This window comes from Hirschia baltica ATCC 49814, from assembly GCF_000023785.1.
In the GTDB taxonomy this organism is placed as follows: domain Bacteria; phylum Pseudomonadota; class Alphaproteobacteria; order Caulobacterales; family Hyphomonadaceae; genus Hirschia; species Hirschia baltica.
This window is the reverse complement of record NC_012982.1, coordinates 1-230,686: the sequence shown is the minus strand read 5'-3', so window position 1 is coordinate 230,686 and position 230,686 is coordinate 1. Positions and strand designations below refer to the sequence as shown.

The following is a 230,686-nucleotide window of genomic DNA, read 5'->3' as shown; positions in this document are numbered from 1 at the left end:
TGATGAGTTCCCATTATGAGTTTTTCACATGCACTAGTCGTAGATGACGATCCAGTGTTCCACATTGTGGCGCAAGACGTTATTCGTGCGCAAGGCATTGAAAAAGTTGACACTGCACTTGATGGTCAACATGCTCTGGAAATCCTACAACGCTATCAGCATCTGATTGAGATTATATTTTGTGACCTCAACATGCCTAATATGGATGGCGTGACCCTTATCCGCGAATTAGGCAAACTTTCTTATCACGGCGCGCTTGTAATCGTATCAAGTGAAGATCTTGACCTGCTCGACACTGTAACCAGACTTGCCCGTATCCAACGGATTGATGTTCTAGGCACAATCAAAAAACCATTTACTGCCGAAGCGCTGCAAACTGTTTTGTCGCATATTTCAACGCCAATGATGGGCACAACATCATCTCCTTCCGATGCGCATTTATGGTCTGGTAAAAGAGTAAGCCAGTATATCGACGAACGCCGTTTCAACCCATTTTACCAACCCAAACTCAGCTTGATATCAAAACGTGTCGAAAGCGTTGAAGTGCTGGGGCGCGTTTTGAACGATTCTGGTGAATACGAATCGCCCATGAATTTCCTTGAAGCTGCTGAAACATACGGCACGATTACAAGAGCAACTGAAGATCTCGCCGAACAAGTCGCACGCGATTTGCAAATATGGCAACGTCAGGGACGTCACCTAAAAGCCTCTTTGAATTTCAGTCCATTAAGTCTGTCAGATATCCAGCTTCCTGACAGATTGGAACGTATATTCAAATTGCATGATATAGACCGACGTTTGATCACTCTGGAAGTGGTCGAAAACAAAGTCATGTCCTATGGTGCTGACATGTTGGATGTCTTAGCACGCTTCCGCCTTAAAGGGTTCAGGCTGTCTCTGGATGATTTTGGAACCGGTGCCGCGTCCATTGAACAATTACGGCTCTATCCCTTCAATGAATTGAAAATTGACCAGTCTTTTATCAAAGACGTTGTTGAAAATCCATTCAGCCGAATTGCTGTCGAAACCGCTATGAAAATGGCAAAGCAGCTTGATCTACGTGTCGTCGCTGAAGGTATCGAAACCAAAGAAACACTGCAATATGTCCGCCGCCTTGGCGTCGATGAAGTCCAAGGATACCTCATCGCTCGCCCGATGACGGCAAGCCAATTCAACTCATGGATTTTGGACATTAATGCCCGCAGCAAAAATGTGCGGGCAAAATCGGTGGCTTAATGGCGTCCGCCTGGTAAATACATTTGCGGGCCGAGCACAGCAGCCGTTTCAACCAATAACCCGATAGCTTCACTATCCAAAGTGCCCTTCTCAATGACAGCAATTGCGCCTTCATGGCTGGCTGTTGAGCGCAGGGAAGGCGTCATCATACCAGTATGTATAATCACACCACAATTCTTGTGACGCGCGCGAATTTCGCGAATACGCCCTTCACTCAATCCTGATTCAGGCAAGTGTCTATCTAAAATAACCGCATCTGGTGAAACTGTCGCGTCATCAAGAAATTCAGCCAAAGTCGAATAATGCTCAATAACAAGATTTGAATTATTGGACATTTCAAGTTGGCGGCGCAAAAGTCGAAAATCTATGCGGCTATCATCCACAACTGCAATGCGCCTTGCAGGCATTGGCAATGTTTCTGATTGAGTTACGTCTTCAGAATTATCGTTTTCAACGACTATGCTCTCTAAGGATAATCCGGCCATTCTCCAGCTCCCCTTCAACGCAGAATGTATTCTTTCATATAGAAAGAATTTATTAAATTATATTTACTATTACTCAACACTGGTTAATTTTTAATTAATTCAACCATGACGGGAATGGTTAAAGCGTAAACAACTCAACAAATACCCGCCATATAGTAATCTTTCTCCCAACCAACCATCAAATTCGGCTGCCGATAAATTATCACACAAAAATATGCCCTCATGCTTATATACAGAGCAAGAGGGCAAGTTAGGACATAAAACCAAAATCAAATGTATTAGGCTTCACTCCGAAGAAATAGGATGAACTACTCTTTTGGACAGGTCTGAACGCCATCAGCATCGGCTTCAAGGCGCACATTCGCCAAACCAATTTTGCTTGGTGATGATGCGTTCAAAGCAAGGATAGATCTCAGATTAGACATGCTCACACCTTTTTCAGCAAAGCAGCTGAGAGAAATGCGAGTCTCACTCCATTCATCTGCTGGTGCATCAATTGTCGAAACGACTTCACACGCACCTGTTTCACATCCAACAAGAACATCTAGCTTAGCATTTGTGTCCGACAATGAACGAAGCATAAAAGCCAGTTCCATGGCTCCATTTGATTCGCGCATATAGTCCACCGGCGCATTAGAAACAAATCCGGTAAGGACACGGGAATTGGCTTCTTTCCACTCAATGGCAAGCGCATCTTCTTGAGCCGAAAAGTCAGCTCTAGTCACATTCAGAAGATCAGATTGCAATCCTTCTGGCCCAATAGATGTGACGCCATTTGCCGACATGGAAACAAAGCTCCAAGGATCAACTGTTTTGCCTTTAACAAAGAGCTGCCCTCTTTCGCCTTGAGAAGATAAAGCGATACCAGCATCTTCAGAAAGCGCTGCAAGTGTTTTATTTTCAGCGTAAGTTAGACCATATCCAATATTAAATAATGGCTCAGATTCTAAAGCGTCTTTTGCATTGGCTGTATTTGGCCACGGGTAAGAAAGACGTCCCGTAAATTCAAATTCATCTGATGTACGGAACAACATATCTGCAACCCCATCACCTTCACTACCCGGCAACCAAGCCGCAATAAACGCATCAGACGCATTAACTTGATTATTGACCCAAAGAGGACGCCCAGACAAAAATACAGATACGATTTTTGCGCCTGCATCTTTGTGAGCTTTCAAGCTAGACGTATCAAACCCATTGTCTAAAAATGCCAAATGCTCGATATCGCCTTGGAATTCCGCATACGGATCTTCACCATATACAGCAATAACAACATCAGCCTTTTCATCCATCACTTCACCAGTTGGGTTGAAAATAACTTTACCGCCACCCGCTTCAACAACTGATTTTATACCATCAAGTATGCTTGTTCCGTTCGGGAATTCATCATTGGTGTGACCAGTCCCCTGCCATGAGAGCGTCCATCCACCTGATGCTTTAGATATGCTATCAGCACCATCACCGACGACCATAACCGTCTGTGCGGCTGCTAATGGTAAAATCTGATCGTTATTCTTTATAAGAACCAAAGATTCGCGTACTGCTTCACGTGCGATAGCACGATGCTCATCTGCACCTAAATTAGCAGCATCACCTGCATTGGCGCGCTCACTTGGACGTCCTTTTTCAAATATGCCAGATGCAATTTTAACGCGCAGGATGCGGCGAACTGCATCATCGAGACGCTCCATTGGGATTGTCCCATTCTTTGCATACGCTAATGTTGTTTCCCACAGCCCTTTCCAACTGTCTGGTGCCATATACATATCCAGACCAGCATTGATAGCTTGAGGACAATCAGTATTCGTACAGCCAGCAATCTGTCCGTGACCATTCCAATCACCAACAATAAAACCTTGGAAATTCATTTGTTCTTTTAAAACACCCGTCAACAGCGATTTATTACCGTGCATTTTTTTGCCGTGCCAAGCATTAAAAGACGCCATAATCGTTTGCACACCAGACTCAACAGCGCCAATATAACCCGCGCCATGAATGTCTCTTAATTCCTCTTCAGAAATCGTCACATTACCCTGATCAACACCGTTTTCAGTTCCACCATCTCCAAGGAAGTGTTTGGCGCTGGAAATAACGCGGCCTTCGGTCATGAAGTCATCCGCACCATAAACGCCCTGCAATCCTTCAACAATGCGAGCGGAATATTCTGAAACGATCTCAGGTGATTGAGAGAAGCCCTCATAAGTGCGGCCCCAACGTGCATCTCTTGGTACAGCCAGAGTAGGTGCAAACGTCCAATCATGACCGGAAATTGTCAGCGCTTTTGCCGTAGATGCCGCAATTTTTTCTATCAAATCCGGATTATTCGCAGCACCCAATCCAATATTGTGAGGGAATACCACTGCGCCTGCTAGATTTGTGTGCCCGTGAACAGCATCAATTCCCCAGATCAAAGGAATAGCGACTTCAACGCCTTCAGGGTCAACTGATGCATCATAAAACGCATCTGCTGTATCCAGCCATGTTTGAGCATCTGTATATGCTTTATCGCCAGGTGCGGAGCTACCGCCACTCAAAATTGAACCAAGACGATATTTTTTAACGTCCTCAGGTGTAATGGAGTCACTGTCACCTTGAATGACTTGCCCAACTTTTTGTTCCAATGTCATTTGAGCAAGCAGCTCATCGACACGTGCTTCAACTTCAGGGTCTAATGGTAAAGGGGCAAGATCTGGCCAGATATCTGGATTCGCAACGCCTGATTCTTGCGTAGAGGCAGCTAATTCTGTAAACGCTGCTCCTTGATCAGATACTTTTTGAACATCGGATGCCTTTACGCAACCAGTCATAACACCACCTAACACACAAAGGCTCACTAATTTCAAAGCTGAACTAGTTTTCATCTCGCACACCTCAAACAATCCGGGGACTGCAATAGATGTCACAAATGACTACGTTGTCAACAGTAGTAACAACTTAGAATTAATGGAATTGCAGATAGCCAATAGCAAAAACTCAAAAGATCCAGTCTGTTAAAAACTGATGTCGAAATTGCAATTTGTTAGCAATCGCTACGGTATAAGCGGGAAAAAAGCCTCTATTTAGCCGGCGCGACGTTCTTTCGCGCCAAACTGCATAGACATTTGCAGCGAATTTTGATTAAGCACACTCTCGTCTATAGTCAGCGGACGAATGAATCACACAGGACTAGGTGTCATGTCAGGCAAACTCATTACAGTATTTGGTGGCTCGGGCTTTATAGGCCGCTATGCAGTACGCGCATTGTGTAAAGCAGGTTGGCGTGTTCGCGTCGCTGTCCGCAATCCGATGAACGCTGGCGACATGCGTATAGGTGGAGAAGTTGGTCAAGTCCAAATCATCCAAGCCAATGTCCGCAACCGCCCGTCTATTGTTCGCGCACTTGATGGTGCCGATGCAGTTTTGAATCTTGTCGGCCTATTATACCAAAAAGGTAGAAACACCTTTGATGGCACACAGGCTTTAGGTGCGCAAAATATTGCTGAATACGCCGCAGATGCTGGTATTAAGCAATTTATACAATTGTCAGCAATTGGTGCAGACCTTGAGTCCAATGCAAATTACGCCCGCACTAAAGCTGAAGCAGAACAAACCGTCCTTGATCAAATCCCGACGGCAACAATTTTGCGCCCATCACTTGTTTTTGGCCCTGAAGATCAATTCTTCAACAAATTTGCGACCTTTGCCAAATTTTTGCCTTTCCTTCCTTTGGTCGGCGGCGGCAAAACCAAATTCCAACCCGTTTTTGTGGGTGATTTAGCTGATGCGATCGTAAACGCCCTTTCAATCCCTGAAACACAGGGACGCACATATGAAATTGGCGGCCCACGCACATACACATTCAAAGAATTGCTAGAATTCATTACTGAGCAAACAGACCGCAAAAAAACTTTGCTCCCGATTCCATTCTTTGCTGCTGAACTTAAAGGCCTTGTCTTTGCCGGACTATTTAAATTCTGGCCTTTCCACGCACCGCCAATCACGCGTGATCAAGTGCGGATGCTAAAATCAGATAACATTGTCGGCCTAGAAACAGACAAAAACTTTGGAACAATCGAAGATCTTGGCGTCACAAGTTTAGAAACTGTGGAAGCTATCGTTCCAACTTATCTTTGGCGTCACCGTGAATATGGTCAATTCCACATTCCTGAAAAAGAAGACGTATCTCGCGTCGATATTTAATTGACTGATTAAAATCAGAGACAAAAAACGGGGCCAACTGGTCCCGTTTTCTTTTGGGTTAAATTATCTAAGCCATTAAATGCGGGGCCATCAGCAATAGAAGACCACCCAACGCGAAGCGATAAAGCACGAATGGCAAGAAACTCATACGCTTAAGGATCGCCATCAAAGCTGCAATAGACACAATCCCTGACACAAAAGACAATGCAGCCACATACAGCCCATCCATCAAAGTGGCATCTCCTGTATTGCCCCCTGCTTTCGTCAACTCAAGAAATGCATAAGCACCAACAGCAGCCAGCATAGGTGCACCAATCAACATTGAAAAACGTGCTGCTTCTTCACGACTAAACCCAAGCGCACGAGATGCCGTCATTGTAATACCCGACCGGCTAGTGCCGGGAATTAATGCTGCAATCGGCTGGGTAATCCCAATCAGAAAAGCGTCTTTCATCGTCATGTCTTTTTCTGTGCGGTGTGTTTTACCTTTTACATCTGCCCACCACAGCAAAGCACCAAAGAAAACTGTTGAACCAGCCACCACATACACATTGCGCATACTGTCTTTCACTGCATCATCCGCGAAAATTTCCCATCCCGCTGCAATCGCAAGGGCGACAGGGGTGGCAACAATAATCATCAAGGCTAAATGCGCCGCTTCAGACAAAGGCTTTTTTGTCATCGGCGCAGACACAAGCTCAACACTTCCTACACTCGCTTTGACGAAATCTTTCCAAAAATAAATGAGGATTGCACCCAATGTTCCCAAATGCGCCATCGCATTAATCAGCAATTCTTCAGGACCATCTAAACCAAAATAGTCTGCTGCCAACAAAACGTGCGCCGATGATGAAATCGGAAGCCATTCCGTTATTCCTTGCACCAAAGCAATCAAAGCCAATTGCAAATACGACATATAATACCCCATACTTAAAACATGGTCGAAACCAACGTGATGCACCAAACTGCTACTGTCATAATGATGCAAGCGTTTACAGCACAATAACCAGCCATAAAACGTGTTAAAAATTATTACAAACCATATAGTGCATAAAATATGAGAACCATTATCAACTACTAGCTTAAATCTCCAATACACGGCCTATTTGAGATCCATATGGTTTCAATCATACATTTTGAGGCTTGCAGGCCTCGTTCTAGCGGATTATGAAGGTCTCACTCATATAAAACTAAGATCAAAGAAGTCAGTCATGCCTGAGAAAATGCTGAAATTCATCTCGCTCGACAAAGAGATGCCAAAAAAACGTGACGCCAAAAACCGCAAGCAAGATTTCCATGAAATTTATGCTGACTACATTGATGCAAAAGCAGCAGAACAATCCTCTCGCTGTTCCCAATGTGGTGTCCCGTTTTGTCAGCAACATTGCCCTCTAGGTAATAATATTCCTGATTGGCTTAAACTCACCGCCGAAGGCCGTTTGGAAGAAGCGTATCAATTATCATCTTCAACCAACAACATGCCAGAAATATGTGGCCGCATCTGTCCGCAAGATCGCTTGTGTGAAGGCAGTTGTACTATCGAGCAATCAGGACATGGCACTGTCACCATTGGAGCTGTTGAAAAATACATCACTGACACAGCATTTGAAAATGGCTGGGTTACACCTGTAAAACCACCCAAAGAACGCGATCAATCCGTTGGTATTATTGGTGCAGGTCCTGCTGGTTTCGCTGCGGCCGAACAATTGCGCCGTTTAGGATATCAAGTCACAGTCTATGACCGCTATGACCGCGCTGGTGGTCTTCTAATATATGGTATCCCCGGCTTTAAGCTTGAAAAAGAAATCGTGCTTCGCCGTGAGCAATACCTCAAAGATTCCGGTGTTGAATTTGTATACAACACAGATGTTGGAAACACAGTCACACTCCAAGAACTGCGCCAGAAACACGATTCAATGCTAATCGCGACAGGTGTTTATAAAGCACGTGACCTGAATATGCCAGGTGAAGATGCCAAAGGCGTGCACGCTGCTTTAGACTTCCTGATTACATCAAACAAACTCAGCCTTGGTGACAAGGTCGAGCGTTTTGAATCGGGCGAACTAAATGCTGAAGGCAAACGCGTTGTCGTCATCGGTGGTGGTGACACGGCAATGGATTGTGTCCGCACAGCCATCCGCCAAGGCGCTAAGGCCGTTACATGTATGTATCGCCGTGACCGTGAAAACATGCCAGGCTCTCAACGCGAAGTTCTCAATGCAGAAGAAGAAGGCGTCAAATTTGATTGGCTCTCTGCGCCTAGCTCAGTCGTCGAGAAAAAAACTGGCGGCGTTAAAGCGGTTAAAGCACTTCGCATGAAGCTTGGCCTGCCAGATGCCTCCGGTCGTCGCTCTCCAGAACCAATTGAAGGTTCAGAATACGAAGTGAAAGCAGACATCGTCATTAAAGCGCTTGGTTTCAGCCCTGAAGACCTACCACAGCTCTTTAATGAAGAAGCTTTGACTGTGAACCGTTGGGGTGCTCTGAAAGTCAATCACGCAAACCTGATGACATCTCTTGATGGTGTGTTTGCAGCTGGTGACATTATGCGCGGTGCGTCTCTTGTTGTCTGGGCCGTAAAAGATGGCCGCGACGCAGCCGAGCACATGCACAAATACATGAAAGCTCAGGCCGCTAGTTCGAAAATAGCTGCTGAATAAATAGAATAAGCGCAAACAAAATAATTTTGCGCAATTGGACAAAATTCTGGGGATGGTCAGGCAAAAACACGACCGTTCTCCACCCAAATAGGTGAAAACCGATGACCGAACAAAACAATTACAAAGCTGATTATGAAGCCAAACGTCAGGCTTTGATGGATGCACACGCATATAATCCTGCTGATGAGCATGACGCGTGTGGTGTTGGTCTTGTTGTACAAATGGATGGTACACCCAACCGTAAAATCGTTGAAGCCGGTATCAAAGCACTAAAAAACGTTTGGCACCGTGGTGCTGTTGATGCCGATGGTAAAACCGGTGATGGAGCGGGTATCCGTCTGGATGTGCCACAAGCATTTTTCCACGCCAAAATCCAAAAAACAGGACACGCACCCAACGAAGATCAACCCATTTGTGTTGGTCAGGTTTTCTTGCCCCGTGAAGACCTAGGTGCCCAAGAACGCGCCCGCACAATTGTTGAAACAGAAGTCGTTGGTTTTGGCTTCCATGTTTATGGTTGGCGTCAAGTTCCTATCGACACATCTGTCATCGGACAAAAAGCTGATGCAACACGTCCTGAAATCCAGCAAATCATGTTCTGTGACCCCTCAGGACGCGACGAAGCTGAGCTTGAAAAAATTCTATATATCTGCCGCCGCCGCATAGAAAAACGCGTCCGTGAAGCAGGTATTCCAAGCTTTTATATCTGCTCATTTTCTGCCAAAGCGATCATTTATAAAGGTATGTTCTTGGCTGAGGACATCGATAAATTCTACCCTGACCTTCAGGATGAACGTTTTGTCTCTTCAGTCGCAATCTACCACCAACGCTATTCAACAAACACATTCCCACAATGGTGGTTGGCTCAGCCTTTCCGCATGTTGGCACACAATGGTGAGATCAACACCATTCACGGAAATGTAAACTGGATGAAGTCACACGAAATCCGCATGGTTTCCGAGACATTTGAAGGTTATGAAAACGACATTAAACCCGTCATTTCACTTGGCTCATCAGACTCTGCTGCTCTAGATGCCGCATTTGAATTGCTCGTACGTGCTGGCCGCAAAGCCACAATGGCAAAAACACTTCTTATTCCCGAAGCATGGTCCAAACGTGAAGACGTGATGCCTCAAGCCCACCAAGGTCTCTATGCTTATGCAAATGCTGTGATGGAGCCATGGGATGGCCCTGCCGCTGTATGTGCGTTTGATGGACGTTGGGCAGTTGCTGGACTAGACCGTTCCGGTCTTCGTCCAATGCGTTACGCTCTCACAAATGATGGCGTGCTTGCTTGTGGTTCTGAAACAGGCATGTGTCCGCTTGATCCTGACACAATTGACCGTCGTGGCCGTGTAGCTCCGGGCGGCATGATCGCAGTCAACATCGAAGAAGGTAAATTCTATAACCACAAAGAAGTGATTGATGCACTCGCTGCACAACACCCTTATGATGAGTGGCTAGAAAATGTGATCGAGCTAGATGAGCGCGTCACGGAAGGCACAGAACCAAAAACATATGACCGCGATGAATTATTGCGCCGTCAAACTGCTGCCGGTTTCTCTATGGAAGAAACCGAGCTCATTCTATCGCCTATGATTGAAGATGGAAAAGAGGCCATTGGGTCTATGGGAGATGACAGCCCGATCGCTGTTCTATCCGAAGGCTACCGCCCTCTATCCCACTATTTCCGTCAGAACTTCTCACAGGTGACAAACCCACCGATTGACCCATTGCGTGAAGACCGCGTGATGAGTTTGAAAACACGTTTTAAAAACCTCGGTAACATTCTTGCCGATGATGAAGCTCAATCAAACGTGTTTTTGCTAGAAAGCCCTGTCCTCACGACTGGCATGTACAATAACCTCATCGACATTCTTGGCGATGGCGTCTCCATTATCGATTGTACATTTGATGCTGATGCAGCCGCTTCTCAATCCGCTGGTGGCACATTGCAGGCAGCCCTGATCCGCATCTGTCAGGAAGCAGAAGACGCTGTGTCTCAAGGCAAAGAACACATTGTTCTTACCGACGAAAACCAGAATGGTGAATTAGCCGGCATTCCGATGATCCTTGCTGTTGGAGCTGTACATTCTCACCTTGTGAAAAAAGAATTGCGTTCATTCTGTTCTATCACAGTGCGTTCTGCTGAATGTCTGGACACACACTATCACGCCGTCCTCATCGGTGTTGGAGCAACATGTGTAAATGCTTATCTAGCAATGGAAACTATTGCTGATCGTTTTTCTCGTGGCCTTGTTCAAGGTGTTACACTTAAAGAAGCCTGTCAGAATTTCAAAAAATCCATTGATGCTGGTCTTCTTAAGATCATGTCCAAAATGGGCATCTCGGTTATATCCTCCTATCGCGGCGGATATAACTTCGAAGCGCTTGGATTATCACGCGCCCTCGTGGACAATTACTTCCCGGGCATGACATCCAAAATTTCAGGTATCGGCCTAAATGGTCTTGCCAAAAAAACACTCGGCCTTCACGACAAAGCTTGGGAGGGTCAAGTTATGGCTCTGCCTGTTGGTGGTTTCTACCGCATCCGTCGTTCAGGCGAGCGTCACGCTTTGACAGGTGATCTTATTCACCAACTTCAAAAAGCATGTGACACAGGCAGTTACACTGAGTGGAAAAAATACGCCGAAGCAATCAAAAAAGAAGCACGCGAACACCCGCTTCAATTGCGTGATTTGCTTGATTTTGCATCAACGAGAAAACCACTTTCTCAAGAAGATGTTCAATCGGTCAATGAGATCCGCAAACGCTTCATCACACCCGGTATGTCGCTTGGGGCGCTTGGTCCAGAAGCTCACGGTACACTCAACGTTGCCATGAACCGCATTGGGGCTAAATCAGTTTCCGGTGAAGGTGGTGAGGTTCGTGAACGCTATAAACCGATGGCAAATGGCGACAATATGAACTCCGCGATCAAGCAAGTGGCTTCAGGTCGTTTTGGTGTCACAGCTGAATACCTTAACCAATGTAAAGAAGTTGAGATTAAAGTCGCTCAAGGTGCAAAACCAGGTGAAGGCGGACAACTACCCGGCTTCAAAGTGACTGAATTCATCGCTAAAAACCGGAATGCGACACCCGGCGTGACGCTAATCTCGCCTCCGCCACACCATGATATTTATTCAATCGAGGATTTGGCGCAGCTCATTTATGACCTCAAGCAGATCAACCCTGACATTCGTGTCTGTGTGAAGCTTGTTGCGCGTTCAGGTGTAGGAACAATTGCCGCTGGTGTTGCTAAAGCGAAAGCTGACATCATCCTGATCGCAGGTAATGTCGGTGGTACAGGTGCTAGCCCGCAAACATCCGTTAAATTTGCTGGTCTTCCGTGGGAAATCGGTCTTGCTGAAGCCCATCAAGTCCTAACGCTCAACAATTTGCGCGACCAAGTCACACTTCGTACGGATGGTGGCCTGCGCACAGGGCGTGATATCGTTATGGCAGCCATGTTGGGTGCTGAAGAATACGGTATTGGAACGGCATCTCTTGTCGCTATGGGCTGTATCATGGTGCGTCAGTGTCACTCCAACACCTGTCCTGTTGGTGTGTGTACTCAACGCGATGATCTACGTGAGAAATTCACAGGGAAACCCTATAAAGTAGTCAACCTGATGACACACATTGCTGAAGAAGTTCGTGATATTCTTGCCGAACTCGGATTCAAAACCCTCAATGAAGTGATTGGTCGCACAGACCTTCTCTCTCAGGTCTCACGTGGGTCTGAATTCCTTGATGATCTTGATCTAAACCCACTTCTCATTCGTGCGGATGCTGATCAGAAAATTGAATACAAACCTAATCTTCGCAATGAAGTGCCGGATTCTTTGGATGCAGAAATACTGCGCGATGCAGCTGCCTTCTTTGAAAAAGGCGAGAAAATGCAAGTGGACTATAAAGTACGCAATGTTCAGCGTGCTATCGGTACACGTGCCTCGTCTCACATTGTGCGTAAATTTGGAACGGATGATCCCCTTCCAGAAGGTCGCCTATGGGTCACACTCGACGGATCCGCTGGTCAGTCACTTGGTGCCTTCTGTGTGAAAGGCCTCACACTCGAAGTGATCGGTGATGCCAATGATTATGTTGGTAAAGGTCTTTCAGGTGCGACAATCATCTTGCGTCCATCATCCGGTGCTCGTTTCCTAGCTCATGAAAACACCATCATCGGAAACACATGTCTATATGGAGCCACGTCCGGCTATCTATTCGCCGCTGGACAAGCTGCAGAACGTTTTGCGGTTCGTAACTCTGGTGCGACAGCTGTCATCGAAGGCTGTGGATCTAACGGTTGTGAATATATGACAGGTGGCCGCGCTGTAATCCTTGGACCAATTGGCGACAATTTCGGTGCAGGTATGACAGGTGGGATGGCTTATATCTATGATCCAGACGATAAATTTGGAGTCATGGCCAACCCTGAAGCAATTGTTTGGGATACAATCAAATCCAAGCATTGGGAAAATGAGCTTAAATCTCTCATTATAGACCATCAGGACCGTACTGTTTCTGCGCTTGCAAACTCAATCTTAGCAAACTGGGAACTAGAGCTCTCAAACTTCAAACAAGTTTGTCCAAAAGAAATGCTATCTCGACTAGAGTTTCCTCTAGATGACTCTGCCACGGCAACAGCAGCGGAATAATTTCCAAAGCTTTCGCATGGCAAGACCCCAGACAAAGCGTCGACCTCGTCGGCGCTTTGTTTCGTTTTAAGCGATAGAATTGCTCATTTCGTTGTGGATATATGAAAATTAGCCTCAAACTAGTGATGTTTCAGCCAAATTAGACACAGCCAGAAACATTTCTTTGCAAAAAATCTCTATCGCTAGGTGTTGCCAACTTTCATTTGCGCATATATTCGCGCTGGATGACTCAAGAATTATTAAGCCTTGCACTCGCGACTTTCGTGACATTTTTTGTTTTGATCGACCCTCCCGGCGTCGCTCCCGTTTTTGCGTCTTTAACCGCAGGTGGCGGTCCTAAATTTGCACGAAAAATGGCTTATAAATCTGTTATTGTTGCCGGTATAATTATTGTCGGATTTGCATTTGGCGGTGCTTGGCTATTGGGTGCCTTGCACATTTCAATCGATGCTTTCAGAGCAGCTGGCGGAATTTTGCTATTCCTCATCGCGTTGGAAATGGTGTTTGAAAAACGCACGGAGCGCCGCGAAAGTCGCGCAGAAGCATTGCTCGAGGATGAAGAACATGAAAACCTTGATGATGTTTCAGTCTTCCCGTTAGGCATTCCTATGCTGGCTGGCCCCGGATCTATTGCGACCGCCATGTTATACATGCAAAATGCGAGCGGAAGCCTGCTTCACCAAGGCATTGTTATAGGTGCCATACTTGCCAACTTGCTTTTATGCTATTTCGTATTTTTAGGTGCTGCGCCGCTCATTCGTATTATGGGCGATAGCGTAGCAGGTGCGGTCACACGTATTTTTGGTGTGATATTGGCAGCTCTTTCTGTCCAGCTTCTCATTGATGGTATCAAAGGTGCGTTCGGCATCTAGCCCAATTAAGCGCTCGTTTTTTTGAAATTCACGCGAATGTGACTACCTTTCCAAGCAGATATTTGAGAATATCTCGCAAGTAGCACTTGATTATTTATTTCTAAGATATATCTTGAGCTTATCTTAAATATGAAAGGAAACATAATTTTGAGATTTTCACACATAAACCAAGACCACAAAGAACACGGTCATAAACATCACAGACATAGGTCAGTTCGTCGTCACAAAAATGGCCATCGCCATGCAAGTATGCGCCGAAATGGCGGACGCAGACGTGTATTTGACGCTGCCGAACTTCGCCTTGTCCTCCTTCACTTCATCAGCACAAACCCTAAACATGGTTATGATCTGATCCGCGCTATTGAAGAACATTCCGGCGGCAGCTACGCGCCAAGCCCGGGTGTTGTCTATCCCGCTCTCTCAATGCTTGAAGACATTGGCTTTATCTCTGCCCAGCAAGAAGAAGGCGGCAAAAAGGCTTTCAGCATTACGCCGGACGGAGAAAGTGAACTTCAAACACAATCAGAAACGACGTCCTCCTTATTGCAACGCCTAGAAAGCCTCGCCAGTGAACATGGACGCCTAAACCCCGCCCCAGTCAAACGCGCAATGGAAAACATCAAAACAGCCCTGCGCAACCGAATGACCCAATCGGATGCAACAGACGCAACAGCATTAGATATTGCCGCAATCATCGATGAAGCCACCCACAAAATCGAGAGACTCTAACCCCATGACGAACTCAGCACCCCAAATCTATTCAAGCCAATCTGAAACCCCAACCCAAAGCGCTAGTAAATATTTGCAACAACTTTGCAAACATTGGTCCCATAATCTGGAAGTGGAATTTGATAGCGAGAAAGCCCGGATCACTTTTCCCGCGAACAATCGCGGCGCGAATTGGAAAGGTGATGCCACGCTCCTCATGAATGCAGGACAGACGCAACTCACATGTCAGCTTCAAGCCAGTGAAGCTGAGCAGTTGGACAAGTTAAAAAGCACTGTACAAACCCATCTTGATCGCTTCGCATTCCGCGAAGCGCCACTCAGTTTTGACTGGCAAGATCAGGAAATTGTATAATTTAATCAGCCGCGCTTGCGGGGTTTGCGCTTCTTAGCAGCAGATACCGCAAGGTCTGTATCCGCAAGCGAATCTGGTGCGTCGCCATTCCGTCGACGCATCGTGTTCGCCATTGTTTTTAAACTCTCACCCGGAAATGTCAGCGCAAGCATTTCAAGAACCGACATATCATCAAGCACTTCATCATTTTGGTCAGATGAATAAGCGAAACCTTCAGCAACAGGTTTTGCACCTTTTGCCAACCAATCATCCATCAATTGCTCACGGCCAGCTGGCAAAATGATATAGCGGTCCTCAATCTCAACGGTTGAACGACCATCATCTTCGGGCACCATAATCTCATGTAGTTTTTCACCCGGACGAATGCCAATTTCTTTTTGTGGCAAATCAGGCGCTAATGCTGTGGCCAATGTACCAATTGTCGAAGATGGAATTTTGGGAACAAAAATCTCTCCGCCTTCAGTTTGCGCCAAACCAGACAACACAAAATTCACGCCTTGCTCCAGCGTAATCCAGAAACGTGTCATGCGTTGATCTGTGATTGGCAAATGATCGACACCTTCAGCAATTAACTTGCGGAAGAAAGGCACAACAGAGCCACGCGATCCCAACACATTCCCGTAACGCACAACAGAAAACTTCGTACCATCCGCACCAGAAAGATTATTCGCTGCAACAAAAACCTTATCAGCCGCAAGCTTTGATGCACCGTAAAGATTGATCGGATTAGCCGCTTTATCGGTTGAAAGCGCCACAACGGCTTTCACACCAGATTTGATAGACGCATTGACCACATTTTCAGCACCAAACACATTGGTTCGGATACATTCCATTGGGTTATATTCAGCAATTGGCACATGCTTAAGCGCCGCCGCATGTATCACATAATCAACACCGCGCATCGCCATTTCAAGGCGCGCCTGATCGCGTACATCACCAATAAAATAGCGCATAAACGGGTAATCAGCTGGCGGAAATTGCTGCGCCATTTCATATTGTTTTAGCTCATCGCGTGAAAACACGATCAGCTTTTTGGGCTCCCAGCGTTCAGAAACAATCTTTACAAACTCTTTCCCAAAGCTTCCTGTTCCACCTGTAATCAGAATGGTTTTGCCATTTAAATCCGGTGACGATTCCATAAAATCGCGAAAGAAAGGTTTGGTCATAATTTTTGCTCGATCCATCAGATTCTAAACAAGTGATAAAGTCCTCATTAACCTTAAACTCTCCTAAAGGGCTTAAGCATTGGTTTACAGGATAGACGTAAGTTTAAAGGCTCAATTAGAAGCACAATCAATTTGCGAATATGGGATTTGCATATTGCTGGCTTCAAAACGTGTCTGAGGTTATCCATGACGCTCGCAATTATCGTTCAAGCACGTTGGAATTCGAGTCGATTGCCCGGTAAAATTCTGGAAAATCTCGGAGACGCACCCGCGCTCAAAAGATGTCTGGACCGTTGCGATATGATCCCTCAATCAGATATCGTCGTTTGCGCTGTGCCAGACACTGCCGAAAATGATGTCATTGCCGAAGCTGCCGCAAGTTGGGGATATACAGTCTCGCGTGGTTCTGAAGATGATGTACTTTCCCGATATGCAAAAGCCGCTCGCGACGTAAATGCAAGCACAGTCATGCGCGTGACCTCAGATTGCCCGATGATAGATCCTCAAATCAGTGGCAGCGTGTTGCAACTTCTAAATCGCTCTGGTGTCCATTATGCTTGCAATAATATGCCGGCGCGTTTTCCCCATGGTCTCGATTGCGATGCTTTTTCTGCCGAACTTTTGCATGAAGCCGATAAACACGCGGAATCTAAATATGACAGGGAACATGTCACACCGTGGATAAGATCCAAAAAAGGCGTGCGCCGCGCATCTTTGCAAGGTCCCGGTGAACCAGTTTCAACTCTAAGATGGACACTAGATTATAAAGAAGACTTGCTATTCATGCAGGCATTATATGATGTCATGGGTGATCAAGCACCCACTGCCAGCGCTGCAGAATATGCTCGCATCTGTCTCATGCGGCCCGATATTCAAGCCATAAACGCACGCCACATAGATCTCAACAGGCTTGCCCTGTCAGAGCGCGCTCATATCGAAACATCTCCCGTTTCCATGGACATGGCGGCTTAATCGAGATGCGTTGGCTCGTCCTTGGTGCAACCGGCCTTCTAGGTCCATGTTTCGTAAACGACATTCAAAATCGTGGACATGAAGCCATTTCCGCCGCCAGATCGAATGCGGATGAGAATTTCGATCTTTCAGATATAGATGCGCTCACCACTGTACTCGAAGAGATTAAACCCGATGGCGTCATCAATTGCGCGGCCAATATCTATGTCGATAAATGCGAAGCAAACCCAGCAGATGCTTATCTCATCAACACACGTCCACTCTCTGCTCTAGCCAATTGGAGCCGCGAGACCAACCAACCCTTGCTTCAAGTTTCAACCGATCATTATTTCATCGAGGGCGGCCGTACACCCCAACCAGAAACCGCGCCCGTTTCGCTCGTCAATGAATATGCCCGCACCAAATATCTAGCCGAACACCTCGCCCTCACAGCGCCTAAAGCACTTGTATTGCGCACCAACATAGTCGGCGCACAAAAAGGCCATGGGCGATGGGTCAAGGAAAGCCTTCTCGATAAAGGTGCTATGACGCTCTTCATGGATTTCTATTCTTCACCGCTTCACGTTAAAGACATGGCGCGTATCAGTCTCGATCTAGCCGCCAAGGGCGCAAATGGCGTTTACAATGTCAGTTCCAGAGATGTCTCTTCCAAAGGGGAATTCATCTACGCCGTTGCCAAGGCTTTGAATGTCAATCCAGACTGGGTCGTCGAAGGCTCCGGTCATCAATTAGCAGTTAAGCGCGCCATGTGTCTTGGGCTAGATGTCAGCAAAGCTGAAAAAACATTAGGCTATCATCTGCCAACACTCGAACAAACAGCCAATGCATTGGCCAATGAGGCTTTATAGACATGCGATACAATAACCATTTTAAAATCTATGACCGCGAAATCGCGCTAGACCAACCAACATATTTTATCGCCGATATCGCAGCCTCTCATGATGGTGACCTTGAACGCGCAAAAGCCCTAATTTGGCAAGCCAAAGAAGCCGGAGCAGAATGCGCAAAATTCCAACACTTCCTCGCCAAAGACATTGTTTCAGATCGCGGTTTCAAACAATTAGGCGGCCAGATGGCCCACCAATCCAAATGGAAAAAATCTGTCTACGATATTTTCGATGAATTTCATTTGCCCCGCGAATGGACGCCAATCCTCGCAGAAGAATGTCAAAAGGCCGGCATTCACTACATGACCACGCCCTATGATATTCCCGCAATTGATATGAATGATGATTTATGCGGCGCATGGAAAATCGGATCAGGCGATGTCAGCTGGCCACAATTCATCTCTGAAGTCGCCAAACGCGGCAAACCCATGTTTGTCGCAACGGGTGCATCTGATATGGAAGAATCCATTCGCGCCGCAGAAGCTGTACTCGCTGTCAATCGAGAGCTGTGTCTCATGCAGTGTAATACCAATTACACGGGCAGTCATGACAATTTCTCCAACGTCAATTTGAACGTTCTAAAAGCTTTCGCAACAGCATTCCCCGGCCTTCCGCTTGGCCTATCAGATCACACACCGGGACATTCAGCCGTTTTAGGTGCCGTCGCCTTGGGTGCGCGCGCCGTTGAAAAACACTTCACAGACGATAACAACCGCGATGGCCCAGACCATGGTTTCTCAATGACGCCCCAAACATGGCGCGATATGGTTGATCGCACCCGCGAACTAGAATCTGCCTTGGGTGACGGCGTCAAACGTGTTGAACCCAATGAAGGTGATAGCATTGTTGTGCAACGTCGCTGCCTGCGCTTAAAACATGACCTACCTGCCGGCCATGTCCTCACTATCGACGATATTGAAGCCCTCCGGCCAGCCCCGCGCGGCGCTTATGAACCCCATACAATTGATGAAGTGATTGGCCGCACATTGAAAAAAGCAATGGTGTTTGGAGATGCTCTAACGCCTGAAAATACAAAGGCTGCAAAATCATGATCAGCGGCAAACACGTTAATCTTCGCGCCATACAGCAAGCTGATTTAGAGCCTTTGCGTCAATGGCGTAACAAACCAGAACTACGTCGTTATTTTAGAGAATACCGTGAAATATCGCCCGAAATGCAACAAAAATGGTTTGAAAAAAGCGTGTTGAGCGATCCAAGCGTGCGTATGTTCGCCATCGAACGCATATCAGATGGCGCGCTAATGGGTGCTTGTGGGTTATGTTACATCGATCCAATCAACCAAAATGCGGATTTTTCAATCTATTTGGGAATCGATGATCTCTATATAGACGAAAAATTCGCCTCAGACGCAGGTAAGCTACTTATCAAATACGGATTTGAAGAATTAAACCTGCATCGCATATGGGCGGAAATCTATTCAATAGATTTACCCAAACAGAAATTTTTGCCCTCTCTGGGTTTCAAGCTAGAAGGCACGCATAAAGAAACCCATTTCACCGAAGGAAAATGGGTCGATAGCTTATTTTACGGTCTGTTATCGTGATCCCATTCACGTTGATCTAATCCATAAATCGCACTGCGGCGGACCTGTCGTCCACGGCGCATAGATCTGATAAACGTGTCCACAGACAACCAGAGCAGAGTTAATCCCATCCCGATCAGCAAGGACAGCATAATCCGCAGTCTGGAAGTCCAACGCACAGGTGTCTGCGCCGCTGTTAACGCTGTTGCACCCTCCATCGACAAAAGTGCTAACGCTCTATCGCCACCCGCTTCTGTCAACAAACGTGCGCGCTGCAAATCTAAATCATTGCGCACATAAGAGAGCATTCGAATTGTGGCTGGCGCTGATGTTTTGACCGAAATATCATGGATTAATTTTAGCTGTTCAACCAATCCAGATAGCTCTCGCTCATCAATATCTGAGCGAATAATATCCAGAACAACCTGCCCTTGAGCGGCTATTCCCAAAGCCCCTGAAAAACGAACCGTCAAATCGCGTTTGACACGTTCGGGCGGTGCCACATTAAACAAACGGCGCTGGATATGGCGTTGATAATCTTCATTCAATCGCCCCGCTCTATCCGCCGCACGCACAATAGAAGCTCCCGCACGTTCTTGATCATTCAAAGCACTCAAACCAACGCCAGATAAAGTGAAGGCAAAAGTATCAATCTTTTGCCCGCGCACCCAGCGAGCAGCCTGCAATGCCAAATCACGCTCATCGCCCAACACATTCAGCCCTGCTGTAGAAGGAGTAAACTCATCAGTTGTTTCACCATTTGCAGGCGGCACAACAGCAGCTCGCCAAATCGCGCGTAGAGGTGACACAGCTAGTTCATAGGCATAGCGCACATCTTCTTCGAGGTATTTTAAGGCTGCCTGCTCAATCGCATCATCTCCACGCAAATCCAGCACTTGTGCTGACGCAAGCAAGGCGGCGGAGTTTTGAGGGTCCAGCATATTTGGCGCAGCGAGCAGCATGCCATGAGCGGCTTTTAAATTACCGCGTTCAATTTGCTCTCCTACCAATCTGGACCAAGTCTCCTGACGAGAATCTTGTCCTGACATAAGAGATTCAAATCTTTGATCAATCGCATCACGCGTCGCAGCTAACGATGCACCAGTGACATCGAAATCCATACCGCGCCGACTAAAAGTATCCGACACCACTCGCGCTGCTAGCAAAGGCACAAGCATCAATAATATGAGAAAGAGCGTTGCACTAAGCCAAGCAAATGGAGCCGGTCGCTTTCTTCTATGATGCATTTGCAACCTGACACTCAACTCTTGGCCAAAAATCAAACATGGAAAACGACTGGATCGAAATCAAATCATTCTTGTTAGCTATTTCGTCACGACATTCAGTTATATTCAAGGGTGAATTAATGCCTGATTGGCAATTTCTGTGGGTTTCGTCAATGGATACGTTACAATGGTTGTAAATGTCGATTTTTCTCTGGTTGGAGCATACATGAATGCTCGAATCAATGAACGACTCGTTGGGACGAGCTTTCAAGCGAGCAACGTCCAACAGAAGCCATCCGCGCAAGCCACTGAAGAATTGGCGGCGGGTACTCCCCCATGGAAAGAAACTCAAGAAACTCAAACTGATGACGACATCCTATCTGATGCATTTGCTGCACTAAAATCAGGTAATTTCATATCAGCCTCAGATCGTAAAGACGCGGCTGAAGCGACGGATGATTCCACGAAACTTTTCATTGCTTATGAAGCTTTGGAATCCATGAAGACAATTGCACAAGCGATCGAAAAAGGCCTACTCAACGATTCTTACCTAGAATTGGCAGAAAAGCGGCTAAACGAAGGCATCGCAGAAATTTCTTCATTCTTAGGCAGTTCAGATTTTGAATCCGTCACTCTACTTGCCAGCGCTAAATTGGATAAAACCACATCCGAAGTTTCAATCGCGCGTGTTGCATATGATTACACAACAAATATCGTTCACAGCGGTGCAAAAGATGATCCCGTTGAAGCATGGGCTGGCATTGACGGTTTCAACATAGACCTCAAACGCGTCAACACCAGCGACACGCTAACAATAGATCTGACCGGTCTTCCCGACAGCGAACGTACGCTAGAAAACGTCACAGACCTCATAAACCAACAAATTGAAGCCGTTGGCGCGTCTACCCGTTTCTATCCTCAACAAATCGGTGAACAAAACGATTACGGGGTGTATGAAGGCGATGACTGGGGCATGAAAATTGCCGGTACGCAGGGTGAAAAACTCACCTTTTCTGCACTCTCATCTGAACCTGCCTTATTCATGGTGGGTGGCAGTGGTCGCGAAGGCAATGACTACACGCTAACAGCGCAAATCTCCAAATGGACAGATTTAAGCGGCACACAGCCCACGCGTGCAGCAACAAACCTTCTAGCCGCTGATGCAACAGTGACGACAGAAGCAGCAGATGAAGATTCTATCGACCTAACCGAACACAATGACTCCCAATTCATTGCGACACAAACAGGTCCAGATGGCTCCATTTATGCGCTCGTAAATGTCGAAAACGATCTGAATGGACAAAAGATACTTAGCGACAACGACCTCGCACTCGTCAAATATGACAGCACAGGTCGAGAGTTATGGTCGCGTGTCGTTGGTAACTCAGCTGAAATAACAGGCACAGATTTAGCCGTTGCACCTGACGGCCGTGTCGCAATTGCTGGCTCGACGACAGACAAACTAGATGCTGGAGCCTTTGGTGGCGGTACCGATGGTTTTGTCATCATGTATAGCAGCGAGGGGCTGGAAACATCGACATATCAGGAAGCCACCAGATATGAAGATAAAATCACATCTATCGCTTTTGATGCTGCGGGCGCACTTTATGTTGGTGGCAGCACCACAGGAAATATTGACGGCAATGGAAATGCAGGCGGCACGGATGCCTATGTCGAAAAACTAGACATCCTTGGAAACCGCATGTGGATCAACCAGTTTGGCACAACGGGTGAAGATACCGTCACTGCCATAACAATTAGTGATGACGGAACACCCATTGTCGCCACAAAAAGTGGTAACGAAACCACCATACAATCTGTATCAGATGCTGAATTTACCGCGAATGATTGGTCATATAATATCGGCAAAGCCAATGTCACAACGATGGATTTCGACAATGACGGCCTTTATCTAGGCGGCTCCACCCTCTTCCCTGAACGCACAGGATCAGCTTTCACAGGAGCTGCTGCAGACAATTACGATGCTTTTGCAATCAAGCTCAATGTCACTGACACTGGATCAGGCATGAGCGTGAATGAAGACTGGTACCAGGCTTTTGGCGGCGCTGGTGAACAAGGCATTTCTAAAATCATCGCGCATGAAGGCAGCGTTTTCCTTGCTGGAACAGCAAGTGGATCCTTTGGCAGTCAAGCTATTGAAGACGGCTCAAAACAAGCCGTAGTCGCATCCATCGACGCGACAACAGGTGCAGAAAACTGGGTATCCAATCTTGCCGGACGCGGCGGCAATGCCAATGCAACGGGCTTAACAATAGCAGTGAATGGATCAAGTGACCTTGACGCATTCGGGCTACCCAACGGTCTGCTAACCACTGGTGGCACCGCCTATGTCAGTGACAGTTCCGCTGCGCGTGTTGGTGATTATTTCACCCTCGTTGTTGATGGCGAAAAAACTGTTATTACACTGGAAAAAGAAGATACATACAGAGCACTAACCTTTAAACTGAATGCAGCATTAGGTGCTGATGGCTCTGCACAGGCGCGTCGTTCGAGCACTGGTGATCAATCATTAAGTATCAAACCAGCTGAAGAAGTCGTTATAGAATTAATACCTGGAGAAGAAGGTTCAGACCTTCTTAAAGCGATCGGTATGACAAGCGGTTTTCTCTATGATGAACCCTCTCTTTTAGATAAAGATACAAGTTCAGATGCGCCGCCTTTAATCTCACTTGAATTGGCACAATCAATCTCTCTGACAAGTACATCAACCTCCAGATATGATGTCGATGAAGATGGTAAGCTCACTGAAGTTGAAAAACCGGTGACAAAAATCCTGAGTATGTTCGATGTGGCTTTGGCCGGCATTCGTACCGCTTATCGTCATGCGATTGATGACCCAACTTTACAAATAGATACAACAAGTAAGGGTAAAAGCACGCAAGCATCTGCCTATCAGATAGCTCAGCAAGCAAACCTACAAGCGGGCCTAGATCGACTATCAGCGGGAAGCTCGTCTAGCAGCATATATGCCTAAATAGGCTATCTTCAAAACTAAAAAAGGCTGCTCTTGCAAGCAGCCTTTCGTATTTTTTTATAGTAAATTCAATTTATTGAGCTGCAACGCTCGGATTGGCCAATTCTAATGTTGGCGGCATGTCTTTGGGCGATGCAAATTCAGGCAGACAACAAATAACTGTCGCGCCTTTGGTTGGTTTAGACTTCATAGCAACCCACCCCCCATGCAATTCAACGAAAGAACGCACCAGCGCCAGTCCAAGACCCGCTCCGCGATTATCACCACTTGTAAACGCATCAAAAGCTTCAGCCTGCTGCTCATAAGCCACGCCTTTACCTGTGTCGGTCACTTGCAGACGAATAACACCTTCAGCTTTTTCAGCTTTCACTTTAATCGTATCACCTGCTGTTGTGAAACGCAGTGCATTCGTCAACAGATTAAACAATATCTGTTTTATACGCCGCTCATCAGCATGCATTGAGCCAATCGTAGCCGGACAATCGACTTTGATAGAAACCTTCGTGTCTGCGGCATTTGCCACAACCATTTCAACACTTTCATCAATAAGCGATTTCAAATCTAAATCCTTGAGGTCCAGATCCATACGCCCTGCTTCAATTGTTGCTAGATCAAGGATATTCTCAATCAAACGTGATAGGTGATCTGACGCTTGAAGAATAGAATTCACATTCTCCAATTGCTGCGCGTTCAAACTGCCCTGTTTGCCAGATTCAAGAAACTCAGCATATCCCAAAATTGTCGTCAGCGGCGAACGCAATTGATAAGACACATTCTGCACAAATTCGGTTTTCAAACGATCTGCCGCTTGGAAAGCTTCTGCACGTTCGCGCAATGCACCTTCAACGCGGCGAGATGCAGTCGCATCAACAAAGGCAATCAATGTTGCACCATCCGGCAAAGGCTGGGTGAGGAAAGTCACGATTGACCCATCAGAGCGTTTCATTTCACCACGAAATTCCTGCCGCGCTTCAGGAGTTGGGTTTGTCACCCGCCCTTTAATAGCTGCCCACACAGATTTATCATGGAATAATGGCGCGCACATTTCCGCAACTTCATCAAACTCAGGTGCATTTTTCAGTTTGGCCGGCTCAAGCTGCCATAGCTTTTCAAAAGAGGCATTGCTCAAGCGCAACCCACCATCGCCGCCATACACAGCCACAGCTTCACTCAATTTATCCAGTGTCGCTTTTTGTTGATTAATCAGAGCGTTATAATTGGCTTTCAAAGTCAGCTCATCAGAGATGTCTTTGAACAATAGCAATATACCGCCCAGAGGGTGTTTCTGACGCGTCACCTGCAATGTACGTCCATCCGGCAGCATCCACATATTTTCATCAATGGAGCGCTTAGAGCCACCTGTATTGTAATCAAGTTCTTTGGTGCGCCAGTCAGAGTATTTTTGCTGCGCTGGCAACAATTTGCTCTCGCGCAGGCGGTCAAGGAACTCACCGTGTGATGGTTTTTCAAGCAAGAAACGCGGGTTCAAATCCCATAATTCTTCAAAATGCTTGTTGTGGAATGATAGTTTGCGATCAGCCCCAAAAATAGCCACAGCATCCGACACATGATTAAGCGTGTCATCATGCGCACGTCTATGACGTTCTAGTGTTTCACGCGCTGCTTCTTCCTCAGACACATCAAACGCCATACCTGCCACACCGCCAGATAATGGGAACATCAAAACTCGCATAGCGCGACGTTCACCATCAATCACAATATAGCGCGTCTTACGCGATTCTGTTTTGTCGGTTAAAACCGTTTGGGCTTGGCTCGCGATTTCTTGATCCAGCATGATCTGACGATCGAGAACATGGTCTAAGTTTTTGCCTTCAACCGCCTTAAGATAGGATTCATTGACCCATTGCAAACGGCCAGCACCTGACAAACGCCAAGCGATAAATGGTGCTTTACCCAGCATTTCCAAGAATGCAGTTGGATCACGTGCAATAATCTGACGCGCTTCTTCAAGACGTCCACGCGCACCAGATTCTTCAAGACCTTTAATTGTTGAATCGGACACCCAAAGCACAGCGCGACCGCCAGCTGTGCGGCCATCTGCTTCAAGGAAGCGACCATTAGGCCCAATAATCGTCAATGAGAAAGGTGCGCCTTCGGTGCGAAGCTGCATTAAACGCTCACGCAGAGTGGCATCACGCCCTGCCCCATCACGCGCCTCAAGGTCTCCCAGACCTTCAAGCAAACGTACAGCAGGATCAGACGACATAGAATCATCGGTAAAGTTTAAAACAGCAGCAAGCGCAACATGGGAACCATAAACGCTAGGCTTTCCCCAAGACCCTTCGAGAATCTCATCTTCTTCCCAGACAAGAACCACACCCGGATGCGCCCCAAAAACACTGTCAGAACGGGCTAGCTTTTCTTCAAGCTCTCTCGCGCGCTCACGATATTTCTTGGCAGCGCCTCTGGCACCATCAGAAATTCGCAAAGCCCAAAGCAAAGCTGCGATCGCGATTCCAGCTCCACCCGCTACAAGGATTGTGAAAGCCTGAACCATTCCATTTTCCATGTCGCACCGCACTTTTGTCTGTTAACTAAACCCAACACAATCCTAATAAAGGATTTCTTAGCTTAACGGAATGGCTCATTTTCACTTAACGGGTCGTTAATGGGTGTGAACAAAGTCACAAGAACAGTCATCACATTAAATTGTTCAATGAATCGAGGAAGATACTCTCTGTCAGATCGATTTTAATTTATCTCCAATCAATCTTCGTCTTTATCTATATTTATCGCTTCTATTTCGTCGATAGCCTCTTCCAGCAATGTATTCAATTTATCAAAATCATCAGCCGTCGGAAGTTTGAAGAGATACGCATAAGCAACAGCCGATGCAGACATTAAAATCGGGATCAGTGGTGATATTTGAATATCAACAGAAAAAAACCGGCCCACACCCCATCCCATCGCGTAAACAATTGCTGCCAATATAATCTGGACGCTCCAAACGCCTAATACACCTATCGCATTTTCCAGTAATCGAGGGCGAGAGCGATGCATATACAATAAGAAAATCCCTGAAAATATTGGGATAGTCCATAGAGAATGCCCGCTTATTCCAGAGAAAAGCACACCCCCATATAGCAAAACCATTGCAATATAAAATTTCATCATAGCAAGGCTTCCATGCAGAAATTCTCACGACCAATCTTATAATGCCTCTCATTGAATTCAAAGAAAGCACATGACCCAATAAAAAAACCAACCCCGCATAAGCAGGATTGGTTTTCTCTTTTTAAATTGTAAGGCTAAACCTAGTAGCGATAGTGCTCTGGCTTGAATGGACCTTGTGTTTTGACGCCGATGTAATCAGCTTGTTCTTGTGAAAGCTCAGTCAATTCAACACCAATTTTAGCAAGGTGCAAACGCGCAACTTTTTCATCCAAATGCTTAGGCAGGATGTAAACGTCGTTTTTGTACTGGTCACCTTTCGTCCAAAGTTCGATCTGAGCCAGAACTTGGTTTGTGAAAGATGCAGACATCACGAATGATGGGTGACCTGTCGCGTTTCCAAGGTTTAGAAGACGACCTTGAGACAAGAGGATCATACGGTTACCAGATGGCAATTCATACATGTCCACTTGGTCTTTGATATTTGTCATTTTTAGGTTTTTAAGGTTGGCAACCTGAATTTCATTGTCGAAGTGACCAATGTTACCCACAATCGCCATGTCTTTCATTTCGCGCATGTGTTCAATGCGGATAATGTCTTTGTTACCTGTTGTTGTGACGAAGATATCAGCATCTTTAACTGTCTTCTCTAGTGTCGTCACTTCAAACCCATCCATAGCCGCTTGCAGCGCACAGATTGGGTCAATTTCAGTGACTTTAACGCGTGCACCAGCACCACGTAGAGACGCAGCAGAACCTTTACCCACATCACCATAACCACACACAACAGCAGTTTTACCGGCCATCATTGTGTCAGTTGCGCGGCGGATACCATCAACCAAAGATTCTTTACAACCATATTTGTTGTCGAATTTTGATTTGGTCACACTGTCATTTACGTTGATAGCTGGGAAAGGAAGAAGACCTTTTTCAACAAGTTCGTACAAGCGGTGCACACCTGTCGTTGTTTCTTCTGAAACACCTTTGATCGCATCACGTTGCTTTGTGAACCAGCCCGGTGATGCTGCCATACGTTTTTTGATTTGAGCAAATACCGCTGTTTCTTCTTCTGATTGCGGGTTCTCGAGCAGTTCAGTTTCACCAGCTTCTGCGCGTGCACCAAGAAGAACGTAAAGCGTTGCATCGCCACCATCATCAAGGATCATATTTGCTGTACCTTCTTTGAAGAAGAAGATACGGTCTTGATAATCCCAGTGCTCTTCAAGGGTTTGACCCTTCACAGCAAACACTGGAATTTCAGCCGCAGCCATTGCCGCAGCCGCGTGATTTTGCGTTGAGTAAATGTTACATGATGCCCAACGGATTTCAGCACCCAAAGATGTCAATGTTTCCATCAAAACAGCTGTTTGGATTGTCATGTGTAGAGAACCAGCAATACGCGCGCCTTTTAGCGGTTGCGCATCTTTGTATTCCTCACGAAGCGCCATTAGTCCTGGCATTTCGGTTTCGGCGATATCCAATTCTTTACGGCCAAATTCAGCAAGAGAAATATCTTTGACCAAGTAATCTGTGAAAGCCATGAGGTGAGTATCCTAAATATTTGTCTATGGGTAAGCGCGTCCTGACCGCGAGTGCCCAACGTTTGTGATGCTTGACCCTATAACAGCAAGTTTTAGATTTCGCAAATGATATAAAGATTTCTTTATATCCTTATATCAAACAAATATCAAAGAAGTTGCAGTTCAAGCCTTTCAATTGCCCCAATCCATGCCAAAATTAAGAGAAAGCTGACTAATATTCTGGAGAAAACATGAAACGCACATTAAAAACTTCCTTGTCTAAGGCGAGCTTTGCTTTTTTGTTTTCCCTATTTTGCCTGCCGGCAATAGCCCAATCAGACCCTCAACCAGAGACAACTGGTACAATTCCAACCGATTTAGAGGAAACCAGTGCAGAGGCTCCCACTATGGAGCTACTTCCACAGCGCATTGTGGGTAGAGGACAGGATTTACGCGGCATTCGTGTTGCAAAACCGGGTGCGCTCTTGTTTGCAAGTTTTGATGATGATCACTCCCTCAGCATTTCATTTGCTGAAATTGATGCAAATGCCGTCTCTGCTTTTGCGCGGGCTGACGTCAATCAAAGCGGAACGCTCTCAATATTTGAACAACAAGATTGGGCTGCCGCTGTTGGCTCCTATGATGGCCCGCTTGCCAATACAATGACGTTTGATTCAAATATTGACCGCCAAGTGACACAGGAAGAATTCACGGCTGGCCTAAAACGGCTTGCAAAATCTTACATGAGAACAGATGAAACCGAGATCCAGTTTGCAAGCTTGCTTTTCAAGCCAAATGGAAAAGATGCTGATAAACGCGACAATGAAGATGCGCCCCAACGCCTCTCTTCACCCAAAAGCTAAACAACGCCTAATTATACAGTGTTGATAAAATACCCCGCTCGCATGCGGGTTTAATCGTCTTCACCAAATCGGTTTTCAATCAGATCAACAATTGCCACTATCGCCTGATCAGCATCTTTGCCTTCAGCACTCACCTCAACAACACAGCCTTTATAAGCGGTCAACATAAGCAAATCCATGACGGCAATAGCAGATGCTTTTTCGCCTTCATGAGAAACAATTATTTTGGAATCAAATTTGAGAGCTTCTCTGGCAAGAGCGGCTGAAGCGCGAGCATGAAGACCACGTGTATTACAAATGGTGGCTGATTTAGTAAGCGTTTCGGTCATGCTGATTTTTGGAGAACAACCGAAGCAATGGAGATATATTTACGACCTGCATCCTGAACCGCCAATGCAACTTCATCCATAGGCCGGTCTTTACGCACTTCTGCAACTTTGATCAGCATTGGCAAATTCACACCAGCAATGACTTCAATTTTTGCCTGCGTCATAACAGAGATTGCTAAATTAGAAGGTGTCCCGCCAAACATGTCTGTAAAGACAATAACACCATCACCCGTATCGCATTTCTCAGAGACATCAATTATCTCCTGCCTGCGCAATTCCATATCATCATCTGCATCGATACAAATCGCCTCAAACGCATCCTGCGCGCCAAAGACATGTTCCGTCGCAGCTACAAATTCTCTAGCTAGCCCGCCATGGGTCACAACGACCACACCAATCATACAGCATTCTCCAAAATCAACCGGTGAAAATCTGACGACTGAATTGGCGCGCGGTCAAGACCCAAAATCAGCTTTGGTCACCGAACGGGTAATCGAACCACGAACTGTGCCCCCAATACCTCACCTTCAGACCCATCTGCATTCATCTGTCTAAGATTTTGTACAAAAACCTCTCCATAATGCGTTTCAACAATCTGCTTTACGATAGACAGTCCAAGCCCGGAATTATTGCCAAACTTGGCCCCTTTGGGTCGATCAGAATAAAAGCGCTCGAAGATTTTCTCTAATTTGTCTTCGGGTACACCCGGTCCTTGATCCTCAAATGTGAGGCAAATCGCTTTTGGTTCGCGCACGGCTGTAATCGTCACAACACCATCTTCAGGAGAGAATGAACGTGCATTTTCAACAAGGTTTCGGATAACCTGCGCCAATGGGCCTTCACGCGCTTTCAGTATTAGTGGGCCTTCAACCGTATCAATATTCAGCTCAACTTCCGGCTGTCCCTCTTTGCGTGTATCCCGCCAGATCGACACGAGATCTTCCAACAAACGCTGCACATCAACATTCGTCGCTTTTTCGCGTGCAATTTCCGCTTCCAAACGCGATGCATTCGAAATATCCGTGATCAGACGATCCAGACGCACAACATCACGCGAAATCACCTGCCGCATCCGCTCGCGCACATTCTCATCTTCAACGGCCTCAGATGTTTCCACCGCAGACCGAATAGAGGTGAGTGGATTTTTCAGCTCATGCGCCACATCCGCCGCAAATCGTTCATTCAGCACAATACGGTCGTGCAGCGCCCCCGTCATCGCATCCAGCGCTTTCGCCAGATCACCAATCTCGTCCTTACGCTTGGAAATACCCGACATATCCAACCGGTTTGTCTTCCCAGACCGCACACGGTCAGCCGCGATGGATAAACGCCGCAATGGCCGCGCAATACCTGCCGTCAACAAGAATGACGTGATCAACGACATCAACACCGCCACAGAAATAATCGGCGCGAGGGCTGCTCGTTCAGCGCGAATAATATCTTCCACATCACTGGCTTCAACCGTCAGCACACCCACAACAGCCGACACATATCGCACAGGCACAGACACAGAAATCAGCCGCTCGCCCCGCTCAGAAAAACGCTGCGCCGCTGCATTCTTGCCCGATAAAGCGATGGATAATTCTTCTTCTAATGATTTTGCGGCACTCGCATGTGTTGCGCCGCTCTCTTCGTTAAAAACATTAGAGATATGCCTAGAAATACCAACAGCCCAACGATCCAACAAACCCGGTTTTTTCAAGGGCGGAAGCTCTGCTGTCTTGATAAATTCTTCCAGCAAAAAGCTATCAGCAATCAGTTTCAAATCAGATGAATACAGCCGCACGCGCGTGTGAGGCGGCGCTTGCAGACGTTTTAGCGATGATCGCGACAGGCTTTCATTCAGCGTCGGGCGCGGCGTGCCAGATGTCGCTGTCAGAGATAACACGGATTCATATGTCAGCGCCTGCGCTTCCAGCGATTCGGTGCGCGCCTGCACCAACCCCGCACGGATTTCATTGACGAATAACGCGCCAGTTATCAAAATCAGCAAGCCGGCAAGATTAGACGCCAGAATCAGCCGCGCAATACGCGACGTAAACAAGGAACGCACCGTTCGCATTGCAGATTGAATGAGGCCAAGCTCGTCTGTATTTGCCATTCGGCTAAAACCTCAATCCAATTCAGCAAACATCATATAAGATGCCTTATGCTTCTTTATAGCGATATCCCACACCATAGAGCGTTTCGATTGAATCAAATTCATCATCCTGATCGCGGAATTTTTTGCGCAGGCGTTTAATGTGGCTATCGATTGTGCGGTCATCCACATAAACCTGATCATCATAGGCTGCATCCATCAGCTGATCGCGGCTCTTCACATAGCCCGGACGTGTCGACAATGCTTGCAAGATCAAAAATTCGGTCACAGTCAGGCGAACCACTTCACCCTTCCATGTACAGGCGTGACGGTTCGGGTCCAGCGTCAATGATCCGCGCACGATAGGCTTCTTGTCGCCCTCTTCAGACACACCCGCCCCGCGTGAGCGACGCAACACAGCTTTCACACGCTCAGACAAGAGGCGCATAGAACAAGGCTTACGGATAAAATCATCCGCCCCAATGTTAAAGCCGACCACTTCGTCAATTTCGTCATCTTTCGATGTCAGGAAAATCGCTGGCAGATTGGATGTCTGACGCAAACGGCGCAGCAATTCCATACCGTCCATTTTCGGCATTTTCACATCAAGAATAGCCAATTCTGGCGGATGCTCGGCCAAGCCCTGCAAGGCCGCCTCACCATCATGATAAGCGCGGACTGTATAACCTTCCGCCTCAAAAAAAGCTTTCAAGCTTTCAACGATATTCTCGTCATCATCGACCAAAGCGATAGTTGTCATGGGCATCCCCTTATATTTGGCCGCTTTTTACGCGTCAAAAATGCAAATCAGTTACACCTACTATAACGCAAGCCACATCTTGGCCAAGTCCTGACGCATATAAGGTTTAATTTAGGCGATTTAAGCCAGACTAGTGTTCACTAGGCGACCACCGCCTCAATCTCTTCGGCGGTGAATTGAGCGTCCATTACATTTGAAGTTTGTTGCAATACACGGATGAGATCCCCAATCCCATTTCGATCATTGAGAACCGACACCCTCGTAGGTGAATTTTCTAGGCTTTTCAAATCCGTGAATTTGGTAACAACAGAATAAACTGCAACAGGAGCACTTGAAACAACTTCAAATACAGCTTTGCGCCTAAAATCCAAAGTTACAACATTAGAAAATTTCCATTCATGATTAGAAGCACCTCTAATTGAAACGTCTTTCGCAACTGCATGAGAAGGAAAATAAGACCGTAGCTTTTGATCTATCTCGAATTTTGCGTTCTTCTCAGATCGTTCAGATACTTTATCTATCGCTAAGTCATAAGCAGCTCTAGATGCTTCAGCTACAACGCCAATTGCACCAGCAATGTTATCAAATGATACTTTATCGAGTGAAAAAGCTTTATCTTTGTATGACACATGATGCTTTTCCGCGATACTTTGAGCGATTTGTGAAAAAGTACGCTGCGCATTTACATCTTCAGCCTCGAGATAAGAGTTTCCTTGGTCAGATATAGAAACGGAATTACCGATTGCTCTAATACACACGGAAACAGCTGCTCCACTACTCAACCATATAGGCAACACAACTGTAGAATACCTGCCTTCATGTTGCACGCGAATAAGCTCCAACACTGCATTGTCTACAGCCCGTTTCAGTTTCTCATCACTCAAATTGAACTTACTCATAGTCAAACAAATCCCTTTGCCAGGGTGGTGCCTCAAATTTTTGCCCGATCAGTTTAATACTAAAACGAGTAATCACAGTGTTAAAAACTTCCTCGATATTTAGAGAGTTGATATCTAATGGCTCTGCGATCGGCAAATTCGATTTTAACATTCTACCTTCTTCAGCATACCAGTTCAAGTACATAGAGTGAACATGGCCTCCCGTTATAAGAGTAAAACGATGCTTCTTAGGCCCTCTACCTTTGTTGGAATGCGGTCTTTTCGGTCTCCAACAAATTCGCTCTAAGAGTTCATAACCGCTTTTTTTACTACCCGTTCTCAACATAAAAACTACATCTTTGTCGACATCTTCTACGTTGGTACGGGCATATAGCTCTAACCCCTCTAGCAAAACTCCATGAATGGCCAAGGAGCATGATAGCCTCAATACGCCATCACTCTCGAACCAGCACAATTCGCCTTGGAGCTCTTTTTCAGCTTCGTATATCTGTTTCAAATCCACACAACCACTGAGCGCAAACTCGACAACTAATCAAGTAAAATTTTTCCAATATCCCCAATCTTATCCCCCTCCCTCAAATTCCCTCCCATACTCACCTCATCCAATCTCTATGGGCGGCGCGCGACCTACGTGTGGGGAATGGAATGATGGACTTGCCAAACCCGTTTGCGAAACAGGTGCGCAATCAAGGTGGCAGGGCTGGGGAGAAACCAACACATGGGCGTCATTTTGCCTGCGTGAGATGTTTTAGGGGCTATGCCCGCCTCCCCTAGCGGCTTTGGAATAGGCTAAACCATCATGCGAGGCGCGCCTATTGGCGGCCCACTTTCGCTGGTATCCGTATTAAGGACGCCAGCCTTCACTGCCGACGATAAGTGCGCCTCGCGCCCTTTTATCTGTCCTTGATTATCCTCTCGAGCTGGTCACAGCGGCGGAGATTTCTGTGTTTGCCCTTAAACAATTTTATTTTATATTTCGTATTTTCCTGAAATATTGAATTTTTGATAACAAAATGCTACATGACGCGCTCAATAGGAGTTTGATCATGGGTTTATTTGAGCGTTATCTGTCTTTATGGGTCGCCTTGGCCATTGGCGCGGGCATGGTGTTGGGCAATGTATTTCCATCAGCTTTTGGCGTGCTGGCAGATTTGCAATATGCCAATGTCAACCTGATCGTCGCTTTGCTTATCTGGGCGATGGTGCTGCCCATGATGATTGGCGTGGATTTTTCCAGCCTCAAACGTGTCGGCGATAAACCACGCGGATTGGTCATCACACTTGTCGTCAATTGGCTGATCAAACCCTTCTCTATGGCGGCGCTGGGTGTGTTATTTTTCAAGCACATTTTTGCCGATTTTATCCCCCCCGCCGATGCCGAGGGCTATATTGCCGGCCTCATTCTATTGGGCGCTGCGCCATGTACAGCCATGGTATTTGTGTGGTCACAACTCACCAAGGGAGACCCCGCCTACACCCTTGCGCAGGTCAGCATTAATGATGCGATCATGGTGTTTGCCTTTGCGCCCATTGTCGCCTTTTTGCTCGGCGTCACAGATGTGGTTGTGCCTTGGGCCACGCTGATATTATCTGTGGTGCTCTATGTGCTTATCCCGCTTGTATTGGGGTTGTTTATCCGCCTCTCTTTGCAAAAACGCGGCGGCGAAAATGCAATAAATGCCTTTATCGGCAAAATAAAACCGTTTTCCGTCATCGGTTTGCTCGCAACTGTGGTTTTGCTCTTTGGTTTCCAAGGCGAAATGATATGGGATAACCCGCTCATCATCGCGCTAATCGCTGCGCCAATTCTTGTGCAATCTTATTTGATATTTGCACTCGCCTATTTTGCAGCTTGGGCTTGGAAAGTCCCGCATAATGTGGCCGCCCCCTGCGCCATGATCGGCACGTCGAACTTTTTCGAACTCGCCGTCGCCGTCGCAATCAGCCTGTTTGGCCTAAACTCCGGCGCGGCTTTGGCCACAGTTGTTGGCGTGCTCGTTGAAGTTCCCGTCATGCTCTCGCTTGTGGCTTTTGCAAACCGCACACGCAAACATTTCCCACCCACAGACTAACCCAATTAAGGTGTAGCCATCATGATCGTTATCTATCACAATCCAGATTGTGGCACGTCACGCAATGTTGTTGAAATGGTCAAAGCTTCCGGCGCTGATCCTGTTATTATTCCCTATCTGGAAACAGGTTGGACACGCGCCCAATTGCTAGGACTATTCGCCGCCGCAGACATCACGCCAAAAGAAGCTTTGCGTACAACAAAATCACCTACAATGGATTTAGGATTGTTAGAAAACGATGTCGATGATGATGCAATTCTCAACGAGATGATCAAACACCCTATCCTCGTCAACCGCCCAATTGTGTGTTCACCCAAAGGCGTCAAACTCTGCCGCCCTAGTGAAGCCGTATTAGATCTTCTTGAAACCCCGCTCGCCGAAACTTTCACCAAAGAAGACGGAGAGCAGATCGGGTAAAAAGCCAATCAAAACTGGCAGAGAAATTAGGAAAAGTGGCGCAAGGGATTTGAAATGACCAGACGCAATTCAAATACAACAGGCAAACTAGCCGATATGGTTCAGAGCTGAAGATGCTGCCAGTCCAATTTTAAAATTGTGGGCAAAACCACCTTAAACAAATTCCCTCCATTTATTCGTGAACCAATTCCTTGATGAAATCCGCTTGACAAACATACCGTCCGGTCGGTATGTTTTTTGTATGAACACGAAAACACAAGCAAAGCCCGAACGCAAAAGCGCAAAAACACGCTTACTGGAAGCCGCCATGCAGGTTATTCGACAACACGGTTACACAGCCACTTCCGTAGAAGACCTCTGCCGCACAGCAGGTGTTTCCAAGGGGGCGTTCTTTCATCATTTTTCAAGCAAAGAAGAACTCGGCGTCGCAGCGGCCCAGTTTTGGGGCGAGACAACAGGCGCTTTTTTTCAGTCCGCCCCCTATCACCAACACGCAGACCCACTCGACCGTGTGCTTGGCTATATCGATTTTCGTAAAGCTATAATTGATGGAGATATCGCTCAATTTACTTGCCTTGTCGGCACGATGACACAGGAAGTTTATGGCTCTCACCCAGAAATTCGTGATGCGTGTGCCGATAGTATTTTCAATCATGCAAACACACTCATTCCCGACATAGAAGCCGCAATGCAAGCGCACCATCTTAACAATACCAACTGGACAGCTCAAAGCCTTGCCAACCATACCCAAGCCGTCCTGCAAGGTGCTTTCATTCTCGCCAAAGCCAAAAATGACAAAGCAGTTGCATTAGAAAGCGTGGATCACCTCAAACTTTATATTGAATTCTTGTTCAACTACCCTTCGACAATGGAGTATGCAGTATGAATGTGCCTTCCAATTACGTGCTCAGCATCACCCGCACGATAAAGGCTCCACGTCCTATCGTCTGGCGCTGCTGGACAGAACCAGAATTGCTCAAGCAGTGGTTCTGCCCCAAACCGTGGAGCGTTCCTGAAGCTGATATAGATTTAAAAGCAGGCGGCCGCATGAATATCGTCATGGCCGGACCAGATGGCGAGCGCGTGGAAAACATCGGCTCATATCTTGAAGTTACTCCCCTAGAGCGCCTAGTCTTCTCAGACGCCTATAGCGAAGGCTTCATGCCACGTCCCACTTCTTTCATGACAGGCGTCGTTGAGCTTTCTGATGACGGCGAAGACAAGACCAGAATGACCTGGAGCGCCCGCCACTCCAATGAGGATGATGTAAAAAAACATCTAGAGATGGGCTTTGAAGCCGGTTGGAATGCCGCTGCCGATCAGTTAGATGCTCTCGCCCAATCCTTAGTTTAAATACCCAGTAATAAGGAAGTTATAAACATGTCCTACAAATCAAAAGTCCGCACATGTTTTATCTTTGATGAAAAAGGAGAGGAAGCGGCAGAATTTTATGTGTCCCTCCTGCCCAATAGTCATATAGAAACAAAATCTTACCCGGACCCAGATGACAAACCACTCGTCGTAGAATTCACCTTAGCTAAAACAAAGCAAACTTGAAAAACTAATATAGTCCCTGCGGCCAAACTAAAATGCCATACGGGAACTTTCCACATACTCCACACGTTCTTTACGCATATGATGGGTTTGAGCACCAAACCCACAGCGTAGGACGTGTGCCCTCTAACAACATGCGCCTCCTACTCAAAAGGAGAATGCTATGTTGACGATAGATGCACGTGAAAAACCCTATGTTGAAATCAACGAAAACGATGAAGTCGTGATCGTCTTAAAATCCAAACACCCACTTAGTGAAGATACATTTGGCACAGCTGCTTTTAAGCTCTCCCCCCATAATGGATTGATGCTGGCCAAAGCGCTCCAGACAAAAATCGCCCAAGTCGTTTCTGCCGACAGAATAAAAACAGCAATTTCATCTGATGAGGAAATCCCAAGCGCGACCGCACAAATCTGCCAATTCGACGAAGGCGAAGAAGACGGCACCTGAGCAATAATTCTGCATACACTTTGCGCTACCCCCTCAAAAACCAAACTGAAATTCGACGCCATTTTGCCTCCAAAGTTAAAATCAAGCGGAACTTTGTGACGCTTCAACTGTTGGTTCGCCACGACCCTATTTTGGAACGCACCTTGGAGGTTCAGCATGTCACATATTTCTACGATCAACCCAGCCACAGAAACCACGCTAGAAACATACACCCTCATGAGCATGCAGGCTGCAACGGATAAAGTAGAAGCATGTCACGACGCTTTCCTAAAATGGCGCTTAAAAACTCATGATGAACGCGCCAACTATCTCAAGCGAATTGCAGATGGGCTTCGAGATAGAGCAGAAGACATCGCTTTGTTGATGACAAAAGAAACAGGAAAGCTTCTGCAAGATGGAAAAATGGAAGTAGAGCTTTGCGCTCAAATCCTCGAATACACGGCTAAAAATGGCCCTTCAATCCTTGCCGACGAGGAACGCGCCCACTCTGCTGGTTCTAAGAAAGGCTGGGTAACATACTCGCCCATTGGAGTCATTTATAGCATACAGCCTTGGAACTTCCCCCTTTACCAACCTATCAGAGTTTTGGCGTCCAATCTCATGGCGGGAAATGGCGTCATTCTAAAACATGCAAGCATTTGTACAGGCAGCGGCTTGTTACTCCAAGAAATCTGCAACGATGCGGGTTTACCTGAAAATCTGTTTCAGGTTCTGGTAATTGATCACGACATTTCCGATAAAATTATCGAACATGAACGGGTCCGTGCTGTGACAATGACAGGTAGCGATACTGCCGGGAGGCATATTGGCCATGTTGCAGCCAAAGCACTCAAGAAAACAGTCCTTGAACTAGGCTCAAACGATGCTTTCCTCGTACTAGAAGACGCAGATATCGAGTTGGCCGTAAAAACCTGCGTTGAAGGGCGCTTGTTCAACAATGGTGAGACTTGCGTCTCTGCGAAACGCTTTGTCATCACGGATAAAGTCTATGACGCGTTCAAAGAGGCCTTTGTAAAACAGATGCAAGCGATAAAAATGGGGTCTCCTGAAAACGAAGAGACCCAATTAGGTCCGCTTTCCAGCAAAGACCAATTTGAGACTGTGAGCGAGCAAGTCAGCAAAAGTGTTGAAGCCGGTGCAAAGCTTTTGTGCGGCGGCAATCCGACAGACCAAACAGGCTATTATTATCCAGCAACAGTTTTAGAAAATTGCCTGCCCGGAACGCCTGCATATGATGACGAAATTTTCGGACCAGTCGCCTCTTTAATCCGCGCCAAAGATGATGAAGACGCCATGCGCATTGCAAATGACAGCCGGTATGGATTGGGCGGCGGAATTTTCAGCCAAGATGAAGATAAGGCGTTTCGTCTCGCACGAGATCATTTTGATACCGGCATGGTACGGATCAACTCCTTCGGTGCCGCTGATCCAAACATGCCCTTTGGCGGCGTGAAAGACTCTGGTTATGGGCGCGAACATGGTGGATTTGGCATGAAAGAATTTGTCAACGCCAAAGCAATTTACCTCCCCTAAACCCTAAAATCCAAACTCTATTCTAAAGGAGACCAACATGAATGTTCTTGTCGCCGGAGCTACCGGTAAAACTGGACAACGCGTCGTCCGTGAGCTGCTGTCTAGAGGTCACCAACCTGTCGCCCTAGTTCGCGAAAGTTCAGATACTTCAAACCTACCGAACGAAGTGGTATTGCGCGAAGGTGATCTAACAAATTTGCAGGATGACATATGCGCCGATTGTGAAAGTGTCGTGTTTGCAGCCGGATCTGGTGGAGACACCAGCAAGGAAATGACAGATAAAGTCGATCGTGACGGGGCAATGCGCCTCACCGATATTGCAGTAAATTCTGATACAAAGCGTTTTATCATGCTAAGTTCTGTTGGTGCAGATGATCCACCGGCAGAAGGCGATATGGCGCACTATCTTCAAGCCAAACATGATGCAGACGAACATCTCAAAGCATCAGGGCTTAATTATTCCATTTTACGTCCGGTCTCTCTCACCGACGAAGAAGGAATGCGGGAAATAATTATTGGCGATGAAGTCAATAAAAAAGCCACTGCAGCGCGCGGTGATGTTGCCGCTGTTCTCGCTCAAGCGCTAGATAATGATCAATGGCTTGGTCAGACAGTGACGATGCAATCGCGATAACATAAGTGGAAATCTGAAAACTTATCCCCGCCTCGATAAACGCCCCCATATTAAGGCCATCACACCTCACAGGGGCGGTTCGCGATCAAACGTGCTGAGGAGGTGAATGGGTATATCCCATGCGAGGCGTGCCAATTGGCTGCCAAAAACGCCGGCATCCCGTGTTTGGATCGGGACCGGCACGAAATACCCCGCTAGCTTCGGCTGGCATTAAAGCCAATTGAGCGCCTCGCGCCCCAACTTGGTCTAAAAGCTGTAACTGCACGGAAATTCTTCCCGATGCAGTTATTTTTGTGCCTTATTTCTAGTGCGCCTCATTCCATGAATGCGCTGCTTCTGCTTCCACCAATAGTGGAACAGATAAATCCATCACTGGAAATGTCGCTGTTTCCATGATTTTTTTCACCAGCTTAATCGTCTTTTCAGCTTCTGCCTTTGGCGCTTCAAAGATCAATTCATCATGCACTTGCAATAGCATTTTAGCTTGCAGACCCGATTTTTCTAAAGCCGCTGGCATTTTCACCATTGCCCGCTTGATAATATCCGCAGCCGAACCTTGTAATGGCGCGTTAATAGCTTGGCGTTCAGCAAAGCCGCGCTCTGGGCCCTTGCCATTTATCCCCTTCATCCAAATACGGCGCCCAAAGGCTGTTTCCACATACCCCTTCTCGCGTGCAAAGGCTTTCATCTCATCCATATATTTCAATATGCCGGGAAATTTCGCATTATAAGCTTTGATATACTCAGACGCTTCTCCACGTGGTATCCCCAATTGCCTCGCTAAACCAAAGGCTGAAATTCCGTAGATAATCCCAAAATTGATCGCCTTGGCTTTGCGCCTAATCATTGGGTCCATGCCTTCAATGGGCACACCAAACATTTCCGATGCCGTCATGGCGTGAATGTCGAGATCATTGTTGAACGCATCTTTGAGCGTATCAATATTACCAATATGCGCCAATAATCGCAGCTCAATCTGTGAATAGTCCGCCGCGATCAACACATTGCCTTCTTGCGCCACGAAAGCCGCGCGTATCTTGCGCCCCTCTTCGGTGCGGATCGGAATGTTTTGAAGGTTTGGATCAGAGGAAGACAAACGCCCTGTTTGTGCGCCCACCAGATTAAAGCTGGTATGCACACGCCCTGTCTCAGCATTTATGCACTCACCCAATGCATCCGTATAAGTCGATTTTAGTTTGGAAAGAGAACGCCAGCCAAGCAAGATTTTGGGCAATTCATGACCTTCGGCTGCAAGGTCTTCCAGCGCATCCGCACCCGTGGCCCATGCGCCCGTTTTGGTTTTCTTCCCGCCTGGCAATTCCATTTCACCAAACAAAATCTCACCAAGCTGTTTGGGGCTACCCATGTTAAACTCACGTCCTGCAAGTTCATACGCCTCAGCTTCATATTGCGCCATGCGTTGTGCAAAATCGCCCGACAAACGCGATAATGTTTCCCGCTCAACAAATATCCCAGCGCGCTCCATTTGCGCCACAACAGGCACCATTGGCCGCTCAATCGTTTCATACAGCGTCGCCATACCTTCAGCAGACAGGCGCGGCTTTAGCAATGCCCATAAACGCAAGGTCACATCTGCATCTTCCGCTGCATATTTTGTTGCTTCAGGCACAGGAACCTTATCAAAAGTAATCTGCTTTTTGCCCGTACCCGCCACTTCTTTAAAAGGGATAGGCTTATGATCAAAATGCAATTCAGACAGCACATCCATGCCATGATTATGTTGCCCCGCTTCAAGCGCCGCAGATAGCAGCATAGTATCATCGATGGGATAAGGAATAATCGGTTCATCCAAAAATTTCTCACCCGCGCGATGGAAGACATTCACATCATATTTGAAATTCTGCCCCACTTTTAAAATCGTAGGATCTTCCAACATCGGTTTTAAAATTCCCAATGCCAGTTTCATATCCATTTGCTCAGGTGCACCATCGCCTAGCAAATCGCCATCGCCTGTATGCCCAAGCGGAATGTAACACGCATCATTTGGCCCTAATGCCAACGACACACCCACCAGATTTGCGCCTATCGCATCCAGCCCATCTGTTTCAGTATCAACCCCGATAACACCCACAGCCTGCGCGCGCCGCATCCATTCCACCAAATCATCAGGCTTGATGAGTGTTGTATATTGGGATGTATCAAAAACATTATTTGTCTCAGTGACCGGAATAGTCGCTTCGCCAGATGCAGGTGTCGCAACAGGTTCAGCACCATCACCAAGCGCCTGCACCACACGCCGTGTTATTGTGCGAAACTCCATCTCATCCAGAAACGGAACGAGCTGTTCCAATTCAGGTTCACACACACCAAACTCTTCAATAGCAACTGGCACTGGTGTGTGATCGTCCAATGTCACCAGCTTGAAAGATATACGCGCATCATCGGCAAACTCGACAAGATTTTCATGCCGCTTAAATGTCAAAAGCTCATGCGCCTTGTTCTTTTTATCCGGCACATGCTCGCTTGAAAATTTCAAAAGCGCTTCCAAATCGCCAAATTCATTGATCAATTGCGCCGCTGTTTTAAGCCCAATACCCGGCACACCCGGCACATTATCCACACTGTCTCCTGCCAGCGCTTGCACATGCGTGACGCGATCAGGTGCCACGCCAAATTTATCCATCACCGCTTCAAAAGATAAATGCCGATCCTTCATCGTATCCATCATGGAGACTTTATCAGTCACAAGCTGCATCAAGTCTTTATCGGAGGAAATGATCGTAACTTTCGCGCCTTTTTCTTCAGCGATACGTGCATAAGCCGCAATCAAATCATCAGCTTCATAATTATCCAATTCTACGGCTGGCGTACCAAAAGCAATCGCTGCGCGGCGCACCAATGGGAATTGCGGCGCTAAGTCTTCAGGCGTGGGCGGGCGCTGGGCTTTATATCTTGGATCAAGATCATTTCTAAATGTCTTGCTGGACGCATCAAAGATACAGGCAAAGTGAGTGGCTTTTCCATTTCCAGTCACCTCTTTGGATTCAGCCAGCAATTTGTACAGCATGTTGCAAAAGCCGGACACAGCCCCAACTGGCAGCCCGTCAGATTTGCGCGTCAAAGGCGGCAATGCGTGAAATGCGCGGAAAATATATCCAGATGCATCGACCAGATAAAGATGGCTGTCTTCATTAAGTTCACGTGTCACAGGCATAGAAGCGTCTCCTTTGAGGCGCTAAGATGTAACAGGGTTTGCGAGCAGGGAAAGAGTTAAGGTTAACTGAACGCAAAAAACCCCACTCTATCCCGCTTTTCTTTGTCAGCAATCTATGCTCCCTTTGCCTTAAATCATCGGGGCAAAGACATGAAACACTTATACAATTCTCTTTTTGGTAGCTGCGCAATAACAATAGCTTTGATTTTATCTGCTTGCTCGGCAGAGGAACAAGCCCCCGAATTTTCTGGAACTCCCGTGACTGAAACACCCACAGAAGCCTCAACAACAAAAGCCATCTCCCTTCCCTCACCCAGAGAAGGTGTTGTTGAAGATCGGTTTGCTTTGCTAGCCTTGACCTGCCTTGATCAAAAATACCCCAACAAGATATCCGTTGTTTTAAACAATGATACCGACGCCAAAACACCTGCTGATCTATTCCCAAGTTTTTATGGCTGCTTCGACTGGCATTCTTCCGTACACGGACACTGGCTTTTAGCGCGCATCCTGAACACTGATCCAGATACGCCAATGCGCGAAGCGATTGAGCACAAAGTCGGTATCAATCTTTCTGCAGAAAAACTGGCTGGAGAAGTCGCCTATTTCCAAACCAATGGCAAAGGTGCATTCGAACGCCCTTATGGCCGCGCATGGTTGCTGCAGCTCGCCGCTGAACTTGAAGAAAGCGACCTAGACATTATGCAGCAATGGCGGGAAAATCTTCGCCCGCTCGAAAATGTCATTGTTGAACAAACCCAAGAATGGCTCGGCAAGCTCGCCTATCCCATCCGTATAGGAACACACAATCAAAGCGCCTTCGCCTTTGGCCTCATGATTGATTATGCGCGCACTGTCGAGAACACAGCTTTTGAAACACAACTCGTCGAAGCTGCTCTAAAGTTTCACAAAGACGATACAGCCTGCCCTTTAGCCTATGAACCATCAGGAGAAGACTTTCTCTCTCCATGCTTGATGGAAGCTGACTTAATGCGCCGGGTTATGCCCCAAGAAGCTTATGTAAACTGGCTAACTGAATTTCTTCCAGACATCCCGACAGATGGCAGTGATAACTGGCTCAAACCCGGTATTGTATTGGACGCAACAGACGGAAAACTTGTCCATCTCGATGGCGTAAACCTATCGCGCGCATGGGCATTAGAAGGCATTGCATCAGCACTGCCCGAGAATGATGCCAGAATTGCAAGCCTATTGGCTTCGTCTGCGCTCCATAGAGAAACCGGCATCGCGGCGGTATCGGCTGAACATTATTCAGGTAGTCACTGGCTGGGCAGTTTCGCAACATATCTCACAACAAAGCGCGGTATTTCTAACACTACGATCACAGAATGAAACTTACTCTCCCAAAGATAGGCCCCGGCGCACTTGTCGCTGCGGCCTTTATTGGCCCTGGCACAGTCACGGCCTGCACATTAGCCGGCGCAAACTTTGGCTATGCGCTCGTCTGGGCACTTTTATTTGCCACCATTGCTACTATCATCCTGCAAGATATGTCAGCGCGCCTTGGTGCGGGCGCAAAACTTGGTCTTGGTGAAGCGCTCATGCAAAACGCTAAGAGCCCAGCGTTGAAAATTGCCTCCGCTATTTTGGTATTTGCTGCGCTAGCCATTGGAAATGCAGCCTATGAAGCAGGTAATCTAGCCGGCGGCGCGCTCGGTATAGAAGCCATTTTTGGGGAGGCCTCACCTGACCGCCGTATATTTATACTCGCCTTAGCCGCGCTGGCGGCGGGGCTTTTACTGCATGGGAAATACAAATTACTAGAACGTATTCTTGTTATGCTCGTATTGATCATGAGCGCTGCATTTCTAATTGCTGCCATTATGGTGAGACCCGATTTTCGAGCTCTTTTTAATGGTCTCATACCAAGCATTCCCGAAGGCGGGCTACTCACTGCAATTGCCCTAATCGGAACAACAATTGTTCCCTATAATCTCTTTTTACATGCGGCCGCCGCACGCGAACGCTGGCATGGCGAAAACGATGTTCAATCCGCTAGAACTGACACATTAGTATCAATCGGACTTGGCGGGCTTGTCTCCATATTAATTTTAACAACCGCCGCCGCAACCATGTTCGGCTCGGACTTAGTCGTTTCCAATGCCGCTGACCTTGCTCGCAGTATAGAACCCGCTTTTGGCGAAGCGGCCAAATACCTCGTTGGAACTGGCCTGCTCGCAGCGGGCCTAACTTCATCCATTACAGCCCCAATGGCGACGGCCTATGTCGTGACAGAAATCTGGCCCCAAAATGATGAGAGCAAGCGCAAAACCATTTTTCGCGCGACCTCTCTTATCGTCTTAGCTACCGGCGTTATCTTCAGCGTGTCCGGTATCAAACCCATCTCTCTGATATTGATCGCGCAAACTGCAAATGGCTTATTGCTCCCCATCATCGCAACATTCCTGCTTATGGTCATGAACCGCAAAGCATTGCTGGGCCAATATGCCAATTCACTTAGTTCCAACATAGCTGGCGCTATTGTCTTGCTGGTCACATTGGGATTAGGTTTACGTGGAATAGCAAGGGCGTTTTCAATATGGCCATGACACGCATGATAGATCTAAACGCAGACCTTGGAGAAGGTTGCGCCACCGATGTGGATATCATGCCTTATATTTCGAGCTGCAATATTGCGTGTGGCGGACATACCGGCGACCGCGAAAGCATTGCCGAAGCCATGACATTGGCCAAACTCAGCAATGTACGCATAGGCGCACATCCATCTTACCCTGATAGAGAAAACTTTGGTCGCAAACCCATCGAGATTAGCGATTACGACCTTGAAACCAGCCTGCGCAAACAGCTTCACCTTATAAAAAACGTCGCCGCAGACATGGGCGTCCCCATTGTCCACGTTAAACCGCATGGCGCACTATATAATGAAGCCGCCAATAGCGAAAAACTAAGCTGGAACATCGTCAATATCGTGCGTGAAGTTCTGCCACATGCCGCGATTATGGGATTGCCCGATTGCAAACTTGAACAAGTGGCAAAACAACATAAACGTACATATATCACAGAAGGTTTTGCTGACAGGCGCTATGATGATGCCGGCAAACTCGTTTCACGCGCAAATCCTGATGCAGTGATCAATGATAATGTCGAACGCTGCGGCCAAGCTCTAGCCCTCGCTCAGGGTGCCCCTCTACAAACATTAAACGGCAATTTCATATCCATGAAAGTTGATAGCATATGTTTGCATGGCGATTCCAAAGGCGCTGTCCAAAGTGCACAATCGATAAACCGCGCACTCACATCTGCTCATTTCACCGTGCAAGCGCATATACATGGCGCTTAAGTTATGGCATTTGAATTTATCCAGATAGCGGACGACCTTCTATCCTTTAAAATTGCTGCTTCGATAGAACGCACCAATCTGGCTGCAAAGCTGCGCACATTGTCAGGCATAGACGAATGCGTTGAAGGCATGGAAACAATCACCCTGCAATTTGATCCGCTTTCAACGGATATAACTGCCCTCAAAAGCAAAATTGCAGACCTTGAAACCCAAATCACAAACCAAAGCGCTCCTTTGCAAGATGTCATCACCATCCCCATCATATATAATGAAACAACTGGGCCTGATTTAAAGCATGTCTGCGAGGCATTGGGCCTCAGCGTAGATGATTTCATCCAGCAACACACATCTCAAATATATAAAGTCGACCTTATCGGCTTCACCCCTGGTTTTGCTTATATCGGCGGTGCTGCATTTGATATCCCACGCTTAAAAGAACCCCGTGTTAAAGTTGAGGCTGGTTCTGTTGGTCTAACCTCGGGCTATACCGGCATTTACGCCCTTGAAGGCCCAGGCGGTTGGCCCATTATTGGGCGCACAACAAAAAAACTATTTGATCCAGATCAACAAGATCCATTTATTCTTAGTCCGCACATGCGGGTAAAATTTGAAGCTGTCTCGCCATGAGCCTGATAATCATCCGCCCCGGCATGCAAGCCAGTCTACAAGGCAGACCGCGCCTCCATCATCGCCATCAAGGTGTCCCCGCCAGTGGACCTGCGGATGAACATTCCTTCGCGCTCGCCAATCTTGCTGTCGGAAATTCCGTCGATACAACTTGTGTTGAAATAACAGCTGGCGGATTTGAAACCATCATCAAACATCCCGCCACAATTGCTCTAAGCGGCGCGCCATGCCCTGCTTATCTCAACACCCAAGCTATACCTTTTTATCAGCCTATAAAAGTCAAAGCCGATGATGTCCTGATATTGGAGCCACCACCATTTGGGTTTCGCACCTATCTAGCCATTGCAGGTGGATTAGAAGCGTCATCATTTCTTGATAGCACATCCACATATATGCCCGCTCATCTAGGTGGGCATTCTGGCCGCGCACTTAAACCAGATGACGAAATCAAATTTGCCAATTCTAATTTTAATCCATCGCCCAAACCTATCCCTAAAGAGATCTACCCTTTTTTCTCCAATCATTGGCTATTGCGTATCGGCGAAGGGGCTGAATTTGGTCTTTTAAGCGAAAGCTCCAAAAACGTGTTCCTAAACCAGAATTTCAAAGCCGGAACACGCATAAGCCGCATGGGCATACAGCTGGAGACACCTACCCTATCTCTAATCTCTGATGGCCGCATGAAAAGTGAACCAGTTTTCCCTGGCACAATCCAATGCCCTGAAAACGGAAAACCCTTTATTCTTTTATCTGATGCCCAGACCACGGGAGGCTATCCACGTATAGGGCAAGTGATACGCGCCGACCGTCATCGTTTAGGGCAAATCCGCCCGAATGATAAAATTACGTTTGTACTCACACAGCAAACCGATGCGGTGAATATCCTTAAGCATCAACAAAACGCGATTAACGCCGGTATTTAACGGGTCAATCCAAGCCGGATCGTTTTAAAAATCCCCTATACGTTGTTTTCGTGCATCATTCTTAAGCTGAATTACCCCTAAGCGACGAACCCGCTGGACGCGATCTATTATTAACGGCAAGTTAATATAGTATATGAAATTAAACGTATTTTCGCAGGGTGGACCAAATGAACTTAATATCTAGAGCGCTCGCAGCAGTCTCTTTATGCGCGATTAGTGCTCCGGCTTTTGCACAGGTGGACCTCCCACCCAACGCCAGAGCAGGTGAATGTTACGCAAAAGTGCTCGTGCCTGCGCAATACTCAACAACAGTCCAACAGATTTTGGTGAAACCTGAATCTCAAAAAATCAAAAAAATCCCTGCCCAATACGAAACAATCGAAGAAACATATCTAGTTCAGGATGCTTCTTTTGAATATGTGCCCGTTCCACCGCGTTATGATTATGTTGAAGAGCGCGTCATTGTTTCTCCAGAACGCATGGAAAAGAAAGTTATTCCGGCAAGAACAGAAACGGTCGAAGAAAAAATCATGGTTCGCCCTGCCCGCGTTGAATGGAAACCCGGTCGCGGTGCCCTCGAACGTGTTGATGACGCAACAGGCGAAATCATGTGCCGCGTCGAAGTGCCAGCGGAATATAAAACAATCCAACGTCAGGTCATTCTAGAGCCTGAGCGCATTGTCGAAGAATTAGTGCCAGCAAAATACGACACAGTGCGCCGCCGCGTCGTTGTGGAACAAGCAACAGTGCAACGCAAAGAAATACCTGCCAAATACGACACGCGCAAAACACGCCGCGTTGTTGAGCCTGAGCGCACAGAAGTAGAATATGTGCCGCCTGTATATGATCAGGTTGAGCAACGTGTTCAAACGGGAAGTGAACGCCTAGAATGGCGCGAAATTTTGTGTGAAACCAATACAAAACCAAACACTATTCGCCAATTGCAACAGTCTTTAAACAATCAGGGCTTTGATGCTGGTACAGTTGATGGGCAGGTTGGCCGTCAAACACTGACAGCCGTTCGTGATTTCCAACTACGCGAAGGTCTGCCAACAGGTGGGCTAACTTTAGCAACTTTGGAGAGACTTGGCGTAAACCCAAATTAGGTAGAAACAATTCATGGTGACGGAATTTATTTTTTCCGTCACTTGCGCATTTGGACGGCTCTATATAAGCGATTCAAAGAGATTTATCCGCAGGTTTGCAGAAAAACCGCAGATATTATCGATTCAATGTCACGAAACATTTGACTTTCGTTCCGCTCTTCGTCTATATGCGCGCTTCGCGCTCTTAAACTTGACGGGTTATACTCGGTTGGTTGTTGAGAGTGTCTCAAGATTTTGGAAGAATTCGCGCAGGCTGGCAAGAGGCCTCCTTGACGCGACAACCGACAGGCAAAAGGTCGTTAAGTTATGTTCGCGGTCATCAAAACGGGCGGAAAACAATATAAAGTCGCTCAAGACGACGTCATCACAGTAGAGAAGCTAGCTGTTGAAGCTGGTTCCGAGTTCGTTTTCGACAACGTACTGATGATTGGCGAAGGTGAAAAAGTAGACATGGGCGAGCCAGTATTGGCAGGCGCTCAAGTTGTAGGTGAAGTAGTTGAGCAAACACGTGGTAAGAAAGTTATCACTGTTAAGAAGCGTCAACGTAACACTTACCGTCGTAAGTTGGGTCACCGCCAACACCACACAGTTATTCGCATCACTGACATTCTCGCCAAAGGCGGAAAAAAAGTGACTGCTGCTAAAGCGGCTGCTCCAAAAGCAGAAGCACCTAAAGCTGAAACACCTGCAAAAGCTGCTCCTAAAGCGGCAGCGGCCCCTAAAGCTGCTCCAGCAGAAGCAAAAACTGACGACATCACAAAATTAACTGGTGTTGGTAAAGTGGCAGCTGGCAAACTAGCCGAAGCCGGTTTCACAAGCTTTGCACAACTCGCAGCTCTAACAGCAGAGCAATTTGCTGACCTAGACACAAACATTTTCAAAGGTCGTGTACCTTTTGATCAAATCGTAGCTGAATCAAAAGATCTAGCTTAATCGTAACGTAGCGCTGACTGCGCACCTAACATGGAGATGCTGTTATGGCACACAAAAAATCAGGTGGTTCGTCCCGCAACGGCCGCGATTCAGAGTCAAAACGTCTTGGCGTAAAAAAATACGGTGGCGAAGTTGTTATCCCTGGTAACATCATTGTTCGCCAACGCGGAACACAATACTACCCAGGCGACAATGTCGGCATGGGTAAAGACCACACAATCTTCGCTAAAGTGGAAGGCAGTGTAAACTTCCGCAAACGCGCTGGTGGCCGCCAATATATCAACGTTCTTCCCGTCGACGCGCCGAAGGCAGCTGAATAGCGGTAAACGTCTGAGACACAGGACCGAGCCGCTTCATAGCTGAAGGCTGCGCTCGCGATAAATCCCAAAAAAGGGGAAGCGGGTCACCGCTTCTCCTTTTTTTTCGCCTATATTTATCCTTTAAACAAATTACATGCATTGTGAGGTACGCAAAATGAAAAAGAGCCAGGAACAATCTAGCTTTGTTGCAACTCTACCTGTCATGGAAACTGAACGCCTCATTTTACGCGAATGGAGCTTGAAGGATGCGCCCGAAGTCGATACACACTTCAGTGACGAAGACGTCGTAAAAATGACAGGTTCGAAACCATTTCCCTACCTGCCAAACACGGCGTACGGCTCTATCGCAACGCGTCACGGCAGATATCTACGCGGTATGTGCTATGATTTTGCAATTGTAGACCCGACAACAAAAGCCATTATCGGTGGATGCGGTGTGTTTAAGCGCACGCCAGATGCGCCATTTGAGCTTGGATACTGGATTGGCAAGGCCTATTGGGGCAAAGGAATAGCAAGCGAAGCAGCAAAATGCGTAATGGATTGGGCAAAACAAGCCTTAAACCCAGACATGATTGTCGCTGGCCATTTCGCTGACAATCCAGCCTCAGGCCGTATTCTCGATAAGCTCGGCTTTGGCCGTGTGGGTGGTATAGATGAAACAATACCTATGTATTCTTTAGCACGTGGCACAACAGCCCCGGGATATACGTATATTTGGCCCGCACAAAAGGCTGCTATCACACCTCTTTCTGCGCTGCATTGATATAGCGCACACACGACTGGACACACACGATGAAGTTTTTGGATCAATGTAAATTATATATCGCTGCCGGTTATGGCGGAGATGGATGTGTGTCTTTCCGACGTGAAAAATACATCGCGCATGGCGGTCCTGATGGCGGCGATGGCGGTTTAGGCGGCAGCGTTTGGGCCGAAGCTGTTGAAGGTCTCAACACCCTAATCGACTATAGATATAAGCAACACTTCCAAGCTGAACGTGGCGGGCACGGTATGGGCCGCAACCGCACTGGTGCCGGCGCAGAGGATGTAATCATCAAAGTCCCTGTCGGCACACAAATTTTCGAAGAAGACCAAGAAACTCTAATTGCAGACCTAGCCAAACTTGGCGACAAGGTTCTTCTTGCTCAGGGCGGAAATGGTGGTTGGGGAAATATTCGCTTTAAAACCTCTACCAATCAGGCACCTCGCCGTTTTAATCCGGGCTTACCGGGCGATGAACGCTGGATTTGGATGCGCCTAAAACTCATCGCAGATGCAGGTCTTGTAGGTCTTCCAAATGCCGGAAAATCTACTTTTCTAGCTGCGACTTCTGAAGCCAAACCCAAAATCGCAGATTATCCATTCACCACGCTCACGCCTAATTTGGGTGTTGTCAGCCTTGGAGTCGGTTCTTCTTTCGTACTCGCTGATATTCCCGGCCTTATCGAAGGCGCGGCAGACGGCGCTGGCATTGGTACGCGTTTCCTCGGCCATATTGAACGCTGTAGCGTCTTACTTCACCTAATTGACGCCTCTCAGGACGATCCAGACAAAGCCTACCAAACTGTTCGAAATGAGCTTGTAGAATACGGCGCAGACCTTGAAACAAAAATAGAAATTGTCGCTTTAAACAAATCAGACACCCTCGATGCAGAAATATTAGAGGAACAGTCTCAAAAACTTGAAAAAGCATGTGGCAAGAAACCATATATCATCTCAGGCGCAACAGGAGAAAATGTTAAAGAAGTGCTCGGACATGTATTCAGCGCGGTCAACGAGCAACGCCAAATCGAGTTAGACAAAGCAGCCGCCAAACAAGCACGTGAAACGGGAGAAGAACAAGAAGGATGGACACCATAACAAGCACTGAAGGCGTGGACTTATTAGCCAAAGCCGAACGTGTTGTCATAAAACTTGGATCAGCCCTTATCGTCGATGAGGATGGCTTGGCCGATGCAGCTCGCATTCAAGCTATATCTCGCGATGTCATATTTCTATTAGGAGAAGGCAAACAAGTTGTCATTGTCTCTTCAGGCGCAGTTGCTCTGGGTCGGGAAGCATTAAACCTTGGTTCTAAAAAATTAAAACTAGAAGAAAAACAAGCCGCTGCAGCCGCAGGACAATTACGCCTGATGCGGACATGGGAAGATGCATTCCTCGTCCACAATATTCCGGTCGCACAAGCGCTCCTCACAATTGATGATACAGAAATCCGCCGCCGTTGGCTAAATGCGCGCGCGACACTTGATACTCTGCTCGAAGCTGGCGCTGTCCCGATCGTCAATGAAAACGACACCATTGCAACAGACGGTATCCGCTTTGGTGACAATGACCGCCTCGCTGCACGTGTTGCTCAAATGATCAGTGCTGATGTTCTTATTCTTCTCTCAGACATTGATGGTCTCTACACAGCAGATCCACGCAAAGATCCCAAGGCCAAACACATCCCATTCGTCAGAGAATTAACACCCGATATCATGGCCATGGGCGGCGAGCCTAATGCTGAAACGGGTATGGGTTCTGGCGGCATGGCCACAAAACTAGAAGCCGCCCGTATCGCCATGACAGCAGGGTGTGCAACAGTTATCGCTCTTGGACGACCAGAAAGCGACGAGTTTGACCTCCCACTCAGCGCCATCAATAATGGTGCCTTGGCGACATGGTTTATTCCAAGTTTCACACGGGAAACTGCGCGTATTCAATGGCTCATGGGTGCCTTGCAGACATCCGGCACGGTTTATGTCGATGAAGGTGCAGCACGCGCCGTCAAAAATGGAAAAAGCCTCCTTCCTGCGGGTATACTCTCTGTTGAAGGCCATTTTGATCGCGGTGACGGCATTGATGTCGTCGGGCCCGGCAACGTATTAATTTCGCGTGGTTTTAGCGCCTATTCCTCAAGCGACTCCATGAAACTCATTGGATGCAATTCAAGCCAGATTGAAAGCATTGTTGGATATAAAGGTCGACCAGCCCTAATCCACACCGATGATATGCTCGTTCTTGAATCCTAAGATTCAACGACAATTTTTTACTCGATTCTAAGCCCCTCAAGGATCAAGACTATGACAAAGAATTTTAATAGCGCTGAATTAGAAAGCGTCATGCTGGACATGGGAGCACGCGCACGTGCCGCGTCCGCATTGCTTGCAAAAGCCGGCCCAGAAGCACGCACAAAAGCTTTAAATGCAATGGCGACACGTATCCGTGAAAACGCCTCTTCAATTTTAGAAGCAAACGCCAAAGACATGGTCGCCGCTCGCGCTAAAGACCTCACGCCCTCACTCCTAGACCGCTTAGAACTTTCCGCTGATCGCCTTGAGAGCATCGCGCAAGGACTTGAAAACGTTGCTAATGTTGCCGACCCAGTTGGCGATGTGCTCGCAAGTTGGGAACGTCCCAATGGCCTGAAAATTTCGCGTGTACGTGGCCCAATCGGCGTGATCGGTATCATTTATGAAAGCCGTCCAAATGTGACAGCCGATGCCGGTTCCCTTTGCGTACGCTCTGCAAATGCCACCATCTTGCGCGGTGGTTCAGAAAGCGTGCATTCCGCAACAGCCATAACAACAGCGTTGCAACAAGGTCTTGAAGATGCAGGCCTGCCCAAAGATGCTGTTCAAATGGTGCCAACCACGGATCGCGATGCTGTTGGCCACATGCTCAAAGGCTTGAATGGCAATCTAGATGTCATCGTTCCGCGCGGTGGTAAAGGTTTGGTCGGACGCGTACAAGAAGACGCGCGCGTGCCTGTGATCGGACACCTTGAAGGCATTTGCCACACCTATGTGCACGAGAATGCAGACCCACAAAAAGCAGTTGATATTGTCACCAACGCAAAAATGCGCCGCACGGGTATTTGTGGCTCCACAGAAACCATGTTGATTGATGCCAGTATCGCAAATGATCTTCTGCCCAAAATTGCCGCGTCTCTTGTCGCAGCAGGATGTGAATTGCGCGGCAATGACAAAGCTCAAGCAATTGTCGATATGAAAGCAGCCACGCAGGAAGATTGGAGCACAGAATATCTTGCACCAATCATATCCATCAAAGTTGTTGAAAATATTGACGAAGCCATCGCTCACGTGGAAACATATAGTTCTGGCCACACAGAAGCTATCATCACTGAAGACACTGCGGCAGCAGAACGTTTCCTCAATGATATCGATGCGTCTATTGTCATGCACAATGCCTCTACACAATTTGCAGATGGCGGCGAGTTTGGAATGGGTGCTGAAATTGGTATCGCAACGGGACGTCTACACGCACGTGGACCTGTCGGTGCAGAACAATTGACAATATTCAAATATCAGGTTCGTGGAACGGGCCAGACAAGACCAACATAATCAGGACCACTCAATGACACGCCGAATGAAGATAAACGCAATTGCATTGGAGGCACACGCTTGAGCCGCCATCTATTGCGTTTGCCTTCAGCGACGGATGGCATGAAAATTGGCTTGTTTGGTGGATCTTTTGATCCTGCCCATGCAGGCCATGCTCATGTCGCCGAAACGGCTCTAAAGCGGTTGAATCTGGATTATGTCTGGTGGATTCCTGCACGCGGAAATCCTTTAAAATCAACACAGACAGCATTTGAAAAGCGCTTTGCATCGGCTGAAAAAATGGCAAAAGGTCCGCATATGCGGGTCACCGACATCGAAAAACGCCTCGATCTAAGCTACACAAACGCCCTCATTCAACATTTAAAAACAACCGCTCCTAAAGCACACTTTGTCTGGATAATGGGCGGCGACAATCTCATTAATTTCCACCACTGGCAGGGCTGGAACCAGATTGCCGAAGCTGTCCCCATCGCTGTGGTTGCAAGGCCGGGCGCTGGCGCGCGCGCGCGTTTTTCCAAATTTGCTCGCCGCTATAGTCATGCAAGGATTGCAGATGCGCGCGCGGCTTCTCTGGCAACCTCCAGCGCGCCGCATTGGGTACATCTTCGCGCGCCACTAAATAGCGAAAGTTCAACCCGTCTACGCGGCAACTCTAGCAGTTGGTAAAAATGCGATTTGAAATTCATGTTTGGCCAATTTCGGACAACGTGTTAAAAGATATATAAGGCCGCAATTGGCCACTAGTATTTATGAAAGGTTCTAGCTCTGTCCGCTCAAGATATGCGTACCGCCGCTGATAACACTGTTAGCGACAACGAAGAGGCCCCGCATATGGCCTCATCCGCCCAAACAAACTCAATTCCACAGATGATTTTAGACCGTCTTGATGACGATAAAGCTGAAAACATCGTAGAAATTGACCTGATGGGTAAATCCTCAATTGCAGACACAATGATTATCGCATCAGGCCGCTCAACACGTCATGTTGGCGCTCTGGCCGATCACTTAACGCGTGCTTTTAAAGAAGCCGACGTACATGGTGTCCGTGTTGAAGGACTTCAAAACTGCGACTGGGTATTGCTAGATGCTGGTGACACAATTGTTCACCTATTCCGTCCTGAAGTAAGAGAATTCTATAATCTAGAACGTATTTGGGGTGCTGAAACACCCTCTTCGGACCATCTTTCAGCTTAAGCACTCATAGCTTATTGATTATATCGCCAGCTTTTTCATGACGGAGAAGCTGGCGTTTTTTATACAGGACATTTTCATGCACATTAAAATAGTCTGTGTTGGCCGCATGAAAGACTCTCCCGAACGCGACATGGTCAATGACTATATCCAACGCGCTGCCAAAACCGGACGCGGACTTGGAATACGCTCCGTCGAAGAAATAGAAGTCGATGCAGGCGGAGGAAAAGCAAAAGAATCCGAACGCATTTTAGCGCGCACAGGAAATGCAAAACTCATCCGACTGGATGAACGCGGTAAAGCGCTAAAATCTATGGAATTCTCCAAGAAAATTGCAAATTGGCGTGATACTGGCGAAGACATCGCCTTTCTTATAGGCGGCGCAGATGGACATGATCCCGAATTAGCAAGCAAAGCTAAAGAAGCCATCTCATTTGGTGTGCAAACTTGGCCACATAAACTTGTCCGCGTCATGATTGCAGAACAAATCTATCGTGCATTATCAATTGAAGCGGGTTCCCCCTATCATCGAGAATGAAAATAGTGTTTCCTATTCACACATGGCCATAGCCAAATGTTAGTCACACAAAAAGTGTTCACCCTCGGTTAGCAAAACGCATTCTATAGATTGGCGCATGTTGTCCCGTTATGCTTTTTCTTCCTTGCTGTTTGCTTTGCTCGCTATGATAGCGGCACCTGTTAGTGCAGACGATAAAACAACTGAAAAAGACACATTCTCCATCAGTGACCTTGAACGCGTCGAAGCTGAACGCGACAAAGTTCTAAAACGCCTCAAAAAACTCGAAAAAAGCGAAAAAAAGGCTGACCGCGAACTTCAAGAAATTGATGATGATCTTGTTCGCGCTGCTGCCGATAGTCGTCGCCGAGAAACGGCTGCCAATGATGCCCAAATGGCGCTCAATGAATTAGAGATCAAAGAAGTGCAAGCACGCCGCGCGCTATTGGCGGATGAAGAGGCGCTAGCAGATGTGTTGGCAACTCTTATGAGTTTCGCCTCAAAACGTCCCCCAGCTCTTACCACGAGTCCTGAAGACACAAGCGCGGCGATACGGGCTGCCATTTTAATGGGAGATATTGCACCCAAACTCGCCACTGAAGCTGAAGAACTTGCACAAGAACTCGATACACTAGCCACACTCCAGAACAAAATTCGTGAAGAAAAAGACGATTTAACGCGCGCAGAACAAACTTTACTCGCACGCCGACAAGAGATTGAAGCGCTCTATAAAGAAAAGCGCGCGCGACGTATCGAACTCACAAAAGCAACCATGTCTCTACGCACTCAAAACGAGAATCTAGCTAAAGAAGCCAACACATTACAAATCTTGCTTGCCTCTATCAGAACCAAAGCCCCAACGGCCCCAAGCAAAAAACCGCCTCCTCCCCCACGATTTGCAAAGCTCAAGAAAAACAAAATAGAAGCTCCAAAAAATCGCCCCATTTACAATGGCTTCGGTGGAATATCGGGTATTCAAAGGCCCGTAATTGGCACATTGGTCAACGCCTATGGCAGCCCCAAAACCTCGACAGGCAAAGCTTTAGGCCAAACTTGGCAAACCCGAAAAGGCGCACATGTTGTCTCGCCTCGCGATGGTCGTGTAGAATATGCTGGCGTTTTCCGCACTTATGGGCAAATATTAATTCTTGATTTAGGTGAAGACTACATGATGGTACTCGCCGGATTGGATGCTATATATGCGGAAGTCGGACAAAGTGTCCTAAGTGGCGAACCCGTCGGACGTATGTCAGTTTCGGACAAACAAACGCCCGAATTGTATATTGAATTAAGACACCTAGGAACGACTATTGATCCAGAAGTGCTACTCGCAAAAAGTACGAATGGCTCAAATGGTTGATTGGATACAGAGTGACTTTGTGAAACACTGGTTTTTGTGACACTGAATCACTAGATTGATACTATAGTGAATTATGCGAGGCGAGCGCGAAAAAATGGAGCGTGATTATATGCGGTTAAGGTTTATTGGACCGGCTCTTGCGGGAGTTCTGGGGCTAAGTGCCTTCGTCTGGAACGCAGACAGTGCACCAGAAAACAGCCACGCTGAAACATATCAACAGCTTGATTTATTTGCTGAAATACTCGCTCGCGTTCAAACAGAATACGTCACTGGCGTCGACGAAGCCGAAGTCATGGAAGCCTCCATCGACGGCATGCTCACCTCTCTCGATCCACATTCAAGCTATCTCAATCCCGAAGAATATCGCTCAATGCAAGTACAGGCATCAGGCGAATATGGTGGATTGGGTATTGAGATAACCCAGCAAGACGGTTTCATTCTTGTTGTATCTCCCATGGATGATACACCCGCCAGTCGCGCAGGCATTCAACCGGGCGATTATATCTCTGCAATCAACGGTGAACCCATTGTCGGTCAACCTATGAATGACAGTCTCAAAGAAATGCGCGGCGCTCCGGGTACAGATATTCTGCTCACTATTTTGCGCGAGAATGAAGAGCCATTTGATGTTTCCCTAACACGTGAAATCATCAAACAAAATTCAGTTTCTTTCCACACTGAAGATACAATTGGATATATCCGTATCTCTAGCTTCAATGAACAAACCACAGATGGCGTCAATGATGCCCTGACCGCGTTGAAAAAAGAGCTTGGAACCAAAATGTCCGGCTTGATTTTAGACCTTCGCAACAATCCTGGTGGCCTACTCAATCAGGCCGTAGGTGTGTCGTCTGCCTTTCTTGATGGTGGTGAAGTCGTATCAACACGGGGTCGCCACCCCAATGATGTTCAACGCTATAATGCGCGCCAAGGCGAACGTGTTGAAGGATTACCAATCATTGTTCTTATCAATGGTGGTTCCGCTTCAGCAGCTGAAATCGTGGCCGGAGCCCTTCAAGACCATAACCGTGCGACCATTCTAGGTGAGATTTCATTTGGTAAGGGATCTGTTCAATCCGTTATCCCCTTAGGTCCACAAAGAGGCGCGATAAGACTAACCACATCACGTTATTACACACCTTCCAACGCATCTATTCAGGGCGCAGGAATTGAACCAGACATCGAAGTTGCACAAACACGCCTCTCTGATGAGGAAATGGAACACATAGAGAAGCGTCAAAAACGTTATTCCGAAGCAAATCTTCGCAATGCACTGGAAAACGACCAAGGACGTGAGCGCCGCCCGCCTCATATCCCAAATGATCAACCGCCAGTGGGTTATTCAGGTGAAGATTACCAATTGGAACGCGCGCTGACTAAATTACGTTCGATGGATTTTGCAAGCGATCTTTCCCAAAAAGGATAAAGCTTCAAATTTTGTGTAAATTTATCGTGGCAACTGGGTAAAATCTGCCCGGTTGCTTCGTTATGTTTCCAACTTGTTAACTGCGTTTTCCGATACTGTGTTTGAAATTTGTTTTCCGAGACCATTTGCAATTGCCCAAATGTCCCGCCGGAAAATGCAGTAGGTAATGTCTATTATGTCTTCAAATATCAAACTAGGTGCATCTCCCCTGAACACAGGCTTAAAGCACTTTGCAGCAGGGTTTGCAGCAATTGCGGTAGTGGTTGGCTTAAGTGCAGGCTTTGTGCAACTCACTGGAAATGAAGATGCAGGCAGCCCTCATGCAAGTGTAGGCTTATTTGTCGATAGAAATGCGCCTGCTCCCGTTTTGAAAACGCGTTTGGCCGATCAACCACTTATTCACGATATCCCGACGGAACATCATGTCGAAACGGCTTCTCACGAAGACACAGAGCCTAGTCTGCCAGTATCTGATCCAACTCATCAGGCACCAAGCTATGCAGAGTATGCAGAAACAGATTCCGGCGAGGACGTGCGTATCACGCGCCTTTCGCAAGCTGAAAAAATTCAACCTGTTTCCGAAGAACGAAAAGCTTTGGTTCGTGCGCCTATACAAGGCCTATATGAAAATGGTGCTGTTGGCCGGTTACCCAAAATAGCCGATGATGGCCGACGTCCAGCAGACATTTATGCACGCCCACACACACCTAACGGCAAACCCCAAGTGGCGCTCATCGTTGGTGGTTTGGGTATAAAGCGTAGCCTCACCATGCAGGCCATTAACGACTTACCTCCTGAGGTTACACTTTCATTTGTTCCCTATTCTTCCGATCTACAAACATGGGTGAACCGTGCCAGAGATGCAGGTCATGAAGTTCTTCTAGAAGTGCCTATGGAGCCTTATGATTATCCAAATGTAGATACCGGCCCAGATACATTGCTAACAACGCTTTCGGCCCAAGAGAATGAACGCAGACTTAAAGTTATTCTCGGACAAACAACCGGTTATTTTGGTGTCATCAATTATCAGGGGGCAAGACTCGCCACAGAATCACGCGTCTTATCACCTATCATGCGCGAAATTCACAATCGCGGTTTGGCAATGATCTATGATGGTGCAGCAAATAGATCGGTTTTCCCTTCTGTAGCCAAAGAAATAAATATGAATTTTGTAGAAGCAGACCGTATTGTTGATACAGTCCCCTCTGCAGATGCCATAGACAAAAACCTTCTTCATATTGAAGCTCTAGCCCTTCAAAACAAAGCAGCTTTGGGTGTTGGTTTTGCTTTCCCCGTCACTGTTGATCAGTTTAAACAATGGTCTGATACACTTGATATGAAGGGCTATGAGCTAGTACCAGCTTCTGTGCTAACCGGTATACAAACAGCCAATGAAGAAAGTAATGGCGTTGACTCAGCTTATTGATACGACATTGCAAGGATCACGTGATCCTCAAAAATACAGACCCAATGCTGGTCTGGCTGTATTCTCACAAAAAGGGCATGTGTTTGCAGGCCATCGCGCGGGTGCGACTGGCCCTTTCCAATGGCAGCTACCCCAAGGAGGCATTGACGCTGGAGAAGATATTCTAGCCGGTGCATACCGAGAGCTAGAGGAAGAAACAGGCATCACACAAGATAAAGTCGACTTCCTCGAAGAGATCGAACCTTGGTTGTATTATGATTTTCCAGAAGAGGTCTTACAGCGGTTTAAAGGCAAATATCTTGGTCAAAGACAAAAATGGTTCGCCTTTCGTTTTAAAGGCCTGGAAAGTGATATTAAGCTTGATTTGCACGAACCAGAATTTGATGCTTGGAAATGGATTCCACTGCAAGATGTGCCAGAATTAATTATTCCGTTTAAACGCGATATCTATGAATCTATTTCGCAAAAATTCCAACAATGGACGAATTTGACAGACTGATTACTTAAGTCATTAACCATTATAACCGACATTAACTCTTAACCAAATAGAATATGGGTTGAGGTAGTAATGAGTAAATCAGTTCTGTTCCTACATGGACTGGGTGGCAGCGGTGAAGACTGGAAAAATGCAGTTTCACTCTTTGAAAAACACGGCTGGCGCTGCGAAGCACCAACCATGTTCCCTCACCTAAGATGCCGCAAATCTCCCCCAGAAGCGCTGAATAATCTTGGGTTTAATGACTGGGTCAAAGCCGCTTCCCATTATGCAAATCAAATTGAAGAAGAAGAAGGCGACAAGCCCCTTGTTATCGGTCATTGCCTCGGCGGTTTGATTGCTCAAAAACTTATGGAATATGGGGATGTTCAAGGCGGTATTTTCATCAACCCCATTGCTGATGAAACCACACGCGCGCAAGGTCAGAAACATTCCAGTGCTTTGGGATATGCAAGCTATTTGCTGACACCTCAGGCAAACAAAACACCCTTTCATTCAATCGGTCTTAATTGGGGTTTCCTCAATTGCATACCCTCAGAGAAACGCTCTGAATTGATCAGCAATCTGCGATATGAATCTTCCAGATTAAGAGCGGAACTTGCAAACCTAGAGACCATTGCGGGAAACACAGCACAGATTGATGTTCACAACATTGCACACCCGACACTTACAATTGGATGCGGGAAAAACCGTGTCGTCTCCAGTAAGTCAAGCCAAATCACGGCACGTAATTGGCTGTACGCAGACATCGCTGGTGAATATGTTGAGTTTGAAGATTTGGGGCATTGGATATTTGAGTCCGCACAAGCTTCTAACTTATACTCGCACATTCTTGACTGGTCTAAAAACCACATCAAGCAGCCAGTATTCTCACATGCAGCTTAATAAAAGCGAATGGGCCGATTTTTCCGATTGCGGCCCTACAATATAACAAACTTTCCAATTTCAGATACAAAAAAGCCGACCAATCTATATGACTCGTCGGCTTAAAATATTTGATCGTGAAACTTCCTTAAGCAGCAGCAATCAATGCTTCAAGGTAAGTGATTGTTTCAGTCAAATGCTCTTTTTCATGGTCATCTTCAGCTGCGATGAGCGCATCTTGTGCCTCTGCTAAAGCTGTTTTTGACGCAGATGCATCAAAACCATCAAGATTAATTGCTTCTTCAGCAAGTACTGTCAGCCCTTGAGGCGTTACATCTGCAAAGCCAGAACGCACGAAAAGACGCGTCCGTGCATCACCTTCAAATACTTCAACAACACCGGCTTTTAAGGTGGTCATAAATGGTGCGTGGCCCGGCAATACACCGAACTGACCTTCAGAACCGGGTGCATCTACCTGATCAACTTCACCAGAGAAAAGTTCGCGCTCAGGCGATACGAGAGAAAAGTGTAGTTTGTCGCTCATTCCTGAACTCCAGTGTCCAAATTCTTATCAACCAAAGGATCAAAAAGCTGTGTCGCTTTTTCGAATTTGTCGCGGCAACCCGTGTTGCAAAACCCGACAACTTCTCCTTTGTAGAGTGTCAACGCATCGGCGTTAACTGGTTCGCCCGACCAAGGACATATGCTATTCACACAATCCTTTATGTCGAGCGATCCGTTTTTCATATCAGCTCTTAAGCAGCTTCTGCAGCCATTTTTTGAGCTTTTTCAACTACGTCTTTAATGCCACCACACATGAGGAAAGCTTGCTCAGGCAAGTCATCATATTTACCGGCAATAATGTCACGGAAGCTTTCCACTGTTTCTTTAAGGTCAACCAACACACCAGGTGTGTTTGTAAAGATCTCAGCAACGTGGAATGGCTGTGACAAGAAACGCTCAACTTTACGCGCACGGGCAACGGTCATTTTGTCATCTTCTGACAATTCGTCCATACCCAAGATCGCGATGATGTCTTGTAGCTCTTTATATTTCTGCAAGATCTCTTGAACGTCACGAGACACTTGGTAGTGCTCTTCACCAACAACGTCAGCAGAAAGGATACGTGATGTTGAGTCTAGCGGGTCCACAGCTGGGTAAATACCCTTCTCTGAAATCGCACGGTTAAGAACTGTTGTCGCATCCAAGTGAGCAAATGATGTGGCTGGCGCAGGGTCAGTCAAGTCATCCGCAGGTACGTAGATCGCTTGCACAGACGTAATAGAACCTTTGTGCGTTGATGTAATACGCTCTTGTAGTCCACCCATGTCAGTTGCAAGTGTCGGCTGGTAACCCACAGCAGATGGGATACGACCAAGAAGCGCAGACACCTCAGAACCAGCTTGTGTGAAACGGAAGATGTTGTCCACGAAGAACAGAACGTCTTTACCTTCTTCATCACGGAAATACTCAGCTTGAGCAAGACCAGTCAAAGCAACACGCGCACGCGCACCTGGAGGCTCGTTCATCTGACCGTAAACAAGCGTTGCACGAGAGTCTCCGCCGCCGCCTTCTTCGTTCACTTTAGATTCGATCATCTCCCAGTAAAGGTCGTTACCTTCACGCGTACGCTCACCCACACCAGCGAACACTGAGTATCCACCATATGCTTTCGCGATGTTGTTGATCAATTCCATGATCAAAACGGTTTTACCAACACCGGCACCACCAAAGAGACCAATTTTACCACCTTTTGCATATGGGCAAAGAAGGTCGATAACTTTGATACCTGTGGCCAGAACTTCTGACTCAGGGTTCTGATCAACAAAATCAGGTGCTGATGCGTGGATAGCGCGACGTTCTGAAGTCGCGATTTCACCCGCTTCATCAATTGGCTCACCGATCACATTCATGATGCGGCCAAGTGTTGCTGGGCCAACTGGAACCATGATTGGCTCACCAGTGTCTGTCACTGGGTGACCACGTGTAAGTCCCTCAGTCGCGTCCATAGCGATCGTGCGAACAGTGTTCTCACCAAGGTGCTGAGCAACCTCAAGAACAAGCTTGTTGCCGTTATTGTCAGTTACAAGTGCGTTCAGGATGTCTGGAAGTGTGCCGTCGAATTCAACGTCAACAACGGCCCCAATGACCTGACTAATCTTTCCTTTGGCTGTCGTCGCCATAGTGTATGCTCCCGGTCGGTCCTAGAGTGCTTCCGCACCCGAGATGATTTCTGTAAGTTCTGTTGTGATCTGCGCCTGACGGGCGCGGTTATATGTCAAGTTCAGGCTATCAATCATTTCGCCAGCATTGCGTGTAGCGTTATCCATAGCCGTCATACGAGCACCCTGCTCACCAGCTGAACTTTCAAGAAGTGCTGATAATATTTGAGTGTTCAAATAACGCGGTAAAAGCGCTTCAAGAATCTCCGTTTCACCCGGCTCATATAAATATGTTGCGCCTTTAAGATCCACCTTCGGTGCGTCTTCTGGGGCTACAGCAGGGATAAGCTGCTGAGAAACAGGTTTCTGGCTCAATACATTCTTGAACTCTGCATAAATAAATGAGCAGACGTCAAATGCGCCATCTTCATACATATCTGTGATTTGACGACCAATCCGTCCGGCGACTTCACCATTCAGTTCTTTTTCGCCACGCAGATCAATATGATCGACAATAATTTTTCCAAATTCACGCTTTAAAGAGTCATTTCCCTTTTTACCGATTGTCAGAACTTTTACGTCCTTCCCATCAGCTTGAAGTGAAAGTATCTTTGTCCGCGCTAATTTAGCGACGTTTCCGTTAAAACCACCACATAGACCACGCTCTGCTGTTAGAACAACAACGAGGTGTGTTTGGTCGCTTCCAGTGCCAGCAAGAAGACGAGGACCGCCTTCACCAACACCGACGGAATCGGCCAAATTGCCGATGACTGCAGCCATACGCTGAGCGTAAGGACGTGCGGCCTCAGCCGCTTCCTGCGCACGTTTCAGCTTAGCTGCGGCCACCATTTGCATGGCCTTCGTGATTTTTTGCGTTGACTTCACACTCGCTATGCGAGCGCGAAGATCTTTCAAGCTGGCCATTTATCAGCCTCTCAACTGTTTGCCCGAATTACTTTAGCTAAATGTTTTGTTGAACGCTTCGATCAACTCTTTCACTTTACCTTCAGTGTCACCGGACAATTTCTTCTCGTCGCGAATAGTTTTAAGCAAATCAGCGTGGTTAGCATGAGCAAAGCTCAGAAGTTCTGCTTCATAACGCTGAACATCATCAACTTTCACACCATCCAAGTAACCGCGTGTACCTGCGTAAATTGATACAACTTGCTCTTCCAATGACAATGGAGAGTATTGTGGTTGTTTCAATAGAGCTGTTAGACGCTCACCACGTGCCAATTGACGCTGTGTCGCTGGGTCTAGATCAGAACCAAATTTAGCAAATGCAGCCATCTCACGGAACTGAGCCAAATCAGATTTCATTGTACCAGCAACTTGTTTCGTTGCTTTGTACTGAGCTGATGACCCCACACGAGATACTGATAGACCAACGTTCACAGCTGGACGGATACCTTGGTAGAACAAGTCTGTTTCAAGGAAGATTTGACCGTCTGTAATCGAAATCACGTTTGTTGGAATAAACGCAGACACGTCGTTACCTTGTGTTTCGATAATGGGCAAAGCTGTTAGTGAACCGGAACCGTTGTTTTCGTTCAATTTCGCTGAACGCTCAAGCAAACGACTGTGAAGATAGAACACATCCCCAGGATAAGCTTCACGACCAGGAGGACGACGAAGAAGCAAAGACATTTGGCGGTAAGCCACAGCTTGCTTAGACAAGTCATCATAAATGATCAAAGCGTGCATACCGTTATCACGGAAATACTCACCCATTGCTGTTGCCGTAAACGGTGCAATGTATTGAAGAGGTGCAGGCTCAGATGCAGTCGCAGAAACAACGATTGTGTAGTCTAGTGCGCCGCGCTCTTCGAGAGTTTTAACAACTTGAGCAACTGTTGAACGTTTTTGACCAATAGCAACATAGATACAGTAAAGCTTTTCGCTTTCAGATCCTGTTTCGTTGATTGCTTTTTGGTTCAAAATTGCATCAATCGCAATCGCAGTTTTACCTGTCTGACGGTCACCAATGATAAGCTCACGTTGACCACGACCGATTGGAACCAAAGTATCAATCGCTTTGATACCTGTCGCCATTGGCTCGTGAACAGATTTACGTGGCAAGATACCAGGCGCTTTAACATCTACACGGCTACGTGTTTCAACGCCTTCAAGCTCACCTTTACCATCGATTGGCTCACCAAGTGCGTTTACAACGCGACCAAGCATACCTTTACCAACTGGTGCAGACACAATCTCTTCAAGGCGTTTTACGTTTTCGCCTTCTTTGATTCCACGGTCGTCACCAAAGATAACAACACCGACGTTGTCACTCTCGAGGTTAAGGGCCATACCCTTAACACCACTTTCAAACTGTACCATCTCACCAGCTTGAACATTGTCCAAACCATAGATACGAGCAATACCGTCACCTACGGACAAAACTTGTCCAACATCGGATACAGTTGCCTCGGCACCGTAATTAGTAATCTGCGCCTTCAGGATTTCTGAAATTTCAGCGGCACGAATGTCCATTGGGCTAGGCCCCTTTCATCGCGTTCGTCAAACCATCGAGTTTCGTGCGAAGAGACGCGTCTACGAGACGAGATCCCACACGAAGTTGAAGCCCGCCAATGAGAGCGGGATCGACTTCTAATTCAATATCCACATCACGACCAAGTGCTGTAGAGACTGTAGAAGTCAGTTTAGTGGCCTCAGCGGCCGTTAATTTTTGAGCGCTCACTGCAACAACGCGGGTCATACCACGATGTTGAGCTGCGCGCTCGGAAAATGCTTTTGCAATACCCACAAGATCGCCCGCACGGCCATTTTGTGAAACGACACCAATAAAGCGCCCTGCTAATTCAGGCAACTCTATTTTGGCTGCGATTTTTTCAAGCACAGCTGCTTTGTCTTCAACAGAATGAAGTGGAGATGCCAATGCTTTAGAAAGAGAACCGTCGGCATTAATTAGGTCAGCAAGAACGTTCAGACCAGCCTCAACGCTGTCTAGTTCATTTGCTTCCAATGCCAGGTCGAACAACGCTTTTGCGTAGCGTTGTGCCGCTCCTGAGGAGGAGGAGTTCGATGATGCGCCCAAAATCTTGCCCGCTTACTCTGAGCATCACCGCGACAATGCTACAGGAATTAGTGTCCCAAAAATTTATGAGGTAGTTTCTATCTTTCGCGGAGATGACACCTCAATCGCGCGGGTCGTAGCATGGGGTTTGAGAGCTGACAACTATTGAGATCGTCGATTGGTCGTGTTTTTCACGACCAATATGCCGCACCCATCATTCTGTGTGCGGTATAATCCCATTAAACCAGCCTCAAACCATATTCACTACGCCGCGCGGATTCCACCATTCGCATTGCCGTCACTTGAAAATTGATACAAGCCACGACGTTCTTTCATCGCTTGGAATTTTTTGGTCACGCCAATAACGGTCTCTGCAGCACCTAACAATAAATACCCTTGAGGGTTCATGACAGTCGCCACGCGTTCCAAAACTTGTGTTTTCGTAGGTTGGTCAAAATAGATCAGCACATTTCGAATAAACACCACATCAAATTTTCCAAACATTGTGGGCTGTTCCATGAGGTTGTGTTCACGGAAAGTCACCATGGAGCGGATTTTGTCCGAAATTTGCCAAAGGTCATCTTTTTGTTTGAAATGTTTCATCATCATTTGAATTGGCAGACCACGCTGCACTTCAAATTGAGAATACAATCCTGTTTTTGCTTTTTCCAAAACGCGAGGTGAAATGTCTGTCGCTACGATTTCAACTGGCACACCACGTGTTAGAGCAGGATTATCTTCAAGCATCATGGCTAAAGAATATGGCTCTTGCCCTGTTGAACAAGCTGCACACCAAATACGGATACGAGGTTTTTGTTGCGCAGCAAGACCTGGGAGAGCAACATCTTTCATCAATTCAAAAGGTGTTTTGTCACGAAAGAAAAATGTTTCATTCGTTGTCATTACATCAACAATTTGAGCAATTAATCGCTCATCACGGCGAGAACGAACCACTTGAAGCAAGTCCTCTATTGAGGCCAATCCTTCTTTACGTGCCAAAGGAGCCAGACGGCTTTCTAGCAAATAAGTTTTGTCTGTCGTTAACTGTATACCCGCTCGACGGTGCAAAAGCCCCGAAACAAAATCAAAATCCGAACTATTCACCTATGCCACTCCATTCATATATTTAAGCGTCAACTTACCAAGCTCAGGAATTGGCTTAATTTCATCAGCCCATCCAGCCTGTGCGATTGCGCCCGGCATTCCCCACACCACACTTGAAGCTTCGTCTTGGACGATCACCCGTCCGCCAGCCTCACTTATTAATTTCGCGCCATCTCGGCCGTCATGCCCCATGCCGGTCAAAACAACGCTCAATACTGATCCTCCAAAAACCTCAACACCCGACTGAAACAACGGGTCCACCGAAGGACGACAAAAATTGACTTGAGGAGACTGATCTAGCTTGATCACCTGCCCCACACCTTGTTTTTCAATCCGCATATGCCAATTGCCAGGTGCAAGATAAATGTGGTCAGGCTGAACCAAATCACCATTTTGCGGCTCGATGCATTTACGCCCAGTTACCTGAGTCAGCTTTTCAGCAAGAATCGTCGTAAAAGTGGCTGGCATATGCTGCACGATAAAAATCGGAGCTTTTATGCTATTTGCGATCGGCCCTAAAAAATTCTGCAATGCTTGTGGTCCACCTGTCGATGAACCAACTAAAACGGCTCTAGGGCGAAAAATTGCAGATTTGCTAGCAGCTAAAGCAGGTCGTGGTCGAGGTGGCGGCAATGGTGCACGGCGTGCAGGGTTTGCAGCTGCTTGTGCAGCTCCACCTAAAGCACGCACTTTAGCAATCAGGTCTTTTTGGTAAGCTGTCGCTCCACCTAATCCAGTTGCTTCAGGTTTGGAAATATAATCCGCCGCACCCAGTGACATTGCGCGGAGTGTCGTTGTTGCACCCTCCCGCGTCAACGTAGATGCCATGATGATCCGTGCGTGCGGCGCAAGCTTTAACAGCTGCGGCAGCGCTGTGAGACCATCCATACGCGGCATTTCAACATCAAGGATAATGACATCCGGTTTTGCAGCAACCACATCTGAGACAGCACGCAAGCCATCTGTGCTCACGGCGACAATTTCAATGTCGTTTTCGACTTCAAGCCATCGTTTTGTCAGACCTCGCACAACTGCGCTATCGTCTACGACCATGACTCGTATCGTCTGTCCATAGGACCGGTTTGTCGCAAAAGCGTTCACCATTAAAATCCCTTCAACTTCATGAAATCAACCAAAAAAATGCTGCTTAGCAGACGCTTAAACTAGGCCCACTTCAGCGAATTTTGATTCTATAATTTCACTGTCAAAAGGTTTCATAATGTATTCATTGGCACCTGAACGAATGGCCTCAGCAATGTGAGACATATCATTTTCAGTTGTACAGAAAACAACTGTTGGACGATCACCGCCTGGCTCTCTACGCAAAGCACGAAGGAAATCGATTCCGTTCATGACCGGCATATTCCAATCAAGCAAAATCGCTTCGGGCATATCCGCACGGCACTGCTCGAGTGCTTGCTGGCCATCAGCGGCTTCCATTGTATCAAATTTCAAGTCTTCGAGAATGCGGCGAGCAACTTTGCGAACCACACGACTATCATCAACTATCAAACACCGTTTCATTCACGTTATTCCTTATGCTGCCAAGCCCTCATCGGGCTCGCTAACGGCCAATATACGGCCGATGTCCATAACAATTAGTAATTTGTCGTCCATTCTATGCACACCCTTTGAAACAGATGCCCACATTGGGTCTAAGTTCACAGGATTCTGTTCCATATCGCTTTCTTCAAGGCGAACCACTTCACCCACAGAATCGATTATCAAACCAAAGCTTTCACCATTTTGTTCGATACCAATTGCCATGATCTCATCGCGTTTGCCTTCTCTTGGTGGCAGGCCAAGACGCGCTCTAGCATCTATGGCCGTCACAATGCGCCCACGCAAATTCAGCACACCGGCAATATCTGGTTTTGACAAAGGCACTTTCGTAACTTTGGTTGGACGAAAGACATCATGTACTTCCAACACAGAAGTTCCAAATGTTTGAGAACCTATTTGAAAAGTCACATACTCAATCGAGCTCATGCGGCATCTCCTCTCGCTTTAAGCGCTGAATCCAAGGCCATCAACAATGCATGGCGGTCTGCTTTTGGAATACTCATTCCCAATTCAGTCGGCTGTGCGTCATCTCTATTTGACAATCCAAAACGAGGTGCCTGCATCAATTGAGAATTAGCATCAATTGCTTCTGCAAGTCGGCTCACACCCTGACCCGTATCTATATCAGCAAGCACTGCATCAAACGCGACATCCTCAGCCTTGAGAAGCTCAATTGCAGCATCTTCAGTCGGCGCTAATGTGACATGGTAACCAGCCGCTTTAAGCAATGGCGATAACATATTCTGGAAGAATGGATGTGTTTCAACAAGCAATATACGGCGTACATCCTGTTTCGCTGAAGTTGCGGTTCTCGCCCAGTCACGCTGACCTTCGTTCAAGAAGTGGGCAACATCTATAATCTGGGTAGTTTTGCCTTTAAGGACCGCTGCACCCAGAACACCAGGTGTCATTTCGGCCATCTCATAATTTACGGTTTCGTGAACGATATCTAGGATTTCATCCACTGCCACACCAATCACCGTCTCACCTTGGTTGAATACCAAGATAGGCTGTTTGCCTTCTGTCTTGATCATGTGGGATCCAGCCGCATGTACAAGAGGCATCAACTTGCCGCGATATTGAACAACTTGATGTCCTTGAGAACGTTCAAATGTTTCTGCATCCAGATCTTCCAGACGCGTAACAAGGCTAAGCGGACAGGCCAATGGTTCATCACCGCCTGCACGGAATAGAAGAAGCGACATTTTATCATCACTTTGACCATCTTCTGCTTCTTCGTTTGCAGATGTCTGGTTTGCACCCTCAATACTAGAAACTTCTTTGGCCACACCATTTGGATCTAGGATCATGATAACTGATCCATCTCCAAGAATGGTTGCACCAGAATACTGACGCAGACCAGTCAACATATTTGTAAGAGGTTTCACAACAATTTCTTCTGTGTCGAAGACTTGATCAACAACCAGACCAAAGCGTGTATCACCGACTTGCATGACCACGACAAAAGCGTTTCCGCTTTCATCGACAACATCCATGCCTCGACCACCTTCAATACCCAAAATTTCGTTTAGAGCGACAAGTGGCAATAATCTGTCTCTTAGGCGCAATACTTGTGTGTTTGAAATATTCTCGACACGCTGATCACGTTCATTTCCTGTACGAACAAGCTCAACAACAGACAATTGTGGAAGCGCAAACCGCTCTTCACCCACACCAACAATCAATGCTGAAATAATGGCAAGCGTAAGCGGAATTTTGATGAGGAAAGTCGTCCCCTCGCCTTCAGCTGCTCGCAAATCAATGGCACCACCGATAAGCTCGATATTTGTCTTCACCACATCCATACCCACACCGCGACCTGAAATATTGGTCACTTTTGCAGCCGTAGAGAAACCAGGAGCAAATATCAGTCGGTGAATTTGAGCATCTGTCATAGAAGATGCTTCAAGCGAATCGATAATATCTTTTTCAATTGCTTTTTGACGAATGCGATCTGTGTTCAGACCCGCGCCATCATCGGCAACTTCAATGATAATGTGACCACCTTCATGATAAGCACGCAAATGAATCGTACCTGTTTCAGGTTTGCCATTTTCCTTGCGAGCCTGAGGGGTTTCGACACCGTGGTCACATGAGTTTCGGATCATGTGTGTCAAAGGATCTTTGATCAATTCAAGAACTTGACGATCTAGTTCAGTGCTTTCACCATCAAGAACAAGATCAATTTTCTTATCCAAATCCTGACACGCATCACGCACAATACGTGGTAATTTTTTCCATGCAGTCCCGATTGGCTGCATCCGTGTTTTCATAACACCTTCTTGCAATTCCGCTGTAATCGCTGAAAGACGTTGCAATGGTGCTTTAAATTCAGAATCATCAAGACCACGCACCATTTGCATCAATTGGTTACGTGTCAAAACAAGTTCAGAAACCATCGTCATGAGGTCTTCAAGAACATCAACACCCACACGAATTGTCTGGTTTAGTGGTGCGGCCCGCTCCATAGCAGCAGGAGCTGCCGCGACAGGTGCTTCCACTTTTGTAATTGGCTCTGGCGGCGCAACATCATCATCAGCAGAAACAGAATTAAAAGCAGCTTCAAGATCAGCCAGAGACACTTCACCCGGACGAAGTTCACGTCCCAATTGAGCATCCCAATTTGCTGGATCAACTCCCGGAGGCGGCGCGTTCGGGTCCTCTTCTTCATCGTCATCTAATGCATTCAAGACAGCTTCTGCATCATTTGCAGGTGTCTCGTTAGCAGGAGCTGCAGCGCCTTCAGCTAATCCACCATTGGCAGCATCAACTAATCTTGCGATCAATTCTTCATCATTGCCATCAGGCTCAGCTGCATAGCTTTCAAGATGGGTCAAAAGCGCTTTAATCTGGTCAATTGACTCAAGAACCAGTGTCACCGCCTTTGGCGTAACTGGTAAGGCACCATCCCGGAACTTACCCAGCAAAGTCTCGCCCGCATGCGCCACAGCCTCTAGGCGTGGCAGCCCTAAAAATCCACATGTACCTTTGATCGTATGAACAAGGCGGAAAATATTGTTGAGCGTGTCCTTATCATTTGGTTGCGACTCAAATCGCACCAATTCAGTATCAATTACATCAAGACTTTCCGAAGTCTCGGTAAGGAATTCGCTAAGAAGATCGTCCATATCTATGCCCGCTTCACTATTCGCCTCGGATTCGAGGCAGGTGATTAAGCTATAGAAAACGACCTGAGAGTTAAGAAATGATGTTCAATTCACGAACTCTCAGTTAAAAATTTCTATTCAGGTGTAGAACATTTCAATGAAATTTCTTCTTCCGCCGTTGCCAACTCAATAATTGCACCAATTTCTCGTGCACATTCACGTGCGAAATAAGGCTGTATATTCTTGGCTATCCACCCACCTTCTGGCTCTACACCATTGAGAGAATCTCTACGTTCTTCATTCAGGACCACTCGCGGACCCTTACCTTCAACTTTTAAAATGACTTTATCGCCCACTTTTTCAGACGTAACTGATATCATTCCACCTCGTGGCATAGCCGATGTTGCAATCATCATCATATTCATGACCAGACGGACTTGCGCAAAATTTGTTATCTCAGGCGTATCATTCCATTCGAGATCAGCGCGGAAACCCTTCATATAATTTTGACACAGACTGCGTGCCTCATGCAGATCAGCATAACCATCTTGCATGCCAACAGATCCCAAAGCGTATCGAAGAAAAGTCAGCTTATATTCAAGTGTCTCAGAAGAAGACCGGATTAAATCTTCGACATACTCGCGCATGTCTGGATCATTCAGAGAATCTTGAACGAGCTTAAACGAAGAAACTGGAGATACCAGTTCGTGACAAATGTGAGACGCTAGGAGCGCTGCTAACTTCGATGCTTCCATAGTGTGTGACAGCCCTATAAATCAGTTTCTGATTCTCACATAGGAATCACTTCATAGGCGTGAACACAAGCATTGACATTCCAAACAGGCGATTTTCAACGCAATTTTTCAAATTATTTTGGCATAAACAAAGCGATTAGGACCTAATAGGTTTATTTTTAAGTCGCAAACTCCTCTTCTAACTAAAAGAAAATCTGTTATCCCGCCTTAAAAGTCATTCTTTTTGGTACCAGCGCCCTGCTGCATCCATAAAAAATACTCCTGATTGGGCCAATTCATATTGTTTTTGGGCTGTAAGGCCTGAAATCATTGTCAGGCTCTTTCCAGTTGAAAGCGACATCTTGGTATAGACTTCACGGCGGCGCGCATTCACATCAGCCACTAATTGCCGAACATCATTAGGGGCTTTCTCTGCCGACACGAGTCCTAAATATCCATCATATCGTTCACCAACTAATCCCGCGGATTTAACATCCTCCAAAACCGGCTCAGCTCGCATTGGTAAAGATGTAAACGCTGCAATCATAACAACAATAGCAAAACACGATAAAAATCTGACAGGTAATTTCTTCATTAGAAAATATCCGGATTTTCTTCGATGAGTTCATCAATATCCTGATCAAATTTCAGATCGACATTCTGATCAATCGTCACATTCAAATTGATTGTGATAGGCTTTTCAGGAACTTGAACCCGTACAATCGGCGAACATGCGGTCATGGCCAACGCTATAACAACGGAGGAAAGAATAAAATTATTTTTCTTCATTTTTAATCCCCTCCCGCTTAATGTTCTAAGAATGTGCGATGCAAACTAGGCGCCGTTGTGGCAGCAATGCGTCTCTCCTTAAATCCAGCTGCGATATTTTGAACATACGCGTTTATTCTATGCTCTGCGATAGAGGATGCACCAATTAATGCCATTAAATCAGAGCGAATAGAAACATCCATTTCAAATCCATGCCCCTCGACAAAATCCAAATTTCTGCCAGCCATAAAAACATTCACCAACATTTCACCCGTTAGCTCACCACTCACATCCACTAACATTTCATCATATTTGAAATTTTTCAGTGCATTCACTAGCAAAGCAACATTCTCATTCGTCGACGCAAGCTTTTGCATGGCCGGTGTGTCATACCGAATAAAACCGGCGGAGTTTGATTTAAACTGCGCCTCATCGATTTTAATATGTCCCGTTGAAACTGAGGCCGCTATTTGGCCACTTAATGTACCATACGCATGAACACCCAGCAGACTCGCATCATCAAGAAATCCTGCAAGGTCTATATTGTCAGCCAGAATAACGACTTGGTTGACCTCGGCCTCTGTTTTCCAGACGACTGGCTCCAACAATAAAAATCCCTTTGCAAATGGCCAAGTCGATTTTTGCACATTCACTTCATTAAAATTTTGAACTTGAAACTCTACCACACCATTTTCCAGAGGTGCGCCCGCATTCCATTTGTGGATCTTGATCCTCTGATCTGGCAGAGAATGCTGCATTAAAAGATCGTCAAACTCGATCTGGCCAAACACGCCTTCAAATAAACCTGCTTTGGGTGTGACAAAACCAATATCAACCAATTCAACTATGCCATTTGAGCTCAAATTATCTGGTGTCCATTTGATATGTCCATCAAATGTAATGCCTCCAGCAACATTAGCAGCGATCCCCTTTAAGCGTGGAAAGACATGATGTGGCTGCAATCCTTTTCTTTCAAACAGCAGATTTCCCGTTGTTAAATCAATCTGGCCCTCACCCAACACAATATCATAGGACACCTTCCCCGCCCCTAAATGATGGCGGTGCGTTTGGTCCCAAGCCGACAATTGGCCCGTGATTTGACCGTCGCGAAGCAAAAATTCACTTTCGATATTTAGATCGGCAAACCGTTTCTGTTCTGATTGGTCCATGGCAATTGCACTGACATGCCGTATCTCGCCTTCCAGCCCCGTCTCACTTCCCGAAAACAGAAAATCCGCCGCGATACCTTTCAAAGCGACATCGCGAAACTGCATTTGCGCATTCGGCACCTGCCCATCAATTTTCCAATGTGTATCAGCGGCAAGCTCAATGCTAGTTTGCGGTGCTGAAAGCGTGATCACTTCATGACCTACACCTATCTCTGCTTCAATATCCTCAACAAATGCATTCAGTTGGATGATCTCATCAAAGGTCCAGTTCAAACGTGTTTTGCCAATATCGACATCATAAGTTTGATCCAAACGCTGCACTTGTGTCTCCAACCCTGACAAACTGCCAGAACCTGACAATACCCTGTTTGTTAATGATATATTGTCCGATTGATAAACTGCCGAAAAGCCAGAGACCTTGGCAGAATGCGTTTGAAAACCGCCCACTTCTACATTTAAAATTTGATGTGGATCAATGAAAACACGCCCATCTTTCCATTGCCCTGACCAGTCCCCTGCAAGACGCACATTTTGCCAGTCCGCATTAAATGCCGGTCCAGAAAACAAAATCTCAGCATCACGCAATGAGAATTGAGTCTTTTGAAAATCACTGGTGATTTCCAAGGAAGCAATCTTCAAGTTCAGCATATCTGCATCGATAAACCTCCACTGCGGTGCTGATGAAGTCTGATTAAAATGCACATCTCCTTCAAAACGAAACGCATCTGGACCCGCATTTAGCTTCATGTTTTCTACATTGAGTGCATAGCCTTTGCCGCGCACAGAAAAAGCTTCTTCAAAATCCAGCACCTGACTTGTGATATCAAAAGACCAGAAATTTTCAGGACTGGGGTTATCTTGCCCCAATCGACCAGAAATCGTCTGATTTATTGAAAAATCAATGCCTTCATTTCCACCAACAACAAGCCCCTCTATTTTCGTTCCAGATAACTGAAAAGGAACAGAAATATCAGTCAGAACGGGTTCGACATTTGAAGGAAAAACATCTTCAAATTGCGCTTTAATCTTCGCGGATAGCGCATTTGCAAATGTGGTATTGGATGCAGTCACCAATCCTTCCGCGTACAAATGCTCTATAATTTGGTTTGGTTGATCCAATGAAGCGCGCATAGAGGCACTTACTATGACAGTTTCTGCAACCAAATTTTCAGCCGCAAAATTTTTAAAGGCAATATCTGTCTGCGTTTCCAACTGCAAGGTTTGAGTATCTAACCGATAATTAGAATGCCCAGTCACCAGAGCCGCAAATTTTTCTTCTAATTGAGCGTTCTGCAAATCTATAGATACATCACCAGATATATAATCCTTGTAAATTTGGAACGCTCCTTGAGCTAAACTCACATCAGCTCTGTATTTTTTGTGTTCAATACGCTCGTTTGGTATTTGAAATGAGACCGAATAGGCCTGATCATCTTGCTTTAAAACACTTCCTGATATTCCAAACATGCGGTTTTCAAATGGAATATCAACGGCAAAACGATCAATCTGTACATCCTGCCCCGCCCAAAACAAATTGTCCTGAAACTGCACAATCTCTTTCAATTGCGTCAGCAGTCCTTCAACATCTTGTCCATTTCCGCTGCTTAATTGAGCGCGTATTTCACCAATTTCTACGCTCTGAATATTGGCCAAATTTCTTATCGGCCAATTCACGCCTAAACGAATATTTTCAGCCTCCAAAGATTGAAAACCAGATTTTTCAACCGTGAGGGAATGAATGCCAATTTCTTGTGAACCGATATAATCAACATCAACCACACAAACGATTTCATGGTTAAGACATGATTTTTCTATGAGTGATTTCGCGATCCAGGATTTGCTCGCATACAGACAAATCAAAACCAGCAGTAAACACAGCAAAACAGCCCCGAAAACGCCACTTTTGTTTTTCAAAATGGCTGTCGTCGTTGGCAAATGATCTGGTCGTGTTTTAATCAGCTTCTTCACTTGCGACACTTTAAGTATAGTTTGGCTCATATCCTGCTTATTTTATTTGCAAGAGTGATGATCTTATCGCCTAATCAGTTTTTCTGTCGATAGGTTACGCATAAATGTAAATATTGCCGTTTTACTTCATAATATTTGAAGTACTAGGATTTAAGTCGTTTTGAACACGAGTAGAGTTTGGAAACCATTTGGATATGATTAGTCTTTATTCCATCAGAAAATCTGTTGCATCAACTACAATCACCATAGTCGCTTTAGGTACGCTCGCATTATCAGGATGTGAGAATGAAACCTCATCTGCTGATGCAAAAAATCCAATATCAACACAAACATCTCAAAATAATTACCTCGCCGAGCTTGCAAATCTTGTCAGTGCAGAAGACGTAACTCCAGCAGCGCCACTCTCCATCAAACCCGGCGCGCTAAAAAAACGCGAAACCCTAATTGATGTGCTTGATCGCCTTGGCGCTGATCGCAAAGAATCCAACCGAGCAGTGTATGCGGCTGCTAATCATATTGACATGCGCAGGCTGCGTCCCGGACAAGGCGTCACTGCTTATTTTCAAAACGATGATACCGCTCAGCTAACAGCCCTCTCCTTTAAACCTGATGCAGAGAGACAAGTCCTCGTCTCCAAAAGCTCAGCTGGCGATTGGGTCTCACGCGAATTGAAAGTTAAACTTCACCCTGATTTTGAAAAAGTCGGTGGTGTCATTGATACAAGCATTTATGATCTGGCACTCAAACAAGGTGCTGGTGACCAGCAGGTCGTCGATTTTGCCGAGATATTTGCTTATGATGTCGATTTCCAACGTGAAATTCGCCAAGGCGATACATTTGAAATTGCCTATGAAGTTTTTCGCGATGAATTGGGTAATACAATCAAGAAGGGTGATGTTTTATACGCCTCCCTGAACGGTAAGAAAGTCAGCCGGAATTTCTACCGCTATACAACATCAGATGATGGTATAACGGACTATTATGACGATAACGGCAAAGCCGCACGTAAATTCCTGATGAAAACGCCAATTAATGGCGCACGCTTGTCATCCAGCTTTGGAAAACGTCGTCATCCTGTTCTGGGCTACACCAAAGTGCACAAAGGCACCGACTTTGCTGCCCCGCGCGGCACGCCGATATACGCCGCAGGAAATGGTGTCGTCGAACGCGCATCTCGATATGGAAGCTATGGAAATTATGTCCGCATCCGCCATGCGGATGGCTACAAGACCGCCTATGCGCACATGAATGGTTATGGCAAAGGCATCAAATCTGGTGTGCGCGTCAAACAAGGCCAGATTATTGGATATGTCGGCACCACAGGCCGCTCAACTGGCCCTCACCTACACTATGAAGTCCAAATCAATGGTAAGCATGTTGATGCGATGCGCCTCAAATTGCCAACTGGACGTACACTCAGCGGTGAAATGCTTGAGAAATTCAAAATCGAAAAAGCAAGAATTGATGCCATTCGCACAAGCCATGAACTTCCAATTTTATTGGCTGATGCATCTTAAGGCAACATAAAACGCTACCCTGACCTTCTGTTCGAAACGCTCTGAAAGTTCAGAATTCTTCCCGCCAGTCATCACTGTTTTGTGATATTGATGCCTGCGGGTAGATTGTAAATATGGCTTGAATTTTGCGTAAGTTAAGTTTCAAAGAACTGGCGACGGTTTATGGGACAGTTTCATGCAAGATATCACCGCAAATAAACCTAAACAGGTATTCCTGTCCTTAAATGGACTACGATTTGTACTTGCTATATGGATCGCCTATTTCCATGTCGGTCACATGTTCGACGAAGATGGTTTTGGGATGCTCCCAATATTGCGTCTTGGCATATCCCGCGTCGATGTATTTTTTGTTCTATCGGGCTTTGTTCTTAGCCATGTCTATTGGGCGCAGCGCACCAAACCTTTTAATTTCCTAGATTTCATGGTCGCACGTTTTGCGCGCATCTATCCAATGTATCTTATCGCTATGGGGCTGATACTTTTATATCTGGTCGCAGGATTTGTGCTGGGAAAACAAAGTGACACAAATTATCCAATCAGTGACCTCTTCAAATGCCTATTCTTCCTTCAAGCCATCGGCTTAACCGAAACCAATTCTTGGAATTTTCCAGCTTGGGCAGTAGCAGCAGAAATGGGCGGATATATTGCATTCCCACTTTTCATTTTGGCCGCGAAACTGACACGCAACTGTCCATATGTCTTGTTGGCCATCGCACTAGCCAGCGTTTTGTGCGTTGAATTATTCCTACGCAATTATGCGCATCTGGATCTTTACCGCGTGACAAATGACTGGGCTGTGCTTCGCGGCGCATCAGTTATGTTTTGCGGTGTCGCGGCACGGTCAGTGTTCAATGTTTTCAAGCCCGGTCAAATCATGTCTTTGGTCACAATCCTTGCCAGTATCAGCATAGTCGTGACAGCAGCCTTCTACCAATCGGGAGTCTATGTAAACACACACCTGCCAATGGCTGTCACATCCGCTTTTACAAATGTTCTAGATGTCGCCAGCGTTCCTTTTGTTGGGCTGGGTGCTGCATTCCTGATGATTGGTTTAGCTAGACTTGATGAACTGAAAATCAAGACATGGCTTTCCGGTCCGCGTATGCAAGAGCTTGGCAATTGGTCCTATGTAATTTTTATCTTGCATGCACCGGTTTACACAATCCTATCGCAAGGTCTGGGAATTGTAGGCTATGAATTTGAAGCTACACCCCTCACTTCTTTAGGCTTTATGCTGGTTGCGGTGGCAATAGCTGGCCCTGTCTACCACTATGTAGAGAAACCAGCACGTGTGCTCATCAGAAATTGGTGGCAAAATAGACGCGGTCACAAAATCTCTAAAGCCGGCTTATAAACCCTGATTAGTTTAGGGTTATGTCATTGATTTTTTACACAAAAAAACAAGACCAAGACCAAATAAAGCGAAGTCCAAAATATTAACAACAAAGTTAAATTGGTTAGTCTTTAGAATTGTTCTAATTAATACATTCCAATTTCTAAACTTGTTTGTGATGAACTCTTTGAAAATTATCTATTCTCTTTAGCTTGTTAAGTTCTACTTTACCTACACATGCAATAAATCAAAAATAGATACGAAGTTTGAAATACAGTTCAACATCCTTCAAATTCTGTATTTAGAGTACTCAAAAAGATAGGAGTAAGTATTTAGACAGGGAAGAAAACGAAATTGCATATCCTTACAATAACCATCTCAGCTTTTTCGACTTTCGGCGTGACTTTTCTATGCTTAAGTCCACAACCCAATGATCAAATATTTGCGTCTTTCAACACCCAATACTCGATCTATGAAATCGAGAACAATTTAAAAGCTCTAGATATAGATGTCATATCCTTCGATGAAGATTTGAAGCACGTCATTGTTTCAAATCGTAAAGGAGACGCCTCAAATCGCTTAAAAAAAGCTGGAGCTCAATTTGTTATCAAAGCCAAGTTTGCCCAGTTTTGTTCCAGTACACCCAAAACTTCTGAATTAAAGAGCCAATTATGAAAAGCCAAAACAATTTAGATATTGCTGCATTCAACATCAACGATTTGCGAGCGCATTTTTCCAAATTTGCCGTTGCGTTGCTTTGGATCCTTGTCGCGCTGGTCGCGATCTCAGGTTTTACGCAGCAGGGAGCTGCAAGTTTACCTGCTTTAGGTCTCGCAATTTTGCTTGCTGGTACAGGCACCGCCTCCAACATAAAACAACCTGGTGGATCAAGTGCTTCAACCACAATCTCAATAGCGCTTGCCGGATTAATTGCGGTCCTTGTCTATAATTTTAGCTGGAATGGTGAGGGAGTTGCATTTCAAATAGATATGCACATGGCTTTCTTTGCAGGCCTCGCAGTTGTTGTCGGTTTTTTAAATTGGCGCGCATTGGTGGCTTTTTCAGGTGTTGTCGCTTTCCATCACCTAACATTATCCTTCATTTTCCCATCGGCGGTATTCCCAGATGGTGCTCCAATCGCCCGTATTGCATTGCACGCTGTAATTCTGGTTTCTCAGTGTGCAGTCCTTATCTGGTTGACTCAACAAGTTCACAAACTTTTTGCAGCAAATGCCGCCTCAATGGCCAATTCAGAAGCATCGGCGCAGCAAGCTATCGAATTGCAAAAAACCGTTGAAGAAGGTGCCAAGGAAAACGAACGCCGCTATTCTCAACTTCAAGCTTTCGCAACAGAATTTAGAAGCGATGTAAGTGACCTGATGACGGGCCTCACCTCTCGTGCACAGGAGTTAGATCAGGTCGCCAACGAATTAGAAGCATCTGCACAAGCCTCAATTGGAACATCAACAAATCTCAGCGATGCTTCGCAACTAGCAGCACATAATGTCGATAGTGCAGCAGCAGCAACGGAACAATTAGCCTCATCTATCTCAACAATAGCTCAAAAGATTGCTGCAACGAATGCCGTGGTATCAGATGCGGATAAATCCGTACGCTCATCATCTGAAACGGTCGCGACATTGTCGGATAATGCTCGTAAGATTGGCGATGTCATCAGCATTATTAGTGATATAGCCGAGCAAACCAACCTGCTTGCGCTGAATGCGACAATTGAAGCCGCCCGAGCAGGAGAAGCCGGACGCGGATTTGCTGTCGTTGCCACGGAAGTGAAACAACTTGCAGATCAAACAGCTAAAGCCACTGTTGAAATTGCTGAACAAGTGCAATCAATTCAATTAGCATCCGAAGACACATCAAAAATCATCGAAACTATTTCTAATGTCATTTCGGAAGTCACAAATCAGACAACATCTGTGGCACAGGATGTCGACGAACAAAACAGCGCTACAAATGAAATCGCACACAGCACACGTACCGCCTCTGAAGGCACGAATACTGTCGGCAAAGAAGTTAAAATAGCCATTGAATCGGCTGAGAAGACATCCCAAATCGCTGCTAAAATCGTGTCTGCATCAGGCAATGTGGCTATCGCCAGTGACCGGTTACGCAATAGCGTCGATGACTTCCTTAAAAAGGTTGTCTAATCCCCTGCTGCTTTCACAATCTAGAGATAAATGCTCAAGAAATGTACAAGAATTATTCTTGCATCTCTTGAGCATTTTTTTTGATTACCCATATCAAATTTGTGGAGTCGCCGATAACGGGGCTCCCCAACTTTCGTACACGATCACGCGTAAATGCTGATGCGTGTGCGCTTTATCCGCCTAGAAAGGGGATTAATATGGATATGGACAAATTTACAGATCGCGCACGCACTTTATTGGGCACAGCGCAAACATCTGCCGTCGCTGCAGGTCATCAGCAATTATCATCTGAACACATTCTCAAAGCACTGTTTGAGGAAAGCGATCAACTTAGCGCAAACTTAATGCGAGCGGCTGGTGGGCACCCTGAGCAAGCCCAGCAATTAAACGAACAAGCCTTAAATACGATACCTAAAGTCACTGGCTCAGGCGTAGGGCAATTATCAATAAATCAGGGCGCTGCTGCTGTTCTGACAACATCCCAAACTGATGCTCAAAAAGCGGGTGATTCATTTGTAACCGTCGAACGTCTACTTGTCGCAATCGCCAAGGGAAATGACAAAGCTGCATCAGCTTTAAAAACGGCTGGCGTAACAGCAAAGGCACTTGAAACAGCTGTTGAAAATCTACGTCAGGGCCGCAAAGCAGATAGTGCAAATGCTGAAGAAAGCTATGAAGCATTATCCAAATACGCTACCGATCTAACAGACGCTGCGCGCGCAGGAAAACTTGACCCTGTTATTGGCCGCGACGAAGAAATTCGCCGCGCAATTCAAGTTTTGTCTCGCCGCACTAAGAACAATCCTGTCCTTATTGGTGAGCCAGGCGTTGGTAAAACAGCCATCGCCGAAGGACTTGCAAACAGGATTGTTGATGGCGATGTGCCTGACAGTTTGCGTGACAAACGCCTCCTGTCTCTAGATATGGGAGCCTTAATCGCAGGCGCGAAATATCGCGGTGAGTTTGAAGAACGCCTGAAAGCTGTTCTCACAGAAGTGACATCTGCTCATGGCCAGATCATCCTGTTTATTGATGAGATGCACACACTGGTAGGTGCAGGTAAATCTGATGGAGCAATGGATGCATCCAACCTGCTAAAACCCGCCCTCGCCCGTGGCGAGCTGCACTGTATTGGTGCAACAACTCTAGAAGAATACAAAAAACACGTTGAAAAAGACGCAGCTTTAGCGCGGCGCTTCCAACCTGTTTTTGTTGAAGAGCCTTCTTTAGAAGACACAATCTCTATCCTACGTGGATTAAAAGAAAAATATGAAGTCCACCATGGAATTCGTATATCTGATGCGGCGATTGTCGCCGCAGCCACCTTGTCCAATCGCTATATTGCAGACCGTTTCATGCCTGATAAAGCCATAGACCTTATGGATGAGGCCGCATCTCGTTTACGTATGGCTGTTGAGTCCAAACCTGAAGAATTGGACGAAATCGACCGCAGATTGATGCAATTAAAAATCGAAGCTGAAGCTCTTAAGAAAGAAAAAGATGAAGGCTCAAAAGATCGATTACTCAATATTGATGCCGAGATTAAAACACTTCAAGCTCAGTCAAATGAGATAACAACCGCATGGGAGGCTGAAAAGTCACGTCTAGGCGGTGCAACGCAAGCAAAAGAGCAACTCGAAAAAGCACGCGCAGAACTTGCAGATGCAGAGCGACGTTCAGATTGGGAAAAAGCAGGAGAGCTAAAATACTCTGCCATTCCTTTGCTTGAACAACAAATCTCAGCCGCTGAAACAGCTGGTGACAACACATCTGGCAGCCTCGTCAAAGAAGTTGTGGATGCAGAAGCGATAGCCTCTGTTGTCTCTCGCTGGACCGGTATCCCTGTGGATAAAATGATGGAAGGCGAACGCGAGAAACTCCTCTCAATGGAGGATAACCTCTCCCAACGCGTTGTTGGGCAAGATGAAGCACTGGAAGCAGTTTCCAACGCCGTCAGACGCGCCCGAGCTGGCTTACAAGACCCTAGTCGCCCTATTGGTTCCTTCATGTTTGTTGGCCCCACAGGTGTAGGGAAAACTGAGCTAACAAAAGCACTCGCCGAATTTTTGTTCGACGATGAAAGCGCAGTCTTACGTCTTGATATGTCTGAATATATGGAGAAACACGCCGTCTCACGTATGATTGGTGCGCCTCCTGGATATGTCGGATATGAAGAAGGTGGTGCCTTAACCGAAGCTGTACGTCGTCGCCCTTATCAGGTCATCTTGTTTGACGAAATCGAGAAAGCACATCCAGATGTGTTCAATACTTTATTGCAAGTCCTCGATGATGGCCGCTTAACAGATGGTCAGGGTCGTACCGTGAACTTCAACAACACATTGATTGTCATGACATCAAACCTCGGCGCTCAAGCTTTGGCTGCTGATGCCTCTGAAGATGAAATATCAGAAGATGCAAGACACAGCGTCATGACTTCAATTCAGGGACATTTCCGTCCTGAATTCCTCAATCGTATTGATGAAGTTGTCTTCTTCAAACGTCTTGGCCGCGCTGAGATCGACCGAATTGTCGGCGTTCAATTAAAACGACTAGACAAATTACTAGAAGACAGACGCATCACCATGGATATAGATCAAGCAGCTATGAAGTGGCTCGCAGATAAAGGATATGATCCAGTATATGGAGCGCGTCCTCTAAAACGCGCGATCCAGAAAGAAGTACAAGACCCACTTGCACGTATGATTTTGGAAGGTCGGATAAAAGATGGTGAGAATGTCGCCATTTCTGTTGACGACAATATTCTGACTTTAAACGGCGTGCCAACCAATCTGATTGGAAAAACAGGCGCGTTCAACTAAACTTCAAAACCAAATAACAAAAAAGCCCGCCTCATATTATTGAGGCGGGCTTTCTTTTGCATACAATTTACGTTGTAGGATTATTTTCCATCAACTAGGCCAGTAACACCTTTTTTGATCTTCTGGATAATTGAAGTCTTTTCTTCTTCAGCTTCAGTTACCTCTTCTTCTGCAGCGTCTTCAACTGCCTCAGAAACTTCCGCCTCAACATCTGCTGTCGCTTCTTCTGTCGCAGCTTCAACTGCTTCAGAAACCTCGGCTTCTACATCAGCTGTCGCGTCTTCTGTCGCAGCTTCGACTGCCTCAGAAACTTCAGCTTCAACATCAGCTGTCGCTTCTTCTGTCGCAGCTTCAACTGCTTCTGAAACTTCAGCTTCTACATCTGCTGTCGCTTCTTCTGCCGCTGCTTCAACTGCCTCAGAAACCTCGGCTTCTACATCAGCTGTCGCTTCTTCGGTTGCAGCTTCAACTGCCTCAGAAACCTCGGCCTCAACATCAGCTGTTGCTTCTTCTGTCGCTGCTTCGACTGCTCCAGAAATCTCTGCTTCTACATCTGCTGTCGCGTCTTCTGCCGCTACTTCAACTGCTTCAGAAACCTCGGCTTCTACATCAGCTGTTGCTTCTTCTGCCGCTGCTTCGACTGCTTCAGAAACCTCGGCTTCTACATCAGCTGTCGCTTCCTCTGTCGCTGCTTCGACTGCTTCAGTAACTTCCGCCTCAACATCAGCTGTCGCTTCTTCAGTTGCTGCTTCAACTGCTTCAGAAATGTCGGCCTCAACGTCAGCTGTCGCTTCCTCTGTCGCTGCTTCTACAGCTTCAGTAACTTCCGCCTCAACATCAGCTGTCGCTTCTTCAGTTGCTGCTTCAACTGCTTCAGAAACCTCTGCTTCAACATCTGCTGTTGCTTCTTCTGTTGCTGCTTCAACTGCCTCAGAAACTTCCGCCTCAACATCTGCTGTTGCGTCTTCTGTCGCTGCTTCAACTGCTTCTGAAACTTCCGCCTCAACGTCAGCTGTCGCGTCTTCTGTTGCAGCTTCAACTGCCTCAGAAACCTCTGCTTCAACATCAGCTGTCGCGTCTTCAGTTGCGGCTTCTACAGCTTCAGAAACGTCGGCCTCAACGTTGGCTGTCGCTTCTTCAGTTGCAGCTTCAACTGCCTCAGAAACGTCGGCCTCAACATCTGCTGTTGCTTCATCAACTTCTGTTTCTGCAAGTGCAGCATCTGCTTCATCAAGTTTTTCAAGAATACTGGCGTTCAAGTCATCAGTTTCGTAAAATTCATCTTCTGGTTCTGCTGTAATTGCTTTTGGTTCAACAATTTCAACTTCTTCCACCACATCGACGACTTCAGAGACAACTTCGTCGCTTACAGCTTCGGCTTCTTCTAAAACTTCTTCATTAGTTGCCTCGTCTTCTACGTCCGCAACTTCGGTCTCAACTGTTTCAACGCCATCTACTTCAACGCCATCTACTTCAACTTCGACTTCCTCAGCAGCTGCTTCTAAATCCGCAGTCTCTTCGTCTACCGTCTCTGTAACATCAGCAGCTTCTACAAGCTCTGTCTCTTCAGACTCAACCTCTACCGCTTCAGTAATCTGAGCTTCTACATCTGGAGCAACCTCTTCTGTCGCTTCTTCAACAGTCTCAGAAACTTCTGTTTCCATATCTGCCGTTGCATCTGCGGCGACAACTGACGCCTCTTCAGTAAGAGATGTTGGGCCAACAAGGACAGGCTCTGCAGATACGAAAGGAAGATACAGCCATTTAGCAGCGTCACCATCCTTGGATATACGCGCCCAATCATCATTTCTTTCATACACGGTAATTTCAGCACCAACACCAAGCATTTCATCAAATGAAACGGACATTTCTGGTTGAGCGAAAACTGGAATAAATTTTGGTGTAATTGTAAATGTGTCTACAGCTATTTCAGCGCTTTGTTCTTCAACAGCAGCTTCTACTTCAGCTTCTTGCGCCATCGCTGGAGATATCGTCAATGCCAATCCGGCAACGGACGCAAACAACGCAGACTTCAGAGTGTTTATCTTTAAAAGAGGTTTCATAAAAAGAGTCCTTATTATTTGAATAAAGCGCCACGCCCCAACTGCTTGGCAAACTTTGACTGCAACATTCTGTCACTTAACCCGATATCAAAACTAGAATTCAGCAAGACGTCACAAATAGTAATCACGGCCCCTTATTGAGCCCCACAACATTGATTAACTAAACATAAACAAAATAAAATCAAGGCGATCACTGCTTTTATTACAAATCCACAGTTTCAACTCTGGTATAGCCAAATTTTTCAAGTACTGGGAAGTATGCGTCCCTATTTGCTCTACCACCAGTAAGTAAAACACATGCATCTGGGGATTTTTTAGATGACTTTTCCCTTACTAGGAGTCTACCAACCTGACGCCCTATCGCATCCCCAGAATCTATCAATTTTGTAACATATGCAGGACAAGCTTTTTGTATTTGATCCCGAATTAAAGGAAAATGTGTACAAGCCAAAACAACCACATCAATATTCTGGCCCTCAGCACCTGAAAACAAAGGCGAAATTGCATTGTCGAACATATCTTGAGAAAGAATTTCTCCGCGTACATGTCTTTCGGCCAATTCAACCAAACCAGCGGTGCCATGGCGCACAACCTTGATGTGAGCAGCAAATTGGCGCTCCAAGTCATCCAGATATTGTCTGCGTATCGTTCCCGGTGTGGCTAACACCCCTATCGTTCCTGTTTGCGTGATTTCAGCGGCCGGTTTTATAGCCGGAACCGTTCCCACGACTGGAATATCGACAATTTCGCGTACACTTGCCAATGATAAAGTACTTGCGGTGTTGCACGCCATGACAAATATATCGGGCTTAGCTTTTTCTATCAGTGCTTTGCATAGCTTTGGCAATCTAGCTTGCAGCTCTTCATCCGATTTCAGACCATAAGGAAAAAAACCGGCGTCAGCAGCATAATCAACAATCGTGTCTGGGATCTGTTCTCTGATGGAATTGACAATGGATAACCCACCAACACCGCTATCAAAAACAAGGACCCTATTCATCACTTAATAGCGCCCATCATCATCTGCACCTGACACAAGGCTCGCATATAATTCAGGTCTTCTGTCTCTGAAAAATCCCCATGCTGCTCGCATCTGGTCATTATAATCCAGATCAAAACTAGCGACACGCACCCCTTCTTCAATGCGATCAAGATCTTCAACGACCTCACCTACCGCATCACATATGAAGCTCGTTCCATAAAAAGCTTGCCCATCTTCCGTGCCAACGCGATTGGCTGCAGCAACAGGAACTACATTCGCCACGGCATGCCCTTGCATGACGCGCCGCCAACGCGCTGCTGTATCCATATCTGGCTCCTGCGGTTCTGACCCGATCGCCGTAGGATATAATAACAGGTCAGCTCCCGCCAACGCCATGGCACGCGCACATTCTGGATACCATTGATCCCAGCATATTCCGACGCCAATGCGCCCCTTTTGGGTATTCCAAACTTTGAACCCCGTATCACCGGGCCTGAAATAGAATTTCTCCTGATATCCAGGTCCATCTGGAATGTGAGTTTTGCGATAAACACCCATTAATTCGCCTGTGGAATCGATCATCACCATAGAATTAAAATAGTGCGGACCCGATTTTTCATAAATGGAAACAGGAATTACGACATTGAGTTCTTTAGCTATGGGTGCCAGCGCCACAACACAAGGATGTTCCCGCCACGGGTAAGCACGCAAGAACTCTTTTTCTTCTTGCGTCTTACAAAAATAATGCCCCTGAAACAGCTCTGGCGGAAGCACAACATCAGCGCCAAGCTTCGCTGCGTCACGTATTTTGCTTACAACTGTTTCAATATTGGCGTGCATATCGTCGCTAAACGCACTTTGAATGACACCGACACTTAATTTTCGAGACATCAATTACACCTGAAGTTAATCGCAATTCTACACATTCATCATGCGGGTTGCTGTTGTGTGATGCAATGGAAAGAACCACCGCCAGTGAGAATATAGTTAGATGGCAAGCCGATAAGCTGGCGGTCTTTAAAAATATCCTGCAAAATGGATATGGCCTCTTCCGCCGCAGCTTCACTTTTTTCACCATAAATGGGCATAATCACTGAGGCGTTGCCTATTAGAAAATTCATATGGCTTGCAGGCGAAATCGCCCCTTCAGCATCTCGATATAAACCCGGAGATGGAATACGCGTCACCTTTAGTTTGTTCCCATCGGCGTCAGTCTCATGCGACAAGACATCATATATGGCGTTGAGCACATCTGCATTTGGATCATCATCACCTGTTGGAGCCATGCAAACAACATGAGCCGGGCCAACAAATCGGGCAACATTATCCACATGCCCGTCTGTGTGATCGTTCAACAATCCACCTTCCAGCCAGATAACTTTTCGTGCGCCCAAAGCACTTTGCAAAGCTTCCTCGGCATCAGCTTGTGTTTTCCAATCGGGGTTTCTGTTCGCATTTAGCAGACATTCGCGCGTGGTCAGGAAAGTTCCTTTTCCGTCTCCGTCAATGGCACCACCCTCAAGGACAAACTCATATTGCTCACTACGCGCATCTGCTATCCACGCCACCGCACGCGATACTTTATCGTCATGCTCATAGATATATTTTCCGCCCCACCCATTCACCCGAAAAGATGCGGCCAGATCATGAGTTAGAAATATTGGGCCTGTATCGCGTAGCCAAATATCGCCATAAGGCTGCAAGATAATCTCAGCGAGATCTCCCACAGCAGCCTGCGCGCTTTCACGCGCCTCTTCATTCTTGACTAGCAGTTTGACCTTATCACCTTTGCGATCATTGCAATCTTCACTCAAACTACGGATCAAACCTTCGACCTCAAGACGCGCAAATTTTGCTTCCGGTGCCCACAAATCATCACCCGTAGGCCAAGCCGTCCATACAGCGGCATGCTCTTCCCATTCAGCGGGCGGTACGACTGCTTTATTGTCTATCACACTCATGGGATCGAAATTCTTTCAGCTAATTTAGTGCATAAAGTCAAAATGGAAGGCGATATATCAAGCTTCTTCTTCACAGGGTCAATAAGTATTCAAATTCCTTAAACATAAAAAGGGCGGCTCCAATCGGAACCGCCCTCTTCGTTATTTATTTGATTGAATGTCTAAGCGTTGCTTAGAATTCGTATTTCACACCAAGACGTAGTTCCCAAAGTGAAACGGCTGTTTCACGACGTTCAGCTGTTGCAGCAAAGAACTCGTTGTAAACATACTGGTTTGTTGCTTCATCAATTGACGCATCTACAATACCAACTGTTTGTGGGAAGCCAGCTTGGTAAACTGCACCCCACTCATCGTTAAGCAAGTTTCCGATGTTTTCGATAGTGAAGTAAGCTTTTGATTTGTGTCCGCGCAATGCACCAGGGAATTCCTGTTCGATGCGAAGATCAAATTTGTTTACCCACTGACCGTCTTGAGCGTTACGTCCAGCGATTCCGCCACGTCCAAGTCCAGCGCCATCAACATAGGCGAAGAAAGCTTCTTGGTCGAAACCGTCTGCGAAGCGAACCAATGGGTCACCCGCACCAGTTGGTACGTAAAGCAAGTGGTTTGCAACAGAGTCATCACCGAACATGTCGTCTGATGAGCTGTTGAATGTGTAAGAGAATGGACGCGCTTGGTAAGCTGACCCAAACAAGTTTGCACGTGTGAAATACTCGCCAAAGAATGCTTTTTCCCATGAAAGGTTCAAAGTGAAGCGGTGAGGAATTTCATAGTTTGATGTTGCAACGCCAAGGTTGTTCGCATCAGTACGAGCAACGTTAAAGAAGTTAGAGTTCGCAACTGATGAAGTCATTGGGTTTGAATCTTCAGCATCTGTAAATGCGTAAGCCAATGTCCATTTAATTCCGAAATCTTCGTATGCTTTAGACAATGCACCAGAAAGTGTGTTTGATTTTCCGCCATCATTGTTAGTCAGCAGATAATCACCACCAAAACCAGCAGATCCACCATAAATTGGGCGACCATCTGGAGCGTTACCTTCTTGCTCAGCTGAAATCAGTTGAACAGTTGATGCATCTTTAGTTGCAGACAACAACCAGTCAGCCATCAATGAGTAATCTTGACCCCAGAAACCTGGAAGGTCGAAGTTGTATGTGAAACCAGCTGCAAATTTCCACTCAGAAGGAATTTCAAAGTCTGGGTCCAGCGCGTTAACAGGACCATTTGTTGATGCTGCTGCAACTTCGTTGAAGAGACCCTCAGGGATACCGTAGAATGGACGTCCAAGGCCGTCTTCGTCATTTACGAATGTCAGGCTTGAAAGTGGAGCACCAGAACGATCCTGAGCTTCGTACAATGTTACACCATTGTTGGAGTAGTTGTTCGAAATCCAAACATTCGGGTTACCACCAGAATAAAGTCCGGCACCAGCACGAACTTGGATGTCACCGGCGTCATAGTTGAAGCCAAGACGTGGCATAAGAAGATCTTTGCCATCCATGTTTGAAGTGTTAGCGAAACCGTATTTGTCAACAAAGTTTTGGTTGTAGTTAGGCTCATCATCGCTTGTGTAATAGTCATAACGAAGACCAGCAGTCAGGTTCATGCCTGGCTGAATTTCCCACTCATCCTGCAAATAGAATGTGTTTACTGCGTAACCAAATTCCGCACCACCATCATTGGCGTTGTTTGTACCAGTGGCGTTTTCGTACGTAATACGGCTAGGTGTACCAGCGACAAAATCATCAATTGAAGAGAAGCGGTACTCACCTTCAGCTTCTTGTACGAACAAGTTGAAAACATCTGTTTCAATGCGCTCAACACCAGCTGTCAATGAGTGGTTGTTCAATTGGTAGTTTGCAAGACCTTTGTAAGTCCATGTTGCGTAGTTAAGTGCGTTTGCGTGACGTGAGTCATCAGAACCTAGGTAAATTGTGTTACCGTTGTGACTGATTTGAACTTCACCAAAACGAGCACCATCAAGTGACGCTTGAGTGAATTCAACTTCGTTTTTAGAAACGCGCAATTCTGTCGAGAAATTATCTGTCCAGTTAGAGAACAACTGACCAGAGTATGTTTTTGTCTCAGCACCACGTTGGTAAAGGTGTTTTGAGTATTCAAACTCATTGTTGTCGCCATCTGATTCAGATAGGCTCAAACCTTCATCATAGTTGTATGTGAAAGACGCACGGTGGTTATCAGTAATGTTTGCATCAACGCGCATCAAATATTTTTCATTGAATGTCGCTTCGGTCGCAGGAACACCACCTGGATCATAGTCGTACAAATTGATGGCAGCATCACGGATACGGTCATAATCTGCTTGAGTGAAACCAGCGATTTCTGTACCAGCACCAGAACCTTCAACACCGCGGTCGATTGTTGCACCTGGGCCTTCGAATTTTTCATAAGCACCGAAGAAGAACAAACGGTCTTTAATGATTGGACCACCTAGAGAGAAACCGTGACGTTTTGTTTCAAATGGGTCTGAATTGATTGTGTCGCCTTCAGATTTGTCACCTTTAAGGCTATCATCTGTGTAGTCGAAGAATGCAGAACCGTGGAATTCGTTTGTTCCTGATTTCGTTACAGCGTTGATGTTACAAGCTGTGAAACCGTTATACTGAACATCAAATGGTGCAAGCTCAACTGAAACGTTTGAGATAGCATCAAATGGGAAAGGCATTTGCTGACCAGGGTAACCGTTTGAGTTCAAACCGAAACCATCGTTCAAGCTCACACCATCAACTGTCAATGAGTTAAAGCGTGGGTGAGCACCCGCACATTGAACACCATCACCAAAGCTCTCATCAATGTATACGCGCGGGTCTTGGCGGATAATGTCGCGAAGGTCACGGTTTACAGATGGAGAATTTTGAAGTGTTGCAAGGTCGAATGTAGAGTTAGGACCAATTGCTGTTTGGATCACGTTTGCTGCAGAAGCTGTCAGTACAATTGTATCCATTGTACGAGCTGCATCTGTCGCTGCAAACTGAAGGTTCAAGTTTGCAGTCTCACCAAGAGCAATGAATACATCGTTCAATTGAAGAGATTGGAAACCATCTGCTTGAGCAGTAATGGAGTAAGGTCCACCAACATTCAGACCACGTGCTGAAAAGGCACCCTGTTCGTTTGTAGTCAAGTTAGTTGCAGAACCTGTACGTGTGTCAACAACAACAACAGATGCACCTGAAACAACTTGCCCTTCAGGAGAAGTTAGCTGACCGCGCAATGCAGACGAAGTTACCTGAGCTTCTGCTTGAAGCACGATACCTGAAGAGATGGCGGCAACAGCCACACCACCGATGAGATTTTTCCAATTGGTCATAGATATACCCCGTAAGACCTACTGACAGTGGCGCATGCTATATTGGGAAGGGCACACACCGCGAATACGGGTCGCATACATTGAAGACATGACACTAAAAAGACAGTTTTCAGATATGATATTTTTTTGATTTGTCGTGACACATTTTTGCAACAATGCCAGTTTTCATAAAAATCCTCAAAATTTGCTCAAATACACCGCAACTTTCATTAACCTTAAAAAGTCAAGTCAGAAATTTTTCAAAAATAATCCGTACAGAAATCAAATTTAATAATCCAAATCTAAAACCTACCCTCCCTTAGGGAAGGTGGAATTTGTCATATACATTTGCTAAACTCATCAGAAACAGGTTTAAGTTCCCTAACTCCTGAAATCCAACCCAGAGACAAAGCCTTACATGTTCCCAATACCAAGTATTGTACACCGCAACCCTATTCGAACAGTGGCAGTGGTCCTGACTGCTTTAGTCTTCTTAAGGCTTGTCTCCGTCATTCTTTCTCCACTTAACATCGGTCCAGATGAAGCCCAATACTGGAGATGGTCCACCGAGCTGGATTGGGGATATTATTCAAAGCCGCCACTGATTGCATGGATGATATCTTTGACCACATCTATCTTCGGTCACAGCGAATGGGCGATACGATTTTATGCACCATTTGGGCATGGTTTTGCTGCCTTCTTCCTATTTTTGCTCGGGAAAAAAGCATTTGACGTCCGAACAGGTGCTTGGGCTGCTGCCATTTATATGATGATGCCGGGCGTTTGGCTGTCTTCCAATATCATTTCCACGGATGGACTTTTACTGCCCTGCTGGTCGGCAGCAATCACGTTATTGTGGTATCAAAGAGAAAACACTTCTTGGCTAAAAGCTATATTGATGGGGTTAGCAATCGGATTTGCATTCCTCGCAAAATACGCTGCCATCTATATCCTTGTCGGGTTTGTTCTAGCTGCAATTGTCGATAAAAAAACTCGCCAAGCTCTGCTCTCTTGGAAAACCCTCGCAACACTCGCCACCGGATTTGCTGTCATTCTTCCAAATATATTATGGAATGCTGCGCATGATTTTGCGACACTTGGCCATACCGCAGACAATGCAAACTGGGAAAATTCCACATTCAACCCTGAAAACATGATCAAGTTTTTCCAGGACCAAATGGGGGTATTTGGTCCCGTATCTTTCATTATATTGCTTGGTGGTCTGGCAATTATCTTGCCTAAAACAGATAAAGCGAGCGCCGCAAAGGACAGATGGTTTCTGTGCTTTATTCTACCAGCACTTATCATCATTGCAGGCCAAGCCTTCGTTTCACGCGCACATGCAAATTGGGCGGCGAGTGCATACCCAGCTGCATCCGTCCTTGTCGCAGCGTGGAGCTTGCGCGCAAACTGGACAGCATTCTTAAAAATCGGTCTCATTTTTAATGCTGTTGTTGGCTTTGCAATGCTTGCCTTTTCCATCAGTCCGGCTTTTGCGGATCTAACAGGCTTTTCAAATGCTATCAAACGCGTCCGTGGATGGGAGCCTTCCATTGCGCAACTTGATAAAGCTGCCAAATCCATAGACGCAACCGGAATTGTATTTGACGAACGTGAGTTCTGGCATGGCATGGATTATTATGGAGAACGTCTAGACTCCCCGCCTGAGCATTATCTATGGCAACGCCATGATACGCCTCATGCATTTGCAGAATCATTTGCTCCCGTGCCCAAAGGCCAACCAGACACCTATCTTATCGCATCCATTCGTCCCAATTTTTTGGCGCGTATGAAAGCAGACTTTGAAACATTAGAGCCTGTTGGCCGTTTTGATATTCCTATTGGTGGCTCGCACCTGCGAACATTCTGCCTCTACAAAGCAAGCAACTTCAATCCAGTGCCGCGCACATTGGAATATGAGACAGAGTTTAAGGACCTCGTAGAAAAATGCCCCTATGAGGAAAACATCATCTCTTCTACGAAATAAATCTCAGGCCTGACGCGCACAATATTATTTGTGCGCGGTCTCGTTGTTAGCCCACACCTGCTCTATTCGCTTATCCCGTCCGCAAGAACTGCGATAATAGCGATATCTAAGCGGGTTCTTTTTGTAATAATTTTGATGATATATCTCAGCTGGATAAAATGGCGCAGCTGTCAGGATGGGTGTTACAACTGGCGCCTCCAACACACCTGAATTTTCTAAATCACTTTTAGACTTCAACGCTATTTGTTGTTCATTTTCATCATTCACAAAAATAGCCGTTTTATAGCTGTCTCCGCGATCACAAAATTGTCCGCCATCATCTGTTGGATCAACATGACGCCAATAATAAGTTAGCAATTCATCGAAGCTGACCGTTTCAGGATCATACTCGATCTGTAACACTTCATAATGACCGGTATCTTCACGTGAGACTTGTTTATATGTTGGATTGTCTACATGTCCGCCGGAATAGCCTGAAATTGTCGCGACAACACCGTCAACTTTATCAAAATCAGATTCAACGCACCAGAAACACCCGCCCGCCACAACAATCGTTTTTGTAATTTCGGGCTTAGTATCCAGCCGCTCAGACTCAGCGACATTAGGAGCCGCAGTCGATTGCGAGCAACTTGCTAGCAAAGCAACAGACGACGTGAAAAATAGTGTTTTATAATTCATCATGCATGAATTATGGCTTAGTTTAAAACAACTACAACCTCAAAACGCGTTTATCACAGAGTTTTGAAAGTGTGTGAAACGCCTTATTCGGCAGCGTGTGGAGATGCTTTCGCATCACCAACTTGTCCGTCCGAATGCTGTGGATTTCCGCCGATAACATCTTCCATAAAGACATGCTTTTGATCCAAGCCCGCAACTTGTTTCAGGCGCAACCAGTTTCTATCTCTCCAACGTCCCATTTTTTCAGGCGCAGCCAACCAAACCGGTGTCACGATCAAAGTGACAAATGTCGAAAAACCAAGTCCAAATACCACAGCCGTGGATAAGGGAACCCACCATTCAGATGCAGCGCCACCTTTAGATATTGTACCTGCTCCAAAATCGATATTCATTTGCACAACCATGGGCAACAAACCACATATCGTTGTTCCAGTGGTCAGCAAAATAGGCCGCATTCTTTGAGCAGCTGTCATAACGGCTGCTTCATGTGCTGTTCGTCCATCCAAAATAAGACGCTGGAATGTATCAATCAGCACGATATTATTGTTCACCACAATACCAGCCAACGCCACAACACCTGTTCCTGTCATAATCATTGAAATGTAAGATGACGCCAATTGCAGCCCGATCAACACACCAATCGTGGATAAGATCACGGCCGAAAGCGTCAAAACAACATGATAGAAATTGTTAAACTCCCACAACAAGATGACCCCCATTAAGAAGAGAGCACCAAATGCGGCTGCCTCAAAGAATGCCGCAGCTTCGGCTGATTCCTCATCGGCACCTTCAAATTTCACTTTCACACCTGGGTCAAAGTCCTGCGCATCAACCCATTTTTTCAAAATGGCATTCATATGCGCACCCTGCCCCGCAACTTCAGCATTTGCACGCAATGTGAACACTCTTAAACCGTCTCTACGATCAATTCTTGTCAGCTGAGGAGCTGGCACGCGATCAACAAATGTTGAGATTGGGGTTGGCCCATCTGGCGTAGAGACAGTTAGATCATCCAAAGCCTCTACTGTTCTGTATTGCGCTGGGAAACGCACTCTAATATCGACCTCATCAATAGCATCATCTGGTCTAAATCTGCCAGCAAGTGCACCATTTGTGATAAGCTGAACAACACCGCCAACCTGATTGATATCTACGCCAAATTTAGCCGCTCTTTCTCGGTCAATGTCCAATCTCCATTCTGTTCCCGGCAATGGGCGCGTATCTTCAATATCAACCAGACCATCCGTATTATCTAATTTCTCCCGAATGAGCGTCGCTGTTTCAAGCAAGGCATCTTGATTGGATGCAAAGACCGAGATTTGGACGTCTTTCCCAACGGGCGGCCCTTCCTGAAATGGCGTGATCTCAATATGAGCACCGACAAAATTCTTAAACGCCTTGCGTATTTCAGCTTCAACTTTACGGCCATCAACTCCCGGCGCACTTGAATCTAGATCAACCAGCATTCGACCAACTGTATCGACGGGAATAGAGCCTGTCCCAGTCCCAAAGCCGCCTTCTGATGCCGCCGGACCAGTCACAGTCGTCACCGATAAAATTCCATCGATAGGCAAAACCAATTCTTCAGCGCGTTTGGTCACTTCAAACTCTTCAGCGCCCGATAGATTTCCTTGTGCACCGACATAAACGTAGAGCTTTTCGGGTTCAGCATTCAAAAAGAAATAGACGCTGTGCTGAGTCGTTCCAAACCACATGATGATTGCAACACAAATTGCAAATAATCCGCCTGTAACCATTAAAGGGCGATGACATAATTTATCAATCAAGCGCGCATACAACCCAAAAAAGCCTGTCGCTTTTTCAGGCGCACCATCAACACCAGAAAATTCTTTTAATGTAGAATCTGTGTTCTTATTTCGACCACCAATAACCCCGCCAAGAACCGGAAGAAAAATAAGTGCCATAAACAAAGACGAGGTAAGAACAAATATCAAAGTTATCGGCAGATAAGACATAAACTTACCTGGCATGGAATTCCAAAATAGGAATGGAAGGAATGCTGCCAGCGTCGTGGCATTGGATGCAATGATCGGCCAGAACATGCGTTTACCAGCCGTCGCGAACGCTTCTACCTTATCCAACCCTTCGGCCATTTTACGGTCTGCATATTCGACCACCACAATCGCACCATCAACCAGAATACCAACAGCGATAACCAGCGCGAACAGCACCATCATATTTATGGTATATCCGGCCCACCCCAAAAACAGAAACCCCATCAGGAAACTGGCGGGGATAGAAATCCCAACAAGAATGGCGGACCTTAAACCCAGCGCGCCCACAACGATAATCATCACAAGAATGACCGCTGTCATGATCGAAGATTGCAAGGTGGCGATCTGATCTCCGATTTCAGCAGATTCATCTGCCGTCAGTTCAACATTTAAAGTATCGGGCCAATTCAACTGTAACTCAGCAATTGTTGCACGCACACTCGCAACTGTTTCGAGAATGTTGGCACCCGAACGCTTAACAACTTGCACAGAAACTGCTGACTGACCGTTGAAACGTGCATACTCATCTCGGTCTTTAAATGTCCGTCTAACCTCAGCCACATCCTTAATTGTCACCACTCGGTCACCGACACGCTTAATTGCGATATCAAATGCATCTTGCGGCGTTTCAATCAAACCGGGCACTTTAATCGAATAACGCCCCTGTTCCATATCTATGCTGCCGGCAGGAATGAGGTTGTTATTTGCTTGTATCGTTGCAAAAATTGTCGCTGCTGAAAGATTATAAGTTTCCAGTTTTACTGGATCTACTTGAATTTCAAGGACTTCTTCTCGATCACCTTCAATATTTGCTTCTAAAACACCCGGTATTGCTTCAAGGTTTTCTTGAAGCTCTCTAGCAATACTGTACAAACCACGCTCGGGCAGATCACCATACATATTGACGACAACTACTGGAAAGCGCGCTGTATTGATCTCTGATACAATTGGCTCGCGCGTTTCAACGGGAAATTCCCGCTTGGCCATATCTACTTTTTCACGAACATCCAAAAGAGCCTGATCAACATCAGCATCCATTTCAAATTCTATCGCAAGCTGACCAGCTCCTTCCAAAGCAACAGAATTAACCTGTTTTATCCCTTCAATAGACCTGACTTCCGCTTCTGTTGGCCGAATAAGGAGGCGTTCAGCATCTTCTGGAGAAATACCTTCCAACGGAATAGTCACCAGAACAAACGGCACTTGAATCTCTGGTGCAGCTTCTTTTGGAAGATTATTATAAACCACAATTCCGGCGATGATCGCACAGACCAATATCGACAGCACCATACGTGCCCGCGAAACTGCTCCGTCGATGAGCGAATTCATTACGAATTATCCCCTTCAAAAAAAGCTTCGACACGAAGCCCTTGTTGAACATAGTCTTGTCCCTGCACGATAATATCAGCTTCTTTTGGTAAACCGCTGACCCAAACCCCTGACGGATCGCTATCTACGATTTCAACCAACGCCAAATTGACCATTGAATTTGGCCCGACAAACCGAACACCTGGTGCACCATCATCCGAGTAAACAATCAGTGCTGGGGAGATATGATGCGCTAACCCTTCACCAATTTGAATGCGAATTTCAGCTGATTGCCCTGCTGGATATTTCATATCACTATTTTCTAGCGCAATTTCAACACGATATGTGCCTGTTGAAACATCTGCGGAAGACGCCACATAGCGGAGTTTGCCAGCAATACTTTCATCTGAACGATGCCCTAATTGCGCACTAGCTGTAGCACCCGATTGCAAAATCCCTGCGTATTTTTCAGAAACATCTGCAGCGACAATCAAAGGGTCGAGATCCAGCATCACACCGCAGACACTTCCGGGGGAAAGGAAATCCCCAACTTCCGCTTCTCGTTTTTCAAAAATACCAGCAAATGGTGCCCGAATATCTGTTTTTGATAACTCTACCTCAGCACCCTCAACGGCTGCCGCAGCCGCATCTAGTGTAGCTCTCGCTGCTGCTTCCTGGTTTTCAGGTTTCCAGCCTTTTTCAACCAATTCCTTGGTTGCGTTATAATCAAGTTTAGCTGAAGCATATTTTGCTTTAACTTCATCCAGATTTGCTTGACGCGCATCGACATCCAGTCCGCAAAGAACAGCGTTTAATTTTACAAAACTACCCTCAACAGCATTCGCTCGAGATACAACACCAGTTGTTTCTGATCGTACAAGCACCGTCCGCTCAGGTTCAGAGCGACCCTTTAAATTCAGATATATAGGGTGCATTTCAGATTTAGATTTGCGTACCAATACCCGCACAACTTCTTTACTACTCCGTTTTTCAGGAACCGGCTTATCAAGTGTAGGAACTGCATTTGCAGTGCCTTCCGGGATATGTGTTTGTGTATCATCCCCAGAACGAAAAAGCGCACTGCCGACAAAATATAAAATAAATACCGCAAAAATACCTGCGGCGATTTTCATAGACCGCGACATTCACAGGTTTCCTTTCACTCTGACAAACCGGCATTTTGCAGGCTTTTCCCTGATTTAATAAACTCAAATTATAATTTTGGCACGTAATTGCTATGGTTAACGGACATTGTGTCACGACTTATACATGATTACTCTTTCCCAATACCATTTCTCAAGCACTAAATTTACAAAGTGAAAAGAACTTTTTATTATCAATATTGCTGAAATTGCGTATCAATGCTCATTTTTGCATTCCCTAAAGTGTCAGTTTAGTTGCAAGTTGCGCCTTTAGGACTTAGCTCCCCTATATCAGTCGATTTTATTCGCAAAATCTGTTTTTCTAAACTATCTAGTTTTTATAAACGACACGAACAGGCTTAAGGACGAGAACATGGACGCAGCAGCAGCCAAACCCGCTAAATCTGCAACGGGCCCAACCGAAGAAACAGTGCTTTCAGTCAAGCATTATACAGACAGATTATTTTCATTCCGGCTTTCCCGTCCCGCAGCTTTCAGATTTCGCTCAGGCGAATTTGTGATGATTGGGTTGTACAAAGACAATGGAAAACCTTTGTTGCGCGCCTACTCCATAGCATCACCTAGTTGGGATGAAGAATTAGAGTTCTACTCGATTAAGGTCCCAGACGGTCCATTGACGTCACGCCTTCAAAAAATTGTGCCCGGTGATAAAGTGTTACTTGGCCGCAAACCAACCGGCACACTCGTCCATGACGCACTCGTTCCGGGCAAACGCTTATACTGTTTCTCAACAGGTACAGGATTTGCGCCTTTTGCTAGCGTTGTGCGTGATCCTGAAACTTACGAAAAATTCGATGAAGTGATTGTAACACACACATGTCGTGAAGTTGCAGAACTCGACTATAGTAAGCAAATTGTAGATGAGACGCTAAATCATGAATTCCTTGGTGAATTAGCTCAAGGTAAGCTTGTTCACTATGGTTCAGTAACGCGAGAAGACTATCCGCACAAAGGCCGCATTACTGAGCTTATGAGTTCAGGTAAATTATATTCAGATCTTGGTGTACCAGCTCTAAACCCCGAAACTGATCGTGTGATGATTTGTGGATCTATGGAAATGCTGGCAGATACAAAACAATTATGTCTTGATGCCGGCTTTGTTGAAGGTTCAAATGCAACACCCGCACAATTTGTTATTGAAAAAGCATTTGCAGGCTAAACGGTCAAAATATTTTGAGAGCGAACACGACTAATCATCTACGTCGCTCTCAATAAAATTGGCTTACTTATTAGCCAGTTGCGGTTATTTTCTTGGTTGAAACTTCCCATCCGCCGCCAGTAAGATCATTCAGCTGCGTAATTAAATCTTCCTGAGATATGGGTTTAGCAATACAGTCATTTGCGCCCACAGACATTGCTTCTCGAACTTTAGCAAAACTCATATGCGGAATAGCGGCAATGATTTGAAGCGGTTCCCGAGAAGTCTCTCTCTCCCAACCTCGTATCGTGCGGATAGCTGAAATACCGCTCAATATAGGCATTTGAGTATCCATAATGACGACGTCGAAAGCTTGGTTTTTAACCGCATCTATGGCTTCCTCGCCATTTTCAACAAATGTCACATCTAATTGCAATTGAACTGCGAGTAGTTCTAGGACACGTCTATTAAGCGGATTGTCTTCTGCTACAAGAATAGACAATTCGCTCTGACTAGAAATTTTAGGCACAGATCCGCCGGAAGAGCCGCGTTCAAAATCTTTCATAATCGGGAATTCGGTCAAAATTCTGGAGACAGATTCTCCTGCCTTTTCGTAAAAGACAGTCCCTTTTAGTTTTTCAGTAAAATCGTGGATAATCGCCATAGACAGCCCCTCTTCTTCAGGGTTGTCCAATTGAATCAATACCGAATCTGAATAAGGTATTTTAGGGTAAGCATGTTTTACATCAAATGTGAGAATGCAAAGTCCTTCGCCCGAATTATCGACTTCAACTTCGACAACGACATGATCGTCATTTCGAACTGTTTTCTGCAATTCAAGAATGAATAATGACAGAGATTCCTCTATTTTAGCTGGATTACCTTTATAAATATCATCCGACTCATCACAATACACAGCCTCTATTGTGGTAGATACCGCGCCACATTTACTATTTGCGATACAGCTTTCGACAAGCTCTTTAATATTGAATTCTGACGATTTATTTTCAAACTTATGTGAGTAAATACTCATATATTTGTCAATGTTATGAATCGCGTCGCTCACACCTTCCGCCGACGTATCCATAAGTTTCAACATATTCACTTGCTCACGACTGAGTGACGTTCTTTGAAGTGCGTGAGAAAGCTCTAGCATACTCGCAATCTGCTCGGACACTGAGCGCCCAACATCACCAATTAATGATGCTTTTCGGCGATATTTCTGCTGAAGACGCTCTTCGAGGTCTTCAGTCATATAATCAGTTTTTTGAGACACCGTGATATCACGCATTGAACCAATCATACGCACTGGTTTGCCTGTTTCATCAGCGTCCTGACGAGATGCAACAGAAACCCAAATTTCTCTCCCCACGGCATTTTCTTTACGGTAAGACAAATGCACCGGTGCACCTGCACTTAAATGATGCTTCCAAGCTTTAGAAACTCTAGGCTGATCATCTGGGTGAGCGAGTCTAAAAAGACTGTTCGTAAGCTGACTGAGGCTTGGTTTTGATTTGAAAAACGGCGTCCAATCCCCTTCTATTTTTACCGTTTTTTGCAGCAGGTCAATCTCCCAAACCATCATGGAAGACAATGCCAACCCATATTCCATACGTGCCAAAGAGGCTTCTGTTTGACGTTTTTGAATAACGATTTCAGTTACATCTTTGATAATACAGATTGCACCACAAACGGAACCATCTTGCTCCATCCAAGGCGCACAAATCCAATCAATCCATTGTGTTTCAGCCGATCTTTCAATTGTTACGTGCTTGAATTCGGTTGTTTCACCAGTAATCGCCGCATCGACACTTTGCTGTAATTTTTCAGGTGTCTGGGCCCACAATTGAGTAATTTTTCCGCCAAGCAAATGCACATCAGACTTGCCAATCATGTCCACGAGAGACTGATTTACCAGAGAAATTTTTCCATCCAAATCTATAATAGCAACGCCAACAGAGGCATGATCAAGGAAAGCCTTAGCAGATGACTCCGTTTTCATTGAAGACTGAAGCGCTTTAATGTTGGACGTTTTATTCAGTGCCACACCACTGATACCATCAATACTGCCATCTTCAGTATAACAAGGAGATCCAGCAAATTCGATTACTCTTGTCTGACCATCAGGACAGTCAATTGTACATGTCACGGTCTGCGTTATGCTGTGAAACTGACTCTTTGAAAAAGCATTGGACAGCTTTTTAAGGTCAGCTGGCGACATCATTTGAGCATATTCGTCAAATTTTAGCGGCTTGGAATTTTCTTCCATCCCAAACATTCGAAACATGCCTGGAGACCAGAATGCTGGCTTGGACTTGGAAATGGTCCAACGTCCAATACCAACAAGCAATTCCATTTGAATCAACGCATCATCTGTTTCTTTGCGTCGCTGCTCTAAACGGGCTTCGTTCGTAATATCTACAGCGCTGTAATAATACCGATCTGAAGCTGAGCGGCTTATTGAAGCTTGCACCAATCGGATACTCCATCCAATTCGCATAGTCAGCTTAAGCTCAGTAATCGTTTCAAATGGTTCCAAACTCGCTAATTGTTTTTGAAACCTATCTCGACTTTCTTCAGACAGATATGCAGATAACTTTACACTGTCAGCACCAGCAGCGGGCGCGACAAAGCGTCGGAATGCGCCATTTGCTCGGCACACCGCTCCATCTTTATTTAGAATAACAAAATGCTCGTCTACGGAATTAAAGAAAAACTCCAGAGCTTCTTTATCTAAATCGACCTTTTCCTGAGGCCCATCAAACATTACACGCCACCCAAATCGGATTTTCTTTAGGAAAATTCCTTTATCTATATTTGGTGTAGCAAAAACCGGTTAACAAATTTACTTCACTCATTCACCTAATCAGTGATTCCGATTTCATAAATTTATGCCGTGCATTTTGAATAATTTCTTATTCTATCAATGGCTTGATGAAATTCACTCCAATCATCCTCTTCAACCACCTTCATCCATATATTTTCAATGTCTTGAATTAGCACAGTAACGGGATGAACAGATTGAAAATAAGATGATTGCAAACTCTTCTCATCTAAAGGTTCATATGCCATTAGCATTTGTTTGACTTCGGAAAACTCAGTCCCTTCATACAAATTCGCCTGTGGACTTAATTTTGATCTAATCGCACTGGCGGCTCCCCCATACCAATCGAAAAAAGTTTGTTCAAAAGCCGCACCACTTTGTGTCATCCAGTTCAAATAGGTTTGAATAAAATGTCCATCCTCTTCTGGAGACGTTTGGTGGATACCTAACCGCCTAAAAACATGGCTCCGCAAGGAAGCGCGATACACATCTGCATACTCATTTAATACGACCTCAAGAGATGACGAGTCACTATGTGATAACAAACAACCCGCCAACTGAGTCAGGTTCCAAATTCCAACTTCTGGCTGTCGACCAAATCTATATCGCCCAGCATCATCAAAATAAGCCGCCACAAAATTTGGATCTGAGACTGGCAAAAACCGATATGGTCCATAATCAAAGCTTTCACCGGTAATAACCATATTGTCAGTGTTCATAACACCATGCACAAACCCTGCAGCCATCCATGAGGCAATCATGTCCGCTGTTGCAGTCATTACTGCTCGAAAAAATGCAATGACTGTGTCTTTAAACTCCCCTCTTTGTACATCTGGATAGTAATGCCGGACGCAATAGGCAATCAGATCGGCAATGCCTTTCTCATCCTCTAAATATGCAAGCCTTTGAAACGTTCCAAACCTAATATGACTGTGAGACATTCGAACCAATACACCAGAGCGTGCAGGACTAGGCTCATCGCCTCGATAAAGTTGTTCATGCGTTTCAAAAAGAGTGAGGCTTTTTGATGTATTTACACCATGCGCTTGCAGCATTTCTGTCGCCAGAACTTCACGCACGCCACCTTTCAACGTTAGACGCCCATCACCCGTTCTAGAAAATGGTGTTTGCCCAGAACCTTTTGTTCCCAAGTCCAACAATCTTCCCTTATCGTCCTTGAATTGAGCAAACAAGAAACCTCGCCCATCTCCGATTTGAGGATTGTATTGGCCAAACTGGTGTCCATGATATGCAAGAGCCAGCGGTTCGGGCAAATTTTCTGGAAGAGCATCGAAATCAGCGAAATATTTTTGTAACGACGACTCAGAAAAGTCGGTAAATCCAATTTTTTTTAGCAATTCTAAGTTGCTATACCGTAACGTAACTGTTGGAAAATTAGCACACTGAGTTGCAATTGATATCAAATTTTTCACTTCATTGATGGTTTGTGCAGGCTGGTATCTTGTTTCTTCCGCAGAGTTATGTGACATTTTTAACATCCGTACCATTTGACTTAAATTTGGGACCTAGAATTGCAGCGTTAAACTACGTTTTGGTCGAAACGCTTTTCCCTGAATTTAACGACTTGGCTCGGGAATAATATAGCATGCAAAAAAGTATGCACCTATTGGGAGGAAAATTATGTCCAAAGTGAAAACCGTGTTGCGCGGTGCGACTTGCTTGGCGACTCTAGTTACAATGAGTTCACCGATAGCATTTGCACAAGAAGATACAACTCAAGAAGAAAACGGTCGTCAAACTGCAGTCCAACGTATGTTGGAAACAGTAACCGTGACTGCTACAAAACAAAAAGATCCTGAAAATGTTCAAGATATCGCAACGTCAGTAACTGCGTTTAACGCAAGCTCTCTTGAAACGCTCAAAGTGCGCGATTTTGAAGATTTATCCTACAATGCCCCAAACGTATCGCTTTCTGATGTTGGTACAACGAAAGGTTCTGCGAACTTCTCAATGCGGGGGTCAGGTACAAACTCATCTATTGTCTCCATTGACCCAACAATCGGTGTCGTAGTTGACGGTGTCCCTTTAGGTGTACCAGCCGGTGTCGTCTTCGATATGTTTGACCTTGACAGTCTTGAGATCCTGCGCGGTCCTCAAGGTATACTCCAAGGACGTAATACTATTGGTGGTGTTGTTGCAGTAAACACAGGCAACCCAACTGATACACTTCAATACAATTTCAAATTTGCAAGTGAAACACCAATTGACGATGGACGTGGTGGACCTAGCAGCTACGTTCAAGGCGCAGTATCTGGACCTCTAATAGAAGGTAAGCTGAACGGTAAGATTGCGGCCTATTATAATTATGATGAAGGCTATTTCAAAAACCTAGCCAACAATGAAAATCATGGTGAAGGCGACGCGAAAATTATTCGTGGTGCTTTGGAATATATGCCAACGAACACTTTCACAGTATTGGCAAAAGCAGAATATGCAGAATACACAGGCGATGGTCCTGCATCTCAAAACAGATCCCTATACGACCGTAACAGCTTTGATTTTGCAATAGACAACAGAGGCTTTTACGACGCAGCATCAACATTTGGAACGTTGCGTATGGACTGGGATGTTGGCTTTGGTGACGGAACAATCACAAACATAACCGGCTATCGCAAATATGAAGCATCTTCCAGTTCTGATATTGATTCCTTGCCGTTAGCGCTATTTGATGGTCCTGCCGTCCTAGACCAAGAACAGCTCTCAAACGAACTACGTTACAATGGGTCATTCAACGACCTTACAGTTACAACCGGCATATTCTATATGGATCAATCAATTGATCTAGCTGAAACTCGTTGGATTGCCTCTCAACTTGTAACGCCACTTCTACCAGCTAACATTCCATTGCCTTTCCCAGGTGGCGGATTGCAAGACCACCATACATTGGGTGTTTTTGCGCAAGCAGAATACCAATTTACTGATAAATTCTCAGTTCAAGCAGGTCTACGTTACACACAAGAAGAAAAAGATGTTGATGTAACTTACATTATTCCTGCTCTATCTAGAGGAATATCAAACTGTTCAGTTATCGAAAAAACATGTCCTGTAGACTATAGTGACAAAAAAGAATGGAATGTTGTTACACCAAAAGTTGCTATGGAATATAAAGCAACTGACAACTCACTGCTTTACGCGTCATACAATCGCGGTTTCCGTTCTGGTGGGTATAACTTCAGGCTTACTGATCCAGCGGTATTCCTTCAACTTAACCAAACTATCAATAACGGTAACTATTATTTCGACAAAGAAACTCTTGATTCATTTGAAGTTGGTTACAAATATGAATCAAACGATGGACGTGTCCTGTTAAACTCTGCTGTTTTCTTCAACCAAGCAGAAGACATGCAGCGCGAAATCAATGTTTCAAGCCCAACAGGTGTGTCTCAATTCATCTACAATACAGCTGACGCTGAGATGAAAGGATTGGAACTAGAAGGACGTTTTGCTGTTACCGATAACTTCCTGATTACAGGTAATGTTGGTTATATTGATGCGAAATACACTGATATCCGCTTCCCAATCTCAGCAGTTTCTGTGACTGATCTTGCAACAGCCGTTGTACAAGACAGTGATTATGATTTGGAGCTACCACGTACACCTGAACTTACATACGGACTTGGTTTTGTATGGGATCAAAGCTTAGGAAATGCTGGTTCATTGGTCACATCAGCAAACTTCATGCACCGCGATGAAAATGCCTACACCGACAGTAATGCCGGTTATTTCAACGCGGCCGATATGGTCAATTTCGACATCACATGGAACACGCCTAAAGATGGAATTTCCATCTCATTGTATGGAAAGAACATGCTTGATGAAGTTCAAGCAGGTGGAGACACACAAATTCCATTCGTAGCGGGAACTCTTGGCCCAGCAACATTCTCACCTCTGAACAAAGGACGTTTGGTAGGACTGGAACTATCTATTAAAGGATAGATTTCAAAGCGAATTCAAATAATAAAGGGCGGCTTCAAATGGGGCCGCCCTTTTTCAATATACGCCTCAGTTTAATTAAATTAGATCTATGAGTTGATCGCAGATTTCAACACTTTTCCAGCCGCCACTATAGCATCCCGAGCACTTTTTGACACTGCTGTGGAATTGAAGAAACCATGAGGGTGAGATTGATAATCCTTGTGCGTAACCTTCACACCTGCCGCTACTAGTTTATCAGCATAAATCCTACCTTCATCCCTCAATGGATCCCAACCTGCGGTTATCACATGCGCAGGTGGCAGCTTTTGAAAATTTGAGTAAAACAAAGGTGAAATACGCAGATCAAGCGGATTTTGATCCTTTTCAAGATAAGCAGACCGGCAAAATTCAAATGCCGCTGGAGAGAAAAAACTTCCCTCTTGTAGCGACACACCCTTTTCTTTCAGATCTACAAATTGCGCCAATGGATAAATCAATAGCTGGAACACAGGCGCAGGACATTCTCCATTCTGAGCTGCACGCGTCACAACCATAGTGAGATTGCCACCAGCGCTATCTCCGCCCGCTGCAATTTTTGATCTGTCCGCACCCCACTTTTCAGCATTCTCCACTGCCCATTTAAAAGCTGTAACAGCATCATTTACTTGGGCTGGGAATTTGTGTTCTGGTGCTAATCTATATTCCACAGATAAAATCCGACAACCAGACGCGTCGGCAAGTCTTCGACAAATAGAATCATAAGACTCCAAATCCCCCATAACAAATCCGCCGCCATGAAAAAAAACAAGTGCAGGTCCTACCGGATGTTTGGCGCTGTAGGGTGTATAAACTCGCCCCGGAATAGGTCCATCACCACACTCTATATGCAGATCTTCAACAGATTGCATTTGTGGAAGATCTGGCTCAATCGTCTGCATGACGTGGATGAAATTGTTGCGCACCTTGGTGAATTGTTGTCGCCAATCAAACGCATTCCGGTTTGGTTTCAACTCACGATTTTTTGTAAAACTTTCCCAAGATGCGAGAAATGAATTCAAACTTTCATCCAATTTTTTCTGAGGCATTGTCTATTTCTTTAAATTTAAGGCAGCACATATGCCAAACATATCTGACATCATAACATCGGCTGAAATAAGACAGAACTTCATCAAACGTTCAAAAATACTAGGATTAGGATACCGGTTCAGTCAAACCAGCAGCCCAGAATCGCGCTCTCGTGTCATCCGGTAGAGTTTGAAATGACGCGACCAAAATATCCACCTGTTCACAACCATTAATGCCATCAAATTTGTTTTCTGGTGTCTGCACTTCTTCATTTAATTCAGCGCTTTGGGCGGGTTCAGGTGTCGAAAGTAAATTGAAAAACTGCAAGCTTTCAGGGTTTGCGGCCATTTGGACGATCAGAGGAGACAGAATTTGCGTATCTTCTGTCGTCAATTCTCCATAATTTTGAGGCGCAACAATCCCGCCTTCAATCGCACCCAACATCAATAACACAGTCCGCATGGCATACTGATAATATTTACTATCATAATACATATATTTGGGCGCGAGATCTTTATTTTGCGAGATCCTATACAAGCTAGAAAGATCGCATGATTTACCGCCCATTGCCTGTTGATCCAAAGAAAGCTCAGAAATCAATAATAGTGCCTGATCAAAATAAGCCACTTCAGACAAAAACATGGATGTCTTGTGCTTTTTTGCCAAGTGTTTGCTTTTCTGCAAGATCATCATCGATAAGTCATTTTTCGACCGTCCGGCCTGAGCTTGCCTTGCCATATCGGTCAAAAGTTTCGCATGCTCAGTCTGATCTATCTGCTGCATTTTCACGAGCACAGACTTGGTCAATTCGTCCTGAAAACCATATGCATTTATCAATCCCGCAGCATCTGGCAAAGATTGTCCAGCGACCAATTCAGGAATGGTTTTGTCAATGTCAGCTTTTTTTGATCCAAACAATTTTGGGCCTAGAATAACACCAACAAAACAAACAAGAACAACAAAGCCCACTATCCCATACCAGATAGGACCGTCCTGATTTCCTTTATAAGGTTTTCCACCCGTTGCATCAAAACCCATGATCGACACCTTAAACTTAACCTATATCGCAATATCATGGTTATCGCCGGTGAATTTCAAATTCGTTACCAAAACTGAATTCCCCTTTTTGGGGAAGTCAGTTCAATGAACATGTATAAACCTAATAACAACAGTAAATTCAAATACAATTGAGCTTAATACTTGTATAATTGCAGAAATTTCGTGATCTAAAACGAATTAACATAGACTTTCTCAAAATGAATAACAAAAAGAACCGCTTTTTAACTATTTTCGATTACATTTTTCTCCAAATAAGAGAATAAGGCGAAAAACTAGGGGAATACTAAATGCCAACAACAGCAATCAGCCGTGATCAAGAAATCTCGTCTTTGCTAGAAGTCGAGGGCGAAATTGTCTCTTTTATGAGGAAGCTTCACGGGAGCGATGAACTTTCTTACAATCAGGCATCAGATTTGTTCACTAACATTCACGCGCATGCTGCTTGGACGGACCTCCCCCCCCTTGCAAGCTTAGCCGAAAAGATTTGGAACGATTTGACGCGAGACGACAATGACGCCCAAATGTCTCACGATGAACGCACTGAAATCCGTAAAAATATGATGACATACAAATTTCTGTTGAACCGCTTAATGGGTGATTATCAACCGGAAATCGATGCAGCAATGGCGAGCTAAGTCCTATTTTCTTGCTTTTTCGACAAAGCGCGCCTTACCTATTATAGAAGCGCGCTTTATCTCGTGTTTCTAGAGACGTCTCTCACCCTTTTGAATTGCTTCAAAAATATCGACGGTCAGTTTCACATAAGATTTGTCTTCAGCCGAAGACACGAATATTGGAAACTTTATGGTGTTTGGGTCAAACCCCTCTTTTACAAGATCCACCTTCTTAAATTTAAATGTACCTGTCGTATTTTCTGTTTCTAAAATACGGATGAAAACAGGTCGTGCATATTCTGGCAATTCAGAACGGACATACGCCCATAGGGCCGCCAGATCTATTTCGTTTGCAAGCTGAATTGCTGCCATACCGGCACGCCCTTCATGACCTTTCACTTCTACACCATAAACATTCGCAAGCTCGACACCTTCAAATGAAGAAAGCACTTCACTCACTTCATTTGTAGAAACATTTTCAGCCTTCCAGCGATAGGTGTCGCCTAGACGGTCTACAAAATACAGATAGCCATCTTTATCACGCCGCATCAAATCGCCAGTTCGAAAATAGGAATCTCCTTCTTCAAAAACATTATTGACGATTTTGGATTCATTCTTGGATTTGTCTCTATATCCTTCAAACCGCTGCCTATTGGCGGATGGATCTATCTTCCCAATAGCTTCGCCAACTTCGTTTGCCTCAGTTTCACTACAAAACCCTTGTTGATTGCGAATGACTTCTTCAGTTTGATTATCAACTTTGATAACGCGCGTTGGTAGCTTTTTGCGTAATATGTCAGGCACACGCCCAATGGCTCCAATTTTATTGTCGACATTTAGCAGATTAACATTGCCTTCAGTGGCACCGTAAAATTCATATACGCGCCGAATACCTGTTCTCTCAACAAGTTCTGACCAAACATCCGCACGCAAACCGTTTCCAAAACATCTCGTGATTTTGTGCTGTCTTTCGTCAGGCGTAATTTCACAATTCATGAGGTACCGCCCCATTTCGCCAATATAAACAAAATTGGTTGCACTTGTTTCAATTGCTATTTTCCAGAATTTATTGGCAGAAAACTTCCTCTCTAGCACGATCGCGGCCCCTGCCATTAAAGCACACCCTGCCGCCACAAGTCCTCCTGTTGCGTGATACAATGGCAGCGCAATTAGAACGCGATCGCTTGGAATAGACTTACAGGATACAACCATTGAACGCAGCATTGTTTGGCATCGCGCATGCGTCATCCGCGCCGCTTTAGGTAATCCAGTTGTTCCAGAAGTATAAATATACAAAGCAATTTCTTTGGCCTGCATACCGGCTCGAAGCGCTTTATCGGGCCGTTCGGAGGATATATTGCTAAGCACAGTTTCCAGATTACCGTGTCCACCTTCAATGTCACCCAAAACCCATGCTGGGACATCAACATCTAAATATGATTGTGCCGAGACATATTGCTCCCAGCGAGCATCACCCATGACGAGGATTTTCGCTTCAACAATATTCAAGCAATGCGCAAGCGGCTGTGATGCAAGTTGGTTGTTGATCAGTGCGCAACAGGCTCCAATTTTTGTTATCCCCAACCAAAACGCCAAATAATCTGGCCGGTTTCCCATAAGCAAGGCAACACAATCCCCCTGTTGAATACCTTGCTTAATTGCCCAGTTTGCAAACTTGTTAGCACGTAGATCCAACTCACCATAGGTTGTCTCTTGTCCGTCAAATATAACCGCAACGTTTTGAGAATGTGCATCCACCGATTTTTCCCAATCATCGGGCAATAAATTTTCACTGAATGGTGTAATGTCTTCGGTATATTTAAGAATGGCCATTAAACCAGTTACATATGTAAAGTCGCTTTTAAGCCTCTGGATGAAGTTCATTTTTATAACCGCCCAATCTTTATATATTTTAGTTGAAGTTTTGAACAATTTTGTCATTCTGTATAGAGATTGGCGCTCAAAATCACGGTAATTTGTCTCAAGTCTGAAATAGTGAAATTAGAAGATTTTCCACTATTTCCACTTGCAGGCAAATATGGATATAGCTTCTACCTATACTCACATACCAGCATGGAAAATTCTGAATGTCTGTCATCGACTTTACCGACAAAGACTATCTACGATCACCCCAGCAGGTTTTATTTGAATTATCTCAAAAAGGGCCAATCTTACCGGTAAAAATACCTAAAATTGGCAAAGCTGTTCTTATCTCGGGTAATGATGCCCTCATTGATCTTTTGAAAAGCCCACATCGCTTTACGACAGATTCCAAAACTGTAGGGAAAGATGCCATTTTTGCTTCAGCTGGCATTATCCCTGAATTTAATCCAGGAAATGGCAGTCTTTTTCTAAAAGATGGCAAAGACCATAGAGACATCCGCCAACACCTTGACCAAGCACTGCGTAAGAGCGGCTTAAAATCTCTACGCCCAAACATCGCATTGCTCGCTGATCAATTGCTGGAAACTCACACTCCGGCAAAAAGACTAGCTGCGAACCAACGCGACCTCGTCTTGCAATTTGCAATGCCATTGCCCGCTATGGTGATGATCGAACTGTTGGGGATTCCCAAAGATGTCGCGCCAAACATATTAAAATGGGCAATACAAATTTCTTTTCCGTCTGGTATCTTAGGAAACAGACACGCTCAATCTGCACGCAAACACCTCTACGACTATCTTAAAGAATTTTTCAGCACCCCATCTTTGCTTCCTCCTGAAAGCCTTGGTGCCAAATTGCTGGAAAACAAACCAGCAGCTTCTGCTGATCAAAATGCCAATATCGTAGATATAGCATTCTTTTTGATATTAGCCGGCCATGCCACAACATCCAGCTTAATCAGCCTTGGGTGCCTCACCTTACTTGATCACCCTGCGCAGCTTGAACTTTTAAAACAAGACTGGACACGTGTGCCTGATGTCGTTGAAGAGATATTGCGGTTTGCATCACCTGCTCAAACCACCGCCCCGCGCTATGCAAAAGACACTTTTGACTTTCATGGCCACACTTTTAAGCGCGGCGATATCGCATTTGGCTTTCTCGCCGCCTCTAACATGGACCCTGCATCTAATAAAAATCCGCTTGAATTTGATATTACACGTGATCAAAACCGACAAATCAGTTTCGGTGCCGGTGCTCACTTTTGTGGAGGTGCCCAGCTAGCTCACATTATTGCAGAAATTGCGCTTCAGCGACTATTTTCTAAATGGCCTGAAATGCGACTTTCATCTGAAGCTGCAGGAAGCCTAGCTTGGTCCAAGAAGTTTGGAGTCCGAAACCTCAACAAAATGATTGTTGAAACACAGCAATCAACATCGCGTTTCTAATAAATTTTGCTGAAATTGAACCCAATATCTAGTTAACAAAAAGTAAACACGCCTTATCGCCAAGATCTTCTCGTTAATATTTTTCACAATATGAGACTTCTCGAGATTATAGATCCAACAGCCCCTTGACCTTCTTAGATTTTGCGCGTTTGCTGTCTTAATACTTGGTTAATAGTAGAACCATTTTGTAGAGTGAGTAGCATAATGTGTAAGAAGGCAATGTATGCCGCGATCGGGAAAGTTGAATCCGATTTAGCAGATGACGAAACAATCATTTGGTCAGGGTTTCCTGATAGAAAAATCATCCATACCAAAATCAATACCTTCTACTGGAAGAATGTCGCTTTCTTCATCGCGATATTAGCTGGCGTCGTCGCAACCTTATTCATACAACCCCCACAGATGAATGCTGTATTTGGTGTCTTGGCAAGTTTAGCAGCTATACGCGCCATTGGTGCCGTATTTGCTTGGAATAACCGCAAGCGCCGCTTCAATATGGCATATGCGTTGACGAATAAGCGCCTGATCAGCGTCAACGGAACGACTGATGAATTGGCAAGCTGGTATTCACCGTCTATCGATTCCATGCGTATCAAAAAGTGTAAAAATACGTCTAGCTTTTTCCTGCGTGACACTGAACTGCGTTTTACAATGGAGTTATATTATATCTCTGAATTTAAACGCTTAAACAGCCTTCTCACGCCTTACACACCCCAAGGCCTAGATGTACGCCAAGACAATAAAAAGATAAAAACCAAGAAAAGTGCGCTAGCTCCAACAATTCAAACACACGGCTTCAAAAAAGCAGCCTAATTTTTCCATATCAAAATCAGTTCCATCAGGGTTCCTCGTACAATTCATCACCCACGAGACAGAACCCACACTAAAAAGGCGACGGATGTCATATCCGTCGCCTTCTTTTTTAGTTTGGATTAGAAAAACTTAGAGGTTTTTCAAAACGTTTTGTGGTGAAGATTCGCCATAAGGGTCTTCACCGCAATTGTCTTCAAAGCCTGGCTCTTCGAACCATTTTGTGACTTTTCCATCGTCAACAATAGCAGCGTAACGCCATGAACGCGCACCAAAACCAAGATTGTCTTTGTTGACCAACATACCCATTTTACGTGTGAACTCACCTGAACCATCAGGGATCACAGATACGTTGTTAAGGCCTTGGCCTTTTGCCCATGCGTTCATTACGAATGTGTCGTTCACAGACATACAGTAAATTGCATCAACGCCTTTAGCTTGGAACTCTGGGAAAAGTTTTTCAAAGTCTGGCAATTGGTATGTTGAACATGTTGGTGTGAAAGCACCCGGCAAAGAGAAAAGCACAACTTTTTTACCAGCAAAGTAATCATCTGATGTTTTGTCTTCCCAACGGAATGGGTTGTCACCACCAATGCTTTCGTCACGTACACGTGTGTGGAAAGTAACTTTAGGAACCTGACGTCCAATCATGTGCAAATCTCCATATTGCTAAGCTAAACTTCAGTATTGAAGCCAGCTATCATTTCATGCTCTTTTTATTTAGAATTATTCTAAGTATAGTCAACCCTAAACCGCAAAAGCTTTGCCTTCTTTATATAGGGAAAATTTATGACATTTCACAACATCGTGAATCTAATAAATTTCTATTCCTAACGATATAATTATCGCCTGATACCGCACCAACAAAAAAAGGCCCTCTAAATGAATAGAGAGCCGCACTGTTTTGTAGATATAAGCGTAAAACTAGACTGTAGAAACGCGTTTAAACGTGTCTTCGTCCAATTCCCCTTCCCACTTCGCAACTGTCGCCGCGACAGCAACATCACCAGTCACATTTGTGACCGTGCGCATCATATCCAGCAGACGATCAAACGGGAATAAAACAGCCAACACAATCACAATCTGATCTGGCGTACACCCAATCACTGCCAGTGTCGTAGTCGCTAGGAATAAGCTAACAGATGGAATACCAGCCGTTCCAACAGACACTAATGTCGCCGTCATCGCGACCATTGCATAATCCACCAAATCAAGTTGGATACCAAAAGCCTGAGCGGCAAACAAAGCGATTAAACCTTGATACAAGGCTGTTCCATCCATATTGATGGTCGCTCCAAGCGGTAGAACAGATGACGCGATCGACTTTGAAACACCTAAATTTTGCTCCGCACATGTAATCGTGACAGGCAAAGTCGCACTTGAAGAAGACGTGGAAAAAGCAACGGCTTGAGCGTCAACAACACCTCGGAAGAAACGAATTAAAGGTAATTTCAAAATACCTTTCACAATACCACCATGCGTGATGATCATGTGCAAACTACAAGCAAGATAATGCGCAAACACCATCTTCCCTAGAATTGTTAAAACTTGCAGCCCTTGGTTAGCCATCACCCATGTCATAAGAGCAAAAACGCCAAACGGTGCCAACTCCATTACAAAATGCGTGATTTTCATCATCACATCAGCAGCACTCTCAACTGCTGTCGCGATAGGTTTTCCAGCTTCTTTGGCAAGCAGACAACCAACTCCAAAAATGATCGCAAAGAATATTATCTGAAGCGTATTTCCTTCAGTAAAAGCTGCGACTGGATTGGTCGGGATAATCTCAAGCAAACGTTCACCAAGCCCCTTAGTTGCCCCAGCTAAGCTATCAATTTTACTTTGCTGTTCGGCAATCGCATCTTTACTGACAAGCCCCAAATCAAAGCCTGCGCCTGGTTGAACAAGCGTGCCTATACTCAAACCGATGGTTACAGCAATCAGTGTTGTTCCCATATATAGTCCAAGCGCACGTCCTCCAAGAGACCCCAGTTTTGCTGGATCTCCCATCGCCGTCACACCTGAAACCAATGTTGTAAAAATCAAAGGCACAACCAGCATTTTGATCAGATTGATAAAAGCTTTCCCAAATGGGTAAATCCAATCTGTTGCTATGTTGATTCCTGTTTCACCAACCCCGTAATGAAGGCCAAGGCCCAATAAAATACCCAGAACAAGTCCGAGCATTACCCGTTTCCACAACGTTATTTTTAGCCAGCCGCCCATATAGAAGGTTCTCCACCTCAAAAAAATCAAGATTAAACAATATGTCTACAAAAAATGCGGTCAAGGAATAGATTATGCCTCTTGCCAATTATAATGATACAGCATCAAAATGAACCATGATCTTTAAGTTGAATAATATACGGGCCATTGGTGACGTTCATGGCCATCCAGAGACATTGGAAGCGGCTGCCGGAGACGCCGACCACATCATGCTTTTAGGCGACCTCATAGATAGAGGTCCCGATAGTGCCGGTGCGTTAAGGTTAGCTCTTGATTGGATAGAATCCGGGCGCGCCTACCTTGTGCGTTCAAATCACGATGACAAATTGTATCGGATGCTAAAAGGCAATAATATCCGAATGAACAAAGAATTATCTGCCACTGTCAAAGGCATTAGTAACGCACCAGACGGCAATGAGCTAAAAGAGCGTTTTGTTAGAATCTACGCTGACACGCCACACATTCTTCGTATGGGCAAATTTGTTTTTGCTCACGGCGCGGTAAGCCCATATCATTTTGAACACCCTGACGAACCCATTAGTCTTAGCCGACTCAGACGGCGCATTGAAAATATGGCCCTCTACGGCGAAGTTCGCGGAGAACGCGATGAAGAGGGACGTCCAGTTCGCCATTATGATTGGGTCGAACAGCTTCCCGAAGGGGTAACTGCGGTTGTCGGACATGACATTCGCGCCGAACAACCATTCGTGCACACCGCAGAGAATGGACGCCGCGCCATATTCCTAGACACGGGATGCGGCAAAGGCGGCCCTCTTTCCTACATAGATCTTCCAAGCGAAAAAGTCGGGCAAGTGCCAGTTTCTTAAATCAATCTTGCAGCGCTCGGCATTCCTGCGTATCGCTGTGGCATGAGTCATACCTCCTATTCTTTACCCATTGATGATGTCATTGACAGTATCAAAACCAGTTTGCGCTCCCACACGCGCCTTGTTCTTGCCGCGCCTCCTGGCGCAGGTAAAACAACGCGCGTTCCGCTTGCTTTGCTGGATGAAGACTGGGCACAGTCAGGAAAAATTCTCATGCTTGAGCCACGCCGTATTGCTGCCCGCGCCGCTGCAACCCGTATGGCCCAAACCCTTGGCGAAAGTGTTGGAGAAACAATCGGTCTACGCGCCCGCTTAGATGTGCGCACCTCTAAATCCACTCGCATTGAAGTCATCACAGAGGGTATTTTCACTCGTATGATTCTTGATGACCCTGAGCTTTCAGGCATTAGCGCAGTCATATTCGATGAATTCCATGAACGCTCCCTCGATGCTGACCTTGGCCTCGCACTTGCCCTTGAAGCCCAAGAAGCCCTGCGCGAAGATTTACGCATCCTGCCCATGTCCGCCACCTTAGACACCCAAGGATTGCCTGCATTTTTAAATGCTCCTCTCATCCAGTCTGATGGCCGCGCCCACCCTGTCACGACGCATTATCTTGGCCGCAATCAAAATGCGCGCCTTGAAGATGAAGTCGCCTCCGCCATCCGCACAGCCTTAAAGGACGAAACCGGTTCTATCCTCGCTTTTCTTCCCGGCGCAATGGAAATCAAACGCACAGCCGAACGCCTAGATCAAATTGACGACAACATCCTCATCACCCCGCTCTTTGGTGGTCTCACGCCACAAGAACAAGATGCTGCAATTTCACCTCCCCCCAAAGGAAAGCGCAAAATTGTTCTAGCAACCGATATTGCCGAAAGCTCACTCACCATTGAAGATGTGCGTATCGTTATTGATGCCGGTCTTGCGCGTGTCCCGCGTTATGATCCATCCATCAATGCATCTCGCCTTGAAACGATCCGCGCATCCCGTGCCAATGCCGATCAAAGACGCGGACGTGCAGGCAGAACAGAACCAGGCGTTTGCTATCGCCTTTGGCATGAAGCGGAAACTCGCGGCCTACCCGCTTTCCCTTCTCCTGAAATCACCAATACAGACCTCTCCAATCTCATCCTAGATCTAGCCCGATGGGGCACACACGATCCATCAACCATGCGTTGGCTAGATGCACCGCCCCAAGGGGTCTGGAATGCCAGTCTTGTGCTATTACAAAAACTTGGCGCGATTAATGAAAATGGACAACCGACCCCATCCGGCCTTAAGTTGTCTGATCTTCCATTGCCGCCAAGATTAGCCGCAATGGTGATGGGGGCGGATAAGTTTGATACTATCCCTCTCGCCGCATATATAGCTGCACTCATAAGTGAGCGTGGTTTAGGCGGGAAAAGCATTGATGCGCGTGAACGCCTTGCTCAATTTTCCAATGATAAATCAGGACGTGCGCGCGCCATACGGGATATGGCTAACAGATGGGCGAAAACCGCAAACCCCTCATTAAAAACCAATTCTCATTTAAACAGAGAGGAAGCCGGAGCCACCATCGCACAAGGATTTCCCGACCGAATTGCCAAGGCACGGCCGGGCAAGGTAGGAGAATTCCTTATGGCCAATGGCCGCGCCGCTCAAGTGGACGCGGCAGATCCCCTTGCAAGAGAAGCATGGTTAGCTATTGCTGAGATCACAGGCGGAGCCGCCACACTACGCATCACCCTCGCAGCCCCGATTTCTGAAGCTGAAGCGCGCGACATCGGGCGTGAAATCACCGAAGATATTGCCTGTTTTGATCCAAAATTAAATCGCCTAACAGCCCGTCGTGTCACACGTATCGGGGCCATTACATTGGCTCAAACACCCCTGTCAAAACCAATTGGTGAAGTAGCGCTAAAAGGGCTGTTAGCATCCTTTGAAAAAGATGGAATCAAACTTCTCCCAGCACAGGACGCTATCAATTCATTCAGTACACGGATTAATTTTTTAAATGCGCAATTTGGCTCAGATTGGCCAGAAGATTTTTCGAAAATCATTCACAACCGCGCAGAGGAATGGCTAGCCCCACTCCTTGAAAACCAAAGAGATTTTTCGAAAATCACAGACGGTAAAGCCATTGCCGCCATCAAAACCTTGCTTGATTGGCAACTTATATCTGATATGGATCGCCTTGCCCCCTCTCATTGGACCACCCCAACTGAGCGCAGTGTTTCCATCAATTACGACACAGAAAAAGGCCCTACGGTCAGTGTCAAAGCACAAGAATTTTTTGGCTTGTCTCAACACCCATTTATCGCCAATGGGCAAGTGCCTCTGACTTTGGAATTGCTATCGCCTGCCCAGCGCCCAATTGCCATGACCAAGGATATCACCGCTTTCTGGAGCGGAGGATATCAAGATATGCGCAAGGATATGCGTGGACGCTATCCCAAGCATGATTGGCCTGAAGACCCAGCAAACGCAAAGCCTCAACGCGGCGTGAAACGCAAACCACATCCCTGATCTGTGTCCCATTGGTATATCCGCCATATCTGCGGCGAAACGACCATCTCTACATTATTCATTATCAATACATGCAAGGCGGACTATATTAGATACATATGTTCAGTATTTCTATGGAAGGCCACGCCATGAAAACATTAAAAACCGCCTCATTCATCATCACAGCTATTTCACTTTTTGGTACAGTGTCAGGGCAGGCTTTTGCAGAGGGCGATCCAGTTGCTGGCGCAAAAGTCTTCAAAAAGTGCGTCTCATGTCACAATGTTGTAGGTAAAAGCAAAGTCGGTCCTGCGCTAAACGGTGTTATAGGCCGCACAGCTGGAACTGGTGAAGGTTTTAAATATTCCAAAGCAATGATTGCCGCTGGTGAGGCAGGAATGGTGTGGGATGACGCAACACTCTCTGCTTATCTAGCAAACCCACGCAAAGCCATCAAAGGCAATAAAATGGCATTCATAGGCCTTAAAAAACCCGAAGATCAGGCCAATGTTATTGCTTATATCAAAGCTGAAAGTGAATAATTTCATTCACTTGAAATCATAAAAAAGGGCGCTCGCTATAATCGCTGCGCCCTTTTAAATTTTACCATTGCATACCCAAATTTTTCTTCAAAGCTTCCATAAAAGTAGATGGCTTTTCCATTTCCTTGGGATCAAGTGTTCCAAACACAAGAAGCGCATTGTCTGCGTCTTCTAATCTTACTCCGCGCGGACGACTATATTCATCCAAATCGAGTGAATTCCAATCATGACGGGAGTCGATTGTAAAAATCAGCTTGCTACCGCCTTCTCCGTCTTCATCGCGGCCAAATACCAGACCATATATCGTCTCGCGTCCCCACATAAGTCCGCGTGATACTTGTTGACGCTTTCCATCCAGTAAAACTTCATCGCGAAACATATGACGACGCCATTGCAGGATATGCATGGTTTTGTCTGTCACCACTTTGATATCAATGGCACCATTGGCAATGCGAATAAGTTCGGCTTTCATCATAAATAGCTCCTATTGAAGTCAAGATATATCGAAAAACGATAAACTTCAAGAGGGAGCTAAATACATTTTTTAGCCTTAATATTTGACATTACACCCATAAGGCTTGCTGGACGCGGTCTGCACTTCATTGCCTGCCTGAATGTCAGCAAAGGCAGATAATACATAGTTTTCAGCGCGCTCAATGTCAGCTGGATTACCTGATGGGATTGAATCTATTGCGCCGGCATATTCAAGAATACCATCTTCAATAACAAACATGTGCGGTGTTGTTTGCGCTTTATACAATTTTCCAATATCACCTGTTGGATCAAGGATTGTATAATCTGGCATTGCGCCATGCTCTGCTGCTATGGAATTGGCTTCTTCTGCATCCACATATCCCTGCTTACCTGGAGCAGAAGAAATGATCGTGATCCATTTAGCACCGCCCTCAGTTAGCGTTTTTTGGGTGGCTTGCATGTTTCCTGATTCATAGTGTTTCTTGACAAAGGGACAACCATCATTGGTCCATTCAAGCACGACAACACCGTCAATATCACTTAATTTTACTGCCTCTCCATTGGTAGAAACAGCTTCAAAATCAGGAGCTTCACTCCCAAGTCGCGGTGCAGCCAAAGCAGGCATAACCATAGCAAAGGATAAAAAACTGGCAGCAATCAAAGACTTCATTACGTCGCCCTTTCAATCAGGTGGCATCAAAGTGGACCAATAACCATAAGACTGAAAGGACTAGCTCTAAAAATCAAATCACATTCTAGTGTTTACCCTCAAGGTTTACTGCGCCGACGTATCCATGAGCTTTTGCATCAGATATGTCATTTCCAGTGCACGACGGTTTGCAGATTCTTTCAAATTCGCAGCCGCAGAATGCCCACCATCTATGTTTTCATAATACAAAAATGGCTTTTCCAGATCCTGTAAACGATGCGCCATTTTGCGCGCATGTGCGGGATGCACACGATCATCCTTTGTCGAAGTTACAAAGAAAATTTCTGGATAGTCCGTAGACGGATCAATATTGTGATAAGGCGATAGTTTTTCCAGCCATTCGCGCTCTTCTGGTACAGAAGGATCACCATATTCATCCATCCAAGACGCACCCGCCAACATTGTGTGATAACGCAGCATATCCAATAAAGGCACCTGACACACAACCGCCGAGAACAAGTCTGGGCGCTGAGTAAACATAACCCCCATGAGCAAGCCACCATTGGAGCCACCCATAATGCCTAGCTTGTCTGGTGATGTAAGCCCTTTGCCGATAATATCTTCAGCGACTGAGATGAAGTCATCATACACAACTTGACGCTTCAGCTTCAGCCCCGCTTGGTGCCATGCCGGTCCAAATTCTCCGCCGCCCCGAATATTAGCAAGCACATAAGCGCCGCCATTATCGAGCCAAAGCTTGCCAGTAAACGCTGAATAGCTTGGATTTAGCGATATCTGGAAACCACCATACCCATAAAGCAGAGTTGGCGTAGAGCCATCCATATCGGTCTCTTTTGCCCGCACCACAAAATAGGGCACTTTTGTTCCATCTTTCGATGTCGATTCAAATTGCTCTACCACATATGGGCTCGCGTCAAATTTTGGCGGCAAGCTCTTTAGCAATGTCACTTCACCTGATTTTGCATCAAATGCATATAAGGAATCTGGGTTTAAAAAGCCCTCATAATTTAGGAAAACATCGCTCTCATCTTTGGATGCGAACGCAATTCCAGCATTCCCATTGTCAGGGAGCGCAACAGGAGAGAACGTCCAATCGCCATCAACCAAATCACCAGACATCACTTTGCCGGCGACGTTATCGTTATAAGAGATCAACAAGGCGTCCTTGGATAAAGATACGCTGCCTATTGCCTGACGCTCTTTAGGACGCATCACCAGAGAAACACTTGGCAAGGTTTTAGTCTCAAGGAACGCGTTCACATCAAAGGCGACTAAATCCCCTTGTTTAAAACTACCCTGCCCTTCAACATCCCAATCCGCCTCCAGTGTTAAAAGAAATTGGCCTGCATATATGCCTTGGGGTGTTGATTTTTTCGGGATTGGCCATTTGACCGCCTCTGATCCATCTTCGGGAAATAGCCAGTAATTAAACGAGAAAAAAGACTCAGCTTCCATTGCAGACTGAATAACGCGCCCATCTTCAAGCTCAAACGTCATCGGCCACACACCCATAACGGTCGGTGAGCTATTTAATATTGTTTCAGCGGTTTCTAAAGGTGTGCCGCGCGTCCAGCGTTTTAGAATATAAGGATAGCCGGACTCCGTAACGGAAGCGACACCGTCCACATCACCCCAATCTGTCGCGATGAGCAATGTATCAGCATCCGCCCAAGCAATGCCCTGTTTAGCTTCATGCGTTGCAAAACCGCTCTCTACAAATGTTTTGCTCGCAAGATCAAACTCACGTTGAACCACCGCATCCTTACCGCCATCAGATAAGGAAACCATACAACCCCAGTCATCTTCACCTTTTGGTTTGAAGCAATTGGAGCCTTTAAACACCCAATTTTTATCTTCTGCTTTTGCCAAAGCGTCAAAGTCCAGCACCGTCTCCCAGACAGGCGTATCCGACTTATATGATTCAAGGCTAGCTTTACGCCACAGCCCACGCACATTGGTTTCATCTTGCCAGAAATTATACACAAATCCGTCGCGCACCGTCCCGTATGGGATACGCTCTTTTGCATTCACAATATCAAGCGCGTCTTTCTCTAAAACAGCAAATCGAGGATCAGCTTTCAAGCGCGCTAAGGAGCGTTCATTTTCACCCTTCACCCAATCAAGCGCTTGTTCTCCCTCAACCTCTTCCAGAAAAAGGTGCTGATCTGAATCAAATGCCAAATCAGAATGACTAGCTATCACTTTAGCTGTGTCTTTATCGTTCATGTCAGTTGTATTTTCCTGTGGCGAGCACGCTACGGCTAATAAAATAGCTGCACTCAATATAATTTTCTTCATAAATCACCTTTTTGCGCATCAAATTAGCTTAACCTGATTGCCCTACAAGGCAAGAAATTAGATGCAACATTTCTTCTCAACAATACATCTTGGTAAACCTCTAAAAAAAAGCTATCCATTTCCATTATGTCAGATATCGCAATTGCCAGATTCTCCGCGCTCGCACATGATGTGCGCTATAAAGCTTTCCGCCTCCTTGCGAATGCAGGACAAACAGGCATTTGCGCCGGTGACATCTCCAAAAGCCTGAAAATATCTCCATCAACGCTATCTCCCCATCTTGCACAATTAGAAAGATGTGGCCTGATCAACAAAACACGAGATGGCACAAAATTAGTCTATGCAATTCATCCTGAAAATGTCGCGGGTCTCATAGACCATATTATCTCTGATTGTTGTGGCGGTAGGCCTGAATTATGCGGTGGGGCAGTCAAAACAGGATAAAATTCCAGCTGCAAAAATTTTCTCTTTTGTTACTGGTATTTAAGTTTAGAAGAACCCATTTGAGTTTGACGAGAGTTAAAAACCTTCTATTTTCTTCAAGAACGGGATTACATACTCAAGGCTGGTCGCCCCAATTCTATCGAAAGTACGTCCGATGAAATATTACCAAATGAATGGGTGTGGAAATGCTTTCGCTATTCTAGACGGACGCGGAGAGAAATTACGCCTCTCAGCAGAAGCTGTAAGACGCATCGCTAAATCCGCAAATGCTGATCAAGTTGTATCCCTAGAAAATTCCATGCGCGGTGATATTTTTATGCGTATCTGGAATAATACAGGTAGCGAAGTGGCCGCTTGCGGAAACGTATCTCGCTGTGTTGGCTGGATCATGATGCGCGAACGCAATCGCGATACAATTAAAATCGAAACCGAAGCTGGACTACTCATCGCCACACGTCACGGAAATGGCGACACAATGATCTCTGTCGACATGGGCTCTCCCCTTTTAAAATGGGAAGAAATTCCCTTGGCCGAACGCATGGATACGCGCGGCATAGATGTTAAGATCGGGCCGATTGATGCGCCCTATCTCCAACTGCCCGGCGCAGTGAATATGGGCAATCCTCATTGTGTATTCTTCGTAGATGAACTTGATGCCGTGGATGTGGTAGGTATTGGCCCCCTCATTGAAGGGCATATGATGTTCCCTGAAAAAGCCAATGTCGGATTTGCCCAAGTGCTTGGAAGAGATTGCATTCGCTTACGCGTCTGGGAACGCGATGCTGGGCTCACAAAAGCTTGCGGCACAGGCGCATGCGCTGCTGTTGTGGCAGGCGTACGCAAAGGCCTACTCAACCGCTCATGCACAGTGTTTGTCGATGGCGGAGACCTGCACATAGATTGGCGCGAGAAAGATGACCACGTCATCATGACCGGCCCAATCGAATTAGAACGCCAAGCAGAAATCAGCGCCCCGGCATCAGCGCCCGTTTTTAGATAATCATTTCGACGGATATCTCTCACTCAAACCGTATTATCAATTCGGGATAATATCGGGGGCAATCTTTTGCCAATTGAGAGACTTTAGACGTGTTTGATTTAAAACTTGGAACGATCGCAAAACTTACCTTAGCCAGCAGCCTGTTATTTGCTGCTTCTTGTGCCTCCAATAAACCACCAGAAAGAGGCGGCGGACGCGGCGGCCCTCAACAAGGCAATCTATCCATGATGGGCTATGTCGCCCAACCTATATCTCTTCTGTTTGTCAGCATGGATAAAGATCAAGACGGCATGACATCTATCGTTGAAATGAATGATTTCACAACAACCCAATGGGCCAATATCGGCTTGGAAGCTGGCAGAGAATTGCGCAGTTTTGGCTACCAAACTTGGGCGATAACCCATCTTGGCAGCGCAGAAGCCATGCCTAGCTTTATCGGCTTTGACACAGATCTAAGTGGTTCTATTTCTCAACTCGAATTTGAAACCTGTCTTCGCCGAAATTTTGATCTTCTCGATAAAGACAAAAACGGATTGCTTAGCCGCGCAGAACTCATCGTAAGAATGCCCAGCATGCAAGATCGCGGTAACGGCCAAGGAAGATCTGGCGGTAAAGGCGAAGAACGCGGTAAACGCCCACAACGCTAGCCCATTTCAAACATTTCACAAAATCAACCAAGAATGCGGGCATATTTCACGTGCCCGCATTTTTTATGCTTGCCGGGTTGACGTGAAACCATTTGGTTCTGTATATATGAAACCGAAAGGTTTTACTTTATGCAATTTGACACCTACCAACCCGTCTTTCGTGCCCTCGCTGATCCAACGCGACGCGCTATTATCTCAATGCTTGCTGAAGGTGAGCGCCCAATCAGTGAGATTGCAGACTCATTTGAGATGAGCCGCCCTGCCATCGCCAAACATCTGAAAATCCTCAAAGAAGGCGACCTTATTACCGTCGTTGAAAACGGCCGTGAACGCATAAATCACCTCAACCCACAATCACTAAAAACAGCCGCAGAATGGATCAATCACTTCGATAAGTTCTGGGATGAACGCCTAGCCCTACTCAAAAAAGCCGTGGAGACCCCAAATGACTGAATTATCGCTGACCAAGACAATCATCCTGAAAGCTCCGCCTCAGCATGTCTGGAAATTCCTGACACAAACCGACCTTCTCGCCACTTGGTTTCACAATGCCGGCAGTGATTTGGTCGAGGGAGGTGAGTATAAAATTGTATCGAATTCTATCGGTAAAGAAGGCGATGCCATCATCTGGGGAGAGGTATTGCTCAGCGATGCCCCCAACAAACTCGTCCACACATTCACCCACCCCATGCTTCAGGAAAAAAACACAGTCTGCACATGGACACTGACAGAAATTGAAGGCGGCACCCTCCTCACCCTCGTTCACACAGGCTTTGAACTAGTTGAAGACGCTTCGTTCAGCATGGCTCAAGCCCATGACAAAGGCTGGGACGAACACTTCCTGCGCTTACGCCATGTGGTGAGTTAGAACAAACAAGTCCACCATGTCCTAAGGGTCGGCATTCTTACTCAGGTTTCAAATGTGAATGCCGCCAACGGATTAAATGCGCCAAAGACAGCGTTAACGCACCAAGCAGCGTCAAAACGACTTCAATCTGATGAAACGCTTCTATAAAAGCTCCACTAAACAATAACAGGCCTCCAACAGAAACAAGCGTAATAAAAAGAGCTTTGCTTGGCTGCGAAGAGGATCGAAATATTGCAAATCCAGATATAGGCAACGCTAGAAGAACAAGAAATTTATGGACCCATTCCGCTTCTGAAAACTGACTAAAAACCGGCATAAACGCCACCAAAACCGGAAGTGCCAAACAGTGAATGACACAAACTCCTGATAACCCAATTGCAACAGCATCTAAACGCGCGACATTCATCATAAGTATTAAATCCAATTTTGTTATATTATAACATAACAAATATATAATAGTTTTCGCGATGCAAGCTAGAACTTCTAATTAAACACCAATATTTCGCTTTTCTGGATCTGACCCGCCACCATGTTCAGCCCCCAAAGAGAGTTTCCACCTATCTATATCTATGCCTCTCCCCCTTGCAAAATCCCGCATTGACGCGCATTTAGGGGCCAATGACTGAGACAAGCTCCTCTTCCGGCACAAATATAAACGTCAATTTGTCTAATCCTGCTCCATCACTTGATGAAAAGCAGACACAAGAAGCAAATGGCGTTGATATTTTAACCCTTGGCTGCCGCCTCAACTCCTATGAGAGTGAGGTGATGCGCAATCATGCCTCGGATGCAGGTTTGAATGATGCAATTATCGTCAATACATGCGCAGTCACAAATGAAGCAGTTCGCCAAGCACGTCAGACAATCCGGCGTGCGCGCAAAGATCGTCCTGACACCCCCATCATCGTCACCGGTTGCGCCGCTCAAGTGGATCCTGACATGTTTGCCAACATGCCCGAAGTCACGCGCGTCATCGGTAATAATGAAAAAATGCAGGCAGAGACATTCCAGCCTGCAAACTTGCTCAATGAAACAGCTCCCAAAGCCGTCGTAAACGACATCATGTCGGTTACGGAAACAGCGGGGCATTTGGTTGATGGATTAGAAGGTCGCGCCCGCGCATTTGTGCAGGTTCAAACTGGCTGTGATCATCGCTGCACTTTCTGCATCATTCCCTATGGCCGCGGAAATTCGCGCTCTGTCCCTGCCGGAGAAGTTGTGGACCAAGTCAGACAACTTGTCGCCAAGGGCCATTATGAAGTCGTTTTAACAGGTGTTGATCTCACATCATGGGGAGCAGACCTTCCCAATGCGCCAAACCTTGGAAATCTTGTCGCGCGTATTTTAAAGCTAGCACCGGACCTGAAGCAACTCCGCCTTTCTTCTATTGATGCCATTGAAATAGACGATCAGCTCTTTGACCTGATTGCCCATGACAAACGCATCGCACCGCATCTTCACCTGTCCTTCCAGTCCGGTGACAATATGATATTGAAGCGGATGAAACGGCGCCATTCCCGCGAAGATGCCATCAATCTTTGCCAACGCTTGCGCGCTGCAAGACCAGAAATTTCTTTTGGTGCTGACTTGATTGCAGGTTTTCCAACTGAAACTGACGAGATGTTTGCCAATACAATGGCATGTGTCGATGAATGCGGATTAGACTATCTGCATGTTTTCCCTTATTCAGCGCGCCCGGGCACACCAGCCGCGAGAATTCCGCAATTGAATGGTGAAATCATTAAAGATCGCGCCGCTCAACTTCGCGACAAAGGTCAGGAACGTCTCCTGCTGAGACTTGACCGCCATGTCGGAACAACCCAAGACGCTTTAGTTGAAATGGGAGGCCGCGCGCGCCTACCTGATTTTGCACCCATTCGGATAGAAGGGGATGCGCCCAAACCTGGTAGTGTGGTCACTTTAGACATTCACTCACGCGATGACAAAGACTTAATAGGACGTTTGCTATGATCCTCTGGTTCGGTAAGAAAAAGAAAAAAGCGGACAATGGCGAGACGCCAATCGAACCCAACCCGCCTCAAGACGCGGGGATTGAAGCTGAAGCCGCGCCAACTCCCGCGATTGAAACAGCTGAAGATGTCCTCAATATTCTTGCAGAAGAAAAAGCAAACGAGAAAAAAGGCCTGTTTGGCGGCTTATTCGGTTCCAAGAAAAAAGAGGAAGAAGACGCTGCAATTGATGCTGAAGTCAAAGCTGATGTCGAAAACTATTTCAAAGACCCTTATGATGAAGACGCTATTGTTTCTGACGCACCTTTCAGAGACGATGATGATTTTGAACCAAACAAAACGCCAGATAATACAGAACAATCTGTACCATCAAGTTTAGAGCCCACTTCATCAGAAACACAAGAAACCGAATCATCATCAGATTTCGATGATAAAAACGCAGTGTTTTCAGATGCTTCAAACACGGAGCTATCTGTACCCATAAAAGAACCAGCCGGTGAGAGCCCATCTTTATCCGAAAACACCACCCTGCTGGATGCAGAACCAGAAACAGTAGCCGAAGCAACGATTGATGATACTCCCGAAGCAGTAGAAACACCATCTGAAACTGAAACGCCCGACATAGCCATCTCTGAAGATGAAACCAAAGCAGCTTTAGCGCTCGCTGAGGACACATTTGAAGAAGATACACCCGCTTATGACATCACTGAAAACCCAAAGGACGGCTCAGATAGTGCTGATAATACGGAAGCCTCCTCAACATTAGACGTCACGCCTGATCTGCCTGTTGCCGCGCCTCTTGAAGCGCCAGCGCAGGACGACATCAGCCCTATGGCTGAAACAAAAAAGCCCGGCTTTTTTGCGCGAATGACACAAGGGCTTCAACGCTCTTCCTCCAAACTTGCCGACGGCATCTCTTCAGTTTTCACCAAGAAAAAACTTGATGATGACACCCTCGAAGAATTGGAAGATTTGCTTATCTCCTCCGATTTGGGTGCAAGCGTGGCCATGCGTGTGTGTGATAACATTCGCAAGGATCGTTTCGATAAAGAAGTCACCGACGAAGAAATCAAACAAGCCCTCGCCCAAGAAATCACAAACGTCCTCAAACCACGTGAGGAAATCCTCGATTTATCCGACGGCCCCTCTCCGCGCGTTGTGCTTTTTGTTGGCGTCAACGGATCTGGTAAAACAACGACCATCGGAAAAATAGCCAGTAAATTATCCGCGCAAGGCGCAAACATATTGCTTGCCGCCGGCGATACATTCCGCGCCGCCGCCGTCGAGCAATTAAAGGTTTGGGCCGAGCGCGCAAATGCCGGATTCCTGTCTCGCCCAGATGGCGCAGACTCTGCTGGACTAGCCTATGACGCGGTTAAACAAGCAACCACAGAAAATCGAGACTTAGTCCTCATTGATACAGCAGGAAGACTGCAAAATCGCACAGAACTTATGGACGAACTTGCCAAAGTCGTGAGAGCAATTCGTAAGATTGAACCCACTGCACCACACGAAGTCATCCTCGTACTTGATGCAACAGTGGGTCAAAACGCACTGTCTCAAGTCGAAGCCTTCAAGCACACAGCCGGCGTCACAGGCCTTGTTATGACAAAACTAGATGGAACAGCCAAAGGGGGTGTTCTGGTGGCAATTGCCGACAAGCATGCCCTACCCATCCACTTTGTTGGTATCGGGGAAAAGGCCGAAGATCTACACCCGTTCTCAGCATCAGCATTTGCCAATGCTCTTGTCGGCCTTAGCGATGACGTGACGAAGCAATAGTGTCAGAAACGCTTTTTGCAATCTGTCTTGGCATTGGGGCCGCAATCACACTTGCTATAGCGAATGCCTCTGTAAAAGCATCTGGTGATGTCTTAATGTCGCGCGCGACAATGTCAGCTTCGGCTATGCTGATTGTTCTACCATTTGCCTTCATTGTACCACTGCCCAATAAAGAAACTTGGATGATCCTTGCGATTTCCATACCCGCACATGCGCTTTATCAAACAACATTAATCCGTGCCCTGACACGCGGTGACCTTTCGCTAGTCTTCCCTATAATGCGAGGCGGTGCCCCCTTAATAACTGCAATTGCAGCCTATTTCATACTCCAAGACAGCTATACGCCCCTCTCAATCGCAGGCCTAATTCTCGCAAGTGCTGCGACAATCATTTTTGCACTCCCCACAAGCAAAATGACATCTGAAGATCCAAAGCGCAGAAAAGCAGCCCTTATATGGGCTGTAGCATGCAGTGGCTGCATCGCTTTATACAATGTCATAGACGCTCAGGGCGTACGCGCTGCACCATCACCATTCACATTTATTGTCTGGCTGTTCTTGCTGGATGCCATCCTAATCACAACTGCCACCATATGGGTCCGCAAGGGCAGCTACATTACTAGCTTCAAGCAAAAATGGCGCTTTGGCGCAGTTGCCGGTGCCTCCGCTGTATTTTCGTTTGGTATGACGCTATACGCTTTTAGCTTCGCCAATGTCACTTTTGTATCCGCATTGAGAGAAACATCTGTTGTATTCGCGGCGATCATCGGTTGGAGAATGCTTAAAGAAGGCTCAGGACTTAGGCGTTTGTTCGCTGCAATTGCATTGGTTACAGGACTCATTCTTTTTCAAGTCGGCAGCTAAGAAAGATTGTATTTACAAGTCTCTTTCTATAGCCAGTCTAACGAGACACTTAGAATAGACAGTTTTAGGAACAAATATAACAGATGATCTGGCGTCACCTATTTGGCTACCTTCCTGTAAATGTCATACAAGGCCTTGTCTCTTTTGGTGCCGTCTATGCCTTCACACGCCTTTTAGGTGATGATGGATATGGAAGCTATGCACTTGTCCTCACCATCATGTCAGCATCTCACACCACGACTCTGACTTGGACAGAAGCAGCCGCTTATCGCTTTGCTGGTGAGGCCCAATCCAAAGGTGGTATGAATGACCATATTCGTACATCTATATATCTAGCGCTTTTCAGTCTCATCCCAGCCTTATTAATTGTGGCTTGCGGTTGGATGGCCTCCGAGAATAACCCCAATATGCAGGCTGCAATCATCTGGCTTGCCTTGTCGATGCCGTGCCTTTCTATCATCCAGATGAGTTTAGAAATACACAAAGCCCGCCAGCAAGTTTCAAGATTTGCGAAAGTCAGCATCGCTCATGCTCTGACTGGCTTTTGTGGCGGGCTTTACTTTGCTTCCCAAACAGATGCAGGTGCAGCAGCGCCTTTCATGGGCCTTGCTCTCAGCGGGGTCATATTTGCCAGCGTGCAGGGGCTTTTCCTCTGGAAAGAGTCAAAAGACGGCTCATTTCAAATGGTTCGCGCCAAGCGATATTTTGCTTATGGAATGCCCCTCGCCCTCGCACTTTTGTTGGAGATAGCCTTAAGCGCGAGTGACCGTTTTCTCATCGCGTACTTCATTGATAACGCCGCCGTGGGAGCCTATGCCGCCGGATATGGCGTATCAGATCAATCTATTCGTTTACTCTGCATGTGGGGCGCTATGGCCGGTGCACCTCTACTTATGGAAAGCTATGAAAAACATGGACTAAACGGTATTGAAGAACCGGGCAAAGCAATGATCCGCATGTTAATGCTAATAGCATTTCCTGCGGCGACTGGTTTGGCTATGGTTGCTGAACCTTTAGCTCAATTCATGATTGGTGAAGAATTACGCGATCAAGCAAAACATACCATTCCGTGGATCGCTTTGGCCGGATTGATGAATGGATTGGTCATTTATTATTTCTCAGAATCCTTCCAACTTGCCCGAAAAACAGCCCTCCGTGCGAGCCTAATGCTGATCCCCGCCATATTGAATGTCATCCTCAATATTATCCTATTACCAAAAATGGGTTTGATGGGAGCCGTTTATGCAACTGTGATCTGCTATGGCGTCGCTTTGATCATCATTATGGGCGTCGGCAGGCGTTTCATTCCGCTTCCAGTTCCGATGAAAGACATAGTATTAATCGCAATCGCCTGCGCTGGAATGGCTAGTATAGTCTATATTCTGCCGCAAATAGGTGGTTTTCCTGAATTGATGTTAAAAGCAATTGTTGGCGGAATCATCTATGGCGTACTCGCTATCGTTTTAAACGCAGCAGGTGCCAAAGACCTCATCAAAGCATTGAAAGACCGGAAAAACGCAACACAATAAATTGAACCATATTCCAGTTATCATCGTAAAAATAAAACTGACGAATAGTGACACGCGACTTCAACAAGGCCATATCAACATCCATGACAGATTCAGAAACAACTAACGCCGCTCCCCTCACCCCAGCAAATGCTGAAGCAGAGGTGCCAAAGAAAAAAGCCACCTCCATATGGCGGGAACTTGGCCCCGTCCTTTTCTTTGTTGTTGTTTATAATGTTGCGCGAAAATTCCCCGATGATGGCAGCCTTTTCTCAAAAGAAACCGCAATCTATTGGAGTACAGGTTCTTTCATGGTGGCTATCCTTGCCGTTATTGGCTGGACGATTTTCAAGAAAGAAAAAATTTCCCCAATGCTCATCGTCACAGGTGTCATCGTGACTGTGTTTGGTGGCCTAACGATTTTTCTACAAAGCCCTGAGTTTGCGTATTACAAACCAACCATCATCAATTTATTATTTGCCGGATTAATTTTTGGTGGTTTGGCGATGGGTAAGAATGTATGGAAAATCGCATTCCAGCATGCATTTAACCTACCAGATTATGCGTGGAAGACATTCGCCATACGTTGGGGTTTTTTCTACATCTTTCTTGCGATACTCAATGAAGTATTGTGGAGAACGCAGTCAGAGGATTTCTGGGCAAACGCAAAACTGTTTCTAGTCATGCCTGCCACTTTCATATTCATGCTCGCCAACATGCCTTATCTCGTCAAACACTCCCATGACGATATTATGGGAACAAGAGACAAGGCCGAAAATGGCAATTGATTTGAGCTCTTTTTCTAGACTAGACGCGTGAATTCTGCGCTTTCTTTTGCCTATTCTAGTAAAAGTGACACGAAACCTTCATTTGCCTAAACTGCATTGAATATGTAGTCAGACAACGGATGAAAGAAATTTCATTTTACCTGATCTTTCAGAACGGTGAGGCCGATGTCTGCAGAAGAAGTGAAAGCTGAAGAAGATTCAACGTTCAAACTCAGTGAGTCACCGGCGCACTTATTGCGTCGTTCTCAACAATTAGCCACTGAAATATTCACAGATCTGGGTATGGCCGACAATGTCACGCTTCGCCAATCTGTTGTGCTGGCTGCTGTCGCTGAAAAAGAAGGGTTAAGCCAGTCTGACCTCGTGAATGCAACAGGAATAGACCGCTCAACACTTGCAGACATGATAGCGCGCATGGAAACACGCGGCCTTGTCACGCGGGTTGCAGCCGAAGGTGATGCACGCGCCAAGTCTGTGTCTCTGACGACGCTTGGACGGGAAGCCTTAGACGAGGCAATGCCTGCCATGCAAACCGTCGATAAAGCACTGCTTCACTCACTTCCCAAAAATAAACGCAAGGCTTTTTTGTCCATCCTGACCTTGCTAGCGGGCGCGGCTGATGATGATTTTGATCTGGCGGAAGTTATGGGAAAACGCAAAAAATCGAAGAAAAAGAAGTCAAAAAAAAAGACTTCCGGCAAGTCAGGCAAGAAGAAATAGAATTTTTGATGACGCAAACCACTGCGTTACTACCTGAGAAAACCTACTGACCTGCTTCTCTTAATGTCTGATATTGCGCGATAAATGCATCCGCTTCTTCTCTGCTCAATGGCCCCCTGTGCTGACGCACAATCATTCCATCGCCATCAATAAGAAATGTTTCAGGGACAGCATTCACACCAAGGTCTAGCCCCGCCATACCATCTCCATCCAAAGCCACGACTGAAAACGGATTCCCATCCACCTTCAGCATTGTTTGGATAGCGTCTGAATCATCTTTATAGGCAATCCCTACAATGGATACCTGTTTAGACATTTCCATAAGATAAGGATGCTCTAACTTACACGGCAAACACCAAGTGGCCCACAAATTCACGATGACCGGTTTGCCAAGCTCATCCGCCAATCGAAATTCTGATTGATCCAAGGTGGTTAAAACTATCTCTGGTGCAGGACGGTTTTTGCCTTTGAATAGATCAGATTTTGGTTCGCCAACTTGCCCTAATTTGACCACGGACAAAACTGCCAAAACAAGCAGCAAAACAATCGGCAATATATAGATTGCACGTTTCATTGCGTCTCTTCCGCCTTTAAACGTGCATGACGCGACTTAGCCTTTGCTAAGCGAACCACAACAAACAAACTAACAAGCCCCAGCAAACTCAAAGCAATACTGTAGGAAGCCCACACAAATGGCGCATACTTATCCATCATTCTTCCTCATTTGCATATCGACGTTGAATCAACGCTTCAGAGCGACGCGCATAAATCTCAGCGCGCATATTCATTATCGTTAAAGCCCCAAACAATAATCCATATCCAACAAGAACAATTAGCAATGGACTTAAAAATGGTTCAGGCAATTCAGAATGAATGATCTCAGAAGGTTTGGTCAATTTCTCTGTCCAGTCATCTGATAATCGAATGGATGCTTTTTGATGCAATGTCGTCCACCAATTCACGGACCATTTGATAATTGGCAAATTAACAGCGCCGACGAGACATAAAATTGCCGCCGCGCGCGCTGCCTTTTGCTGTGTTTCAAAGGCCGACCAGATAGCGATATATCCAAGATATAAAAAGAACAGCACCAATACTGATGTTAAGCGTGCATCCCATTCCCACCATGTATTCCAAATCGGCTTTCCCCATAAACTCCCCGTTATCAGGCATATAGCGGTAAACACAGCCCCAATTGGCGCGGCAGATTTTCCTGCGATATCAGCAAGCGCATGTTTCCAAATCAAGGATGATAAACTCGCACCCGCCATAAATGTATATGCGCCCATACACATCATCGCTGCAGGTACGTGAATGAACATGATACGCGCAGCATCACCTTGGCGATAATCTGCTGGCGCAACAAACAAGCCATTATAGACGCCAACGCCTAATGCGAGAATGGCAAGTGTCAACATAATCGGACCAACGAGACGCGTCGTTTCCATAAATTTGTGCGGATTAGCAAATGTAGAAATCATAAATCGTACTTATCCCTAATCTAACGCAGTTTTCAATGCGGCACCGGCAGCAAATGGCCCCAATGCAATCGCCGCCAATGCACATGCTCCACAGAGCGCCATTGCACTTGTCCAATCACGTCCATCAGCTACCGCATAGAGCGTTGATGCACCAAATATTGTCGCTGGTGCATAGAGTGGCAATGCGACAAGTGCGATAAGCAGACCGCCTCGCCTCACACCTGCTGTTAAAGCAGCTCCAATTGATCCAATAAAGAAAAATGCTAGCCCACCTAGAATGGATACACCCAAGACATGCAAGGCAGCATTTCCTGGCCCTTGCAACATCACCCACAACAAAGGCGCAATCAGCGCGAGCGGTAAACCTGAGGCCATCCAGTGCGCCATAGTTTTAGCGAGCGCAACTCCCGTCATGCTGACACCAGAAGACGCCACGACATCAAGTGTCCCATCTTCCAGATCTGCTTGAAAAAGTCGCTCCATCGGAAGCAAACTCGCCAAAGCCAATGAGATAAACAAAACACCCGGCCCTGCCGCTCTCAATAAATCAGCTGCAGGTCCTAGCGCTAATGGTGTAAGCGTGGCTGCACCTGCATAAAAACCAACCGGCAAAGCCGCACCACCACCGCCAGACCACGCCAATCGCAACTCTCTAAAAAATAAGGGGAGCAAAACCGCCGAAGTCATTTTCTCTGTTTGATTCATATTAGATCATCCAGAAGCTGATTGGCTTTAAATTCCGCTTTTGACGGCGCGCAAATATTGATGGTCCGCGCGTTTTTAAAACCCTCACCATGCATCGCTGCGATAACAGAGCCGCCTTTTTGTGTGTGCTCTTCCATCATCTCCAAAACGATATCTTGGCCTTTACTATCCAGAGCCGCGAGGGGTTCATCGAGTAACCAAATAGGACGATAACTGACAAGTAGCCGCGCAAGTGAAAGCCGCCGCCTTTGACCAGCCGATAATCCGCGCCCCGGTACATCTCGACGCTTCCATAAACCAACTCTTTCAAGTGCCGGCCTCACTTTAGAAACATCTTCACCAAAAAATTTGGTCCAAAACACTATCTGCGCCTCAACACTCTCTTGCGCTTTAATACCATCCTGATGCCCAAGGAAATGCACTGGGTAGAAAGACGGATTTTGTGATGATGAATCCCCAATAGAATAATCAATACTACCAGAATCTGGACGGGTTAAACCCGCCAAAATACGAAGCAATGTCGATTTCCCCGAACCATTTTCACCTCGTAATTCAAGAATTTCACCAGCATTTACCGAAAATGATAAATCGTAAAAAAGTGTCCGATAGCCTCTGGTAGCGCCCACTTTGCAAACGGTTATCAACTTCTCCATTTTTTTTCTACCATTCCTATAAAGTCACAGCTTCACGAATTGCGATAATCTGTTTGCTAGGCTAACAAAAACATACACTATACGGACGGGGGTTAAAAATCACCCGCGACCCTTTCACCTCATTGTCTGGAAGGATTACTATAAATGCCATCACTAGATAGCTTTAAATCTCGCCGCGAACTTGATGTAAACGGCAAAAAATATGTTTATTATAGTTTACCTGCTGCCTCCGAGAACGGCCTTGGAGACGTATCAAAACTTCCTGTTTCTCTAAAAGTATTGTTGGAAAACCTACTTCGTAACGAAGATGGGACAACTGTTAAAGCAGAAGACATCAAAGCCTTTGCTGCTTGGTTAGACGATAAAGGTTCTGCAAACCACGAAATTGCATACCGACCCGCGCGCGTGTTGATGCAAGATTTCACTGGTGTACCGGCAGTTGTTGATCTTGCTGCTATGCGTGACGCCGCCAAAATGCTTGGCTCAGAAGCCACTGCGATCAACCCTCAAGTTCCTGTTGATCTTGTAATCGATCACTCAGTTATGGTTGACTATTTTAGTACACCAGAAGCTTTTGATCAAAACGTTGCCCGCGAATATGAACGCAATAAAGAGCGTTATGAATTCCTCAAATGGGGTCAGTTTGCATTTGAAAACTTCCGCGCCGTGCCCCCCGGCACTGGTATTTGTCATCAGGTAAACCTTGAATACCTCGCCAAATCCGTATGGACGAAGAACGAAGATGGCGTAGATATAGCTTACCCTGATACATGTGTTGGTACAGATTCCCACACCACAATGGTAAATGCACTCTCTGTGCTTGGTTGGGGTGTTGGTGGTATCGAAGCTGAGGCAGCCATGCTTGGCCAGCCCGTTTCTATGCTCATTCCTGAAGTCATTGGATTTAAACTTTCCGGTTCACTTCCAGAAGGCACAACAGCCACAGATCTTGTGTTAACAGTGGTTGAAATGCTTCGCGCCAAAGGCGTTGTCGGTAAGTTTGTTGAATTCTTTGGGCCAGGCCTCTCCAATTTGTCATTGGAAGATGAAGCAACAATTGCAAACATGGCTCCAGAATATGGTGCCACATGTGGTTTCTTCCCAGTCGATGCTGAAACACTAACATACCTAGACACCACCGGCCGCGAACATGACCAAATCGCACTTGTAGAAGCTTACACAAAAGCGCAAGGCATGTTCCGCACGGACCTTGAACCGAGCTTCACAGACACACTTGAACTTGATATCTCGACAGTGCGTCCGTCTATTTCTGGGCCGAAACGTCCACAAGACCGCATAGCGCTTGATGAAGCTGCAGACTCATTTGCGATCACTCTTGGAAAAGAGTTTGGCGAAGTTGATGCAGATGCTCAAAAACGGGCTAAGGTTGAAGGCGAAGAATACTCAATCGGTCATGGTGATGTTGTGATTGCTGCGATCACATCTTGTACGAACACCTCCAACCCATCAGTTCTTGTTGCTGCTGGATTAGTTGCACGCAAAGCAATTGAAAGAGGCTTACAAGTTCAGCCTTGGGTCAAACCTTCTCTTGCACCTGGGTCACAAGTTGTCACCGATTACCTGAAAAAAGCCGACCTCCAAAAAGACCTTGATGCCCTCGGCTTCAACCTTGTTGGCTATGGTTGTACCACTTGTATCGGAAATTCAGGGCCATTGCCGAAGAAAATCTCTGACGCGATCCAATCTAAAAACCTTGTGGCAACATCCGTCCTATCGGGAAACCGTAACTTTGAGGGGCGCATCAATCCAGATGTACGTGCAAACTACCTAGCATCTCCGCCTTTGGTTGTCGCTTATGCATTGGCTGGTTCCATGAATGTGGACATCACCAGAGACCCGATCGGATATGACGACGATAATGAGCCGGTCTATCTAAAAGACATCTGGCCAAGCTCAAAAGAAATCGCAGAAACAGTCCGCTCTTGTGTGACCGCGCAAATGTTTGAAAAGCGTTATGGCGACGTGTTCAAAGGAGATGAGCACTGGCAGGCTGTTGAAGTCTCTGGGAGCGACACATATAGCTGGCCGGAATCCACTTACGTTGCAAACCCTCCCTATTTTGAGGGCATGACAATGACACCTGAAGCTCCAGGTGATGTTATAAATGCTCGCATTATGGGACTATTTGGTGGCTCAATCACCACGGACCACATATCTCCAGCAGGTAATATCAAAGCCGATAGTCCAGCTGGGCGCTACCTTGCAGAAAAAGGTGTCCCCGTCACAGAGTTTAACTCTTATGGCGCGCGCCGTGGTAATCACGATGTGATGATGCGTGGGACATTTGCCAATATTCGTATCAAAAACCAGATGCTACCGGGCACTGAAGGCGGTGTGACAAAGCACTTCCCATCCGGCGAGCAGATGGATATTTACGACGCTTGTATGAGATACAAAGAAGAAAACGTTCCACTGGTTGTCTTTGCGGGTGAACTTTACGGAACAGGATCTTCGCGTGACTGGGCAGCAAAAGGGACGCTCCTTCTTGGTGTGCGTGCTGTATGTGCTTCATCGTTTGAGCGTATTCACCGCTCCAACCTGATCGGTATGGGTGTACTCCCACTGCAAATGCCAGAAGGCCAAGGTTGGGCTGATCTTGGTATGACAGGCGATGAAATCGTAACAATTGAAAACGTAGCCAACATCACGCCACGTGGAAATATTGCGGTAAACATTAAATTTGCTGACGGAACCGAGAAAACAGTCGAAGCACTAATCCGCATAGATACTGAAAACGAGCTAGAATACTTCCGTAATGGCGGTATCCTTCATTATGTTCTTAGAAACTTGGCAGAGACCTAATAATATATCGCACTTGCGTAAATATTAAATATAGTTTTAAAGCCTCTTCTAACGTTGGAAGGGGCTTTTTTACTAAACATAGAGTAGCTTTCACCATTCACTCACATAGTCTTGATTAGCGTGTGCGGAAACTTTGTTGTATATAATGGATCATGAAAATACTTTCCCTTCTTCCCATCTCCTTTTTGAGTTCGTTTTTATTGCTATCTGCCCCTAGCTATGCGCAAAATCTCAGCGCCCCAGCAGCGCAAAATAAAAACCCAACTCATTCCACACCTTTGCAGCCATTTGTTGAATTATACACCAGTCAAGCATGTCCAAGATGCCCCAAAGCCAATGAACAATTTGCCGAATTCGCTGGTACAAATGACGTCATAGCTGTGACTTTCCCTGTTGGTATTTGGGACTTTATGGGGTGGAAAGATTCATTCGCTAAAAAAGCTTTTTCAAACCGTCATGAAGCGATGAATGTTCAACTTGGCAGACGCGGACCTTACACACCTCAAACGATTTTTAACGGCACAAAGCATTGTTCTGCTGTAAAAGAAAAGAACATGGAACGCCGACTTGATGAAGTTGCAAACACGCCTAATCCAATGTCCATTCAATATAATGGCAACCAATTAAGCGTAGCAGGAAACAAATCCGAGTTGGAAATATGGGTCGTCGATTTTATACCGGGAAAAACCTATGCAACCCCAACTTCGGGTCAAAATTCCAATAAAACTATGGTCTATCATAACCGCGTCACCGATCTTGTTTCAGCAGGGACATTACCCGCCAATGGCGGCAAGTTGAATGCACACTGTATTGAAAGCTGCGCGATAATTTTCCAACACCCCAATCATGGTGAAGTATTGGGTGCCATAACATATCCAGATAATTCAGGTTTTGAAAACAACACCTAAGCTAAGGCGCGACCGCGATATCTTCTATCGGGGTCGTCATAATATTGAAATCCATACGTGAAATTTCAAAAGCCCAACCAGCGACTTTGCTTTCTATCTCATCTAATTGAGCAATCGTTTCATCTCTTTCAACCTGAAGAGACTCAGAGAAAACAACCCAGTATTTATTGTTTCCTTTGAAAAGCTCAGCTTCGATAACCAGCCCTAAATGGGTGATAGTGCGATGAACCGCAACCAATTCTCCTTCCATCATCTCACGCGGCACAGCATCAAGTGGCGAAAACCGTGACAAAGCCAATGCAGGTGGATTTGGTGCAAAGTCAGAAATCAACAATGCTTCTTCAAATGGTTTATCGAGTTCAAATCGCCCCGGTGCATCAAATCGAACACGCAACGCATATCCAGTACCGTCTGGAAACTCTATTTCAGCCTTAGCGATATCTTCTGGACCAATTTGCAAAACATCTAGATCCAACCAACGAGCAGGGTTTTGCAATGGCGGAAAAACACTCGCCGCGACAGCCCAAGTCTGATCTTCTTGAGGTTTACGAATATAAGCAGATCCGTTTTTAAAACCGACCACCATATCTACTAATAAATTGCCATCAATGTCAGAAACTTGCATCAATGCGCCTGTGCCGTCTTTAAATGGATCTCCCAAACCAAGGCGATCAAACTTTTTAGGGTCAACTGTCATCTGACGACTAAAAGTCATAGATGCTAAAGCTTCAGATAGGTCAGCAATGGATTCAATGCGGATGGGATAGCGGCCACGTTCTTCCAAATACCATTCCTGCCCTTCCCGTTTTAAATGATACTCGCCATCTTGTGTCGTCACCTTTATTTCTTCAGCAGCGGTGACATCTGCTTCAAATTTAGGAAGCACAACTTCGCCAATCTTATCGTGCTGCTTAGAATTACCAAAATTAACGCCTGAAATAATCCCCAGAGCAATTGCTGTAAGCGCAGCCAACCCCGTACCTGCCAGCAAATGAGTGCGTTTTTTTGCATTTGCCATTAGCGACTTCTTCCCTTGCTACGGTTTCGCCATCCAACCACGAGGAAACCGATCAAAATGATAGCAGCTGGCGGCAGCCAGACATTGAACAGCACCAATCTACCTGACAGCAAATCAATGTCTGCTCTAAATTCACGTTCCACTTCTCGTAAGCGCTGACGAATTTCGATAGCCTCGCCTCTAAATCGCGTTAATTCTTCAGCTTCAGCCTGATCTACCTCATCAAAATCACCACTATGAGAAAGCAATCCGCCTCCGGCACCCGCAGCGCGCAACTCATTCAAACGCGCTTCTGTTTGCTTTAAACGAAGCTGTAGAATTTCCTGCTCCTCATACAAGCGTTCCCGCGCTTCATCCCGCATTTTATTTACACGTGTCATCGGGCGCGCAGATGGTGCACGTGATCGAAGATTGACGAGCGCATCAGAACCAGAAAGATTATCCAGAGCATTCATGACAAACACCGCATTATCGGCAACCGGCGCGCCGCCATTGGGGCTCACATAAAAAGTGTCATCGAAAATATCCGTGTCAGAAATAAGAATAATATCAACAGATTGGACAGATTTTTCTAAATGTTGATGTTGGGTTTCAGGATCATTTACCAATGCCGCCAGCACAGGATCTTTAGGTATCACCAAAGGCGGGATATCATCGGTAAAGCGACTGGTTAATTCGCCCGTCAACCGACCAATAAGCGGCTGAGAGACACCTAAGGCAGCATAATTATTGAGAAGCTCTCTTGGCGTAACTTCCTTGCCCGCAATCTGCGTACCAATCATCATCGCCTCAGGCGTTGTCCATACCAATGGAACAAAGTCCGCCCCAGGTTCAGGCGTCACACTGAGAGCACCTGCCGCACCAAAATTAATAGCCCTCGTCAAATCAGCTGTAATAGGATCATCACCCGACATTTGGACACGTGGCGGCGCAATGAATAGTGGCTGTACTTCAACAAATCGTCGACCATCTTCGATCCGCTCAACCGGCAATCCAAGCTGTTTATCAATAACGACCTCGTCAATTGGCGCTAACCCTAGCATTCCTTCTACGCGCCCCAATGAAGACGACACTTGCGCCCGTCTGCCACGTGCAGCTACCGAAGCTTTTGAAGTGGGGTCCAGTGCTATAATAGCGCGTCCAATGCGCAATATGCCCTGCTCGATCAAATATTGCTGACGCGGTGATAATTTGGGAGGATGCACGATCATCAATGCATCAAGATCATTGGGCAATGCCACAAAATCGGGTGCAATCTGCACAATCTCAAAACTGCGCGCCAATTCTCGCAATACATAATAATCAGATTGCGATTGGCCAGTTCCTGCCATGTCGATAAGGCTTGTCAAAATACCAATACGTGGCGGCGCAGGATCATCAAGCTGGGAAATAAGTTTCACCAAATCATATTCCAGCAAAGCTTCGCGCTCCGGCGCAAGATATGGAATGACAATTTGATCATCCACAGAATTTCGGCCAACGATTGCCAGATAAAGCGGATCGCCTGATTCAGTCGGTGTTGATTGTACACCTGCATCAATAATGCGCTCTTCTTCATCAGAAAAAGCTTCTGGATCTATCTCTTTGATAATCACATCGCCGCCAGAGCGCGCAGATATCTCAGCAAGCAATTCACGCACACGCGCACCATACGCTCGAATAGCCGGATAATCAGCTGCGAGACGTCTTGAATACACAAATTGAAGCTCAACAGGTTCCGCCAGTGAAGAAGCAACTTTTTTTGCAGCGTCAGAGAGTGTGTATAAATCATTTTCCGTCATATCGGCGCGTATGCCAGACAACCAGTTTTGCGAGGCAATGTTTAACCCGCCAAATATGACGACGGCGAATGCGCTCAAGGCAATAGTAAACTGCTTCGTGTTCATGTCTTATCCAGCCCTCCGGCTTGATATCCAAAGCGTGTTTAATGTGAGCCAAAGGACAATGAATCCGGCATAGAAAAACAAAGCCCTAATTTCCAATACGCCGCGTTGGGCCGCCTCAAAATGCGTCAGAAATGAAAAGCTTCTCGCACCTTCAGCCACACCAGCACCCAACAAATCCGATAGGCCAGACGCAACAAGTGGCAATCCCATAACAGTAAATATGAAGCCGATCGTCACTGCCAACACAAAAGCAACTACCTGATTACCCGCCAAAGCCGATAATGCAGAGCTTAATGCAACATATCCACCCGCCATCATGAAGCTCATCAAATAGGCCAACAAGATCGCAGTATTATCGGGAGATCCAAGATAATTGACAGAAATCCACATAGGAAACGTCAAAACCAAAGCCACACCGGCAACTGTCCAAGCTGCTAAAAATTTACCAACCGTCAGCGCCCAAACAGGCGCAGGCAATGTCAGCAATAATTCCAATGTTCCAGACCGAATTTCCTCAGCCCACAACCTCATTGTGACTGCTGGTAGAAAGACCAAATAAAGCCATGGATGGAAAAAGAAAAATGGTGCTAAATCGGCTCTATTGGTATCAAAAAACCGACCAATTTCAAATGTAAAAGCGCCCAGTGACAATAGAAAAACAGCAATAAATACATAGGCCAAAGGCGTGAAGAAATAAGCTCGTAATTCTCGCGCAAACACAGATGTTATCGCCGCAATGGCAGCGCGGCGACGTGAGCCTGAACTCATGCGCGAATGTATATCAGATGATGTGGAGGATAGATCATTCATGAGCGAACACTCTCCTCATGTGTGAGAAGCGTAAAAGCATCTTCCAAATTATGCGCAACCGAATTTTCAACAAGCCCGGCAGGCGTATCATCCGCAACGATCTTTCCCGCATCAATGACAAGCGCGCGCGAACACATAGCTTGAACCTCATCAAGCTGGTGTGTTGAAATCAAAATAGCTTTGTCCTTCGACATACGCGCAATCAAGGACCGCACAGCCCGTTTCTGATTCGGATCAAGACCATCCGTTGGTTCATCCAACACCAATACTGGCGGATCATGAATAATCGCACCAGCCAAACCAACTCGGCGTTTATACCCTTTAGATAGTGTATCAATCGAGCGATCTATCACGCTTTCAATACGCGCATCATTAATCACACGGTCTAGCGCCCAGCGTGTTTGAGATGCAGATAAGCCATGCGTACCCGCCAGAAACTGCAAAAATCCGCGTGCTGTTAAGTCGCCATAAAGCGGCGCGCCTTCAGCCAGATAACCCAAAGCAATTTGCGCGTTTTCACGTTCATTACAAATTGATGCGCCCGCGATAAATGCATCACCGCTATCGGGTTCCAAATAACCAGATATCATCCGCATCGTCGTTGATTTTCCTGCACCATTGGGACCAAGAAAGGCAACCACCTCTCCTTGTTGTACGGTAAAGGAAACGCCTCTCACTGCGTGCTTTTTGCTCGCGCCCACGCCATAAGCTTTTGCCAGACGATCAATCTTCAACAAGTTCAAAAGATAGTCTCCGATCTTCACGCTCAACCATAATCGAGTCTCTAGACTATAGACTGATAACCTGCGTCGCGCATTAAGCAAAGAAGTCACTGCATTTCAATTTTTTATATATATCACACTCGCAGGACTCAATGGTGTGACATTAGCGTAAACAACTCAAATTTTGTGGGAAAGTGTCAGACAAACTTGGAACGATTGGCCACGGGGGGCTGGGGGGCTGTTGGGTCCGAAGCCGTTTACTTCTCAGCTTGTCTGACATGGTTAATGTGGGGTGAATCACCTGATTTGAAAAGGGGGAGAGTGTAAAAAATCGAGTAAAAAATTGTTTATTAGGTTAAATCATCTTCATGGTTATTAACGCAGCTTTGATCCGATACTGTATTTACGACGAAGTGAACGAAGATCATCTTTACGACAACCTTACCCCCAATCGGGGACAAAACTGATTCGACGCTCAAACAAAAAGCCAGTTCCAATAAAAAAGCCCCTATCTTGCGATAAGGGCTTTCTCAAATTCGTTAGGCTTAAAGACTTAATCGTCGCCGCCGCCCATCAATGCCAGAATAAACTGGAACAAGTTGATGAAGTTCAAATACAGGCTCAATGCACCATAGTTTGTCGCAACTGCCATAGAGCGCGAATCTCCACCTAGCGCGTAATATGTGTGCTTCAAGCGCTGTGTGTCATATGCTGTTAGACCTGAAAATATTAGCACACCACCAACAGAGATAATGAAGCTCATCATAGATGACTGCATGAACATGTTGACGATAGAAGCGATAATAATACCGATCAGACCCATGATCAGGAATGTACCAAAGCCTGAAAGATCTTTCTTCGTTGTGTATCCAAACAAGCTAAGACCACCAAAAGCTGTCGCTGTTACGAAAAACGCTTTAGCAACAGTGGTGAAACCATCAGGAATGCCAGCATAACGGTAAACCAACGCACCCATGCCCATACCAAGAAGTGCAACAACAGACCAGTAAACGACTGCTGTTCCTGTTGGAGATGGATTTTTCATCATGAAAGATGAACCAAACAGAATAGCCAGAGGCCCAAAAGCCACGACATAATATAATGGTGTGCCTAATACGACAGCTGTTACAGCCGGCACTGTTCCAACGACCATTGCCAAAACAGCAGAAATAACAAGGCCGAGTGCCATTTTGTTGTATATGCCCAGCATGAAGCTTCGTAGGCCCGCATCAACGGACATATCAGCTGCGCCAGCACCTGCATTTTGTGAATATGGAAAGTTCGACATTAAACACCTTTTGTCTATGTTGAAGAGGCTATAGATAAGCAATTAAAGACTAATATAGGATAGAATGTGGCGTTTTTCCAGACAAATCCACAATTATCACGCAAAATTGCGTTCCTCACTTTAAATTATATTTGAAACTCATCTTACACCTGCTAGAAACTTAAGATTAGTTAAGCAAAGCGAACGTTTTTAAATAAAAACATGTCATATAGATTATTTGCCGCTCTCCCTATTCCCGACCATATATCCGAGATGCTCAAATCCATGCAAAATGGGTTGGATGGCGCAAAATGGCGACACAAAGAAAATTTTCATCTCACATTGAATTTTTATGGAAATGTCGAAGATCACACCGCCCATGATTTAGATGCAGCACTCGCGACGATTAACTTACCTCCCATAACACTGCGCCTAAAAGATGTTGGCCAATTTGGTGGATTTGATCCGCACACGCTTTGGGCTGGCGTAGAAGCCAATGAACACATTCTAAAACTCGCCAGCAAGTGCAAACGGCCCACAAGAGAGCTCAAACTCCATACGGATAAACACACCTATATCCCGCATGTTACACTGGCTTACCTAAAAAATATCCCTCCGCACATCGTCAGCGAATATCTGCAACGTCATGCCATGTTTGAAACGCCAGAATTCACAATCGACAGGTTTGCACTCTATTCATCACGCCCGGGAAAGCATCAAAGTCTGTATGAAGAAGAAGCATCCTACCCATTGCTTGAGTGAATATGACGACTCGAAATGACGTCACTGAAAAATGTCACGTGTTTTCTGATTCTGCCTCAATTATTTCATGGTTAATCTTCATAAACTGGGTTAGTTGTCCATCAACAAGCAAGGGGTTCACTGAACATGAACAGGTATTTTACAGATCAATCAGCAATGAAGTGTTTTGCATCATCAATGCGGTATTTTCTGTGTTTCTGTATCCTTTCGATTTCAGCTTCCACTGCCGCAAATGCACAAGTCAAAGCGATAGGCAGCTTTAAAGACTGGCAAGTCTTCACCCAAGAAGTTGACGGAGATCTCGTTTGCTTTGCCGCCACAGCCGCTTCAGATAAAGCCCCACAAGATGTCGTGCATGGTGATGTCCATTTTTTCGTTGCAAACTGGAAATCTGGTGCCGGTAAATCTCAACCCAGTTTAAAAGTCGGCTATGAATTGCGCGATGATTTACCACCGGAAGTCGTCATTGGTCGCGAACGCTGGCGCATGTACACTGCCGGAAACGAAGGTTTTCTTGAAGACAAAAACGAAAACAGTGTTGTACGCTCCTTAAAAAGAGGAACCACCCTCCGCGTCGAAGCCGTATCAGCACGAGATACCCGAACCGCATATCATTTTTCACTCAGCGGATCATCTGCCGCGATTGATCGCGCCGAAGCGGCCTGTAGATAGTGCTTGGAAAGCTTTACCCCCTCGAGCTATTGTATATGATGGAATAAATCGGGAGTTCTCATGGCCCTTTCTCATGCCATCACATTTATATCTTGGCTCATTTTTATCATAGCTGGGCTAAGTTTTTGTGATCTGCACGGCGTGCTCCCACCCTTGCCAAAACTCATACAAACTTTGCTAAACCAATGGCAATTATATCTACATGAACCACTGTCAGGATTTGTGGGCCCTAAAATTTTTGGCTTAATAGACCTAATGATTGCCGGAGGCATGGTTGTCTATTCTCTATTTCGGCAAAAGTCGCGTTTAAACCGTATCCACAAAGACTTGGCCATTGCGTTAAGCCAACAGCCTGAAGCCGCTGCTTCTTTGGGAATGTCTTTTAATGCCTCTGACACCAAGGCCGTTTACAAATTAATTGAACGTGTAAAAACAGATAATATTCAAGCAGATCCGCCTCATCTTCCAAGATCTAATTGGCTATTCACCTCGCAAAGCATGGCGATGGTTGCTGTGTTATTCTTCACATCGATCTGGGTCTTTGTTAACCAGCTACTCTAATCAAAATTTGATCCATCAAATCCCAAAATAACACCGTTTCAATATCAGACGTGACGCGGAAGACTTTTCACGGTATAAGCACGCCATGTCCACAGAACTTGATCTATCTCGCCGTCCAGCAAAACCTGCTGAGACAGGCCCCGTAAACCTTTCCGGCCTTTCGCTTGTAAAGCTGCGCGAACGCATGGAAGAAATTGGCATTGATAAGAAAAAAGCCAAAATGCGGGCGAACCAAGTCTCTCACTGGATGCACAATTTCGGCGTCACAGATTTTGACGATATGACCAATATCGCGAAAGACATGCGCGCCAAACTGGTCGAAAATCACATTATCGCCCGCCCCGACATCACAGAACACAAAGTCTCAGTTGATGGCACACAAAAATGGTTGTCGCGCTTTGGGCCTGGAATTGAAGCAGAAAGTGTATTCATTCCAGACGTCGCGCGTTCTGGCGCTTTATGTGTCTCCTCACAAGTTGGCTGTACACTCAGCTGCACTTTCTGCCACACAGGCACTCAAAAAATGGTGCGCAATTTAACCGCGCAAGAAATCGTCGCTCAGGTTTTGGTCGCGCGAGACACTTTAGGCGAATGGCCAACACCAAGCGAAAATCGTAAGCTCACAAATATCGTATTTATGGGCATGGGTGAGCCACTTTATAATCTCGATAATGTGGTTGAAGCTATCGATACAATATCCGATTGCGAAGGCATTTCCATTGGTCGCCGCCGCATCACAGTTTCCACAGCCGGTGTTGCCCCTAAAATCCCAGAATTAGGTGCGCGTACAAATGCGATGCTGGCGATTTCACTTCACGCTACAAATGATGACCTGCGTGACGAAATTGTGCCGATCAACAAAAAATATAATCTTGAATGCCTGTTTGATGCGATCCGGTCTTATCCAGACCTTGGAAATTCAAAACGCGTCACATTTGAATATGTCATGCTTAAAGATGTGAATGATAGCCTTGCCGAAGCAGTCGACCTGATCAAGCTTCTCAAAGGTCTACCTGCCAAAATCAACCTTATACCATTCAACCCATGGCCGGGCTCACCTTATGAGTGTTCCGATTGGGATAAAATCGAGACATTCGCCGAAGTGCTTAATCGTGCTGGTCTGTCAGCGCCTATTCGGACGCCGCGTGGCCGCGATATTTTTGCAGCATGTGGCCAATTGCGCTCAGAAAGCATCAAAGAACGCGCAAGTGACCGTCTAAAAGCAAAAATAGCTCAAAATTCAACAGCTGCCGAATAAAACCAGCATATACAATCGGACGAATAATCAAGTATTTTTGGCAGAGGCCAAAGGTTTAAACAGCCATATGTAGGCTCGCCTCACATACTGCTCAAAATGATACCTAAAATGCAAAAACGGCGGATGCTTTCATGAAGAAAACTTCCGCCGTTATCACAATCTACTCATACTCTACTGCAAGCTTTATAGCTTAAAAATGGTTTACAGAACATGAATAAACGCCCTGATTTCGCTAATAAACATTAATTTTTGTGGAAAAAAGAACCATTTTTTCAGCGTCACGCCGCCCAAAGCATAGCGCGGAGGAGTCGATCCATTAAAAACCCAAGATATCGAATCACCTTAAGTTTTAATATCGAATCCCCCGCAGTCGCCGCCATGCGAAACTCTTAGCTGACAAATATCCGATCAGCTTTTCAAAATACAAATAACAGCTTCTGATTTACAATTTATACAAAGTTCGTGAAATTTCGGACCTCTGCTGTAAACCTTTCTTTTTCCTTAACACAGGTTAAGCATGTTTTTGCAGATCACGGGACAGACAAGAGGTGACGTCTCTTTCAGATTTGTGTACCTCTAGCGTCGAGTTTTCAAAAGGTTACAAAGACATGGATAGTCTAGCTAATATATTTGCTGCTTCTGCTGCTGCCTTTGCTGGGGGTGCCGCTGCATCTGGTTGGACTGTCGCTGTTATCTTCGCGAACATCGCTTTTGACGGCCTTGATTATAACCGCGCCGATAGAATGCTACGCCGAACACTCCTTGTCTCATCTAATTTTCAAGCCATCCTGCTGGGCTGCGCATCAGTCTTTGCCCTGCTTTCCGGTTCAATTGTCGCATTTATAACCTGTCTGATAACGGCCTTAGGTTTTTTATCAAATGTATGGACACTCGCGCCGCGCAAAGGACCGCGCGTCACAGGCATGCGTGAAAACAGAAAAGGTAAACGCATGGTCGCAGTTGCCTTGACGATCATACAAACCTGTTTCGCCGCAGCAGGGGCTGTATTGGCAGCCTTTGGTATTTAATACATTTCTTCTAACGCCAAATCAACAGTTAACATAAAAAACCCAGTTATATTTGTTGACATAACCTTGACCAAACAGCCAAGCGCCGTTTCATTGTCCGCTGTAAAATACACGCGTCTTTTTAATATTGCGAAGACGTATTCATCAAATGTGGCTTTGGCTCACAACGAATAAGAATATGAGGGTATTATGAAAGCTGCTGTAGAATCTTTTGTTTCGGGTTTTCCAGATTTCTTGATCTACACGGGTACAGCTGGCCTTCTTCTTCTTCTGGCTTGTACATTTTATATTCTTCTAACCCCTCAAAAAGAAATGGCGCTGCTTCGCTCAGGCAACGCTTCAGCAGGACTAGCATTAGCCGGTGTTATTGTTGGTCTCGCTATTCCAATAGCCTCTTGTTTGGCCTCATCTGTATCATTGGCAGATTTGATTATCTGGGGCATCGTGTCTCTATTAATACAAATTCTGGCTTTTCGGTTTGTGGATCTTATTCTACGAGACCTACCCAAACGTATCGAAAATGATGAAGCCGGTGCTGCCATTCTTTTGATTGCTGTGAAAATAGCTTCCGCTTTGATTATATCATCTGCACTATGGGACCCAAATGTCGCTCGGTTGTAGACTTGTTAGACCGTAACTCGCGAGAAACCTGCTAAATGCGTATTCCAGATTGGATCGTTTTATTTGCCGTTTTAGGTATTGTTCTGTGGGCATTGTTTTCAGGTGCACGCGATAGCGCAGACGCACCAGAAGCACCTCCCACTGAAATTTTCAGCGAATCCGGCAAAGCACTCCCACTAGCCAATGCCTTTGATGAAGAAATCCTCGTCCAAATTGGTGAGGCTGCAGATGGTATCGGCACCGCTTTTTCTATAGATCAAAAAGGCCTATGGATGACGGCGCGTCACGTCGTTGATAGCTGTGAGAATGTCGGGCTTTTATATGGTGGTGGCCGCGTTATGCCAGTCACCGAAGTTTCAACGTCTGAAGATTCCGATATCGCAATTCTCAAAACATTGCGTGCCCCTCGCAGCCTCGCCATTGATGCATCCGAAAACCTACGTCTCAACCAAGCAGGCTTTCATGTGGGCTATCCTCAAGGTGAACCCGGAGAAGTCTCTTCTCGCTTATTGGCGCGTTCTCGCTTAATCACCCGTGGTCGCTACCGCAATGAAGAGCCCGTACTAACATGGGCTGAAATGGGCCGCACGCGCGGTTTAAAAGGCACGCTTGCAGGCATTAGTGGCGGACCCGTTTTCGATGTCGATGGACGCATTGTCGGGGTGACAGTCGCTGAAAGCCCGCGTCGGGGCCGTATCTACACAACAGCACCAGAATCTTTGGCAATTGCCTTAAACGCAAATGAAGTCACTTCATCAAGTACAACAGGTATGAAATTTGGCACCGGCACTTATGGTCAAGAAGCTGACCGTCTTCGCAGAGAATTATCCGTCGTCAAAGTCATCTGCCACGCGCCCTCTACGCAAAAATAGCTCAGGAATACAATGACCTCTCCTACTCCCTTCGCAGACCGTTTGATGAAGGCCACGCTAGAGCTTGGTCCTTTGTGTGTTGGTGTTGACCCTCATTTTGGTAAAATCCCCGCTTTATTCGGCACGAACGGCGCAGAAGCTGTCGCCAATTGGGGTGAGGCTGTTATCGCGCGCTGTGAAGGCAAAGTCTCCATGGTCAAACCCCAAGCTGGCTTATTTGAACGTTGGGGTTCTAAAGGTGTTGCCGCTTTAGAGCGCGTGTGTGTCGCAGCTCAAAAAGCTAATTTGCTCGTGATGATGGACGCCAAACGCGGCGATATCGGCTCAACTGCTGTTGGATATGCTGAAGCTTATCTTGGCGCTGATGCCTGCGCTCCCTCTGATGCGATCACCGTTAATCCCTATATGGGGTTGGATACACTCGAACCCTTCGTCGAAGTTGCCATTCGTGAAGGCAAAGGCATTGCCGTGCTTGCCCGTACCTCAAATCCGGGATCAGCAGATTTTCAAGCCAAGGATTTAGAAGGCGCTCCCCTCTTTATGCGTGTTGCACAAGCGCTAAATCCTTTGGCACAGCGCTTACAAGGCAAAGAGACAAAATGGTCGGGCCTTATGCTTGTTGCCGGTGCCACAGGCCCAGAAGAAGCTCGCCTTCTGCGTGAAGCTGCACCCATTTGTCCGTTTCTTGTTCCTGGTTATGGCGCACAAGGTGCAGGCGCAGCCCAAGCTGTGGCTGGCTTTGTCTCTGGCCCTCAAGGCCTTGAAGGCGGTGTCGTCAATGCGTCTAGATCCATCACATTCCCAGAAGCTGCACAAAATGCATCAACTGCAAAAGAATGGGACATGGCTGTAGATGCTGCAATACAAGCAGCCCAAACTGATTTAAAAACAGCTGTCCAAAGCTAATTCCAGATCACAAGGGGGTGCTGGATATGAACACCCTTCGAAGCATTCTTGCTGCGACTTTCGTGCTCGCAGCTTGGCCATTATTAGCGGCCGGCTATTTGCTGCCGCTCGTAAAGCTCACCAAGCTTAAATTCTTCACTGAAACACCCTCCCTACTTTCAGTGATTGCAGGGCTCTCGATTGAAAAAGATTATTTTCTTGCAAGTGTGTTCGTCATTTTCACACTCTTCTTTCCAATCTCAAAACTCGCACTTCTCACAAGTTTAGTCTTCTCTCCCAAACGCCAATATTCTTCCACAACCAAATGGCTTGCGCGTCTTGGCAAATGGTCAATGCTGGATGTTATGGTTTTGGCAATTGGTGTCTATGCCGCTCACAGATCAGGATTTGCAGCCGCCGCGAGTCAGCCCGGCGCATGGTGCTTTACTGCCAGCATTTTGCTATCGGCTCTCGCAGCAGAATTTATACCAACACACATAAAAAAAGCGGCAGATTCCCAAACAGATACTGCCGCTCCCTCAATAGATTGATTACATCATCTTATTCGGGTGGGTTGATAACCCATTTATAAGCGCGCACATCAGATGAACAAAACAAACCTGCTTTGGCATATGGATCGTCAGCTGCAATTTGGTGGGCTGCATCAATATCATCAGCTTCAATCACAACAAGAGACCCTGCAACTGTTTCCCCATCATGCGCCATAACCGGCCCTGCTAGTTTAACTACATCCCCTAACCGGCGTAGATATTCTAAATGCGCCGGACGTGTTTCTGCGCGAATGGTTGGGCCATCTGGGCGGCGGTCCATCGCGTAAATTGAAAAATAAGCCATAGAAACTATCCCCTTCTAATCTTCAGCTTTAAATGGGCGCTTCAACAGAGCCTCAATACCTTGAGAAAGCGTTATACGCTCCGCAACAATCTCCGCAACTGTTTCACAAATTGGCATTTCAACATTTAGATTTTTTGCCAATTGCGCGATTGCCGGTGCCGTCGCCACACCCTCTGTGACTGCCGTACGAGACCCAAGCACCTCCGCAACCGTTTGCCCCTGTCCCAATGCAAAACCAAAGCTCATATTACGAGATTGAGCTGAAGAACATGTCAGCACCAAATCACCAAGACCGCACAAGCCTTTAAGCGTTTCCGCATTTCCGCCCATAGCCACGCCAAGGCGTGTTAATTCAGCAAAACCTCTGGAAATAAGCGCAGCATGGGCAGATCGACCAAGGCCTTTACCCTCGACAATCCCACATGCGATGGCTAGCACGTTTTTAACTGCGCCACCTGCTTCTGCACCCAATATGTCATCGGAATAATAAGGTCTAAATTCTGGACGCCCAATTGCAGACATCCATCTCTCGCCCTCTTCTTGATTTGACGAAGCCAAAGTCACAGCTGTTGGCAAACCAAGTGCCACATCAATGGCAAAAGACGGACCTGACAACACAGAAGCAATTGCCCCCGGAATGCTCTCTTCCAAAACATCCGTCATCATTTTAAGAGACTTTGTCTCAAACCCTTTTGAACACAACATCACCGAAACACCCGGTTTTGCTGTCTTAGCGAGTAACTCCAAACTTCCCCGCATAAATTGCGCAGGTGTCACCGCCATCACAGCATCACAATTGGAAATCTCGGCCATGTCCGAAGTGGCGTGAATACCCACAACATCTGCATCAGGTAGATATTTAGGATTTTTCTGAGTTGTGTTGATCGCTTCAACCACATCGTCTTCACGTGCCCATAAGACAACATCGCGGCCAGCGCGCTGCGCATTAATCGCCAGAGCCGTTCCCCAAGCGCCCGCACCGATAACGCCGATAGTTTGAAAACTCACAAAACCTCCTCTTCACACCGCTTGGCGATGTTATACGACTCAATCGTCTTTATTATCTCGATTTTTAATGACCTTAAGCATGGAAACAAGCTAAAAACACCTCAGCTGTTCACATTCTTCATGCCTTCGCCCCCCTGCGGCCTCCGCCATAAGCAGGTTTTTGACTCGCCGCATCGCTATCTAAAGGCCAGCGCGCTCGCGCACTCACATCCAGATCATCAAACGCTTCACGCTCAAATTTCTCTAGGCCAACAAGCGCGATCATTGCTGCATTATCAGTGCACCATTTCATCGGCGGCACGGCAAAATTAAATCCCGCATCCTCAGCCACGCTTTCCAATCGCGCGCGTATTGTCTTATTAGCTGCAACGCCGCCAGCAATTACAAACTGTAGATTTGACGCATCAACGCGTTCCTTAAACAGACTCATAGCTTGCGATGTGCGCTTGGAAAGAATGTCCGCCACAGCAAGCTGAAAACTCGCGCTTATATCCGCTTTTCGCGTATCAGATAGCGGCTCTAACTCAATCGCGCGACGTACAGCTGTTTTAAGACCAGCAAAAGACATATCAAGCGTGTCTTTACGATTGAGCAAAGGACGCGGAAGCTCCACCGCATTCTCATTTCCATCTTTCGCCCAGCGCTCAACCGCTGGCCCGCCCGGAAATCCAAGCCCCATAAGTTTAGCGGTTTTATCAAACGCTTCACCGGGTGCATCATCAATCGTTGATCCAAGGCGCTCATACTCACCTAAATTTTTGACCATCAAAAACTGACAATGCCCACCCGAAACCAAAAGCAATAGATATGGAAAAATGATCTGTCCGGTTAAACGCGGTGACAAAGCGTGACCTTCAAGGTGATTAACCGCCATAAAAGGAATATCATGCGCAAGTGATATTCCTTTGCCCGTCATTAGGCCCACAAGCACACCGCCAATAAGTCCCGGTCCCGAAGTGGTGGCAACGCCGCCAATATCTTTCCAGCCAATGTTCGCTTCCGACATCACTTCTTTGACCAGACCATCCATGCGCTCAACATGGGCACGCGCTGCAATTTCTGGAACGACTCCGCCAAAAGCTGCATGCTTGTCATCTTGGCTTGCGATGCGTTCTGATAAAACTTCAACGCTCCCATCGCTATGGCGGCGCACCAAAGCAGCGGCGGTTTCGTCGCAGCTTGATTCAAGCCCCAATATTATAGAAGGTTTAGAAGATGTTTGTTTATCTTGCGTCATGATGGGCGCGCTTGTACTCCCCATTAGTCACAATACCAAGTGAATGATGTCGTTTGAGCACGAAATTTATACAAAAACTGGAGAGACTCGGGACGTGAGCAACAAAAACTCGACACAAACTCAGGCAAAACCCCTCACCAATTCAACACAGATTGTAAAGATTGGTGCACGTGGATCGCCACTTGCCGTGCAGCAAGCTGAAGATTTTGCGGCTCGTTTTAAAGAAATTGTCGGGAATACAGTCGAAATTGAGATCCACACTTTCACTACTTCCGGCGACCAATTATTAGACAAGCGCTTACAAGATGCTGGCGGCAAAGGCCTATTCACAAGAGAGCTGGACATCGCGCAACTATCAGGACGCATCGATATTGTGGTTCATTCTCTCAAAGATGTACCAACAGTGCTCCCAGACGGATTGCAAATGGGATGCTATCTACCGCGCGAAGACCCACGAGACGCATTGTTTGGAAAAGTGGGCAATATCAAAGACCTACCTCATGGTGCAACCCTTGGAACAGCAAGTCTACGTCGCAGCGCCCAAGCCCTAGCCCTTCGTCCAGACCTAAAAATCGTTATGTTTAGAGGCAATGTGCAAACTCGCCTGCGCAAACTAGAAGAAGGTCAAGCTGACGCCACACTACTCGCTGCCGCAGGTCTAAACCGTTTAGGTATGACAGACAAAGCAGCCGGTTTTATGCCCAAAGAAGAAATGTTGCCCGCATGTGGACAAGGCATTGTCTGCACCACACTAACCAATAATGCAGAAGACTGGATTTTTAAGGCATGTCTGCAAATTGATGTTCTAGAATCACGTATTGCCGCAATAGCCGAGCGTGCTTTTCTTAAAAGATTAGACGGATCTTGCCGCACGCCGATTGCCGGACATTTGAGCTTTAATGAAACTGGTGTGGATATGCGCGGAGAAGTCTTGGCTGATGATGGCAGCAAACGCTGGTTTTCACAAATGAGCCTTGATACAATTCCAGATGAAAACCAAGCAGCTTCATTAGGGTTTGAATTAGGTGAAAAAGTCGCCAAACTCAGGGATAATAAGGGTCAATAAAGACTATGACAAAATTGCTTACGGTTTTAGTCACCCGCGCGGAACCAGGTGCTACACAGACGACAAACCGATTGAAACAAAATGGTTTTTTGGGTGAAAAACTACCAGCAATAAAGCTCACCCAGACTTCAATTGTATTTAATCAGCAAAACTATAAAGGTGCGCTGATTTTCACTAGCCAAAATGGCGTTCAATTTGCGCCTCGCGCTCCATTTCGACATGCAAAACAGGTCTTTTGTGTCGGCGATGCAACCGCACAAGCAGCACGTCAAGCTGGTTTTAAAAATATTCACTCCGCTCGCGGTGATGCAAATGATTTAAAACAATTTATTAGTGAAAACTGGAAGCCCAATAATGGACCATTGCTTCATATGGGTAATTCCACCCCGCGCGGAAATATCGTTCAAGATCTGAATGATGAGGGGTATGACGCAGAGTTCTTACCTGTCTACCAATCTAAAATTCATCCTGATTTTGAAGAAAAATTGCGACATCGCTTACAAATGGATTTGAAGCTTGATGTTATTCTGGTTCATTCACCCATGGCCGCAGAGTTTATAGATCTCGCGCTTCAAGATTGGTCCCAATTATCCAGCATTACACTTCCTAAAGTCGTAGCAATTTCCCCAGATGCGGGAAATCCGCTCAAAGATCTCTTCAACGAGAAGGTAATTTGCGCTGCAAAACCTAATGAAATTAGTCTGTTAGAACAGCTTAAAGTCTCTTGAATAATTGCCCAATCTGGCGCATTAATTGAATGGGATTGAGGGACAAAGCAGGAAGAAATGATAGAGATGAACGATACTTCGGATTCAAAAAACAACAATTCCGATGGCCCTGATGACAAAACTCAGCCCGAGACTGCTTCACCTGTTTCCGAAAATACACCTTCGTCTGCAAAAGACCCAATTGATGCTGAATTTGACAATGTCATCGTAGACGACAAAACCCCTTTTGAACCAAGAGAAACAGTCGAAAAATCAGGCCCCGGTTGGGGAGCGCTTCTAACGACAGGCGCTTTTTCTGCGATTATCGGGGCTGCTATTTCTATGGTGGCCACTGGATCTAGCGGCATGGATACCGCAAAATTTGCGCCCGCCGAAGTAAAAAATCAAATCGTTAAAGTTGAAACTCTACAAAACGATTTAAATGACCGCGTCCAAAAAATAACGGGAAGCATATCAGAGCTTGAAGCCAAGCAAACCTCATCAATTGCTAGCGTCAATGCTATCTTGGATGAACGTATCGAAAGTGAAATTTCAATGCGAGAAGAGCTATCTCTTCTCACCTCTAATTTAGAATTATTTCTAAATGACGCATCTATAACCGCAGAACCCGAAACAAACGCTGAAACTGCACTTACAGAAACTCAAAACGGATCTGAGACGGCACCTAATGCTGACACAGAAACCACTGAAACTGTCGCATCAGATACATCACCTACTCAACCAAGCCGCCTAGCTGCACTACGCTCGCTTATTACGCGCATGGACGTACTCGAATCTCACTTGGCAGCTTCTGGCGGTGATGAAGACGGTATCGCGTCAACCAACCTACCAAACCAGCTCTCAAGTGAAGATATTTCAACCCTCACTCAAAGGCTAAACAAAGTTGAAGCCGCCGAAGCTAGCTTGAAAAAAGCCATGCAGGCACGATCTGACGCTATTCGCGCTTTAAATCTTGGCCTCACTCAAACTCAAAAAGCCGTCAAAAGCGTCGAAGCTGATATTGAAGAATTACGCAGTGAAAAAATCACTGCATCTGCAAAGGCACAATTAGAGCGCTCAAGCCTCGAACAATCTCAAGCGTCAATTTCAAGTGCCTCTATTGCAATGACCAAACTCGAAGCAAAATCTTCACGAGGAAAACCCTTCTTCCAAGCTTGGACCGACCTTTCACAAGCTATGCCAAATAACGACAATGTGAAACAGTTAGAAAACATTGCGCGGCGCGGCGTACCTTCAATCGAGCAATTGTCCTCTGCTTTTAAAGAAATGGAAGCTAGCCTCGTCAAAAAAGCATCCGCCTCTCAGGAAAATGACGGGTGGGACTGGGCACGCAATGCGCTTGGCGGTGTCGTCTCCGTGAAACGCACTGAAGGAGAAAAAATCGATAATGCCGGACGACTTCAAAACATCTCCAATGCCTTAAAAGCAAGCAAAATGGACGAAGTTGTTCAAAATGCCAAAGATATTGATGGCCCTTTAGCGTTAGAAATAGAAGACTGGCTCGAAGGCGCTCAAAGACGTTTGGCCTTTGATCAACTTTCAGACGCCATTAAAAAAGATATTCTCGAACAAGTTGGCGTTATTATGCCACCTGAAGGTCTGGAAACAGATACAATTTCTCCAGAACCAACCCCAGAAACAGCCAATAAAACGGTTGCCAGCGAAGAAGGTCAGTAAACATTATGCGAATAGTCATATTGCTAGCCGTTGTTATCCTGACGATCGCTGCTGTTACATACGCCTTTAACGCACCAGATGACGTCTCGATTGCTTTCAATGGCGCTGAATATGGCATGTCTCGCTACACAGCTGGTATTTTGGTGATTGTCACAGGTGCCTTGGTTGCCGTTGGTTGGTATGTTCTTTCAACGATCCTTCGCATTCCATTTGCATTAAACAGAAGCGCAAAGCGCGCCAGATTTGGGAAAGCACGCAATGCTCTGGCTGATGGTCTGATCGCAGCCGAAGGTGGAGATTCAATCGATGCTTTAAAAAAAGCACGCAAATCGACCAATCTCGCAAAATCAGATGCTAGTGATCGCAAACTTTCCTATCTGCTGGCAGCGCGCGCCGCAGAAGCCAATGGCGACTGGAGTGATGCTGAACATGCCTATAGCGATCTCTCCCGTGAAAAAGGGGCCGAGTTAGTTGGCCTGCGAGGCCTTGCAGCGGCCGCAATTCAACGCGGCGACCTTCGCGGCGCAGAAACTCACACACGTAAGGCTTTATCTCTCAAATCCAATGCTAGCTGGCCTTTTAGCACATTGTTTGAACTACAAACTAAAGCGGCTGATTGGGAATCGGCAAATGAAACACTGACCATTGGTGAAAAGCGCAAATCCATTGATTTAGAGGTGGCTCGCCGCCGGCGCGCTGTTCTTCATACTGCTCAAGCTTCTCGCATTCGCCAAAAAGCACCCGAAAAAGCAGAAAGACTAGCCGCAGATGCGGCACGTATGGCTCCTAGTTTTCCGCCAGCCGCCTATATCGCTGCTAGTTTACAATTAGCAGCAGGCAAAGCATCCAAAGCACAAGCAAGCATAGAAGGCGCATGGCGAATTCGTCCCCACCCAGCGCTGGCATTGCTATGGCGTGATCTTAAAACAAATGAACCAACTTCCGCACGTGCAAAACGCTTAAATGCGCTTGCACACATTAATCCATCGCATCGTGAAAGCCGTATTTTACTCGTTGAAGCCGCTATGATTCAAGGCCAATGGGACGAAGCCGAAGAAACGCTCAGCCATGTTCTTCGCGAAGGTGAAACCACGCGCTTGTGCACGCTTATGGAGGCAATTGTCGGCGGGCGCGGCGATGTAGAACAAGCATCAAGATGGTCACGTTTAGCTTCATCTGCAGCCAGAGAAGCCGATTGGTCTGATATTGATCCAGATGGTCGTGCATTCAATTTCATCAATGAAGATTGGGCACGCCTCGTCTACACATTTGGAGATGCAGGTTCACTCATCCACCCAAGATATGAAACCTATGGCGGCGAATTGGAAACCATTGCTCATATAGCGTTGCCATCTCCGACAAAATCTAATCCGGTTCAACCTCCAGAAAATCTTGCAGTCATTGAACCTGCTCTTGAAGAAGAAACAGGTAAAAACAAAGAAGAGATTATCGTCGATGGTGATGAAGTCGAGCAAAATGGTCGCACACAATAACAAACGTGATTGTAAAACCCATTAAAAATGCTCTTCAAAAGTATTATTTTTCTTGAGAAACTCTCATAAACCACTGAATACAGTGATAATATTTTATAATTTGAGAAATATTCACTTAACCGTTAGAGTAAAGTTATCATAAATTTCATAGAGTACTCTAAATAGAATTCTCATCTTATTGATTTATGTTCAAATTTCGCAAGTTTGTTTGCGAAGTTAGAAGAGCATTCTGATGTGGTTTGATGTAGGACCGTTAGTTGTGAAAGCACACTGCGTATCGCCGAGTGATTTGACAAGAGACGAGCTGAATGCTTGGCATAGAATCCTGTCTGAGAATCCTGCTTTAAGAAGTCCCTATCTTTCACCAAGTTGGGCAAAGCTTGTAAATCGTTCACGAGCTGACTCTAAAGTTGTTGTCTTCACAAGAGATTCAAAACCCGTCGGATTCTTACCTGCTCAACGTTTAAATGGACATGCTGCATTGCCATTGGGCGGCCCAATCTGTGATTATCAGTGTTACATTGCTGGAAACGACACCAAATTTGACCCACGCCTCGCTTTGGATGCCCTTAATGTTCAACGTATAGATTTTACTGGCCTGACCGACGGCCACGCCTGCTGCGCACCCCACATCAAATCTGAAGATTCAGGCATGTTGGTCGATCTCTCATCTGGTTGGGAAGGCTATCAAGAAGCAAAGCGCGCATCTGGTTCCAGCGTTATCAAACGCACACGGAAAAAATTCCGCAAAATGAAATCTGAATGCAAAAATGTAACATTTGACGCTTTCACTCACAATAAATCTGATTTTGAAACTTTGATGCAATGGAAACGCGATCAATGGAAAAGAACAAACTCCGTTGACGTCATGTCAAAGCCTTGGATTAGTCAGATCATTTCAGATTCATTTGATATTTCCGAAGAAAGTTTTGGAGGTGAGTTATTTACCTTGAAATCAGATGGTGAACTTGTCGCTGCCCTTTACGCGCTGAAGTTAGACAAAGTTCTTCATGCTTGGTTTGTCGGATATTCAAGAGATTATGAATGCTATTCACCGGGATTAATATTATTCACTGAAGCCATCCATGCTATGGCAGATGCAGGATATGAAATGCTGGATCTTGGTGGGGGCGATTATCGCTTCAAACAAAGCCTCGCCACTCAAACCCGAGTCGCTGGTCCTGGTTTTGTCGGATCTACCAATCTCGCAACACTTTCCAGATCTCTTCAATATAAATTGCGTGCTTCAGTAGAGGCAATGCCGTTGGGACCGGTCAGTGATTGGCCAGCCAAAGCCATGCGTCGTGTGGACGTCATGCGCGGTATGCACAATTCAAACGCATAAACCAGAAGCAAAATATTTCTGTTATTTCCGGCTTAAGCCAAAAATATTTATAATTTTTCGTCCTAAGGCGTGAAAAACAACAAATCTCCCCATTTGATATGTTGATGCTTACCTAAAGGCCGCATAGTGTCCCGCAAAATTTCTTGTAGGATATGAATGAAGTGACCGACGCAAAAACAATCTCATATGAAGACATATTAGCTGCAGCCAAAGAGCTGGAAGGCGAACTGGAACGCACGCCAATGCGTAAATCCCGTACATTGTCAGAGATTACCGGCGCGGAAATTTGGATTAAATTTGAAAACCTCCAATTTACGGCTGCTTTCAAAGAACGCGGCGCGCTAAACAAGCTAAAAAGCTTAACTGAGGCTGAGAAAAAAGCCGGCGTCGTCGCGATGTCTGCGGGAAATCACGCCCAAGGTGTCGCCTATCATGCTGCCCGCTTAGGTATTCCAGCAACCATCGTCATGCCCAAATCAACTCCCTTTGTGAAGGTTGAGCATACACGTAATTATGGTGCACGGGTCATCCTCCACGGAGAAATGCTAACTGAGTCTGATGCCTACGCGCGCGAATTGGAAGCAAAAGAAGGCCTCACATTCATCCACCCATATGACGACGCCAAAGTCGTCGCTGGACAAGGCACAATAGCTTTGGAAATGTTAGAGGATCAACCAGATCTGGAATATCTTGTCGTTCCAGTCGGAGGCGGTGGTTTAATTGGTGGCATGACTGTAGCCGCTAAACACATCAACCCGGATATCCATATTGTTGGTGTTGAACCTAGCATGTACCCATCTTTGACCGCTGAAATGCGCAATGAAGAAGCCCAAGTTGGTGGCGCAACGATTGCCGAAGGTATCGCCGTTAAAAAAGTAGGTGAAATCGGTGCCGCTATCTGCCGCGAGATGATGGACGAGGTATTGCTCGTTGAAGAAGAGCATCTTGAACGTGCGATTACATTGCTTGCGACAGTTGAGAAAACTGTTGCTGAAGGTGCCGGCGCCGCTGGTTTAGCGGCCCTACTCGCCTACCCGCAAAAATTCTCCGGTCGCCGTGTCGGTCTTGTTGTATGTGGCGGAAATATTGATACACGTTTGCTCGCATCCGTTTTAACGCGCTCGCTTGTACGTGAAAAACGCTTAGCCTCTATTCGTATGGTTGGCGGTGACAATCCGGGCTTGCTTGCCGATGTGTCCCGTATCATTGGTGAAGGCGGCGCCAACATAATCGAAGTGGCTCACAATCGAATAGCACTGGATGTGCCTGCCAAAGGCGCCGAATTTGATATTTTGATCGAAACACGCGACGCGCAACACACGCAGGACATCGTAGATGCTTTGTCCAGAGCAGGTTTCCCACCACGCTCACAAGACTAGCTTGTGATAAAAGCGAGAGAATAGAATCAAATTATAGATATTCTCTCGCCAAACCTGAATCATACTTAACATATCCAAATGAAACAGGCCCTTTTGTCTATTCAGATTGTTTGCTAACACCCACATAATCTTAATCCAGCAGGAAAGACCCATTCATGCTGAAACGCTTTATACTTAGTCTGCTCGCTGTTTGCTTCGTCGCAGCTTGCTCTGACACTCAATCCTCGGAGATATCTTTGACTGATCCATTTGCAACCGCCTTACCTTGGGATGAATCCCGTTCAGACATCATCAAAACAGAAAGCGGGCTGCAATATATCGTCCTTAAATCTGGCGATAAAGACGGCATCAACCCTCTCCCAACCGACCAAGTTGTAGTTCACTATGACGGTCGTCTCGCAGAGGGTGGCAAGAAATTTGACTCATCCTATGATCGCGGTTCACCGGCTACTTTTCCAGCTGGTGGTTTAATCCCGGGCTGGGTAGAAGCACTTCAACTTATGACGCCCGGCGATGAGTGGATGGTTTTCATTCCGTCAGACCTAGGATATGGCCAACACGGCGCAGGTGGTGACATCCCGCCAAATGCAGACCTTGTATTCCGCGTCTCTCTTGAAGACGTTATCGAAGGCCCAAAGCCAATCAAAGTAGACGAGACAATCTGGTCAAAATACGCACAATGGCCAACAGATTCAGACGAAGTTGTAAAAACTGATACCGGCTTACAATACATCATCCTTAAATCTGGTGATGAAAACGGCATAAGCCCGACACCATCAGATCAAGTCGTTGCTCATTACGATGGACGTCTTGCTACAAATGGTCAAAAATTTGACTCTTCATTTGATCGCGGTGAGCCTGCTGTTTTCCCAGCTGGTGGTCTTATCCCAGGTTGGGTTGAAGCACTGCAACTGATGAAACCTGGTGATGAATGGATGCTTTATGTACCAGCTGATCTCGCTTATGGCGAAGACGGTGCCGGCGGCGCTATTCCACCAAACACAGACTTGATGTTCATGCTTCACCTGAAAGACGTTCGCGTCACACCAAAGTCAGATGAAGCAGCTTGGGCAAAATATTCAGATTGGCCTAGCGATGCCGAAGAAGTCATCAAGACAGAAAGCGGCTTGCAATATGTCATCCTAGAATCTGGTGATCCAGATGGTGTCAGCCCACGTCCGCAAGACATGGTAGATGTTCACTACGAAGGTCGCCTAGCATCAGACGGAAGCATGTTTGACTCTTCCTTCCAGCGCGGCGAGTCCGCTCAATTTCCAGCTGGTCGTCTGATCCCAGGTTGGGTTGAAGGCCTCCAATTGATGAAACCAGGCGACCGTTGGATGATGTATATCCCATACGAGCTAGCCTATGGTGAAGCTGGACGCCCACCGGTTATCCCAGCTAAAGCAGACCTGATGTTCGAAGTCGCTCTTGGCGGTGTTCAACGCGCTGACTAACAGTGATATAAAACGACACAAATAAAAAAGGCGGCTTCTTTCGAAGTCGCCTTTCTTTTTGCTCTGATTATCTAGCGCATTACAAAACTCTCACCTATCGGTGCGTATTCCCGCTTTTACGGAGGGCATCGCGCACTTCTCCGCGCAGCACCAAAACATCAATGTCTTTTGGCGCTAAATACATAGCCACTTTCAGATCTTTTTCAGCTAGGTCTAATTCATTCAATCCCAGCCGTGCTTTTATGCGCATTTTCAATGCATCAAGATCATTTTGATCTAACGCCAACGCCTCGGTCGCATCTGAATCCACCCCTAACCATTGCTTGAGCATCACGCGGGCGCGGGCTCGATCTTTATATAATTCAGGATCAGAAGGGGATAAGCGAATAGCATTACTCAAAGTTAGCTCCGCCGCTTCATAGCGATGCGCAATCAGCCAAGCATTACCTGATTGGGCCAAATAAACAGCACGGTCCTGTATGGTGCCGCCATCTGTGGCATTTGCCAAATCTTCAAGCCGAATAGCACCCTCTTCCAGATGCCCCAATTCTATCAAAGCAAGGGCAACGCAATGTCTGGCACGGGCGCGATTAGTTTCAGCCATCCATGCAAGACCGTCTTCATATGCATCAGCAGGAGATGTATCCAATTTGCTAATACATGCCTCAAGCCGCTCGACTTCTCTTTCCGCATATTGTGATGATGCATCTAGCATCATAAAAACTGATACCAGACTAGACTGGACGAAGGCGATCATAGCGGCTTACTCCTGAAGCAAGATATTACGCACACTCTACGCGCTCAATCCCGAAGGTACAAATGACATGACTGTTAGAACGTTAATGTGTTTTGGATATGGCTATACCGCAAAATACCTTGCGAAAAACGTTTCGGTTTCGAAATGGAAAATAATTGGCACAAATCGCGACCCCGAAACGAATTTTGATCCCGAAAATAAAAACGTCCGTCTACTGACATGGCCTGATCCGCAATTTCGCCCACCACAGGCAGATGCAGTCCTTATTTCGGTTCCGCCAAACGACAAAACATGCCCGGTTTTTGCTCAGTTAGATCAACTGAAAAATTGTTTCGGATCAAAAACATGGATAGGATTTTTGTCTTCCACCGGTGTTTACGGAGATTTAGGTGGTGGTTGGGCATTTGAAGAAACGCCAATAAAACCGTTAAGCACCGAAGCAAAAAATCGCGCTATTGCGGAAAGACAATGGCAAGATATAGGCGCGCACATATTTCGTCTACCCGGAATTTACGGCCCCGGACGATCCACATTTGACCGCATCAGATCGGGCAAATCCCGCCGTATTATCAAACAAGGCCAGATTTTTTCTCGTGCACATGTAGAAGATATTGCAGATCTTTTGGCGCGCTCAATCGCCAAGCCAAATCCCGGTAGAATATATAATGTCGCTGATGATGTTCCGTGTTCACCGCAAGAGCTTATTGAACATGGCGCAAAACTTTTAGGTGTCGACCCACCCCCAGCTGTCGCATTCGAAGATGCCGGCCTGCCATTAAAAGCCCAGCGCTTTTATTCAGAATGCAAGCGCATTTCCAATGCTCGCGCAAAATCCGAACTTGGCTGGCGTCCCAAATATCCAAGCTATAGAGAAGGTCTACCTGCCATACTTCAGGCTGAAACATCCAACTGATCAGCCAAGGTCAGAACAGTATGTTTGATATTTTCAATATCTTGTGGGCGCGACATGCGATGATCGCCATCTTTGACGAGATGAAAACTCACATCTTCAGATGTTATCTGAGTCACCAAATTCTGCGCGTATTCCCAAGGCACAGCATCATCTAAAACACCCTGAATAATACGAACTGGCATATTGTTTAGATCAATTGGCGAATCCGTAATCTGAAGCTCACGTCCCGCCTGTATCAGTGCTTTGGTGATTGGATAATCATCTTCATATTCAGATGGGCGCATCCAAAAGCCCTTTGTTTCAATTTCTTCTCTGATCTCTTGAGAAAACCCAGCCCACATAAGTTTTTCGGTAAAATCTGGCGCTGGTGCAATCAAAACCAGTCCCACCACGCGCTCTGGTCTCTCCATCGCTGCCATGAGAGACACCCACCCTCCCATAGACGAGCCGACCAATATAATCGGGCCATCAATTAGTTCATCAATGGCTAGCAACGCATCGCGTTTCCAATCCGCAATCGTCGTATTTTCAAAGGCGACATCACTTTCACCATGGCCGGTATAATCAAAACGCAAGAAAGGTCGATCATGTGCCATGGCTGCTTGGTGAAGCTCTGTTGCTTTGCCGCCCATCATGTCTGAACGCAGACCACCACACCACACAATACCCGCTTTTTTTGCATTGCCATTTGAACGTCGAAACGCAATTTTTCCAGCTGGAGTTGGATGAAATTCTGTTTTGGCAAAAGACATTGGAAACTCCGAAATTTAATCCTGTATGGTCGTTAGCGATGAACTACGATATATGAGTCATCAAACCAAGTAACTTGCATACCCTATTTATATGCGTTGACGAGCGAGAGCATACTCATGACCACTGATAAGCAAACAGCTGGTGACGCATCATTGTCCAATAAATCTCTGCCAGACCTTTCAGGCAAAACAATCTTACAAGTTATTCCTGATTTAGCAGCTGGCGGCGCAGAGCGTACAACTGTCGAAGTGGCTGAAGCAATCGTAAACGCGGGTGGACGCGCCCTCATTGCCAGTGCCGGCGGACGCCTCGAAACAGAACTTAAAGCAGTTGGCGGAGAGCTAGTCAGACGAGAATCATTACCTTCTAAAAATCCAATAAAGATTTTCCAAAACGCCGGATGGTTGCAACAGATAATCTCCAAGGAAAATGTGTCACTTATCCACGCCCGCTCTCGGGCACCAGCTTGGAGTGCCTATTGGGCTAGCAAGGCAACACATATACCTTTCGTGACAACCTATCACGGTGCCTATAATGCTAAATCAGCTTTGAAGCATTGGTATAACTCTGTCATGGCACGCGGAAACATCGTGATCGCTAATTCAGCATTCATTGCAGAGCATGTCGCCATTACCTACCCAAAAGCTGCGAACAGAGTCGTCACTATCCCTAGAGGCGTGGACCTAAAAGCCTTCACGAAGTCGACAATTTCTCAAACGCAACGCGATGCAATTATTGAATCTTGGTTCTCGGGAACTAAGCCAGATCTACCCATTATTCTCCTACCCGGCCGCCTCACAGGGTGGAAGGGACAAAAAATTGCCATTCAAGCAATGACCCAATTGGCCCAAAACGGCAATAAAGACTGGATACTCATTCTCGCAGGAGATGATCAAGGGCGCACTGAATACACATCAGAATTACGCTCAATGATTGACCGCGAAAGCCTATCTGAACACATCAAAATCGTCGGTCATTGCTCAGATATACCAGCCGCAATGGACATTAGCGATATCGTATTGGCCCCTTCGCAAGAAGCTGAAGCCTTTGGCCGCGTCGCTGCTGAAGCAGGCGCATTGGAACTTCCGACAATCGTGTCAGACCTAGGCGGACAACGCGAAACTGTGATTGAAGGCGTGACCGGATTTAGAGTAAAAGCAGGTGATATCAATGCGTTAAGTCGTGCCATACAAAAAGCACTGCAAATGCCAATTGAACAACGTCAAATTATGGGCAAAAAAGCAGCACTCCACATACAGTCTAATTTCACGACGGCAAACCTGCAGGCGATGACTTTAGGCGTTTACGCTGATGTGCTTCAATCAAAGACCAATACGCAACGCTTAGGGCATTCTGAATGACGACGGATACAGAAATGGAATTTGTTCCGCCTGCAAACCCCGGAGATAAACTCCGAAGGGTATTGATCATCCAATTTGGGCCTATGCGTTGTTTCCTAGAAGGCATGGCCGCCAGCGCTTACATTCGCCGCACGCATAGATCAGCGCATATTACCCTACTGACTGAACCCAGATTTCATGAATTTGGTAAGGCATGTCCCTATTTCAACGACGTTGAAGTCCTTACTGAAAACACAAAAGCCTTTGTTTTAAAAAAGCTCAAAAGCGCAAAATATGAAATGCTTTATGACTTTCAAAACGACAAAGAAAGCCTTTCAATCGGAAAGTCACTTGGTATCAAGCTGCAATCAAGCATCGCAAATGGCGTATCGCATACATATCGCGCTTTTGCCCCGATTGAACATTATACACGCCGTGTTGCAGACCAATTATTCTGCGCTGGTATTGCAGCAACAGATGGTGGCCACATCAAGCGTTGGACGGAGGCAGAACGACCACGATCTGACTTTAGCTGGATTAGAGCCGCATTTAGAAATTCACCTCGCTTAGAGCCAGCGTTTTTCAATCTCTATGAGAAATATGCCCTCATCATTCCTGGCGGGCCGCTAGATGGAACCGAAGCAAGCTGGTCGCCGCAGAAATTTGGACAACTTGCAAATAAGATTGCAGAAGCTGGGCTCATCCCAGTGATCGTCGGCAATCCAACTCAGGGTCAGGCTGCTCAGAAGATAAATACAATTTGTGAAAAGGCGGTGAACCTAATTTCACGCGCTGATTTCTTTCAAATTATATCTATCGCTCAACGTGCTCAGTTTTTTGTTGGTGGAGAAACCGGACCAACTTATTTAGCGGCGAGCACAAATATTCCGGGAATTGTATTGTTTCGTCAGGGCTGGTCTCAAGAAGATGAAGCAAGCTTAAAAACGATATGGAACCCACGTACACGCCTAGGCGAACTTGCGCCCAAGGGCGGGAATATCATCGCGAATACTGCTGAAAATATAGACACAATAGAAACAGAAAACGTTTGGCAGTCCATTTTAGGATTAAATGTGCTATAGTATACAACGATATTACATTTTCCTATCTTGAATAAGAGCCAAGAATAGGCCAATGGATATTACACAAATATTGGCAACAACAGGAGATTAGCCATAGCACGTCGCCCACAAGCAGCAGCGCCTGCAAAGAAAACCGGCCCCAACGTCAACCAAGACATCACTGCACCTCGCGTCCTTCTCATTGATGAAGCCGGCGAAAAACAAGGTGAGATGCCTCTTAGTTCTGCGTTAGATGCGGCCCGGGAAGCTGGCTTGGACCTCGTAGAAGTTTCCGGTGGATCACAACCAACCGTGGTAAAAATCCTCGATTACGGAAAACTACGCTTTGAAGAACAAAAGAAACGCGCTGCTGCAAAGAAAAAGCAGAAAGCTGCGGACCTCAAAGAAATCAAAATGCGCCCCAACATCGACACGCATGATTATGAAGTTAAGAAGAAAGCCATGACGCGCTTTTTCGATGATGGCGATAAGGTGAAAGTCACATTGCGTTTCCGTGGACGTGAAATGGCTCACCAACAATTGGGTATGGAATTGCTTCAACGCGTTAAAGAAGACTTTGCCGAGATTTCTAAAGTTGAAACAGAGCCAAAACTTGAAGGCCGTCAAATGACGATGGTTCTTTCACCACGCTAGCATTGATAATCAGCTAGAAATTTTATGCCACCGCATAGTTTAATCATGCATTTCTTTCAAAATGGGGAAAATCGAATGCGTACATTAATGAAAACCCTCAGCGGTGGCATGTTTGCCCTTTTGATCAGCGCATGCGCGACAACACTCCCGTCAGATTCTGGTGAAACAACAAATCCAGAGCCGGTGTCATCCACACCAGATGAAATACCTGCGCAAATAGATCCCACACCTGAAGATCAAGCGAATAAAGACACATGTGGTGCCGCGCCGCTTAATATGCTTATCGGGAAAAGCATCGCCGCTGTTCAGATGCTAGCTGATCAAAACATCCGCATTATCGGTGTAGATACGATGGTCACCAAAGATTTTCGTCCTGATCGGATAAACATCAAAATTGATGAAGTCGCAACGATAACAGACATCTATTGCGGCTAAATTGAACAAGTCGCCTCAAACCAAAGCCCAACAGCTTATTAAGTCATTAGAGATGCAGCCCCACCCTGAAGGTGGTTGGTATAAAGAGACTTGGCGAGAATCGTCACCGAACGCGGAAAGAGCATCTGGAACTGCAATCTTTTATTTACTTGAAGCAGGTCAGTATAGCCACTGGCACAAAGTGGATGCCGCTGAAATCTGGCATTGGTATGATGGCGCACCGCTCACACTTGAAATTTCCCCTGATGATGAAACCCCTGCTTCCCAGCATGTTCTGGGGCCAGACATTCTCAGCGGACAAATGCCTCAAATCATTGTGCCAAAAGGACACTGGCAGTGTGCCAAGTCGACAGGTTCATACTCACTTGTCGGCTGTACAGTTAGTCCCGGATTTGAATTTTCAGGCTTTGAAATGGCTCCGCCCCATTTCTGTCCCGGCAATTAGCATTCTCAAAACCCTCAGTACACAAAGCTTTTTTAGGTTAACCCGTCTCGATTCGGGACATATGGTTAATGAAAGGTTAATATAATACCGTAAATAAAAATAATGCTGGATCAGTTCTTGCAAAGCTGCTATGCAAATATGTAACAACCCATTTTCGCAGAGCTAGCCATTAATTTATGCAGCTCTCGAAATATAAAAAAGACCCCGGGGATTTTCTAATATGTTGAAAAACATAAAAACAATTGCAGTATCTTTGTTCGCAGCCAGCATTGCAACAATTGGCATGTCCAGCCAGACAGCCCAAGCAAACGACGTTCAAGACTTCTTGTCTGAGTTCAATTTTGAAACTGGCCGTGTATTGATCATTGCTCCAGATGGCGTTCGTCCATCTGCAGATTGGTCAATTCGCTTCAGCGCAGACTTCGGATCTCGCAAAGCAAACTCAACACCAATCGTGATTGACTATGCTCTTGCTGACCAAAAAGCAGTTAAATTGCCTGCAAACGTATCTGAAGAAAACGCATACATGCTAGCTGTACAACCCGAGCTAAGCATAGAAGCCAACCAAACACGTGCTGATTTTGTTGGCTTGTCTAAAATGGATGGTGCAGACGAAGTCGCCATCAACATGCAGCTAGGTGCTAGCTTTAAAATTGCTGATGACAAGCAAGCAAATGTGTGTGCTGCAAACAAAATCCCTACACCTGTAGATGTATGGATCAAACCATCAGACGATGCAGACTGGCAGCGCCTATCTGACATGGAAAACCTATGGAAATTTGGTTTCTTCTTGCGTTCAGCGATTAACTCGGCTTGCCCAACAATCTAAGCTGAATAGTCAAAATCAAGAATTCTAAAGGCGGCTTTTTTCAAGGTCGCCTTTTTATATGGACCCATATTTGAGATGAACATACGAATCTCTATTGATTCTTTTTGTCAGCCGCGTATAAGTCCGCCTTTCGTGTACTAGCTGGGCCAATAGGCATGCCTTGTTAGTCTGAACATCAAGTCCCGCCAATTACCAGATTGGCAACGACCTTTAGGAGATGAAAATGCCAAAATTGAAAACTAAAAGCGGTGTAAAAAAGCGCTTTAAATTGACAGCAACTGGTAAAGTAAAATCAGGCCAAGCAAACAAACGCCACGGCATGATCAAACGTACGCCTAAACAAATCCGTCAACAACGCGGAACAACTGTTATGGCAGACAATGAAGCACGTAAAGTGAAGGCATTCCTTCCATACGGCCTTTAAGCCCTTTTGCATCAATTTAGATAAACACCGAATTTTAGGAGAAGCTCATGGCTCGCGCACGCGGTAAAGTCCCAGCACATGCTCGTCACAAAAAAGTAATCAAAGCTGCAAAAGGTTATTACGGTCGCCGTAAAAACACTTTCCGTACAGCTCAATCTGCCGTTATGAAGGCAGGCCAATACGCTTATGTTGGTCGTAAAGTTAAAAAGCGCGCTTTCCGTTCGCTTTGGATCCAGCGTATCAACGCTGCTGTTCGTGAAATCGACCCAAACACAAACTACTCAACTTTCATCAATGGTATCACAAAAGCTGGTATCCAGATTGACCGTAAAGTTCTGTCTGACCTAGCCATCAAAGAGCCTGCAGCATTCAAAGCAGTCTTCGACAAAGCAATGGCTGCTATCGCTTAATTAGCGACGTACATTGAAGAATTCAAAGAACGCGCTACCCTAACGGGCGGCGCGTTTTTTATTTGGGGATTGAAATGACAAAAATTGGGGCTCTTCTTTCTGGTCTGATTATAGCTTTAATCTCGGCCCCAGTATTCGCTGACATAGGACCATGCCATATTGAGAAAAGGCCTTTAATCTATTCTTCTTATGCAATTTCTCCAAAAGAGTTCATTGCTCAAACAAACGATATGACAAGCATTGAGCAGAAGAACATTGCTTTTTACCAACTAGAAACCGCCTATTTAGATGCTATAGAAAACGACTACATGATACCCGTAAAACTATTCGGATACATTGAATACTATGGTTCCTACGCAAAAGGCGAAGATTTCCGAACGTATCTAGTTCATATGACACTCGCGGAAATAGCTTTTAAGGCCAAATTGAAGAAACACTCGAATAGACATCTAATAAAAGCATTTGAATACTTGGAATTTCTTTATCCTAAACGCTTGAATAGTAAGCTAAAGCGCCGCTCAGGGAGTTGGCAACAAAAACACGAATATGGTTGCACACTAACCGGAATCCCGCAGCAGGGAAGCAATCTTGACCAATATCTATCCAACGGGTTTGCGAAGCAAGCTGAAGCGTATGGAGACATTATTCTTGCCGACTTAGTCCGACAAGAGTTAATATCAACACAAAAAGAACACTAACGGTCATGCCCCTTCACCCCCTCAATACCCTTAGGCGTGATCGCATATATCCCCTTCTCTACACGTTCAAACCATCCATAATGATCATCTGCCATTAAGCGTGTGGCGCGATCAACGCCCGTTGCTTTGGCGACGATTGCGCCTTTGCTTGGGCCTTCAGCTTCCAAAAATTTCGCACACAGCATTGCATCTTGGCGATAGGCTGTAATCAGCCCCACCCGCGTTTGCCCGCCTTGGTTAGGATCACCCACGCGACGCGCAAACTCTTTCAATAGTCTTCTTTGTCTCACCTTAGATTTTCGCGGCTGATACGGCGCAGGATCGCAATGCACCTCAACGAGTTCATCTTTTAGACGCACTGTGATTAATCCCAAACCCAAACGGCGACATAAAGACAAATGCCCCTTCATCGCAGTCTGAAATGCCTTGCCGCTTCCGCGCGGTATCACAAGATACACATCATCAGAGATGGCTTGGCGCGCCACGCCTTGATGTAAAAGCGCTAAAGTAAAACTTAGCTTCAACTCAATCAGAACCGGTGGCTCATCCCCGCGCACCGCCACAGCATCCACGGCTCCAATCTCAGCTTTCACCTCATATCCCTGCCCTTCTAGGAAGGACTTTACAGGTTGATACAGGTCGGTTTCTTTTGGCTTGTTTTTGGATTTATCTGCCAATTTGTTCTTTTCTTTCATACAATTCCAAGTACCGTGCCTTGATGGTTTGAGGGGATTATTTTTCAATGTTGGAACAACTAGCTGCCGCGTCCTTACCGATTAAAATTCATATCGCAGCGATCCTGCCTTCTACCTTCCTTGGAACCTACATTCTGATTTCAAAAAAAGGCACGCCCGTCCACAAATTATTGGGACGCATTTGGTTATGCTTAATGGTGATTGCATCCGTTTCAAGTTTCTTTATCCACACTATAGGAGGGATTGGTGATTTTAGTCCTATCCATGCACTTTCAGTATGGGTCTTGATAGCCGCATATATCGCAATTTGGTCTGCCCGCACCAAACGCTTTAACACGCATCGAAAATATATGGCTGGGACCTATCTAGGAAGCATTGTTCTCACGGGATTTTTTACATTTTCTCCCGAACGCCTGATGAACAAACTGATACTTGACGGCTATAGCTTTTCTTCTACTCCAAACCTGAAGGTGTTGATCACAGGCACGGTTTTAGTCGCTATGTTCGTCTTTGCAGGTTTAGTTGGCGTAAAGGTTTATCGAGGCAAATAAGCCGATCTCAACTCACTTAACGCGTAATAAATTCTAGCCTGACTTCACATCCCTTCCACAATCCGCTAATCCACTCGACAATATGTTTTTAGGGATATTTCCCCTATCTAAATTCGGACTATGAGGTTCTTCGCCGATGACGGCCACGCTCGACAATCTCGACGCTCTTGAAACTGAAATTTCAGCAGCCATCAATGCCACCACCAATGAAGCCGCGCTAGAAGAATTGCGCGTTGCTGAGCTTGGCAAAAAAGGTCGCGTCTCTCTCATGATGCGCGAACTTGGCAAGATGAGTCCTGAAGAGCGTCAAGAAGCCGGTCCCAAATTAAACGGCCTAAAAACCCGCCTCGCAGACACAATCACAGCCCGCAAGGAAGTTTTGGAAACAGAAGCGCTAAATGCTCAACTTGCTGCCGAAACCCAAGACTTATCCTTGCCGCCACGTCCTGAACCAGTCGGTGCACTTCATCCTGTTATGCAGGTTTTTGAAGAAGTCGCAGCCATTTTTGGTGATATGGGATTTGCGGTTGCCGAAGGTCCAGACATTGAAGATGACTTCCACAATTTCACAGCACTAAACTTCCCCGAAGGACACCCTGCGCGCGAAGATCATGACACATTCTTCATGACTCCAGACGCAGAAGGACAACGCAAAGTCCTCAGAACACACACATCACCAGTACAAATTCGTACAATGATGAGCCAAAAACCACCTATTCGTGTGATTATTCCAGGCCGCGTTTACCGCAAAGACTGGGACGCAACACACACACCTATGTTCCACCAAGTGGAAGGTCTCGTAATCGACAAAACAACACATATGGGTCACTTGAAGCAGTGTTTGACTGACTTCTTGGAAGCCTTCTTTGAAGTAGACAACGCCGAAACGCGCTTTCGCCCACACTTCTTCCCGTTCACAGAACCATCCGCTGAGATGGACGTACGCTGTGATCGCTCTGGTGACAGTATCAAAGTCGGACAGGGTGATAGCTGGTTAGAAATTCTTGGCTCCGGCATGGTTCACCCCAATGTTTTGCGTAATTGCGGCCTAGATCCTGATGAATATCAAGGCTTTGCCTTCGGAATGGGCATCGACCGCCTCGCCATGCTTAAATACGGCATGCCTGATCTACGTCCTTATTTTGAAGCAGATGCAGACTGGATTTCAAACTATGGATTCAAGCCTTGGTTATTGCCAACACTAACAGGCGGTTTGAGCTAAATCGCGTTTCTCACCGTATTCAACATTGCCAAGGGGGCGTGTAGATCATGAGTAAAGAATCATTCTCAGCAATGGAAGTTGTCATCGCCGTTGGTGCGTTGGTGACATCTGCTGCGGCTGTCTACATTGCTTGGGATCAGGCAAAGACCATGCACGTCGAACAGCATGCATCTGTTTTTCCTGCGATTCAGATTGATCCATTTAATCATCACGACAATGGACATGGACTACAACTTGGTTGGAATGTTGAAAATGCTGGTGTTGGCCCAGCCTTCATTCGTTCGGCCAGACTGTATAAGGGCGACACCGCTCTGACAGGCTATGAAGAGCTCACATCCCTCATTCCCGCTGGTGCAGACATTGAATTTAAACAATTAACTGGCCGTGTGATTGCGCCAGGTGTGGCTAAAGAAGCGCTCACCCTATCTTGGCGGTCATTGGTTATTCCTCAATCAACGGTCACTGGTGCCTATGCCAGCACAGGTGATTGGACGATGGAGATATGTTATTGCTCCACACTTGATCGCTGCTGGACTTCAAAATCAGGCCAACGTGTTCATCCTCAACGCATTGACGCCTGCACAACATATAAAGACGGGCTGTTTTAAATCCGATATTTAAACGCCCTTAAATACCCTCTACCTAGAAAAGACGAAACCGATGAAATTCTCAGTCTCTTGGCTTAAAGACTATCTTGAAACAGACGCTGATCTCAGTGGCATTATAGATGCCATGATCCTTGCCGGTCTGGAAGTTGAAGAAGTTGAAAACCCAGCCGAGAAGCTTGCCGCTTTCACTACGGCAAAGGTTAGTAAAGCTGAGCAGCACCCAGACGCTGATAAATTACGCGTTTGTACCGTTGAAACAAAAGACGGCACTAAGCAAATCGTCTGTGGTGCACCCAATGCCCGCACAGGAATCACTGCCGTCTACGCCCCTTTAGGCGCTTATATTCCCGGTCTTGATTTCGCTCTGGATAAAAAGCCCCGCAAACTTCGCGGCGTTGAAAGTTCCGGCATGATGTGTTCAGCCACAGAAATTGAAGTTGGTACGGAAAGCGATGGGATTATGGAAATCGAAGGTGATTTCCCAGTCGGCACACCTATCGCTGAAGTTCTTGGCCTAAATGATGCTGTTATTGATTTTGAAGTGACGCCAAACCGTCCAGACTGGCTCGGCGTTACTGGTATCGCACGTGACCTTGCAGCTGCAGGTCTAGGCAAAGTTAAAATTCCAGAAGTACCAGAAATCAAAGGCAGCTTCCCTTGCCCAATCAAGGCGACATCTGACGACACAGAGGCTTGTCCTGTCTTTATGGGGCGCTTGATCAAAGGCGTTAAAAACGGCCCATCACCCGACTGGATGCAAGCACGTCTCAAAGCTATTGGTATCAACCCCAAAAACATGCTCGTTGACGTCACCAATTATGTCTCATTTGACCGTTGTCGTCCCCTCCACGCTTATGATGCAGACAAGCTATCTGGCAATATTGTTGCCCGTCTTGCAAAAACGGGTGAGAAACTTGAAGCCCTCGATGACAATACATATGAATTAAACGAAGATATGTGCATCATCGCAGATGATAGCGGCCCAATCGGTATTGGCGGCATAATGGGTGGATTGGGTACCGCCTCTTCAGAGGAAACAGTCAATATCTTCTTGGAAGCTGCGATCTTTGATCCATTACGCACAGCACGTGCAGGACGCTCAACTGGTATTGTGTCAGATGCACGCTACCGTAATGAACGCGGTATCGACCCAAATTCTTGCCGTGAAGGTCTGGATTTAGCCACACAGCTCATTCTTGACGCATGTGGCGGCGAAGCTTCAGACATTGTTGTAGGCGGTGCAGAGCCTGCCCCTCAAGAGGCGGTTGATTTCAAGCCAGTCGATATGAAACGCCTAACCGGTGTCGACATGAGCGCTGATCGCATGAAAGAAATTCTTGCGACACTTGGCTTTGGCGTCGACAAAAAAGCCAAACTTGAAGACTCTTTATGGAAAATCAGTGTGCCAAGTTTTCGCCGCGATGTTTTCCAATCAGCCGATATCGTCGAAGAACTCATTCGTATTGAAGGCTTTAACGCCCTCCCGACTGACAGTCTTCCACGCGAAGCGGGTGCCGCCAAACAAGTCGTCACACCACTACAAAACCGCGTTCGCACATCACGCCGCGTTCTTGCCTCTCGTGGTTTCCTTGAGGGTGTAAGTTGGTCTTTCATGGATCGCGAAACAGCCAAATCATTTGGTGGCGGCGATAATGATGCGCTCGTTGTCGATAATCCAATCGCCAATGATCTAAATTATATGCGCCCTTCTGCTTTGGCTAACCTTGCCCAAGCAATCCAGCGCAATGTCGATCACGGGGCTGAAGAAGTTCGTCTGTTTGAAGTTGGACCCGTTTATCTTGGGGATGGCCCCAAAGATCAGCGTACGGCTGTAACATCACTTGTAAAACCACGCCCAGCTCGTCATTGGTCAGGTGCAAACGCGCCTTATGATGCATTTGCAGCAAAAGCAGATTTGTTTGCTGTTCTTGCATCAATAGATCAACCAGGTGAACGTTTCCAAATAGGTGAACCAGTCGGCGGGCATTGGCACCCTGGGCGCTCTGCAAGTCTGCGCCTAGGTCCTAAAAATGTCATCGGGACATTTGGTCAACTACATCCTGCTGTTTTGAAAAAACTAGATGTAGAAGGCCCAATGTTTGGCTTTGAGATTTATCTTGAAGCAATCCCACAAGTAAAATCAAAAGGCGGTAAAACAAAACCACGTCTTGAAAAAGCCGATCTCACCCCGATCCGCCGTGATTTTGCATTCCTTGCTGATGCAAGCACTCCCGCCGGAGAAATATCAAAAGCGGCATCCAATGCAGACAAGAAACTTGTGACTGCCTGCCGTATTTTTGATGTGTATGATGGTGAGGGCATGCCTGAAGGTAAAAAATCTGTCGCGATCGAAGTCACATTACAACCTCGCGAGACTCAGCTCAAAGATGCAGATATCGAAAAGATTTCAAAAAGCATTGTTGCCGCTGTAGCTAAAGCGACAAAAGCTGAACTTCGTGGTTAATTTATAAAAGCTTACTCATAAATACGTCACTCGATTTTATTATGCTGCACTGGTTGGGGAATGAACGACCAGTGCAGATTATTTGAAATTAGTTTCGACATTCATTTGCAATACAAGCTAAGCTCTGATTATCGTGTCATTGGGGCTGGGAATATTGTAGATTAAATTACCGGTTGTCTCCGGTTTTTGAGGGTAAGAATGGCTTCCAAAACACCTGTAATTGCAGTTGCGAACCTTAAGGGTGGTGTTGGAAAATCAACAACGACACTTATGCTTGCTGAAGGCCTCGCCTATCAGTATGGCCTGAATGTGCTTGTTTATGATTTTGACGCGCAGGCAAATCTTACAGAATTATTGCTAACCAGCGAAGGTGTCACCCGCGAACGCAACCAAGAGCGCGGTGTCGCCGCTATTCTTGATACTTTCGTTCCAGATGCTCAGAAAAATATAGATGATTTACGCATCGTCGTCGAACAATGGAATGCCACTGTTATTGACGAACTCGTTCGAAAAAAGAACCGCAATAAAGAACAAGGCTGGATATCCCTCCTCGCAGCTGACCCATCTATGCGTTTCCTCGAACCTTATCTGGAAAGAAGCCCCGGAAAAGACTGGTTTGATATTGGTGATGCCCTCATAGAACGACTTGAAAAAGCAACGACTTTTGAACGCAATCAAGCTGATATCATCATCATAGACTGCCCGCCCCACGTATCTACTTTATGTCGGGCTGCACTTAAAATGGCAGATTTTTATGTGACCCCCACACTCGCTGAAACGCTTTCCATTTGGGGACTAAGACAGTTTTCAACTTGGATGACCCACACAGATCAAACACCATGGTTGGCCAAGTCAGGTAGTGCCTCTTTTGATGAACGTCAATTTGTTGTGTGCACACGCTTTATGCCGACATCACGCAGTCACCAAACGGCTTTAGCCGGATTAAAACAAGACTGGCCAGAACGTACTTTCTCTTCACCTATTGGTGCACGTGTATCAATGAGCCGAGAGTTACCCCGCAAATCTATAAACAGCCTGCATTCATTTGGAAGCCGATATAGAGGCAAACTAAAATCTGATGTCATTACATTAGCAGATGAATTCACAAGCTTTATCATGCAACACAATTCAGACTTAAACTGGCAACGTGTTAATCATGGAAAATTCCTAGCCGGTTAAATGCCCGATTTCAAAAGGCCTGCTTTTTCAAAAGGCTTAATCAACAAACTATCTGACCGTAAATAAACCCGTGTCATACCCGATTTTCCAAGCCGCTCCATCGCCTCACTCGGTGTTTCAGCTTCTTCAAGTTGAACCTCAGCATCATAACTTTCAGGATTATCGCTGATCTCGAGCAAAGGGCGGCCTGTTTCCAGCAAATGGAAAAAGCCACGCGTTAATTCAGCTGCTTCATCTTCAAGCAACCCCACTTCAACATCAAGACCAGCCGCTTTTAGTTTTGCTATGCCATCTTTAGCAGTGGGGTGTGGATCTATCTGTGCGATGACAACGCGCTTTACCCCTGAAACAACAAGCCTGTCTGAGCACCCCGCACCTCCATTGCTGCGAGAGTGACACGGCTCAAGTGTTACATAAGCCGTCGCTCTGGAAAGTTCTTGTCCTCGTAAGCTTTCCAGAGCAATTTCTTCTGCATGAGGTCGGCCACCATCACCTGTTGCAGCCTCCCCAATAATTGTTTCACCTGATACAAGAACACACGCAACAGCTGGATTAGGTGCAGTCCGCCCCAATTGCGCACGCGCCAGTGCAATCGCGCGCCGCATATAGATTTTATCCATTTCGATTTCAGGTAAAATACTCAAGCCAAGGCTACCCTCTTCTATAAAACCAATCAGGTTTCGCTGGCATAGTTGAGCGCAGGACCGCCACTCATGTAAACCACTATAACTATTGTTTCAGTAAATATCAGACACAAAAAAGCGGAATACTCTTCAGTATCCCGCTCAATATTTTAATCAGATTCAGCTTTTAGAAAGAAGGAATTTCCGTTGCACGATCAGCATCCATATATGCAGCGGATTTAACTTTTAGGTCAGCATCCAAATCGATCATAAGTGGGTTACCAGTCGGAATTTCCACTCCAGTGATCACATCATCTGCTACATCAAACAAATCCTTCACAATGGCACGCAAAGAATTTCCATGCGCAGCAATTAGAATATTTTTGTCTGCTTTAAGAAGCGGTGCAATTTCAGCGTTAAAATATGGCATAACGCGCTCAAGTGTGAGTTTCAAACTTTCCGTCATCGGCACATCTAAGCCTGCATACCGTACATCATTTGCCGGATCGAATTCCGCACCCTTTTCCATAGGAGGTGGCGGCACATCATATGAACGACGCCAAATTTGAACCTGATCTTTACCGTGCTTTGCAGCTGTTTCAGCTTTGTCCAAACCGGTTAAACCACCGTAATGGCGTTCATTCAGGTGCCAGTCTTTGGTGACCGGAAGCCAAGTGCGTTCCATTTCTTCAAGAGCGATCCACAGCGTACGAATGGCACGTTTTTGAACAGACACGAATGCTTGATCAAAAGCCACACCTGAAGCTGCAAGCATTTGACCAGATTTTTTGGCTTCAGCAACACCTTTATCTGTTAGGTTTACATCCCACCAACCTGTGAAACGGTTTTGCAAATTCCATTCGCTTTGTCCGTGACGGATCAATACCAATTTGGCCATGTGGTTGCCCTTCTGTGTTATCATGTTGCCGACAATGATAGATATTCAGATCTAACAATGTGTCTAAAATTCAAGTGTTCGGAATGGGTTTATCAGTCAAATGACAAGCTGCAACATTACTTCGCGTAATTTCTCTTAGAAAGAAGCATATGACGCGTTTTAGCTTTGCTCATCCAAATATACATCCCCATCCAAATCATCTAATCGTGTTTGAAAATAAGCGCGTACATCCTGAACAGCCTGATTATAGACTGTGGGACCAACGGCTTTTAAAACAAGATCTAGCATCTGAGATGCCCGAAAATCCGATAGGTTTTCATCAAACTCATCACGGAACATAATAGCTAATTTATCTTGCAGAGCAGATTTTCGATCATCGTCAATTTCTAATATCATACCTAATTTTCCAAAACCATTTCGCCCGGTGCATTCTCGCGGCGCTCATAGGCTTTGACCAGTGATGTATAAGGCGGTGCCCACGTCCAACCATATTCAGCTGTGTTTATCTTTATTTCAAAATGCAAATGCAGTGTCGTCGGCGTTCCACCAAAATCATTGGACACATATCCGATAACATCACCGGCTTTCACTTGCTGCCCCAATGTAACCTGCAATGCCCGCATGTTCATGTGCATATAGCGGTAAATTCGTCCGCCAGCCCGCACATTCACAGTGTAGCTACCGATATTGGAAATGTAGCCATCTTCAGCGGCAACAACTTCATATCGTTTGCGTTCTTCGGGCAATAATCGGCGTTCTGCCATACAGCCTTCTGGTGTACCCACACGAATATCCTGTCCAACATGCACGCCTTGAGATGGGCAATACGGAGACGTTGTCGTCCGTGTTCTATTTTCACAAAAATTGTCACGCCACGCAATTTCAAAATTGCGTTCATCACATTGGTCACCACCCCCGATGCCGCCACCATATCTATAAACTTGCGACTGAGGGTGCGCTGGCGCAGTTTTTATCGGGAAGACCATATCAGGCACATAAACGGTCAATTCTTCTGCCCCCGACCCACTATTTGGCTCTAAATCGCCTGGAGGACGGTATTCAAAAACCGGTTCAATGACTGGATCAGGCGAAGGCGTTGCGCTTGGTGTAGGCAAAGGCTTTTCTGGTGTCGGTGTCGGAGTTGCAGTGGGTTCTGTTTCAGGCGAAGTTTCCGAAGTATCATCATTGGACACTGGCTCTTCGACAACCTCTTCCTCTTGATCTACTAGATCAGAATCAGTCAGATCATCCGTATTTTCATCAGATCCAACTGCACCTGTTTCTTCCGGCAATGGAGTTGAAGTGGGGATAGGAGAAATAGGGTCAGATGTTGGCGAAGGCGTGGGTGTAATAGGTGCTGATGGTTTGGGTGTGGGTTGCGCACCTGGCTCTTCTATTGGCTCAAGCAGATAGTCACACCCGCCAACAATTATCGCCACCCCTAAAACAATCCCCGTCATTGATTTAGACGCGAGACGTTTTTTGCCACCCGACAATGGCCGTATTCTATCCAATCCAACCATTTAACACCCCTCTACTACTCAACCACCCAGTCATTTTGGCTTTATTATCTATTCCGCAACAGCCACAAATAACCCATTTACAACGGCTTTGGCCTCTTCTTCAGTAATACAGCTCGTATCGCCATCTAAAATATTACATTCAAACTCAACCAAATAGTCGGCACCAAAACGAGAGAATGCAATCTGAGCACCCGCTTCCATCTCGTCAAACTTCATTTCCTCAAGATCATCCGCATTCGCAGTTGCCGAGGACGTATCATAAACCTCATTCGTGCCGTTCACGATAATATCGTATTTTGCACCCGGATAGCTTGCAAAATAGCCATCTGGGGTGAATGCAACTGTCTGTTTTGAATTGGCTGGCATAACAATACCGGACGGCAACATCACAGGAACCGGGCTTAAGGATGCATTCCCTGCTGCCTGCGCCAATACCGCATCTGCGCTTATTCCCGCTTCAATGGCTTGGATACGCGCTTGACGTGCAGCAGCCCAATCAACATCACGTTTGGCTTGTTTAGGTGTTTCCGCACCTGATAAATCTTCTACTACACCAGTTTCTATACTGGCTGGACTTGTTGCTGTTTCAGTTTCAACAGCATCTTCACAGGAGACAAGACCAATCAAAGCAAATGCAGGCAGACCAAATCGAACAAGCTTATTCTTAATCATCTATTTTTCCCCGGTTGTGCCGTCGCATTTGGCTCGGCATAAGCGATATTTTGTAATTTTTTAAGTCGTTTAACGGCATCCATATATTCAGATTTCAAATCTGAGCGCGCATCAACCTTATCAGGGTTTAAATCAACGACAAATTCGTTTGAATAGGAAACGCGCTTCAGCCTTAAGTTCGTAAGTCCGGCTTGACCTTGAAACAATTTATCAAACTCTGCTCGACCTGCCGCCTTATCTTTCCAGAAAATATCGCAAATCCGATCAGCTTCCTTGTCATTTTTCAACATGACGACAATTTCAGGTGCAGGCCCAAATTTGGGAGGCATACCACCTGCAGGATTTTGCGCAGGTTGAACTCCACCCGTACGCACATCTTGATAGGAAGTCGGAATTATCTCTGGGGTCTGAGCTGTTTGGTCATTGTGCTCGGCAAGTTCTGCGTCAAAATTTCCCATAGGTTCAGACAGGATGAAACCACAGCCAAAAGCCGTGAACAATCCGCACAACATGGCGATGACTGGTGCCAGTTTTGTTTTCTTTTCGCTATCCTTATCCATCATCAAACCCCTTTTGTGCATTAGATATGACATACCCGAGCATAACAAAGCTATGCTGAACCATATCCGAACATGCTTTCAACCTAATCCAGCTGGGCATTAGCCAAGTCGAGAGCTACGCCTCCACATGGTCTAAAGCACATACCTTCCTGCCCAGGGATAGGCTCTGATCCGGGATAATGTGTACATTTTCCTGAACATTGCAATTGTGATCTGGAATTTGTCGCTGATTTCAAACGAGATGTCAGCTCTTCACTTGTCGCAAGCGGGAATTGAGACTTGATCAAAGCCAACGCCGCAGAGACATGAGGAGCCGCCATAGAAGTTCCGCTTTCATAGGCATAATAACATGATTCAACAGGCTCATTCGTAACCGGATCATAGCAATTTTTTGCATATTTTGTCGACAGAACACCATCTGGACGACCATCACCATTATCATCTCGCGTCAGGTCACCACCTGGTGCAAGAATATCTACAGCCTCACCATAATTGGAATAAGGCGTTAGCATACCGCGCGCATCTGAAGCCGCCACAGACACCACATTCTGACATCCGCCTGGTGCATAATATTTGGTATCAATACGCGCATTCCCGGCTGCAGCCACAACAACAACACCCGCATCCGTCGCATCATTAATTGCTTCCTGCATAGACGCCGGACAGCTTTCAAAGAGACCAATTGAGAGATTTATAATATCCGCTGGATTCGCGTTCCAGATTTCATCTCCCAGATCATCACGCGCTGGCACAACACCCGCCGCCCAGCGAATTGCATCATTAATATCAGACAGCTGACCACCACACCGACCAAGCGCACGCACTGGCACAATCGTCACATTCCATGCGCCACCAGCAACACCAGATGAATTATCTGTTGAAGCTGCACCAACTGTTCCTGCAACGTGCGTTCCGTGAAAAGTGTCTTGCGCTAATGGGTCTGTTGGATCACATGCATCCCCCGGATCATTAGGATCGGAGTCGCGACCATCACCATCATTTCCCATGAATGGATCTGATACCATATCAAAACCTGGGGCTAAATTACGAGATGATTTTATGTCTGGGTGGTCCATTTGAAGGCCCGTGTCGATAACCGCAACAGTCACACCAGCAGATCCAGTTTGATTTGCTCTACTCCAGAAATTTGCAAATCCGGCACCGCCTTCAGACTCATCTTCGCCAGTACCTTGATTTTTGAAATGCCATTGAAAACCCCATAATGGATCGTTTGGGTTTAAACCAGAGCTTGTCGTAATTGGCGTAACTGGAAGGTTTTTGGGGCGGATCTCAAATTGATTTGTGAAAATATAGTCTGGTTCAACATATTCATAATCACCCGACGCACGTAGATCTTCTACAACACATCGTGTTGCTAGCTCAGCATCTGAACGCATTGCTGTGCGTGTGGAATCTTTGGAGCAATCTTGTATTTTATCTTCAGACTTCAGCTTGTGCGGTGCAAATCTTTTGAACTTTTCATTGAGTCTCGGTTTATCATCGCGCTGGTAACCTGTCGGATCCATACCGATATTAATGACCATATTGCCGCCATCACGCGCATAAGCAGCACCCGACAAACCCATATTTTCCAGACGTTTTAGCGCTTTAGATCTGGCATCCAGCGCGGCAACTTGATTGAGTTCCTTGCGAACACGCACATCACGCTTAAATTTTTGAATTTTCTGAACAGCTTCTCTAGGTGGTTCCAGTTTTTTTAAAACCGACTCTCGTGTCTCAAAGTTTTCAATTCGCTCCATATTCCGATTAGCATGCATTGCACGCTTCACCTGCGTGCGGGCATCATTGGACAAACGAATTTGTCCATTATTCTTACTCATTTCATTGGGTTTCAGACTACGAACCACATCTGGAACAGCTTGCTCTATTGCTGCGAATTCTGACTCTGTAACAATCGCTTCAGCGACTTGCGTCTCTTCTGCTTCTGGCAATTGACTTGAGGCCGGCATCTCTTCTTCAACGACTGTCGTGAGAGATTCTTTTGGCTTTGCTATCACCGAGCCAATGACAAAATAGCTTTCCGTTTTCAAAGCCTCTTCCAGACTTTGTTCTGGCACTACAGAAGCTGTTACAATAGAACCTGACATCGCTCTGGCTTCAATTGGGGCCTGTTCTAAGTAATCAATTGCATTGGCTTCACCAAGAACATCATGTGTGAGTTGTTCTTGTACTTTTTCTGTCAGAATTTCAAAATTCTGCTGTTTTTGTTCAGCTTGTTCACACCCTGTCACCAACCCAAACGCGGCAAACACACCAGCACCTAAAAGCGTTTTGAAACTTTTCCACTTGGTCATTTCGGATCTCACAGCCTGTTTATGTTAATGCAATTGAATGATCAGCCTTTTAAAGAGCAATTATACCCCTTCAATCAACCCATTCCATTTACCTTAATGAACTCGATTTGCGACCACATAATGTCAGACAATATATAAAGTTGAGAATTAAATCTATTTATGGACTGACATTAAGGCCTTCAAACTCGATACCCAGCGCTGCAATTGCACACCATCTTTATCTCCACGAATAATCTCCTTACTTTAATAGTGGATTTATGGTATTCTTCATTTCAAATACCTTCGATATTTTTGGGAGTTGCAAAATGAGTAAATTACATGTCGACCCACTCGCGATATATGCGCTCATCGGTTTTGGCTCATTAATACTGGTTTGCTTAGGACTAACAGCTTGGGTTGTTGTGAAAGTCATGAACGCCAAACCAATAGACTCAGACCAATAGTCAAATTCGACCTGCACAACTTCCAAATACTTGCGCAGGTAATTGAATAGATTTATGGTTAATTGCATTATTGCTATACTGCTGATTAATCTTATATCTTATTGAATTTTATAATGAATTACGTACAATTTAAGCATGTTGTTTTGCTCACCGGAGCTGGTGTATCCGTAGAATCTGGAATTCCTGTCTATCGAAATGAGGATGAAATATGGACTCGCAAAGAAATGGAAAACTTCTTTCGGCCAGATACTTTTCGCAAAAATCCAGAATTAGTGCATGATTTCTATAACAAGCGTCGTATGGATTTAAAAAAAATACAGCCTAACAAAACCCACTGCCATATCGCTTATTTACAGGACCAATTATTAGGCTCCAGAACAAAATTGACAATAATTACAAAGAATGTCGACGATTTACATGAAAAAGCAGGTACGACAGATGTCATTCATATTCTTGGCGACCTAAATTCAGCTTTTTGTACGATCTGCAATATAAGAATAAAATGCATGGGTGACCTTATCACGCAGACAATCTGCTCCAATTGTAAAAATAAAAAAACCATGCGACCCGACATCGTCTGGGCTGGGGAAAAACCCTATCACATGGACAAAATTCAAGCCGCCTTAGATGAATGTGATTTATTTGTTTCGATTGGCACATCAGGCTCCGTCTATCCGACCGCAGATTTTGTAAACCTCGCAAAAAAGACCGGAGCAGTCACGGTCGAATTGAATCAAAAACCTTCAGCAAACGCCACTTCGTTTGACCATACAAATTATGGTCCTGCGTCAACAATCGTGCCTTTCTGGGTTGATACATTCATCCACGGTCAGCCTGATTCAGCGCTACACCCTTTGCAATAGCAATCAGTTTTTTCCTATCCCTTGCCGAAAAGCTGCTGAATGGGCTACACACCCTCAATCCAAGTATTTATTAAAGAAGAGGCAGCCATGGCCGGCCACTCCAAATGGGCGAATATTCAGCACCGCAAGGGTGCTCAAGATAAGAAAAAAGCGAAAATTTTCGCAAAGCTCTCCAAAGAAATAACAATCGCCGCAAAAATGGGTGGCAGTGGTGATCCGGACATGAATCCTCGCCTGCGTCTGGCCATTGCCAATGCGCGCGGTGCATCCATGCCTAAAGACAATATCACCCGTGCAATTGATAAAGCCGTTGGCGGCGACATGGAGCAATATGAAGAAATTCGCTATGAGGGTTTTGCTTCTGGTGGTGTTGGCCTGATTGTAGAATGTTCAACAGATAACAAAAACCGTTCTGGCGGTGATGTGCGTGCATCCTTCACCAAAAATGGTGGTAATCTTGGTGAAACCGGCGCGGTTTCCTTTGGTTTTGACCAGGTTGGCCAAATTGTATTTTCCGCTGAAGCTGGTGGCGAAGATGCTGTGATGGAAGCAGCAATCGAAGCTGGAGCTGATGATGTTGAGTTTGATGGTGATGCGCACATTATATACACAGCGCGTGAAGACCTGATGGATGTTGCTTCTTCGCTAGAAGGAAAATTCGGCGAGGTTGAAGCTTCTGCAACCGAACTTATCTGGAAACCGCAGAATCTTGTGCCTGTAGAAGACGAAGAAACAGCTGGAAAAATCTTAAAGCTAATCGAAGTTCTTGAAGATCTAGATGATGTCCAAAATGTCTATAGCAATTACGATATCTCAGATGAACTTATGGAAAAATTGCTAGATTAGCTTTCAAGTCTTTTAGTACGTGAAATCCGCTTGGGTTTTTCATCCTTTGTAAGGTATTCCAGTTTCATTGCGGACCGAAAGTGGGGATCATGGTTGCAACGAATGATGACTATGTCACGGTTGAAATGGAAGACGATTTTGTCGTCTTCCTGACAGGTATGCGTATCAATAAATGGTGGAAAGTGTGGAAATGGCTCCCCGTTTTTATTGCCATGCCACGCATGTGTCGTGAACTCGCTCGCCGCCCAGAACTAGGCATGATGCATTATCGCTATCATCCGGGGTTTGGAAGCATGATGGTTATTCAATACTGGAAATCTTTTGACCATCTACATGCTTATGCATCCAATCAAGGATGTGCTCATGTTCCAGCGTGGCGAAAGATGAACAAAGCCGTCGGCACAAATGGTGATGTTGGAACGTGGCACGAAACCTATATGGTGAAAAAATCAGAATATGAATGCCTATATGTCAACATGCCCGATCACGGCCTTGGCAAAGTTGGACAACAGGTCATCGCCAAAGGTAAATTACGCACGGCGAAAGGTCGCCTTGGCCATGAAAATGACGATTGGTCAAAGTTAGGCGTCTAAGCCGTCATATCCTTATAAGCCGCCAAAGCTTTATCTCGTGCTGTTTTGTGATCCACAATCGGTTTGGGGTAGTTTTCACCAAGCCTCACCCCCACTTCTTGTAAAACAAGTTTAGGTGCCTCCCATGGTGTGTGAATAGATTTGTTATCCAAATTCGCTAGCTCCGGCACCCATTTGCGGATGTAGCTACCTTTTGGGTCAAATTTTTCAGACTGCATGATTGGATTGAAAATCCTGAAAAAAGGCGATGCATCCGCACCAGAACCAGCAACCCATTGCCAGCTTGCCGGATTATTCGCTGGACATGCATCCACCAAAGTATCCCAAAACCATGCCTCCCCTTCTCGCCAATCAATACGAAGGTGTTTGATTAAAAAAGAGGCTACCACCATACGCACACGATTGTGTATATAGCCTGTCTGCCATAGCTCTCGCATCCCAGCATCAACCAGCGGATAACCGGTTTGCCCAGATTGCCACGCCGTTAAACCATTTTCATCTTGAACCCACGCAAAACCATCAAAATCTGATTTCCAATTCGTTTGCGATAAATTGTCTGCATAAAATAAAATAGAGTGCGAAAACTCTCTCCATCCCACTTCAGCAAGAAATTTGTAGCCATCCTTATCAACTTCTCCGCCTGAATGGGCATGAACACCATGCCAAATCTGAAGCGGTGAAATTTCTCCAAAACGCAGATGTGGAGAAAGACAAGATGTATGGTTTTTAGACGGAACATCTCTATTCTGACTATAACCTTTCAAGTTAATCTCCAGAAATTCTTTGAACCGTTCAAAAGCGCCCGCTTCACCTGGAACCCAGACATCCCAAAACCCATTCGTCCAATTGGGTGATGCTGGCATCAAATCCCAATCTTCCAAATTATCAAATGGCAATTGATCCAGTTGGGGTTTTGATTGGATTTTTGTTGGAACCGCTAAACTTTGCGCAGGAACACCTTCTTTTAAAGCTGCCTTCCAGAAAGGAGAGAATACCTTATAGGGTGTCCCTGCGCCCGCGCTTTTAATCTCCCATGGCTCAAACAGCACATTCGCTTTGAAACTCTCAACATTCACACCCTCTTCTTTCAGGTGCTCCATAAGAGCGCGGTCTATTGCAACGTCTTTGGGGTCATAGCGCCTGTTCCAATAGACATTGTCGATTTTCAGATCAGAAGTAAGTTTTGGAATTATATCTCGGGCATCGCCCCGCCTTAGAACAAGCGGTACACCAATCGCTTCAAGATCACTTTGCAATCTGATAAGTGATTCATGTAGCCAAGCCTTACAAGCGCTTCCCATTGGCCGCTGCGTATCAGTTTCTTCTAAAATAAATAAAGCAATTGCAGAATTGTCGCTTAACGCAGATCGTAAAGCAGGGTTATCAGATAGTCTCAAATCCTGACGAAACCAGCACAAATTCACACGTCTCTCCCACAATACTACAAACTTCTATGCTATTGATACGTGCAAGGTGTTGAAGTGGATCGTTTCACTTCACAAAACATTTCATGTGCAAACCTCATTTGCCTTGACATGAATCAACGAAAAATGTGACAGACGGTCAATTTGTCTATTCAAATAGTCTTTGAGGAGAAGAAAAAATGGCTAATGGCGAACGCTATACCAATATCGACCTTATCGGCTTCAATCTTAAAATGCTTTCAAAGGGCCGTGAACGTGCTCTTTTGATAAGTGCCGGTAGTCCCGACGACAAACAATTCCTCCTCGAATCTTGCCGCAATATGGCTGATATCGGAGTGAACATTTTTGCGACACCTGGCACGCAGCGTTTATTTGAAGCTCAAAACATCAAATCATCCCCTGCCCACAAAATCTCATCTGGCACGCAACCCAATATCAAAAATCTGATTGAGAATGGCGAAATTGATTTTGTTATCAATATTCTGACCGGCGAGCAGGATTATGATGAAGGCTCCGATGCCAAGCAGATTCGATCCCTCGCAATCAAACACGGGATCCCCCTTATCACGGATCGTGAAGTTGCCCGCGAAACTATCGCAACAGTTATCACCAATATTGAACAAGGCACATATGACTGGAAAAGACGTTCCGCTCAGCGTCCTTGGGATTTAGAAGCCAAATTCCGTGAACTCGTTGAAGAACGCGGTGGCTGGGCCAACCATCACGGCCATTTTGACAAAGCCTATCTGATCTCACCGGAAAACCTTGCACTTGGTTATGCCGACATGGAGAAAAAATGGGAACTTTATCGCCACCTAAAAGAAAACTACACACACGAAGACCTTGTCGAACGTATCTCTCGCGCACTTGAAGTTGTCCTTCAGCAAGGCTCCAAATATTGTCGCACAATGATTGATGCAGACAGCATTATCGGCCTTAAAGGTGTTCATGCAGCCCTTGAAGTCAAAGAAGCTTATAAAGACAAAATCAAATTTGAAATCGGTATCCAACCACTTGAAGGCGTGTTGGACGAGCGGACTCAAAAACAATATGTTGAAGCCTGTAAACTCGCAGATTTCTGCGGTGGCCTCCCATCCCGTGACCGCCCGCGTGAGAGCGAACACCTAGACTTCATCATGAAAACAGCCAAAGAACTTGGCAAGAATGTCGAAGTCCACGTCGATCAGGAAAACAATCCCTACCAAACAGAAACTGAATTGCTCGCGCTCAAAACAATAGAGCATGGCATGCAAGGCCGCGTTTATGGCATCCACTCCATCTCAGTGTCTTGTAAAGATAATTCTGAGCAGGACCGCATTATCAAACTCGTCAAAGAAGCTGATGTCGGTATCGTGATTTGTCCATCAGCCGCTCTTTCCATGAAGCAATTGCCAATGCCGGGCCCGCTTCACAACTCAATCGGACCGTATGTAAAAATGAAAGAAGCCGGTGTGCGTGTCTATCTTGGTATAGATAACATTGCCGACCTCTTCATGCCGATTGTGGATGGTGACATGTGGACAGAGACGCGCATGTTGATGGAAGCATGTCGTGACTATGACCTGAATGCGATTGCAGACTGGGCCACACGTCCGCCGCTTCACCTTGAAGAAGAATTGTTAGTTGTTCCCGAAACAATGACTGAAAAACTCGACGCATAAGAAACTGATATGACCCGTATTCTCTTTGTATGCCTTGGAAATATATGCCGCTCGCCAACAGCGGAAGGTATTTTCACCCAACACGCAAAGGATGCGGGTCTATCTCACCTTACAATCGACAGTGCAGGCACAGCCAGCTGGCATAGCGGCAAACCACCCTATGAACCCATGCAGGACGCTTGTCGCGCACGCGGATATGATCTCTCACCCCTTCGCGCCCGTCAGTTCACAGCCCAAGATTTCTATGATTTTGATCTCGTCCTTGTTATGGATCAATCAAACATGGATGACGTAGAAAGCCTGCGCCCAAACAATTTAAACACGCCCGTTCAGCTCTTTCTGGAATACGCCAATAACACAGAGCTAACTGACGTTCCCGATCCCTATTACACGCGCGATTTTGACCAAACGATTGATCTGGTCGAGATGGCAAGTGTTGGGCTCATCGCCTCACTAGGTTAGCTAAAAAAACGCCCTCACTTTTCAGCGAAGGCGTTTCCATTTCAAATTTCTAAAAAATTTAGTTATGCAAGCGACAATTGCACATCAATATTGTTGCGAGTTGCGTTTGAATAAGGGCAAACTTGGTGTGCTTTTTCTATCAACGCTTGGGCAGCTTCTTGATCTACACCCGGCAAATTAACCTCCAGCGCGACTTCCAATCCGAAACCACCTTCAGAGCGCGGTCCAATCCCAACTGTCGCCGTTACAGAGACATCATCAGGAACTTTCACGCTTGTGTCTTGCGCCGCAACGGCTTTCATCGCGCCAATAAAACAAGCTGAATATCCAGCTGCAAACATTTGCTCTGGGTTCGTGCCATCTCCACCCGGTCCGCCCAATTCTTTTGGGGTTGTAAGTGTGACATTCAATTGACCATCTTCACTTTTGGCAGACCCAGTACGTCCACCGGTAGCAGTCGCTTTGGTTGTGTAGGCAACTTTTACTGACATTTTCAACTCCCTTAAAATTAACTCTTAGTCTTCAAGTGGTCATGATCAATCAAAAGATCAATGCCGCCTCGTTTATTCAGCTGGTTTAGTTCTAATCAGCCTTGACGTTTCAACCGCTGCTTTACGATGTTTGGTCACTTTTATGTATTCTGGATTGGTCACCATATCGATGAACGCCTGACCATTTGGATATCTCACCACAAAAGCCAAATCCCAATTTTCATCTTGGGGTCCAATAAACGTTAATTCTGGCTTGCCCGACCAAATAACCTTGCCGCCAACACCTTCCACAAATTTTGCTGCATTCTGACTATAAGTTTTGTATGCCTCCGCACCTGTCGCAACAGTCCCGTCTTCATATTTAGCCTGCGCGTTAAATTTGATCAGATTTATCATCTCAACGGGATGATCTTTTGCCATTCCCATCAATTGTTCAAAAATCTCTTTTTCAGGCACCACATAAGGTTCAGACATGATTTCCTCCGGATATAGCCTCTATCAGCTTCTCCAAACACCTTACTGCTGTTTAAAGCCCAATCAACGTCACGCTAGGACAAGGAATTGTGTGTACGAAACCATCCTGTAATAGAAATGCGCTCTTTCTGGGTATCTTCGATCACTGGGCTAACCTGATGCATCACAGGAACACTAAAAATAGAAAGCGTATTAAAAGCAGGCACAAAAGCGTCCGTCATTTTTCTATTGCTATCAAAAAACTCCAATTGCCCGCCAAGTTCAGCCGTCCATTCCGGTGTTAAACTGTAAACATAAGCAAATTTACGGTTCTTTCCGATCACACCATCATCATGATGATTTAAAAAATGTCCCGCTTGAAAATTCGTCGCTTGCATATCGCAAAACTCGGCATCCGCGCAGGTGACTTGGTTTAAAAAACGCAATACAGCTTCACTATTAAATGTCTCATACAAGCGTATGAGAACATCTTCAGATAAGTTTCCAGAACTCACCATATCTGCAATAGGGTAATTTTTATAGAGATATTGAAATTGCGAATGTCGGCGTTGCTTAGCAGCGTTTATAATCAGATTTGTCTTAGTTGGTCCAAGTGCATCTATCTGCGCCGGATGTATATCAAAATGCTTGCCATTTTCATTTAATACCAAACGCCAATCTAGTGTTTTTAAACATTCAAGAATGGATTTCGCCGCGCTCTGTGACAGAAAATCAGGAATTTGCAAACGCGAACTTTTCTTGAACGCGTTCGCCAGAAGTGAAGTATTCAATTCTGGATTAACCTCAAAGTTTTCAACTGCAACCGTCACTCAACATCCATTCAAAAAATCTGATCCAATAAAAATGGCCGCTCTCTTCATTATAAGAAAGCGGCCACAAAATTATACAAGGAAATTAGATTTAATCTTTCGCACGCGTTTCGTATGTCATTTCTTCTGTATTGATAATGATACGTGTGCCCACACCAATGTGTGGTGGCACCATAACACGCATACCGTTTTCCAAAATTGCTGGCTTGTAAGAAGAAGAAGCTGTTTGACCTTTAACAACAGGTTCAGTTTCTGTGATCTCGAAAGTCATTCGCGCAGGGAATGAAATAGACACAGCAACATCATTAAACATCTGAAGCACAACGGTCATATTCTCTTGAAGCAAAGGAGCGGAATCGCCAACCATTGCAGCAGGCACCATGAGTTGTTCAAACGTTTCAGGGTGCATGAAAATATAGTTTTCACCGTCTTCATACAGATAATTGTAGTCAACCTCTTCGACGAAAGCGCGTTCCAATTTATCTTGGGTTTTAAACGTGTTGGACACTTTAATACCATCAGAAATACGGCGCATATCAATCGTTGTTGTCGGAGTCCCTTTTCCCGGACGGAAAGACTCTGCTTTTAGTACGACATACAATTGACCGTCAGTGTGCTCTATGACGTTGCCTTTACGAATATTGGCTGCTGTTTCTACGGCCACGATAACCTACCTTTATTGCTTGTGCGCACCAGATGGCTTAAAGCACAGCTCTAGCCAAGCGCGGATTGCGAGATTGACCCTTCCCATAGCGGTCTATACGCCTTTCGCCAAGGGGCTAACGGCATTGGGCTATCGATTATCAAACAGTTCAGGACACAGATTATGAGCGACACGCCTTGGTGGGATGCAAAAAGACACGCTGACAGGCGTCCCTTCTTGCTCGCGCGCAATAAGGTACGTTCAGCACTTCGAAACTGGTTTGAAAATGAAGAATTTTTAGAAGTTGAATGCGGCGCGCTTCAAATTTCTCCGGGAAATGAAACCCATTTGCATGCGTTTTCATCAAAATTTTTGGATGAAGACGGCTCAACCAATCAAGAATTATTCCTGCACACCTCACCTGAATTTTCTTGCAAAAAACTCCTCGCCGCTGGTGAAACAAAAATCGTTGATTTTGCCCGTGTGTATCGCAATCGTGAAAGCGGCCCGCTCCATTCTCCCGAATTCACCATGATAGAATGGTATCGCACGGGTGCCAGCCTTAAAGACGTTATGAAAGATACAGCAAATCTGGCGAGACTTGCATTAAACGCGACGCAGGCAACACAAATGATGTGGAAAAATTCTTCATGTGATCCACACAAAGAACCAGAATTTCTGACATTAACAGACGCGTTTTCTCGCTATGCAGATATAGATCTAAACGCTGTACTTGAAGACACACCTGCATTCAAAGCCGCCGCCGCAAAAGCTGGTGTCAGTGTATCAGATGGCGCAGAATGGACCGATATATTTTCTGCCGTTCTCGTCTCAAAAATCGAGGATAAACTCGGGATAGATCGTCTAACATTCCTGTATAACTATCCAATATGCGAAGCTGCTTTGGCGCGGCCATGCCGTGATGATCCTCGCTTTGCCGAACGCTTTGAAATGTATGCTTGCGGGGTCGAGCTTGCCAATGGATTTGGCGAACTCACCGACCCAATTGAACAACGCAAACGTTTTGAAGCAGATATGATTTTAAAGCTTGCCTATTACGGTGAAAATTATCCACTCGATGAAGAATTACTCGCCGCCCTGCCTCATATACCTGACGCGTCAGGTGTCGCCCTTGGTTTTGATAGATTAGTCATGCTTTGCTCAAATGCGCGCCGTATTGATGATGTTTTATGGACACCGTTTCCAAGCCAATGACCAAAACACTCAAATCCGCACAAGACTTTAAAAATCTCGGCATTACCTCACCAGAGATTACGCAGAATATCGACACTGTATCCACAAAATATGCTGTCGCAATGACGACTGAACTCGCAGATTGTGTGAAAAACCCCAGCAGTGATGACCCGGTTTTACGCCAATTTTTGCCTCTCATTGACGAACTAACCACCCTGCCAGAAGAACGCGAAGACCCAATTGGCGATTGGCCCAATACCCCCGTTGAAGGCATTGTCCATCGCCACAAAGATCGCGTTTTACTAAAAATAGTCTCTATCTGTCCGGTCTATTGCCGTTTTTGTTTCCGCCGCGAAATGGTGGGACCTGATAAAGATAATATGCTGCGCCCAGAACAGCTTGATGCCGCTATAGACTATATTGCGAACCACCCAGAAATCTGGGAAGTCATACTTACAGGCGGTGATCCGATGATGCTCTCCCCCCGCCGCGCACGAGAACTCACCCAGCGCCTTGAAGCCATTCCGCACGTCAAAATCATCCGTTGGCACACCCGCATGCCCGTCGCCAAACCTGATATCGTCACGGCAGAATACGCTCAAGCAATAAAAAGCTCAACAAAATCAGTATTTGTTGCCCTTCACGCAAACCACGCCAATGAATTTTCAAACGCAGCCAAACAAGCCTGCGCAAACCTGATTGATGCTGGTATTCCTATGGTGTCTCAAAGTGTTTTACTTAAAGGCGTCAATGATAATCTAGATGCTTTATCAGACCTGATGCGCACTTTTGTTGAAAACCGCATTCGTCCCTATTATCTGCATCACCCCGATTTCGCTCCCGGCACATCCCATTTTCGTGTAAGCGTAGAAGAAGGCCAAAAGCTCGTCCAAGGCCTTCGAAACACGCTTTCCGGCCTTTGCACCCCCACATATGTCGTCGATATTCCCGGCGGTGTTTCCAAAGCTATCGCCACACCGTCAGACGCCCGCGAAATTGACGGCCAACTTTCCTTGCGCGGACAAGATGGGCAATGGCGAGCCTATCCACCCTCTGAAAAATAACACACCATTATTTGCTTCACTTCCAAGCTAGTTTAACAATAGATAATCATGTGAATCAGGACAGTAAGCCCTAGAAGTGGACCATTAAACTTGAAGATACTTCATACATCTGATTGGCATTTAGGGCGCACATTCAAACACGCATCCTTGATTGATGATCACCAGCATTTTTTAGATCAGCTAAAAATCGTGCTCGACCAGCAAAAACCTGACGTCCTCATAATAGCAGGTGATATTTTTGATCGCGCCTCACCGCCCGCCAGCGCCGTCAGCCAATTTGAAGATTTTCAACGCCATGTTTATTTTAATACTCAAACAGCTCTAATCATACTGGCAGGTAATCATGATTCCGGTGAACGTGTAGGGATGAATGGTGCCTTTGCAGACCCCAAACGCGTGCTCATCCGTGGCCGTTTACAACGCGACGAGAAACCTCTGATTTTAAACGACGAATTTGGAGAAGTCGCCTTCAGCGCTCTGCCCTATGGCGAGATTTTTTCAGCGCGTGAATGCTTTGAAAAAGCAGATATTGCAACCCCCGCTGATGTGCTCAATCAACAGGTAGAATGCGCAAAACAATTTGTCCCCAATGGCGCACGCTGGGTGATTTCAGCCCATGCTTTTGTCACAGGTGCGAGCACTACAGAAACTGAACGTAGCCTATGTGTCGGCGGAATTGAAACCGTTTCTGCAGACACATTCAATGGCGCGCATTATGTCGCCCTTGGCCATTTGCACCGTAGTCAAAAAGTAGGTGCCGAGCATATTCGCTATAGCGGCTCGCCCCTTTCATTTGCATTTGATGAAGTGGGCAATGAAAAATCCATGACACTCATCACACTTGGTCAGTCAGGTGTTGAAAATATTGATCTTATCCCGATCAAGCCTTTAAGGGCTGTGCGTGAAATTCGCGGTGCGTTGAGTGATTTGGAAAAACAAACAGATGATCCAAACAATCAGGATTTCATCCACGCCATTCTCACCGATAAGGGCGGATTGGTTGAACCTATGGCACGCCTTCGCCGTGTCTATCCCAATGTCATAGCACTGACGCGCGAGAATAAAAATGAAGTGTCCGGCAACTCAACGGGCCGTGCCAATGCCAAATTAGATAATCCCCAAGAAGTCATCTCTGAATTCATTCAGCACGTCCGCGAAACAGCCATCGACCCAGATGAACAATCCATTCTTGATAATGCTATGAATGCTTCATCGAAAGCGGAGGCATAAATTATGCGCCCTATTCGATTGACATTACAAGCATTTGGCCCTTTTGCCGGCAAAGAAGTTATCAATTTCGAACAAACATTCGATGTCGGTTTGTTTGGTATTTATGGTCCGACCGGTGCTGGTAAAACATCCATATTTGATGGTTTATGCTTTGCTTTATTTGGACAATCATCAGGTGCGCAACGTGATGGAAAAGATTTTCGATCAGACCACGCCCCATTGGATATGCTCACTGAAGTCGAACTCGTATTTGATCTAGGAGATAAACGCTATGTCGTGCGCCGTATCCCTGCTCAGGAGCGTTTGGCAAAAAAAGGCGGCAAGACAACCCAGCAATTGCATCAAGCATGGCTCTTTGATGCAAGCGGTTTAAATACCCAAGACATAACAGATGCTAATCGCGGCAAAGCCATTGCCGAAAAGAAAACATCTGTCGTTGAGCAAACTATCTCTGAATTACTTGGCTATTCCGCAGATCAATTTCGTCAAATTATTTTATTGCCCCAAGGCCAATTTCGTAAAGTTTTGGATGCCAATACCAAAGACCGTTCCCAGATTTTGCGCCAATTATTTGACGTCTCCTTATATGAAAAGCTTCAAGACAAACTAAAAGAAGAAGCCAAAGCTCTACATGAAAAAGTGAACACAGCCCGCATTCGCAGGGATGACCGCTTAATGCAAAGTGGCCACGAAACATTTGAAGCTTTAGAGCTGGCAATCAAAGAAGCTCACGAACAGGTCAAAAAATCCCAAGCCGCATTAGATGCCGCCAAGAAAAACCATTCAACAAAACGCGACACTCTCGAAAAAGCCAAATCCAATGATGCCCGTTTTGTGGAATTAGAAAAAGCAAAAGCTGACCTCATTACTTTGCAAGCCAATCAATCAGATATTGATGCCCGCAAAGCAGATTTGGAAAAGGTAAGACGCGCTGAATCTTTATTGGGTTTAGAAGCTGGATTATCGCGTGCGAAACTTGATCACAAAGAAGCGTCCCAAAGACAAATTGAAGCAAAAGTTAACCTTGAAAAAGCTGAAAAAGCAAACGCATCTGCTAAAGTAAAACTTACAGATATTCAAAAGCAAACCTCTGAGATTCAAGCCCTATCAGAAACCCAAAACCAGCTAAATGCTTTGCTGAATATCCAAAAATCGACGATCTCTTTAGCCACAGATCTAAAAACAAAAACCGATCAACGCAAAACCAGCCACGCGCAAGCAAATGCAGCCAAACAAGAACAAGCTGCGTTAAAAACGCACTTAAAAGAGCTGTCTACCAGCGCAAAAAACGCCATTGAGCGCGGCAAAACAATTGCAAATATTGAAAAAGAAATTGAACGCCTAAACACTGAAATCGCTGCTAACTCAGTCTATGAAAACGCGCAAAAACAAACCCAAAATCTTGAAGCCAAATTTAAATCCAGCCAAGCAAATCACTTAGCTTCAAAAGCAAAACTAGAAAATGCTCAAACAGAATTAGATGTCGCTGAACAAGCATTAGCTAATGTGCAAGCACTACATCTCGCCTCAAAACTAAAGCATGGTGATAATTGTCCCGTTTGTGGCAGCAAGGACCACCCCAAACTAGCAAAAGGTGATGCTAGTTCACAAGGATTAGATACTGCATTTAGAGCAGCAGAAAAAGCATATAAAATTGCTGGCGAAGAAGAGCGAAAAGCAAATGATGCTTTGATAGCCGACAAGGCCAATTATAATTCTTCATTAGAACTATTTTCCAAATTGGAAAAACCAAAAACTGAATCTGACGCCCTAAAGTCAGCCCTGCACGATCATTCAATCGAACTTAAAAAACTAAATGATTTGCCGACGCTTGAAGCCATCAACCAAAAGATATCCCTCATTGAAAGAGAAGAAATAGAAGTTTCAAACCGGCTTGAGACAATTTTAGTTGAACATGAGAAAAATCAACTTGCGCACAACACCGCGCAATCTCGATATGATGATGCTATCGCCAAAATACCCACAGATTATCAGACAGTCGGCAAACTAGAAAAAGAGCTAGAAACCAATAAAAGCAAAATTGATGGTTTCAAAAAAGAGCTAGAAAATGCCGAAATATCAGAACGTGAAACTGCATCTATTTTAAGCAACGCGCAGACCTCTCTTAATGACAAACAAGAGACAGAAAATCGCGCACTCAAACGCGTAAACTCTGAAACGGCAAATTTTGAATCGGCATTGATTGAAGCAAAACTTGATGAAGCTTCATTTCAAGCCGCCAAATTATTATTCCCAAAACGAGATGCAATTTCAAAAGCTGTAGAGAACCATTCCGCCGCGCTCATTTCGGTCAAAACACGCATTGAACAAGCAAAGCTCGCAACTCAAAATGTGCAACGTGAGGATCTCACGATACTTCAACACCAAGTTAGCACTGCAGAGACAGAAGTTGATCACGCATCCAACATTTTAAACACAGTAACTCAACGGCAATTGCACTTAAAAACGACACTCGAATCCGTGCAAAAAGCGACGCAAGAATTAAATAAACTCAACGCAGAATATGCACCATTGGGTGAAATGTCTGACCTCACAAATGGTACAAACCCCTATAAATTAAAGCTGGTCGATTTCGCCATTGCTGCCATGTATGATGATGTTTTAGATGCCGCCAATCAACGTTTAGGCCCAATGACGGATAGTCGATTTGAATTACGCCGAGAAGCTGGCGGACAAGGCGGAAATGCTTCTAGAGGTTTGGATACATTGATATTTGATGCACATACCGAGAGTTTACGCGCCACCTCATCTCTGTCTGGTGGAGAAGGATTTCTCGCTTCTCTTGCCTTGGCATTAGGCTTGTCAGATGTGGTTCAACAACAATCTGGCGGTGTCCGTCTTGATGCCATTTTCATTGATGAAGGCTTTGGCAGCTTAGATTCCGCCGCGTTAGACCTTGCACTTCAAACACTTCACACCTTGGCAGACAATAACCGCCTTGTTGGAATAATATCTCATGTTGAAGAAGTGAAACGCACAATACCAAATGGATTTTCTATTGAACCTTCTACAGCTGGTAGCCACATAAAATTGCGCACAACAACCTATTAGCGTTCAAACACTGTTCAGAAAAACACGTAATAACAGTTGGTTGAGTTTCCTTTTTCAAATTCAAGGCCTATATTATTTTCATGACATATTCAAAAACACCTGAAGAATCTTCCCAAAATATCCCCGAAAACATGCTGTCACCGTCCTACAAATTAGCTGCTCTAGATGAGGATTTCTTACTAGGAGATAGCATGCGCGGTGTCCGCTTCATGCTGGAATATGCAAAAGCTGAAGAGCATTTGCGCAATTGGGGCGTTGCCTCAACAGTCGTCGTTTTTGGGTCAGCGCGTTTTAAACCGGATGGTCCTGAAAATCACGCAAATTGGTATAATGCAGCCAGAGAATTGGGCCGCATCATTTCTGAACGAGGCGGAGCCTTAAATAGTAAACAATCTCCCCGCCAAAACGTTGTGGCAACGGGTGGTGGCCCCGGTATTATGGAAGCCGCAAATCGCGGTGCCTATGATGCAGGTGCACCAAATATAGGTTTCAATATCACCCTACCGCATGAACAAGTGCCAAACCCCTATTCTACACCGGACCTCACTTTTCAATTTCACTATTTTGCCATGCGCAAAATGCACCTTGCCATGCGCGCGAATGCACTTGTCGTTTTTCCTGGTGGTTTTGGCACAATGGATGAATTGTTTGAGATTTTATGCTTGCGTCAAACAATGAAAATCACAACCAAACTTCCAATCATCCTGTTTGATGAAGAGTTCTGGACATCCACATTCAATCTACAAAACCTAATAGATGTAGGCACCATAAACGCTGAAGATCTAGATTTATTTAGTTATGCAAATTCTGCCGAAGAAGCATGGGACAAAATGTTAAAAGGCGGATTAACAGCTGCATAAAAATGTCAAAAAGCATACTTGCTGACTATCAAGGTGAGTATGCTATTCATTTTAAAGAAAAATATCTGGAGCGGGTGAAGAGATTCGAACTCTCGACTTCAACCTTGGCAAGGTTGCGCTCTACCCCTGAGCTACACCCGCATCCGATATGGCCAAAGGAATTTTCTTCCGTTGGAGGCGCTGTTAAACAGCAAAGTTGATTTTCATGCAAGTAAAAAATTCAATGAATCGCAGAATTTTTCACTTTCGACATTTTCAGCTTCTATAGGCCAGGTAATGGAGGTTTGGGAGCTTTCATTTTGCGTTTCGTGACATGCGTGTTTACAGATTCACCTGTCGTTTTAGTACCCCGCATATAATGACGTTGCCACTTCTCCCGCAGAGCACCTTGATCACCCGTATTTAGTTTATCAATGAAATTCCCGCGCGACTTTGCCCACTCTTCATACTCTTGTTTGAGAGACACATTATCATCCAGCATACGAAGAGTTGGTTGCACATCCTCCATTTTATTGTGCTCAATAAGGTTTAAGAAGGCAAATGCCTCTCCTTTTTCAAATCGCACTTTACCGGGGCGTGTAAACTTCCAATTCATTGTAAATGGAAATGGCAACCAATCGGTTTCAACCAAGCCCGCCAATGGATATATGCCATCTTTAGGTGCATTGGGCGGTCCTTGAACCCATACTCCCCACCCTGGTGGCGTTCGAAATAAATATCCGGTGTGAAATGTCAAAACACCTTCGTGAAAATGGCTGTCCGCTACATTTTCGACGGGAGGCCACACTTCATCGGCCTGAATTTTTATGCTCGCTTTTGTCGGGCCCCCATCCCACTCGATAGTAAGTCCTGTCTGACATAAAATCTCCCAACCGGTAGAGTTAGCCATAGTCAGTGGCAGGCAGCGATATGGATGTCGATCTGTGAACTTGTCCATCCAGTCACGTCGTGATCTAGCCGGAATAAGGTCTGGAACGTATTCATGTAATTTATAACAATCGAGTTTCACACTTTTCTCCGCCGAGAGTTCGCCATCAATGTGGTGATAAACTTTTTAAATGGGCTTTATCCCCAGATCATATTGTCAGATAGTTAGCCTATTCAATTGCAGCTGCCAACGGATCATGATTAATCCCTCTCCCACCCTCGTCAAAGCGAGGATATTCGGAAGAAGGATTTTGAGAATGAATATTCGAACCCTATTAATGCCAGATAAGCCTCAAAATATTTTTCCAGAAGCTAGTGATTTTTCTCGCTGTCCTGAATTGGAAGTCTTTAAGTGCCTAGACCAACAAAATATCAAATACTCAACTGAGACTCATTTGCCCACACATACAGTGGCGGAATCCAGTATTCTTAAATCCGAGATATCTGGAGGACATACAAAAAATCTGTTCCTCAAAGATAAAAAAGGGCAATTGGTCTTAATAAGCGCGTGGGCACATACAGAAATACGTTTAAACCAATTGCATAAGCTTATTGAATCTCAGCGGCTTTCTTTTGCGAAGCCACAATTATTGTGGGAAACACTAAAAGTCACAGCTGGTTCAGTGTCAGCATTCGCGCTGATGCATGATACACAAAACCGCGTTCGGTTTCTGGCAGATGAAAAACTTCTCGACTTTGAGATGCTAAATTTTCACCCTCTAAGAAACGACATGACTACATCTATTAGCCAAAAAGGGTTTGCTCGATTTATCGAATCCACCGGACGCGGCCTTGAATGGATTGATTTTAACGAAATTTAGGCACTAAACACCCAGTTTGCACACTGCTTCACTGTTGCACCATGGCATAATGACAACCATGTAGTATATTCAAACTAACATACGCGAAACAGAACACACGCAGCGACACACAAGATTAGGACGATTTCTATGGATATTTCTTCTGGCTCTTTTCCACCCAATGGCGAAGATGCACAATGGATCATTGATGGTTCCGATCAGACATTCATGCAGGATGTTGTTGAGGCTTCAAAACACTCTCTTGTTCTCGTTGATTTCTGGGCGCCTTGGTGTGGACCTTGTAAAACACTCATTCCATCGCTTGAAAAAGTTGTGAACCAAGCAAACGGTGAAGTGCGCATGGTAAAAATCAATATTGACGAAAACCAAGGCGTTGCAGGTCAATTGGGCGTGCGTTCTGTCCCGACAGTTTTTGCATTTAAAGATGGTCAGCCTGTTGACGGTTTTCAGGGCGCTATTCCCGAAAGTCAGATTGTAGAATTTATCAAAAAAGCCGGTGCCGGCGGAGCTTTAGAACAAATTGAGCAAGCTTTAGCTGCCGCAGCTCAAGCCTTCCAAGATGGCGAGCTGGACCAATCGGCTGCAATTTATGCTCAAATTCTACAAGCCATGCCTGACAATGTGGATGCTATGGTGGGTATGGCACGTTGTTTCGTTGCTAAGGGAGAATATGACCGCGCAAAAGAAGTTATTGCCCTCATTCCCGAAGAATCTCAGAAAATGCCTCAGGTGAAATCGGTCTTAACTGCGATAGAATTATCTGACGATGGTGGCTCTACTGACGATGCATCTTCTGATCTGCAAGCTAAACTTTCAGTTAATCCAGATGATTTTGAAGCTAAATTTAACCTAGCAAAATCTCTGTCCGCAAAAGGTAATCACCAAGACGCTGCAAATCAGCTTTTGGAAATCCTTGAAAAGGATCTAGACTGGAATGAAGGCGCTGCAAAAGAACAATTGCTCAAAATATTTGAAGCAGCCGGCCCAACTGCAGAAGTCTCTAAATCAGGACGCCGGCGCCTATCGTCGCTATTGTTTAACTAACTTTCCCAGTGATTAGAAATTAAAGGAATAAAATTTGTCTCCACCCATTTTCAGAATAGCTGAGGATTTACCCAAAGTGATTCCCATTTTTCCTTTGGAAAGCGCTATTGTTTTTCCACGTGGAAATTTGCCACTGAATGTATTCGAACCTCGCTATCTAAACATGGTTGATGATGCGATGTATTCCAATCGGGTTATCGGTATGATCCAGCCATTTCTGCCAGATGGACCGGGTGAGAAACCGCTTATCGAAAACCCACCATTGCTGAAAATCGGGTGTTTGGGCCGTATCAATTCCTATTCCGAAACGGATGATGGACGATACATGATAAATCTTCGCGGAATGTGTCGCTTTCAGATCGTAGAAGAACAAGAAATGACTCGCCCCTACCGGACAGCAACAGTTAGTTATGAAAATTTTCTTGGAGACATGAAACCTGTCAGTACCAAAGAGCCTGATATTTCTCGTGAAAATCTAATATCTGCACTCAAAACATATCTTGCAGCGAATGCAATTAAAACTGACTGGGATGCTGTAACAGATGCACCTATGGAAACGCTGATAAACGCACTTGCGTCAGGGTGTCCCTTTTCCACAATCGAAAAACAAATGCTATTAGAGTTTCCAACACTGCAGGAAAGAGGTGAAGCTTTAATTTCACTTCTTCATATGGATGCATCGGGAAATGGCGGATTATTGCAATGAGTAAAACCGATACAAGTTCAAAATCGGCACAACCGGGAATCGATCCAAGATTGTTAGAGGTTTTGATATGTCCCGCCTCCCGAGGCCCGCTTTCATATGATAAGGAAACAAACGAGTTGATCTCGAAAAAGGCGAACCTTGCGTATCCTATAAGAGAAGGGGTTCCCATCATGCTGATCGACGAAGCCCGCGAGCTGGACGACAATTAAAATGTTTAAAAAGCGCCCTGAAGACGATGGAAGCTGGCCACTTGAAATACGTTTTATCAAAGACCAAGCCCTATTAAAAATATCATTTGATGATAGTTTTGAAGGAGAAATTCCATATGAATTGCTGCGTGTAGAAAGCCCGAGCGCGGAAACGCGTGGACATGGCGGCGAAACCCCTCCCCCCGTAGCTGGGAAAAAAAATGTTTCCGTCACAAGTGCCGATCCAGTCGGTAGATATGCACTTCGGATCAATTTCTCCGATGGACATAATTCGGGACTATATAGTTGGCCCTATCTAAAAGAATTGGCAACCAACCAGAAGCCCCGCATGAAAGCCTATCAAAAACGTCTAAAAGAATACGGTCTAAGCCGAGATTAAAACTGAATAGGATGGCCTTGCAATAATTGCGGCATATTACGACCCGAGACGCCTTTGGCTTCACGACTTAAAAATGAACGCGCAAGTTCGCTTTTACCCATAAGAGACATACCAAATCCTACAAGTCCCCTAAGAGCTGGCGGTGCTTTGAACATTTTATCCAAGACATCCATGCCTAGCGCCATATTAATCGTGTCAGCTCGCCGCCATTCATCATATGGCTCCAGAGCAAGCGTGCTACCAATATCCAGACCAACATGTGCAGCTTTACCGATCGTTTCGGCTAATGCAGCAACATCTTTCAAACCCAAATTCAAACCCTGTCCTGCTAAAGGGTGAATAGTGTGCGCTGCATCACCAGCCAGAGCGATACGATCTGTGGAGAATGTATCGGCAATTCTCATTTTCAAAGGATAGGCAAAACGACCACTCTTTAGTGTAAACTCACCTAGAAAATCTCCTACTTTCTCTCTTAGCTCTAACTCAAAATCCAAATCATTTAGAGTCATAAGAGAATCCGCAACAACGATACGTTCTGTCCACACTAGGCTAGCAAGATTATTCTTCAGCGGAAGCACAGCGAAAGGCCCGCCTTTTAGGAATACCTGACGCGCCACGCCTTCGTGCGGCTTGGTAAGTTCTACTGTCGCTACAATGCCCTTGGCTTCATAGTCATGGCCAGCAAATTCAATTCCCGCAGTTTTTCGTACAAAGCTCTCGCGACCATCACATCCAATCAATAATTTGCTAGAAATCTTAGTGTCGTCATCATTTAAGCTGATCAGAACCCTATCCGATTGCGTCTTTATGCCGCTCAACTTAGTGTTTGATTTAAAAGTTAGACCCGCCGTTTTCCGGGCTTTTTCCCACAAAGTGGACAAAATAGCATGGGTCTCAACAATGTAACCCAATGGTCCATCAATTTCTTCATCCTCTTCAAAGTCAAAGCAGATAGGTGAAAAATTTGCCGCTTCTGCTTCAACTTTCAGGATTGGTTGCGCGAAAGGTTCTAGAGCCTCGCATATACCAAAAACACGCCACATTGCCCAACAAGCGGGTGCAATTGAATAAGCGCGCCCGTCGAAATTACCTTTTTGAGGTTCAAAATCACCATCTTTGCTTACGACCAGACATTCAAACCCCAAGTCACATAAAGCAATAGCGAGACTCAAACCGACAGGGCCTGCTCCGGAAATAACGATCTCATAATCAGGTTTGGTTTGTGGATAAAGTTCCATAAATTTATTGTATGCTCCACATTAAAATGCGTCCAGACTCGCACAGGAATTGGGCGATATGCCAAAACGGTGCTCGTGGGTTGCTCATTATTGCATCGATTCTTTCTCAACAGAGTTCAAAACTTGTCTGATTAGCCTCTGCACAATCTCTTTAGCATCGATCGCATTCAAATAGTGAGTGCAATGAGGTTTTTTTTAGAGAGGGGTTCAGATCTATGAGATCCGGAATGACTGGCAAACTGGCGGGGGCCGCCACACTTGCTGCCATAACATGTGGTGTGGCAGCCTTCGCACAAGAGGCAGAAGTTCCTTCAGCTTCTGACGTTTCTGCTTATGTAGATAACACATACCTTTTCCTACTTGGTGGTCTGGTTGTTATGTTTATGGCTGCAGGTTTCTGTATGCTAGAAGCAGGCCTTGTACGTTCAAAGAACGCTGCAACGCAGGTAACTAAAAACATTGCGCTTTACTCAATCGCTGGGCTTATGTTCTGGCTTGTTGGATACAACCTTCTATACCCTGGTGACGGAAACTGGATCGTTGAAGGATATATCGGTACTTTCGCACCATGGGAAACAGCTGATGATCTAGGTACTGGCTATTCTTCTGGTTCAGACCACTTCTTCCAAATGGTGTTCGTTGCTGCAACAGCATCAATCGTATCAGGTACAGTTGCTGAACGTATTAAACTTTGGCCTTTCCTTATCTTCACAGCTGTCTTGACTGGTATCATCTACCCAATTCAGTGTTCATGGCAGTGGGGCGGCGGCTTCTTGTCAGCTGCTGGTTTCTCTGACTTTGCTGGTTCAACACTTGTGCACTCAACAGGTGGTTGGGCAGCGCTAGTTGGTGCTATTATTCTTGGACCACGTCTGGGTAAATATGTAGATGGTAAAACAGTTCCAATGCCGGGTTCAAACATCCCATTGGCTGCTCTAGGTACTTTCATCCTTTGGTTTGGTTGGTTCGGATTTAACGGTGGTTCACAACTTGCTGCCGGTACATTTGACGACATCAACGCTGTGTCGACTATCTTCCTAAACACAAACCTTGCTGCTGCTGCTGGTACAATGGCTGCAATGATCCTAACAACTATTCTTTACAAAAAGACTGACTCAACAATGGCATTCAATGGTGCACTTGCTGGTCTAGTTTCGATCACTGCGGGTCCTCTTGACCCAAGCTTCCCAGTTGCGATCTTGATTGGTGCCGTTGGTGGTGTGTTGGTTGTTCTTACAATCCCATTGCTAGACAAATTCAAAATTGATGATGTTGTTGGTGCGATCCCAGTTCACTTGGTATGTGGTATCTGGGGAACAATGATCGTTCCATTGTCAACTGAAGGTACAAGCTTTGGTGTTCAAGCACTTGGTGTTGTATCAGTCGGTGCTTTCGTTGCAATTACATCTGCAATCGTATGGATGATCCTAAAAGTGACTATGGGTATCCGCGTAAGCGAAGAAGAAGAAATGGAAGGCCTAGACCTCAACGAATGTGGTGTAGCTGCTTACCCTGACTTCACGAAATAAGATCTGACGATCTAATTTTTAGAACTCGAATTACGTTTAACCCCCGACATACAAATGTTGGGGGTTTTTCTTTTTTCAGTGATTATGGCTAATCACGAAAATAAATTTCATCAAAAACACAAAGAAATCACATTCCGTTTGCGCCTCGTTAAGAGGCAGGCGTCAAGGTAGAGGCAGATAACCTTCACTCCCTTGTCATGAGGACGCCGCAAATGCCTTCTACGCAACTTTCAAATCGCGTGCAGCATCAACAGCACATTGATGCTGAATATCAAATCCCAGGTCGTAAACCTAGCGGATTTCATCGAATGATGACTGGCGTTATGGCATTTGCCCTGGGCGTGTTTATTTGTGGAGCCTACGGTTCCCATTCACCAACAGACCCTAGTTTAAACGTCGCATCGGATGCAGAAACCTCAAATCTGTTTGGTTCTACAGGAGCTGTCGCTGCTGACCTTCTAATGCAATCATTTGGATGGACAGCATGGCTAGCCGGTTTTGGCCTTATGATTGGCGGTGTTTACCGTACATTTGGCATTGGCCCACGTCGCCCTTCTCGTTGGTTCTGGGGCATGATGGCAATTAGTATGACATGTATTTGTTTGGCTGGATGGCCCATCCCAAGCAATTGGCCATTGGCAACGGGACTTGGAGGTATGGCAGGCGAAAGATTAAACCATTTTGCATCTATACCGTTTGCAGCTTTTGGGGCACCTGATCCTGTTTTACTAGCGTCCATTACAACCGGTATTGCTGGTGTTTTGTTTGCGGCCATTGCTATGGGCCTTGGCGCTGATGATGGAATTGCTGTTTTCAGAACAATTGGTCAAATGTGGAACTCATTTAAGCGCGGAAAAGCAATTCCGATGGAAGTTGTTACCGAACATGATGAAGCTGAAATTCGCGATGTGGCAGGGTTGCGTGATCGTGCAAACTCTTTCTTCGAGAATATGAGAAGCCGAAACCCTCAACAAGCTGCTTTGCCTGATCCGGAAAAAATGGAGCCACATTTAGAAGACAACTTCCTACGCAATATCGAAAACTCTGAACGACCTACTATTCCCGTCCGACAACGTTTGGCAGAAAAAGTCGTAGAAACACAGCCGGCTTCGTCAATTATCGAGGAAACAACTCCTAAATCAACGCTCTTTGGTAACCGAGCATCTCAGCCAAATACAGACATGCCTGCTAAGGCACCCGCTCCTGCGCCTGTTTCTGTTAAACCAGTGAGAGCACCTCAACCAGCAACACCTCAATCTTCTATCTCAGCTCCAATCCTCAATGATGGCAGCCGTTTACCTCCAATTGATCTACTTCAACTTCCACCAGAGCGTCGTTCAGATCATGATGAAACGAAATTGCTTGAAATGGCAGAATTGCTACAAGTCGTATTGGGAGATTTCGGGGTTAAAGGTCGAATATCAGAAGTTCGTCCCGGTCCTGTTGTAACCCTATTTGAATTTGAGCCTGCGCCCGGAACAAAATCATCTCGTGTTATCTCTCTAGCTGAGGATATTGCTCGTTCAATGAGTGCCACAGCTGCACGTGTGGCTGTTGTCCCTGGCAGAAATGCCATCGGTATAGAACTTCCAAATGATGACCGTGAAACAGTTTACTTCCGTGACCTACTATCTTCGAAAGCTTTCACACGCTCTCGTGCATCTCTACCACTTGCGCTCGGTGAAAATATTGGTGGTGAATCGACAGTCGCCGACCTTGCTAAAATGCCTCACCTTTTGATTGCGGGTACAACAGGTTCAGGTAAATCCGTTGGTATCAATGCGATGATCCTATCATTGCTGTACAAACTGACCCCAGAAGAATGTCGATTCATTATGATCGACCCAAAAATGCTTGAGCTTTCAATCTATGAAGGCATCCCCCACCTACTTTCCCCTGTTGTGATAGACCCGAATAAAGCAGTTGCAGCCCTAAAATGGACAGTACGGGAAATGGAAAGCCGTTACGAAGTTATGTCCAAAATGGGTGTCCGGAATATCTCAGGCTTCAACAAGAAAGCATCCGAAGCCCGCGAGTCAGGTGAAACCTACACACGTCCAATTCAAACCGGATATAATAGCGACACCGGCGAGCCAATCTGGGAAAATGAAATCATTGATATGCGCCCAATGCCTCACATTGTTGTGGTGATTGATGAGATGGCCGACCTGATGATTGTTGCAGGTAAAGAAATTGAAGCTTTAATTCAGCGTCTAGCGCAAATGGCGCGTGCTGCGGGTATTCACCTGATCACAGCAACCCAACGTCCATCTGTTGATGTCATCACAGGTACAATTAAGGCCAACTTCCCTACCCGTATATCATACATGGTTACGACCAAAATCGACTCGCGTACAATATTGGGAGAGCAAGGTGCCGAACAGCTCCTTGGTATGGGTGACTTATTGTATCAAGCATCGGGTGGAAAACTAAACCGTGTGCACGGTCCTTTTGTGTCTGATGAAGAAGTTGAAGCAGTTGTAAACTTCCTGAAAGATACTGGTGAGCCATCCTATGTTGAAGGACTAACCGACGAACCAGAAGAAGACGTGTCTGTCGCTGACGCCGCCATGGGTGTCTCTTCTGGTGATGTGGAAGAAGACCTTTACCGAGAAGCCATCCAAATCGTGCGCCGCGACAAAAGAGCATCGACCTCTTATATCCAACGTAAACTTCGTATTGGGTATAACCGCGCCGCATCCCTTATTGAACGTATGGAAAGCGAAGGTTTGGTTAGTGCGGCCAACCATGCAGGGAAACGTGAAATTCTAATGCCTGAGGATAACGCCGCCTGAAATGACCATAATGCGGGGTTTAGCGAATAAAAGCCTATCTAGCTGAACCCCTATTCATAAAATCAGGCCAATTTAGGCAAGATTTCCTTTTAAGCGTCTTGTTTTCGCCGAGCCTGAGTTTAATTCTACCATTATGATTATTGCATCCTCCCTTATCCCGTTATTCATAGCTTTTGCAGCACCTGCTCAAGATGTGGATACTTTGCCAAATCAACAAATTGAAATTGTTGAGAGTGCCAACCAAGCAATTGCCCCCGCTGTTGATTTTCAAAACAACGAACTTCTTACCAAAATCAATGCGAGAATGGCTGATACAAAAACAGCACGCGGCGGCTTCAAACAAACGGACGCAATGGGAGAAATCACAACAGGTGATTTTTATCTTCGGCGTCCAGGGCGCGTTCGTTTTGAATATGCCGCCCCTACCCCGTATTTAATTGTTTCAGATGGAACAACGGTCGCGATTGAGGATAAAGAATTAGACACAATCGATCGTGCACCTTTATCTGCGACGCCGTTAAAGCACTTTCTCAAGAAAACACTCAACCTAGCTGAGGATACAACTATTCTTGATGTCAGATCACTTCCAGATTCCCACCTCGTTGTCATAGAAGACAACCCCAAGAATGGTGATGAAGCTATTGATGGATTAGTTTTTCTGAAATTTTCTAAAGAAAACTATGATCTCATGGGATGGGTGACGATAGATGGGCTTGGAAATGAAACGCGTGTAGATTTATTCGACATGGAATTGAATGGAAATATCAGCCCTCGTCTCTTTGTTCTTGAAGATGAGGACAATAGAGACCGTCGTTAAATGGACGCAGGACTCACAATTAAGCCAACATTGTGTCTGTCGACCTTTTGGTCACACAAAAAAATAAAATAAAACTTATTGTATTTTAGATTTTTATGTGTCAATTTTACCACGTCAGTTTCAATACGAAGGCTTGGTTTCCCCCCGCAGGCTTTTTCTGAACTGATCTGGTTGAAAGGGAGCTATCCCCTCCTCGAATACCACAATTTATCGCGCCCGATTGTTCCCCGCAGTCGGGCGCATTTGTTTGTTCTTCATTTTGTTCATTATTGCTATGCAGCCTTACATTTGATGGCTTGCAATAATTCGCAACGCTCCATAGACCTAAATCTATGACAGATCTTCGTTTAACTTCTTGGAATATAAATTCCGTCCGTTTGCGCATGCCTCGCGTGGCTGATTTTATTGCACGCGAAAAGCCAGATATTTTGTGCCTTCAAGAAATAAAATGCCGCGAAGCGGAATATCCGCTTAAAGCATTTGAAGAGGCCGGCCTCCCCTATGTTGAGATTGCTGGACAAAAAGGAATGCATGGCGTCGCTATTGGGTCGCGGTATCCATTAGAACGGTTAGAAACACCCGATTTCTGTATACGTGAAGAAGCTAGAGCAATATCAGTACGCGTTGCAGGTGTAGAAGTTCACAATCTATATGTGCCAGCTGGTGGTGATGAGCCTGACCCTACAATCAATGATAAATTTGCACACAAGCTTGAATTCCTCGCGCGCATGGAAAAAACTTATTCGGCTCGGTCAAATGATTCACAGCCGCTTATTGTTGTTGGCGATATAAATGTTGCACCCAGAGAGCATGATGTTTGGTCACACAAACAATTGCTGAAAGTTGTCAGTCACACACCAATAGAAACTCAAGCAGTAGATCGTATTCTAAAAGAAGGTGGTTTTGCTGACATTGCTCGCGTGAAGCATGAAGACAAAGAAAAACTGTACTCATGGTGGAGCTATCGCGCAAAAGATTGGGAAAAATCTAACAGAGGCCGCCGCCTAGATCACATTTGGGCAAACAGAGCAGCCACTCCCCTCACCGATCCGGCTAGCTATGAAATTCACAAAGATGACCGCGGCGGTGAAAAACCATCCGATCACGCACCTGTAACGATTAATCTAAAATCTGCTGTTTAAAAGCAAACCCTATAATTGCAGCCTGTATCCACCCGTTTCTGTAATCAACAGATACGCATGTTGTGGGTCAGGTTCAATTTTCTGGCGCAATCGATAGATATGAGTTTCTAGTGTGTGGGTGGTTACATTTGCATTGTAACCCCACACTTCTGATAGAAGCTCTTCCCTCGCAACAGCTTTGCCTTCGGCACGATACAAATATTTCAAAATATTCGTTTCTTTTTCGGTCAGACGTATTTTCTTGCCAGCTTCATCCGTCAAAGACTTCATAGAAGGTCTAAATTCATACGGCCCGACTTTAAAAGTTGCATCTTCGCTTTGTTCAAATGTCCGTAAATGCGCACGCACGCGAGCGAGTAACACTGTGAATTTAAAGGGTTTAGCAACGTAATCATTAGCGCCGGAATCCAAACCAAGCACCATATCTGAATCAGAATCTTGACCCGTCAACATTATGACGGGAACACGAAGACCATGTTTCCGCATTAATTTGCAAGCATCACGGCCATCCATATCAGGCATCTCTACATCGAGTATAACAAGATCTGGCTTTTCAGCTTCAGCCAAGTTCATTCCTTCAGTCGCATTGTGCGCTTGAATTATAGAAAATCCTTCATGCCGCTCAAATTGCTCTGCCAACGCCTCACGCAGGTCATTATCATCATCTACGATAAGAATGGTCTTAATTTGCGACACGTTGATCTCCTCACAATGGTTGTCTTTAGATTATGGTCATAGAATTAAGGCCAAAATCTATACATTAGATTAGAATGTAAGCATTGTTATTGAGTGGTGGAAGAGATGAGTAGCTATTATCACGCGAATTTTAGAGCAAATGAGAGCTCTGTGATCTCTTGGAAGGACAAAAGCTATCGTTGTTCACTTGGAAAAAAAGGGCTAATCCTCGCAAACCTTAAACGCGAGGGAGATAATAAAAGTCCCATTGGTGAATGGCCGATAAGGCGTGTTTTTTATCGGCCAGATAGGCTAAATTGCCCAGAAACTAAGTTAGAAACATTTGCTCTATCTCCCTCAATGGGATGGAGTGACGACCCGGAAGACACAGAAAACTACAATCGTCTTGTGAATCTGCCTTATGCATACAGCCATGAGAAACTTTGGCGTGATGATGGCGTATACGATATTATCGTAGAGCTAGGTTATAATGATCAACCGCCCATTCTGGGAAATGGAAGCGCAATCTTCATGCATATTAAAAGAAATGAGTATGAGGGCACAGAAGGTTGCGTTGCGCTTGCCAAAGAACATTTACTCGAATTACTCGAGGATGCTCAAATAGGCGATTACGTGAAAATTGGCTAAGCTTCGCTTATGCTTTGGGGATGCGCTCACCAAATAATGCAGATCCGACTCTCACATGCGTCGCCCCAAAACCTATTGCAGTTTCAAAATCACTACTCATTCCCATTGATAATTTAGAAATTCCGTTTCGATTTGCTATTTTTCTAAGCAGGGCAAAATGGGGTCCAGCGGGTTCATCAACAGGTGGAATGCACATTAAACCTGATATTTTCAGGCTAAATTCACTGACGATTTGTTTTAAGAAATCATCTACTTCTCCAGGAAGTATACCAGCCTTTTGATCTTCCTCTCCTGTGTTAACTTGAACAAATAATTCTGGGTTTTTTCCAGTTTTCTGTACCGCTTTTGCAATAGACTGGGCAAGCTTCAGCCTATCAATGGTTTCAATGACATCAAATAATCTAACTGCTTCCTCAGCCTTATTGGTTTGCAATGGACCAATCAATCTCAGCTTCAAATCAGGGATTTGTTGTTTACGTTCACCCCAGCGTTCAAACGCTTCTTGAACTCTATTCTCTCCATAGACACGCTGACCTATTGCCAACATATCCTCTATTCTGTTTTCTGGTTGTACTTTGGAAACAGCGGTTAAAGTGATAGATTGCGGGTCCACCCCTTTTGAAAGGGCGGTTTTTTTAATACGTGCTAATATATCTGCGCGTCGCTCGGAAATAGAAAGATCAGGTGTTTGCATCATGAGTTTTGTTGAACCGCAAACTTCCGATCGTCGCAAGCTTCTATCTGTAAATCGTGCATATTTCTTATCTAGAAAACCTGCTCGATTGGAATCTGTTTTACCAGCAAGCATATTTGTAACAGATCCAAACCGAACACCTGATCCGGTTTCCATTGCAAGGCAATTGCCTCAAGGCAGTGGAATACTATATCGGCATTTTGGTAAAAATGATCGTTTCACTATTGGAGAAGAGCTAAAGATCATAGCCAGAAAAAATCGTTTGAAACTGATAATATCTCATGACCCAAAACTCGCTGATTTTATTCAGCCAGATGGAGTCCATTGGCCAAAAAAATACATCAGACACTTTTTACAACATAAACGGTTTTACAAACTTAATACCTGCTCTGCCCATTCATTCAGACAGATTTCAAATGCAGGTAAATTGAATTTTGATGCTTGCTTTGTCTCGGCTGTTTTTCCAAGTCGCAGTCCATCCGCACCCAATGCGATGGGTCCAGCAAAACTAAGGTTTTTGTGTCAGGAGTCGCAAATTCCAATTTACGGATTAGGTGGATTAAACCCTAAAAATGCACATGCAATCATCCAACATGCAGGATATGCAGGTGTCGACGGCTTTACATGAATTCAAATAGTTGAAGTTTAGAAAGAAAAAGCAGACTCGATGCGAACACCAGTTTCATTCTCTTGATCGACCCAGCTTGATGTATCTTGAGAAAGTCTTTCTCCACCAATACTAATCCCGCCACCAATACGGAAGCGAGGTGAGAACTGATAGAAAGCACCAGCTGTGATTTCTTCTTCAGGAAGCACATGCACATCATCACCTGAACGACGTGTCATATCAAGGGTCAGCCCCCAACGACCATTTCCACTCCAAGCCAACCCAAACTCATCAGTTTCAGTAGTAGGTGCGACTAGAAATGATTTCTTTTCAGCATCTTCATTCGCTTTGTAAACAAAACTTTCATACCATTTTATTGGTGCGCTATTTGTTTCAAATTCAGCTACAGTTGACTCAACAACTTGTGGCTCATCAGCCCAAGCAGGTGCAGCAAACATAGCAGCAGAAATTAAAAGACCAGCGAAAAGTTTCATAACAACCCAAATAAAAAATATTTATTCCACACCCTCCTACCTACTACCATCGGCGCCTGTCGGAAAGTGTAATTCCTCCAAAAGTGCGGAATAAAGCTTAAATTTCCTTTAAGTGTTACTCATAACGCACAATAAGCTCGAAAACGGCGCCATTCCCTTCAATTTCTTGGTTAAAAAATTCAGTCTTTGACGAAATGTAAGATACGCCAATATCTACAAATTTGTTGAGAGGCTTAGAAACTCCCAAAGAGAAATTTTCACCCGAGATGTCCAGCAATTTGTCTTTTGCACTTCCAAATTCTGCACCGACGACCCAGTCATTGATTTCCCGCGTTAAACCGATTTCCCATGCACGATAATTAGCATTCTCACTTTCAATGGCATTATCAGCATCTATATACCTACCGCCCAGTTTCCAATCACCTTTTTCAAATTCTGCGCCCCCCCCAATAGCTGCATAATCGCCAAACCTCGAATTAGCACTCGATGAGGTTGCATTTATGCCGGTTAATCCAAGCCTGATTCGAAAATCCTGATCTCTAAACAAATGGGAAAACGATAATCCAGCTTCGTAGACATCTTCCAGATTGGCATTTTTGACGCCTGCCGTATTAACACTAGAGCTAAAATCAACACCTTTAGCATTCGCTTTTGGAGTGTAGGAAGCACCGGCACGAAAGCCAAGCAATCGCGGCGACATATATGTTATTTTGGTGCTGGGTCCGGTCACATCATTTCTGGATCTAACGATAGAAGACGATGTCGCATTTAATCGAGAACTATTTGGACTCCCAAACTGCATCACACGCGGTGGTCTAGCATCCAACCGAGCCGCCGCCCCAATATCTCGTCCGACACTCAATTCTCCCCAACCTGATTTTAGATATAAAAAAGCCTGTTCAAGACTCCCATACGGGCCATAATCTACCTCATTAGAAGAAACTGAAAGTCCTGTTGATGGAGCACGTATTCCAGTAAAATCACTGTTTTCAGCTAATTCATTGGAATCAAACTGCAAATGTCCCGCAAAACCTTGTCGCGTTTCATTATCAATTTGACCACGTATCTCGCCGACAAAACCAAGCGACATACCATTGTCGAAATAGTGTTTTTTTTCAATTCCGACACCAAATTGCGTTGCAAAAGGCTGACTTTCTGAAGAATTATTTTCGTCAATGAGACGACCCAAAAATACAGCTTCCGCATTGAATTCTATAGGATTATCCTGCGCTTGAGCGGATTGCCCAACGCTGCCAGCGCCTGTCGCCACCACAAAAAATCCAGAAATCAGGTTTTGATATTTCATTCCATCTACGTCCTTATTCTGAATGCATATTAATCATGAATCAAATTGACGAAGTCTTATATGTCCGAAACTTATCGCGAAGACCATACATCTCAACACTTGCGCCATAGGGCATCTGCCAGTTAATGAGGTGTTTAGAAATGGTGCAATACCCCGCGCCTCTGACATGGAGTAAAGGCATATGGCCTCTGTAAAGATCACCGGATTCGCAATTTTGGCAGCATCGCTTGCAGCAACTGGCTGTTCGTCGTTTGGCGGTTCTTCTGACCAGGCAACTGTCAGAAAAGTAAGCGCAGACGGTAAACAGCAAGCTGGTATTGGCGTAAATGCTTACCTCTGGCGTGCATCCCTCGATACAATTAGTTTTATGCCTCTAAAATCAGCAGACCCATATGGCGGTGTTATCAATTCAGATTGGTACGCAAACCCAGAATTACCTGATGAGCGTTTTAAAACCACTGTTTACATTCTTGATACAAGATTGCGCGCAGACGGTGTGAAAGTCGCTGTGCAAAAAGAAGTGCTCGTTAACGGCAATTGGCAAACAGCAAATGTCGATGAAGGAACTGGTGCAGCGCTCGAAAACGCAATTTTGAGCCGTGCGCGTGAGCTTCGTTTGTCTTCGATAGAATAGTTCATTCTAACAACTTCAAAATTTCTTGGTCATCAATTCAAATTGACATACCAGATACACCTTATGAAACTCACGCCGTGATCTAAGATTTCGGCGTGTTTGAAATAATATACTTAAAATAGGCATCAAGAACCTACTTGATGGATGGAAGGCGATTTATGGTCTCGCGATATAATGCACGCGAAGTAGAGCCCAAATGGCAAAAAGCGTGGGCAGACGCTCAAATTTTTGAAGCGAAAACTCCTGCAGAAGCTGGCGATATGCCAAAAGCATACGTCCTTGAAATGTTTCCATACCCATCAGGTCGCCTCCACATGGGTCACGTTCGCAATTATGCGATGGGCGATGTTGTTGCCCGTTTTCATATTTCAAATGGCTATAATGTGCTTCATCCAATGGGTTGGGATGCATTTGGAATGCCGGCTGAAAATGCAGCAATGGAAAAAGGTGCTCAACCCGGCGTTTGGACGCATGAAAACATAGACGCCATGAAGGAACAATTTTCTCCTTTGGGACTGTCTCTCGATTGGAAACGCGAATTCGCCACTTGTGATGCAGACTATTATGGCCAGCAACAAAAAATCTTCCTGAAATTTTGGGAAAACAATTTGGTTTTCCGTAAAAAATCGAAGGTGAATTGGGACCCAGTCGACAATACTGTTCTTGCTAATGAACAGGTCATTGATGGCAAGGGCTGGCGTTCAGGTGCCATTGTCGAACAACGCGAGCTTGAGCAATGGACTCTTAAAATAACCCATTATGCTGAAGACCTGTTAAAGGGATTAGACAGCTTAGACCGCTGGCCTGAAAAAGTCCGTACCATGCAAGCCAATTGGATTGGTAAAAGTCTCGGAGCGACCTTTACATGGCCATTTGCTGGTGAAGCACCCAAGGGGCATGAAAAAGGCATAGACGTCTTCACAACGCGCCCTGACACGCTTTTTGGTGCGAGTTTTGTTGCTTTGGCTCCTGATCACGCCATTACAAAAGAATTAGCGAAAACCAACCCAAAAATTGCTGCTTTTATCACTGAAGCAGCGAAAGGTGGAACAACAGAAGAAGCCATAGAAAAAGCACCAAAACTCGGAATTGATCTTGGCTTAAAAGTTAAACACCCTTTCAATCCTGAATGGGAAATACCTGTCTGGTCTGCCAACTTTGTTTTATCAACATATGGATCTGGTGCTGTTTTTGGGTCTCCTGCTGGTGATCAGCGCGATTTAGATTTTGCCCGCAAGTATGACTTGCCAGTCATACCAGTCGTACTCCCAGCGAATGCTGATCCAGAAACCTATACGATAGAGAATGAAGCCTATACTGGAACAGGCACTCTGTTTAACTCTAAATTCCTTGATGGCCTATCGACATCTGAAGGGATTAAAGCTGCAATAGCAAAGCTTGAAGAATTAGGCTTGGGGTCTTCCTCCACGACATACCGTTTGCGTGACTGGGGTATTTCTCGTCAACGCTATTGGGGTTGTCCTATCCCTGCAATCCGTTGTGATGATTGCGGTGTCGTGCCAGTCCCAGAAGACCAGCTTCCGATTAAACTTCCTGATGATCCTGATTTTTCAGCGCCTGGAAATCCGCTCGATCGTCACCCGACTTGGAAGCATACAACTTGTCCAAAATGCGCAAAACCAGCAACGCGTGAAACCGATACTTTAGATACCTTCATGGATTCATCTTGGTATTTCGCGCGCTTTTGTGATTCAGATTCGATTGAACCCGTCAATAAAGAAGCTGCAAGCTATTGGTTACCTGTGGACCAATATATTGGGGGTGTAGAACATGCTATCCTTCATCTTCTATATTCTCGCTTTTTTACAAGAGCCATGCATGATTGCGGAATCATAGACCTTCCAGCCGGTGAGCCATTTGCAGGATTATTCACGCAAGGCATGGTAACTCATGAGACTTACAAATCTTCCGAGGGCAAATGGTTATCTCCTGAAGACATAGAAGAGCGTGACGGCAATCTTGTTGAATTAGAAACAGGAAAGCCTGTTAGCGTTGGACAAATTGAAAAAATGTCCAAATCAAAAAAGAACGTTGTCGACCCGTCTATAATAATTGGAGATTATGGTGCAGACGTCGCGCGCTGGTTCGTATTGTCAGATTCTCCTCCGGAACGCGATGTAGAGTGGACGCAATCAGGCGCTGAAGGTGCTTGGAAATTCATTCAGAAATTGTGGTCCTTGGCCGAGGCTGGCCCCGCTGAAGATGATGGTGAAATTGGCGACGGAGCAGCATCGGAACTCCTTCGTGCTACCCACAAAACAATCGATGGCGTTACACGCGGCATCAAAGATTTTCGTTTCAACACATCCGTCGCTCAAATCCATGAATTCTCAAATACTTTGAAAAAAGCCGAGAATGCGAAAGGCCCCGGTATAGCCACTGCCCGTCGATTTGCGTTGAAAACACTTGCGCAGCTCGTCTCACCTTTTGCACCCCACGTCGCTGAAGAAAGCTGGGCTGCTCTTGGTGGTGAAGGCTTAGTCTCTAGTGCACCTTGGCCTATAGCTGATGAAAAGCTAATGACTTCCGATACATTGACTATGCCGGTTCAAGTTAATGGAAAAAAACGCGGTGAGATAGAAGTCGATAAATCAGCGACAAAAGATGCTGTCGAAGAAATAGCGCTCAGTGATCCCAAAGTAGCGGCATTTCTTGCGGATAAAACCGTGAAGAAAATTATTGTCGTTCCAGGCAGAATTGTGAATATAGTGATCTCATGACCCAGAAACACTTCATTGCTTCTATGTTAATAATCACAACTGCTAGCCTTGGGCTAAGCAGTTGCGGTTTTCAGCCTGTTTATGGAAACGTGGATGCTATGAATGGGCCTATCAAAGTCATGCAAATTGATGGGCGTATCGGGCATAGGTTGCGGCAGGAATTAACACGCACACTTAGTAGCGGACTTCCAGGAATAGAAGATGGTGCATTTTTAACTGTTACCGCAGTAGAAGGTTTGCAACGCTTAAATCTTAAAGCCAATGTTGGGGTCTCTCGCACCACTATAATTGGTACGGCAAATTACACTCTACGAGATATTGAAGGTAGGGTTTTGTTATCCGGATCTGTGAGCGTCCAAACTGATTACGACGTCGCTAATTCTGAATATGGAGATATCGCACTACAAACGGATGCACGAGAACGTGTCGCTTATCTGCTGTCGCGGCGCTTACAAGAACAACTTTCTCTAGATGCAACCTCATCAAGACAAGATATTCAAATGAAGGAAGCAGAGTCCACCCTTACTGAAACTGCAGAAGAAGATGATGCAGCTAAATCTCTTGAGGACAACCAAGATAAACTGGACCGTATTCCTTGAACTTATCAGGCGACAAAGCTCTAAATTTTGTTCAAAGGCCTAAAGCAGGCATAAATGTAGTGCTTGCATTTGGCGAAGATCTTGGCGTCGTGTCAGACGCTGCACAAACGCTAGTTCAGAAATGGCGTAAGGTTGAAAACTCCGAACTCGACATTGTTCGTTTACATGAAGACGAATTGAAGAAAGACCCTGGCTTGCTGACTGAGCATCTTAGCGCAGTTTCTTTGCTAGGTATCAAACAGATCCTTCGCGTGCGATTAAGCAATGAATCGATCGCCAAACAATTGATTGCGATCGTGGACCAAATCGCTACGGGTAAATTATACCCAGAGAATTTTCTCATTCTGGAAGCAGGAGAACTTAAAAAAAGTTCTAAACTTCGCACTAGCTTCTCTACGTCTCCCGATACAGCATGCTTACAATTTTTTGCTGACTCAGACGTCGAGACTAGTGAATACATCCGTATCAAGCTAAGCGATCAAAATATCCAGATTGACGAGCTTGCTCTGGAACAATTTGCAGCCGAGCTACCCGGTGACAGGCGCCTCGCAAATGCAGAGATAGAAAAGCTTAGCCTTTACGCCTTTGACCTTGGTCGCTCAATCCAACCAGATGACATCAAAGCTATCTGCTCTACAGAACAACCGCGCGGCGCTGACAACGCAGCTGACGCAGCTTTAGCGGGCGATATTGATGAAGCCAATAAGTCACTCGACCGTTTTTTGGATGCAGGCGGCTCAGCTATCTCAGCGCTAAGGACACTGCACTACAGACTATTGAGAGTTATCGATGCTCAGTCTGGAGCACGTTTTCTAAGGCCACCAGTATTTGATCGCGACCGACCTGCTTTCAATAAGATGCTAAAAGATTGGGATGCCGCCAGATTAAACCGCGCATTGTCCACCCTGTATGCAGCTGAGAAAACCTGCAAACAAGGTGGCATACCTGCCGAAGCCATTTTAAAGATCGTCATAGATCGCTTCAGCCGTCGTCAGGTGTAGATCAGCGTGTCGTCCGCGCAGAGGTAAGACGCCGACACACATCATCCAACTGCTCTAATTGCGTGTACTGAATTTTGATCTCACCGCCCTTATTGCCCTTATGTTTAATTTCAACATTCAAGCCAAGCGCGTGCGCTAGATCAGATTCCAACGCTTCTGTATCAACGTCTTTATGGCCTGCGGGTTTGGTAGCAGATTTCTCTTTCATACCATTTTCAGCAAGCATTCTGAACTTATGCGCTAATTTTTCGGTATCACGCACAGACAGACCATTTTTCATCACACGCTCTACCACAAGCATAGGATCTGGAGCACCCAATGCCGCCCGTGCATGTCCAGCACTTAGATGACCTTCTCTCAAAAGATCACGCGCTTCATCAGGAAGATTTAATAGCCGGAGCGTATTTGCGATATGAGGACGACTTTTTCCAACATGATCCGCCAGCATATCCTGCGTTCGACCAAACCGTTTGATCAAAGATTGATAAGCTTCCGCTTCCTCTAATGGGTTCAAGTCTGCGCGTTGCACATTCTCGATGACACCAATTTCAAGAACCTCTAACTCATCCAGCTCTTTGATAACAGCCGGTACAGTGCGCAGCCCAGCACGCGTCGCTGCACGCCAGCGGCGCTCTCCAGCAACAATCTGATACTTACCATCGCCCTTATTAGGATCAGGTCGCACGAGAATGGGTTGAATAACGCCCTTAATACGAATGGACGCTTCTAACTCAGCAAGGTCTTCTTCTTTGAAAGTCTGACGCGGTTGGTTTGGGTTTCCAGTAATTGATTTAATCGGAATTTCAAGAGCGTTTAATTTTGCCAAACCAGAACCACTTGCTGGCACTGTTTTCTTTGCCGCTGAATCTGGTTGTAGAGCTTGCTCACCAATCAAATCCATCAATCCACGACCTAGCCGTGATGGTTTCGCTTTAGGCGCTGCATCTTCTTTGTTTATGTCTTTAGCCATATTATGCACGCTCCCGTTCTCTTTGAATCACTTCACTGGCCAGCTTGATATATGCCTCACTACCGGAACATTTGTGATCGTAAAGCAAAGCAGGTTTTCCAAAACCAGGCGCTTCAGACAATCTCACATTCCTTGGAATGACTGTCTCATACACTTTAGAACCAAAGAACGATCTGACGTCTGCTTCGACCTGCGCCGATTGCGCTTGACGCTTGTCATACATCGTCAACACAATACCCTGAATTTCAAGCTCGGCATTCAATGCACCGCGTACAACTTCAACAGTGCGTAGCAATTGACTCAAACCTTCCATCGCAAAAAACTCACACTGCAATGGCACAAGAACCGCATCACAGCCAGTCATGGCGTTTATCGTTAGAGAGCTAAGAGATGGCGGGCAATCAATTAAAACGAAATCATATTCATCGCATTCGCCATTTGCCGCTGCATCTCTATATGCATCCATAGCGTCTTTAAAACGATAAGACCGGCGTGGATCATCAGACAGTTTCGTCTCAACACCAGAGAGGTTTTCATCTCCAGGAATGATGTGAAGCCTTGGTATAACCGTCTCTTTGCAAGCTGCACGTATCTCTGCGCCGTCTATGACAACATCATAGCTGGTAAGATCACGTTCTGACGGTGGTATGCCCAAGCCTGTGGAAGCATTACCTTGAGGGTCAAAATCTATTAGAAGTACTTTGCGGCCCGCTGCTGCGAGGGCAGTTCCTAGATTGATAGAAGTCGTGGTTTTCCCAACGCCTCCTTTTTGGTTCGCTACTGCGATAATCCGTGTGCTCATTTATTTCGACGGTTAAGTCCCTTAACAACCAGAATACGACCTTCGGTATGACTGAAACTCTCATGCAGCTCGTAATCAAACTCCCAGTCAGACTGAGCAATTTCGATTTCTTGCAACACTTCTTTCCCTTTTAGGAATATACAGCTCGCCTTATTAGCGAGGAATCTTTCGCTATAATCGTAGAGTTGGGGCAATGATGCAAGCGCTCTTGACGTGACATGATCGTAAGTTTCACGTGAAACACTCTCAATTCGTGAGTTTTCTACAGAAATATTCAAATTCGCCGCTCTAGCAGCCGCCCTCAGAAATGCGCATTTCTTCCCATTAGATTCTACAAGCGTATATTTTTCTTCGGCATTACCAGATGCACACGCCATAATAAGTGCCGGAAAACCCGCACCAGATCCTAGATCAATCCACTTTGATGCATTATCAGAGCGGTATTGGTAGACCTGTAATGAATCGAGAATATGACGCCGCCAAAGACGATTGCGTTCTAATGGACCAATAAGATTGTGAGTCTTTCGCCACTTATCCAAAACTTCGACAACGATATTTATCTTATCAAATGTTTCACGTGAAACATCTAAATAGTCAGAAAGATCCTTAGAACGGAATCCGTCTTCATCCACCAACGGATTATTCATTAGCTAGCTGCTTTCTGAGACTTCTTCACATACGCCAATAATGCTGTAATTGCACCCGGCGTAACACCTTCAATCCGGCTCGCTTGCCCCAATGTGATGGGTTTTATCAATTCCAGTTTGGACCGCACCTCATGGGACAATCCTCCCACAAGTTTATAATCCAGCGTCTCAGATAATTTTAAACGCTCATCTTTCTGGAAAGATTCAATATCAGCTTTTTGCCGATCAAGATAAGTGGCGTAGATCGCTTCGATTGAAAGCTGTTCCTGAACCTGTTTTGAAAGGTCTAACAGTTCAGGCCATTTCTTAGCAAGTGTCTCATACTCAACGTGTGGGAAAGCTAGCATTTCATACGCACTACGACGACGGCCATCTTGGGTAATCTTGACGCCAATATCAGTCGCTTCATTGGGCGTCATAGCCAATCTTTGAAGCAACTCTCTACCGTGCTGAAGCGCGTTCAGTTTATTGTTGAATGCTGATCTACGGTCCTCGCTAATGATATTCCATTCATCAGCGAAAGGTGTAAGCCGCTGGTCCGCATTATCCGCACGCAGTGACAATCTATATTCAGCGCGCGACGTAAACATGCGATAGGGTTCAGACACGCCGCGTGTCACAAGGTCATCTATCATAACGCCGATATACGCTTGAGAGCGATCGAGAACGACTGGCTCTAAACCCTGTGTCGAACGTGCTGCATTTACACCTGCCATAAGGCCTTGAGCCCCAGCTTCTTCATACCCAGTTGTCCCGTTTATCTGACCAGCCAGATAAAGACCGGGAACTTTCTTCAGCTGTAAATCAGCTTTAAGCTCTCTAGGGTCCACGTAATCATATTCAATAGCATAACCATATTGAACGACTTTGACATTCTCCAAACCCTTCATCGTGCGAAGGAATTTATCCTGCACATCAGCTGGCAATGATGTCGAAATACCATTCGGATAGACAAGATCATCATCTAAGCCTTCGGGCTCTAAGAAAATTTGATGCTGGTTTCTATCTGCAAAGCGCGTGACCTTATCTTCAATAGATGGACAATAGCGCGGTCCTTTACCAGCTATGGCTCCAGAATAGACAGCTGACTTAGAGATATTGTCATTGATCACTTTGTGCGTCTCTTCATTGGTGTAGGTCATTCCACACTCAATTTGAGGCACAGTTATTTTATCCGTCAGGAACGAGAATGGCACTGGATCATCATCGGCCGGCTGCATTTCTAATTGCGACCAATCAATGCTATTTTTATCCAGTCTTGCGGGCGTTCCTGTTTTAAGGCGGCCCATGTCCAAATCCAAACTATAAAGCCGCTTGGAAAGTTCTTTTGCAGGTTGGTCGCCAATACGGCCAGCAGGGATACGCTCTTCGCCGCGATGTATTATTCCATCAAGGAAAGTCCCTGTCGTTAGCACAACAGCTTTGCTTTTATATATCGTTCCGCTTTCGCCAACGACACCTGACAAAACATCGTTTTCAAATGTGAGATCATCAATGCCGTCTTCAATGACGGTCAAATTTTTCTGCGCCTTTACGGCAGCCTGCACAGCATTTCGATAAAGCTTTCTATCCGCTTGTGTACGCGGGCCTTGTACAGCTGGGCCTTTAGATCGATTGAGCAATCGAAACTGAATACCAGACACATCAGCGGCGCGTCCCATAATACCATCAAGGGCGTCAATCTCACGAACGAGGTGTCCTTTGCCCAAGCCGCCAATAGCCGGATTACATGACATCTCACCAATAGTGCTTGCCTTGTGTGTGATAAGCGCAGTGTTCGCTCCAGCGCGCGCAGCAGCTGACGCCGCTTCTACACCAGCGTGTCCACCACCAACAATTATGACATCAAAATCTAAATTCATGCTGACCATCCAAATACCAAGCACAAGCATTT

At 45.7% G+C, this 230,686-nt stretch carries 212 protein-coding genes and 1 tRNA gene; 124 read left to right on the top strand and 89 right to left on the bottom strand.

Annotation, left to right across the window (positions count from 1 at the left end; all coding sequences use genetic code 11):
- Positions 1-15 precede the first annotated feature (15 nt).
- Positions 16-1,236 (top strand): EAL domain-containing response regulator, encoded by a 1,221-nt coding sequence (locus HBAL_RS01055; protein ID WP_012778071.1) that lies wholly within the window; start codon positions 16-18, stop codon positions 1,234-1,236.
- Here HBAL_RS01055 and HBAL_RS01050 read toward each other — a convergent pair.
- On the bottom strand, positions 1,233-1,721 hold the full coding sequence (locus tag HBAL_RS01050) for a response regulator (RefSeq protein WP_012778070.1): 489 nt from the start codon (positions 1,719-1,721) through the stop codon (positions 1,233-1,235). The genes HBAL_RS01055 and HBAL_RS01050 overlap by 4 nt on opposite strands.
- A gap of 308 nt (positions 1,722-2,029) precedes the next feature.
- On the bottom strand, positions 2,030-4,582 hold the full coding sequence (locus HBAL_RS01045; protein WP_012778069.1) for a glycoside hydrolase family 3 protein: 2,553 nt from the start codon (positions 4,580-4,582) through the stop codon (positions 2,030-2,032).
- Between the two features lie 313 nt (positions 4,583-4,895).
- On the opposite strand from HBAL_RS01045, the gene HBAL_RS01040 reads away from it, so the two are divergent.
- A complete protein-coding gene (locus tag HBAL_RS01040) occupies positions 4,896-5,900 on the top strand; it encodes a complex I NDUFA9 subunit family protein (RefSeq protein WP_012778068.1) in 1,005 nt (334 codons plus the stop codon).
- Between the two features lie 67 nt (positions 5,901-5,967).
- Here the strand turns inward: HBAL_RS01040 and HBAL_RS01035 are convergent, their stop codons facing one another.
- Complete coding sequence (locus HBAL_RS01035; RefSeq protein ID WP_041301313.1) at positions 5,968-6,816, bottom strand: undecaprenyl-diphosphate phosphatase; 849 nt, start codon at positions 6,814-6,816, stop codon at positions 5,968-5,970.
- Positions 6,817-7,111: 295 nt separating this feature from the next.
- On the opposite strand from HBAL_RS01035, the gene HBAL_RS01030 reads away from it, so the two are divergent.
- The 5 genes from HBAL_RS01030 to HBAL_RS01010 all read left to right on the top strand — a co-directional run bounded on the left by HBAL_RS01030 (position 7,112) and on the right by HBAL_RS01010 (position 15,174).
- The gene (locus tag HBAL_RS01030) at positions 7,112-8,560 is read left to right on the top strand and encodes an NAD(P)-dependent oxidoreductase (protein WP_012778066.1); all 1,449 of its coding nucleotides are present in this window, start codon (positions 7,112-7,114) and stop codon (positions 8,558-8,560) included.
- A 101-nt stretch (positions 8,561-8,661) separates the two neighbouring features.
- Entirely contained in the window at positions 8,662-13,221 is a 4,560-nt protein-coding gene (gene gltB / locus HBAL_RS01025; protein ID WP_012778065.1) for a glutamate synthase large subunit, read from the top strand.
- A 224-nt stretch (positions 13,222-13,445) separates the two neighbouring features.
- Positions 13,446-14,093 carry a MarC family protein gene (locus tag HBAL_RS01020; RefSeq protein WP_012778064.1) on the top strand — a complete coding sequence of 216 codons (648 nt, stop codon included), beginning with the start codon at positions 13,446-13,448 and terminating at the stop codon, positions 14,091-14,093.
- 147 nt (positions 14,094-14,240) lie between these two features.
- Positions 14,241-14,822 carry a PadR family transcriptional regulator gene (locus HBAL_RS01015; RefSeq protein WP_041301768.1) on the top strand — a complete coding sequence of 194 codons (582 nt, stop codon included), beginning with the start codon at positions 14,241-14,243 and terminating at the stop codon, positions 14,820-14,822.
- Positions 14,823-14,826: 4 nt separating this feature from the next.
- Positions 14,827-15,174, top strand: coding sequence for a DUF2218 domain-containing protein (locus tag HBAL_RS01010; protein ID WP_012778062.1), 348 nt, complete (start codon positions 14,827-14,829; stop codon positions 15,172-15,174).
- A gap of 5 nt (positions 15,175-15,179) precedes the next feature.
- On the opposite strand, the gene pseB is transcribed toward HBAL_RS01010, so the two are convergent.
- Complete coding sequence (pseB, locus tag HBAL_RS01005; protein WP_012778061.1) at positions 15,180-16,340, bottom strand: UDP-N-acetylglucosamine 4,6-dehydratase (inverting); 1,161 nt, start codon at positions 16,338-16,340, stop codon at positions 15,180-15,182.
- A gap of 186 nt (positions 16,341-16,526) precedes the next feature.
- On the opposite strand from pseB, the gene HBAL_RS01000 reads away from it, so the two are divergent.
- From HBAL_RS01000 to HBAL_RS00985, 4 genes are read left to right on the top strand one after another with little or no spacing between them, the layout of a single operon-like run.
- Positions 16,527-17,312 (top strand): cytidylyltransferase domain-containing protein, encoded by a 786-nt coding sequence (locus tag HBAL_RS01000; RefSeq protein ID WP_012778060.1) that lies wholly within the window; start codon positions 16,527-16,529, stop codon positions 17,310-17,312.
- 5 nt (positions 17,313-17,317) lie between these two features.
- Complete coding sequence (locus HBAL_RS00995) at positions 17,318-18,160, top strand: SDR family oxidoreductase (RefSeq protein WP_012778059.1); 843 nt, start codon at positions 17,318-17,320, stop codon at positions 18,158-18,160.
- 2 nt (positions 18,161-18,162) lie between these two features.
- On the top strand, positions 18,163-19,251 hold the full coding sequence (locus tag HBAL_RS00990) for an N-acetylneuraminate synthase family protein (protein ID WP_012778058.1): 1,089 nt from the start codon (positions 18,163-18,165) through the stop codon (positions 19,249-19,251).
- The gene (locus tag HBAL_RS00985; protein ID WP_012778057.1) at positions 19,248-19,763 is read left to right on the top strand and encodes a GNAT family N-acetyltransferase; all 516 of its coding nucleotides are present in this window, start codon (positions 19,248-19,250) and stop codon (positions 19,761-19,763) included. Before HBAL_RS00990 ends, HBAL_RS00985 begins: the two co-directional genes overlap by 4 nt.
- Here the strand turns inward: HBAL_RS00985 and HBAL_RS00980 are convergent.
- Entirely contained in the window at positions 19,745-20,989 is a 1,245-nt protein-coding gene (locus HBAL_RS00980) for a hypothetical protein (protein ID WP_012778056.1), read from the bottom strand. The genes HBAL_RS00985 and HBAL_RS00980 overlap by 19 nt on opposite strands.
- Positions 20,990-21,155: 166 nt before the next feature.
- On the opposite strand from HBAL_RS00980, the gene HBAL_RS00975 reads away from it, so the two are divergent.
- On the top strand, positions 21,156-23,963 hold the full coding sequence (locus HBAL_RS00975) for an autotransporter outer membrane beta-barrel domain-containing protein (protein ID WP_012778055.1): 2,808 nt from the start codon (positions 21,156-21,158) through the stop codon (positions 23,961-23,963).
- Positions 23,964-24,036: 73 nt separating this feature from the next.
- On the opposite strand, the gene HBAL_RS00970 is transcribed toward HBAL_RS00975, so the two are convergent.
- From HBAL_RS00970 to ahcY, 3 genes are all read right to left on the bottom strand, one after another.
- Positions 24,037-26,481 carry a sensor histidine kinase gene (locus tag HBAL_RS00970; RefSeq protein ID WP_012778054.1) on the bottom strand — a complete coding sequence of 815 codons (2,445 nt, stop codon included), beginning with the start codon at positions 26,479-26,481 and terminating at the stop codon, positions 24,037-24,039.
- 209 nt (positions 26,482-26,690) lie between these two features.
- Entirely contained in the window at positions 26,691-27,098 is a 408-nt protein-coding gene (locus HBAL_RS00965; RefSeq protein WP_012778053.1) for a hypothetical protein, read from the bottom strand.
- Positions 27,099-27,238: 140 nt separating this feature from the next.
- Positions 27,239-28,636, bottom strand: coding sequence for an adenosylhomocysteinase (ahcY, locus tag HBAL_RS00960; RefSeq protein WP_012778052.1), 1,398 nt, complete (start codon positions 28,634-28,636; stop codon positions 27,239-27,241).
- 230 nt (positions 28,637-28,866) lie between these two features.
- Here ahcY and HBAL_RS00955 point away from each other — a divergent pair, with 230 nt between their 5' ends.
- Entirely contained in the window at positions 28,867-29,478 is a 612-nt protein-coding gene (locus tag HBAL_RS00955) for an EF-hand domain-containing protein (protein WP_012778051.1), read from the top strand.
- A 50-nt stretch (positions 29,479-29,528) separates the two neighbouring features.
- On the opposite strand, the gene HBAL_RS00950 is transcribed toward HBAL_RS00955, so the two are convergent.
- The 6 genes from HBAL_RS00950 to HBAL_RS00925 all read right to left on the bottom strand — a co-directional run bounded on the left by HBAL_RS00950 (position 29,529) and on the right by HBAL_RS00925 (position 34,042).
- Complete coding sequence (locus HBAL_RS00950; protein WP_012778050.1) at positions 29,529-29,807, bottom strand: HPr family phosphocarrier protein; 279 nt, start codon at positions 29,805-29,807, stop codon at positions 29,529-29,531.
- Positions 29,804-30,208 carry a PTS sugar transporter subunit IIA gene (locus tag HBAL_RS00945; protein WP_012778049.1) on the bottom strand — a complete coding sequence of 135 codons (405 nt, stop codon included), beginning with the start codon at positions 30,206-30,208 and terminating at the stop codon, positions 29,804-29,806. The genes HBAL_RS00950 and HBAL_RS00945 overlap by 4 nt, the downstream gene beginning before the upstream one ends.
- 77 nt (positions 30,209-30,285) lie before the next feature.
- Positions 30,286-31,908 (bottom strand): stimulus-sensing domain-containing protein, encoded by a 1,623-nt coding sequence (locus HBAL_RS00940; protein ID WP_012778048.1) that lies wholly within the window; start codon positions 31,906-31,908, stop codon positions 30,286-30,288.
- Between the two features lie 46 nt (positions 31,909-31,954).
- Positions 31,955-32,647, bottom strand: coding sequence for a response regulator transcription factor (locus HBAL_RS00935; RefSeq protein ID WP_012778047.1), 693 nt, complete (start codon positions 32,645-32,647; stop codon positions 31,955-31,957).
- A 140-nt stretch (positions 32,648-32,787) separates the two neighbouring features.
- Positions 32,788-33,546 (bottom strand): hypothetical protein, encoded by a 759-nt coding sequence (locus HBAL_RS00930; RefSeq protein WP_012778046.1) that lies wholly within the window; start codon positions 33,544-33,546, stop codon positions 32,788-32,790.
- The gene (locus tag HBAL_RS00925; protein ID WP_149037340.1) at positions 33,539-34,042 is read right to left on the bottom strand and encodes a hypothetical protein; all 504 of its coding nucleotides are present in this window, start codon (positions 34,040-34,042) and stop codon (positions 33,539-33,541) included. The genes HBAL_RS00930 and HBAL_RS00925 overlap by 8 nt, the downstream gene beginning before the upstream one ends.
- Before the next feature lie 550 nt (positions 34,043-34,592).
- Here HBAL_RS00925 and arsB point away from each other — a divergent pair.
- The 8 genes from arsB to HBAL_RS00890 all read left to right on the top strand — a co-directional run bounded on the left by arsB (position 34,593) and on the right by HBAL_RS00890 (position 40,207).
- Complete coding sequence (arsB, locus tag HBAL_RS00920) at positions 34,593-35,618, top strand: ACR3 family arsenite efflux transporter (protein WP_012778044.1); 1,026 nt, start codon at positions 34,593-34,595, stop codon at positions 35,616-35,618.
- Between the two features lie 21 nt (positions 35,619-35,639).
- Complete coding sequence (locus HBAL_RS00915) at positions 35,640-36,035, top strand: arsenate reductase family protein (protein WP_012778043.1); 396 nt, start codon at positions 35,640-35,642, stop codon at positions 36,033-36,035.
- A 241-nt stretch (positions 36,036-36,276) separates the two neighbouring features.
- Positions 36,277-36,921 (top strand): TetR/AcrR family transcriptional regulator, encoded by a 645-nt coding sequence (locus HBAL_RS00910; RefSeq protein WP_012778042.1) that lies wholly within the window; start codon positions 36,277-36,279, stop codon positions 36,919-36,921.
- Positions 36,918-37,388 carry an SRPBCC family protein gene (locus tag HBAL_RS00905; RefSeq protein ID WP_012778041.1) on the top strand — a complete coding sequence of 157 codons (471 nt, stop codon included), beginning with the start codon at positions 36,918-36,920 and terminating at the stop codon, positions 37,386-37,388. The genes HBAL_RS00910 and HBAL_RS00905 overlap by 4 nt, the downstream gene beginning before the upstream one ends.
- A gap of 27 nt (positions 37,389-37,415) precedes the next feature.
- On the top strand, positions 37,416-37,592 hold the full coding sequence (locus HBAL_RS16545) for a VOC family protein (RefSeq protein WP_012778040.1): 177 nt from the start codon (positions 37,416-37,418) through the stop codon (positions 37,590-37,592).
- Positions 37,593-37,752: 160 nt separating this feature from the next.
- Positions 37,753-38,040 carry a hypothetical protein gene (locus HBAL_RS00900; protein ID WP_012778039.1) on the top strand — a complete coding sequence of 96 codons (288 nt, stop codon included), beginning with the start codon at positions 37,753-37,755 and terminating at the stop codon, positions 38,038-38,040.
- Positions 38,041-38,196: 156 nt separating this feature from the next.
- Positions 38,197-39,573, top strand: coding sequence for an NAD-dependent succinate-semialdehyde dehydrogenase (locus HBAL_RS00895; protein ID WP_012778038.1), 1,377 nt, complete (start codon positions 38,197-38,199; stop codon positions 39,571-39,573).
- Between the two features lie 37 nt (positions 39,574-39,610).
- Positions 39,611-40,207: an SDR family oxidoreductase gene (locus HBAL_RS00890; RefSeq protein ID WP_012778037.1), complete on the top strand. Its 597-nt coding sequence runs from the start codon at positions 39,611-39,613 to the stop codon at positions 40,205-40,207.
- 85 nt (positions 40,208-40,292) lie between these two features.
- On the opposite strand, the gene HBAL_RS16665 is transcribed toward HBAL_RS00890, so the two are convergent.
- Positions 40,293-40,472, bottom strand: a complete 180-nt coding sequence (locus HBAL_RS16665; RefSeq protein ID WP_149037339.1) for a hypothetical protein — start codon at positions 40,470-40,472, stop codon at positions 40,293-40,295.
- 39 nt (positions 40,473-40,511) lie between these two features.
- A complete protein-coding gene (polA, locus tag HBAL_RS00885) occupies positions 40,512-43,382 on the bottom strand; it encodes a DNA polymerase I (protein ID WP_012778036.1) in 2,871 nt (956 codons plus the stop codon).
- 150 nt (positions 43,383-43,532) lie between these two features.
- Here polA and HBAL_RS00880 point away from each other — a divergent pair, with 150 nt between their 5' ends.
- The 20 genes from HBAL_RS00880 (at position 43,533) to HBAL_RS16225 (ending at position 62,254) form a co-directional block, all read left to right on the top strand.
- Positions 43,533-44,732 (top strand): DUF2891 domain-containing protein, encoded by a 1,200-nt coding sequence (locus HBAL_RS00880; RefSeq protein WP_012778035.1) that lies wholly within the window; start codon positions 43,533-43,535, stop codon positions 44,730-44,732.
- Complete coding sequence (locus HBAL_RS00875; protein ID WP_012778034.1) at positions 44,729-45,949, top strand: Nramp family divalent metal transporter; 1,221 nt, start codon at positions 44,729-44,731, stop codon at positions 45,947-45,949. Before HBAL_RS00880 ends, HBAL_RS00875 begins: the two co-directional genes overlap by 4 nt.
- Positions 45,940-46,701 (top strand): 5-oxoprolinase subunit PxpA, encoded by a 762-nt coding sequence (gene pxpA, locus HBAL_RS00870; protein WP_012778033.1) that lies wholly within the window; start codon positions 45,940-45,942, stop codon positions 46,699-46,701. Before HBAL_RS00875 ends, pxpA begins: the two co-directional genes overlap by 10 nt.
- 3 nt (positions 46,702-46,704) lie before the next feature.
- Positions 46,705-47,328, top strand: coding sequence for a 5-oxoprolinase subunit B family protein (locus tag HBAL_RS00865; RefSeq protein WP_012778032.1), 624 nt, complete (start codon positions 46,705-46,707; stop codon positions 47,326-47,328).
- Positions 47,325-48,251, top strand: coding sequence for a 5-oxoprolinase subunit C family protein (locus HBAL_RS00860; RefSeq protein ID WP_012778031.1), 927 nt, complete (start codon positions 47,325-47,327; stop codon positions 48,249-48,251). The genes HBAL_RS00865 and HBAL_RS00860 overlap by 4 nt, the downstream gene beginning before the upstream one ends.
- Before the next feature lie 167 nt (positions 48,252-48,418).
- Positions 48,419-49,357 carry a peptidoglycan-binding protein gene (locus tag HBAL_RS00855; RefSeq protein WP_012778030.1) on the top strand — a complete coding sequence of 313 codons (939 nt, stop codon included), beginning with the start codon at positions 48,419-48,421 and terminating at the stop codon, positions 49,355-49,357.
- A gap of 306 nt (positions 49,358-49,663) precedes the next feature.
- Positions 49,664-50,290 carry a 50S ribosomal protein L21 gene (locus tag HBAL_RS00850; RefSeq protein ID WP_012778029.1) on the top strand — a complete coding sequence of 209 codons (627 nt, stop codon included), beginning with the start codon at positions 49,664-49,666 and terminating at the stop codon, positions 50,288-50,290.
- Between the two features lie 44 nt (positions 50,291-50,334).
- Positions 50,335-50,610, top strand: coding sequence for a 50S ribosomal protein L27 (gene rpmA, locus HBAL_RS00845; protein ID WP_012778028.1), 276 nt, complete (start codon positions 50,335-50,337; stop codon positions 50,608-50,610).
- A 154-nt stretch (positions 50,611-50,764) separates the two neighbouring features.
- Positions 50,765-51,373, top strand: coding sequence for a GNAT family N-acetyltransferase (locus tag HBAL_RS00840; protein ID WP_012778027.1), 609 nt, complete (start codon positions 50,765-50,767; stop codon positions 51,371-51,373).
- A 29-nt stretch (positions 51,374-51,402) separates the two neighbouring features.
- Positions 51,403-52,470 carry a GTPase ObgE gene (gene obgE, locus HBAL_RS00835; protein WP_012778026.1) on the top strand — a complete coding sequence of 356 codons (1,068 nt, stop codon included), beginning with the start codon at positions 51,403-51,405 and terminating at the stop codon, positions 52,468-52,470.
- Positions 52,458-53,621 (top strand): glutamate 5-kinase, encoded by a 1,164-nt coding sequence (proB, locus tag HBAL_RS00830; RefSeq protein ID WP_012778025.1) that lies wholly within the window; start codon positions 52,458-52,460, stop codon positions 53,619-53,621. The genes obgE and proB overlap by 13 nt, the downstream gene beginning before the upstream one ends.
- Before the next feature lie 51 nt (positions 53,622-53,672).
- A complete protein-coding gene (locus HBAL_RS00825; protein WP_012778024.1) occupies positions 53,673-54,953 on the top strand; it encodes a glutamate-5-semialdehyde dehydrogenase in 1,281 nt (426 codons plus the stop codon).
- Positions 54,954-55,013: 60 nt separating this feature from the next.
- Positions 55,014-55,619 carry a nicotinate-nucleotide adenylyltransferase gene (locus tag HBAL_RS00820; protein WP_012778023.1) on the top strand — a complete coding sequence of 202 codons (606 nt, stop codon included), beginning with the start codon at positions 55,014-55,016 and terminating at the stop codon, positions 55,617-55,619.
- Between the two features lie 165 nt (positions 55,620-55,784).
- Positions 55,785-56,147 carry a ribosome silencing factor gene (gene rsfS / locus HBAL_RS00815; RefSeq protein ID WP_012778022.1) on the top strand — a complete coding sequence of 121 codons (363 nt, stop codon included), beginning with the start codon at positions 55,785-55,787 and terminating at the stop codon, positions 56,145-56,147.
- 76 nt (positions 56,148-56,223) lie between these two features.
- On the top strand, positions 56,224-56,682 hold the full coding sequence (gene rlmH / locus HBAL_RS00810) for a 23S rRNA (pseudouridine(1915)-N(3))-methyltransferase RlmH (RefSeq protein WP_012778021.1): 459 nt from the start codon (positions 56,224-56,226) through the stop codon (positions 56,680-56,682).
- 97 nt (positions 56,683-56,779) lie between these two features.
- A complete protein-coding gene (locus HBAL_RS00805) occupies positions 56,780-58,021 on the top strand; it encodes a murein hydrolase activator EnvC family protein (protein ID WP_012778020.1) in 1,242 nt (413 codons plus the stop codon).
- A gap of 94 nt (positions 58,022-58,115) precedes the next feature.
- A complete protein-coding gene (locus tag HBAL_RS00800) occupies positions 58,116-59,447 on the top strand; it encodes a S41 family peptidase (protein ID WP_149037338.1) in 1,332 nt (443 codons plus the stop codon).
- A gap of 175 nt (positions 59,448-59,622) precedes the next feature.
- Positions 59,623-60,873: a divergent polysaccharide deacetylase family protein gene (locus HBAL_RS00795; RefSeq protein WP_012778018.1), complete on the top strand. Its 1,251-nt coding sequence runs from the start codon at positions 59,623-59,625 to the stop codon at positions 60,871-60,873.
- Positions 60,851-61,372, top strand: coding sequence for an RNA pyrophosphohydrolase (locus HBAL_RS00790; protein WP_049763115.1), 522 nt, complete (start codon positions 60,851-60,853; stop codon positions 61,370-61,372). Before HBAL_RS00795 ends, HBAL_RS00790 begins: the two co-directional genes overlap by 23 nt.
- 69 nt (positions 61,373-61,441) lie before the next feature.
- Positions 61,442-62,254 (top strand): alpha/beta hydrolase, encoded by an 813-nt coding sequence (locus tag HBAL_RS16225; RefSeq protein ID WP_012778016.1) that lies wholly within the window; start codon positions 61,442-61,444, stop codon positions 62,252-62,254.
- Positions 62,255-62,381: 127 nt separating this feature from the next.
- Here the strand turns inward: HBAL_RS16225 and HBAL_RS00780 are convergent, their stop codons facing one another.
- From HBAL_RS00780 to HBAL_RS00710, 15 genes are all read right to left on the bottom strand, one after another.
- Positions 62,382-62,777: a F0F1 ATP synthase subunit epsilon gene (locus tag HBAL_RS00780; RefSeq protein WP_012778015.1), complete on the bottom strand. Its 396-nt coding sequence runs from the start codon at positions 62,775-62,777 to the stop codon at positions 62,382-62,384.
- Positions 62,774-62,980, bottom strand: a complete 207-nt coding sequence (locus HBAL_RS00775) for a hypothetical protein (protein ID WP_012778014.1) — start codon at positions 62,978-62,980, stop codon at positions 62,774-62,776. The genes HBAL_RS00780 and HBAL_RS00775 overlap by 4 nt, the downstream gene beginning before the upstream one ends.
- An 8-nt stretch (positions 62,981-62,988) precedes the next feature.
- Positions 62,989-64,416, bottom strand: a complete 1,428-nt coding sequence (atpD, locus tag HBAL_RS00770) for a F0F1 ATP synthase subunit beta (RefSeq protein ID WP_012778013.1) — start codon at positions 64,414-64,416, stop codon at positions 62,989-62,991.
- 21 nt (positions 64,417-64,437) lie between these two features.
- Complete coding sequence (locus HBAL_RS00765) at positions 64,438-65,319, bottom strand: F0F1 ATP synthase subunit gamma (protein WP_012778012.1); 882 nt, start codon at positions 65,317-65,319, stop codon at positions 64,438-64,440.
- A 33-nt stretch (positions 65,320-65,352) separates the two neighbouring features.
- Positions 65,353-66,885 carry a F0F1 ATP synthase subunit alpha gene (gene atpA / locus HBAL_RS00760; protein WP_012778011.1) on the bottom strand — a complete coding sequence of 511 codons (1,533 nt, stop codon included), beginning with the start codon at positions 66,883-66,885 and terminating at the stop codon, positions 65,353-65,355.
- A gap of 4 nt (positions 66,886-66,889) precedes the next feature.
- Positions 66,890-67,450, bottom strand: a complete 561-nt coding sequence (atpH, locus tag HBAL_RS00755) for an ATP synthase F1 subunit delta (protein WP_012778010.1) — start codon at positions 67,448-67,450, stop codon at positions 66,890-66,892.
- 243 nt (positions 67,451-67,693) lie between these two features.
- Positions 67,694-68,533 carry a CheR family methyltransferase gene (locus HBAL_RS00750; RefSeq protein WP_012778009.1) on the bottom strand — a complete coding sequence of 280 codons (840 nt, stop codon included), beginning with the start codon at positions 68,531-68,533 and terminating at the stop codon, positions 67,694-67,696.
- The gene (locus HBAL_RS00745) at positions 68,534-69,637 is read right to left on the bottom strand and encodes a protein-glutamate methylesterase/protein-glutamine glutaminase (RefSeq protein WP_012778008.1); all 1,104 of its coding nucleotides are present in this window, start codon (positions 69,635-69,637) and stop codon (positions 68,534-68,536) included.
- 54 nt (positions 69,638-69,691) lie between these two features.
- A complete protein-coding gene (locus HBAL_RS00740) occupies positions 69,692-70,057 on the bottom strand; it encodes a response regulator (protein ID WP_012778007.1) in 366 nt (121 codons plus the stop codon).
- A 12-nt stretch (positions 70,058-70,069) separates the two neighbouring features.
- Positions 70,070-70,522, bottom strand: coding sequence for a chemotaxis protein CheW (locus tag HBAL_RS00735; protein WP_012778006.1), 453 nt, complete (start codon positions 70,520-70,522; stop codon positions 70,070-70,072).
- Entirely contained in the window at positions 70,519-73,224 is a 2,706-nt protein-coding gene (locus HBAL_RS00730) for a chemotaxis protein CheW (RefSeq protein ID WP_012778005.1), read from the bottom strand. The genes HBAL_RS00735 and HBAL_RS00730 overlap by 4 nt, the downstream gene beginning before the upstream one ends.
- A gap of 113 nt (positions 73,225-73,337) precedes the next feature.
- On the bottom strand, positions 73,338-73,958 hold the full coding sequence (locus tag HBAL_RS00725; RefSeq protein WP_012778004.1) for a histidine phosphotransferase family protein: 621 nt from the start codon (positions 73,956-73,958) through the stop codon (positions 73,338-73,340).
- Between the two features lie 214 nt (positions 73,959-74,172).
- Positions 74,173-74,532, bottom strand: a complete 360-nt coding sequence (locus HBAL_RS00720; protein ID WP_012778003.1) for a YdbL family protein — start codon at positions 74,530-74,532, stop codon at positions 74,173-74,175.
- Complete coding sequence (locus tag HBAL_RS00715; RefSeq protein WP_012778002.1) at positions 74,532-74,726, bottom strand: YnbE family lipoprotein; 195 nt, start codon at positions 74,724-74,726, stop codon at positions 74,532-74,534. The genes HBAL_RS00720 and HBAL_RS00715 overlap by 1 nt, the downstream gene beginning before the upstream one ends.
- A gap of 17 nt (positions 74,727-74,743) precedes the next feature.
- Complete coding sequence (locus HBAL_RS00710; protein ID WP_012778001.1) at positions 74,744-77,872, bottom strand: intermembrane phospholipid transport protein YdbH family protein; 3,129 nt, start codon at positions 77,870-77,872, stop codon at positions 74,744-74,746.
- Between the two features lie 164 nt (positions 77,873-78,036).
- On the opposite strand from HBAL_RS00710, the gene HBAL_RS00705 reads away from it, so the two are divergent.
- The 4 genes from HBAL_RS00705 to clpB all read left to right on the top strand — a co-directional run bounded on the left by HBAL_RS00705 (position 78,037) and on the right by clpB (position 85,676).
- Entirely contained in the window at positions 78,037-79,359 is a 1,323-nt protein-coding gene (locus HBAL_RS00705; protein WP_012778000.1) for a M23 family metallopeptidase, read from the top strand.
- 175 nt (positions 79,360-79,534) lie between these two features.
- A complete protein-coding gene (locus HBAL_RS00700; protein WP_012777999.1) occupies positions 79,535-80,713 on the top strand; it encodes an acyltransferase family protein in 1,179 nt (392 codons plus the stop codon).
- 650 nt (positions 80,714-81,363) lie between these two features.
- The gene (locus HBAL_RS00690; protein WP_012777998.1) at positions 81,364-82,857 is read left to right on the top strand and encodes a methyl-accepting chemotaxis protein; all 1,494 of its coding nucleotides are present in this window, start codon (positions 81,364-81,366) and stop codon (positions 82,855-82,857) included.
- Between the two features lie 197 nt (positions 82,858-83,054).
- Positions 83,055-85,676, top strand: a complete 2,622-nt coding sequence (gene clpB / locus HBAL_RS00685) for an ATP-dependent chaperone ClpB (RefSeq protein WP_012777997.1) — start codon at positions 83,055-83,057, stop codon at positions 85,674-85,676.
- 80 nt (positions 85,677-85,756) lie between these two features.
- Here clpB and HBAL_RS00680 read toward each other — a convergent pair whose 3' ends face one another.
- The 5 genes from HBAL_RS00680 to HBAL_RS00660 form a co-directional block, all read right to left on the bottom strand.
- Positions 85,757-87,739, bottom strand: coding sequence for a hypothetical protein (locus HBAL_RS00680; RefSeq protein WP_012777996.1), 1,983 nt, complete (start codon positions 87,737-87,739; stop codon positions 85,757-85,759).
- 202 nt (positions 87,740-87,941) lie between these two features.
- A complete protein-coding gene (gene murI / locus HBAL_RS00675; RefSeq protein ID WP_012777995.1) occupies positions 87,942-88,739 on the bottom strand; it encodes a glutamate racemase in 798 nt (265 codons plus the stop codon).
- 3 nt (positions 88,740-88,742) lie between these two features.
- Positions 88,743-89,612 (bottom strand): N-carbamoylputrescine amidase, encoded by an 870-nt coding sequence (gene aguB, locus HBAL_RS00670; protein WP_012777994.1) that lies wholly within the window; start codon positions 89,610-89,612, stop codon positions 88,743-88,745.
- Positions 89,613-89,650: 38 nt separating this feature from the next.
- Positions 89,651-90,682 (bottom strand): agmatine deiminase family protein, encoded by a 1,032-nt coding sequence (locus HBAL_RS00665; RefSeq protein ID WP_012777993.1) that lies wholly within the window; start codon positions 90,680-90,682, stop codon positions 89,651-89,653.
- A 172-nt stretch (positions 90,683-90,854) separates the two neighbouring features.
- Positions 90,855-94,010: a TonB-dependent receptor gene (locus HBAL_RS00660; protein WP_012777992.1), complete on the bottom strand. Its 3,156-nt coding sequence runs from the start codon at positions 94,008-94,010 to the stop codon at positions 90,855-90,857.
- Between the two features lie 397 nt (positions 94,011-94,407).
- Between HBAL_RS00660 and HBAL_RS00655 the strand changes: the two genes are divergently transcribed.
- The gene (locus HBAL_RS00655; RefSeq protein ID WP_012777991.1) at positions 94,408-95,976 is read left to right on the top strand and encodes an ArnT family glycosyltransferase; all 1,569 of its coding nucleotides are present in this window, start codon (positions 94,408-94,410) and stop codon (positions 95,974-95,976) included.
- 24 nt (positions 95,977-96,000) lie between these two features.
- Here the strand turns inward: HBAL_RS00655 and msrA are convergent, their stop codons facing one another.
- The 3 genes from msrA to HBAL_RS00640 form a co-directional block, all read right to left on the bottom strand.
- Entirely contained in the window at positions 96,001-96,657 is a 657-nt protein-coding gene (gene msrA / locus HBAL_RS00650; RefSeq protein WP_012777990.1) for a peptide-methionine (S)-S-oxide reductase MsrA, read from the bottom strand.
- 80 nt (positions 96,658-96,737) lie between these two features.
- Positions 96,738-99,998 (bottom strand): efflux RND transporter permease subunit, encoded by a 3,261-nt coding sequence (locus HBAL_RS00645; RefSeq protein WP_012777989.1) that lies wholly within the window; start codon positions 99,996-99,998, stop codon positions 96,738-96,740.
- Positions 99,998-101,122 carry an efflux RND transporter periplasmic adaptor subunit gene (locus HBAL_RS00640; protein WP_012777988.1) on the bottom strand — a complete coding sequence of 375 codons (1,125 nt, stop codon included), beginning with the start codon at positions 101,120-101,122 and terminating at the stop codon, positions 99,998-100,000. Before HBAL_RS00640 ends, HBAL_RS00645 begins: the two co-directional genes overlap by 1 nt.
- Before the next feature lie 370 nt (positions 101,123-101,492).
- Here HBAL_RS00640 and HBAL_RS00635 point away from each other — a divergent pair, with 370 nt between their 5' ends.
- Positions 101,493-102,299 carry a ferredoxin--NADP reductase gene (locus HBAL_RS00635; protein ID WP_012777987.1) on the top strand — a complete coding sequence of 269 codons (807 nt, stop codon included), beginning with the start codon at positions 101,493-101,495 and terminating at the stop codon, positions 102,297-102,299.
- Positions 102,300-102,369: 70 nt separating this feature from the next.
- Here the strand turns inward: HBAL_RS00635 and HBAL_RS00630 are convergent, their stop codons facing one another.
- Together HBAL_RS00630 and HBAL_RS00625 are read right to left on the bottom strand one after the other, a co-directional pair.
- Entirely contained in the window at positions 102,370-105,045 is a 2,676-nt protein-coding gene (locus tag HBAL_RS00630) for a PAS domain-containing protein (protein WP_012777986.1), read from the bottom strand.
- A 122-nt stretch (positions 105,046-105,167) separates the two neighbouring features.
- Positions 105,168-106,601, bottom strand: coding sequence for a protein adenylyltransferase SelO (locus HBAL_RS00625; protein ID WP_233356714.1), 1,434 nt, complete (start codon positions 106,599-106,601; stop codon positions 105,168-105,170).
- 142 nt (positions 106,602-106,743) lie between these two features.
- On the opposite strand from HBAL_RS00625, the gene HBAL_RS00620 reads away from it, so the two are divergent.
- Positions 106,744-109,059, top strand: a complete 2,316-nt coding sequence (locus HBAL_RS00620; RefSeq protein WP_012777984.1) for a TonB-dependent receptor — start codon at positions 106,744-106,746, stop codon at positions 109,057-109,059.
- 86 nt (positions 109,060-109,145) lie between these two features.
- On the opposite strand, the gene HBAL_RS00615 is transcribed toward HBAL_RS00620, so the two are convergent.
- Positions 109,146-110,123, bottom strand: a complete 978-nt coding sequence (locus tag HBAL_RS00615; RefSeq protein WP_012777983.1) for an alpha/beta hydrolase — start codon at positions 110,121-110,123, stop codon at positions 109,146-109,148.
- A 106-nt stretch (positions 110,124-110,229) separates the two neighbouring features.
- A complete protein-coding gene (locus HBAL_RS00610; protein WP_012777982.1) occupies positions 110,230-111,141 on the bottom strand; it encodes a hypothetical protein in 912 nt (303 codons plus the stop codon).
- 308 nt (positions 111,142-111,449) lie between these two features.
- Here HBAL_RS00610 and HBAL_RS00605 point away from each other — a divergent pair, with 308 nt between their 5' ends.
- Positions 111,450-111,797, top strand: coding sequence for a hypothetical protein (locus tag HBAL_RS00605; RefSeq protein ID WP_012777981.1), 348 nt, complete (start codon positions 111,450-111,452; stop codon positions 111,795-111,797).
- Between the two features lie 69 nt (positions 111,798-111,866).
- Here the strand turns inward: HBAL_RS00605 and HBAL_RS00600 are convergent, their stop codons facing one another.
- A complete protein-coding gene (locus HBAL_RS00600; RefSeq protein WP_012777980.1) occupies positions 111,867-113,660 on the bottom strand; it encodes a long-chain-acyl-CoA synthetase in 1,794 nt (597 codons plus the stop codon).
- Positions 113,661-113,863: 203 nt separating this feature from the next.
- Between HBAL_RS00600 and HBAL_RS00595 the strand changes: the two genes are divergently transcribed.
- A complete protein-coding gene (locus tag HBAL_RS00595) occupies positions 113,864-115,105 on the top strand; it encodes a cytochrome P450 (RefSeq protein WP_012777979.1) in 1,242 nt (413 codons plus the stop codon).
- Between the two features lie 204 nt (positions 115,106-115,309).
- Complete coding sequence (locus HBAL_RS00590; RefSeq protein WP_012777978.1) at positions 115,310-115,918, top strand: hypothetical protein; 609 nt, start codon at positions 115,310-115,312, stop codon at positions 115,916-115,918.
- Positions 115,919-116,047: 129 nt separating this feature from the next.
- Here the strand turns inward: HBAL_RS00590 and HBAL_RS00585 are convergent, their stop codons facing one another.
- A complete protein-coding gene (locus HBAL_RS00585) occupies positions 116,048-116,566 on the bottom strand; it encodes a peroxiredoxin (RefSeq protein ID WP_012777977.1) in 519 nt (172 codons plus the stop codon).
- A gap of 273 nt (positions 116,567-116,839) precedes the next feature.
- Positions 116,840-118,141, bottom strand: a complete 1,302-nt coding sequence (locus tag HBAL_RS00580; protein ID WP_012777976.1) for a dicarboxylate/amino acid:cation symporter — start codon at positions 118,139-118,141, stop codon at positions 116,840-116,842.
- 116 nt (positions 118,142-118,257) lie between these two features.
- Here HBAL_RS00580 and HBAL_RS00575 point away from each other — a divergent pair, with 116 nt between their 5' ends.
- The 3 genes from HBAL_RS00575 (at position 118,258) to HBAL_RS00565 (ending at position 122,000) form a co-directional block, all read left to right on the top strand.
- Positions 118,258-118,968: a metallophosphoesterase gene (locus tag HBAL_RS00575; protein ID WP_012777975.1), complete on the top strand. Its 711-nt coding sequence runs from the start codon at positions 118,258-118,260 to the stop codon at positions 118,966-118,968.
- Positions 118,969-119,010: 42 nt separating this feature from the next.
- A complete protein-coding gene (gene hrpB / locus HBAL_RS00570; protein ID WP_012777974.1) occupies positions 119,011-121,479 on the top strand; it encodes an ATP-dependent helicase HrpB in 2,469 nt (822 codons plus the stop codon).
- Positions 121,480-121,607: 128 nt separating this feature from the next.
- Complete coding sequence (locus tag HBAL_RS00565) at positions 121,608-122,000, top strand: c-type cytochrome (RefSeq protein WP_012777973.1); 393 nt, start codon at positions 121,608-121,610, stop codon at positions 121,998-122,000.
- Positions 122,001-122,061: 61 nt separating this feature from the next.
- Here HBAL_RS00565 and HBAL_RS00560 read toward each other — a convergent pair whose 3' ends face one another.
- The 3 genes from HBAL_RS00560 to HBAL_RS00550 all read right to left on the bottom strand — a co-directional run bounded on the left by HBAL_RS00560 (position 122,062) and on the right by HBAL_RS00550 (position 125,442).
- Positions 122,062-122,475, bottom strand: coding sequence for a hypothetical protein (locus HBAL_RS00560; protein ID WP_012777972.1), 414 nt, complete (start codon positions 122,473-122,475; stop codon positions 122,062-122,064).
- 75 nt (positions 122,476-122,550) lie between these two features.
- Complete coding sequence (locus tag HBAL_RS00555) at positions 122,551-123,144, bottom strand: redoxin domain-containing protein (protein ID WP_012777971.1); 594 nt, start codon at positions 123,142-123,144, stop codon at positions 122,551-122,553.
- 105 nt (positions 123,145-123,249) lie between these two features.
- Complete coding sequence (locus HBAL_RS00550; protein ID WP_012777970.1) at positions 123,250-125,442, bottom strand: prolyl oligopeptidase family serine peptidase; 2,193 nt, start codon at positions 125,440-125,442, stop codon at positions 123,250-123,252.
- A 126-nt stretch (positions 125,443-125,568) separates the two neighbouring features.
- On the opposite strand from HBAL_RS00550, the gene HBAL_RS00545 reads away from it, so the two are divergent.
- The 5 genes from HBAL_RS00545 to HBAL_RS00525 all read left to right on the top strand — a co-directional run bounded on the left by HBAL_RS00545 (position 125,569) and on the right by HBAL_RS00525 (position 128,401).
- Positions 125,569-125,886, top strand: a complete 318-nt coding sequence (locus HBAL_RS00545; RefSeq protein ID WP_012777969.1) for an ArsR/SmtB family transcription factor — start codon at positions 125,569-125,571, stop codon at positions 125,884-125,886.
- Positions 125,887-126,040: 154 nt separating this feature from the next.
- Positions 126,041-126,886 carry a diaminopimelate epimerase gene (gene dapF, locus HBAL_RS00540; protein WP_012777968.1) on the top strand — a complete coding sequence of 282 codons (846 nt, stop codon included), beginning with the start codon at positions 126,041-126,043 and terminating at the stop codon, positions 126,884-126,886.
- Between the two features lie 89 nt (positions 126,887-126,975).
- Positions 126,976-127,533 (top strand): EF-hand domain-containing protein, encoded by a 558-nt coding sequence (locus tag HBAL_RS00535; protein WP_012777967.1) that lies wholly within the window; start codon positions 126,976-126,978, stop codon positions 127,531-127,533.
- Between the two features lie 129 nt (positions 127,534-127,662).
- Entirely contained in the window at positions 127,663-127,986 is a 324-nt protein-coding gene (locus HBAL_RS00530) for an ArsR/SmtB family transcription factor (protein ID WP_012777966.1), read from the top strand.
- Positions 127,979-128,401 carry an SRPBCC family protein gene (locus HBAL_RS00525; protein WP_012777965.1) on the top strand — a complete coding sequence of 141 codons (423 nt, stop codon included), beginning with the start codon at positions 127,979-127,981 and terminating at the stop codon, positions 128,399-128,401. Before HBAL_RS00530 ends, HBAL_RS00525 begins: the two co-directional genes overlap by 8 nt.
- A gap of 37 nt (positions 128,402-128,438) precedes the next feature.
- Here HBAL_RS00525 and HBAL_RS00520 read toward each other — a convergent pair whose 3' ends face one another.
- Positions 128,439-128,810 carry a MerC domain-containing protein gene (locus HBAL_RS00520; RefSeq protein WP_012777964.1) on the bottom strand — a complete coding sequence of 124 codons (372 nt, stop codon included), beginning with the start codon at positions 128,808-128,810 and terminating at the stop codon, positions 128,439-128,441.
- 209 nt (positions 128,811-129,019) lie between these two features.
- On the opposite strand from HBAL_RS00520, the gene mtaB reads away from it, so the two are divergent.
- The 6 genes from mtaB to HBAL_RS00490 all read left to right on the top strand — a co-directional run bounded on the left by mtaB (position 129,020) and on the right by HBAL_RS00490 (position 136,032).
- Positions 129,020-130,372, top strand: coding sequence for a tRNA (N(6)-L-threonylcarbamoyladenosine(37)-C(2))-methylthiotransferase MtaB (gene mtaB / locus HBAL_RS00515; protein ID WP_083773103.1), 1,353 nt, complete (start codon positions 129,020-129,022; stop codon positions 130,370-130,372).
- Positions 130,369-132,153 (top strand): signal recognition particle-docking protein FtsY, encoded by a 1,785-nt coding sequence (ftsY, locus tag HBAL_RS00510; protein WP_083773102.1) that lies wholly within the window; start codon positions 130,369-130,371, stop codon positions 132,151-132,153. The genes mtaB and ftsY overlap by 4 nt, the downstream gene beginning before the upstream one ends.
- Positions 132,153-133,016, top strand: a complete 864-nt coding sequence (locus HBAL_RS00505; RefSeq protein ID WP_012777961.1) for a DMT family transporter — start codon at positions 132,153-132,155, stop codon at positions 133,014-133,016. The genes ftsY and HBAL_RS00505 overlap by 1 nt, the downstream gene beginning before the upstream one ends.
- An 83-nt stretch (positions 133,017-133,099) precedes the next feature.
- Positions 133,100-134,545, top strand: a complete 1,446-nt coding sequence (locus HBAL_RS00500) for a lipopolysaccharide biosynthesis protein (RefSeq protein ID WP_012777960.1) — start codon at positions 133,100-133,102, stop codon at positions 134,543-134,545.
- Between the two features lie 83 nt (positions 134,546-134,628).
- Entirely contained in the window at positions 134,629-135,312 is a 684-nt protein-coding gene (locus HBAL_RS00495) for an inner membrane-spanning protein YciB (protein ID WP_012777959.1), read from the top strand.
- A gap of 165 nt (positions 135,313-135,477) precedes the next feature.
- Entirely contained in the window at positions 135,478-136,032 is a 555-nt protein-coding gene (locus HBAL_RS00490) for a MarR family winged helix-turn-helix transcriptional regulator (protein ID WP_012777958.1), read from the top strand.
- 43 nt (positions 136,033-136,075) lie between these two features.
- Here the strand turns inward: HBAL_RS00490 and HBAL_RS00485 are convergent, their stop codons facing one another.
- The 5 genes from HBAL_RS00485 to ccmA are packed head-to-tail and all read right to left on the bottom strand — an operon-like array spanning position 136,076 to position 138,871.
- Positions 136,076-136,606: a DsbE family thiol:disulfide interchange protein gene (locus HBAL_RS00485; protein ID WP_012777957.1), complete on the bottom strand. Its 531-nt coding sequence runs from the start codon at positions 136,604-136,606 to the stop codon at positions 136,076-136,078.
- Positions 136,603-136,746, bottom strand: a complete 144-nt coding sequence (locus HBAL_RS16540) for a heme exporter protein CcmD (RefSeq protein ID WP_149037336.1) — start codon at positions 136,744-136,746, stop codon at positions 136,603-136,605. Before HBAL_RS16540 ends, HBAL_RS00485 begins: the two co-directional genes overlap by 4 nt.
- Positions 136,743-137,513 (bottom strand): heme ABC transporter permease, encoded by a 771-nt coding sequence (locus HBAL_RS00480; protein ID WP_012777955.1) that lies wholly within the window; start codon positions 137,511-137,513, stop codon positions 136,743-136,745. Before HBAL_RS00480 ends, HBAL_RS16540 begins: the two co-directional genes overlap by 4 nt.
- A gap of 15 nt (positions 137,514-137,528) precedes the next feature.
- A complete protein-coding gene (ccmB, locus tag HBAL_RS00475) occupies positions 137,529-138,218 on the bottom strand; it encodes a heme exporter protein CcmB (protein WP_012777954.1) in 690 nt (229 codons plus the stop codon).
- The gene (gene ccmA, locus HBAL_RS00470; protein WP_012777953.1) at positions 138,215-138,871 is read right to left on the bottom strand and encodes a heme ABC exporter ATP-binding protein CcmA; all 657 of its coding nucleotides are present in this window, start codon (positions 138,869-138,871) and stop codon (positions 138,215-138,217) included. Before ccmA ends, ccmB begins: the two co-directional genes overlap by 4 nt.
- Before the next feature lie 144 nt (positions 138,872-139,015).
- Here ccmA and acnA point away from each other — a divergent pair, with 144 nt between their 5' ends.
- Complete coding sequence (gene acnA / locus HBAL_RS00465; protein WP_012777952.1) at positions 139,016-141,694, top strand: aconitate hydratase AcnA; 2,679 nt, start codon at positions 139,016-139,018, stop codon at positions 141,692-141,694.
- A 152-nt stretch (positions 141,695-141,846) separates the two neighbouring features.
- On the top strand, positions 141,847-142,602 hold the full coding sequence (locus tag HBAL_RS00460) for a DUF1223 domain-containing protein (RefSeq protein WP_012777951.1): 756 nt from the start codon (positions 141,847-141,849) through the stop codon (positions 142,600-142,602).
- A gap of 1 nt (position 142,603) precedes the next feature.
- Here HBAL_RS00460 and HBAL_RS00455 read toward each other — a convergent pair whose 3' ends face one another.
- From HBAL_RS00455 to HBAL_RS00435, 5 genes are all read right to left on the bottom strand, one after another.
- A complete protein-coding gene (locus HBAL_RS00455) occupies positions 142,604-143,620 on the bottom strand; it encodes a DUF4340 domain-containing protein (protein ID WP_012777950.1) in 1,017 nt (338 codons plus the stop codon).
- Complete coding sequence (locus tag HBAL_RS00450) at positions 143,620-145,506, bottom strand: Gldg family protein (protein ID WP_012777949.1); 1,887 nt, start codon at positions 145,504-145,506, stop codon at positions 143,620-143,622. The genes HBAL_RS00455 and HBAL_RS00450 overlap by 1 nt, the downstream gene beginning before the upstream one ends.
- A 3-nt stretch (positions 145,507-145,509) precedes the next feature.
- On the bottom strand, positions 145,510-146,316 hold the full coding sequence (locus tag HBAL_RS00445; RefSeq protein ID WP_012777948.1) for an ABC transporter permease subunit: 807 nt from the start codon (positions 146,314-146,316) through the stop codon (positions 145,510-145,512).
- Complete coding sequence (locus HBAL_RS00440; protein WP_233356784.1) at positions 146,313-147,080, bottom strand: ABC transporter ATP-binding protein; 768 nt, start codon at positions 147,078-147,080, stop codon at positions 146,313-146,315. Before HBAL_RS00440 ends, HBAL_RS00445 begins: the two co-directional genes overlap by 4 nt.
- 511 nt (positions 147,081-147,591) lie before the next feature.
- The gene (locus tag HBAL_RS00435; RefSeq protein WP_012777946.1) at positions 147,592-148,326 is read right to left on the bottom strand and encodes a Bax inhibitor-1/YccA family protein; all 735 of its coding nucleotides are present in this window, start codon (positions 148,324-148,326) and stop codon (positions 147,592-147,594) included.
- Between the two features lie 201 nt (positions 148,327-148,527).
- Between HBAL_RS00435 and thpR the strand changes: the two genes are divergently transcribed.
- From thpR to HBAL_RS00390, 9 genes are all read left to right on the top strand, one after another.
- Positions 148,528-149,067, top strand: a complete 540-nt coding sequence (thpR, locus tag HBAL_RS00430) for an RNA 2',3'-cyclic phosphodiesterase (RefSeq protein WP_012777945.1) — start codon at positions 148,528-148,530, stop codon at positions 149,065-149,067.
- Between the two features lie 126 nt (positions 149,068-149,193).
- Positions 149,194-149,739, top strand: a complete 546-nt coding sequence (locus HBAL_RS00425) for an invasion associated locus B family protein (RefSeq protein WP_012777944.1) — start codon at positions 149,194-149,196, stop codon at positions 149,737-149,739.
- A gap of 60 nt (positions 149,740-149,799) precedes the next feature.
- Positions 149,800-150,300: a hypothetical protein gene (locus tag HBAL_RS00420; RefSeq protein WP_012777943.1), complete on the top strand. Its 501-nt coding sequence runs from the start codon at positions 149,800-149,802 to the stop codon at positions 150,298-150,300.
- An 85-nt stretch (positions 150,301-150,385) separates the two neighbouring features.
- Positions 150,386-151,558, top strand: a complete 1,173-nt coding sequence (gene rlmN / locus HBAL_RS00415) for a 23S rRNA (adenine(2503)-C(2))-methyltransferase RlmN (RefSeq protein WP_012777942.1) — start codon at positions 150,386-150,388, stop codon at positions 151,556-151,558.
- A 608-nt stretch (positions 151,559-152,166) separates the two neighbouring features.
- Complete coding sequence (locus HBAL_RS00410; protein WP_049763113.1) at positions 152,167-152,586, top strand: hypothetical protein; 420 nt, start codon at positions 152,167-152,169, stop codon at positions 152,584-152,586.
- 189 nt (positions 152,587-152,775) lie between these two features.
- Positions 152,776-153,207: a DUF350 domain-containing protein gene (locus HBAL_RS00405; protein ID WP_012777940.1), complete on the top strand. Its 432-nt coding sequence runs from the start codon at positions 152,776-152,778 to the stop codon at positions 153,205-153,207.
- A gap of 35 nt (positions 153,208-153,242) precedes the next feature.
- Positions 153,243-154,079: a S1 family peptidase gene (locus tag HBAL_RS00400; protein WP_012777939.1), complete on the top strand. Its 837-nt coding sequence runs from the start codon at positions 153,243-153,245 to the stop codon at positions 154,077-154,079.
- Between the two features lie 12 nt (positions 154,080-154,091).
- On the top strand, positions 154,092-154,985 hold the full coding sequence (pyrF, locus tag HBAL_RS00395; protein WP_012777938.1) for an orotidine-5'-phosphate decarboxylase: 894 nt from the start codon (positions 154,092-154,094) through the stop codon (positions 154,983-154,985).
- Positions 154,986-155,011: 26 nt separating this feature from the next.
- Positions 155,012-155,515, top strand: coding sequence for a paraquat-inducible protein A (locus tag HBAL_RS00390; protein WP_012777937.1), 504 nt, complete (start codon positions 155,012-155,014; stop codon positions 155,513-155,515).
- A gap of 10 nt (positions 155,516-155,525) precedes the next feature.
- Here HBAL_RS00390 and HBAL_RS00385 read toward each other — a convergent pair whose 3' ends face one another.
- From HBAL_RS00385 to tsaD, 3 genes are all read right to left on the bottom strand, one after another.
- Entirely contained in the window at positions 155,526-155,819 is a 294-nt protein-coding gene (locus tag HBAL_RS00385; protein WP_012777936.1) for a YciI family protein, read from the bottom strand.
- 15 nt (positions 155,820-155,834) lie between these two features.
- Complete coding sequence (locus HBAL_RS00380) at positions 155,835-156,827, bottom strand: NAD(P)H-dependent glycerol-3-phosphate dehydrogenase (RefSeq protein WP_012777935.1); 993 nt, start codon at positions 156,825-156,827, stop codon at positions 155,835-155,837.
- 118 nt (positions 156,828-156,945) lie between these two features.
- Entirely contained in the window at positions 156,946-158,064 is a 1,119-nt protein-coding gene (tsaD, locus tag HBAL_RS00375) for a tRNA (adenosine(37)-N6)-threonylcarbamoyltransferase complex transferase subunit TsaD (RefSeq protein ID WP_041301297.1), read from the bottom strand.
- Between the two features lie 94 nt (positions 158,065-158,158).
- On the opposite strand from tsaD, the gene hemC reads away from it, so the two are divergent.
- The 7 genes from hemC (at position 158,159) to HBAL_RS16220 (ending at position 167,209) form a co-directional block, all read left to right on the top strand.
- Entirely contained in the window at positions 158,159-159,130 is a 972-nt protein-coding gene (hemC, locus tag HBAL_RS00370; RefSeq protein WP_012777933.1) for a hydroxymethylbilane synthase, read from the top strand.
- 5 nt (positions 159,131-159,135) lie between these two features.
- The gene (locus HBAL_RS00365; RefSeq protein ID WP_012777932.1) at positions 159,136-159,858 is read left to right on the top strand and encodes a uroporphyrinogen-III synthase; all 723 of its coding nucleotides are present in this window, start codon (positions 159,136-159,138) and stop codon (positions 159,856-159,858) included.
- Between the two features lie 66 nt (positions 159,859-159,924).
- Complete coding sequence (locus tag HBAL_RS00360) at positions 159,925-161,535, top strand: hypothetical protein (protein ID WP_149037335.1); 1,611 nt, start codon at positions 159,925-159,927, stop codon at positions 161,533-161,535.
- A gap of 5 nt (positions 161,536-161,540) precedes the next feature.
- The gene (locus tag HBAL_RS00355; protein WP_012777930.1) at positions 161,541-163,028 is read left to right on the top strand and encodes a heme biosynthesis protein HemY; all 1,488 of its coding nucleotides are present in this window, start codon (positions 161,541-161,543) and stop codon (positions 163,026-163,028) included.
- A 232-nt stretch (positions 163,029-163,260) separates the two neighbouring features.
- Positions 163,261-164,373 carry a GNAT family N-acetyltransferase gene (locus tag HBAL_RS00350; protein ID WP_012777929.1) on the top strand — a complete coding sequence of 371 codons (1,113 nt, stop codon included), beginning with the start codon at positions 163,261-163,263 and terminating at the stop codon, positions 164,371-164,373.
- Between the two features lie 161 nt (positions 164,374-164,534).
- The gene (locus HBAL_RS00345; protein ID WP_012777928.1) at positions 164,535-165,752 is read left to right on the top strand and encodes a threonine ammonia-lyase; all 1,218 of its coding nucleotides are present in this window, start codon (positions 164,535-164,537) and stop codon (positions 165,750-165,752) included.
- 155 nt (positions 165,753-165,907) lie between these two features.
- Complete coding sequence (locus tag HBAL_RS16220; protein ID WP_012777927.1) at positions 165,908-167,209, top strand: FKBP-type peptidyl-prolyl cis-trans isomerase; 1,302 nt, start codon at positions 165,908-165,910, stop codon at positions 167,207-167,209.
- Positions 167,210-167,303: 94 nt separating this feature from the next.
- On the opposite strand, the gene HBAL_RS00335 is transcribed toward HBAL_RS16220, so the two are convergent.
- Positions 167,304-167,966, bottom strand: a complete 663-nt coding sequence (locus HBAL_RS00335; RefSeq protein WP_012777926.1) for a tetratricopeptide repeat protein — start codon at positions 167,964-167,966, stop codon at positions 167,304-167,306.
- 67 nt (positions 167,967-168,033) lie between these two features.
- On the opposite strand from HBAL_RS00335, the gene HBAL_RS00330 reads away from it, so the two are divergent.
- A complete protein-coding gene (locus HBAL_RS00330; protein WP_012777925.1) occupies positions 168,034-168,879 on the top strand; it encodes an SDR family oxidoreductase in 846 nt (281 codons plus the stop codon).
- Here HBAL_RS00330 and HBAL_RS00325 read toward each other — a convergent pair.
- Positions 168,858-169,631: an alpha/beta hydrolase gene (locus HBAL_RS00325; RefSeq protein WP_012777924.1), complete on the bottom strand. Its 774-nt coding sequence runs from the start codon at positions 169,629-169,631 to the stop codon at positions 168,858-168,860. The genes HBAL_RS00330 and HBAL_RS00325 overlap by 22 nt on opposite strands.
- 117 nt (positions 169,632-169,748) lie before the next feature.
- Between HBAL_RS00325 and HBAL_RS00320 the strand changes: the two genes are divergently transcribed.
- The 9 genes from HBAL_RS00320 (at position 169,749) to HBAL_RS00280 (ending at position 175,928) form a co-directional block, all read left to right on the top strand.
- Positions 169,749-170,993 carry a glycosyltransferase family 4 protein gene (locus HBAL_RS00320; RefSeq protein WP_012777923.1) on the top strand — a complete coding sequence of 415 codons (1,245 nt, stop codon included), beginning with the start codon at positions 169,749-169,751 and terminating at the stop codon, positions 170,991-170,993.
- Positions 170,990-172,054: a glycosyltransferase family 9 protein gene (locus tag HBAL_RS00315; protein ID WP_012777922.1), complete on the top strand. Its 1,065-nt coding sequence runs from the start codon at positions 170,990-170,992 to the stop codon at positions 172,052-172,054. Before HBAL_RS00320 ends, HBAL_RS00315 begins: the two co-directional genes overlap by 4 nt.
- Before the next feature lie 93 nt (positions 172,055-172,147).
- Positions 172,148-172,687: a translation initiation factor IF-3 gene (gene infC, locus HBAL_RS00310; RefSeq protein WP_012777921.1), complete on the top strand. Its 540-nt coding sequence runs from the start codon at positions 172,148-172,150 to the stop codon at positions 172,685-172,687.
- Between the two features lie 75 nt (positions 172,688-172,762).
- Entirely contained in the window at positions 172,763-173,122 is a 360-nt protein-coding gene (locus HBAL_RS16215; protein WP_012777920.1) for an I78 family peptidase inhibitor, read from the top strand.
- A 1-nt stretch (position 173,123) separates the two neighbouring features.
- Positions 173,124-173,567 (top strand): cupin domain-containing protein, encoded by a 444-nt coding sequence (locus HBAL_RS00300; protein WP_012777919.1) that lies wholly within the window; start codon positions 173,124-173,126, stop codon positions 173,565-173,567.
- Between the two features lie 220 nt (positions 173,568-173,787).
- Positions 173,788-174,396, top strand: coding sequence for a hypothetical protein (locus HBAL_RS00295; RefSeq protein WP_012777918.1), 609 nt, complete (start codon positions 173,788-173,790; stop codon positions 174,394-174,396).
- 223 nt (positions 174,397-174,619) lie between these two features.
- Entirely contained in the window at positions 174,620-174,820 is a 201-nt protein-coding gene (rpmI, locus tag HBAL_RS00290) for a 50S ribosomal protein L35 (RefSeq protein ID WP_012777917.1), read from the top strand.
- A gap of 47 nt (positions 174,821-174,867) precedes the next feature.
- Positions 174,868-175,230, top strand: coding sequence for a 50S ribosomal protein L20 (gene rplT / locus HBAL_RS00285; protein WP_012777916.1), 363 nt, complete (start codon positions 174,868-174,870; stop codon positions 175,228-175,230).
- Positions 175,231-175,304: 74 nt separating this feature from the next.
- On the top strand, positions 175,305-175,928 hold the full coding sequence (locus HBAL_RS00280) for a hypothetical protein (protein ID WP_012777915.1): 624 nt from the start codon (positions 175,305-175,307) through the stop codon (positions 175,926-175,928).
- Here the strand turns inward: HBAL_RS00280 and HBAL_RS00275 are convergent.
- Positions 175,925-176,623: a DUF2161 domain-containing phosphodiesterase gene (locus HBAL_RS00275; RefSeq protein ID WP_012777914.1), complete on the bottom strand. Its 699-nt coding sequence runs from the start codon at positions 176,621-176,623 to the stop codon at positions 175,925-175,927. The genes HBAL_RS00280 and HBAL_RS00275 overlap by 4 nt on opposite strands.
- A 47-nt stretch (positions 176,624-176,670) precedes the next feature.
- On the opposite strand from HBAL_RS00275, the gene HBAL_RS00270 reads away from it, so the two are divergent.
- From HBAL_RS00270 to HBAL_RS00250, 5 genes are all read left to right on the top strand, one after another.
- Positions 176,671-177,174, top strand: coding sequence for a DUF2306 domain-containing protein (locus tag HBAL_RS00270; protein WP_012777913.1), 504 nt, complete (start codon positions 176,671-176,673; stop codon positions 177,172-177,174).
- Between the two features lie 136 nt (positions 177,175-177,310).
- Positions 177,311-178,396, top strand: coding sequence for a phenylalanine--tRNA ligase subunit alpha (gene pheS, locus HBAL_RS00265; RefSeq protein ID WP_012777912.1), 1,086 nt, complete (start codon positions 177,311-177,313; stop codon positions 178,394-178,396).
- A gap of 47 nt (positions 178,397-178,443) precedes the next feature.
- Positions 178,444-179,004: a hypothetical protein gene (locus tag HBAL_RS00260; protein ID WP_012777911.1), complete on the top strand. Its 561-nt coding sequence runs from the start codon at positions 178,444-178,446 to the stop codon at positions 179,002-179,004.
- Positions 179,005-179,056: 52 nt separating this feature from the next.
- Positions 179,057-181,468: a phenylalanine--tRNA ligase subunit beta gene (gene pheT / locus HBAL_RS00255; protein WP_012777910.1), complete on the top strand. Its 2,412-nt coding sequence runs from the start codon at positions 179,057-179,059 to the stop codon at positions 181,466-181,468.
- Positions 181,469-181,666: 198 nt separating this feature from the next.
- On the top strand, positions 181,667-182,647 hold the full coding sequence (locus HBAL_RS00250) for a ParA family protein (protein ID WP_012777909.1): 981 nt from the start codon (positions 181,667-181,669) through the stop codon (positions 182,645-182,647).
- On the opposite strand, the gene HBAL_RS00245 is transcribed toward HBAL_RS00250, so the two are convergent.
- The 7 genes from HBAL_RS00245 to HBAL_RS00215 all read right to left on the bottom strand — a co-directional run bounded on the left by HBAL_RS00245 (position 182,644) and on the right by HBAL_RS00215 (position 189,238).
- On the bottom strand, positions 182,644-183,291 hold the full coding sequence (locus tag HBAL_RS00245) for a bifunctional diaminohydroxyphosphoribosylaminopyrimidine deaminase/5-amino-6-(5-phosphoribosylamino)uracil reductase RibD (RefSeq protein WP_012777908.1): 648 nt from the start codon (positions 183,289-183,291) through the stop codon (positions 182,644-182,646). The two genes, HBAL_RS00250 and HBAL_RS00245, sit on opposite strands and share 4 nt — an antisense overlap.
- A 166-nt stretch (positions 183,292-183,457) precedes the next feature.
- Positions 183,458-184,168, bottom strand: a complete 711-nt coding sequence (gpmA, locus tag HBAL_RS00240) for a 2,3-diphosphoglycerate-dependent phosphoglycerate mutase (RefSeq protein WP_012777907.1) — start codon at positions 184,166-184,168, stop codon at positions 183,458-183,460.
- A gap of 159 nt (positions 184,169-184,327) precedes the next feature.
- Positions 184,328-184,564: a DUF2164 domain-containing protein gene (locus HBAL_RS00235; RefSeq protein WP_012777906.1), complete on the bottom strand. Its 237-nt coding sequence runs from the start codon at positions 184,562-184,564 to the stop codon at positions 184,328-184,330.
- A 2-nt stretch (positions 184,565-184,566) separates the two neighbouring features.
- Positions 184,567-185,691 (bottom strand): M23 family metallopeptidase, encoded by a 1,125-nt coding sequence (locus HBAL_RS00230; protein ID WP_012777905.1) that lies wholly within the window; start codon positions 185,689-185,691, stop codon positions 184,567-184,569.
- A 48-nt stretch (positions 185,692-185,739) separates the two neighbouring features.
- Positions 185,740-186,363: a hypothetical protein gene (locus tag HBAL_RS00225; RefSeq protein ID WP_012777904.1), complete on the bottom strand. Its 624-nt coding sequence runs from the start codon at positions 186,361-186,363 to the stop codon at positions 185,740-185,742.
- A complete protein-coding gene (locus tag HBAL_RS00220) occupies positions 186,360-186,926 on the bottom strand; it encodes a hypothetical protein (protein ID WP_012777903.1) in 567 nt (188 codons plus the stop codon). The genes HBAL_RS00225 and HBAL_RS00220 overlap by 4 nt, the downstream gene beginning before the upstream one ends.
- Positions 186,927-187,006: 80 nt before the next feature.
- Complete coding sequence (locus HBAL_RS00215) at positions 187,007-189,238, bottom strand: S8 family serine peptidase (protein WP_012777902.1); 2,232 nt, start codon at positions 189,236-189,238, stop codon at positions 187,007-187,009.
- A 305-nt stretch (positions 189,239-189,543) separates the two neighbouring features.
- Here HBAL_RS00215 and HBAL_RS16800 point away from each other — a divergent pair, with 305 nt between their 5' ends.
- The 4 genes from HBAL_RS16800 to HBAL_RS00195 all read left to right on the top strand — a co-directional run bounded on the left by HBAL_RS16800 (position 189,544) and on the right by HBAL_RS00195 (position 191,983).
- Positions 189,544-189,681, top strand: coding sequence for a hypothetical protein (locus tag HBAL_RS16800; protein WP_012777901.1), 138 nt, complete (start codon positions 189,544-189,546; stop codon positions 189,679-189,681).
- A gap of 113 nt (positions 189,682-189,794) precedes the next feature.
- Positions 189,795-190,544: an SIR2 family NAD-dependent protein deacylase gene (locus HBAL_RS00205; protein WP_012777900.1), complete on the top strand. Its 750-nt coding sequence runs from the start codon at positions 189,795-189,797 to the stop codon at positions 190,542-190,544.
- 87 nt (positions 190,545-190,631) lie between these two features.
- Positions 190,632-191,390, top strand: coding sequence for a YebC/PmpR family DNA-binding transcriptional regulator (locus tag HBAL_RS00200; RefSeq protein ID WP_012777899.1), 759 nt, complete (start codon positions 190,632-190,634; stop codon positions 191,388-191,390).
- Positions 191,391-191,479: 89 nt separating this feature from the next.
- Positions 191,480-191,983 (top strand): DUF4188 domain-containing protein, encoded by a 504-nt coding sequence (locus HBAL_RS00195; RefSeq protein WP_012777898.1) that lies wholly within the window; start codon positions 191,480-191,482, stop codon positions 191,981-191,983.
- On the opposite strand, the gene HBAL_RS00190 is transcribed toward HBAL_RS00195, so the two are convergent.
- Positions 191,980-193,407 carry a cryptochrome/photolyase family protein gene (locus tag HBAL_RS00190; protein WP_012777897.1) on the bottom strand — a complete coding sequence of 476 codons (1,428 nt, stop codon included), beginning with the start codon at positions 193,405-193,407 and terminating at the stop codon, positions 191,980-191,982. The genes HBAL_RS00195 and HBAL_RS00190 overlap by 4 nt on opposite strands.
- Positions 193,408-193,586: 179 nt before the next feature.
- On the opposite strand from HBAL_RS00190, the gene HBAL_RS00185 reads away from it, so the two are divergent.
- Both HBAL_RS00185 and HBAL_RS00180 read left to right on the top strand, forming a co-directional pair.
- Positions 193,587-195,068 (top strand): amidohydrolase family protein, encoded by a 1,482-nt coding sequence (locus HBAL_RS00185; RefSeq protein ID WP_012777896.1) that lies wholly within the window; start codon positions 193,587-193,589, stop codon positions 195,066-195,068.
- 9 nt (positions 195,069-195,077) lie between these two features.
- A complete protein-coding gene (locus HBAL_RS00180; protein WP_012777895.1) occupies positions 195,078-195,530 on the top strand; it encodes a low molecular weight protein-tyrosine-phosphatase in 453 nt (150 codons plus the stop codon).
- Between the two features lie 62 nt (positions 195,531-195,592).
- Here the strand turns inward: HBAL_RS00180 and HBAL_RS00175 are convergent, their stop codons facing one another.
- The 4 genes from HBAL_RS00175 to efp all read right to left on the bottom strand — a co-directional run bounded on the left by HBAL_RS00175 (position 195,593) and on the right by efp (position 197,968).
- Entirely contained in the window at positions 195,593-196,021 is a 429-nt protein-coding gene (locus tag HBAL_RS00175) for an organic hydroperoxide resistance protein (RefSeq protein ID WP_012777894.1), read from the bottom strand.
- 72 nt (positions 196,022-196,093) lie between these two features.
- On the bottom strand, positions 196,094-196,495 hold the full coding sequence (locus HBAL_RS00170; RefSeq protein ID WP_012777893.1) for a DUF1330 domain-containing protein: 402 nt from the start codon (positions 196,493-196,495) through the stop codon (positions 196,094-196,096).
- 74 nt (positions 196,496-196,569) lie between these two features.
- Entirely contained in the window at positions 196,570-197,304 is a 735-nt protein-coding gene (locus HBAL_RS16210; RefSeq protein WP_012777892.1) for a 2OG-Fe(II) oxygenase, read from the bottom strand.
- A gap of 91 nt (positions 197,305-197,395) precedes the next feature.
- A complete protein-coding gene (efp, locus tag HBAL_RS00160) occupies positions 197,396-197,968 on the bottom strand; it encodes an elongation factor P (protein WP_012777891.1) in 573 nt (190 codons plus the stop codon).
- Positions 197,969-198,130: 162 nt separating this feature from the next.
- Between efp and epmA the strand changes: the two genes are divergently transcribed.
- The 5 genes from epmA to HBAL_RS00135 all read left to right on the top strand — a co-directional run bounded on the left by epmA (position 198,131) and on the right by HBAL_RS00135 (position 205,367).
- Positions 198,131-199,162 carry an EF-P lysine aminoacylase EpmA gene (epmA, locus tag HBAL_RS00155; RefSeq protein ID WP_012777890.1) on the top strand — a complete coding sequence of 344 codons (1,032 nt, stop codon included), beginning with the start codon at positions 198,131-198,133 and terminating at the stop codon, positions 199,160-199,162.
- A complete protein-coding gene (locus HBAL_RS00150) occupies positions 199,159-200,205 on the top strand; it encodes a lysine-2,3-aminomutase-like protein (protein WP_012777889.1) in 1,047 nt (348 codons plus the stop codon). Before epmA ends, HBAL_RS00150 begins: the two co-directional genes overlap by 4 nt.
- A 90-nt stretch (positions 200,206-200,295) precedes the next feature.
- On the top strand, positions 200,296-201,435 hold the full coding sequence (locus HBAL_RS00145; protein WP_012777888.1) for an exonuclease SbcCD subunit D: 1,140 nt from the start codon (positions 200,296-200,298) through the stop codon (positions 201,433-201,435).
- Positions 201,436-201,438: 3 nt separating this feature from the next.
- Complete coding sequence (locus tag HBAL_RS00140) at positions 201,439-204,507, top strand: AAA family ATPase (RefSeq protein WP_012777887.1); 3,069 nt, start codon at positions 201,439-201,441, stop codon at positions 204,505-204,507.
- Positions 204,508-204,587: 80 nt separating this feature from the next.
- Positions 204,588-205,367, top strand: coding sequence for an LOG family protein (locus HBAL_RS00135; protein ID WP_012777886.1), 780 nt, complete (start codon positions 204,588-204,590; stop codon positions 205,365-205,367).
- Between the two features lie 66 nt (positions 205,368-205,433).
- On the opposite strand, the gene HBAL_RS00130 is transcribed toward HBAL_RS00135, so the two are convergent.
- Positions 205,434-205,508 (bottom strand) — tRNA-Gly (locus HBAL_RS00130).
- 121 nt (positions 205,509-205,629) lie between these two features.
- The gene (locus HBAL_RS00125; protein WP_012777885.1) at positions 205,630-206,376 is read right to left on the bottom strand and encodes a DUF6065 family protein; all 747 of its coding nucleotides are present in this window, start codon (positions 206,374-206,376) and stop codon (positions 205,630-205,632) included.
- 175 nt (positions 206,377-206,551) lie between these two features.
- Here HBAL_RS00125 and HBAL_RS00120 point away from each other — a divergent pair, with 175 nt between their 5' ends.
- From HBAL_RS00120 to HBAL_RS00100, 5 genes are all read left to right on the top strand, one after another.
- On the top strand, positions 206,552-207,115 hold the full coding sequence (locus HBAL_RS00120; RefSeq protein ID WP_012777884.1) for a prolyl-tRNA synthetase associated domain-containing protein: 564 nt from the start codon (positions 206,552-206,554) through the stop codon (positions 207,113-207,115).
- Between the two features lie 129 nt (positions 207,116-207,244).
- Positions 207,245-208,159 carry a thioredoxin gene (trxA, locus tag HBAL_RS00115; RefSeq protein WP_012777883.1) on the top strand — a complete coding sequence of 305 codons (915 nt, stop codon included), beginning with the start codon at positions 207,245-207,247 and terminating at the stop codon, positions 208,157-208,159.
- A gap of 34 nt (positions 208,160-208,193) precedes the next feature.
- Complete coding sequence (locus tag HBAL_RS00110) at positions 208,194-208,865, top strand: LON peptidase substrate-binding domain-containing protein (RefSeq protein ID WP_012777882.1); 672 nt, start codon at positions 208,194-208,196, stop codon at positions 208,863-208,865.
- Entirely contained in the window at positions 208,862-209,074 is a 213-nt protein-coding gene (locus HBAL_RS00105; RefSeq protein ID WP_012777881.1) for a Trm112 family protein, read from the top strand. The genes HBAL_RS00110 and HBAL_RS00105 overlap by 4 nt, the downstream gene beginning before the upstream one ends.
- Position 209,075: 1 nt before the next feature.
- Positions 209,076-209,453 (top strand): gamma-butyrobetaine hydroxylase-like domain-containing protein, encoded by a 378-nt coding sequence (locus HBAL_RS00100; RefSeq protein WP_012777880.1) that lies wholly within the window; start codon positions 209,076-209,078, stop codon positions 209,451-209,453.
- Here the strand turns inward: HBAL_RS00100 and HBAL_RS00095 are convergent.
- The gene (locus HBAL_RS00095; RefSeq protein ID WP_012777879.1) at positions 209,450-210,691 is read right to left on the bottom strand and encodes an FAD-dependent monooxygenase; all 1,242 of its coding nucleotides are present in this window, start codon (positions 210,689-210,691) and stop codon (positions 209,450-209,452) included. The genes HBAL_RS00100 and HBAL_RS00095 overlap by 4 nt on opposite strands.
- Before the next feature lie 215 nt (positions 210,692-210,906).
- On the opposite strand from HBAL_RS00095, the gene HBAL_RS00090 reads away from it, so the two are divergent.
- The 4 genes from HBAL_RS00090 to xth all read left to right on the top strand — a co-directional run bounded on the left by HBAL_RS00090 (position 210,907) and on the right by xth (position 216,974).
- Positions 210,907-212,220 (top strand): ammonium transporter, encoded by a 1,314-nt coding sequence (locus HBAL_RS00090; protein WP_012777878.1) that lies wholly within the window; start codon positions 210,907-210,909, stop codon positions 212,218-212,220.
- A gap of 212 nt (positions 212,221-212,432) precedes the next feature.
- Positions 212,433-215,015: a DNA translocase FtsK gene (locus tag HBAL_RS00085; protein WP_012777877.1), complete on the top strand. Its 2,583-nt coding sequence runs from the start codon at positions 212,433-212,435 to the stop codon at positions 215,013-215,015.
- Between the two features lie 133 nt (positions 215,016-215,148).
- Positions 215,149-215,832: a LolA family protein gene (locus HBAL_RS00080; RefSeq protein ID WP_012777876.1), complete on the top strand. Its 684-nt coding sequence runs from the start codon at positions 215,149-215,151 to the stop codon at positions 215,830-215,832.
- A gap of 332 nt (positions 215,833-216,164) precedes the next feature.
- On the top strand, positions 216,165-216,974 hold the full coding sequence (gene xth / locus HBAL_RS00075) for an exodeoxyribonuclease III (protein ID WP_012777875.1): 810 nt from the start codon (positions 216,165-216,167) through the stop codon (positions 216,972-216,974).
- Positions 216,975-216,983: 9 nt separating this feature from the next.
- On the opposite strand, the gene HBAL_RS00070 is transcribed toward xth, so the two are convergent.
- Positions 216,984-217,670 carry a response regulator transcription factor gene (locus HBAL_RS00070; protein ID WP_012777874.1) on the bottom strand — a complete coding sequence of 229 codons (687 nt, stop codon included), beginning with the start codon at positions 217,668-217,670 and terminating at the stop codon, positions 216,984-216,986.
- A 105-nt stretch (positions 217,671-217,775) separates the two neighbouring features.
- Between HBAL_RS00070 and HBAL_RS00065 the strand changes: the two genes are divergently transcribed.
- Positions 217,776-218,297, top strand: coding sequence for a L,D-transpeptidase family protein (locus HBAL_RS00065; RefSeq protein ID WP_012777873.1), 522 nt, complete (start codon positions 217,776-217,778; stop codon positions 218,295-218,297).
- Positions 218,298-218,304: 7 nt separating this feature from the next.
- On the opposite strand, the gene HBAL_RS00060 is transcribed toward HBAL_RS00065, so the two are convergent.
- The gene (locus HBAL_RS00060; RefSeq protein WP_012777872.1) at positions 218,305-218,991 is read right to left on the bottom strand and encodes a YggS family pyridoxal phosphate-dependent enzyme; all 687 of its coding nucleotides are present in this window, start codon (positions 218,989-218,991) and stop codon (positions 218,305-218,307) included.
- 1 nt (position 218,992) lies between these two features.
- Between HBAL_RS00060 and HBAL_RS00055 the strand changes: the two genes are divergently transcribed.
- Positions 218,993-219,619: a thiamine phosphate synthase gene (locus HBAL_RS00055; RefSeq protein ID WP_083773100.1), complete on the top strand. Its 627-nt coding sequence runs from the start codon at positions 218,993-218,995 to the stop codon at positions 219,617-219,619.
- 17 nt (positions 219,620-219,636) lie between these two features.
- Here HBAL_RS00055 and HBAL_RS00050 read toward each other — a convergent pair whose 3' ends face one another.
- Entirely contained in the window at positions 219,637-220,092 is a 456-nt protein-coding gene (locus HBAL_RS00050) for an NtrZ family periplasmic regulatory protein (protein WP_012777870.1), read from the bottom strand.
- A 115-nt stretch (positions 220,093-220,207) separates the two neighbouring features.
- Positions 220,208-221,398, bottom strand: coding sequence for a porin (locus tag HBAL_RS00045; protein ID WP_012777869.1), 1,191 nt, complete (start codon positions 221,396-221,398; stop codon positions 220,208-220,210).
- Positions 221,399-221,579: 181 nt separating this feature from the next.
- Between HBAL_RS00045 and HBAL_RS00040 the strand changes: the two genes are divergently transcribed.
- The 4 genes from HBAL_RS00040 (at position 221,580) to holA (ending at position 226,373) form a co-directional block, all read left to right on the top strand.
- Entirely contained in the window at positions 221,580-222,032 is a 453-nt protein-coding gene (locus HBAL_RS00040; protein ID WP_012777868.1) for a DUF3576 domain-containing protein, read from the top strand.
- 158 nt (positions 222,033-222,190) lie between these two features.
- On the top strand, positions 222,191-224,773 hold the full coding sequence (gene leuS / locus HBAL_RS00035; protein WP_012777867.1) for a leucine--tRNA ligase: 2,583 nt from the start codon (positions 222,191-222,193) through the stop codon (positions 224,771-224,773).
- Positions 224,770-225,372 carry a hypothetical protein gene (locus HBAL_RS00030; RefSeq protein ID WP_012777866.1) on the top strand — a complete coding sequence of 201 codons (603 nt, stop codon included), beginning with the start codon at positions 224,770-224,772 and terminating at the stop codon, positions 225,370-225,372. Before leuS ends, HBAL_RS00030 begins: the two co-directional genes overlap by 4 nt.
- Complete coding sequence (gene holA, locus HBAL_RS00025; RefSeq protein ID WP_012777865.1) at positions 225,369-226,373, top strand: DNA polymerase III subunit delta; 1,005 nt, start codon at positions 225,369-225,371, stop codon at positions 226,371-226,373. The genes HBAL_RS00030 and holA overlap by 4 nt, the downstream gene beginning before the upstream one ends.
- A gap of 1 nt (position 226,374) precedes the next feature.
- Here holA and HBAL_RS00020 read toward each other — a convergent pair whose 3' ends face one another.
- From HBAL_RS00020 to mnmG, 4 genes are read right to left on the bottom strand one after another with little or no spacing between them, the layout of a single operon-like run.
- Positions 226,375-227,343 carry a ParB/RepB/Spo0J family partition protein gene (locus tag HBAL_RS00020; protein WP_012777864.1) on the bottom strand — a complete coding sequence of 323 codons (969 nt, stop codon included), beginning with the start codon at positions 227,341-227,343 and terminating at the stop codon, positions 226,375-226,377.
- 1 nt (position 227,344) lies between these two features.
- Positions 227,345-228,145 carry a ParA family protein gene (locus HBAL_RS00015; RefSeq protein ID WP_012777863.1) on the bottom strand — a complete coding sequence of 267 codons (801 nt, stop codon included), beginning with the start codon at positions 228,143-228,145 and terminating at the stop codon, positions 227,345-227,347.
- Positions 228,142-228,792 carry a 16S rRNA (guanine(527)-N(7))-methyltransferase RsmG gene (rsmG, locus tag HBAL_RS00010; protein WP_012777862.1) on the bottom strand — a complete coding sequence of 217 codons (651 nt, stop codon included), beginning with the start codon at positions 228,790-228,792 and terminating at the stop codon, positions 228,142-228,144. The genes HBAL_RS00015 and rsmG overlap by 4 nt, the downstream gene beginning before the upstream one ends.
- Complete coding sequence (mnmG, locus tag HBAL_RS00005) at positions 228,792-230,654, bottom strand: tRNA uridine-5-carboxymethylaminomethyl(34) synthesis enzyme MnmG (RefSeq protein ID WP_012777861.1); 1,863 nt, start codon at positions 230,652-230,654, stop codon at positions 228,792-228,794. The genes rsmG and mnmG overlap by 1 nt, the downstream gene beginning before the upstream one ends.
- Positions 230,655-230,686 lie beyond the last annotated feature (32 nt).

Excerpts from the sequence above, each read along its gene's own strand:
- HBAL_RS01055 (WP_012778071.1), top strand. The coding sequence starts at position 16 with ATGAGTTTTTCACATGCACTAGTCGTAGATGACGATCCAGTGTTCCAC.
- HBAL_RS01050 (WP_012778070.1), bottom strand. The coding sequence starts at position 1,721 with ATGGCCGGATTATCCTTAGAGAGCATAGTCGTTGAAAACGATAATTCT.
- HBAL_RS01045 (WP_012778069.1), bottom strand. The coding sequence starts at position 4,582 with ATGAAAACTAGTTCAGCTTTGAAATTAGTGAGCCTTTGTGTGTTAGGT.
- HBAL_RS01040 (WP_012778068.1), top strand. The coding sequence starts at position 4,896 with ATGTCAGGCAAACTCATTACAGTATTTGGTGGCTCGGGCTTTATAGGC.
- HBAL_RS01035 (WP_041301313.1), bottom strand. The coding sequence starts at position 6,816 with ATGTCGTATTTGCAATTGGCTTTGATTGCTTTGGTGCAAGGAATAACG.
- HBAL_RS01030 (WP_012778066.1), top strand. The coding sequence starts at position 7,112 with ATGCCTGAGAAAATGCTGAAATTCATCTCGCTCGACAAAGAGATGCCA.
- gltB (WP_012778065.1), top strand. The coding sequence starts at position 8,662 with ATGACCGAACAAAACAATTACAAAGCTGATTATGAAGCCAAACGTCAG.
- HBAL_RS01020 (WP_012778064.1), top strand. The coding sequence starts at position 13,446 with ATGACTCAAGAATTATTAAGCCTTGCACTCGCGACTTTCGTGACATTT.
- HBAL_RS01010 (WP_012778062.1), top strand. The coding sequence starts at position 14,827 with ATGACGAACTCAGCACCCCAAATCTATTCAAGCCAATCTGAAACCCCA.
- pseB (WP_012778061.1), bottom strand. The coding sequence starts at position 16,340 with ATGACCAAACCTTTCTTTCGCGATTTTATGGAATCGTCACCGGATTTA.
- HBAL_RS01000 (WP_012778060.1), top strand. The coding sequence starts at position 16,527 with ATGACGCTCGCAATTATCGTTCAAGCACGTTGGAATTCGAGTCGATTG.
- HBAL_RS00995 (WP_012778059.1), top strand. The coding sequence starts at position 17,318 with ATGCGTTGGCTCGTCCTTGGTGCAACCGGCCTTCTAGGTCCATGTTTC.
- HBAL_RS00990 (WP_012778058.1), top strand. The coding sequence starts at position 18,163 with ATGCGATACAATAACCATTTTAAAATCTATGACCGCGAAATCGCGCTA.
- HBAL_RS00985 (WP_012778057.1), top strand. The coding sequence starts at position 19,248 with ATGATCAGCGGCAAACACGTTAATCTTCGCGCCATACAGCAAGCTGAT.
- HBAL_RS00980 (WP_012778056.1), bottom strand. The coding sequence starts at position 20,989 with ATGCATCATAGAAGAAAGCGACCGGCTCCATTTGCTTGGCTTAGTGCA.
- HBAL_RS00975 (WP_012778055.1), top strand. The coding sequence starts at position 21,156 with ATGGTTGTAAATGTCGATTTTTCTCTGGTTGGAGCATACATGAATGCT.
- HBAL_RS00970 (WP_012778054.1), bottom strand. The coding sequence starts at position 26,481 with ATGGTTCAGGCTTTCACAATCCTTGTAGCGGGTGGAGCTGGAATCGCG.
- HBAL_RS00965 (WP_012778053.1), bottom strand. The coding sequence starts at position 27,098 with ATGATGAAATTTTATATTGCAATGGTTTTGCTATATGGGGGTGTGCTT.
- ahcY (WP_012778052.1), bottom strand. The coding sequence starts at position 28,636 with ATGGCTTTCACAGATTACTTGGTCAAAGATATTTCTCTTGCTGAATTT.
- HBAL_RS00955 (WP_012778051.1), top strand. The coding sequence starts at position 28,867 with ATGAAACGCACATTAAAAACTTCCTTGTCTAAGGCGAGCTTTGCTTTT.
- HBAL_RS00950 (WP_012778050.1), bottom strand. The coding sequence starts at position 29,807 with ATGACCGAAACGCTTACTAAATCAGCCACCATTTGTAATACACGTGGT.
- HBAL_RS00945 (WP_012778049.1), bottom strand. The coding sequence starts at position 30,208 with ATGATTGGTGTGGTCGTTGTGACCCATGGCGGGCTAGCTAGAGAATTT.
- HBAL_RS00940 (WP_012778048.1), bottom strand. The coding sequence starts at position 31,908 with ATGGCAAATACAGACGAGCTTGGCCTCATTCAATCTGCAATGCGAACG.
- HBAL_RS00935 (WP_012778047.1), bottom strand. The coding sequence starts at position 32,647 with ATGACAACTATCGCTTTGGTCGATGATGACGAGAATATCGTTGAAAGC.
- HBAL_RS00930 (WP_012778046.1), bottom strand. The coding sequence starts at position 33,546 with ATGAGTAAGTTCAATTTGAGTGATGAGAAACTGAAACGGGCTGTAGAC.
- arsB (WP_012778044.1), top strand. The coding sequence starts at position 34,593 with ATGGGTTTATTTGAGCGTTATCTGTCTTTATGGGTCGCCTTGGCCATT.
- HBAL_RS00915 (WP_012778043.1), top strand. The coding sequence starts at position 35,640 with ATGATCGTTATCTATCACAATCCAGATTGTGGCACGTCACGCAATGTT.
- HBAL_RS00910 (WP_012778042.1), top strand. The coding sequence starts at position 36,277 with ATGAACACGAAAACACAAGCAAAGCCCGAACGCAAAAGCGCAAAAACA.
- HBAL_RS00905 (WP_012778041.1), top strand. The coding sequence starts at position 36,918 with ATGAATGTGCCTTCCAATTACGTGCTCAGCATCACCCGCACGATAAAG.
- HBAL_RS16545 (WP_012778040.1), top strand. The coding sequence starts at position 37,416 with ATGTCCTACAAATCAAAAGTCCGCACATGTTTTATCTTTGATGAAAAA.
- HBAL_RS00900 (WP_012778039.1), top strand. The coding sequence starts at position 37,753 with ATGTTGACGATAGATGCACGTGAAAAACCCTATGTTGAAATCAACGAA.
- HBAL_RS00895 (WP_012778038.1), top strand. The coding sequence starts at position 38,197 with ATGTCACATATTTCTACGATCAACCCAGCCACAGAAACCACGCTAGAA.
- HBAL_RS00890 (WP_012778037.1), top strand. The coding sequence starts at position 39,611 with ATGAATGTTCTTGTCGCCGGAGCTACCGGTAAAACTGGACAACGCGTC.
- polA (WP_012778036.1), bottom strand. The coding sequence starts at position 43,382 with ATGCCTGTGACACGTGAACTTAATGAAGACAGCCATCTTTATCTGGTC.
- HBAL_RS00880 (WP_012778035.1), top strand. The coding sequence starts at position 43,533 with ATGAAACACTTATACAATTCTCTTTTTGGTAGCTGCGCAATAACAATA.
- HBAL_RS00875 (WP_012778034.1), top strand. The coding sequence starts at position 44,729 with ATGAAACTTACTCTCCCAAAGATAGGCCCCGGCGCACTTGTCGCTGCG.
- pxpA (WP_012778033.1), top strand. The coding sequence starts at position 45,940 with ATGGCCATGACACGCATGATAGATCTAAACGCAGACCTTGGAGAAGGT.
- HBAL_RS00865 (WP_012778032.1), top strand. The coding sequence starts at position 46,705 with ATGGCATTTGAATTTATCCAGATAGCGGACGACCTTCTATCCTTTAAA.
- HBAL_RS00860 (WP_012778031.1), top strand. The coding sequence starts at position 47,325 with ATGAGCCTGATAATCATCCGCCCCGGCATGCAAGCCAGTCTACAAGGC.
- HBAL_RS00855 (WP_012778030.1), top strand. The coding sequence starts at position 48,419 with ATGAACTTAATATCTAGAGCGCTCGCAGCAGTCTCTTTATGCGCGATT.
- HBAL_RS00850 (WP_012778029.1), top strand. The coding sequence starts at position 49,664 with ATGTTCGCGGTCATCAAAACGGGCGGAAAACAATATAAAGTCGCTCAA.
- rpmA (WP_012778028.1), top strand. The coding sequence starts at position 50,335 with ATGGCACACAAAAAATCAGGTGGTTCGTCCCGCAACGGCCGCGATTCA.
- HBAL_RS00840 (WP_012778027.1), top strand. The coding sequence starts at position 50,765 with ATGAAAAAGAGCCAGGAACAATCTAGCTTTGTTGCAACTCTACCTGTC.
- obgE (WP_012778026.1), top strand. The coding sequence starts at position 51,403 with ATGAAGTTTTTGGATCAATGTAAATTATATATCGCTGCCGGTTATGGC.
- proB (WP_012778025.1), top strand. The coding sequence starts at position 52,458 with ATGGACACCATAACAAGCACTGAAGGCGTGGACTTATTAGCCAAAGCC.
- HBAL_RS00825 (WP_012778024.1), top strand. The coding sequence starts at position 53,673 with ATGACAAAGAATTTTAATAGCGCTGAATTAGAAAGCGTCATGCTGGAC.
- rsfS (WP_012778022.1), top strand. The coding sequence starts at position 55,785 with ATGGCCTCATCCGCCCAAACAAACTCAATTCCACAGATGATTTTAGAC.
- rlmH (WP_012778021.1), top strand. The coding sequence starts at position 56,224 with ATGCACATTAAAATAGTCTGTGTTGGCCGCATGAAAGACTCTCCCGAA.
- HBAL_RS00805 (WP_012778020.1), top strand. The coding sequence starts at position 56,780 with ATGTTGTCCCGTTATGCTTTTTCTTCCTTGCTGTTTGCTTTGCTCGCT.
- HBAL_RS00800 (WP_149037338.1), top strand. The coding sequence starts at position 58,116 with ATGGAGCGTGATTATATGCGGTTAAGGTTTATTGGACCGGCTCTTGCG.
- HBAL_RS00795 (WP_012778018.1), top strand. The coding sequence starts at position 59,623 with ATGTCTTCAAATATCAAACTAGGTGCATCTCCCCTGAACACAGGCTTA.
- HBAL_RS00790 (WP_049763115.1), top strand. The coding sequence starts at position 60,851 with ATGGCGTTGACTCAGCTTATTGATACGACATTGCAAGGATCACGTGAT.
- HBAL_RS16225 (WP_012778016.1), top strand. The coding sequence starts at position 61,442 with ATGAGTAAATCAGTTCTGTTCCTACATGGACTGGGTGGCAGCGGTGAA.
- HBAL_RS00780 (WP_012778015.1), bottom strand. The coding sequence starts at position 62,777 with ATGAGCGACAAACTACACTTTTCTCTCGTATCGCCTGAGCGCGAACTT.
- HBAL_RS00775 (WP_012778014.1), bottom strand. The coding sequence starts at position 62,980 with ATGAAAAACGGATCGCTCGACATAAAGGATTGTGTGAATAGCATATGT.
- atpD (WP_012778013.1), bottom strand. The coding sequence starts at position 64,416 with ATGGCGACGACAGCCAAAGGAAAGATTAGTCAGGTCATTGGGGCCGTT.
- HBAL_RS00765 (WP_012778012.1), bottom strand. The coding sequence starts at position 65,319 with ATGGCCAGCTTGAAAGATCTTCGCGCTCGCATAGCGAGTGTGAAGTCA.
- atpA (WP_012778011.1), bottom strand. The coding sequence starts at position 66,885 with ATGGACATTCGTGCCGCTGAAATTTCAGAAATCCTGAAGGCGCAGATT.
- HBAL_RS00745 (WP_012778008.1), bottom strand. The coding sequence starts at position 69,637 with ATGGTGAACGCTTTTGCGACAAACCGGTCCTATGGACAGACGATACGA.
- HBAL_RS00740 (WP_012778007.1), bottom strand. The coding sequence starts at position 70,057 with ATGAAACGGTGTTTGATAGTTGATGATAGTCGTGTGGTTCGCAAAGTT.
- HBAL_RS00735 (WP_012778006.1), bottom strand. The coding sequence starts at position 70,522 with ATGAGCTCGATTGAGTATGTGACTTTTCAAATAGGTTCTCAAACATTT.
- HBAL_RS00730 (WP_012778005.1), bottom strand. The coding sequence starts at position 73,224 with ATGGACGATCTTCTTAGCGAATTCCTTACCGAGACTTCGGAAAGTCTT.
- HBAL_RS00725 (WP_012778004.1), bottom strand. The coding sequence starts at position 73,958 with ATGGAAGCATCGAAGTTAGCAGCGCTCCTAGCGTCTCACATTTGTCAC.
- HBAL_RS00720 (WP_012778003.1), bottom strand. The coding sequence starts at position 74,532 with ATGAAGAAATTACCTGTCAGATTTTTATCGTGTTTTGCTATTGTTGTT.
- HBAL_RS00715 (WP_012778002.1), bottom strand. The coding sequence starts at position 74,726 with ATGAAGAAAAATAATTTTATTCTTTCCTCCGTTGTTATAGCGTTGGCC.
- HBAL_RS00710 (WP_012778001.1), bottom strand. The coding sequence starts at position 77,872 with ATGAGCCAAACTATACTTAAAGTGTCGCAAGTGAAGAAGCTGATTAAA.
- HBAL_RS00705 (WP_012778000.1), top strand. The coding sequence starts at position 78,037 with ATGATTAGTCTTTATTCCATCAGAAAATCTGTTGCATCAACTACAATC.
- HBAL_RS00700 (WP_012777999.1), top strand. The coding sequence starts at position 79,535 with ATGCAAGATATCACCGCAAATAAACCTAAACAGGTATTCCTGTCCTTA.
- HBAL_RS00690 (WP_012777998.1), top strand. The coding sequence starts at position 81,364 with ATGAAAAGCCAAAACAATTTAGATATTGCTGCATTCAACATCAACGAT.
- clpB (WP_012777997.1), top strand. The coding sequence starts at position 83,055 with ATGGATATGGACAAATTTACAGATCGCGCACGCACTTTATTGGGCACA.
- HBAL_RS00680 (WP_012777996.1), bottom strand. The coding sequence starts at position 87,739 with ATGAAACCTCTTTTAAAGATAAACACTCTGAAGTCTGCGTTGTTTGCG.
- murI (WP_012777995.1), bottom strand. The coding sequence starts at position 88,739 with ATGAATAGGGTCCTTGTTTTTGATAGCGGTGTTGGTGGGTTATCCATT.
- aguB (WP_012777994.1), bottom strand. The coding sequence starts at position 89,612 with ATGTCTCGAAAATTAAGTGTCGGTGTCATTCAAAGTGCGTTTAGCGAC.
- HBAL_RS00665 (WP_012777993.1), bottom strand. The coding sequence starts at position 90,682 with ATGAGTGTGATAGACAATAAAGCAGTCGTACCGCCCGCTGAATGGGAA.
- HBAL_RS00660 (WP_012777992.1), bottom strand. The coding sequence starts at position 94,010 with ATGACCAATTGGAAAAATCTCATCGGTGGTGTGGCTGTTGCCGCCATC.
- HBAL_RS00655 (WP_012777991.1), top strand. The coding sequence starts at position 94,408 with ATGTTCCCAATACCAAGTATTGTACACCGCAACCCTATTCGAACAGTG.
- msrA (WP_012777990.1), bottom strand. The coding sequence starts at position 96,657 with ATGATGAATTATAAAACACTATTTTTCACGTCGTCTGTTGCTTTGCTA.
- HBAL_RS00645 (WP_012777989.1), bottom strand. The coding sequence starts at position 99,998 with ATGAATTCGCTCATCGACGGAGCAGTTTCGCGGGCACGTATGGTGCTG.
- HBAL_RS00640 (WP_012777988.1), bottom strand. The coding sequence starts at position 101,122 with ATGTCGCGGTCTATGAAAATCGCCGCAGGTATTTTTGCGGTATTTATT.
- HBAL_RS00635 (WP_012777987.1), top strand. The coding sequence starts at position 101,493 with ATGGACGCAGCAGCAGCCAAACCCGCTAAATCTGCAACGGGCCCAACC.
- HBAL_RS00630 (WP_012777986.1), bottom strand. The coding sequence starts at position 105,045 with ATGTTTGATGGGCCTCAGGAAAAGGTCGATTTAGATAAAGAAGCTCTG.
- HBAL_RS00625 (WP_233356714.1), bottom strand. The coding sequence starts at position 106,601 with ATGTTAAAAATGTCACATAACTCTGCGGAAGAAACAAGATACCAGCCT.
- HBAL_RS00620 (WP_012777984.1), top strand. The coding sequence starts at position 106,744 with ATGTCCAAAGTGAAAACCGTGTTGCGCGGTGCGACTTGCTTGGCGACT.
- HBAL_RS00615 (WP_012777983.1), bottom strand. The coding sequence starts at position 110,123 with ATGCCTCAGAAAAAATTGGATGAAAGTTTGAATTCATTTCTCGCATCT.
- HBAL_RS00610 (WP_012777982.1), bottom strand. The coding sequence starts at position 111,141 with ATGGGTTTTGATGCAACGGGTGGAAAACCTTATAAAGGAAATCAGGAC.
- HBAL_RS00605 (WP_012777981.1), top strand. The coding sequence starts at position 111,450 with ATGCCAACAACAGCAATCAGCCGTGATCAAGAAATCTCGTCTTTGCTA.
- HBAL_RS00600 (WP_012777980.1), bottom strand. The coding sequence starts at position 113,660 with ATGAACTTCATCCAGAGGCTTAAAAGCGACTTTACATATGTAACTGGT.
- HBAL_RS00595 (WP_012777979.1), top strand. The coding sequence starts at position 113,864 with ATGTCTGTCATCGACTTTACCGACAAAGACTATCTACGATCACCCCAG.
- HBAL_RS00590 (WP_012777978.1), top strand. The coding sequence starts at position 115,310 with ATGTGTAAGAAGGCAATGTATGCCGCGATCGGGAAAGTTGAATCCGAT.
- HBAL_RS00585 (WP_012777977.1), bottom strand. The coding sequence starts at position 116,566 with ATGATTGGACGTCAGGTTCCTAAAGTTACTTTCCACACACGTGTACGT.
- HBAL_RS00580 (WP_012777976.1), bottom strand. The coding sequence starts at position 118,141 with ATGGGCGGCTGGCTAAAAATAACGTTGTGGAAACGGGTAATGCTCGGA.
- HBAL_RS00575 (WP_012777975.1), top strand. The coding sequence starts at position 118,258 with ATGATCTTTAAGTTGAATAATATACGGGCCATTGGTGACGTTCATGGC.
- hrpB (WP_012777974.1), top strand. The coding sequence starts at position 119,011 with ATGAGTCATACCTCCTATTCTTTACCCATTGATGATGTCATTGACAGT.
- HBAL_RS00565 (WP_012777973.1), top strand. The coding sequence starts at position 121,608 with ATGAAAACATTAAAAACCGCCTCATTCATCATCACAGCTATTTCACTT.
- HBAL_RS00560 (WP_012777972.1), bottom strand. The coding sequence starts at position 122,475 with ATGATGAAAGCCGAACTTATTCGCATTGCCAATGGTGCCATTGATATC.
- HBAL_RS00555 (WP_012777971.1), bottom strand. The coding sequence starts at position 123,144 with ATGAAGTCTTTGATTGCTGCCAGTTTTTTATCCTTTGCTATGGTTATG.
- HBAL_RS00550 (WP_012777970.1), bottom strand. The coding sequence starts at position 125,442 with ATGAAGAAAATTATATTGAGTGCAGCTATTTTATTAGCCGTAGCGTGC.
- HBAL_RS00545 (WP_012777969.1), top strand. The coding sequence starts at position 125,569 with ATGTCAGATATCGCAATTGCCAGATTCTCCGCGCTCGCACATGATGTG.
- dapF (WP_012777968.1), top strand. The coding sequence starts at position 126,041 with ATGAAATATTACCAAATGAATGGGTGTGGAAATGCTTTCGCTATTCTA.
- HBAL_RS00530 (WP_012777966.1), top strand. The coding sequence starts at position 127,663 with ATGCAATTTGACACCTACCAACCCGTCTTTCGTGCCCTCGCTGATCCA.
- HBAL_RS00525 (WP_012777965.1), top strand. The coding sequence starts at position 127,979 with ATGACTGAATTATCGCTGACCAAGACAATCATCCTGAAAGCTCCGCCT.
- HBAL_RS00520 (WP_012777964.1), bottom strand. The coding sequence starts at position 128,810 with ATGATGAATGTCGCGCGTTTAGATGCTGTTGCAATTGGGTTATCAGGA.
- mtaB (WP_083773103.1), top strand. The coding sequence starts at position 129,020 with ATGACTGAGACAAGCTCCTCTTCCGGCACAAATATAAACGTCAATTTG.
- ftsY (WP_083773102.1), top strand. The coding sequence starts at position 130,369 with ATGATCCTCTGGTTCGGTAAGAAAAAGAAAAAAGCGGACAATGGCGAG.
- HBAL_RS00500 (WP_012777960.1), top strand. The coding sequence starts at position 133,100 with ATGATCTGGCGTCACCTATTTGGCTACCTTCCTGTAAATGTCATACAA.
- HBAL_RS00495 (WP_012777959.1), top strand. The coding sequence starts at position 134,629 with ATGACAGATTCAGAAACAACTAACGCCGCTCCCCTCACCCCAGCAAAT.
- HBAL_RS00490 (WP_012777958.1), top strand. The coding sequence starts at position 135,478 with ATGTCTGCAGAAGAAGTGAAAGCTGAAGAAGATTCAACGTTCAAACTC.
- HBAL_RS00485 (WP_012777957.1), bottom strand. The coding sequence starts at position 136,606 with ATGAAACGTGCAATCTATATATTGCCGATTGTTTTGCTGCTTGTTTTG.
- HBAL_RS16540 (WP_149037336.1), bottom strand. The coding sequence starts at position 136,746 with ATGATGGATAAGTATGCGCCATTTGTGTGGGCTTCCTACAGTATTGCT.
- HBAL_RS00480 (WP_012777955.1), bottom strand. The coding sequence starts at position 137,513 with ATGATTTCTACATTTGCTAATCCGCACAAATTTATGGAAACGACGCGT.
- ccmB (WP_012777954.1), bottom strand. The coding sequence starts at position 138,218 with ATGAATCAAACAGAGAAAATGACTTCGGCGGTTTTGCTCCCCTTATTT.
- ccmA (WP_012777953.1), bottom strand. The coding sequence starts at position 138,871 with ATGGAGAAGTTGATAACCGTTTGCAAAGTGGGCGCTACCAGAGGCTAT.
- acnA (WP_012777952.1), top strand. The coding sequence starts at position 139,016 with ATGCCATCACTAGATAGCTTTAAATCTCGCCGCGAACTTGATGTAAAC.
- HBAL_RS00460 (WP_012777951.1), top strand. The coding sequence starts at position 141,847 with ATGAAAATACTTTCCCTTCTTCCCATCTCCTTTTTGAGTTCGTTTTTA.
- HBAL_RS00455 (WP_012777950.1), bottom strand. The coding sequence starts at position 143,620 with ATGGCAAATGCAAAAAAACGCACTCATTTGCTGGCAGGTACGGGGTTG.
- HBAL_RS00450 (WP_012777949.1), bottom strand. The coding sequence starts at position 145,506 with ATGAACACGAAGCAGTTTACTATTGCCTTGAGCGCATTCGCCGTCGTC.
- HBAL_RS00445 (WP_012777948.1), bottom strand. The coding sequence starts at position 146,316 with ATGAATGATCTATCCTCCACATCATCTGATATACATTCGCGCATGAGT.
- HBAL_RS00435 (WP_012777946.1), bottom strand. The coding sequence starts at position 148,326 with ATGTCGAACTTTCCATATTCACAAAATGCAGGTGCTGGCGCAGCTGAT.
- thpR (WP_012777945.1), top strand. The coding sequence starts at position 148,528 with ATGTCATATAGATTATTTGCCGCTCTCCCTATTCCCGACCATATATCC.
- HBAL_RS00425 (WP_012777944.1), top strand. The coding sequence starts at position 149,194 with ATGAACAGGTATTTTACAGATCAATCAGCAATGAAGTGTTTTGCATCA.
- HBAL_RS00420 (WP_012777943.1), top strand. The coding sequence starts at position 149,800 with ATGGCCCTTTCTCATGCCATCACATTTATATCTTGGCTCATTTTTATC.
- rlmN (WP_012777942.1), top strand. The coding sequence starts at position 150,386 with ATGTCCACAGAACTTGATCTATCTCGCCGTCCAGCAAAACCTGCTGAG.
- HBAL_RS00410 (WP_049763113.1), top strand. The coding sequence starts at position 152,167 with ATGGATAGTCTAGCTAATATATTTGCTGCTTCTGCTGCTGCCTTTGCT.
- HBAL_RS00405 (WP_012777940.1), top strand. The coding sequence starts at position 152,776 with ATGAAAGCTGCTGTAGAATCTTTTGTTTCGGGTTTTCCAGATTTCTTG.
- HBAL_RS00400 (WP_012777939.1), top strand. The coding sequence starts at position 153,243 with ATGCGTATTCCAGATTGGATCGTTTTATTTGCCGTTTTAGGTATTGTT.
- pyrF (WP_012777938.1), top strand. The coding sequence starts at position 154,092 with ATGACCTCTCCTACTCCCTTCGCAGACCGTTTGATGAAGGCCACGCTA.
- HBAL_RS00390 (WP_012777937.1), top strand. The coding sequence starts at position 155,012 with ATGAACACCCTTCGAAGCATTCTTGCTGCGACTTTCGTGCTCGCAGCT.
- HBAL_RS00385 (WP_012777936.1), bottom strand. The coding sequence starts at position 155,819 with ATGGCTTATTTTTCAATTTACGCGATGGACCGCCGCCCAGATGGCCCA.
- tsaD (WP_041301297.1), bottom strand. The coding sequence starts at position 158,064 with ATGACGCAAGATAAACAAACATCTTCTAAACCTTCTATAATATTGGGG.
- HBAL_RS00365 (WP_012777932.1), top strand. The coding sequence starts at position 159,136 with ATGACAAAATTGCTTACGGTTTTAGTCACCCGCGCGGAACCAGGTGCT.
- HBAL_RS00360 (WP_149037335.1), top strand. The coding sequence starts at position 159,925 with ATGAACGATACTTCGGATTCAAAAAACAACAATTCCGATGGCCCTGAT.
- HBAL_RS00355 (WP_012777930.1), top strand. The coding sequence starts at position 161,541 with ATGCGAATAGTCATATTGCTAGCCGTTGTTATCCTGACGATCGCTGCT.
- HBAL_RS00350 (WP_012777929.1), top strand. The coding sequence starts at position 163,261 with ATGTGGTTTGATGTAGGACCGTTAGTTGTGAAAGCACACTGCGTATCG.
- HBAL_RS16220 (WP_012777927.1), top strand. The coding sequence starts at position 165,908 with ATGCTGAAACGCTTTATACTTAGTCTGCTCGCTGTTTGCTTCGTCGCA.
- HBAL_RS00335 (WP_012777926.1), bottom strand. The coding sequence starts at position 167,966 with ATGATCGCCTTCGTCCAGTCTAGTCTGGTATCAGTTTTTATGATGCTA.
- HBAL_RS00330 (WP_012777925.1), top strand. The coding sequence starts at position 168,034 with ATGACTGTTAGAACGTTAATGTGTTTTGGATATGGCTATACCGCAAAA.
- HBAL_RS00325 (WP_012777924.1), bottom strand. The coding sequence starts at position 169,631 with ATGTCTTTTGCCAAAACAGAATTTCATCCAACTCCAGCTGGAAAAATT.
- HBAL_RS00320 (WP_012777923.1), top strand. The coding sequence starts at position 169,749 with ATGACCACTGATAAGCAAACAGCTGGTGACGCATCATTGTCCAATAAA.
- HBAL_RS00315 (WP_012777922.1), top strand. The coding sequence starts at position 170,990 with ATGACGACGGATACAGAAATGGAATTTGTTCCGCCTGCAAACCCCGGA.
- HBAL_RS16215 (WP_012777920.1), top strand. The coding sequence starts at position 172,763 with ATGCGTACATTAATGAAAACCCTCAGCGGTGGCATGTTTGCCCTTTTG.
- HBAL_RS00295 (WP_012777918.1), top strand. The coding sequence starts at position 173,788 with ATGTTGAAAAACATAAAAACAATTGCAGTATCTTTGTTCGCAGCCAGC.
- rpmI (WP_012777917.1), top strand. The coding sequence starts at position 174,620 with ATGCCAAAATTGAAAACTAAAAGCGGTGTAAAAAAGCGCTTTAAATTG.
- rplT (WP_012777916.1), top strand. The coding sequence starts at position 174,868 with ATGGCTCGCGCACGCGGTAAAGTCCCAGCACATGCTCGTCACAAAAAA.
- HBAL_RS00280 (WP_012777915.1), top strand. The coding sequence starts at position 175,305 with ATGACAAAAATTGGGGCTCTTCTTTCTGGTCTGATTATAGCTTTAATC.
- HBAL_RS00275 (WP_012777914.1), bottom strand. The coding sequence starts at position 176,623 with ATGAAAGAAAAGAACAAATTGGCAGATAAATCCAAAAACAAGCCAAAA.
- HBAL_RS00270 (WP_012777913.1), top strand. The coding sequence starts at position 176,671 with ATGTTGGAACAACTAGCTGCCGCGTCCTTACCGATTAAAATTCATATC.
- pheS (WP_012777912.1), top strand. The coding sequence starts at position 177,311 with ATGACGGCCACGCTCGACAATCTCGACGCTCTTGAAACTGAAATTTCA.
- HBAL_RS00260 (WP_012777911.1), top strand. The coding sequence starts at position 178,444 with ATGAGTAAAGAATCATTCTCAGCAATGGAAGTTGTCATCGCCGTTGGT.
- pheT (WP_012777910.1), top strand. The coding sequence starts at position 179,057 with ATGAAATTCTCAGTCTCTTGGCTTAAAGACTATCTTGAAACAGACGCT.
- HBAL_RS00250 (WP_012777909.1), top strand. The coding sequence starts at position 181,667 with ATGGCTTCCAAAACACCTGTAATTGCAGTTGCGAACCTTAAGGGTGGT.
- gpmA (WP_012777907.1), bottom strand. The coding sequence starts at position 184,168 with ATGGCCAAATTGGTATTGATCCGTCACGGACAAAGCGAATGGAATTTG.
- HBAL_RS00235 (WP_012777906.1), bottom strand. The coding sequence starts at position 184,564 with ATGATATTAGAAATTGACGATGATCGAAAATCTGCTCTGCAAGATAAA.
- HBAL_RS00230 (WP_012777905.1), bottom strand. The coding sequence starts at position 185,691 with ATGGTTGGATTGGATAGAATACGGCCATTGTCGGGTGGCAAAAAACGT.
- HBAL_RS00225 (WP_012777904.1), bottom strand. The coding sequence starts at position 186,363 with ATGATTAAGAATAAGCTTGTTCGATTTGGTCTGCCTGCATTTGCTTTG.
- HBAL_RS00220 (WP_012777903.1), bottom strand. The coding sequence starts at position 186,926 with ATGATGGATAAGGATAGCGAAAAGAAAACAAAACTGGCACCAGTCATC.
- HBAL_RS00215 (WP_012777902.1), bottom strand. The coding sequence starts at position 189,238 with ATGACCAAGTGGAAAAGTTTCAAAACGCTTTTAGGTGCTGGTGTGTTT.
- HBAL_RS16800 (WP_012777901.1), top strand. The coding sequence starts at position 189,544 with ATGAGTAAATTACATGTCGACCCACTCGCGATATATGCGCTCATCGGT.
- HBAL_RS00205 (WP_012777900.1), top strand. The coding sequence starts at position 189,795 with ATGAATTACGTACAATTTAAGCATGTTGTTTTGCTCACCGGAGCTGGT.
- HBAL_RS00200 (WP_012777899.1), top strand. The coding sequence starts at position 190,632 with ATGGCCGGCCACTCCAAATGGGCGAATATTCAGCACCGCAAGGGTGCT.
- HBAL_RS00195 (WP_012777898.1), top strand. The coding sequence starts at position 191,480 with ATGGTTGCAACGAATGATGACTATGTCACGGTTGAAATGGAAGACGAT.
- HBAL_RS00185 (WP_012777896.1), top strand. The coding sequence starts at position 193,587 with ATGGCTAATGGCGAACGCTATACCAATATCGACCTTATCGGCTTCAAT.
- HBAL_RS00180 (WP_012777895.1), top strand. The coding sequence starts at position 195,078 with ATGACCCGTATTCTCTTTGTATGCCTTGGAAATATATGCCGCTCGCCA.
- HBAL_RS00175 (WP_012777894.1), bottom strand. The coding sequence starts at position 196,021 with ATGTCAGTAAAAGTTGCCTACACAACCAAAGCGACTGCTACCGGTGGA.
- HBAL_RS00170 (WP_012777893.1), bottom strand. The coding sequence starts at position 196,495 with ATGTCTGAACCTTATGTGGTGCCTGAAAAAGAGATTTTTGAACAATTG.
- epmA (WP_012777890.1), top strand. The coding sequence starts at position 198,131 with ATGAGCGACACGCCTTGGTGGGATGCAAAAAGACACGCTGACAGGCGT.
- HBAL_RS00150 (WP_012777889.1), top strand. The coding sequence starts at position 199,159 with ATGACCAAAACACTCAAATCCGCACAAGACTTTAAAAATCTCGGCATT.
- HBAL_RS00140 (WP_012777887.1), top strand. The coding sequence starts at position 201,439 with ATGCGCCCTATTCGATTGACATTACAAGCATTTGGCCCTTTTGCCGGC.
- HBAL_RS00135 (WP_012777886.1), top strand. The coding sequence starts at position 204,588 with ATGACATATTCAAAAACACCTGAAGAATCTTCCCAAAATATCCCCGAA.
- HBAL_RS00120 (WP_012777884.1), top strand. The coding sequence starts at position 206,552 with ATGAATATTCGAACCCTATTAATGCCAGATAAGCCTCAAAATATTTTT.
- trxA (WP_012777883.1), top strand. The coding sequence starts at position 207,245 with ATGGATATTTCTTCTGGCTCTTTTCCACCCAATGGCGAAGATGCACAA.
- HBAL_RS00105 (WP_012777881.1), top strand. The coding sequence starts at position 208,862 with ATGAGTAAAACCGATACAAGTTCAAAATCGGCACAACCGGGAATCGAT.
- HBAL_RS00100 (WP_012777880.1), top strand. The coding sequence starts at position 209,076 with ATGTTTAAAAAGCGCCCTGAAGACGATGGAAGCTGGCCACTTGAAATA.
- HBAL_RS00095 (WP_012777879.1), bottom strand. The coding sequence starts at position 210,691 with ATGGAACTTTATCCACAAACCAAACCTGATTATGAGATCGTTATTTCC.
- HBAL_RS00090 (WP_012777878.1), top strand. The coding sequence starts at position 210,907 with ATGAGATCCGGAATGACTGGCAAACTGGCGGGGGCCGCCACACTTGCT.
- HBAL_RS00085 (WP_012777877.1), top strand. The coding sequence starts at position 212,433 with ATGCCTTCTACGCAACTTTCAAATCGCGTGCAGCATCAACAGCACATT.
- HBAL_RS00080 (WP_012777876.1), top strand. The coding sequence starts at position 215,149 with ATGATTATTGCATCCTCCCTTATCCCGTTATTCATAGCTTTTGCAGCA.
- xth (WP_012777875.1), top strand. The coding sequence starts at position 216,165 with ATGACAGATCTTCGTTTAACTTCTTGGAATATAAATTCCGTCCGTTTG.
- HBAL_RS00065 (WP_012777873.1), top strand. The coding sequence starts at position 217,776 with ATGAGTAGCTATTATCACGCGAATTTTAGAGCAAATGAGAGCTCTGTG.
- HBAL_RS00060 (WP_012777872.1), bottom strand. The coding sequence starts at position 218,991 with ATGCAAACACCTGATCTTTCTATTTCCGAGCGACGCGCAGATATATTA.
- HBAL_RS00055 (WP_083773100.1), top strand. The coding sequence starts at position 218,993 with ATGAGTTTTGTTGAACCGCAAACTTCCGATCGTCGCAAGCTTCTATCT.
- HBAL_RS00050 (WP_012777870.1), bottom strand. The coding sequence starts at position 220,092 with ATGAAACTTTTCGCTGGTCTTTTAATTTCTGCTGCTATGTTTGCTGCA.
- HBAL_RS00045 (WP_012777869.1), bottom strand. The coding sequence starts at position 221,398 with ATGAAATATCAAAACCTGATTTCTGGATTTTTTGTGGTGGCGACAGGC.
- HBAL_RS00040 (WP_012777868.1), top strand. The coding sequence starts at position 221,580 with ATGGCCTCTGTAAAGATCACCGGATTCGCAATTTTGGCAGCATCGCTT.
- leuS (WP_012777867.1), top strand. The coding sequence starts at position 222,191 with ATGGTCTCGCGATATAATGCACGCGAAGTAGAGCCCAAATGGCAAAAA.
- HBAL_RS00030 (WP_012777866.1), top strand. The coding sequence starts at position 224,770 with ATGACCCAGAAACACTTCATTGCTTCTATGTTAATAATCACAACTGCT.
- HBAL_RS00020 (WP_012777864.1), bottom strand. The coding sequence starts at position 227,343 with ATGGCTAAAGACATAAACAAAGAAGATGCAGCGCCTAAAGCGAAACCA.
- HBAL_RS00015 (WP_012777863.1), bottom strand. The coding sequence starts at position 228,145 with ATGAGCACACGGATTATCGCAGTAGCGAACCAAAAAGGAGGCGTTGGG.
- rsmG (WP_012777862.1), bottom strand. The coding sequence starts at position 228,792 with ATGAATAATCCGTTGGTGGATGAAGACGGATTCCGTTCTAAGGATCTT.
- mnmG (WP_012777861.1), bottom strand. The coding sequence starts at position 230,654 with ATGAATTTAGATTTTGATGTCATAATTGTTGGTGGTGGACACGCTGGT.